This is a genomic window from Rhodoferax bucti, assembly GCF_005876985.1.
Classification (GTDB): Bacteria; Pseudomonadota; Gammaproteobacteria; order Burkholderiales; family Burkholderiaceae_C; genus Allorhodoferax; species Allorhodoferax bucti.
In genome coordinates this window covers 112,920-337,800 of record NZ_VAHD01000001.1, presented here as the reverse complement: position 1 = coordinate 337,800, position 224,881 = coordinate 112,920, and the positions used below count along the sequence as shown (strand labels likewise).

Annotated in this window: 218 protein-coding genes, 3 tRNA genes, 1 other RNA gene and 2 pseudogenes (2 of these 224 only partly in view); 148 read left to right on the top strand and 76 right to left on the bottom strand. The window is 60.7% G+C overall.

All coding sequences use genetic code 11. The features are described from left to right. Window positions 1-136 carry the start of a phasin family protein gene (locus FDM28_RS01610; RefSeq protein WP_138512375.1) on the bottom strand. It extends 476 nt beyond the left edge of the window, so the window shows 136 of its 612 coding nt (coding positions 1-136); it begins with the start codon at window positions 134-136; the stop codon falls past the left edge of the window. 217 nt (window positions 137-353) lie between these two features. On the opposite strand from FDM28_RS01610, the gene FDM28_RS01605 reads away from it, so the two are divergent. The 3 genes from FDM28_RS01605 (at window position 354) to rfaH (ending at window position 3,762) form a co-directional block, all read left to right on the top strand. Continuing rightward, complete coding sequence (locus tag FDM28_RS01605) at window positions 354-2,354, top strand: SDR family oxidoreductase (RefSeq protein WP_138512373.1); 2,001 nt, start codon at window positions 354-356, stop codon at window positions 2,352-2,354. 670 nt (window positions 2,355-3,024) lie between these two features. After that, window positions 3,025-3,150: a hypothetical protein gene (locus FDM28_RS18060; RefSeq protein WP_276611846.1), complete on the top strand. Its 126-nt coding sequence runs from the start codon at window positions 3,025-3,027 to the stop codon at window positions 3,148-3,150. 114 nt (window positions 3,151-3,264) lie between these two features. After that, complete coding sequence (rfaH, locus tag FDM28_RS01600; RefSeq protein WP_138512371.1) at window positions 3,265-3,762, top strand: transcription/translation regulatory transformer protein RfaH; 498 nt, start codon at window positions 3,265-3,267, stop codon at window positions 3,760-3,762. A gap of 209 nt (window positions 3,763-3,971) precedes the next feature. Here the strand turns inward: rfaH and FDM28_RS17570 are convergent, their stop codons facing one another. Beyond that, entirely contained in the window at window positions 3,972-4,139 is a 168-nt protein-coding gene (locus tag FDM28_RS17570) for a hypothetical protein (RefSeq protein ID WP_170211566.1), read from the bottom strand. Window positions 4,140-4,306: 167 nt separating this feature from the next. On the opposite strand from FDM28_RS17570, the pseudogene FDM28_RS01590 reads away from it, so the two are divergent. From FDM28_RS01590 to FDM28_RS01395, 40 genes and pseudogenes are all read left to right on the top strand, one after another. Beyond that, window positions 4,307-5,774, top strand: a pseudogene (locus tag FDM28_RS01590) (mannose-1-phosphate guanylyltransferase/mannose-6-phosphate isomerase). Continuing rightward, on the top strand, window positions 5,771-6,748 hold the full coding sequence (gene fcl / locus FDM28_RS01585) for a GDP-L-fucose synthase (protein ID WP_138512369.1): 978 nt from the start codon (window positions 5,771-5,773) through the stop codon (window positions 6,746-6,748). Before FDM28_RS01590 ends, fcl begins: the two are co-directional and overlap by 4 nt. Further along, window positions 6,732-7,886 (top strand): GDP-mannose 4,6-dehydratase, encoded by a 1,155-nt coding sequence (gene gmd, locus FDM28_RS01580; protein ID WP_420852997.1) that lies wholly within the window; start codon window positions 6,732-6,734, stop codon window positions 7,884-7,886. The genes fcl and gmd overlap by 17 nt, the downstream gene beginning before the upstream one ends. A gap of 22 nt (window positions 7,887-7,908) precedes the next feature. After that, window positions 7,909-8,907: a UDP-N-acetylglucosamine 4,6-dehydratase (inverting) gene (pseB, locus tag FDM28_RS01575; RefSeq protein WP_138512367.1), complete on the top strand. Its 999-nt coding sequence runs from the start codon at window positions 7,909-7,911 to the stop codon at window positions 8,905-8,907. Beyond that, entirely contained in the window at window positions 8,907-10,067 is a 1,161-nt protein-coding gene (gene pseC / locus FDM28_RS01570) for a UDP-4-amino-4,6-dideoxy-N-acetyl-beta-L-altrosamine transaminase (protein ID WP_138512365.1), read from the top strand. The genes pseB and pseC overlap by 1 nt, the downstream gene beginning before the upstream one ends. Continuing rightward, a complete protein-coding gene (pseF, locus tag FDM28_RS01565) occupies window positions 10,064-10,765 on the top strand; it encodes a pseudaminic acid cytidylyltransferase (RefSeq protein ID WP_138512363.1) in 702 nt (233 codons plus the stop codon). Before pseC ends, pseF begins: the two co-directional genes overlap by 4 nt. Next, complete coding sequence (gene pseG / locus FDM28_RS01560) at window positions 10,765-11,868, top strand: UDP-2,4-diacetamido-2,4,6-trideoxy-beta-L-altropyranose hydrolase (protein ID WP_138512361.1); 1,104 nt, start codon at window positions 10,765-10,767, stop codon at window positions 11,866-11,868. Before pseF ends, pseG begins: the two co-directional genes overlap by 1 nt. Before the next feature lie 2 nt (window positions 11,869-11,870). Beyond that, a complete protein-coding gene (gene pseH, locus FDM28_RS01555; protein ID WP_138512359.1) occupies window positions 11,871-12,431 on the top strand; it encodes a UDP-4-amino-4,6-dideoxy-N-acetyl-beta-L-altrosamine N-acetyltransferase in 561 nt (186 codons plus the stop codon). After that, entirely contained in the window at window positions 12,424-13,155 is a 732-nt protein-coding gene (locus FDM28_RS01550; protein ID WP_206021895.1) for a formyl transferase, read from the top strand. Before pseH ends, FDM28_RS01550 begins: the two co-directional genes overlap by 8 nt. A 12-nt stretch (window positions 13,156-13,167) precedes the next feature. Continuing rightward, the gene (pseI, locus tag FDM28_RS01545) at window positions 13,168-14,214 is read left to right on the top strand and encodes a pseudaminic acid synthase (RefSeq protein ID WP_138512357.1); all 1,047 of its coding nucleotides are present in this window, start codon (window positions 13,168-13,170) and stop codon (window positions 14,212-14,214) included. Window positions 14,215-14,218: 4 nt separating this feature from the next. Further along, window positions 14,219-14,878 (top strand): PIG-L deacetylase family protein, encoded by a 660-nt coding sequence (locus FDM28_RS01540; protein WP_206021894.1) that lies wholly within the window; start codon window positions 14,219-14,221, stop codon window positions 14,876-14,878. Between the two features lie 31 nt (window positions 14,879-14,909). Beyond that, entirely contained in the window at window positions 14,910-16,358 is a 1,449-nt protein-coding gene (locus tag FDM28_RS01535; protein WP_138512353.1) for a lipopolysaccharide biosynthesis protein, read from the top strand. After that, a complete protein-coding gene (locus FDM28_RS01530) occupies window positions 16,355-17,221 on the top strand; it encodes a motility associated factor glycosyltransferase family protein (RefSeq protein WP_138512351.1) in 867 nt (288 codons plus the stop codon). Before FDM28_RS01535 ends, FDM28_RS01530 begins: the two co-directional genes overlap by 4 nt. A 74-nt stretch (window positions 17,222-17,295) precedes the next feature. Next, entirely contained in the window at window positions 17,296-18,558 is a 1,263-nt protein-coding gene (locus FDM28_RS01525) for an O-antigen ligase family protein (protein WP_206021893.1), read from the top strand. A gap of 34 nt (window positions 18,559-18,592) precedes the next feature. Next, a complete protein-coding gene (locus FDM28_RS01520) occupies window positions 18,593-19,063 on the top strand; it encodes a cupin domain-containing protein (RefSeq protein ID WP_206021926.1) in 471 nt (156 codons plus the stop codon). Continuing rightward, window positions 19,060-20,172, top strand: coding sequence for a DegT/DnrJ/EryC1/StrS family aminotransferase (locus FDM28_RS01515; protein ID WP_138512347.1), 1,113 nt, complete (start codon window positions 19,060-19,062; stop codon window positions 20,170-20,172). The genes FDM28_RS01520 and FDM28_RS01515 overlap by 4 nt, the downstream gene beginning before the upstream one ends. Beyond that, window positions 20,169-20,945, top strand: a complete 777-nt coding sequence (locus tag FDM28_RS01510) for a class I SAM-dependent DNA methyltransferase (RefSeq protein ID WP_138512345.1) — start codon at window positions 20,169-20,171, stop codon at window positions 20,943-20,945. The genes FDM28_RS01515 and FDM28_RS01510 overlap by 4 nt, the downstream gene beginning before the upstream one ends. 4 nt (window positions 20,946-20,949) lie before the next feature. Further along, window positions 20,950-22,167: a glycosyltransferase family 4 protein gene (locus FDM28_RS01505; RefSeq protein WP_206021892.1), complete on the top strand. Its 1,218-nt coding sequence runs from the start codon at window positions 20,950-20,952 to the stop codon at window positions 22,165-22,167. Between the two features lie 104 nt (window positions 22,168-22,271). Then, entirely contained in the window at window positions 22,272-23,030 is a 759-nt protein-coding gene (locus FDM28_RS01500; RefSeq protein WP_138512343.1) for a glycosyltransferase family 2 protein, read from the top strand. After that, entirely contained in the window at window positions 23,021-23,977 is a 957-nt protein-coding gene (locus tag FDM28_RS01495; protein WP_138512341.1) for a UDP-glucose 4-epimerase family protein, read from the top strand. The genes FDM28_RS01500 and FDM28_RS01495 overlap by 10 nt, the downstream gene beginning before the upstream one ends. Next, window positions 23,977-24,531, top strand: a complete 555-nt coding sequence (locus FDM28_RS01490) for a sugar transferase (RefSeq protein WP_138512339.1) — start codon at window positions 23,977-23,979, stop codon at window positions 24,529-24,531. Before FDM28_RS01495 ends, FDM28_RS01490 begins: the two co-directional genes overlap by 1 nt. Window positions 24,532-24,549: 18 nt before the next feature. After that, a complete protein-coding gene (locus FDM28_RS01485) occupies window positions 24,550-26,526 on the top strand; it encodes a polysaccharide biosynthesis protein (protein ID WP_240791868.1) in 1,977 nt (658 codons plus the stop codon). Window positions 26,527-26,567: 41 nt separating this feature from the next. Next, entirely contained in the window at window positions 26,568-27,431 is an 864-nt protein-coding gene (locus FDM28_RS01480) for a GumC domain-containing protein (protein WP_138512337.1), read from the top strand. Between the two features lie 97 nt (window positions 27,432-27,528). Further along, the gene (argB, locus tag FDM28_RS01475) at window positions 27,529-28,422 is read left to right on the top strand and encodes an acetylglutamate kinase (RefSeq protein ID WP_138512335.1); all 894 of its coding nucleotides are present in this window, start codon (window positions 27,529-27,531) and stop codon (window positions 28,420-28,422) included. A 60-nt stretch (window positions 28,423-28,482) separates the two neighbouring features. Next, complete coding sequence (locus tag FDM28_RS01470; RefSeq protein ID WP_138512333.1) at window positions 28,483-29,169, top strand: response regulator; 687 nt, start codon at window positions 28,483-28,485, stop codon at window positions 29,167-29,169. Window positions 29,170-29,185: 16 nt separating this feature from the next. Continuing rightward, complete coding sequence (locus tag FDM28_RS01465) at window positions 29,186-30,607, top strand: sensor histidine kinase (RefSeq protein ID WP_138512331.1); 1,422 nt, start codon at window positions 29,186-29,188, stop codon at window positions 30,605-30,607. A gap of 66 nt (window positions 30,608-30,673) precedes the next feature. Beyond that, a complete protein-coding gene (gene slmA / locus FDM28_RS01460; protein ID WP_138512329.1) occupies window positions 30,674-31,342 on the top strand; it encodes a nucleoid occlusion factor SlmA in 669 nt (222 codons plus the stop codon). A gap of 187 nt (window positions 31,343-31,529) precedes the next feature. Further along, window positions 31,530-32,126 (top strand): TetR/AcrR family transcriptional regulator, encoded by a 597-nt coding sequence (locus FDM28_RS01455; protein WP_240791909.1) that lies wholly within the window; start codon window positions 31,530-31,532, stop codon window positions 32,124-32,126. Window positions 32,127-32,170: 44 nt separating this feature from the next. Beyond that, complete coding sequence (locus tag FDM28_RS01450; RefSeq protein WP_138512325.1) at window positions 32,171-33,967, top strand: acyl-CoA dehydrogenase C-terminal domain-containing protein; 1,797 nt, start codon at window positions 32,171-32,173, stop codon at window positions 33,965-33,967. 55 nt (window positions 33,968-34,022) lie between these two features. Next, window positions 34,023-34,466, top strand: a complete 444-nt coding sequence (locus FDM28_RS01445) for a DUF2147 domain-containing protein (protein ID WP_138512323.1) — start codon at window positions 34,023-34,025, stop codon at window positions 34,464-34,466. Between the two features lie 51 nt (window positions 34,467-34,517). Then, complete coding sequence (locus FDM28_RS01440) at window positions 34,518-36,941, top strand: 3-hydroxyacyl-CoA dehydrogenase/enoyl-CoA hydratase family protein (RefSeq protein WP_138512321.1); 2,424 nt, start codon at window positions 34,518-34,520, stop codon at window positions 36,939-36,941. 8 nt (window positions 36,942-36,949) lie between these two features. Further along, complete coding sequence (locus tag FDM28_RS01435; RefSeq protein WP_138512319.1) at window positions 36,950-37,486, top strand: DUF4442 domain-containing protein; 537 nt, start codon at window positions 36,950-36,952, stop codon at window positions 37,484-37,486. Beyond that, window positions 37,483-38,676, top strand: a complete 1,194-nt coding sequence (locus FDM28_RS01430) for an acetyl-CoA C-acyltransferase (protein ID WP_138512317.1) — start codon at window positions 37,483-37,485, stop codon at window positions 38,674-38,676. Before FDM28_RS01435 ends, FDM28_RS01430 begins: the two co-directional genes overlap by 4 nt. A gap of 79 nt (window positions 38,677-38,755) precedes the next feature. Then, window positions 38,756-39,562, top strand: coding sequence for an acyl-CoA thioesterase (locus FDM28_RS01425; RefSeq protein ID WP_138512315.1), 807 nt, complete (start codon window positions 38,756-38,758; stop codon window positions 39,560-39,562). A 33-nt stretch (window positions 39,563-39,595) separates the two neighbouring features. Beyond that, window positions 39,596-40,360 carry an enoyl-CoA hydratase gene (locus FDM28_RS01420; protein ID WP_138512313.1) on the top strand — a complete coding sequence of 255 codons (765 nt, stop codon included), beginning with the start codon at window positions 39,596-39,598 and terminating at the stop codon, window positions 40,358-40,360. 125 nt (window positions 40,361-40,485) lie between these two features. Continuing rightward, on the top strand, window positions 40,486-41,616 hold the full coding sequence (locus FDM28_RS01415; RefSeq protein WP_240791867.1) for an MBL fold metallo-hydrolase: 1,131 nt from the start codon (window positions 40,486-40,488) through the stop codon (window positions 41,614-41,616). Between the two features lie 61 nt (window positions 41,617-41,677). Next, window positions 41,678-42,325 carry a TetR/AcrR family transcriptional regulator gene (locus tag FDM28_RS01410; RefSeq protein ID WP_138512309.1) on the top strand — a complete coding sequence of 216 codons (648 nt, stop codon included), beginning with the start codon at window positions 41,678-41,680 and terminating at the stop codon, window positions 42,323-42,325. Then, on the top strand, window positions 42,325-43,209 hold the full coding sequence (locus FDM28_RS01405; RefSeq protein WP_138512307.1) for an SDR family oxidoreductase: 885 nt from the start codon (window positions 42,325-42,327) through the stop codon (window positions 43,207-43,209). The genes FDM28_RS01410 and FDM28_RS01405 overlap by 1 nt, the downstream gene beginning before the upstream one ends. Then, the gene (locus tag FDM28_RS01400; RefSeq protein WP_138512305.1) at window positions 43,206-44,408 is read left to right on the top strand and encodes an acyl-CoA dehydrogenase family protein; all 1,203 of its coding nucleotides are present in this window, start codon (window positions 43,206-43,208) and stop codon (window positions 44,406-44,408) included. Before FDM28_RS01405 ends, FDM28_RS01400 begins: the two co-directional genes overlap by 4 nt. 9 nt (window positions 44,409-44,417) lie before the next feature. Continuing rightward, on the top strand, window positions 44,418-44,915 hold the full coding sequence (locus FDM28_RS01395; protein ID WP_138512303.1) for a thioesterase family protein: 498 nt from the start codon (window positions 44,418-44,420) through the stop codon (window positions 44,913-44,915). A gap of 66 nt (window positions 44,916-44,981) precedes the next feature. Here the strand turns inward: FDM28_RS01395 and FDM28_RS01390 are convergent, their stop codons facing one another. The 8 genes from FDM28_RS01390 to FDM28_RS01355 form a co-directional block, all read right to left on the bottom strand. Beyond that, window positions 44,982-45,725, bottom strand: coding sequence for a substrate-binding periplasmic protein (locus tag FDM28_RS01390; RefSeq protein ID WP_170211564.1), 744 nt, complete (start codon window positions 45,723-45,725; stop codon window positions 44,982-44,984). Between the two features lie 100 nt (window positions 45,726-45,825). Continuing rightward, window positions 45,826-47,001, bottom strand: coding sequence for an ABC transporter substrate-binding protein (locus FDM28_RS01385; RefSeq protein ID WP_138512299.1), 1,176 nt, complete (start codon window positions 46,999-47,001; stop codon window positions 45,826-45,828). A gap of 47 nt (window positions 47,002-47,048) precedes the next feature. Further along, entirely contained in the window at window positions 47,049-48,905 is a 1,857-nt protein-coding gene (locus tag FDM28_RS01380) for an AMP-dependent synthetase/ligase (protein WP_138512297.1), read from the bottom strand. 4 nt (window positions 48,906-48,909) lie between these two features. Further along, complete coding sequence (locus FDM28_RS01375; protein WP_138512295.1) at window positions 48,910-49,707, bottom strand: ABC transporter ATP-binding protein; 798 nt, start codon at window positions 49,705-49,707, stop codon at window positions 48,910-48,912. After that, complete coding sequence (locus FDM28_RS01370) at window positions 49,704-50,531, bottom strand: ABC transporter ATP-binding protein (RefSeq protein WP_138512293.1); 828 nt, start codon at window positions 50,529-50,531, stop codon at window positions 49,704-49,706. The genes FDM28_RS01375 and FDM28_RS01370 overlap by 4 nt, the downstream gene beginning before the upstream one ends. Next, window positions 50,528-51,604, bottom strand: a complete 1,077-nt coding sequence (locus FDM28_RS01365) for a branched-chain amino acid ABC transporter permease (RefSeq protein WP_138512290.1) — start codon at window positions 51,602-51,604, stop codon at window positions 50,528-50,530. Before FDM28_RS01365 ends, FDM28_RS01370 begins: the two co-directional genes overlap by 4 nt. Further along, window positions 51,604-52,500 carry a branched-chain amino acid ABC transporter permease gene (locus tag FDM28_RS01360; RefSeq protein ID WP_138512288.1) on the bottom strand — a complete coding sequence of 299 codons (897 nt, stop codon included), beginning with the start codon at window positions 52,498-52,500 and terminating at the stop codon, window positions 51,604-51,606. The genes FDM28_RS01365 and FDM28_RS01360 overlap by 1 nt, the downstream gene beginning before the upstream one ends. Window positions 52,501-52,688: 188 nt before the next feature. Beyond that, a complete protein-coding gene (locus FDM28_RS01355) occupies window positions 52,689-53,105 on the bottom strand; it encodes an acyl-CoA thioesterase (RefSeq protein ID WP_138512286.1) in 417 nt (138 codons plus the stop codon). A gap of 40 nt (window positions 53,106-53,145) precedes the next feature. On the opposite strand from FDM28_RS01355, the gene FDM28_RS01350 reads away from it, so the two are divergent. The 10 genes from FDM28_RS01350 to FDM28_RS01305 all read left to right on the top strand — a co-directional run bounded on the left by FDM28_RS01350 (window position 53,146) and on the right by FDM28_RS01305 (window position 62,466). Next, a complete protein-coding gene (locus tag FDM28_RS01350) occupies window positions 53,146-55,005 on the top strand; it encodes an ABCB family ABC transporter ATP-binding protein/permease (protein WP_138512284.1) in 1,860 nt (619 codons plus the stop codon). 3 nt (window positions 55,006-55,008) lie between these two features. Continuing rightward, the gene (locus FDM28_RS01345) at window positions 55,009-55,620 is read left to right on the top strand and encodes a hypothetical protein (protein ID WP_138512282.1); all 612 of its coding nucleotides are present in this window, start codon (window positions 55,009-55,011) and stop codon (window positions 55,618-55,620) included. Between the two features lies 1 nt (window position 55,621). After that, complete coding sequence (locus tag FDM28_RS01340) at window positions 55,622-56,179, top strand: hemerythrin domain-containing protein (RefSeq protein WP_240791866.1); 558 nt, start codon at window positions 55,622-55,624, stop codon at window positions 56,177-56,179. A 29-nt stretch (window positions 56,180-56,208) separates the two neighbouring features. Further along, complete coding sequence (locus FDM28_RS01335) at window positions 56,209-57,186, top strand: LysR substrate-binding domain-containing protein (RefSeq protein WP_138512280.1); 978 nt, start codon at window positions 56,209-56,211, stop codon at window positions 57,184-57,186. Window positions 57,187-57,293: 107 nt separating this feature from the next. Next, the gene (locus FDM28_RS01330; protein WP_138512278.1) at window positions 57,294-58,208 is read left to right on the top strand and encodes an amino acid ABC transporter substrate-binding protein; all 915 of its coding nucleotides are present in this window, start codon (window positions 57,294-57,296) and stop codon (window positions 58,206-58,208) included. A 54-nt stretch (window positions 58,209-58,262) separates the two neighbouring features. Beyond that, window positions 58,263-59,309 (top strand): dihydroorotase, encoded by a 1,047-nt coding sequence (pyrC, locus tag FDM28_RS01325; protein ID WP_138512277.1) that lies wholly within the window; start codon window positions 58,263-58,265, stop codon window positions 59,307-59,309. Next, window positions 59,294-60,049, top strand: a complete 756-nt coding sequence (locus FDM28_RS01320; RefSeq protein ID WP_138512275.1) for a DUF3025 domain-containing protein — start codon at window positions 59,294-59,296, stop codon at window positions 60,047-60,049. The genes pyrC and FDM28_RS01320 overlap by 16 nt, the downstream gene beginning before the upstream one ends. Before the next feature lie 108 nt (window positions 60,050-60,157). Then, the gene (htpX, locus tag FDM28_RS01315) at window positions 60,158-61,039 is read left to right on the top strand and encodes a protease HtpX (RefSeq protein ID WP_138512273.1); all 882 of its coding nucleotides are present in this window, start codon (window positions 60,158-60,160) and stop codon (window positions 61,037-61,039) included. Between the two features lie 117 nt (window positions 61,040-61,156). Next, on the top strand, window positions 61,157-61,786 hold the full coding sequence (locus FDM28_RS01310; protein ID WP_138512271.1) for a LysE family transporter: 630 nt from the start codon (window positions 61,157-61,159) through the stop codon (window positions 61,784-61,786). A gap of 2 nt (window positions 61,787-61,788) precedes the next feature. Beyond that, window positions 61,789-62,466 carry a hypothetical protein gene (locus FDM28_RS01305; RefSeq protein WP_138512269.1) on the top strand — a complete coding sequence of 226 codons (678 nt, stop codon included), beginning with the start codon at window positions 61,789-61,791 and terminating at the stop codon, window positions 62,464-62,466. A gap of 16 nt (window positions 62,467-62,482) precedes the next feature. Here the strand turns inward: FDM28_RS01305 and FDM28_RS01300 are convergent, their stop codons facing one another. Together FDM28_RS01300 and cysK are read right to left on the bottom strand one after the other, a co-directional pair. Further along, on the bottom strand, window positions 62,483-64,303 hold the full coding sequence (locus FDM28_RS01300) for an NAD(P)/FAD-dependent oxidoreductase (protein ID WP_138512267.1): 1,821 nt from the start codon (window positions 64,301-64,303) through the stop codon (window positions 62,483-62,485). A gap of 45 nt (window positions 64,304-64,348) precedes the next feature. Further along, on the bottom strand, window positions 64,349-65,266 hold the full coding sequence (gene cysK, locus FDM28_RS01295) for a cysteine synthase A (protein ID WP_138512265.1): 918 nt from the start codon (window positions 65,264-65,266) through the stop codon (window positions 64,349-64,351). Between the two features lie 117 nt (window positions 65,267-65,383). Between cysK and rnpB the strand changes: the two genes are divergently transcribed. Then, an RNA gene (rnpB, locus tag FDM28_RS01290) (RNase P RNA component class A) lies at window positions 65,384-65,728 on the top strand. Window positions 65,729-65,776: 48 nt separating this feature from the next. Next, window positions 65,777-66,205, top strand: a complete 429-nt coding sequence (locus tag FDM28_RS01285; protein WP_138512263.1) for a CBS domain-containing protein — start codon at window positions 65,777-65,779, stop codon at window positions 66,203-66,205. A gap of 9 nt (window positions 66,206-66,214) precedes the next feature. Here the strand turns inward: FDM28_RS01285 and FDM28_RS01280 are convergent, their stop codons facing one another. Both FDM28_RS01280 and FDM28_RS01275 read right to left on the bottom strand, forming a co-directional pair. Continuing rightward, complete coding sequence (locus FDM28_RS01280; protein ID WP_240791865.1) at window positions 66,215-67,303, bottom strand: RNA pseudouridine synthase; 1,089 nt, start codon at window positions 67,301-67,303, stop codon at window positions 66,215-66,217. Beyond that, a pseudogene (locus tag FDM28_RS01275) lies at window positions 67,300-68,199 on the bottom strand (MBL fold metallo-hydrolase); the annotation flags it as partial. The pseudogene FDM28_RS01275 and the gene FDM28_RS01280, both read right to left, overlap by 4 nt. Window positions 68,200-68,302: 103 nt before the next feature. Here FDM28_RS01275 and dapF point away from each other — a divergent pair. The 27 genes from dapF (at window position 68,303) to FDM28_RS01140 (ending at window position 97,582) form a co-directional block, all read left to right on the top strand. Continuing rightward, window positions 68,303-69,172 carry a diaminopimelate epimerase gene (gene dapF, locus FDM28_RS01270; protein ID WP_138512258.1) on the top strand — a complete coding sequence of 290 codons (870 nt, stop codon included), beginning with the start codon at window positions 68,303-68,305 and terminating at the stop codon, window positions 69,170-69,172. 16 nt (window positions 69,173-69,188) lie between these two features. Next, entirely contained in the window at window positions 69,189-69,887 is a 699-nt protein-coding gene (locus FDM28_RS01265) for a DUF484 family protein (RefSeq protein WP_138512256.1), read from the top strand. Window positions 69,888-69,904: 17 nt separating this feature from the next. Beyond that, window positions 69,905-70,870, top strand: a complete 966-nt coding sequence (locus FDM28_RS01260; RefSeq protein ID WP_138512254.1) for a tyrosine recombinase XerC — start codon at window positions 69,905-69,907, stop codon at window positions 70,868-70,870. Window positions 70,871-70,950: 80 nt separating this feature from the next. Next, a tRNA-Gly gene (locus FDM28_RS01255) sits at window positions 70,951-71,026 on the top strand. Between the two features lie 114 nt (window positions 71,027-71,140). Continuing rightward, a complete protein-coding gene (locus FDM28_RS01250; RefSeq protein ID WP_138512252.1) occupies window positions 71,141-72,322 on the top strand; it encodes a class I SAM-dependent rRNA methyltransferase in 1,182 nt (393 codons plus the stop codon). An 81-nt stretch (window positions 72,323-72,403) separates the two neighbouring features. Further along, window positions 72,404-73,453 (top strand): CobW family GTP-binding protein, encoded by a 1,050-nt coding sequence (locus FDM28_RS01245; protein WP_138512250.1) that lies wholly within the window; start codon window positions 72,404-72,406, stop codon window positions 73,451-73,453. Window positions 73,454-73,644: 191 nt separating this feature from the next. Next, on the top strand, window positions 73,645-74,580 hold the full coding sequence (dksA, locus tag FDM28_RS01240) for an RNA polymerase-binding protein DksA (protein WP_240791864.1): 936 nt from the start codon (window positions 73,645-73,647) through the stop codon (window positions 74,578-74,580). A gap of 31 nt (window positions 74,581-74,611) precedes the next feature. Beyond that, a complete protein-coding gene (locus tag FDM28_RS01235) occupies window positions 74,612-76,393 on the top strand; it encodes an STAS domain-containing protein (RefSeq protein ID WP_138512248.1) in 1,782 nt (593 codons plus the stop codon). A gap of 63 nt (window positions 76,394-76,456) precedes the next feature. Next, on the top strand, window positions 76,457-77,002 hold the full coding sequence (hslV, locus tag FDM28_RS01230; RefSeq protein ID WP_138512246.1) for an ATP-dependent protease subunit HslV: 546 nt from the start codon (window positions 76,457-76,459) through the stop codon (window positions 77,000-77,002). A gap of 24 nt (window positions 77,003-77,026) precedes the next feature. Continuing rightward, window positions 77,027-78,361, top strand: coding sequence for an ATP-dependent protease ATPase subunit HslU (gene hslU / locus FDM28_RS01225; protein WP_138512244.1), 1,335 nt, complete (start codon window positions 77,027-77,029; stop codon window positions 78,359-78,361). Window positions 78,362-78,620: 259 nt separating this feature from the next. Then, entirely contained in the window at window positions 78,621-79,049 is a 429-nt protein-coding gene (gene mraZ / locus FDM28_RS01220; protein WP_138512242.1) for a division/cell wall cluster transcriptional repressor MraZ, read from the top strand. Between the two features lie 9 nt (window positions 79,050-79,058). Then, window positions 79,059-79,994 (top strand): 16S rRNA (cytosine(1402)-N(4))-methyltransferase RsmH, encoded by a 936-nt coding sequence (rsmH, locus tag FDM28_RS01215; RefSeq protein ID WP_138512240.1) that lies wholly within the window; start codon window positions 79,059-79,061, stop codon window positions 79,992-79,994. Further along, window positions 79,991-80,305, top strand: coding sequence for a cell division protein FtsL (gene ftsL / locus FDM28_RS01210; RefSeq protein ID WP_138512238.1), 315 nt, complete (start codon window positions 79,991-79,993; stop codon window positions 80,303-80,305). Before rsmH ends, ftsL begins: the two co-directional genes overlap by 4 nt. Then, complete coding sequence (locus tag FDM28_RS01205) at window positions 80,302-82,047, top strand: peptidoglycan D,D-transpeptidase FtsI family protein (protein WP_138512236.1); 1,746 nt, start codon at window positions 80,302-80,304, stop codon at window positions 82,045-82,047. The genes ftsL and FDM28_RS01205 overlap by 4 nt, the downstream gene beginning before the upstream one ends. Next, complete coding sequence (locus FDM28_RS01200) at window positions 82,047-83,546, top strand: UDP-N-acetylmuramoyl-L-alanyl-D-glutamate--2,6-diaminopimelate ligase (RefSeq protein WP_138512234.1); 1,500 nt, start codon at window positions 82,047-82,049, stop codon at window positions 83,544-83,546. Before FDM28_RS01205 ends, FDM28_RS01200 begins: the two co-directional genes overlap by 1 nt. Continuing rightward, window positions 83,543-84,955 carry a UDP-N-acetylmuramoyl-tripeptide--D-alanyl-D-alanine ligase gene (locus tag FDM28_RS01195; RefSeq protein WP_138512232.1) on the top strand — a complete coding sequence of 471 codons (1,413 nt, stop codon included), beginning with the start codon at window positions 83,543-83,545 and terminating at the stop codon, window positions 84,953-84,955. The genes FDM28_RS01200 and FDM28_RS01195 overlap by 4 nt, the downstream gene beginning before the upstream one ends. 18 nt (window positions 84,956-84,973) lie before the next feature. Further along, window positions 84,974-86,152, top strand: coding sequence for a phospho-N-acetylmuramoyl-pentapeptide-transferase (gene mraY, locus FDM28_RS01190; RefSeq protein WP_138512230.1), 1,179 nt, complete (start codon window positions 84,974-84,976; stop codon window positions 86,150-86,152). After that, window positions 86,149-88,017 carry a UDP-N-acetylmuramoyl-L-alanine--D-glutamate ligase gene (murD, locus tag FDM28_RS01185; protein ID WP_138512228.1) on the top strand — a complete coding sequence of 623 codons (1,869 nt, stop codon included), beginning with the start codon at window positions 86,149-86,151 and terminating at the stop codon, window positions 88,015-88,017. Before mraY ends, murD begins: the two co-directional genes overlap by 4 nt. A gap of 5 nt (window positions 88,018-88,022) precedes the next feature. Further along, the gene (ftsW, locus tag FDM28_RS01180; protein WP_138514179.1) at window positions 88,023-89,264 is read left to right on the top strand and encodes a putative lipid II flippase FtsW; all 1,242 of its coding nucleotides are present in this window, start codon (window positions 88,023-88,025) and stop codon (window positions 89,262-89,264) included. After that, entirely contained in the window at window positions 89,261-90,325 is a 1,065-nt protein-coding gene (gene murG / locus FDM28_RS01175) for an undecaprenyldiphospho-muramoylpentapeptide beta-N-acetylglucosaminyltransferase (protein ID WP_138512226.1), read from the top strand. Before ftsW ends, murG begins: the two co-directional genes overlap by 4 nt. After that, a complete protein-coding gene (gene murC, locus FDM28_RS01170; RefSeq protein WP_138512224.1) occupies window positions 90,322-91,758 on the top strand; it encodes a UDP-N-acetylmuramate--L-alanine ligase in 1,437 nt (478 codons plus the stop codon). The genes murG and murC overlap by 4 nt, the downstream gene beginning before the upstream one ends. Beyond that, window positions 91,755-92,708 (top strand): D-alanine--D-alanine ligase, encoded by a 954-nt coding sequence (locus FDM28_RS01165; RefSeq protein ID WP_138512222.1) that lies wholly within the window; start codon window positions 91,755-91,757, stop codon window positions 92,706-92,708. Before murC ends, FDM28_RS01165 begins: the two co-directional genes overlap by 4 nt. 5 nt (window positions 92,709-92,713) lie before the next feature. After that, window positions 92,714-93,490, top strand: a complete 777-nt coding sequence (locus FDM28_RS01160) for a cell division protein FtsQ/DivIB (RefSeq protein ID WP_138512220.1) — start codon at window positions 92,714-92,716, stop codon at window positions 93,488-93,490. Between the two features lie 23 nt (window positions 93,491-93,513). Further along, window positions 93,514-94,743, top strand: coding sequence for a cell division protein FtsA (gene ftsA / locus FDM28_RS01155; protein WP_138512218.1), 1,230 nt, complete (start codon window positions 93,514-93,516; stop codon window positions 94,741-94,743). 118 nt (window positions 94,744-94,861) lie between these two features. Then, complete coding sequence (gene ftsZ / locus FDM28_RS01150; RefSeq protein ID WP_138512216.1) at window positions 94,862-96,106, top strand: cell division protein FtsZ; 1,245 nt, start codon at window positions 94,862-94,864, stop codon at window positions 96,104-96,106. 150 nt (window positions 96,107-96,256) lie between these two features. Beyond that, complete coding sequence (gene lpxC / locus FDM28_RS01145; RefSeq protein ID WP_138512214.1) at window positions 96,257-97,180, top strand: UDP-3-O-acyl-N-acetylglucosamine deacetylase; 924 nt, start codon at window positions 96,257-96,259, stop codon at window positions 97,178-97,180. Between the two features lie 102 nt (window positions 97,181-97,282). After that, window positions 97,283-97,582: a flagellar basal body protein gene (locus FDM28_RS01140; RefSeq protein WP_138512212.1), complete on the top strand. Its 300-nt coding sequence runs from the start codon at window positions 97,283-97,285 to the stop codon at window positions 97,580-97,582. 6 nt (window positions 97,583-97,588) lie between these two features. On the opposite strand, the gene FDM28_RS01135 is transcribed toward FDM28_RS01140, so the two are convergent. The 8 genes from FDM28_RS01135 to FDM28_RS01100 all read right to left on the bottom strand — a co-directional run bounded on the left by FDM28_RS01135 (window position 97,589) and on the right by FDM28_RS01100 (window position 104,915). Next, window positions 97,589-98,302: a substrate-binding periplasmic protein gene (locus FDM28_RS01135; RefSeq protein WP_170211562.1), complete on the bottom strand. Its 714-nt coding sequence runs from the start codon at window positions 98,300-98,302 to the stop codon at window positions 97,589-97,591. A 73-nt stretch (window positions 98,303-98,375) separates the two neighbouring features. Continuing rightward, window positions 98,376-98,924 (bottom strand): crossover junction endodeoxyribonuclease RuvC, encoded by a 549-nt coding sequence (ruvC, locus tag FDM28_RS01130; protein ID WP_138512209.1) that lies wholly within the window; start codon window positions 98,922-98,924, stop codon window positions 98,376-98,378. Window positions 98,925-98,964: 40 nt separating this feature from the next. Continuing rightward, on the bottom strand, window positions 98,965-99,954 hold the full coding sequence (locus FDM28_RS01125; protein ID WP_138512207.1) for a phosphatidate cytidylyltransferase: 990 nt from the start codon (window positions 99,952-99,954) through the stop codon (window positions 98,965-98,967). 10 nt (window positions 99,955-99,964) lie between these two features. Continuing rightward, window positions 99,965-100,576 (bottom strand): lysophospholipid acyltransferase family protein, encoded by a 612-nt coding sequence (locus tag FDM28_RS01120; RefSeq protein ID WP_138512205.1) that lies wholly within the window; start codon window positions 100,574-100,576, stop codon window positions 99,965-99,967. 65 nt (window positions 100,577-100,641) lie between these two features. Beyond that, window positions 100,642-101,358, bottom strand: coding sequence for a monofunctional biosynthetic peptidoglycan transglycosylase (mtgA, locus tag FDM28_RS01115; protein ID WP_138512203.1), 717 nt, complete (start codon window positions 101,356-101,358; stop codon window positions 100,642-100,644). Continuing rightward, on the bottom strand, window positions 101,355-102,215 hold the full coding sequence (locus tag FDM28_RS01110; protein WP_138514177.1) for an energy transducer TonB: 861 nt from the start codon (window positions 102,213-102,215) through the stop codon (window positions 101,355-101,357). Before FDM28_RS01110 ends, mtgA begins: the two co-directional genes overlap by 4 nt. Before the next feature lie 2 nt (window positions 102,216-102,217). Beyond that, the gene (locus FDM28_RS01105; protein WP_138512201.1) at window positions 102,218-104,269 is read right to left on the bottom strand and encodes a ribonuclease catalytic domain-containing protein; all 2,052 of its coding nucleotides are present in this window, start codon (window positions 104,267-104,269) and stop codon (window positions 102,218-102,220) included. Window positions 104,270-104,324: 55 nt separating this feature from the next. Next, window positions 104,325-104,915, bottom strand: a complete 591-nt coding sequence (locus tag FDM28_RS01100) for a YqiA/YcfP family alpha/beta fold hydrolase (RefSeq protein ID WP_138512200.1) — start codon at window positions 104,913-104,915, stop codon at window positions 104,325-104,327. A gap of 62 nt (window positions 104,916-104,977) precedes the next feature. Here FDM28_RS01100 and rodA point away from each other — a divergent pair, with 62 nt between their 5' ends. The 3 genes from rodA to FDM28_RS01085 all read left to right on the top strand — a co-directional run bounded on the left by rodA (window position 104,978) and on the right by FDM28_RS01085 (window position 109,008). After that, window positions 104,978-106,132 carry a rod shape-determining protein RodA gene (gene rodA / locus FDM28_RS01095; RefSeq protein ID WP_138512198.1) on the top strand — a complete coding sequence of 385 codons (1,155 nt, stop codon included), beginning with the start codon at window positions 104,978-104,980 and terminating at the stop codon, window positions 106,130-106,132. A gap of 60 nt (window positions 106,133-106,192) precedes the next feature. Next, complete coding sequence (tldD, locus tag FDM28_RS01090) at window positions 106,193-107,653, top strand: metalloprotease TldD (protein WP_138512196.1); 1,461 nt, start codon at window positions 106,193-106,195, stop codon at window positions 107,651-107,653. A 227-nt stretch (window positions 107,654-107,880) separates the two neighbouring features. Next, complete coding sequence (locus FDM28_RS01085) at window positions 107,881-109,008, top strand: 3-deoxy-7-phosphoheptulonate synthase (RefSeq protein WP_138512194.1); 1,128 nt, start codon at window positions 107,881-107,883, stop codon at window positions 109,006-109,008. A gap of 97 nt (window positions 109,009-109,105) precedes the next feature. Here the strand turns inward: FDM28_RS01085 and FDM28_RS01080 are convergent, their stop codons facing one another. Both FDM28_RS01080 and mpl read right to left on the bottom strand, forming a co-directional pair. After that, a complete protein-coding gene (locus FDM28_RS01080) occupies window positions 109,106-109,396 on the bottom strand; it encodes a hypothetical protein (RefSeq protein WP_138512192.1) in 291 nt (96 codons plus the stop codon). Window positions 109,397-109,432: 36 nt separating this feature from the next. Then, the gene (gene mpl / locus FDM28_RS01075; protein ID WP_138512190.1) at window positions 109,433-110,926 is read right to left on the bottom strand and encodes a UDP-N-acetylmuramate:L-alanyl-gamma-D-glutamyl-meso-diaminopimelate ligase; all 1,494 of its coding nucleotides are present in this window, start codon (window positions 110,924-110,926) and stop codon (window positions 109,433-109,435) included. A gap of 143 nt (window positions 110,927-111,069) precedes the next feature. Between mpl and FDM28_RS01070 the strand changes: the two genes are divergently transcribed. The 6 genes from FDM28_RS01070 to FDM28_RS01045 all read left to right on the top strand — a co-directional run bounded on the left by FDM28_RS01070 (window position 111,070) and on the right by FDM28_RS01045 (window position 116,174). Further along, window positions 111,070-111,666, top strand: coding sequence for a hypothetical protein (locus FDM28_RS01070; protein WP_138512188.1), 597 nt, complete (start codon window positions 111,070-111,072; stop codon window positions 111,664-111,666). Further along, window positions 111,656-112,213, top strand: a complete 558-nt coding sequence (locus tag FDM28_RS01065; RefSeq protein WP_138512186.1) for a TlpA family protein disulfide reductase — start codon at window positions 111,656-111,658, stop codon at window positions 112,211-112,213. Before FDM28_RS01070 ends, FDM28_RS01065 begins: the two co-directional genes overlap by 11 nt. A 170-nt stretch (window positions 112,214-112,383) precedes the next feature. Next, window positions 112,384-112,842 carry an acetyl-CoA carboxylase biotin carboxyl carrier protein gene (gene accB / locus FDM28_RS01060; protein ID WP_138512184.1) on the top strand — a complete coding sequence of 153 codons (459 nt, stop codon included), beginning with the start codon at window positions 112,384-112,386 and terminating at the stop codon, window positions 112,840-112,842. 12 nt (window positions 112,843-112,854) lie between these two features. Beyond that, entirely contained in the window at window positions 112,855-114,204 is a 1,350-nt protein-coding gene (gene accC / locus FDM28_RS01055) for an acetyl-CoA carboxylase biotin carboxylase subunit (protein WP_138512182.1), read from the top strand. Between the two features lie 8 nt (window positions 114,205-114,212). Beyond that, on the top strand, window positions 114,213-115,091 hold the full coding sequence (gene prmA, locus FDM28_RS01050) for a 50S ribosomal protein L11 methyltransferase (RefSeq protein ID WP_138512181.1): 879 nt from the start codon (window positions 114,213-114,215) through the stop codon (window positions 115,089-115,091). A gap of 33 nt (window positions 115,092-115,124) precedes the next feature. Further along, a complete protein-coding gene (locus FDM28_RS01045; RefSeq protein WP_138512179.1) occupies window positions 115,125-116,174 on the top strand; it encodes a zinc-ribbon and DUF3426 domain-containing protein in 1,050 nt (349 codons plus the stop codon). 61 nt (window positions 116,175-116,235) lie between these two features. On the opposite strand, the gene FDM28_RS01040 is transcribed toward FDM28_RS01045, so the two are convergent. The 8 genes from FDM28_RS01040 to FDM28_RS01005 all read right to left on the bottom strand — a co-directional run bounded on the left by FDM28_RS01040 (window position 116,236) and on the right by FDM28_RS01005 (window position 126,291). Then, window positions 116,236-116,715, bottom strand: a complete 480-nt coding sequence (locus tag FDM28_RS01040; RefSeq protein ID WP_138512177.1) for a histone — start codon at window positions 116,713-116,715, stop codon at window positions 116,236-116,238. A 171-nt stretch (window positions 116,716-116,886) separates the two neighbouring features. Continuing rightward, window positions 116,887-118,026, bottom strand: a complete 1,140-nt coding sequence (locus FDM28_RS01035) for a ribonucleotide-diphosphate reductase subunit beta (RefSeq protein ID WP_138512175.1) — start codon at window positions 118,024-118,026, stop codon at window positions 116,887-116,889. 119 nt (window positions 118,027-118,145) lie between these two features. Next, window positions 118,146-121,076: a ribonucleoside-diphosphate reductase subunit alpha gene (locus tag FDM28_RS01030; protein ID WP_138512173.1), complete on the bottom strand. Its 2,931-nt coding sequence runs from the start codon at window positions 121,074-121,076 to the stop codon at window positions 118,146-118,148. Between the two features lie 393 nt (window positions 121,077-121,469). Next, window positions 121,470-122,051 carry a 1,6-anhydro-N-acetylmuramyl-L-alanine amidase AmpD gene (ampD, locus tag FDM28_RS01025; protein WP_138512171.1) on the bottom strand — a complete coding sequence of 194 codons (582 nt, stop codon included), beginning with the start codon at window positions 122,049-122,051 and terminating at the stop codon, window positions 121,470-121,472. After that, window positions 122,041-123,540 (bottom strand): sigma-54-dependent transcriptional regulator, encoded by a 1,500-nt coding sequence (locus FDM28_RS01020; RefSeq protein WP_138512169.1) that lies wholly within the window; start codon window positions 123,538-123,540, stop codon window positions 122,041-122,043. Before FDM28_RS01020 ends, ampD begins: the two co-directional genes overlap by 11 nt. Beyond that, complete coding sequence (locus FDM28_RS01015; RefSeq protein ID WP_138512167.1) at window positions 123,519-125,261, bottom strand: sensor histidine kinase; 1,743 nt, start codon at window positions 125,259-125,261, stop codon at window positions 123,519-123,521. The genes FDM28_RS01020 and FDM28_RS01015 overlap by 22 nt, the downstream gene beginning before the upstream one ends. Further along, a complete protein-coding gene (locus tag FDM28_RS01010; protein WP_138512165.1) occupies window positions 125,261-125,491 on the bottom strand; it encodes a PP0621 family protein in 231 nt (76 codons plus the stop codon). The genes FDM28_RS01015 and FDM28_RS01010 overlap by 1 nt, the downstream gene beginning before the upstream one ends. A gap of 2 nt (window positions 125,492-125,493) precedes the next feature. Next, complete coding sequence (locus FDM28_RS01005) at window positions 125,494-126,291, bottom strand: cytochrome C assembly family protein (protein WP_138512163.1); 798 nt, start codon at window positions 126,289-126,291, stop codon at window positions 125,494-125,496. A 78-nt stretch (window positions 126,292-126,369) separates the two neighbouring features. On the opposite strand from FDM28_RS01005, the gene ffh reads away from it, so the two are divergent. After that, complete coding sequence (ffh, locus tag FDM28_RS01000) at window positions 126,370-127,734, top strand: signal recognition particle protein (RefSeq protein ID WP_138512161.1); 1,365 nt, start codon at window positions 126,370-126,372, stop codon at window positions 127,732-127,734. After that, window positions 127,734-128,633, top strand: a complete 900-nt coding sequence (locus FDM28_RS00995) for a DMT family transporter (RefSeq protein WP_138512159.1) — start codon at window positions 127,734-127,736, stop codon at window positions 128,631-128,633. Before ffh ends, FDM28_RS00995 begins: the two co-directional genes overlap by 1 nt. 6 nt (window positions 128,634-128,639) lie before the next feature. Here the strand turns inward: FDM28_RS00995 and FDM28_RS00990 are convergent, their stop codons facing one another. Both FDM28_RS00990 and FDM28_RS00985 read right to left on the bottom strand, forming a co-directional pair. After that, complete coding sequence (locus tag FDM28_RS00990; RefSeq protein ID WP_206021890.1) at window positions 128,640-130,382, bottom strand: FAD-dependent oxidoreductase; 1,743 nt, start codon at window positions 130,380-130,382, stop codon at window positions 128,640-128,642. Between the two features lies 1 nt (window position 130,383). After that, window positions 130,384-131,181 (bottom strand): shikimate dehydrogenase family protein, encoded by a 798-nt coding sequence (locus FDM28_RS00985; RefSeq protein WP_138512157.1) that lies wholly within the window; start codon window positions 131,179-131,181, stop codon window positions 130,384-130,386. Between the two features lie 123 nt (window positions 131,182-131,304). Between FDM28_RS00985 and FDM28_RS00980 the strand changes: the two genes are divergently transcribed. The 6 genes from FDM28_RS00980 (at window position 131,305) to FDM28_RS17565 (ending at window position 137,434) form a co-directional block, all read left to right on the top strand. Beyond that, window positions 131,305-132,132 carry an IclR family transcriptional regulator gene (locus FDM28_RS00980; RefSeq protein ID WP_138512155.1) on the top strand — a complete coding sequence of 276 codons (828 nt, stop codon included), beginning with the start codon at window positions 131,305-131,307 and terminating at the stop codon, window positions 132,130-132,132. Next, window positions 132,129-133,832, top strand: coding sequence for an FAD-dependent oxidoreductase (locus FDM28_RS00975; protein ID WP_138512153.1), 1,704 nt, complete (start codon window positions 132,129-132,131; stop codon window positions 133,830-133,832). The genes FDM28_RS00980 and FDM28_RS00975 overlap by 4 nt, the downstream gene beginning before the upstream one ends. A gap of 89 nt (window positions 133,833-133,921) precedes the next feature. Then, complete coding sequence (locus FDM28_RS00970) at window positions 133,922-134,548, top strand: NIPSNAP family protein (protein ID WP_138512151.1); 627 nt, start codon at window positions 133,922-133,924, stop codon at window positions 134,546-134,548. Window positions 134,549-134,563: 15 nt separating this feature from the next. After that, window positions 134,564-135,379 carry a sugar phosphate isomerase/epimerase family protein gene (locus FDM28_RS00965; protein ID WP_138512149.1) on the top strand — a complete coding sequence of 272 codons (816 nt, stop codon included), beginning with the start codon at window positions 134,564-134,566 and terminating at the stop codon, window positions 135,377-135,379. Window positions 135,380-136,823: 1,444 nt separating this feature from the next. Further along, complete coding sequence (locus tag FDM28_RS00960; RefSeq protein ID WP_138512147.1) at window positions 136,824-137,279, top strand: hypothetical protein; 456 nt, start codon at window positions 136,824-136,826, stop codon at window positions 137,277-137,279. 2 nt (window positions 137,280-137,281) lie between these two features. Continuing rightward, window positions 137,282-137,434 (top strand): hypothetical protein, encoded by a 153-nt coding sequence (locus FDM28_RS17565; protein ID WP_170211560.1) that lies wholly within the window; start codon window positions 137,282-137,284, stop codon window positions 137,432-137,434. 463 nt (window positions 137,435-137,897) lie between these two features. On the opposite strand, the gene FDM28_RS00955 is transcribed toward FDM28_RS17565, so the two are convergent. Both FDM28_RS00955 and FDM28_RS00950 read right to left on the bottom strand, forming a co-directional pair. Continuing rightward, a complete protein-coding gene (locus FDM28_RS00955) occupies window positions 137,898-138,743 on the bottom strand; it encodes a class III extradiol dioxygenase family protein (protein ID WP_138512145.1) in 846 nt (281 codons plus the stop codon). Between the two features lie 11 nt (window positions 138,744-138,754). Continuing rightward, window positions 138,755-139,120 carry a protocatechuate 4,5-dioxygenase subunit alpha gene (locus FDM28_RS00950; RefSeq protein WP_138512143.1) on the bottom strand — a complete coding sequence of 122 codons (366 nt, stop codon included), beginning with the start codon at window positions 139,118-139,120 and terminating at the stop codon, window positions 138,755-138,757. A 76-nt stretch (window positions 139,121-139,196) separates the two neighbouring features. Here FDM28_RS00950 and FDM28_RS00945 point away from each other — a divergent pair, with 76 nt between their 5' ends. After that, on the top strand, window positions 139,197-140,114 hold the full coding sequence (locus FDM28_RS00945) for a LysR family transcriptional regulator (RefSeq protein WP_138514173.1): 918 nt from the start codon (window positions 139,197-139,199) through the stop codon (window positions 140,112-140,114). A gap of 223 nt (window positions 140,115-140,337) precedes the next feature. On the opposite strand, the gene FDM28_RS00940 is transcribed toward FDM28_RS00945, so the two are convergent. The 11 genes from FDM28_RS00940 to FDM28_RS00890 form a co-directional block, all read right to left on the bottom strand. Next, a complete protein-coding gene (locus tag FDM28_RS00940) occupies window positions 140,338-141,852 on the bottom strand; it encodes an acetyl-CoA hydrolase/transferase family protein (protein WP_138512141.1) in 1,515 nt (504 codons plus the stop codon). A gap of 163 nt (window positions 141,853-142,015) precedes the next feature. Further along, window positions 142,016-142,816: a PEP-CTERM sorting domain-containing protein gene (locus FDM28_RS17825; RefSeq protein ID WP_240791863.1), complete on the bottom strand. Its 801-nt coding sequence runs from the start codon at window positions 142,814-142,816 to the stop codon at window positions 142,016-142,018. A gap of 15 nt (window positions 142,817-142,831) precedes the next feature. Next, entirely contained in the window at window positions 142,832-143,575 is a 744-nt protein-coding gene (locus FDM28_RS17820) for a PEP-CTERM sorting domain-containing protein (protein ID WP_240791862.1), read from the bottom strand. A 112-nt stretch (window positions 143,576-143,687) separates the two neighbouring features. Beyond that, on the bottom strand, window positions 143,688-145,028 hold the full coding sequence (gene miaB / locus FDM28_RS00925; protein ID WP_138512139.1) for a tRNA (N6-isopentenyl adenosine(37)-C2)-methylthiotransferase MiaB: 1,341 nt from the start codon (window positions 145,026-145,028) through the stop codon (window positions 143,688-143,690). Between the two features lie 131 nt (window positions 145,029-145,159). After that, entirely contained in the window at window positions 145,160-145,543 is a 384-nt protein-coding gene (locus FDM28_RS00920) for a hypothetical protein (protein WP_240791861.1), read from the bottom strand. Between the two features lie 79 nt (window positions 145,544-145,622). After that, window positions 145,623-146,840: an FAD-binding domain-containing protein gene (locus FDM28_RS00915; protein WP_138512137.1), complete on the bottom strand. Its 1,218-nt coding sequence runs from the start codon at window positions 146,838-146,840 to the stop codon at window positions 145,623-145,625. Beyond that, window positions 146,837-148,441, bottom strand: coding sequence for a cryptochrome/photolyase family protein (locus tag FDM28_RS00910; RefSeq protein WP_206021888.1), 1,605 nt, complete (start codon window positions 148,439-148,441; stop codon window positions 146,837-146,839). The genes FDM28_RS00915 and FDM28_RS00910 overlap by 4 nt, the downstream gene beginning before the upstream one ends. After that, complete coding sequence (locus FDM28_RS00905; RefSeq protein ID WP_138512135.1) at window positions 148,434-148,601, bottom strand: DUF2256 domain-containing protein; 168 nt, start codon at window positions 148,599-148,601, stop codon at window positions 148,434-148,436. Before FDM28_RS00905 ends, FDM28_RS00910 begins: the two co-directional genes overlap by 8 nt. A 19-nt stretch (window positions 148,602-148,620) precedes the next feature. After that, window positions 148,621-150,198: an FAD-binding domain-containing protein gene (locus FDM28_RS00900; protein ID WP_138512134.1), complete on the bottom strand. Its 1,578-nt coding sequence runs from the start codon at window positions 150,196-150,198 to the stop codon at window positions 148,621-148,623. Between the two features lie 139 nt (window positions 150,199-150,337). Further along, a tRNA-Met gene (locus FDM28_RS00895) sits at window positions 150,338-150,414 on the bottom strand. A gap of 24 nt (window positions 150,415-150,438) precedes the next feature. Next, window positions 150,439-151,218, bottom strand: a complete 780-nt coding sequence (locus FDM28_RS00890) for an enoyl-CoA hydratase (RefSeq protein WP_138512132.1) — start codon at window positions 151,216-151,218, stop codon at window positions 150,439-150,441. A gap of 54 nt (window positions 151,219-151,272) precedes the next feature. Between FDM28_RS00890 and FDM28_RS00885 the strand changes: the two genes are divergently transcribed. Further along, window positions 151,273-152,097 carry an enoyl-CoA hydratase-related protein gene (locus FDM28_RS00885; RefSeq protein ID WP_138512130.1) on the top strand — a complete coding sequence of 275 codons (825 nt, stop codon included), beginning with the start codon at window positions 151,273-151,275 and terminating at the stop codon, window positions 152,095-152,097. A gap of 24 nt (window positions 152,098-152,121) precedes the next feature. On the opposite strand, the gene FDM28_RS00880 is transcribed toward FDM28_RS00885, so the two are convergent. The 3 genes from FDM28_RS00880 to FDM28_RS00870 form a co-directional block, all read right to left on the bottom strand. Next, window positions 152,122-153,996 carry a M61 family metallopeptidase gene (locus FDM28_RS00880; RefSeq protein WP_138512128.1) on the bottom strand — a complete coding sequence of 625 codons (1,875 nt, stop codon included), beginning with the start codon at window positions 153,994-153,996 and terminating at the stop codon, window positions 152,122-152,124. Window positions 153,997-154,096: 100 nt separating this feature from the next. Further along, window positions 154,097-154,822 (bottom strand): DsbC family protein, encoded by a 726-nt coding sequence (locus tag FDM28_RS00875; RefSeq protein ID WP_138512126.1) that lies wholly within the window; start codon window positions 154,820-154,822, stop codon window positions 154,097-154,099. 43 nt (window positions 154,823-154,865) lie between these two features. Beyond that, window positions 154,866-155,993, bottom strand: coding sequence for an FAD-dependent monooxygenase (locus FDM28_RS00870; RefSeq protein ID WP_138512124.1), 1,128 nt, complete (start codon window positions 155,991-155,993; stop codon window positions 154,866-154,868). 56 nt (window positions 155,994-156,049) lie between these two features. Between FDM28_RS00870 and FDM28_RS00865 the strand changes: the two genes are divergently transcribed. Continuing rightward, window positions 156,050-156,940 (top strand): MOSC domain-containing protein, encoded by an 891-nt coding sequence (locus FDM28_RS00865; protein WP_138512122.1) that lies wholly within the window; start codon window positions 156,050-156,052, stop codon window positions 156,938-156,940. Here FDM28_RS00865 and FDM28_RS00860 read toward each other — a convergent pair. After that, the gene (locus FDM28_RS00860) at window positions 156,925-158,658 is read right to left on the bottom strand and encodes a sensor domain-containing diguanylate cyclase (protein ID WP_170211558.1); all 1,734 of its coding nucleotides are present in this window, start codon (window positions 158,656-158,658) and stop codon (window positions 156,925-156,927) included. The two genes, FDM28_RS00865 and FDM28_RS00860, sit on opposite strands and share 16 nt — an antisense overlap. 56 nt (window positions 158,659-158,714) lie before the next feature. Further along, window positions 158,715-160,460, bottom strand: coding sequence for a sensor domain-containing diguanylate cyclase (locus FDM28_RS00855; RefSeq protein ID WP_138512118.1), 1,746 nt, complete (start codon window positions 160,458-160,460; stop codon window positions 158,715-158,717). 31 nt (window positions 160,461-160,491) lie between these two features. Here FDM28_RS00855 and ychF point away from each other — a divergent pair, with 31 nt between their 5' ends. The 3 genes from ychF to mnmH are packed head-to-tail and all read left to right on the top strand — an operon-like array spanning window position 160,492 to window position 163,581. Beyond that, on the top strand, window positions 160,492-161,583 hold the full coding sequence (gene ychF / locus FDM28_RS00850) for a redox-regulated ATPase YchF (protein ID WP_138512116.1): 1,092 nt from the start codon (window positions 160,492-160,494) through the stop codon (window positions 161,581-161,583). A gap of 21 nt (window positions 161,584-161,604) precedes the next feature. Continuing rightward, a complete protein-coding gene (locus tag FDM28_RS00845; RefSeq protein WP_138512114.1) occupies window positions 161,605-162,501 on the top strand; it encodes a DMT family transporter in 897 nt (298 codons plus the stop codon). Between the two features lie 12 nt (window positions 162,502-162,513). Next, window positions 162,514-163,581 carry a tRNA 2-selenouridine(34) synthase MnmH gene (mnmH, locus tag FDM28_RS00840; RefSeq protein ID WP_206021887.1) on the top strand — a complete coding sequence of 356 codons (1,068 nt, stop codon included), beginning with the start codon at window positions 162,514-162,516 and terminating at the stop codon, window positions 163,579-163,581. Here mnmH and FDM28_RS00835 read toward each other — a convergent pair. After that, window positions 163,568-164,041, bottom strand: a complete 474-nt coding sequence (locus tag FDM28_RS00835; RefSeq protein WP_138512110.1) for a YqaA family protein — start codon at window positions 164,039-164,041, stop codon at window positions 163,568-163,570. The genes mnmH and FDM28_RS00835 overlap by 14 nt on opposite strands. 150 nt (window positions 164,042-164,191) lie before the next feature. Between FDM28_RS00835 and dusB the strand changes: the two genes are divergently transcribed. The 4 genes from dusB to FDM28_RS00815 all read left to right on the top strand — a co-directional run bounded on the left by dusB (window position 164,192) and on the right by FDM28_RS00815 (window position 167,948). Next, complete coding sequence (gene dusB, locus FDM28_RS00830; protein WP_138512108.1) at window positions 164,192-165,244, top strand: tRNA dihydrouridine synthase DusB; 1,053 nt, start codon at window positions 164,192-164,194, stop codon at window positions 165,242-165,244. After that, window positions 165,241-165,477: a Fis family transcriptional regulator gene (locus FDM28_RS00825; protein ID WP_087496349.1), complete on the top strand. Its 237-nt coding sequence runs from the start codon at window positions 165,241-165,243 to the stop codon at window positions 165,475-165,477. Before dusB ends, FDM28_RS00825 begins: the two co-directional genes overlap by 4 nt. 73 nt (window positions 165,478-165,550) lie before the next feature. Beyond that, entirely contained in the window at window positions 165,551-167,161 is a 1,611-nt protein-coding gene (gene purH / locus FDM28_RS00820; protein ID WP_138512106.1) for a bifunctional phosphoribosylaminoimidazolecarboxamide formyltransferase/IMP cyclohydrolase, read from the top strand. Between the two features lie 193 nt (window positions 167,162-167,354). Then, on the top strand, window positions 167,355-167,948 hold the full coding sequence (locus tag FDM28_RS00815) for an SIS domain-containing protein (protein ID WP_138512104.1): 594 nt from the start codon (window positions 167,355-167,357) through the stop codon (window positions 167,946-167,948). 78 nt (window positions 167,949-168,026) lie between these two features. On the opposite strand, the gene hemL is transcribed toward FDM28_RS00815, so the two are convergent. Both hemL and thiD read right to left on the bottom strand, forming a co-directional pair. Further along, the gene (hemL, locus tag FDM28_RS00810) at window positions 168,027-169,328 is read right to left on the bottom strand and encodes a glutamate-1-semialdehyde 2,1-aminomutase (protein ID WP_138512102.1); all 1,302 of its coding nucleotides are present in this window, start codon (window positions 169,326-169,328) and stop codon (window positions 168,027-168,029) included. A 14-nt stretch (window positions 169,329-169,342) separates the two neighbouring features. After that, entirely contained in the window at window positions 169,343-170,266 is a 924-nt protein-coding gene (gene thiD, locus FDM28_RS00805) for a bifunctional hydroxymethylpyrimidine kinase/phosphomethylpyrimidine kinase (protein ID WP_138512100.1), read from the bottom strand. Window positions 170,267-170,386: 120 nt separating this feature from the next. On the opposite strand from thiD, the gene FDM28_RS00800 reads away from it, so the two are divergent. The 6 genes from FDM28_RS00800 (at window position 170,387) to FDM28_RS00775 (ending at window position 180,079) form a co-directional block, all read left to right on the top strand. Beyond that, on the top strand, window positions 170,387-170,560 hold the full coding sequence (locus FDM28_RS00800; protein WP_138512098.1) for a rubredoxin: 174 nt from the start codon (window positions 170,387-170,389) through the stop codon (window positions 170,558-170,560). Between the two features lie 65 nt (window positions 170,561-170,625). Next, window positions 170,626-171,024, top strand: coding sequence for a response regulator (locus FDM28_RS00795; protein ID WP_138512096.1), 399 nt, complete (start codon window positions 170,626-170,628; stop codon window positions 171,022-171,024). Continuing rightward, on the top strand, window positions 171,024-171,389 hold the full coding sequence (locus FDM28_RS00790; RefSeq protein ID WP_138512094.1) for a response regulator: 366 nt from the start codon (window positions 171,024-171,026) through the stop codon (window positions 171,387-171,389). Before FDM28_RS00795 ends, FDM28_RS00790 begins: the two co-directional genes overlap by 1 nt. A 12-nt stretch (window positions 171,390-171,401) precedes the next feature. Then, a complete protein-coding gene (locus FDM28_RS00785; protein WP_138512092.1) occupies window positions 171,402-171,932 on the top strand; it encodes a chemotaxis protein CheW in 531 nt (176 codons plus the stop codon). 20 nt (window positions 171,933-171,952) lie between these two features. After that, window positions 171,953-174,223 carry a methyl-accepting chemotaxis protein gene (locus FDM28_RS00780; protein WP_138512090.1) on the top strand — a complete coding sequence of 757 codons (2,271 nt, stop codon included), beginning with the start codon at window positions 171,953-171,955 and terminating at the stop codon, window positions 174,221-174,223. Between the two features lie 57 nt (window positions 174,224-174,280). Next, on the top strand, window positions 174,281-180,079 hold the full coding sequence (locus tag FDM28_RS00775) for a hybrid sensor histidine kinase/response regulator (protein ID WP_138512088.1): 5,799 nt from the start codon (window positions 174,281-174,283) through the stop codon (window positions 180,077-180,079). Here FDM28_RS00775 and FDM28_RS00770 read toward each other — a convergent pair. Continuing rightward, the gene (locus FDM28_RS00770; protein ID WP_138512086.1) at window positions 180,058-181,554 is read right to left on the bottom strand and encodes a cryptochrome/photolyase family protein; all 1,497 of its coding nucleotides are present in this window, start codon (window positions 181,552-181,554) and stop codon (window positions 180,058-180,060) included. The two genes, FDM28_RS00775 and FDM28_RS00770, sit on opposite strands and share 22 nt — an antisense overlap. A 21-nt stretch (window positions 181,555-181,575) precedes the next feature. Between FDM28_RS00770 and FDM28_RS00765 the strand changes: the two genes are divergently transcribed. From FDM28_RS00765 to FDM28_RS00740, 6 genes are read left to right on the top strand one after another with little or no spacing between them, the layout of a single operon-like run. Further along, a complete protein-coding gene (locus tag FDM28_RS00765) occupies window positions 181,576-182,175 on the top strand; it encodes a YqgE/AlgH family protein (protein WP_138512084.1) in 600 nt (199 codons plus the stop codon). Further along, the gene (gene ruvX, locus FDM28_RS00760) at window positions 182,172-182,585 is read left to right on the top strand and encodes a Holliday junction resolvase RuvX (RefSeq protein WP_138512081.1); all 414 of its coding nucleotides are present in this window, start codon (window positions 182,172-182,174) and stop codon (window positions 182,583-182,585) included. The genes FDM28_RS00765 and ruvX overlap by 4 nt, the downstream gene beginning before the upstream one ends. After that, a complete protein-coding gene (gene pyrR / locus FDM28_RS00755; protein WP_138512079.1) occupies window positions 182,582-183,079 on the top strand; it encodes a bifunctional pyr operon transcriptional regulator/uracil phosphoribosyltransferase PyrR in 498 nt (165 codons plus the stop codon). Before ruvX ends, pyrR begins: the two co-directional genes overlap by 4 nt. A gap of 2 nt (window positions 183,080-183,081) precedes the next feature. After that, complete coding sequence (locus tag FDM28_RS00750) at window positions 183,082-184,044, top strand: aspartate carbamoyltransferase catalytic subunit (protein ID WP_138512077.1); 963 nt, start codon at window positions 183,082-183,084, stop codon at window positions 184,042-184,044. Between the two features lie 34 nt (window positions 184,045-184,078). Further along, window positions 184,079-185,374, top strand: a complete 1,296-nt coding sequence (locus FDM28_RS00745; RefSeq protein WP_138512075.1) for a dihydroorotase — start codon at window positions 184,079-184,081, stop codon at window positions 185,372-185,374. A 23-nt stretch (window positions 185,375-185,397) separates the two neighbouring features. After that, window positions 185,398-186,132: a lysophospholipid acyltransferase family protein gene (locus FDM28_RS00740; RefSeq protein WP_138512073.1), complete on the top strand. Its 735-nt coding sequence runs from the start codon at window positions 185,398-185,400 to the stop codon at window positions 186,130-186,132. A gap of 108 nt (window positions 186,133-186,240) precedes the next feature. Here the strand turns inward: FDM28_RS00740 and FDM28_RS00735 are convergent, their stop codons facing one another. Together FDM28_RS00735 and FDM28_RS00730 are read right to left on the bottom strand one after the other, a co-directional pair. Then, entirely contained in the window at window positions 186,241-187,059 is an 819-nt protein-coding gene (locus FDM28_RS00735) for a hypothetical protein (protein ID WP_138512072.1), read from the bottom strand. Window positions 187,060-187,414: 355 nt separating this feature from the next. Beyond that, window positions 187,415-188,050, bottom strand: coding sequence for a hypothetical protein (locus tag FDM28_RS00730; protein WP_138512070.1), 636 nt, complete (start codon window positions 188,048-188,050; stop codon window positions 187,415-187,417). A gap of 103 nt (window positions 188,051-188,153) precedes the next feature. On the opposite strand from FDM28_RS00730, the gene FDM28_RS00725 reads away from it, so the two are divergent. Next, window positions 188,154-188,432 carry a hypothetical protein gene (locus FDM28_RS00725; protein WP_138512068.1) on the top strand — a complete coding sequence of 93 codons (279 nt, stop codon included), beginning with the start codon at window positions 188,154-188,156 and terminating at the stop codon, window positions 188,430-188,432. 71 nt (window positions 188,433-188,503) lie between these two features. On the opposite strand, the gene FDM28_RS00720 is transcribed toward FDM28_RS00725, so the two are convergent. From FDM28_RS00720 to FDM28_RS00700, 5 genes are all read right to left on the bottom strand, one after another. Then, window positions 188,504-188,578: transfer RNA gene (locus FDM28_RS00720), tRNA-Arg, on the bottom strand. 31 nt (window positions 188,579-188,609) lie between these two features. Continuing rightward, a complete protein-coding gene (locus FDM28_RS00715) occupies window positions 188,610-189,824 on the bottom strand; it encodes a vWA domain-containing protein (RefSeq protein WP_138512065.1) in 1,215 nt (404 codons plus the stop codon). Between the two features lie 23 nt (window positions 189,825-189,847). Continuing rightward, window positions 189,848-190,444, bottom strand: a complete 597-nt coding sequence (locus tag FDM28_RS00710) for a GNAT family N-acetyltransferase (protein WP_138512063.1) — start codon at window positions 190,442-190,444, stop codon at window positions 189,848-189,850. Between the two features lie 2 nt (window positions 190,445-190,446). Continuing rightward, window positions 190,447-190,671 (bottom strand): hypothetical protein, encoded by a 225-nt coding sequence (locus FDM28_RS00705; protein ID WP_138512061.1) that lies wholly within the window; start codon window positions 190,669-190,671, stop codon window positions 190,447-190,449. 5 nt (window positions 190,672-190,676) lie between these two features. Further along, window positions 190,677-191,531, bottom strand: a complete 855-nt coding sequence (locus FDM28_RS00700) for an AAA family ATPase (RefSeq protein ID WP_138512059.1) — start codon at window positions 191,529-191,531, stop codon at window positions 190,677-190,679. A gap of 120 nt (window positions 191,532-191,651) precedes the next feature. Here FDM28_RS00700 and FDM28_RS00695 point away from each other — a divergent pair, with 120 nt between their 5' ends. Beyond that, window positions 191,652-192,317, top strand: coding sequence for a c-type cytochrome (locus FDM28_RS00695; protein ID WP_138512057.1), 666 nt, complete (start codon window positions 191,652-191,654; stop codon window positions 192,315-192,317). A gap of 61 nt (window positions 192,318-192,378) precedes the next feature. Here the strand turns inward: FDM28_RS00695 and FDM28_RS00690 are convergent, their stop codons facing one another. Next, entirely contained in the window at window positions 192,379-192,849 is a 471-nt protein-coding gene (locus FDM28_RS00690; RefSeq protein WP_138512055.1) for a hypothetical protein, read from the bottom strand. A gap of 140 nt (window positions 192,850-192,989) precedes the next feature. On the opposite strand from FDM28_RS00690, the gene lplT reads away from it, so the two are divergent. Then, the gene (gene lplT, locus FDM28_RS00685) at window positions 192,990-194,249 is read left to right on the top strand and encodes a lysophospholipid transporter LplT (protein WP_170211549.1); all 1,260 of its coding nucleotides are present in this window, start codon (window positions 192,990-192,992) and stop codon (window positions 194,247-194,249) included. A 60-nt stretch (window positions 194,250-194,309) separates the two neighbouring features. Then, complete coding sequence (locus FDM28_RS00680) at window positions 194,310-195,587, top strand: glycosyltransferase family 4 protein (RefSeq protein ID WP_138512052.1); 1,278 nt, start codon at window positions 194,310-194,312, stop codon at window positions 195,585-195,587. On the opposite strand, the gene asd is transcribed toward FDM28_RS00680, so the two are convergent. Then, window positions 195,531-196,412, bottom strand: coding sequence for an archaetidylserine decarboxylase (gene asd / locus FDM28_RS00675; protein ID WP_138512050.1), 882 nt, complete (start codon window positions 196,410-196,412; stop codon window positions 195,531-195,533). The two genes, FDM28_RS00680 and asd, sit on opposite strands and share 57 nt — an antisense overlap. A gap of 42 nt (window positions 196,413-196,454) precedes the next feature. On the opposite strand from asd, the gene FDM28_RS00670 reads away from it, so the two are divergent. Next, a complete protein-coding gene (locus tag FDM28_RS00670; protein WP_138512048.1) occupies window positions 196,455-198,119 on the top strand; it encodes an aminotransferase class III-fold pyridoxal phosphate-dependent enzyme in 1,665 nt (554 codons plus the stop codon). Between the two features lie 34 nt (window positions 198,120-198,153). Here FDM28_RS00670 and FDM28_RS00665 read toward each other — a convergent pair whose 3' ends face one another. From FDM28_RS00665 to kefC, 3 genes are all read right to left on the bottom strand, one after another. Further along, on the bottom strand, window positions 198,154-198,768 hold the full coding sequence (locus FDM28_RS00665; protein WP_138512046.1) for a hypothetical protein: 615 nt from the start codon (window positions 198,766-198,768) through the stop codon (window positions 198,154-198,156). A gap of 88 nt (window positions 198,769-198,856) precedes the next feature. Then, on the bottom strand, window positions 198,857-199,291 hold the full coding sequence (locus FDM28_RS00660) for a DUF1841 family protein (protein ID WP_138512044.1): 435 nt from the start codon (window positions 199,289-199,291) through the stop codon (window positions 198,857-198,859). Between the two features lie 29 nt (window positions 199,292-199,320). Further along, window positions 199,321-201,138: a glutathione-regulated potassium-efflux system protein KefC gene (gene kefC, locus FDM28_RS00655; RefSeq protein ID WP_138512042.1), complete on the bottom strand. Its 1,818-nt coding sequence runs from the start codon at window positions 201,136-201,138 to the stop codon at window positions 199,321-199,323. 41 nt (window positions 201,139-201,179) lie between these two features. Between kefC and FDM28_RS00650 the strand changes: the two genes are divergently transcribed. Together FDM28_RS00650 and FDM28_RS00645 are read left to right on the top strand one after the other, a co-directional pair. Then, a complete protein-coding gene (locus tag FDM28_RS00650) occupies window positions 201,180-201,797 on the top strand; it encodes a ParA family protein (protein ID WP_138512040.1) in 618 nt (205 codons plus the stop codon). 52 nt (window positions 201,798-201,849) lie between these two features. Then, complete coding sequence (locus tag FDM28_RS00645) at window positions 201,850-202,305, top strand: MaoC family dehydratase (protein ID WP_138512038.1); 456 nt, start codon at window positions 201,850-201,852, stop codon at window positions 202,303-202,305. A 21-nt stretch (window positions 202,306-202,326) separates the two neighbouring features. Here FDM28_RS00645 and trmL read toward each other — a convergent pair whose 3' ends face one another. After that, window positions 202,327-202,791, bottom strand: a complete 465-nt coding sequence (gene trmL, locus FDM28_RS00640) for a tRNA (uridine(34)/cytosine(34)/5-carboxymethylaminomethyluridine(34)-2'-O)-methyltransferase TrmL (RefSeq protein WP_138512036.1) — start codon at window positions 202,789-202,791, stop codon at window positions 202,327-202,329. Between the two features lie 24 nt (window positions 202,792-202,815). Further along, a complete protein-coding gene (locus FDM28_RS00635) occupies window positions 202,816-203,418 on the bottom strand; it encodes a ComF family protein (RefSeq protein ID WP_240791860.1) in 603 nt (200 codons plus the stop codon). Window positions 203,419-203,556: 138 nt separating this feature from the next. Here FDM28_RS00635 and FDM28_RS00630 point away from each other — a divergent pair, with 138 nt between their 5' ends. The 8 genes from FDM28_RS00630 (at window position 203,557) to FDM28_RS00600 (ending at window position 209,820) form a co-directional block, all read left to right on the top strand. Beyond that, complete coding sequence (locus tag FDM28_RS00630) at window positions 203,557-204,462, top strand: methyltransferase domain-containing protein (RefSeq protein WP_138512032.1); 906 nt, start codon at window positions 203,557-203,559, stop codon at window positions 204,460-204,462. Between the two features lie 140 nt (window positions 204,463-204,602). After that, window positions 204,603-205,079 carry a DUF2244 domain-containing protein gene (locus FDM28_RS00625; protein ID WP_138512030.1) on the top strand — a complete coding sequence of 159 codons (477 nt, stop codon included), beginning with the start codon at window positions 204,603-204,605 and terminating at the stop codon, window positions 205,077-205,079. A gap of 57 nt (window positions 205,080-205,136) precedes the next feature. Continuing rightward, window positions 205,137-206,321 carry a cytochrome c oxidase subunit II gene (gene coxB, locus FDM28_RS00620; protein ID WP_138512028.1) on the top strand — a complete coding sequence of 395 codons (1,185 nt, stop codon included), beginning with the start codon at window positions 205,137-205,139 and terminating at the stop codon, window positions 206,319-206,321. 42 nt (window positions 206,322-206,363) lie between these two features. Next, window positions 206,364-207,980 (top strand): cytochrome c oxidase subunit I, encoded by a 1,617-nt coding sequence (gene ctaD, locus FDM28_RS00615; protein ID WP_138512026.1) that lies wholly within the window; start codon window positions 206,364-206,366, stop codon window positions 207,978-207,980. Further along, on the top strand, window positions 207,980-208,093 hold the full coding sequence (locus tag FDM28_RS17815; protein ID WP_240791859.1) for a cytochrome oxidase small assembly protein: 114 nt from the start codon (window positions 207,980-207,982) through the stop codon (window positions 208,091-208,093). The genes ctaD and FDM28_RS17815 overlap by 1 nt, the downstream gene beginning before the upstream one ends. 2 nt (window positions 208,094-208,095) lie before the next feature. Beyond that, a complete protein-coding gene (locus tag FDM28_RS00610) occupies window positions 208,096-208,683 on the top strand; it encodes a cytochrome c oxidase assembly protein (protein ID WP_138512024.1) in 588 nt (195 codons plus the stop codon). After that, window positions 208,683-208,889: a DUF2970 domain-containing protein gene (locus FDM28_RS00605; protein WP_138512022.1), complete on the top strand. Its 207-nt coding sequence runs from the start codon at window positions 208,683-208,685 to the stop codon at window positions 208,887-208,889. Before FDM28_RS00610 ends, FDM28_RS00605 begins: the two co-directional genes overlap by 1 nt. Window positions 208,890-208,938: 49 nt before the next feature. Continuing rightward, window positions 208,939-209,820: a cytochrome c oxidase subunit 3 gene (locus FDM28_RS00600; protein WP_138512020.1), complete on the top strand. Its 882-nt coding sequence runs from the start codon at window positions 208,939-208,941 to the stop codon at window positions 209,818-209,820. A gap of 63 nt (window positions 209,821-209,883) precedes the next feature. Here the strand turns inward: FDM28_RS00600 and FDM28_RS00595 are convergent, their stop codons facing one another. Next, on the bottom strand, window positions 209,884-210,105 hold the full coding sequence (locus tag FDM28_RS00595) for a twin transmembrane helix small protein (protein WP_138512018.1): 222 nt from the start codon (window positions 210,103-210,105) through the stop codon (window positions 209,884-209,886). A gap of 15 nt (window positions 210,106-210,120) precedes the next feature. Between FDM28_RS00595 and FDM28_RS00590 the strand changes: the two genes are divergently transcribed. Genes FDM28_RS00590 through FDM28_RS00570 form a run of 5 tightly spaced genes read left to right on the top strand, consistent with a single transcriptional unit; the run spans window position 210,121 to window position 214,203 of the window. Continuing rightward, window positions 210,121-210,843: an SURF1 family protein gene (locus FDM28_RS00590; RefSeq protein WP_240791858.1), complete on the top strand. Its 723-nt coding sequence runs from the start codon at window positions 210,121-210,123 to the stop codon at window positions 210,841-210,843. 7 nt (window positions 210,844-210,850) lie between these two features. Further along, window positions 210,851-211,543, top strand: a complete 693-nt coding sequence (locus FDM28_RS00585; RefSeq protein ID WP_138512016.1) for a hypothetical protein — start codon at window positions 210,851-210,853, stop codon at window positions 211,541-211,543. A 10-nt stretch (window positions 211,544-211,553) separates the two neighbouring features. Next, on the top strand, window positions 211,554-212,705 hold the full coding sequence (locus FDM28_RS00580) for a COX15/CtaA family protein (RefSeq protein ID WP_138512014.1): 1,152 nt from the start codon (window positions 211,554-211,556) through the stop codon (window positions 212,703-212,705). Further along, window positions 212,702-213,598 (top strand): heme o synthase, encoded by an 897-nt coding sequence (gene cyoE / locus FDM28_RS00575; protein ID WP_138512012.1) that lies wholly within the window; start codon window positions 212,702-212,704, stop codon window positions 213,596-213,598. The genes FDM28_RS00580 and cyoE overlap by 4 nt, the downstream gene beginning before the upstream one ends. Continuing rightward, on the top strand, window positions 213,595-214,203 hold the full coding sequence (locus FDM28_RS00570; RefSeq protein WP_138512010.1) for an SCO family protein: 609 nt from the start codon (window positions 213,595-213,597) through the stop codon (window positions 214,201-214,203). The genes cyoE and FDM28_RS00570 overlap by 4 nt, the downstream gene beginning before the upstream one ends. Here FDM28_RS00570 and FDM28_RS00565 read toward each other — a convergent pair whose 3' ends face one another. From FDM28_RS00565 to FDM28_RS00555, 3 genes are all read right to left on the bottom strand, one after another. After that, window positions 214,204-215,199, bottom strand: a complete 996-nt coding sequence (locus FDM28_RS00565) for a Bug family tripartite tricarboxylate transporter substrate binding protein (RefSeq protein ID WP_138512008.1) — start codon at window positions 215,197-215,199, stop codon at window positions 214,204-214,206. It lies immediately after the preceding gene. 86 nt (window positions 215,200-215,285) lie between these two features. Then, the gene (gene rpoH / locus FDM28_RS00560; RefSeq protein WP_138512007.1) at window positions 215,286-216,227 is read right to left on the bottom strand and encodes an RNA polymerase sigma factor RpoH; all 942 of its coding nucleotides are present in this window, start codon (window positions 216,225-216,227) and stop codon (window positions 215,286-215,288) included. 154 nt (window positions 216,228-216,381) lie between these two features. Next, window positions 216,382-218,064 (bottom strand): AMP-binding protein, encoded by a 1,683-nt coding sequence (locus FDM28_RS00555; RefSeq protein ID WP_138512005.1) that lies wholly within the window; start codon window positions 218,062-218,064, stop codon window positions 216,382-216,384. Window positions 218,065-218,293: 229 nt separating this feature from the next. Here FDM28_RS00555 and FDM28_RS00550 point away from each other — a divergent pair, with 229 nt between their 5' ends. From FDM28_RS00550 to FDM28_RS00525, 6 genes are read left to right on the top strand one after another with little or no spacing between them, the layout of a single operon-like run. Continuing rightward, window positions 218,294-218,866 carry an isochorismatase family protein gene (locus tag FDM28_RS00550; RefSeq protein WP_138512003.1) on the top strand — a complete coding sequence of 191 codons (573 nt, stop codon included), beginning with the start codon at window positions 218,294-218,296 and terminating at the stop codon, window positions 218,864-218,866. A gap of 13 nt (window positions 218,867-218,879) precedes the next feature. Then, window positions 218,880-219,149 (top strand): DUF1272 domain-containing protein, encoded by a 270-nt coding sequence (locus tag FDM28_RS00545; protein ID WP_138512001.1) that lies wholly within the window; start codon window positions 218,880-218,882, stop codon window positions 219,147-219,149. A 14-nt stretch (window positions 219,150-219,163) separates the two neighbouring features. Continuing rightward, complete coding sequence (locus tag FDM28_RS00540) at window positions 219,164-220,078, top strand: EamA family transporter (RefSeq protein ID WP_138514161.1); 915 nt, start codon at window positions 219,164-219,166, stop codon at window positions 220,076-220,078. Further along, window positions 220,075-221,037, top strand: a complete 963-nt coding sequence (locus tag FDM28_RS00535; RefSeq protein ID WP_138511999.1) for a GlxA family transcriptional regulator — start codon at window positions 220,075-220,077, stop codon at window positions 221,035-221,037. Before FDM28_RS00540 ends, FDM28_RS00535 begins: the two co-directional genes overlap by 4 nt. Window positions 221,038-221,065: 28 nt before the next feature. After that, the gene (locus tag FDM28_RS00530) at window positions 221,066-222,298 is read left to right on the top strand and encodes a multidrug effflux MFS transporter (protein ID WP_138511998.1); all 1,233 of its coding nucleotides are present in this window, start codon (window positions 221,066-221,068) and stop codon (window positions 222,296-222,298) included. Continuing rightward, window positions 222,298-222,801, top strand: coding sequence for a C40 family peptidase (locus FDM28_RS00525; protein WP_138511996.1), 504 nt, complete (start codon window positions 222,298-222,300; stop codon window positions 222,799-222,801). Before FDM28_RS00530 ends, FDM28_RS00525 begins: the two co-directional genes overlap by 1 nt. Before the next feature lie 7 nt (window positions 222,802-222,808). On the opposite strand, the gene FDM28_RS00520 is transcribed toward FDM28_RS00525, so the two are convergent. Further along, a complete protein-coding gene (locus tag FDM28_RS00520; RefSeq protein WP_138511994.1) occupies window positions 222,809-223,393 on the bottom strand; it encodes a flavin reductase family protein in 585 nt (194 codons plus the stop codon). A 9-nt stretch (window positions 223,394-223,402) separates the two neighbouring features. Next, window positions 223,403-224,032: an HD domain-containing protein gene (locus FDM28_RS00515; RefSeq protein WP_240791857.1), complete on the bottom strand. Its 630-nt coding sequence runs from the start codon at window positions 224,030-224,032 to the stop codon at window positions 223,403-223,405. Between the two features lie 131 nt (window positions 224,033-224,163). On the opposite strand from FDM28_RS00515, the gene imuA reads away from it, so the two are divergent. Then, window positions 224,164-224,881, top strand: the 5' portion of a protein-coding gene (imuA, locus tag FDM28_RS00510; RefSeq protein ID WP_206021886.1) for a translesion DNA synthesis-associated protein ImuA. It continues 323 nt past the right edge of the window; the window shows 718 of its 1,041 coding nt (coding positions 1-718); it begins with the start codon at window positions 224,164-224,166; the stop codon falls past the right edge of the window.

Below are 224,881 nucleotides of genomic sequence, written 5' to 3'. Positions count from 1 at the left end.
TGCTGCCCTCTGCTTGCGCTCGGGTGAATGCGCCCAGGCCCGCTTGCCAGATTTGCTGCGCGGAATCTTTGACCGATGCCGACAAGGGGCTGGCAGCGGCTGTGGCGGGCTTGCTCTTGTGAATCTTTTTGACCATGAATAACTCCTGATGGGTGTGTGACGGGTGTGTTCGTGATGGTGCTTTAGCGTGGCATCTACTCTAAGCCCTGAAATAGGGTCTGTGTAGGTGGGCGCTACTAAGGTAAACACTGAATCGATCGCACAATGGCCGGCTTGGAATCGGTGGTCGCGGGTTTACGATGAAATCTGCGGCGCCAAAGTCCGTCAGAATTATTCGATCAACAGGAGCATGTATGCGGTATTTCGTCACAGGAGCTACGGGTTTTATCGGCAAACGCTTGGTCAAAAAGTTGTTGCAGCGCAAGGGCGCTACGGTGCATTTTTTGATCCGCAAGGAGAGCGAAGACAAGGTGGCCGGCTTGCGCGAGTTCTGGGGGCTGACGGATGCCAAATCTGCTGCGCGGGTGGTGCCGGTGTTTGGTGACTTGACGGGCAAAAAACTCGGAGTGGCCGCAGAGGTGATCAAGGCACTGAAAGGGCAGATTGATCACTTTTATCACTTGGCTGCGGTGTACGACCTAGAGGCTGACGAAGAGTTTCAGTTCGCGGTGAACATCGAGGGCACCCGCAACACGGTGGAGTTTGCCAAGGCGGTGGAGGTCGGGCACTTTCACCATGTGTCGTCGATTGCGGCCGCCGGCTTGTACGAAGGTGTGTTCCGCGAGGACATGTTTGACGAGGCGGAGAACTACGAGCATCCGTATTTCATGACCAAGCACGAGAGCGAAAAAATCGTGCGCAAGGAATGCAAGGTGCCGTGGTCGGTGTACCGCCCTGCCATGGTGGTGGGCGATAGCCAGACCGGCGAGATGGACAAGATTGACGGCCCCTACTACTTCTTCAAACTGATCCAGCGCATGCGGCAGTTGCTGCCGCCGTGGATGCCGTCCATTGGGTTGGAAGGCGGCCGGGTCAATATCGTGCCGGTGGACTTTGTGGTGAATGCACTGGACGTGATCAGCCACAAACAGGGCATTGCGAAGCAGTGCTACCACTTGGTCGATCCGGTGGGCTACCGCGTGGGCGATGTGCTCGACATCTTCAGCAAGGCGGCCCATGCGCCCAAGATGAATATCTTTGTGAATGCGGCATTGTTGGGTTTCATCCCCCGCAGCGTGACCAAGACCTTGATGGCGCTGGCCCCGGTGCGCCGGGTGCGCAACGCGATCATGAAAGACCTGAGCCTGCCCGAAGACATGCTCACGTTCATCAACTATCCCACCCGCTTTGATTGCCGTGATTCCCTAGCAATGCTGAAAGGTTCGGGCGTCGAGTGCCCTAACCTGAAAGACTATGCATGGCGCTTGTGGGACTACTGGGAGCGCCATCTGGATCCGGATTTGCACATCGATCGCTCCTTGCGCGGTACGGTGGGCGGCAAGGTGGTCTTGGTGACCGGGGGCTCGTCAGGCATCGGTTTGGCTGCTGCGCACAAGTTTGCCGAGGCCGGGGCCACGACCATCATCTGCGGCCGGGATGTGGACAAGCTGGAGGAAGCCTGCAAAGAAGCCAAGGCCAAGGGCTACAGTTTTGTGGCCTATCCCGCAGACATTGCCGATATGGCGGATTGCGATCGGTTCGTCAAAGTATTGATCGACAACCATGGCGGTGTGGACTTCCTGATCAACAACGCAGGCCGCTCCATCCGTCGCGCCATCGAGTCCAGCTATGACCGCTTTCACGACTATGAGCGCACCATGCAGCTCAATTACTTTGGTTGTTTGCGGGTGACCATGGGCCTGTTGCCCGGCATGGTGGCCAAGAAAAAAGGCCATATCGTGAACATCAGCTCCATTGGAGTGCTGACCAATGCGCCGCGCTTCAGCGCCTATGTGGCATCTAAAGCCGCGCTGGATGCGTGGACGCGCTGCGCGTCCAGCGAATTCGCGGACCAGGGCATCAGCTTCACAACGATCAATATGCCCTTGGTGCGTACCCCCATGATTGCGCCAACTGGCATTTACAACAATGTACCGACCTTGTCGCCTGAACAAGCTGCCGACATGGTGGCGGACGCCTGCATTAGCAAGCCAGTGCGAATCGCAACGCGTCTGGGCATCACTGGCCAGGTGATGCATGCCTTGGTGCCCCGCATCGCCCAAATTGCCATGAACACCAGCTTCCGCATGTTCCCCGATTCATCGGCCGCCAAGGGCGCTAAGCCGGGGGAAAAGCAGAAGCTGTCACCCGAGGCGATTGCGATGCAGCAGATGATGCGGGGGATTCATTTTTAATAGGATGCTGTTGCCAAGTTGCAAGAAGCAGCGAAAGCAACGCTGAATAAGTAGCTGCTGGCGACTGCGAGTGGTAGGAAGCACGGTAATCGGTGGATTTTGAATCTTAATTTTGCCTCGTCGGGCGGTGTTGCAGGCCTTACGGCCAACATCCGCCCCTCACGGGCGCACGTGTCCCATTAGACGTCCCCGGTTGATATAGATGTTGGCCAGCGTCAAGACCTTGAACTCCCGCGTGGCGTCTTATTGCTGGCCGCGGTAGCGCAACTTGGTAAATTCTCCTAGAAGCTTGATTATGCTGGGCACATTCTCTACTTGCCTCACGAAGTGGCTTAGGTTAACGCTGTAGTACAGGGCTTCCTCACAGGCTAAGTCAGCTTGGTTGAACCAGTGTTAGATGGCGAGGATTAGTATCCAGTCCGATGCGCGGCGGCCAGCTTGAGATAGTGCGAGGCTATCTTTTGCACAGTGTTGATCAGGGCACTAGCGCAAAGCCACACCCCCGAACAGCGCACCGATTTCAAACTCACCGAAAAAGACAACAAAAAGGCCTCCATCGAGTAAATCGTTATGCTTGAAAAGGAAATGAGCCAGGTCCAAATCCAATACAAAGACGCCGAACAAAAACTACGGCTCGGACTTGCTGAATTTGGTTGCGACGACGGACTGTATGACTAAACTGGTCGGCGACGAGGCTGTCAAGAGCTTTATGTTCCGGCATGAGTCAGAAATCCTCGAGCAGGTTGAACTGGCGGCGAACACCGTCAGCACGGAAGAGGCAGTCCAACAGCAGTAGGAGCTGACGGGCAAAACCCGCTGAAGGACCAAAATCACATGCATCAAGCATGGTCGATACCCCTATGAAGGGGGAGTAAAATTTCCCTAATAAAAACAATCTCCGGGAGCAGCGATGCATTGGTACCTTGTTCACACCAAACCAAGACAGGAAAAAAGTGCGCAAGAAAACCTTGTGCGGCAGGGGTATGAGTGTTACGTCCCGACCCTCCCTAAAGAAAAGTTGCTGCAAAGTGGTGTGGCCATCGCCGACGAACCCTTGTTTCCGCGCTATCTGTTTATCCGCCTGGGTCAAGGCCATACCGATCAAAGCTGGACCCCGATTCGTTCCACCAAGGGCGTTAGTCGGTTGGTGCGGTTTGGGGTGAATCCCGCCAAGGTGCACGATGGCCTGATCGATTGCTTGCGGGCAACAGAGGCCGCTGTGCAAGCGAATCCCGAGCCGTTTTTCACCTCGGGTGAACAGGTCAGGTTGACCGACGGGGCCTTTGCCGGCATCGAAGGGGTCTACCAAATGGCCGATGGTGACCGTCGGGTCATGGTGCTGATTGAGCTGATGGGCAAGCCGGTGGTCATGAAAGTGGATGCAGCCAGCTTGCAGAAAGTCGTGTAATCTAATTTTGGGCGACAAATAAACAGCATCACCAAGCAAATTCATCGAAAACTCTTCTTAAGGTTACGTGGATGTGAGATACTTGATAAGTTTGATGAACGAGCGTATGGCGCTACAGCCATACCGCTGTCTTGCTAGGATCCTTTGATCCACTTTACCCCTGACTGCAGTGCTGCTGCTGAAGCAGCACTGCAGTAGCGTGTCTAAACCTACTCGGTGTCGACTTGAGCCTCATATTCCCCGTGCAACGACTCGCTGGTTTCCAAGAGGAAATCCAGTTCGAACTCCTGTGCCGTCTGCATCAAAACCCTGATCTCAGCCAGCGTATTTTTGTCAAGGAGCTTAGCATCGGCTTTGGCGGAAAAGAGCTGGATCAAGGTGCAGAACTTCAGTCATGGCCAACACAAATTGCGCCATGCCTATTTACTGACACCGGGAGGCATTGCAGAAAAGTCAAAATTCACCGCTGAATTTTTAAAAAGAAAAACAGTTGAATGCGAGGCGCTTCAGTGAGAAATAGAGCAGTTGAAAGCCGATATCGACAATGACTGAATCTCAAAAACCTTATGAGGCAACGCCTGTCATCCTATGTGGTGGTTCAGGCACAAGGCTTTGGCCCTTATTAAGAACGGGCTTCCCTAAGCAGTTCTTGTACTTAACAGGGAACGAGAGCCTGTTTCAACAGGCCGCTCAACGCTTGGCCGGTTTGGGCAACACCGACATTCAAGTGACCGCACCGCTCATCGTCACGGGGGAGGATCATCGGTTTCTGGCCTCTGAGCAGTTGCGAGAGATCGGTATCGAGCTGGGCAGTGCTTTGTTGGAGCCGGTGAGGCGGAACACCGCACCGGCCCTCACGCTTGCTGCCTTGGCTTCAGTCGAAGGTGGCAAAGATCCTGTCCTGGTAGTGACTCCCGCCGATCAAGCGGTGACGGATCAAGCCGCATTCACCGAAGCCACGCAGAAAGCCATTCAAGAAGCAGCCCGTGGCAGCATCGTCATTCTGGGTGTGACCCCCGACAGGCCCGAAACAGGCTACGGCTACATTCAGTGCAATCGGGGCGGTTCTGCGGGAAAAGTGCTCACGGTTCAACGGTTTGTTGAAAAATCCGATGTGGCAACCGCACAAGCCTATTTGGCAGAGGGTGGGTATTTCTGGAACGCGGGGATGTTTGTGCTCAGGGCATCTGTTTGGCTTAATGCTCTTGCCGAGTTCCGCCCAGATATCCTGGGGGCCACGAAGGCGGCTTGGTCAAAACGCAGTGCCGAGGCGCAATTTGTGCGCCCTGGCAAATCCGAGTTTGTCGCCATTCCATCAGAGTCGGTTGACTATGCAGCCATAGAGCAATGCCCTGGCAGCAAATTTCGGATCAAGATGGTGCCGCTCAATGCGGGTTGGAGCGATCTTGGGGCTTGGGATGCAGTTTGGAATGTGCTGTCCAAAGACTACCAAGGCAACGCCCACTGGGGCGACGTGCTTGCCACCGACAGCCAAAACACCCTGGCAGACGCCACCAGTCGCCTTGTCAGCCTGGTGGGGGTGAGAGACCTTATCGTGGTGGAAACACCAGACGCCGTGCTGGTGGCCGACAAAAACTGCAGCCAAGACGTCAAGCATATCGTCGCTCAGCTGCAAACTACCAACCGAGAGGAACGCACACTGCACCGCAAGGTGCACCGTCCATGGGGGCGGTACGACTGCATCGACGAAGGTGGCCGCTTTAAAGTCAAGCGAATTCAAGTCCAACCCAAAGCCAGCCTTGGTTTACAAAAGCACCATCACCGAGCCGAGCACTGGATCGTAGTGATGGGCACTGCCGAGATTACCAATGGGGGCAAAGTGCTGACTTTGACTGAAAACCAGTCCACCTACATCCCCCCCGGGCGAGGGGCATCGCCTGGCCAACCCCGGCACCATTCCACTCGAAATCATCGAGGTGCAGTCCGGTAGCTACTTGGGCGAAGACGACATCGTCCGCTTTGAAGACAACTACGGACGCAGCGAGAAATGAGCAACGCACCCAAAATTTACGTCGCTGGCCACCGTGGAATGGTGGGCTCTGCCGTCGTGCGCACTCTGCAAGCGCAGGGGCATTCCCACATCGTCACCCGCACGCATGCCGAGCTGGACTTGACCGACCAAGCCGCAGTGCGTGAATTCTTCGCCACAGAAAAGCCCGCCCAAGTCTATCTGGCCGCAGCCAAGGTGGGGGGCATCCATGCCAACAACACCTACCCGGCCGAATTCATCTACCAAAACCTGATGATGGAAGCCAACATCATCGACGCCGCCTTTCGCAATGGTGTGAAAAAACTTCTGTTTTTGGGCTCCAGTTGTATCTACCCCAAGCTGGCCCCCCAGCCCATGCGTGAAGACGCCTTGCTCACCGGCCCGCTTGAAGCTACCAATGAGCCCTACGCGATAGCCAAGATTGCCGGCATTAAACTCTGCGAAAGCTATAATCGCCAATACGGCAAAAGTCATGACGTGGACTACCGAAGCGTCATGCCCACCAACCTGTATGGCCCGGGCGACAACTACCACCCCGAAAACTCGCACGTCATCCCCGCGTTGATTCGTCGCTTTTATGAAGCCAAGGTCAATAACGCGCCCAGCGTGGCTATTTGGGGCACCGGCACACCCAAGCGCGAATTCCTATATGTGGACGACATGGCTGCCGCCAGCGTGCATGTCATGAACCTGCCCAAGGCCACCTACGACCAACACACGCAAGCCATACTCAGCCATATCAACGTAGGCTGTGGTTACGACCTCACCATCCGAGATGTGGCCGAGGCCATCGGCAAGACTGTCGGCTACCAAGGTGCAGTCACATTCGACACCAGCAAGCCAGATGGTACTCTTCGCAAGCTGATGGACAGCTCCCGCATTAATGCTCTTGGTTGGGTAGCACAAGTGTCACTCAAGAATGGGCTTGAGCTGGCCTATGAAGATTTTCTAAAGAACCATGCCCAACGGCCTTGAAGGAAGAAAAATGACATCGCAACCTAAAGTTGCCCTTATCACCGGCATCACCGGCCAAGACGGCTCATACCTCGCCGAATTTTTATTGGAAAAAGGCTACATGGTCCACGGAATCAAACGCCGCGGCAGCCTGCTCAATACCCAGCGCATTGACCACATCTACCAAGACCCCCACATCGACAATGCCTGTTTCAAGCTGCACTACGGTGACCTGAGCGACACCAGCAACCTGGTGCGCATCATCCAAGAAACGCAGCCCGACGAAATCTACAACCTGGGCGCCATGAGTCATGTGGCGGTGAGCTTTGAAAGCCCGGAATACACAGCCGATGTGGACGCCGTAGGCACCCTGCGCATTCTGGAAGCTATCCGCATCCTGGGGCTGGAAAAGAAAACCCGTTTTTATCAAGCCAGCACCAGCGAACTCTATGGCTTGGTGCAAGAGATACCTCAAAAGGAAACAACCCCTTTCTACCCTCGCAGTCCCTACGCAGTGGCCAAGCTGTACGCTTACTGGATCGTGGTCAACTACCGCGAGGCCTATGGCATGTATGCCTGCAACGGCATCCTCTTCAACCACGAAAGCCCGCGCCGAGGCGAGACTTTCGTCACCCGCAAAATCACTCGTGGTTTGGCCAACATTGCGCAAGGGCTGGAAAGTTGCCTTTACATGGGCAATATGGACGCCTTGCGCGATTGGGGGCACGCCAAGGACTACGTGCGCATGCAGTGGATGATGCTGCAACAAGATCAACCAGAAGACTTCGTTATTGCCACGGGCGTGCAATTCAGTGTGCGGCAGTTCATCATGTGGAGCGCGGCCGAACTGGGCATCACTCTGCGCTTTGAGGGTCAAGGGGTGAACGAAATAGCTGTTGTTGAAAAAATCGAAGGCTCCAAAGCTCCCGCACTCAAAGTGGGAGATGTCGTCGTCAAGATTGACTCGCGTTATTTCCGTCCAACTGAAGTAGAGACGCTGCTGGGCGACCCAACAAAGGCCAAGCAAAAGCTTGGCTGGATACCCGAAATTTCCGTGCAGTCGATGTGTTCGGAGATGGTTGCAAACGATCTGGAACAGGCCAAAAAACATGCTTTGCTAAAGAAGCATGGCTACGACATGGCAGTTAGTATCGAATAACTGAATTTATTGAGATATCAATATGCTTAAAAACTCTACGATACTAATAACGGGCGGTACAGGTTCTTTTGGTAACACCTTTGTTCCGCTGACCTTAGCTCAGTACAACCCCAAAAAAATTATCATTTTTTCTCGTGATGAGATGAAGCAATGGGACATGGCTAAGAAGTTTGATGGCGACAAAAGGGTGCGCTTCTTTATTGGCGATGTACGAGACAAAGATCGGTTGTATCGTGCGCTAGATGGCGTGGACTACGTGGTGCACGCAGCTGCCACCAAAATTGTTCCCACTGCCGAGTACAACCCTTTTGAGTGCATCAAAACTAACGTCAACGGTGCAATGAACCTCATAGACGCCTGTATCGATAAAGGCGTCAAAGGCGTGGTCGCCCTTTCCACCGACAAGGCCAGCAGCCCTATAAACCTGTATGGCGCTACCAAGCTCACGTCTGACAAATTGTTTGTGGCCGGCAATGCCTATTCAGGCGAGCATGGCACCAAATTTTCGGTGGTGCGCTATGGCAATGTCATGGGCTCGCGCGGCTCGGTCATTCCGTTCTTCTTGTCCATTCGCGACAAGGGTGTACTGCCTATTACCGACGAGCGCATGACGCGTTTCATGATCTCTTTGGAGCAAGGTGTCGAACTGGTCTGGCACGCTTTTGAGGACATGGTGGGCGGCGAGATTTATGTCAAAAAAATCCCGTCCATGAAAGTGACTGACCTCGCACGCTTGGTCGCCCCAGAGTGCAAACAAGAAGTGGTGGGCATCCGCCCCGGCGAAAAGCTGCACGAGCAGATGATTGGGGCCGAAGACGCTTATTACACCTTTGAGTACCCTGAACACTTCAAAATCCTTCCCACTATCAATGGCTGGGGCAGCAGCCCCGAGCGCATCAAAGACGGCAAAAAAGTGCCCGAAGGCTTTGTGTACGCCAGCGACAACAACGCCGAATGGATGACAGACGCAGACCTGCAAGCCTGGATTGACGCCAACCGCGAAAAAATCGGGAGCATTTGATGATTCCCTACGGCCGCCAGGATATTAGCCAAGCCGACATTGATGCGGTTGTGGCAGTGCTGCAGTCAGACTTTTTGACGCAAGGTCCCCAAGTGCCCCTGTTTGAACAAACTGTGGCCGGGCACGTGGGCGCCAAGCACGCACTGGCCGTCAACAGCGCCACCTCGGCCTTGCACATAGCCTGCCTAGCGCTTGGCCTTGGCCCCGGTGACTGGCTCTGGACCACCCCCGTCACATTTGTGGCCTCGGCCAACTGCGGCCTGTATTGCGGCGCACAGGTGGACTTTGTGGACATAGACCCCCGCACCTACAACCTGTGCCCCAAAGCTTTGGAAGCCAAGCTGGTTGCCGCAGAACAAGCGGGCAAGCTGCCCAAAGTGGTGGTGGCGGTGCATTTGTGTGGTCAGCCATGCGACATGGCGGCCATCCACGCGCTGGGGCAAAAGTACGGTTTCAAAATCATTGAAGATGCCTCACACGCCATTGGGGGTAAATACAAAGGCGAGTTCATTGGCAATAGCCAGTACAGCGACATTACGGTGTTCAGCTTTCACCCCGTGAAGATCATCACCACCGCTGAAGGCGGTATGGCCCTGACGAACAATGACGAGTTGGCGGCCCAAATGGCCTTGCTGCGCAGTCACGGCATTACCCGTGACACCGCGCAAATGACCCACGCGCCAGACGGCCCTTGGTATTACCAGCAAATTGGCCTGGGCTACAACTACCGCATGACCGAGCTGCAGGCAGCCTTGGGCGTGAGCCAAATGCAGCGGTTGGATGCCTTCGTGGCCCGTCGCGACCAGCTGGCCCAGCGCTACGACCAATTGCTGGCAGCTTTGCCCGTGACCACACCTTGGCAGCACCCCGACAGTTATTCTGGTTTGCACCTGTACGTGGTACGCCTGCAGCTGGTCAAAATCAACAAAACCCACCGCCAGGTGTTTGAAGCGCTCCGCGAGCAGGGCATTGGCGTCAACCTGCACTACATTCCTGTGCACACCCAGCCGCACTACCAGCGTATGGGTTTTAATGTGGGCGATTACCCGCAGTCCGAGCAGTATTACTCCGAGGCCATCAGCCTGCCAATGTACCAAACGCTTAGCGATAGCCAGCAAGACCAGGTTGTAGCCGCGCTGCAAAAGGTGCTAGCCGCATGAGGCTGGCTATTATTCCCGCACGCGGTGGAAGCAAGCGCATACCGCGCAAAAACATTAAGCCTTTTAATGGTCAGCCCATAATAGCGTGGTCCATCGCTGCTGTGCAGCGAAGTGGTTGTTTTGACCGGATCATAGTCAGTACGGACGATGCCGAAATTGCCCAGGTCGCCCAAGCCTACGGTGCCGAAGCGCCCTTTGTGCGCCCGCCCGAATTGTCGGACGACCACACCGGCACCATTCCAGTCATTGCACACGCCATTGACTGGCAAAACGCCCATGGCCAAGTGGTCAACCAAGCTTGCTGCATTTACGCCACGGCCCCCTTTGTGCAGGCGCAAGACCTGCAGCGTGGGTTGAGCATACTGCAAACCAGCGGTGCGCAGTACGCGTTTTCTGTTACGAGCTACCCTTTTCCGATCCAGCGTGCCATTCGCATTACGCCAGAGCAGCGCGTGGCCATGTTCCAGCCAGAACACTTTGGCACTCGCTCGCAAGACCTGGAAGAAGCCTGGCACGACGCTGGCCAGTTTTATTGGGGCAAGGCCAGCGCTTGGCTGGCGGGTAGACGCCTGTTCAGTCAGGACGCTGCACCCGTGCCCCTGCCGCGCCACCAAGTGCAAGACATAGACACGCCTGAGGATTGGCAGCGTGCAGAGTGGCTGTTTAAAGCCATGCAATACGAACAGGGCCAAGCCTGATGCACATTGCCTTCCGCGCCGACGCATCGCTGCAAATTGGCACAGGCCATGTCATGCGCTGCCTGACGCTGGCCGACGCGCTGCGCGAACGCGGGGCGCACTGCACCTTTGTGTGCCGCCCGCACCAGGGGCACCTGTTAGCTTTGATTGCTCAGCGCGGCCATCTGGGTCTGGGCTTGCCCGAACTGCAAGAGGGGGCTAAGCCTAACCGTAACGGCACAGCGCACGCCCATTGGCTGGGCGCGGACTGGACCACGGACGCGCAAAACACCCAACAAGCGCTAAGCGCACACCAGGGAGGCCAGCCTGTGGACTGGTTGGTGGTGGACCACTACGCGCTGGATGTCCGCTGGGAAGAAGCCTTGTGTCAGCAAGCCAAACGCATCATGGTCATTGACGACCTGGCCGACAGACCACACGCTTGCGACTTGCTGCTGGACCAAAACTGGTATGGTGATAAAAACGACTCACGCTACGACCACCTAATCCCGCCACCGACCAATAGGCTACTTGGGCCTAGATATGCATTATTGAATACCGCATACTCGCAACTGCGTGCCTTACTTCCCCAGCGTGACGGAATCGTTCGGCGGGTACTTGTTTTTATGGGTGGAAGCGATCCAACCAATCAAACGGCAACTGTTATCAAGGCAATGATGGTGCCTAACCTGCAAGAGCTCGCTTTAGATGTTGTCATAGGAGTTAACCACCCGGACCCGACATCAATCGCGGTGCTGGTTGGCGAACGGCCTCACACGGTTTTGCACCGAAATTTACCGAACTTGGCAGGCCTCATGGCAAGAGCCGACTTGATGGTTGGTGCTGGTGGCTCCACTACGTGGGAACGCATGAGTTTGGGGTTGCCCAGTCTCGTTATCGGAGTTGCCGACAATCAGTTGCCAACCAATCAAGCCCTCCATTCGGGGGGGTATGTCCACTTCCTGGGGCATATGAAAGAGGTCACCATAAGTCAAATCGTTGCTGCTGTTAGACAAGCCTTGGACTTCCCTGAACTCCTGAAACAGCAAAGCCAACTGATGCAACAACTAGTTCCCGCCACAGGAGTAGCCTTTGTTTGCAGCCTCATCCTTGCTAAAGGCTAACTATGCCACTTCGCCCCCTGACCGAATCCGATTTGCTGACCATGCTTGAATGGCGAAATGCACCTGCTGTGCGAGAAAACATGTATACAAAGCATGAAATTTCCGAGGCGGAACACCGCAATTGGTTCGCTCGCCAGCGAAATGATGTGCATTCGCGCTGGTATATCTATGAAGATGAAAAGGGTAGGCCTCAAGGCGTTGTGTATTTCACACAATATCAACCTGAACTGCGGAATTCCTTTTGGGGATTTTATGCCGGGCAAAACGGAAAGCCTGGTCTTGGGGCGCGTATGGAATTGGATGCCCTCGATCATGCATTCACTAGCCTTGGATTGCACAAACTAAATTGCGAAGTAATTGCTACTAACAACAAAGTCGTTAGCCTTCATAAAAAATTTGGTTTTAAGGAGGAAGGAGTTTTTAGGGATGTTCACTTTAATGGCAAAGAGTTTGTTGATGTCATTCGCCTCGGCATTCTTTCATCAGAATGGTTAAATAAGCGCACTGAAATCATTGGTCGAATCGCGCGCCTAGACCAAATAAAAAATTCCAAGAATGATTGACTTTCAGTTGCGGATGGTTGAAAAAATTAATACTAATAATTTTCAATCGAATGTCGTTTTTGCCAGTTGCAAGCCGTGGCATAAACCGTTATTTGATAGTCTGAAAAAGAAAATAAATTTGAATTGGATGTATGCATCTACACCAAATGATTTGAATGGTGCTATCGACACCATGGATCCGAAATATATATTCTTCCTTCATTGGAATTGGTTGGTTCCGGAAAGAATTTGGAAAAAGCATGAGTGCGTTTGCTTCCATATGACAGACGTGCCTTATGGGCGTGGTGGCAGTCCGTTGCAAAACTTAATTCTAGCTGGGCACAAGGAATCCAAGCTGACAGCATTAAGAATGGTCAGCGAGATGGATGCTGGACCTGTTTACACAAAAAGATCTCTGCGGCTTGATGGCACGGCTCAAGAGATTTACGTCAGAGCTGGGGTGTTGAGTGCCGAGATTATCGAATGGATGATCGAGCAACAGCCAGTACCTGTTGAGCAAATGGGCGAAGTGGTCATGTTCAAACGCAGGAAGCCGGAGCAAAGTGTGTTGCCTGAATCTGGCACGCTGTCAAGCGCCTATGACTTCATTCGAATGCTGGATGCCGATGGGTATCCACACGCATTTTTAGAGCATGGAGACTACATGCTTAACTTCAGCAGGGCGAGGTTTGAAAATGGGCGCCTTGTCGCTGAAGTAGAAATAAAAATCAGAAATTTTACATGAGTGAGTCCCAAGATGAATATTTCCATTAACGGGCGAAAAATTGGCCCAGATCATCCTCCTTACATAATCGCAGAGTTATCTGCCAACCATAACGGCAATATCGAACGTGCTTTTGAAACCATCAAGGCTGCACGCGATAGTGGTGCCGACGCAATTAAAATTCAGACATACACAGCAGATACGATGACGATTGACTGCGACACGGAAGAATTCATGATCCGTGGTGGGCTTTGGGATGGCTACAAACTCTACGATTTGTACAAGTGGGCCGAAACACCCTTTGAGTGGCACAAGGCTATTTTTGATTACGCTGCGAGTATTGGCATCACCCTGTTCTCAACACCGTTTGATGAGTCAGCGGTGGATTTGCTGGAGTCGCTCGATACGCCTGCGTACAAAATTGCATCTTTTGAAGCGACGGACTTGCCGCTGATCCGGTACGTGGCGAGCAAGAATAAGCCCATGATCATGTCAACCGGTATGTGCTCGGAGCAAGAAATTGAAGAAGCGGTTATTGCCGCCCGCGAGGGCGGCTGTAAAGAGCTTGTGCTGCTACATTGCATCAGTAGTTACCCCGCGCCAATTGATCAGGCGAATTTGAAACAAATGTCAAATTTGGCTGAGCGTTTCGAAAGCATGCCCGGGTTGTCAGACCACACGCTTGGGACAGTGGCATCTGTAGCGGCTGTGGCACTTGGCGCATGCTTGATTGAAAAACACTTTACGCTGAGCCGTCAGGACAAGGGGCCGGACAGCGAGTTTTCTATTGAGCCAGCAGAACTAAAGCGTCTTTGCCAGGATACTCACGATGCGTGGGTAGCCTTGGGCAATGCTGGCTTTGAACGCCAAAACGCAGAAGAGTCGAGCAAACGGTATCGACGCTCACTCTATTTTGTGAAAGACATGAAAGCCGGCCAAGTTATTTCTGAGTCGGATATCCGAAGAATTCGACCAGGGTATGGTCTCGCACCCAAGCATTTAGACGAGGTGATTGGCCGGACGGTTAAGGGAGACCTACCACGTGGCACTGCTTTGCAGTGGGGGCATTTGCATGACTAACTGTGTGTTGGTAGTGGCCGCCCATACCGACGACGAGGCCTTGGGTTGCGGTGGAACAATTGCCAGGCATGTAGGTGAGGGTGATACTGTTTATGCCGTTTTCATGGCCGATGGTGTAACTTCACGCGTGGGGGCTGATCAAGAAGATCTACTTGGTCGCAATGCGGCTGCGGAAAACGCCAGAGCAATTCTCGGTATCGAAGAGAACTTTTACCTGGGTCTGCCTGACAACCGGATGGACAGCATTCCGTTGATTGATGTGGTGCAAAAGCTTGAGCCGATCATTGACAGGATCAAACCTAACATTGTTTACACGCATCACCATGGCGACCTGAACGTAGACCACCGCATTACGCACCAAGCTGTCATGATAGCGTGTCGACCGGTGCCAGGCTGTAGTGTCCGTATGATCTATGCGTTTGAGGTGATGTCTAGTACAGAATGGTCAGCCCCAATTGCGGAGCCATTCATTCCAAACCACTATGTGGATATAAGCAACCAACTGAACACAAAGTTGTATGCCCTAAAGGCATACCAGTTGGAGATGCGCGAATCGCCTCACACACGCAGCATCGAGCACATCGAATGCCTTGCACATCATCGGGGCTATTCCATGGGTATGCTGGCTGCCGAGTCATTTGTTACTTTAAGAACCACTCGATAAAACACTTAAATCTGTTTTTTGTGAATTTCTTATGTATCAACGCTCACTGTCTAAAAACGCTCTGATACACCTGCTCGGTGGAGTAGTGGCTGCAGGCGGCCAAATTATATTAGCACCTATATATTTGAGGCTACTCAATTCTAACGAATATGGATTATGGTCTCAGTTTCTACTATTTTGGCAGTTTGTGCAACCAGTCTTTTCTTGGGGCTTGTTAAGCTCGATTGCTCGGATGCTAGTTGATGCCAACGATAAGCAACGCCAGAAGATAATTTCGGCTGGCATGCGTTTGTCGACTTGTCTTAACATTGTTGTACTAATAAGTATAGCTACTGTTTTTTCAGTATTGCGCGAATCGATTGCGGAATATGAGATAAGGGAAATTTTTCTATTTTCTGCGATAATCGCAGCATTAAACGCTTACCCATTGATTCTGATGGGTGTACACTTGGCCAGCAATAACGCACTTAAGTATCGCAGTGTTGCATTAACTGGTTTTATTCTGCAGGTAGTCATGCTTGGCATCACGGCATTGCTCGTCCAATTAGAGATAAAAGGTGCAGTGATAGCCCAGGTGATCGCATCAGGATTCTATGCGGCCTTTGCTGTTTGGCAGCTATCATTAATGCAGGTCAATGCACGTCCGGATAGGTTTGATTATATGGCTCTTCTGTCCTTTGGAATGCCAATAGTTCTATATACCCTGATTGGGCAAGCCAGCGATTTTGTGACACGAAGTTTTGTTGCAACACAGGTCAATAAAGCAGACTTTGGTACCTTTAGTGCCGGATTTTTGTTCGCTTCAATTATCGCCATGATCTCGTCGGCCATTAATTTGGCATGGATACCACATTATTACCGCAAAGCATCGGCTTGGAATGCATCAGGGCTATACAGTCGCTTTGTTGAAGCGTTTGTCGCTAGCACTGCCTTATTTGCAGCGTCAATTGTTATATTCTCAGATGAATTGCTAACAGCCTACTCAGGGGGTAGCGTGAAACTACCGGTCTCGACTGTAGCGGGGCTTGTGATCGCTTCTTGGCTTAATAGCGCGGTATGGATGAGTTTAACTAACCCATTATTCCAGCTGAAGCGTATGCGGACCGTGTTGGGTATTTCTGTAGCAGCCACCGCTCTATCTATGCCATTGACATGGTTGTTGATTATTCAGCTAGGTTTAACTGGAGCTTCGTGGGGCTTGGCTATTAACGCATTTATCTTGTGTTCATTGGCGGCGCTAGCTCTCCGAAACTTGGATTTACACAAGCCAACTTACTTGCGTCTTATATTGTTAATGTTGTTAATGTTGTTAATGCTATCCGGTCCTTGGCTAAATTGGTTGTATCTTCAGGATGCAGGAATAATGCGCGTTGGTGAAAAGTTACTGCTGATAATTGTTTTAATTATTTTTGCGGCTTCATTGTTTTTGAAAAAAAGTTTCCAAACAATTAAACTGCTTGAAGCTGAATTAAATCTATGAATATTTCTATGTTGCCTCACTACGGTATTAGTCGATTGGCTGGCTATCTACGAAAATTTTCTGCTGGCATTGAAAATGCAGCCGATCTCTTGGAGGTAATTCGTGGTCTGACGCCTGCGCAGCGGCGGCTGTTACAGCGAAATTCTGTATTTGCAGATAAGCACAAAGGGCAACCAGCATTCGTCATCGTAAACGGTCCCTCTTTGGCACAACAAGACATCATGCGTCTCAAAGATCATATTACATTTTGTGTGTCTGGTTTTTGGAAACATGAGGTGGTATCAATTTGGCAGCCAACCTACTACAGTCTTTTGGATGCAAATTTCTTTAATGACTCGGATGCAACGCGCGCTTTCTACACTAGTCTGAACGAGCGTATTCGCACCAGTACTTTCTTCTTGCCGTTGTACCGCGGCTTCGATGCGATACAACGACATAACTTTCTACCTATAGAGCGCTGCCAATTTGTGGCTTCAGTCGGCGCGGGTAAGTCGGGTGTGGATTTGACGAATATTGTACAAAGCTTTGCTGGGGTGAGTGCCTTTGCACTTGCCCAGGCAATTTACATGGGATGTAGTCCCATTTACTTACTGGGCTTTGATCATGACTATCTGGCAAATCGAGGAGTTGATAGACACTTTTACTCGGGAGGTACGCTGCCAGGTCACAAGATGACTAACGTGCCATTAGGTGATCGTGTCCCCTACGATGACGAGATGCGAGCCAATCTTCGATTATGGGAAAATTATCGTCTTCTAAAAAATGAGGCGGATAGAAAGGGTGTTCAAATATTCAACGCAACTGTCGGTGGCTATCTGGATGTCTTCGATCGTGTTGACTACCACGATCTTAAATTCTATTGAATTTCTCAGTTCGAGCAATAGATGTATTTCATCAGAATTTCCGAATCGCGCAATCTTTGCATCATGTAAATAGTATGCGATTTTTCTTTGTCGGAATATTCCCATATATCGCATTTCTGGGGACTGCGGTGGCCGTCGTTATTCGTGGTCAACAATTAAACCTTGTACAAGGGCTTTTGGTGCTCGCCTTTGTATTGTCTATGATGGATTTTAATTTCTTTCGTATACCACTTGCTAGGTTGGCACCGCTTGGATGGTTTTTTCTGGCTGCCCTGCCGGGGACGTTTTTATTTTCAATGCGTGGTGAATCCTTGGTGGTTCCAGCAGTACAGTATTTGGGTTTGTTAGTGGCTTGGTTGGTTGTTTTGAATTTATTTCGATATTTGCGTTACTCGCCAGAGAAAATATTTAATATTTACCTGCAGTGTGCTACTGTTGCTGCATTAGTAGCTTTGATGCAGCAGGCCGCGTATTTGATGGGTATTGAACTACTATATGATTTGCGTTGGATATTGATTGGTGCTGCTGATCTGGACTATGCAGGTCCATTTCTGCGCACATCTTCGATGTTTACAGAGCCCAGCTACTTTGCGGCGTTTCTTACGCCGGCGTTGTATCTCTCCGTGCTACGGTTGTCTGGGAGGTCGCGACAACTTCGAATTGGTCGTAGCTTACTGTTCATCTCCGCCCTTATATGTACTTTTTCGACCATCGGCTACATTGGGCTTGGTCTTTGTATATTGTTCGCACTCCGACTTACAGTACGCAACGTGCTTATCAGCATATTGTTATTGGCTGGTTTGGGATACATCGCCAGTACCAGCCCGGCATTGAACTCCCGTTTGATTGCCATTCCTAGCGCGCTGCAGTTTGACCTTCAAGGTGATGAGAACATGAGCACCTTCATCAATGGTTTGAATTTGGCAATCACGGTTCAAATGTTAAAAGATAGGCCAATTTCTGGCCATGGTCTAGGTTCGTACCGAGTGTATTCCAATGACTACTTGGAACAAAGTCTGCCAGGCAATCAGGCGTTGATAAACCGTGTAAATGAAATTAGAGATCAGTTGACCTTATCCGATGGAGGATCAATGTATCTAAGATTGTCCTCGGAGTTGGGGATTGTAGGCATGCTTCTCATAGCCGGATTTGTATATCGGAATATTAGTTGGGTGGTCTCGCCTTCTCGAAAAAATATGGCTATTGCCTCCTTTCTGTTTTTGCTTGTGTTTTCAATTCGCTCAGGCCAACTGTTGCGTTTTGAGTTAATATTTTTTTGGGCGTTTCTGTTTCTTGTTTGCTCAAAAAAAGATTCGTTTCCTCGTACTTTGAAATAATTCTTATGCAAATCTCGCATAAGTTGAATTGAAATTGAAATTGAAATTGAAATTGGAATTGAAAATGATTGAAAAAATATGTTTTGAATCGTCGGTGCTAGCTATTATTCTTCGTCATTCTTATGAAAAAGAGGGGATTGAGTTTTTTACACCAGATGAATTTTCTCAACAGTTGGCTTACATGAAAAGACCAAGCGGGTATGTTATCCCGCCGCATGTGCATAACCCTATTCGTCGCGAGGTTCAGTATACGAAAGAAGTTCTTTTTATCAAGTCTGGTAAGGTTCGTGTTGACTTTTACACCGATGCGAGGGTTTATGTCCAAAGCCGTATGCTTAATGCTGGCGATGTTATCTTGCTAGCGTTTGGTGGGCATGGGTTCCAGATACTTGAGGCTGCGGAGATCATTGAAGTAAAACAGGGCCCATATGCCGGCGACCATGATAAAACTCGCTTTTCACCGATTGACGACGCTCAAGTTCGACTGAGTGGAGAAGCGCAATGATCCCCGTAAACGATCCGCTGCTGGACGGTAACGAAAAGAAGTATCTTAACGAATGTATCGAAACTGGCTGGATCTCGTCCGAGGGGCCGTTTATTAAGCGTTTCGAGGAGGGCTTTGCGGCCTTGGTGCAGCGCAAGCATGCGATAGCCGTGGCCAACGGATCGATGGCGCTGGATGCCGCCGTTGCCGCGCTGGGCCTAGAGGCAGGCGCCGAGGTGATCCTGCCGTCGTTCACCATCATCTCCTGCGCCGCAGCGATTGTGCGCGCGGGCCTGGTGCCGGTGGCTGTCGATGCCGATGCTGCGACGCTCAACATCGACGTCTCGCTGATCGAGGCGGCGATCACATCACGTACCAGGGCCATCTTGGTGGTGCACATCTACGGCCTCCCCTGCGACATGGATCCGATTCTCGATATTGCGCGACGTTACGATCTTAAAGTGATTGAGGACGCCGCCGAGATGCATGGACAGGCATACCGCGGTAAGCCTTGCGGCAGTTTCGGCGATATCAGCATTTTCAGCTTTTATCCGAACAAGCACATCACTACCGGTGAAGGCGGCATGATCGTCACCGACTCCGACGCGCTCGCCGCGCGCAGCCGTGACCTGCGCAACCTGTGCTTCATCCCGGCGCGCCGCTTTGTGCACGAGGAACTTGGCTACAACATGCGCATGACCAACCTGCAGGCGGCGCTTGGCGTTGCGCAGTTAGAGCGCCTGCCAGAGTTCATCGAGCGTAAGCGCGCCATGGGCCGGCTTTACAACGAACTGCTGCAGGGCATGCCCGACGTCGAACTGCCAACGGCGCGCGTCGACTACGCCGAGAGCATCTACTGGGTCTACGGCATTGTGCTGAAGGAATCCATCGGATTTGACGCCGAGGAGGCGATGAGACGCTTGGGCGGCGCTGGCGTCGGCACGCGGCCGTTCTTCTGGCCAATGCACGAGCAGCCTGTGCTGCGACGCATGGGTTTCATGGCACAGGCCCGTTGTCCCGTGTCCGAGCGCATTGCGCGGCGCGGCTTCTATATACCTAGCGGCCTCGCCTTGACCGAGCAGCAGATTCGTGAAGCAGCTCGCATCGTTCGTGAGGTGATCCGCAAATGAGCCACAATTTTGGTAACTACTCGCGCTACTACGACCTGCTGTACGCGGACAAAGACTATGCGGGCGAGACTGCCTACATTCGCTCCCTTATCAGCGCGCATTCGCGTAAGCCCCCTGCTTCGTTGCTGGAACTGGGCTGCGGCACTGGCATCCACGCACTTAAGCTCAACGCGGAGGCTGGGTTGAACGTGTGTGGCGTCGACCTCAGCGAGACGATGCTGCAGCGCGCGCGCGCGCGCGCGGTCGCCATGGGCGTCACTGAAGATCACGTGTCTTTTCACGAGGGAAACGCCTGCAGCTTTCGCATCAATCGTAAATTCGACGTCGTAGCGTCGCTGTTTCATGTGGTCAGTTACCAGACTGCCGAGCAGCGTTTGAATGCGCTATTCGAGACCGCAGCTACGCACCTCGACAAGGACGGCCTGTTTATCTTCGACTTCTGGTACGGCCCGGCAGTGTTATCTCAGGGACCGTCGGTACGTGTCAAGCGACTGAGCGACGAACACATCGCAGTCACGCGTCTGGCCGAACCCGTGATCCGCGACGCGGAGAACGTGGTCGACGTTAACTACGACCTGTTCGTACTTGATCACGCGACGGGCGTGACGACCGAGGTGCGCGAGACGCACGAGATGCGCTACCTTTTCCTGCCCGAGATAGACCTCCTGCTAAGCGGCCACGGCTTCGTGCGCGAGCGAACTGAGGAGTGGATGACTGGCAAGCGCCCGTCACTCGACTCCTGGGGCGTCTGTGTCTTGGCACGTAAGCGGTGACTCGATGAGCCGGCCAGAATACGACGGGCCAGCGCCGCTGCGCAGCATCGGCCTGTATCTGGGTGTAGCGCCCACCGCTGGCGGTATGTTTCAATATGCGCAGTCGGTGGTAGAGGCTCTGTCACGCCTTGATGCGACACGCTACCGCATCACGGTAGCACATGGCGATGCCGACTGGGCGCCGATATTAGCGCGCCTCGGTCTCGCCGGTCATGCGCTGCGCCATGCCCACCGCGGCAGCCAAATCGCCGATGCCGCCATGGCCCTGCGGCTACCCGTGAGCCTCATCCGCATGCTGTCGCCGCTGGTCAATCCGCTGGTGCGCGAACTCCGGGAGCTCGATTGCGAAACGTGGATTTTCCCGGCTCAGGAATCGGTTACTTACCAGGTTCCCGGTGTCCGCGCTATCGGTACTATTCACGACCTGATGCACCGTTACGAGCCGCACTTTCCCGAGGTCAGCGCGCGTTTCCGGCACGGCATCCGTGAGCACCGCTTCCGCAACATCGCGTGCTGCAGCGATGCGGTGCTGGTGGATTCAGAGGTGGGTCGCGTCCAGGTGGTCGAGAGCTATCACGTGCCTAATGAACGCATATGGCAACTACCCTATGTCGCTCCCAGCTACCTGCTAGACACTACACCTCGCGCCGACTTTGATGCGCACTATGGACTGCCAGAGCGCTTCGTGTTCTATCCGGCACAGTTCTGGCCCCATAAGAACCACTTACGCTTGTTGGAGGCTATCTCGATCGTCGCAAACGCCCATCCGGACATCGCTCTGGTGCTCAGCGGTGGCAAGCAACATGCTTTCGAGCAAGTACAAGCTCAAGCAAAGGCGCTTTGCATCGATTCCAAAGTGTTCTTTGTCGGCTACGTCCCTGACGCCGACTTAGCAGGTTTCTACAAGCGGGCACGCGCTCTTGTCATGCCGACGTTCTTCGGCCCAACTAACATTCCCCCGCTAGAAGCACTAGCTCTTGGATGCCCAGCTATCGTTTCCGGAATCTACGGTATGCCAGAGCAAAGTGGTGATGCGGCACTTTACTTCAACCCAAACTGCGCGAAGGAAATGGCTGCTCAAATTACCCGTGTCTGGACTGACGATGGGCTTGCCGCCTCGATGTCACTTCGAGGCGTCGAACGCAGCCAGCACCAGGGACAAGCGCAATTCAACCATCGCTTAGCGCAGATCATCGATGCTGTGGTGGACGGGGTAGCATGATTATGCAGCCAGGTGGCACTTCATCTTACTAGGGCCTATCATCAATACCCGCAGTTCCTAGTTTTCGACTTCATACGTAACCTACTTAAATTGGGCTGTTGCAAGTGAAAATATCTATCGTTACCGTCTCCTACAACAGTGCTGCAACTATTGCCGATACATTGCGTTCAGTGGCAACTCAAACCTACACAGATATTGAGCATTTGATAATAGATGGCCAGTCTTCTGACAAGACGATGCAGGTGGTTGATGCACACTCTCACCCAAAATTGATATTCAGCTCAGAGTCGGACAACGGCATCTATGACGCAATGAATAAGGGTGTGGAACGTGCTACTGGTGAAGTCATTGGAATTCTTAATTCAGATGATTTTTATGTGCATGAAAATGTTTTAAATGAGGTTGCAACTGCATTTGCATCTGATCCGACATTAGATGTGCTCCTCGGTGATGTTGACTTTGTCAAGAGTGGCGACTTGGAAAATCCAGTACGAACATACCGAGGCGCTGGTTTTAAAACCTGGATGTTTCGTTTGGGATTCATGCCACCACATCCTGCAGTATTTGTGAGAAAGACAGCCTACAAGAGGGTAGGTTCTTACAAGACTAGCTACAAAATTGCTGCGGATTTCGATTTTCTCCTACGCCTCTTGCTGATAGATGGTGCTAAGTATCAAGCAACCGGAAAGCATTGGGTGAGGATGCTTACTGGTGGTGCAAGCACTTCTGGCTGGCGAAGTAACTTTGTCATTACTAAGGAAATGCGACGATCTTTGCTTGAGAATAAAGTTTTTTCAAGCATGCTAATGCTCTTGCTAAGATTGCCTGTAAAGTTTTTTCGCCAGATAAATTTATGCATGTAATTTTGACTGGTGCGACAGGCTTTATAGGAAGCGCATTTCTCGGAGCTGCCCAACAACGTAGTATGAAAATACGTGCAGTCTTTAGATGCAATGAGCAAGCAAGGCGTTTCGGTGATGCTAAAAATCCCGCTTTAGTTGTACCAAGCATTGAGGCAGATACTGACTGGAGCGAGGCATTAGTTGGCGTAGATGTGGTGGTGCATTGCGCTGCTCGGGTGCATGTGATGCACGACGCCTCATCTGATCCTTTGGCCGAGTTTTACAAAGTGAATGTAGCTGGAACTTTGAACCTGGCCAGACAGGCAGCTCTTGCGGGCGCTAAGCGTTTTGTGTTTCTCAGCTCAATTAAAGTTAACGGTGAAAAGACACAGTCAGGAGGTCCTTACTCAGCTCACGATGTTCCTGCGCCAGAGGATGCGTATGGGATTTCTAAGGCAGAAGCTGAGGCTGGGTTGCGGCTTCTGTCGCTTGAAACCGGTATGGAAGTCGTAATTATTCGTCCACCATTGGTTTACGGGCCAGGCGTGAAGGGTAATTTCTCTAGTTTGATGAACTGGGTATCTCGTGGCTTACCACTGCCCTTTGGCTCGGCAACAACTAACCGTCGAAGTTTCGTGGGCTTGGATAACTTGGTGGACTTGATTCTGACCTGTGTCGATCACCCCGAGGCAGCTAATCAAACTTTATTGGTTAGTGATGGTGAAGACCTTTCCACTGCTGACCTTTTGCGTCGAATTGGGAAATCTTTGAATCGGCCAGCGCGATTAATTCCGGTACCAGTGAACATTCTGATCATCGCATCACGTTTGCTAGGCAAAAGTTCGATTGCACAACGCCTATTGGGCTCGTTGCAGATCGACATCAGTAATACCTGTACTTTGCTGAATTGGAAGCCCCCAGTGTCAGTGGATGAAGGACTGCGCAGAGCGGTCCAGCAAAGGTTGTGATGTTGCGTCTATTGGATATGGTGTTTTCTATAACGGGGCTGGTACTTGGAGCCCCGGTGCTGCTCGTAATCTATGCGGTCGGTCTGTTTGATACGGGTTCGCCACTCTTTCGTCAAGAGCGGGTTGGCCGAGATCAAAGACCGTTTACCTTGGTGAAGTTCCGCACAATGCGACCTGACACTGCCTCTGTGGCTTCTCATTTGGCTGATGCGTCGGCAATTACGCCTTTAGGGGCATTCTTGCGTCGCAGTAAGTTGGATGAGCTGCCACAGCTTTGGAATGTGTTCAAAGGCGAAATGAGTCTGGTTGGTCCAAGGCCTTGCTTGTTTAATCAAACTGAATTGATCACCGAACGACATAACCGTGGTGTTTTTGAGGTCAGGCCAGGTATTACTGGGTTGGCGCAGGTCAACAGCATCGACATGTCAACGCCAAAACTGTTGGCGGAAACCGATGCCCGGATGCTGCAAGATTTGACGATCGCCTTGTACTTTAAATACATCTTCATGACGGTAGGTGGCAAAGGCGCGGGAGATAGGGTGAAAACGAAATGACGGACTCAGGACTCAGTGATGTTTCATATCATGGGTGACATCATGATGCGCGAACTCCGTCGCCTTGCGGTGCCTGTTTTGGCCATTCCACGCCCAGTCAAGCGTGGGTTTGTGTTGGCGCTGGATGCGAGCCTGTGCGTTTTGTCCGTGTGGCTAGCGTTTTACTTGCGCCTTGGGGCGTTCGTGCCGCTGTCTGGTGCATCTGTTTGGCCTGTCCTGGCTTCGGTGGTGTTGGCGTTGCCTATTTTCATCACCTCTGGGCTCTACCGGGCCATTTTCCGGTACAGCGGACTTCCCGCCATGGTGGCCGTGGCGCGTGCCATGCTGCTGTATGGGTTCGTGTTTGCAGGCATTTTCACGTTCTATGGCGTGCAGGATGTGCCGCGCACCGTTGGTTTGATCCAGCCCTTGCTGTTGCTGGTGTTCGTGGGGGCATCGCGCGCCGCAGCCAGAGTGTGGCTGGGCGGGCTGTACCACCAGCATTTGCGCAAAGCGGCCATGCCCCAGGCCTTGATTTATGGCGCTGGCAGTGCCGGGCGGCAATTGGCATCGGCCATGGCTAACAGCCCCGAAATGCGCGTGGTGGGCTATTTTGATGATGACGATCGCCTGCACGGCCATGTGCTCAATGGCTTGCCCATCCACAACCCCGCCGACTTGGCAGAAATCTTGGTCGAGGCCCCGATTTCCGATGTGCTTTTGGCATTGCCTTCCGTTTCCCCCAAACGACGCAATGAGATTCTGGATGCACTCAAATCCCACAAGATTGCCGTGCGCACCTTACCTGGCTTGAGCGACATCGCCACCGGCAAAGTAAGCCTGAGCGATGTGCGGGATTTGGACATCGACGACCTGCTGGGCCGTGAACCAGTGATGCCGAACCACCTGCTGCTGTCCAAGAACAACTTCAACAAGGTGGTCTTAGTCACTGGCGCAGGTGGCTCCATCGGCAGCGAACTGTGCCGCCAGATCCTGGTCGTTGGGCCCGAAAAGTTGCTGCTCGTTGATCTGAGTGAATTTGCGTTGTACGCCATTCACCAGGAGTTGGAAGCACGACTAGCAGGCGAAAAGACGATCCTGGTTCCTTTGCTGGCGTCCGCCCAAGACGAAGACCGCATGCGCGAGATCATGTCCACATGGCACCCGGACACGGTTTACCATGCAGCCGCCTACAAGCACGTGCCATTGGTGGAGCACAACCCGACAGAGGGCATCAAAAATAACGTGATGGGCACCTTGTGCACCGCGCAGGCCGCCGCAGAAAACGGCGTGGCCGACTTTGTGCTCATCAGCACCGACAAGGCCGTGCGCCCAACCAACATCATGGGGGCCAGCAAGCGCCTGGCGGAAATGGCCCTGCAGGCATTGGCCGCGGCCCAACCGGGCACCAAGTTCAGCATGGTGCGTTTTGGCAACGTGTTGGGGTCATCGGGCTCGGTGGTGCCCAAGTTCCGCCAGCAAATTCGGGACGGTGGGCCCATCACCTTGACCCACCCAGAGATCACCCGTTACTTCATGACCATCCCCGAAGCGGCACAGTTGGTGATCCAGGCCGGGGCCATGGCCAAAGGCGGAGAGGTGTTTGTGCTGGACATGGGCGAGTCGGTCAAGATCATCAACTTGGCCCGGCGCATGGTCGAGTTGTCCGGCCTGACTGTGCGGGACGAGCAGCACCCGAATGGCGACATCGAGATCGAAATCACCGGCCTGCGCCCCGGTGAAAAGCTTTACGAAGAACTGCTGATTGGCGACAACCCCAAGCCGACCTCGCACCCCCGCATCATGAAAGCCCACGAGGACTTCATGGCCTGGGCAGATTTGGAGTCCAAGTTGCGCACGCTGGAATTGGCGCTGAGCGTGAACGATGTGGGCGTCATTCGCGCCTTGATCGTGCAACTGGTTTCCGGTTACACCCCAAGCGATGAGATCGTGGACTGGGTCCACATGGAACAAGAAGCCGAGGCAGATCGCCTGGTGCTCGGAAACAGGTATTGAGTCGCCGTTAAGCTGACTCCGTTAGTAAGCTGGGAAATACTATGAGTGAAAATGCGAAAATTGTTGAAGCCAACGACGATGAAATCAATATTTGGGAGTTGATGGAGTACCTCAAGTCTGGATGGCATTGGTTGGCGGGTGGCTGTGCGGTTGGGCTGCTGGGAGCGATGGGTTTTCTGATGGTGGCTCCAGCCAAGTACGAGGCAACAGCAGTCGTTCAACCAGCAACAGTCGGCATGAATTTTGCTGCGCCGATGCCGATGCCGACGCCGACGCCGATGCCGATGCCGATGCCGATGCCGACTGAGCCTGTTGCGCAAACGATGGAGCGATTAAAGCTCGTCACTTTTTATGGTGACGACATCGTTAAGACATGTCAGGCTGGATCGTCTAAAGAGTTGGCTGAGGGCATGAAGACTAGCCTAGTCAAGGGCAACAGCCTTATTTCACTCGCTTACCGTGCGGACACGGTAGCTCTGGCTGAGGCTTGCTTGGCCAAGATCGTGGGTCAATTGAGTCAATCGCAGGGCGACATCGCAACGCCTCTGATCAAGGAGCTTGAAGACCAGCGGGCATCTACCAAGCAACAGATTGACGAGGCTCAGAAATTCTTGGCACAGCAGGAAAAAAGTCTCGCATCGACACCAAGCGGATCGGTACTACTGATGTTGAAGCGGGAGGATTTGGCGAGGTTGCAAAAACTGCATCGGGAGCAGCGTGTCCAACTGAAGGAACCTTTGACTCAGTCCATGAAGCTGTTGGGGCCCATGTATGTCCTGGAAAGTGCTGTATTCCCAAAGAAATCACTGACTTTGATCGCTGGTGTGGTTGTGGGGCTATTTGTGGGGCTGTTTTCGTTCTTCCTCTATCGTGGGTGGCGTCGCTACAAGTCGACGTCGGCTTGATTCGCGCGATGGTTGTAGGGCGCACAATCCGGAAAAATGCACTAAAGCTTGCGGCACAATTTGGATCAGCAATCTCATTTGTAACTACGCATACACTATGACCGACGCATCCTCCCTCGTTGCACCCTTTGACCAGGCCCAAATCCTGGCCCAGGCCTTGCCCTACATCCGCAAGTTCCATGGCAAGACCATGGTGATCAAGTACGGCGGCAACGCGATGACGGACCCGGCGCTGCAAAAAGCGTTTGCAGAAGATGTTGTGCTGCTCAAGCTGGTAGGTATCAACCCGGTAGTGGTGCACGGTGGCGGCCCGCAAATTGAGGGCCTGCTCAAGCGTTTGGGCAAAAAGGGTGAATTCATCCAGGGTATGCGCGTGACTGACCCCGAGACCATGGAAGTCGTGGAATGGGTGCTGGGCGGTGAGGTGCAGCAGGACATCGTGGGCTTGATCAACCAGGCCGGTGGCAAAGCCGTGGGCCTGACCGGTCGCGACGGCGCCATGATCCGCGCTCAAAAGCTCAAGATGGTGGACAACGAAGATCCCACCAAAGAACACGACGTGGGCCAAGTGGGTGACATTGTGAGCGTGGACCCCAGCGTGGTGAAGGCGCTGCAGGACGACGCATTCATTCCCGTTGTCAGTCCGATTGGGTTTGGCGACAACAACGAGAGCTACAACATCAATGCCGACGTGGTGGCTGCAAAGCTCGCCACCGTGTTGCAGGCAGAAAAACTCATGATGCTCACCAACATCAGCGGTGTGCTCGACAAGCAGGGAGCCTTGATGACCGACCTGACCGCCCAACGCATCGACGAGCTGTTTGCCGACGGCACCATCAGCGGCGGCATGCTGCCCAAGATCGCCGGCGCACTGGACGCGGCCAAGAGCGGCGTGAACTCGGTGCACATCATCGACGGCCGGGTGCCCCACGTGCTCTTGCTCGAAATTTTGACGGACCAAGCCTTCGGCACCATGATCCGGTCGGCCTGATATCTGCTATTGATTTGATAGCTGCTTGCGCATACAAATCAAGCGCTAACGAGGGATTTCATGCGACTCCTGCTGGTGGAAGATGATGTGCTGGTCGCCAGCGGTATCAAACTCGGGCTGACAGATGCCGGTTACGCGGTGGACTGGGTCGGCAGCGCTGAGCGGGCGCTGGATGTGACCCAGACCGAGTCCTTCGATATTGCCGTCATCGACATCGGTTTACCCCACATGAACGGCCTGGCGCTGACCCAGGCGCTGCGCAAAGAAGGGCAGACCATGCCGGTGCTCATCCTTACCGCGCGCGATGCCTTGCAGGACCGGGTGCAGGGCCTGGACATGGGCGCGGACGACTATATGGTCAAACCCTTTGAGCTGCCGGAGTTGTTGGCCCGTCTGCGCGCCCTGTTGCGGCGCTCGCAGGCAGCGACCTCGTCGGTGCTCAGTTTCGGGGCGCTGGAGCTGGATACCGCGCAGCGCATTGCCTGCATCCGTGGCGCGGGGCAGGTCGCCCATCCTTTGGAGTTGGGACCCCGGGAGTGGACGGTGATGGAATACCTGCTGCTCCAAGCCCCCAAGCCCGCCAACAAAGACAAATTGCTCCAGGCCCTCACCGGCTGGGACAAGGAAATCACGCCCAACGCGGTCGAGGTCTACATCTCCCGCCTGCGCAGCAAGCTGGAGCCGCACGGCATTGCGCTGCGCTCCATCCGGGGCTTCGGTTACCGCCTGGAACTGGTCGCGGGTTAGGGCGGTGGGTTCCGGCATGTTCACCGGACTGCAGCGGCGCCTATTGCTGCTGTTGCTACTCCCCTTGGTGTTGCTGGCCATGCTCAATGCCTGGTTTGACTACCGTTCGGCCGACAGCGCTGCGCTGCAGCAAGACCGCCAACTGCTCGGCCTCGTGCCCTTGTTGGCGGATTCGGTGGTGGCCCGAGGCGCTACGCCCACTGCGCCACTGGTGCTGTTGACGGCCCCCCCGGTCGAAGAGTTTTTAAGCGGTCGCGCGGGCTTGTCGGCGTTTTCCATCGCCAACATGGATGACACCCTGCGCATGGGGGCGGAGTGGCTCACCGGCCCGCTGCCTACCACCCAGGACCCGGTGTTCAGCAGCGAGGAGTTCGGCGGCGTCACCTACCGCATCGTCGCCCAGCGGGTGCACACCGTGGCCGGGGAGCTGGTGCTCCGTTTGGCGGACGGGTCCGACTACCGGCAGCAGTGGTTGCGGCGTTTGCTGCTCAGCGTGTTGTTGCCCAATCTGCTGCTGGCGCTGGCAGGTTTTTTTGCGGTGAAGTGGGCGGTGCAAACCGGTTTGCGCCCCTTGCTGGAGTTGCGGGACGCGGTGGAGCGGCGCTCGCCGCGCGATCTGTCTGCGTTGGACCCGGATGCCTCGCCGGACGAGGTACGGCCCTTGGTGCTGTCGCTCAACCGCCTGTTTGGCATGGTGAACGCGCAAGCCGAGAGCCAGGCCCGCTTCGTGGCGGATGCGGCCCACCAGCTGCGCACGCCTTTGGCAGGTTTGCAGGCGCAGGTGGAGGCGTGGGCGCAGGTGGTTGATGCCCAGGTTTCAGATAAAAAAAGCACGCTAGCGCCCGTAAATCATGCGCCAGCAGCTATTACTTTAGGAGCGGATCAGGTGTTGCGCCTGCGGCAAGCGGCGCGCCGCACCTCGCAGCTGGCCAACCAGTTGTTGGCCCTCTCGCGGGCAGATGCGCGCAGCGCCAATGTGCAGCCGCTGCAGCGCATCGATTTACAGCAACTTTGTGAGGCGGTGCTGGAGTCGCAGCTGGATGCGGCGATGGACAAGCAGATTGACCTGGGGCTGGACGCCTGCCCAGTACACATCAGCGGGCAGGAGTGGCTGCTGCGCGAGCTGTTGGTCAACCTGGTGGACAACGCCATCAAATACACCCCGGCGGGCGGCCATGTCACCATCCGCTGCGGGCAGGGCCGGCATGCGTTTTTGGAGGTGGAGGATGATGGCCCCGGTGTGCCCGAGCCAGAGCAGCACCGGGTGCTGGAGCGCTTTTACCGCGTGCCTGGCACGGCAGTAGAAGGCAATGGCCTGGGGCTGGCCATTGCCAACGAGATCGCCCATATCCACCACACGCAGTTGGAGCTCAAGCCCGGAAGCAACGGGCGCGGCCTGTGTGTCGGGCTCAAGTTTCCACCTGGCCCGGTCTCGTAAGCCCCCAACGGCTGTGTGCGAAAATTTGAGTGGCCACTAACTTTCAACCTCACTGCTGAGAACGCCATGTCTGACTCTCCAGCTGCCGATACTGACGCCAACACCTCCGCTACCGCCACGGCAGAGGCGCCAGTGCGCAAGCGGCCCAAGCCGGGTGAACGCCGGGTGCAGATCCTGCAGATGCTGGCCACCATGCTGGAGCAGCCCGGGGGCGAGCGCATCACCACCGCAGCACTGGCCGCGCGTCTGGAGGTGAGCGAGGCGGCGTTGTACCGCCACTTCGCCAGCAAGGCCCAGATGTTTGAGGGGCTCATCGACTTCATCGAGCAAACCGTGTTTTCGCTGATCAACCAGATCATCGAGAAAGAGGCCGCCGACGCCGGCCCGGCCACCGGCGCCCGCCAGGCACGGCGCATTGCCGGCATGCTGGTGCAGTTCGCCGAGAAGAACCCCGGCATGGCCCGGGTGATGGTGGGCGACGCACTGGTGCTGGAAAACGAGCGCCTGCAGCAGCGCATGAATGCCTTGTTTGACAAGGTGGAAGCCACCCTCAAGCAGTGCTTGCGCGATGCCGCGCTGTTGGCCCCTGCCACCGAGGGCGCGCCGGACGTGCAGGTGCAGGCCGCTGCCGTGGTGGCCTTTGTGGCCGGCCGCTTGCAGCGTTTTGCACGCTCCGGTTTCAAGCGCTTGCCCTCCGAGCATTTGGATGGCGCCCTCGCGCTCATCCTCGGGTAAACCCTAGTTTTCCTTAGAAGTCGGCCTCTAGAGGGGGTTTGGACTTCACACGGTCCCACGAAATGCTGCAGAATAGCACGGTCGTTCTATTTTTGATGGTATTTCGTCTATGTCTCCTGTTGCTGAAACCGCTGTAGAAGGCGCAGTTGCCGAGTCCGGCACCAAGCGTGCGCCCGCCCGTCGCGCCATGCAAAAAGGCCAGCAGACCAAGGCGGCCATCGTGGAGGCCGCTCTGGGCTTGGCCACCCAAATCGGTCTGGAAGGCTTGAGCATCGGCGCGCTGGCCGAAGTCACCCAGATGAGCAAGTCCGGTGTGTTTGCGCACTTCGGCTCGCGGGAGGAGATGCAGATTTCCGTCATCCGCGAATACTTCAATCGCTTCGAGCAAGAGGTGTTTTACCCCGCGCTGCACGCTGACCGCGGCTTGCCGCGCGTGGAGGCCCTGTTTGGCAACTGGATGAAGCGTGTTGCGGTGGAAATCCAGTCCGGCTGCATCTTCATCAGTGGCGCGGTCGAGTTTGACGACCGACCCGGCCCGGTGCGCGATGCACTGGCTTCATCGGTGCAAACCTGGCTGGGTGCGCTGTACCGCGCAGTGGTGCTCGCCAAGCAATGCGGCCATTTACGCCCGGATGCCGACGAGCAGCAAATGGCGTTTGAAATTCACGGCCTCATTCTGGCTCTGCACTACGAAGCCCGATTCCTCCAAAACCCCGGCTCCATCGAGCGTGCCAACCGGGGATTTGCCAACATTCTTGCGCGCTACGCCACTGCGGCCGTGTAAGCCCTCTACCCCACTATCACCCCCGTTATTCAGGAGAACTCCCCATGCCTACTTACACCCCTCCCTTGCGCGACATGCAGTTTGTGATGCACGAAGTGCTCAAGGTCGCGGATGACTTGAAGCAAATTCCCAAGCACGCTGACATCGATGTGGACACCATCAACGCCGTGCTGGAAGAGGGCGGCAAGTTCGCGGCCGAAGTGGCGTTTCCCTTGAACATCAGCGGCGACGAAGAGGGCTGCACCATCGACCAAGCCACCCACCAGGTCACCACCCCCAAGGGCTTCAAAGAAGCCTATCGCCAGTACATCGACGGTGGTTGGGCCGCTCTGGCCTGCGACCCCGAGTTTGGCGGTCAGGGCCTGCCCTATGTGGTCAACGGCATGTTTTACGAAATGCTTAACAGCGCCAACCAGGCCTGGACCATGTACCCCGGCCTGACCCACGGCGCTTACGCCGCGCTGGAAACCCACGGCACGCCCGAGCAAAAGGCCACCTACCTGCCCAAGATGACCAGCGGCGAGTGGACCGGCTCCATGTGCCTGACCGAACCCCATTGCGGTACCGACTTGGGCCTGATGCGCACCAAGGCCGAACCCCAGGCGGACGGCACCTACAAGATCACCGGCAACAAGATTTTCATCAGCGCCGGTGAACACGACATGACCGACAACATCATTCACCTGGTGTTGGCCCGCTTGCCCGATGCGCCTCCCGGCATCAAGGGCATCAGCCTGTTCATTGTGCCCAAGGTCCTGGTGAATGCGGATGGTTCGCTCGGTGAGCGCAACGGCATTTACTGCGGTGGTTTGGAGCACAAGATGGGCATCCACGGCAACGCCACTTGCCAGATGGTGTTGGACGGCGCCGTGGGCACCATGGTCGGCCAACCCCACAAGGGCATGCAAGGCATGTTCGTGATGATGAACGCCGCACGTCTGGGCGTGGGCAACCAGTCTTTGGGCCTGACCGAAGTCGCTTTCCAGAACGCACTGGCTTACGCCAAAGACCGCATCCAGATGCGCAGCCTCTCCGGCACCAAAGCCAAGGACAAGGCCGCTGACCCCATCATCGTGCACCCCGATGTGCGCAAGATGCTGATGACCGCACGCGCCTACGCCGATGGCGGCCGTGCGCTGCAGGTCTACTGCTCCATGCTGCTGGAAAAAGAACACAACCACCCCGATGAAAAGGTGCGCAAAGACGCAGGCGAAATGCTCGCCTTGCTGACCCCGATTGCCAAGGCTTTCCTGACCGACAACGGCCACATCGCCACCAATGCCTGCATGCAGGTCTTCGGCGGTCACGGCTTCATCAAGGAATGGGGCATGGAGCAGTTTGTGCGCGACAACCGCATCAACATGATCTACGAAGGCACCAACACCATCCAGTCGCTGGACTTGCTGGGCCGCAAGGTGCTGGGCAACAACGGCGCCACGCTCAAGAAATTCGGCAAGCTCATCGGCAAGCTGGTGGAAGAAGAGGGCGTGAACGAGAAGATGTCCGAGTTCATCACCCCGGTAGCGATTCTGGGCGACCAGATGACCAAGTTCACCACCGAAATCGGCTTCAAGGGCTTCCAGAACCCGGATGAGGTGGGCGCTGCTGCGGTGGACTACCTGCGCGTCGCCGGCCACCTGGTGTTCGGCTACTTCTTCGCCCGCATGGCCCAGGTGGCCTTGCGTGAAATTGCGGCCGGCAACACCGATCCCTTCTACACCGCCAAGCTGCAAACCGCACGCTTCTACTTCGCCAAGCTCTTCCCCGAGACCGCGACCCTGATGCGCACGGCCCGTACCGGCTCCAAGGTGTTGATGGACACCGACGCCGCATTGGCGTAACGATTCCGCGTTAGTCTGTTTCGACCCTTTCATCATCGCACTCAAGGAGACAACCATGTTGCGTACGACTCTGGCAATCGCATTGGCCTGCTGCACCTCGGCAGCCATGGCTCAAATGAACCCTGTGGGCTTGTGGAAAACCATCGACGACAAGGACGGCAGCGCCAAGTCCGAAATCCGCATCGTGGAGACCGCGGGTGTGGTGAGCGGAAAGATCGAAAAAGTGCTGGACCCCAAGTCCAAGCCGGATGACAAGTGTGTGGAGTGCAAGGACGACCGCAAAGACCAGCCCATCGCCGGTCTGGAACTGATGCGCGGCCTCAAAAAGTCCGACACCCGCGACAACCTGTGGGACGGCGGCACCATCGTCGAACCCTCCACCGGCAAGGTCTACAAAGTGCAGCTCACCCCGATCGAAGGTGGCAAAAAGCTCGAAGTGCGCGGCTACGTTGGCGCGCCCTTGTTCGGTCGCACGCAGACCTGGATTCGCGTCCAGTAACCCCATGAACCACGGGCCGCTCCAGGGCGGCCCTCCAGCTAAAGAATGGCCATGTCCAAATTTCAAGTGAAAAAAGTCGCCGTGCTCGGCGCAGGCGTGATGGGTGCGCAAATTGCCGCCCACCTCGTCAACGTCAAAGTGCCTGTGGTGCTGTTCGATTTGCCCGCCAAAGAAGGCCCCAAGAATGGCATCGTCACCAAAGCCATCGACAACCTCAAGAAGCTCAAGCCCGCGCCCCTGGGTGTCGTGGACGATGCTGGCTTGATCGGTCAGGCCAACTACGAAGAGCATCTGGAGCAGCTGCGCGAGTGCGACCTCATCATCGAGGCCATTGCAGAGCGCATGGACTGGAAGCTGGACCTCTACAAAAAGATCGCCCCCTTCATTGGTGCCAACACGATTGTTGCGTCCAACACCTCGGGCTTGTCGATCACCAAATTGTCGGAAGCGCTGCCGGAAGAAATCAAGCCCCGCTTTTGCGGTATCCACTTCTTCAACCCGCCCCGCTACATGGCGCTGGTGGAGTTGATCAACACCCCCACCACCGAAGCCCACTACCTCGATGCGCTCGAAGGCTTCGTGACCAGCGCTTTGGGCAAGGGCGTGGTGCGTGCCAAAGACTCCCCCAACTTCATTGCCAACCGCGTCGGCATCGCCGGCATGTTGACGACCATGAAGGAAGTGGAAAACTTCGGCCTGACCTACGACGTGGTCGATGACCTGACCGGCAAGAAGCTGGGCCGCGCATCCTCCGGCACCTTCCGCACTGCGGACGTGGTCGGCCTGGACACCATGGCCCACGTCATCAAGACGTTGCAGGACACACTCAGCATCGAAACTGATCCCTTCTACGAGAGCTTTGCCACCCCCGTGGTGCTGAAGACCCTGTTGGAGATGGGCAACCTGGGTCAGAAGTCCAAAGCCGGCTTCTTCAAGAAAGTCGGCCGCGATGTGCTGCGCTTCGATGGCGAAAGCAAGGAATACGTGGCCGGCGGCGAAAAGGCCGACGAGGTCTACGCCCGCATGCTCAAGAAGCCAGCCGCAGAGCGCCTGCGTCTCTTGCGCAATGCCGAAGGCAAGCAGGGTCAGTTCCTGTGGGCTATCCTGCGCAACAGCTTCCACTACGCCGCCATTCACCTGGCGTCCATCGCCGACAACGCCCGCGATGTGGACTTCTGCATGCGCTGGGGCTTCGGCATGAAGCAAGGCCCGTTTGAGCTCTGGCAAGAAGCCGGCTGGCTCGAAGTGGCGAAGATGGTTCAGGAAGACATCGACGCCGGCAAAGCCCTGTGCAAAGCGCCGCTGCCCGAGTGGGTGTTCAAAGGCCCGGTGGCCGACGCCGGTGGCGTACACACCGCTGCAGGCTCCTGGAACCCCACCACAGGCACCTTTGTACCGGTGCGCAAGCTGCCCGTGTACGAGCGCCAGCACTTCCCCGAGAGCGTGTTGGGTTCCAACGCGCCCAAGGCCGAGACCGCTGGCAAGACGGTGTTTGAAGACGAGTCCATCCGCCTGTGGACGCTGGACACGGACCAGGATGGCCCCTCCGGTAGCCGAGTGCTGATTGCCAGCATCAAGACCAAGATGCATGCCATCGGTGGCGGTGTGATCGAAGGCCTGTTGCAAGCCCAGGAGCTGGCCGAGAAGGAATACCAGGGCTTGGTCATCTGGTCGCCGGACGAGATGTTCTCTGCTGGTGCCGACCTGCAAGGCATGATGCCCGCCTTCATGATCGGTGGCGCCAAAGCCATCGAAGGCGCAGAAGCCGAGCTGCAAAACGCCATGCTCAAACTGCGTTACTCCAACGTGCCCGTCATTTCCGCCATCCGCGGTTTGGCGCTGGGTGGTGGTTGCGAACTGGCGGTCTACTCCAGCAAGCGCGTGGCGGCGATGGAAAGCTACATCGGTTTGGTGGAAGTCGGCGTGGGCCTGGTGCCCGGCGCTGGCGGCCTGACCTACATCGCGCGCCGTGCGGCTGAAAACATGGCGCTGTCCACCTCCAAGGACGTGCTGCCTTTCCTGACCGAAGGCTTCACCGCGGCGGCCATGGCCAAGGTGGGCACCAGCGCGCTCGAAAGCCGCAAGCTGGGCTACCTGCTGGAGAGCGACGTGGTGGTGGCCCATAAAGACGAGCTCTTGTTTGTGGCCATCAACGAGGCCAAGGCTTTGTACACCTCCGGCTACCGTGCACCGCACAAGCGCAGCTTCCCCGTGGCTGGCCGCAGTGGCATTGCCACCATCCGTGCCCAGCTGGTCAACATGCGCGACGGCGGCTTCATCAGCGCGCACGATTTCCACATCGGTTTGCTGATTGCAGAGGTGGTGTGTGGCGGCCAAGTGGATGCCGGCACCCTGGTAACGGAGGAATACCTCATGGCCATGGAACGCAAGGCCTTCTGCAGCCTGCTGACCCACCCCAAGACGCAAGAACGCATCATGGGCATGATGTCCACCGGCAAGCCGGTGCGTAACTGATTGGCGCCATGACGACGCTCGCTGCCCACGCATTGACTGCCCGGCCCAACCGCTTGGCACGCTCGGTCGCCAAGCTGGACCGCGTGCCTGCGGTCCTGCGCCCCTGGCTGCGCAACAAGGTCATGGGTCGTGCAGTGCCGTTCACCGGCACCGCAGGTCTGGACTTTGCGCACATGGCGTCTGAACGTGTGGAGATTGCCGTGGCCAATGCGCGCCGCGTGCAAAACCACATTCAGGGTGTGCATGCCGCTGCCATGGCATTGCTGGCTGAAACGGCTACCGGCATGGTGGTGGGCATGAATGTGCGGGACGACTGCCTGCCCCTGGCTAAGACCATGCGCATCGACTTCAAACGACGTGCCCAGGGCGCCATGCGCGCAGTGGCCACCTTGTCGGATGCGCAGCGCCAGCTCATGCAGCAAAGCGACAAGGGCGAGGTCAGCGTGCCGGTACTGGTCAGCGACGAATCGGGCGAACAGCCCATTCAATGTGAATTCATCTGGGCGTGGATACCCACCCCGAAAAATAAAGGAGTTTCCTCATGAAACAAGTCCAAGACGCTTACATCGTTGCCGCCACGCGTACGCCCATCGGGCGTTCCGGCCGCGGCTATTTCCGCAACACCCGCCCTGACGAGTTGCTGGTGTCTGCCCTGCGCAGCGCCATGTTGCAAGTCCCCACCCTGGACCCCAAGGCGATTGAAGACGCCATCATCGGCTGCTCTTTCCCCGAGGGCGAGCAGGGCATGAACATGGCCCGCGTGGCCGTGGGTCTGGCGTTTGACCACCCCGTGGGCGGTATCACCGTCAACCGCTTCTGTGCCTCCGGCATCTCCGCTATCCAGATGGCAGCGGACCGCATCCGTGTGGGCGAGGCCGATGTGCTGATCGCCGGTGGTGCCGAGTCCATGAGCATGGTGCCCATGGGCGGCGGCAAGCCCTCGTTCAACCCCGAAGTGTTTGCCCGCGACGAAAACGTCGGCATCGCCTACGGCATGGGTCTGACCGCAGAAAAGGTCGCCCAGCAGTGGAAGGTGACACGCGAAATGCAAGACGCCTTCGCCCTTGAATCCCACTTGCGTGCCATCAAGGCCCAGCAAGCCGGCGAGTTCACCGACGAGATCACGCCCATCGATGTGATCGAGCGCACTCCCAACCTGGCAACCGGCGAAGTGTCCACCCGCACTCGCACCGTGAACCTCGACGAAGGCCCACGCCCAGATACCTCCATCGAAGGCCTGGCCAAGCTCAAGCCCGTGTTCGCTGCTCGCGGCAGCGTGACTGCCGGTAATAGCTCGCAGACCAGCGATGGCGCAGGCGCTTTGATTCTGGCCAGCGAAAAAGCCGTCAAGCAGTTCGGCCTGACCCCCTTGGCCCGTTTTGTGAGCTTTGCGGCCCGTGGCGTGCCACCCGAAATCATGGGTATCGGCCCCATTGAAGCCATCCCTGCCGCCCTGCGCTACGCCGGTCTGCAGCACTCCGACATCGACTGGTTCGAGCTGAACGAAGCGTTTGCCGCCCAGTCGCTGGCCGTGATCAACACCCTGGGTCTGGACCCGTCCAAGGTCAACCCCATGGGTGGCGCGATTGCGCTGGGTCACCCGCTCGGCGCTACCGGTGCCATCCGTGCAGCCACCGTGGTGCACGCCATGCGCCGCCATAACCTGAAGTACGGCATGGTCACCATGTGCGTAGGCACCGGGCAGGGCGCTGCCGGCATCTTTGAACGCGTCTAAAGCGCGTCACACCAAGGCCACCTTCGGGTGGCCTTTTGCATGGGGCGGTATGCTCCGCAGCCATCTGGAGATCGCTTGAATGAGTACCCACGTTTTTGATGAAGCCATTGCGCTGCAGGCGCAGCCCGATGGCAGTTGCACAGGCCACACCCACCCGGCCTACGCCAATATGGTGGGGCCGTTTGGCGGCATCACGGCGGCACAAGCCCTGAACGGAGTGCTGCAGCACCCCGAGCGATTGGGCGACCCGGTGTCACTGACGGTAAATTTTTGCGCGGCGCTGGCCGACGGCCCCTTCACCGTCATGGCGCGTGCGGCCCGCACCAACCGGTCGACCCAGCACTGGACCATTGAGATCCAGCAGGGCGATGCGATTGTCATGACCGGCACCGCAGTGACGGCCGTGCGCCGCGAAACCTGGGGTGTGGACGAAGAGCCCATGCCCCTGTGCCCGCCGCCTGCCGAGGTGCCGCTGCCGCAGGTGGTGGCGCCCATGGAGTTTGTGAAGCGGTATGAGCAGCGCCCCGTGACCGGCCAGTTGCCGGCCGTGTGGGACGGCACGGGCCACAGCAGCCTCTCGCAAATCTGGGTGCGCGATAACCCGCCGCGCCCGCTGGACTTTGCCTCCCTGGCCTGCATCTCTGACATCTTTTTCCCCCGCGTGTTCATCCGCCGGGCCACCCACGTGCCAGTGGGCACCGTGTCGCTCACGGTGTACTTCCACGCCAGCGCGGAGCAGCTGGCAGCGACGGGCGCCGGCTACTTGCTGGGGCAGGCCCAGGCCCAGGCGTTTCGCAACGGTTTTTTTGACCAGAGCAGCCAGCTCTGGAACGAGGCGGGCGTGCTGCTGGTAACCACGCACCAAATCGTCTATTACAAACAGTGATCCAATCACGCATTCCCATTTGAGCGAGCGACCATGCAAGACATCCTGATCCACACCGACGCCGGTGTCACCACCATCACCCTGAACCGGGTGGAAAAGAAAAACTCCTTCACCCAGGCCATGTATGCCGCCTGCGCCGATGCGTTGAATGCAGCGCGCGACGACGCGGCGGTGCGTGTGGTGGTGTTCCAGGGCGATGCCACTGTGTTCAGCGCCGGCAACGACATCGGCGACTTTTTGGGCGCTCCGCCCAAGGCGCAGGACGCGCCGGTGTTCCGCTTTTTGCGGGCGCTGGCGGCCTTCCCCAAGCCACTCATTGCCGCCGTGTGCGGCCCGGCGGTGGGCATTGGCAGCACCATGCTTTTCCACTGCGACCTGGTCTATGCCGGCGACAACGCGGCCTTCTCCATGCCCTTCGTGAACCTGGGCCTGTGCCCCGAAGCCGCCTCCAGCCTGCTAGTGCCCCAGATGATGGGCTACCACCGCGCTGCCGAGGCCTTGCTCCTGGGTGAGCCCTTCATGGCTGAAGCCGCGCTAGAAGTGGGCCTTGCCAACCGCATCGTGCCGCCCACCGAGGCCAACGGCATTGCCCAGACGCAAGCCCGCAAGCTGGCAGCCAAGCCGCTGGCCTCCCTGGTGGAAACCAAGCGTTTGCTCAAAAAAGGGCAGATGGAGCAGGTGCTGGCCCGCATCGATGAAGAAGCCGTGAGCTTCGGCCGCATGCTCGGTGAGCCGGCCGCTCAGGAAGCCTTCACGGCGTTCATGGAAAAGCGCAAACCCGACTTCAGCAAAGTCTGAAGGCGGTATCCGAAGGATGCGCACGAAGTGCGAGCCTGCGTTTTCGCTAAAAGCGCAAACCCGACTTCAGCAAGGTTTAAGGATCATTTTTGATGCCAAATAGGCCTCTAGCGCTCGTGAGGTATGTGCGAGTAGCTATTGTTTTGATAGCGATTTGCGCCCCGATACTGGCGGCAGCCAACCCCTACTACGACCCCAGCAAGCCGCACCACACGCCGGACGGCTTTCGCAACCACTACGTGGGTGAGGTGAACAAGCCTTTTACCGACCTGGTGCGCTGGCAGTGGGAGTCGTGGCGAGAAGGCTTGCCCAAGCCGGCCCAGACGCCCACGCCGCGGGTGGCCCCCGATTTGGCACGTCTGCAGGCCTACCAACGCACGCCTGCCGACAGCCAGGCGGGGCAGTCGGTCTCGGCGCCGGCTTTGACTTGGATCGGACACGCCAGCCTGCTGATGCAGGCCGGTGGACTCAATGTGCTGACCGACCCCATCTTCAGCGAGCGTGCCTCGCCGGTGCAGCTCTTCGGTCCCCGGCGGGTGGTGGCGCCCGGCGTGGCGCTGGAGGCCCTGCCGCCGGTGGACGTGGTCATCATCTCGCACAACCATTACGACCACCTGGACCGCGCCAGCATCGTCGCCCTGCACCAGAAGGCCGTGGCAGAGGGCGGGCGCACCTTGTTTTTGGTGCCCCTGGGGCTTAAGCCCTGGTTCACGGCGCTGGGAGTCGACAGCGTGGTGGAGCTGGATTGGTGGCAGCAGCACACGGTGCGCGGCGTGGACTTTGTGCTTACGCCCGTGCAACACTGGTCGGCTCGCGGCGTGGCCGACCGCAGCACCACCTTGTGGGGCGGCTGGGCCGTGTTGGGGCGGGATTTGCACTGGTACTTCGGCGGCGACACGGGCTACAGCAAAGACTTTGCCGACACCCGCCTGCGCCTGGCCACGCGCCAGACTGAGGCACTGGGAGGTGGTTTTGACATCGCCCTCTTGCGTATCGGGGCCTATGCGCCGCGCTGGTTCATGCGCGAGCAGCACATCAACCCGGACGAAGCCGTGCAAATGCATCTGGACCTGGGTGCCAAGCGCAGTGTGGGCATGCACTGGGGCACGTTCGCGCTGACGGATGAGCCGCTAGACCAGCCGCCTATCGACCTGGCCCTGGCGCGGCGCGCGCATCAGGTGCCGGAGCCTCACTTTTCTGTCATGGCCGTGGGTGAAACCCGCGCGGTGCCGGCCCGCCCTCACGCAAACCCTTAAGAGGCTTATTTATGCCAAGCATTTGCTTGCTATAAATATTCGGCTTTGGTAAGGTGTGGGCATGATTCCTGACACTCCACCGCCCGAGGCCAAACGCCCGCGCGGCCGCCCCCGCAAAACCGAAGACGAACGTGATGACGGCAACCGCCGCCACGAGCTGCTCAAGGCCGCAGCCCAGCTCTTCCGCCGCCAAGGGTTCGCCGCGACCACCACCCGCGACATTGCCAACGCGGCTGGCATGCAAAGCGGCTCGCCGTTCTACCACTTCAAAAGCAAAGACGCGCTCTTGTTCGCCGTCATGGAAGCGGGCATGCATTCGGCGCTGGCCAACCAGCAGCGGGTGCTGGGTGACGCGGCCTATGCCGCACTGAGTCCGGCCGACAAACTACGCCGCCTCGTCCATGCGCACTTTGAGGTTCTGCTCGGGCCCGGCAACGACTTTGTGCCGGTCATGCTGTACGAGTGGCGCTCCTTGCAGCGCCCGCAGCGCAAGGTGCTGCACAAACTGATTGCCGACTACGAGGCCCTGTGGATGCCGGTGCTGCAAGCCCTGCAGGACAGCGGCCAGCTCAAGGCGCCGGTGGGCGTGGCGCGCCTGCTGATTCTGGGCGCGCTCAACTGGTCGGTGCAATGGTTCGACCCCGCCAAAGGGTCCACGGTAGAAGCGCTCGGCGAACACGCCGTCGCCATGTTCATTCAGGAGGTGTGATGCATTACGGTTCTGTCTTCGCGCCCGGCTTGTTTGCCGGCAAAGTGGTGGTGATTACCGGAGGCGGCTCCGGCATCGGCCGCTGCACCGCCCATGAGCTGGCGGCCTTGGGCGCCACCGTGGCGCTCATCGGCCGTAAGCTCGAGAAGTTGGACAAGGTGGTCGCCGAGATTGCAGAGGATGGCGGCAAGGCCAGTCCGCATGTGTGCGACATCCGCAATGAAGACGCCGTAAAGGCCTGCGTGGCTGCCATCGTGGCGCAGCACGGCCGCATTGACGGCCTGGTGAACAACGCCGGCGGCCAGTACATGACGCCGCTGGAAGCCATCAGCGCCAAGGGCTGGGAGGCGGTCATCAACACCAACCTGACCGGCGGCTTCTTGATGGCGCGCGAGTGCTTCAGCCTGAGCATGAGCCGGCACGGTGGCGCCATCGTCAACATCGTGGCCGACATGTGGGGTTCCATGCCCGGCATGGGCCACAGCGGCGCGGCGCGGGCCGGCATGGTGAGCTTCACCGAGACGGCGGCAGTGGAGTGGGGCGGCCGCGGTGTGCGGGTGAATGCCGTAGCGCCGGGCTACATTGCTTCCAGCGGCATGGACCACTACCCGCCCGAGATGGCACCCATGTTGCGCGAAATGGCCAAGACCGTGCCCTTGGGCCGCTTCGGCACCGAGGCCGAAACCGCGGCTGGCATTGTGTTTTTGCTGAGCCCTGCGGCGGCGTTCATCAGCGGCACCACCTTGCGCATTGATGGCGCGCGTCCCCAAGTGCGCATGGGCTGGCCGATGCGCGTGGCGGACGACAAGGCGCAAGCCCGCGATGCCATCACGCCTTTCAACGGCTTTCACCGCGCCAGCACGCCCAAGGTGTTTCAGCCATGAGCGCGCTCCCTGAGTCGGCGCAAGAGTTGACCCATGACTTCGGGCCGGAGGATGTGGCTGCCGTGGAAGGCGCGGCACGCCGCTTTATTCAGACCGAGGTAGCCCCGCATTTGGCGGACTGGGAAGAGGCGGGCGAGTTCCCCCGCAGCTTGTACCCGCGCGCCGCCGATCTGGGGTGGCTGGGGCTGGGTTACCCGGAGCACTTGGGTGGCACACCGGCCCCTTGGGCATTGCGCAACGCGCTCACGATTGCGCTCGCGCGCAGCGGGGGCAGTGGCGGCCTGATGGCCAGTCTGTTCAGCCTCAACATCGGCTTGCCTCCGGTGCTGCGCCATGGCTCTGTGGCCTTGCAGCAGCTAGTGGTGCCCGATGTGCTGGCCGGCCGCAAGATTGCCGCGCTGGCGATTACCGAGCCCGGTGGTGGCACCGATGTATCGGCACTCAAAACCACGGCCCGCCTGGAGGGCGACGAGTACGTGGTGGATGGGGAAAAAACCTTCATCACTTCCGGCATGCGCGCCGACTGGATCACGGTGGCGGTACGGACTGACCTGAAGAACAAAGGCCCCATGGGCATCTCCATGCTCATGGTGCCTGGCGATGCGCCCGGCCTGTCGCGCAGCCCGCTGAAAAAAATGGGCTGGCTGTGCTCAGACACCGCGCAGCTGCGCTTTGATGGCGTGCGGGTGCCGGCCACCCACCTCGTGGGCGAGGAGGGGGCCGGCTTCAAGATCATCCTCACCAACTTCAATGGCGAGCGCCTGTCCATGGCGGCCATGGCGCTGGGCTTCGCGGAGTGCTGTTACGACGAAGCCTTGAGTTGGGCCCAGCAGCGCAAAACCTTTGGCACTGCGCTGATTGACCACCAGGTGATCCGCCACAAGTTCATGGACATGAAGATGCGCATCGAGTCCACCCGCGCCTGGCTGCATGCGGTGGCCGCGCGGGCGGACGCTGGTGACCGCGGTGACAGGTCTGCCAAGGGGGCCGAGTGGGTGGCGCAGGTGTGCCTGCTCAAAAACCATGCGACCCAGACCATGCAGTTCTGTGCCGACCAGGGCGTACAGATTCTGGGTGGCATGGGCTTTATGCGTGGCACGGCCTGCGAGCGCATTTACCGCGAAGTGAAGGTGATGATGATCGGCGGCGGTGCCGAGGAAATCATGAAAGAGTTGGCAAGCCGTCAGCTCGGCCTGTGAGAATGCAGCATGCCTAAAACTACCCCCACTGCAGACGCGGCAGCGCCCCTCGTGTTTGAACCGGAGTTCATCGAAGGGCTGACCCGCATCTTTGAGACCAGCATTGTGTTCAACCAGGTGCTGGGTTTGAAGATTACGTCCATCACGCCGGCCAAAGTCACGGCCCGCATTGCCATGCGCCCCGAGTTGGTAGGGCACTACGCTTACAACCGCATCCATGGCGGCGTGATCAGCGCGGGGCTGGACGCCATGGGTGGCTTGGCGGTGATGGCTGCCATTGGTGCGCGCCACATGGACGAGGCGCCCTCGCAGCGCCTGCACCGCTTTGCCAAGTTGGGCACCATCGATTTGCGGATTGATTACCTGCGCCCGGGCATCGGCGAGCAGTTCGAGCTGCATGCCGAGGTGATGCGCTTGGGCTCGCGCGTGGCGTCTACTCGCATGGAGTTTTTGGGAGCGGATAGCAAGCTGCTGTCCACCGGGTCTGCGGCTTACATCGTGTCTTGAAGTGCTATTGAATTTATAGCTGCTCGCGCTTGTTGTGCGAGCGCTAGAAGGCGATTTGATGCTGAACTAGACGGTGGCGGTGTGTTTGGCCACAATGCGGGCGGCTACGCCGGTGCGGGTGACTTTGCCGGCTGCATCGGCCAGGGCGGCGCGGTCGGCATCCAGCAAGGCGGGCGAGCCCCACAGCGTCAAGTCCAGCAGGCCCAGCACATAGGGCGTGCCGAATTCGCTGGCGCGCATGCCTTCTTCTCGCATACCGTAGCGCAGCGACTGGCGCACACTAGCCACCCCATCGACCCGCCCGCTGCGCAGCAGCTGCATCATCGAGGTGAGGGTGTTAGTGCGCTGGTGGATCACGCCGTCCAGGTCGGCAATCATGCTGTAGCCGGCGCCTGCACTCAGGCTGGCAATGCGTAGGCCGCGCAGCGAGGCTTTGCTGTCCATCACCACGCCTTTGCGAGGCAGCACTTCCACTTCCAGCTGCGTCAGCCGCGCAATGGCCTTCACATCCGGTGCCAAGCCGGGTACCGGCAGCATGATGGAGAGGTCAGCCGCGTTGCGGTTCACGTCCTGAATGGCCCGGGCAATCGGCACCAGGCGGGTCTCGATCGGGCGGTCGGCGGCTTTGGCGAGGGCCTGGGCAAAGTCGGCCATGACCCCCATCACCTCACCGGTAGGTGACAGCCCGCCATAGGGCGCCACGTCAATCACGTCCAACACCCACGGGGCGGCGGCACGGGCTTGCGGTGCCAGGCTCATGGAGCCCAAGGGGGTCAAAGCGGCCCAAGACAGGGCGGAGCGTCGGTCCATGCACATCATGCGAATGACTATGACAAATTTACATGTCGCATTCAAGTCGGGTGGCGTAAAAAAAGCCACGCGGACGTGGCTTTTTGCATAGAGGCGGCGCTTATTTTTTCGCGGGTGCGTCGCTCACATATTCCGACATCACCTTCCACTTGCCATCGCTGATTTGCGAGAGGCGCGAGGCGCTGCTGCCCAGGCGCTTGGTGGCCGAGAACGTTTGCACCGGTGCGCCAAACATGTCGGCGGGAATGGTCAGGTTGTCCATGACCTTGATGTAGCTGTCCGTGCTGAGGTTCTTGCCGGCTTTGTTGGCCACCGAGGCAAAGGTGTTGATGATCATGTAGCCATACACCGAGAACACGGTGGGGTCTTCATTGAACTTGGTTTTGTACTTGTTGGCCCAGAAGCGGATGCCGGGGGACTGTTCATCGGTGTAGGGGTTTTGCACCGTCATGGTGGCGTAGAGCCCGTCCATGGCCTTGCCACCGATCTTGTGGATCAGGTCGGTGTAAGCCGCACTCGACCCGATGAAGGTGGGGCTGTACCCCAGCTTGCGCGCGGTGCCGATGGCGCCAATGGTTTCGCGGATGATGGTGCCCAGCACCACAAAGTCGCACCCGCTGGCCTGGAGCTTGGACACTTGTGACGAGAAGTCGGTGGCGCCGCGCTTGTAAGAGGTTTTCTCGGCGAATTCCATGCCGATGGTCTTTAAGCCGTCTTCACCCCCCTTGAGCACCTCGAGGCCGAAGTCGTCATCCTGGTACAGGGTGCAGACCTTTTTGGCGCTCTTTTCTTTCACCAGCTTGGGCACGGCCAGGCGCATCTGGTCGTAGTATGGAGCGGCAAACGAGTACTTGAGCTTGTGGAAGGGCTCGTACATTTCACGCGCGGCGGTGATGGGGAAGAAGTTGATCACGTTCTTCTCAAACTGCACCGGCATGGCCGCCATGTTTTGCGCGGTGCCGATGTGGCCCACCATCATGAAAATCTGGTCCTGGTTGACCAGTTTTTGCGCAGCGAGCACCGCCTTCTTGGGGTCGTAGCCCGAGTCTTCTACCAGCAGCTTGAGCTTGCGGCCGTTGATGCCGCCTTGTTCGTTCACCTCATCCACGGCCAGCAGCATGCCGGCGCGGGCCTGTTTGCCGAAACCGGCCAGCGGGCCGGACAAGTCCTGGATGGAGCCCAGCAGAATTTCGTCTTTGCTCACGCCCTGTTGGGCACTGGCAAGGGTCGCGCTCAGGGCCAGGGTGCCCAGAGCGATGGCGGTACGCAGTTTCATGGTGTTGTCTCCTCGTTGGGTTTCTTGCAAAGGGGCAGCGGGGGCTGCTATCGGTACATGGCCTCTATGCGGGCTTCGTATTTCTTTTCCACCAGTTTGCGTTTGAGCTTCATGGTGGGGGTGAGTTCCTCGTCTTCCGCGGTGAGCTGGTTTTCCAGCAGGAAGAATTTTTTGATCTGCTCGACGCGCGCAAACTTTTTGTTCACCCGGTCCAGCTCCGCCTGGATGAGGGCTTGCACCTCGGGGGCACGTGTGAGTGATGCGTAGTTGCTGAAGGGCACATCGGCATCCTGGGCAAACTTTTCGACGTTTTCCTGGTCGATCATGATGATCACCGTGAGGTAGGGGCGTTTGTCGCCGATAACCACTGCGTCGGTGATGTAGGGCGAGAATTTGAGGTCGTTCTCGAGCTCGCTGGGCGTGATGTTTTTGCCACCGGCGGTGATGATGATGTCCTTCATCCGGTCGGTGATGCGGAAGAAACCGTCCTCGTCTACCACGCCCACATCGCCGGTGTGCAGCCAGCCGTCGGAGGTGATGGTTTCTGCCGTCTTTTCGGGCAGGTTGAGGTAGCCGGCAAACACGTTCTGGCCGCGCACCAGAATCTCGCCGGTGGCCGGGTCCAGCTTGACCTCGTTGAAGGCTGCAGCGGGGCCAATGGAGCCGGGCTTGATTTTGTGGGCGGGCACGCCGGTGGAGGCGCCGCAGGTTTCGGTCATGCCCCACACCTCCAGCATGGGTACGCCCAGCGCCAGGTACCAGCGCACCAGGTCCGGCGAGATGGGCGCGGCCCCGGTGATCAGGAAGCGCGAGCGGTGGATGCCGATGAGCTTGCGCACATTGTTGAGCGCCAGGGCCTGTGCCAGCTTGAACTGGAGCTTCAAGCCCGCGCCCACCGGTTCGCCGGCCAGCACCTTGTTGGCAATGCGGGTGCCCACGCCGATACCCCAGCCGTACACCAGCTGTTGAAACTTGCCGGACTCCTTGAGCGCAATCATCACGCTGGAGTAAAACTTTTCCCACACCCGGGGCACGGCGGTGAACACCGTGGGCGCGATTTCGCGCACGTTCTCGGGGATGGTTTCGGGGTTCTCCACAAAGTTCAGCTTGGCACCGGTGTAGAGCGCAAAGTACTCGCCGCCCATGCGCTCGGCAATGTGGCACAGGGGCAAAAAGCACATGCGCTCGTCGCTGGCATCTTGCGCAATCAGGGTGTTGAAGCCGCGCACGGTGTACACAATCCCCCGGTGCAAATGCATGGCGCCTTTGGGTTTTCCGGTGGTGCCCGAGGTGTAGACCAGGATGGCCAAATCATCGGGGCGGCAGGCCTGCACACGCTGCTGCACCGCGTGCGGGTGGGTGGCGTTGTAGGCGCGGCCCAGGGCACGCAGGGCATCCAGGCCCATCACGCCGGGCTCATCCAGCCCGCGCAGGCCGTCCATGTTCATCACGATGATGTGTTGCAAGGCGCTGCACTCTGCGCGCACTTCCAGGGCCTTGTCGAGCTGCTCGTCGTCTTCCACAAACAGGACACGGGTGCCGGAGTCTTCGCACAGGTACTGCACCTGGCTGGGGGCATCGGTGGGGTAAATGCCGTTGGATACCCCACCGGCGGAAAGCACTGCCAAGTCGGCCCACACCCACTCGACTACGGTGTTGGCCAGGATGGAGGCGGTGTGCCCTTGCTGGAAGCCCAGGCTCATCAGCCCACCGGCGATCTCGCGCACCGCGTCGGCGGTTTGGTTCCAGGTCCAGCTGCGCCACAGGCCCAGGTGTTTCTGGCGCAGCCAGATGTCGGGGCCACGGGCGGCCACCGCGTTCCAGAACATGGCAGGCACTGTGTCGCCGGTCATGGCGATGTCGGTGCGGGGCTGGATGTCGCGGGTATCCCAGAGACCGTTCATCGTGTTACCTCCATGTTTTCTTCTTTTTCCAACGACGTTCCCCGCGCACTCCGTCCTCCTTCATGCCAAGGTAAAACTCTTTGATGTCGTCTTTCTCGCGCAAGTTGGCGCAGGTGTCTTCCATGACGATGCGTCCGTTCTCCAGCACATAGCCGTAGTCCGAGGCGTTGAGCGCCATGTTGGCGTTTTGCTCCACCAGCAGGATGGTGGTGCCGCGCTCACGGTTGATGCGCACCACGATCTCAAAAATCTCTTTGGTGAGCTTCGGGCTAAGACCCAGGCTGGGCTCGTCCAGCAGGATGAGGTCGGGGTCTGCCATGAGCGCACGGCTGATCGCCAGCATTTGCTGCTGTCCGCCAGAGAGCAAGCCGGCATCCTGCGCGGCGCGTTCTTTCAGTATGGGGAAGTAGCCATACACGGTAGCCAGATCCTTGGCGACGCCATCGCGGTCTGCGCGGGTGAAGGCACCCATGAGCAGGTTGTCATGCACGCTGAGCAGAGGGAACACTTCGCGCCCTTCGGGCACATGGCTCAGGCCTTCCTGCACGATGTAGGCCGGATCGCGTGCTGTGATGTCCTGCCCCTTGAATTCCACCGAGCCTTTGCGCGGATCGATGATGCCGGAGATGGTTTTCAAAATGGTGGTCTTGCCTGCGCCGTTGGAGCCCAACACGGTGGCAATCTCGCCGCGACGCACTTGCAGGCTCACGCCCCGGATGGCCTTGATGGGGCCGTAGGAGCTCTCCACATTGAGCAGCTTGAGCACCGGCTGGTCGCTGATGGGCGGCGGCAAGGTGCTCATGCGGCCTCCCCAGAAGGTTGGCGGCGCAGGGACGACACATCGTCAATAGACCCCAGATAGGCTTCCACCACGGCAGGGTCGGTTTGTACTTCGCGCGGGCTGCCCATGGCCAGCACTTCGCCCTGGTTCATGGCCAGTACCCGGTCCGAGACTTTGGAGACCAGGCTCATGTCATGTTCCACCATCAGCACCGTGATGCCCAGTTCGTTTTTGATGTCCTGGATCCAAAAAGCCATGTCGTCGGTTTCTTCCACATTCAAGCCGCTGGACGGCTCGTCGAGCAGCAGCAGCTTGGGTTCGGTGCACAAAGCACGCGCCATCTCTACCACCTTGCGCACGCCATAGGGCAGGCCTGCGACCAGCGAGTCGCGGTAGTGCTGTAGGTCGAGGAACTCAATCACCTCTTCGGCTTTTTCTCGGGCCCGGAGTTCGGCCTCGCGCACGGCGGGGGTGAACAGCAGGTCCTGCCACAGGGAGGTTTTGCGGTGTGTGTGGCGGCCGATCAGCAGGTTGTGCAGCACGCTGGCGTGCTCAAACAGTTCGATGTTCTGGAAGGTGCGTGCAATACCCAAGGAGGCCACGTTTTGCGGGGCCTGCTCGGTGAGCTGCAGCGGGCCTTGCGGGCCCAGGTACGTGATGCTGCCGGTGGTAGGCGTATAGATGCGGCTGATCAGGTTGAACACAGTGGTCTTGCCGGCGCCATTGGGCCCGATGAGGGTGAAGACCTCGCCTTGCTTGACATCGAAGCTGACTTTGTTGACCGCCAGCACGCCGCCGAAGCGCACGCTCAGGTCTTTGGCCGAGAGAAGTGTGTCGGAGTTCATTTCAACCGGTCCGATTTCTGGAAGGATTTCTGCCGCTTGAACATGCCCTTGCGGTAGAACGGGAACATCTGCAAATAGGTGCGCACCTTGAGCCAGCGGCCATAGAGGCCCATGGGCTCAAATAGCACGAAGGCGATCAGTACAGAGCCATAAATCACGCTCTTGAGGCCTGGCGCCTGTCCGATGAACTCGGGTAAAAATTCTTTGCCGGCCGAAATGCCCTGCGGCAGGATGATGAGGAAGATGGCACCCAGAAACACCCCGTGCACCGAGCCCAGGCCGCCGATCACAATCATCAGCAACAGGTCAATCGACTGCAGCAGGTTGAACTGGTCGGGCGAGATGAAGCGCAGGTTGTGGGCATACAAGGCCCCGGCCATGCCTGCCAATGCGGCTGAGATGGAGAACGAGAGTGTCTTGTAGTACGCCAGATGGATGCCCATGCTCTGCGCCGAAATTTCGGAGTCGCGGATGGCCACAAAAGCCCGGCCTGTCGGGGAGCGCAGCAGGTTCAGAATGCCCAGCGTGCACAACACGGTTACCGTGAGGCAGACGAAGTAGAAGCCTTGGCCGCTGCCCAGTTCGTAACCAGCCATTTTGATCACGCCGACCGCTTTACCCGCGTTTCCGCCAGTGACCGATTCCCAGCGGGCAAACACTTCTTCAATGATGAAGCCGAAGGACAAAGTGGCCATACCCAGATAAATGCCCTTGAGCCGCAGCGCTGGCAAGCCCACGACGATGCCCATGAGCGCTGACAGGGTGCCTGAGAGGGCCAGCGACACCACAAAGGGAACGCCGGCATTGGTGAAGTAAGCCTGTGCATAGGCGCCAACACCCAGGAAGGCGGCATGCCCCAGCGAGAACTGGCCGGTAAAGCCGGCAAGCAGCATCAGCCCCAGGCCTGCAATGGCGTAGATCAGCACCAGGTTCAACTGCGCCAGGCTGTACTCGGTGAGCAGCCAGGGGGCCGCCACCAACAGCAGGCAGAGCACGCTGTACCAGAACACGTGGCCACCGTGCTTGGCGAGGTGGATGTCCTGCGCGTAATCGGTCTTAAAAATAAAGCGCATCAGACTTTCTTCCGCAATTTTTCGCCGAACAGGCCGTTGGGCTTGACCATCAGCATCACGAGCACCACCACGTAGGCGGCCGTGTCCTTGAAGCCATCAGGCAGGTAGAAGCCGGCGAAGGACTCCACCAGCCCGATCACCAGCCCGCCCACAATGGCGCCGGGCAGGCTGCCGAAGCCCCCCACCACGGCGGCCGGAAAGGCCTTGAGGCCGATAAAGCCCATGTTGGCGTGCACAAAGGTAATGGGCGCCAGCAGCACGCCGGCAATGGCGGCTACCGCGGCCGCCAGGCCCCAGGCCAAACCGTTGAGCCGCTGCACCGGAATGCCCATGTAGTACGCCGCCAGCTGGTTTTGCGAAGCCGCCTGCATGGCAATGCCCAGCTTGGTGTAACGGAAGAGGGCAAACAACAGCACACACAGCACGCCGGTGGCGCCGATGATGACCAAGTGCTCCACGTTGAGCACCAGGGCGCCTATGCCCATCTCGTTGCCGCCGAATTTGAGAATTTCGTCCTTGTAGGGCACGGCCAAGGCGTTGGTGTCGGTGCCGATACCGGGAATCATGGTGATCAGGCCGCGCGCCACATAGCCGATGCCGATGGTGAGCATCACGATGGAAAACGCCGGCTGGCCCAGGATGGGGCGTATCACCAGGCGCTCCAGCAACACGCCGAAGACGGCCATGCCCAAAATCGCGCTGGATACAGCAATCCAGTAGGGCATGCCCAGCAGGGTCATGCCTACCAGGCCGCCGAAGGCGCCCAGCATCATCAGCTCGCCTTGGGCGAAGCTCACGGTTTCGGTGGCCTTGTAGATCAATACAAAACCGAGCGCGATCAGGCCGTAAATGCACCCTTGTGCCACGCCGCTGATCAGCAATTGAAGGAACTGCACATCGTCTCCTTGGGTAGTGCAGTCCGGTTATAGCGGTGTGTTCCCCAATTGCCGATAGGGTTCCCACTGATCTCGTAGACCCCTAGAAAGCCCCTGCCGTTTGGCGGGGGATAGGCTACGCATTTTTTAAGACTTTTAGGCCTCTGGCGCATGTGGAGTATGCGCGAGTAGCTATTAAATCAATAGCGCTATTCAGTGTCTTTGGGGATGGCGCGGGGGCGGCCCTGGTCGTCGATGGCCACGTAGGTGAGTGACGCCTCGGTGACTTTGGTGTACTGCCCCTGTGAGCGGTAGCGCTCGGCATACACCTCCACCTTCACGGTGATGGAGGTGCGCCCGATGCGGCTCACCTTGCTGAAGAAACTCAGAATGTCGCCCACCCGCACCGGCTGCTTGAAGATGAATTCATTCACCGCCACCGTGGCCATGCGGCCCTGGGTGTAGCGCGCGGGCAGTACCGAGCCGGCCAGATCGACCTGCGCCATCACCCAGCCACCGAAGATGTCGCCATTGGCATTGCAGTCCCCCGGCATGGGGATGACCTTGAGCACCAGCTCCTGGTCGGTGGGCAATTGGACATGGGGAGCACTGGAAACGGTAGACATGGGCACAATCCTCAACTGAAACTAGTCTGAATTGTCCCCCATGCGCCCCTCCGGTCTCCCCGCTACAGCTCCTGCTGCGCACGCTTCTGCTGCGTCCACGTCCTCCAACTCCGATTGGGGCACGCTGCAGCGCCTGTTCCCCTACCTCTGGGCCTACAAGTGGCGGGTGATCGCCGCGCTGGCCTTCATGGTGGGGGCCAAGCTCGCCAACGTGGGCGTGCCGCTACTGCTGAAAAACCTGGTGGACGCGATGACGATCAAGCCCGGCAGCGCCGCAGCCGTGCTGGTGGTGCCGGTGGCTCTGCTGGTGGGCTACGGCGCCTTGCGCTTGTGCACTTCGCTGTTCAGCGAGCTGCGCGAATTGGTGTTTGCCAAGGCCACCGAGGGTGCGGCGCGCTCGATCAGCCTGCAGGTGTTCCGGCACTTGCACGCCATGAGCCTGCGCTTTCACCTGGAGCGCCAGACCGGGGGCATGACGCGTGACATCGAGCGCGGCACACGGGGTGTGCATTCGCTGATCAACTACTCGCTCTACAGCATCGTGCCCACCTTGATCGAGGTGACGCTGGTGCTCACGCTGCTGGCGGTCAAGTTTGATGTCTGGTTTGCGTGGATCACCGGCATTGCGCTGGTGGTGTACATCGCTTTCACCGTCACGGTCACCGAGTGGCGCACCCAGTTCCGCAAGAAGATGAACGAGATGGACAGCACGGCCCACAGCCGCGCCATCGATTCGCTGCTGAACTACGAAACGGTGAAGTACTTCAACAACGAAGAGTTCGAGGCGCAGCGCTACGACGAAAACCTGGAGCGCTACCGCCGCGCCGCCGTCAAGAGCCAGACCACACTCTCCCTGCTCAACACCGGACAGCAACTCATCATTGCCACGGCGCTCGTCACCATGCTGTGGCGGGCCACCCAGGGGGTCGTGGACGGCCGCATGACGCTGGGTGATCTGGTGATGGTTAACGCCTTCATGATCCAGCTCTACATCCCGCTGAACTTTTTGGGCGTGATCTACCGCGAGATCAAGCAGAGCCTGACCGATCTGGAAAAGATGTTCACGCTGATGGAGCGTGAGCGAGAGATTGCCGATGTACCCGGCGCCAAGCCCTTGCAACTGGCCGCCAGCGGTGCCGATGCTGCCGTGCGTTTTGAGAATGTCACCTTCAGCTACGACCCGGCCGGCAGCGCTGCGGCTGCGGGCACCACGGCGCGCACCATCCTGCATGGCATCAGCTTCGAGATTCCGGCCGGCAAGACCGTCGCCGTGGTCGGCCCCAGCGGCTCTGGCAAATCCACGCTGGCGCGCCTGCTGTTCCGTTTTTACGACGTGCAGCAGGGCCGCATCACCATTGCAGGGCAAGACATCAAGCAGGTCACGCAAAGCAGCGTGCGCCAAGCCATCGGCATCGTGCCGCAGGACACGGTGTTGTTCAACGACACGGTGGAATACAACATCGCCTACGGCCGCCCCGGCGCCACACGCGCGGAGGTAGAGGTGGCTGCCAAGGCCGCGCACATCCACGCCTTCATTGCCGCAGCGCCCAAGGCTTACGACACCATGGTGGGCGAGCGGGGCCTCAAGCTCAGTGGCGGCGAGAAGCAGCGCGTGGCGATTGCCCGCACGCTCTTGAAGAACCCGCCCGTGATGATTTTTGACGAAGCCACCAGCGCGCTGGACAGTGCCAACGAGCGCGCCATCCAGGCCGAGTTGCAAGGCGTGTCGCGCAACAAGACCACCCTGGTGATTGCCCACCGCCTCTCCACGGTGGTCGATGCCCATGAGATTCTGGTCATGGACGCGGGCCGCATCATCGAACGCGGCAGCCATGCCGAATTGCTCGCGGCCCAAGGGCGTTACGCGTCCATGTGGGCCTTGCAGCAAAGCGGAGAATAAGCCATGGAACTGATCATTTGGATGGCATTGGCGGCTGCGTATTTTTGGGCCAAGCGCAACGACCAGCACCAACGCATCGCCTTGCTGGGCGCTGCCCTGTCGCGCTACGACATTGAAAAACTGATGGAAAGCCTCACCGACGGCTACCTGCGCGCCTTGGGGGAGGACGATGCGGAGCGCCAGGCCCAGGTCTGGAGCTATTTGGAGGTGCAGGAGCAAACCCTGAGCGAGCAGTTCAGCGCGTTTGCCGCCGAGTTCGCCACGCAGGATGCGGCGGCCACCCAGGTCAGCACCTTGCCTGTGGCCCTGCCTTTTGCGGCCCGTTGGTGGCCGGCGGCGGGGTTTGATGTGCGTGCGGCATTTGCTATCCACGCGCGCGGCATCGCGGCTGTTATTCAAAACCGTGCGGGCCTGAGCCCCAAGCGCCGGGCGTTCACCTTGTCCGCAGAGCTGTTTTTGATGCAGCACACCTGCCATTGGTACTGCCGCTCCAAGGCGGTGGCCTCGGCCCGCTTGCTGGCCCGGCACAACACGCCCTATGCCCAGGTGCTGCAAAGCGTGTCGGCCACCACCCGCGCCGACTATGAAGCCCTGCTGCGCGGGCAGGGGCGCTGATATGGCCCTGCTGGCACACCCCGCACCGCAGGCTGGCTTTGAGGCTCCGTTTGAGATGCTGCAGGCCTGCCACGAGCGCGTGCAGCGCACCCTGGCCCTGATGGCACGCCTGCAGCAACACCTGCACGACGTGGGCTGCGACGACAACGCCCGCCAGGCCGCCCGCGATGTGCTGCGCTACTTTGACGTGGCCGCGCCCTTGCACCACCAGGACGAAGAGCTGCACGTGTTTCCCCCCTTGATGCTGGGTGCGGATGCTGCCCTGCGCAGCGTGGTGCAACAGCTCATGCAAGACCACCGCGCCATGGAAACCGGCTGGGCGCAGGCCCGCACCGTGTTGCAAACCATTGCCGAGGACACCAGCGGCACCCTGACCCTGAGCCCCCAGCAGACGCAGGTGCTGGATGCGTTCGCCGCCCTCTATGGCCAGCACATCGTGCACGAAGAGGGCCTGGCTTACCCTGCCGCCCAGGCCTTGTTGCCCGGTGCTGCCGTACAGGCCATGGCCGAGGACATGATGGCCCGCCGCGGTGTCAGGTCAATCGCACCATCTGCATAAACCATGCATTCCGCGCATAATGCGCGCCCATGGAAACCAAATGGCTTGAAGACTTCGTGTCTCTGGCTGAAACCCGCAGTTTCAGCCGCTCCGCGCAATTGCGCCACGTGACCCAGCCCGCGTTCTCGCGGCGCATCCAGTCCTTGGAAGCGTGGGCCGGCACCGACCTCGTAGACCGCAGCAGCTACCCCACGCGCCTCACACCCGCCGGCGAGACGCTGTACGACCAGTCGCTGGAAGTGCTGCAGGCCTTGCAAAGCACGCGCGCCATGCTGCGGGGGCACACCACCGCCGCGCAAGACGTGGTGGAGTTCGCAGTGCCGCACACGCTGGCGTTTACCTTTTTTCCTGCGTGGGTGTCTGAGCTGCGTGAGAAGTTCGGCCCGCTCAAGAGTCGCCTCATTGCCCTCAATGTGCACGACGCGGTGATGCGCCTGGTGGAAGGCAGCTGCGACCTGCTGATTGCTTACCACCACCCCTCCCAGCCTTACCAGCTGGACGCGGACCGCTATGAAATGGTGAGCTTGGGCGAGGAGGTGATTGCGCCCTATTCCAAGCCTGACGCCGATGGCAACCCCTTGTTTTGCCTGCCCGGCAAACTGGGCCAACCGCTGCCTTACCTTGGCTATGCCCCCGGGGCGTACCTGGGCCAGATGGTGGAGTTGATCCTGAAGCAAGCCGAAGTGCCCATCCATTTCGACCGGGTGTACGAAACCGATATGGCCGAAGGCCTCAAAGCCATGGCGCTTGAAGGCCATGGCGTGGCCTTTTTGCCCTACAGCGCGGTCAAGAAAGATTTGCGGGCCAAGAAGCTCGTGAGTGCTTTGCCGCAGCACATGAAGGGGCTGCAAATCACCATGGAAATCCGTGCCTACCGGGAGCGCCTGGCAGTGCGCGAGGCGGGCCGGGGCTTGAGCGCGGCGCAGCGGGCACAGACCCGCACCCCCAAAGGTTCGGCCCAGGCGCTGTGGGACTACTTGCAGCCCCAGAGTGCCGCCACGGCATAGTTGTTGCATAAGGTTTTTGCATACCGTTGCCCTGATTTGGCATTGGAATGCACGCACAGGGCTCGCTAGAGTGAAGCCTTGAAACAAGTCCCGTCGTTGGAGACCTTATGAACCACTCATGTGCCGCCACACCTCGCCGTGTGGCTTTTTTATCGCTGGCAGCCGGCGTGCTGCTCTGTGCCACAGGAGCCACGCACGCGGCCGGTGTGTTGGACCGAGTGAGTGCGGGCGGCAAGCTGGTGATTGCGCACCGTGAATCGTCCATTCCTTTCTCTTACTTGGACGCTGACAAAAAACCGGTGGGTTATGCCGTCGATCTGTGCCTGAAGTTGGCCGACGCGGTGCGCAAAAAGACCGGTGCTAAAAACATGGCGGTCGAGTTTTTGCAGGTCACGCCGGCCAACCGCATTGCCATGGTGGCCGAAGGCAAGGCCGATCTGGAGTGCGGCTCCATCACCAACAATGCCGAGCGCCGGCAGAAGGTGGCCTTCACCATTCCCCACTTCATCACCGGCGCGCGCATGCTGGTGCGTGCGGACGGCAAGATCGAGCGCTTTGAGGACCTGGACGGCAAGAAGCTGGTGTCCACTAAGGGCACCACCCCGCTCAAGGCGGCCGAGCAAGCCAACCGCGAGCGCCTGCTGCACATCACCATTCTGGAAGCGCCTGACCACGCCAGGGCGGTGGACATGGTGGAAAAAAGCGAGGCCGACGCGTTTGTGATGGACGACGTGCTGCTGTTCGGCCTGGCCGCCAACCGTGCCAAGCCCGAGGCCTTGAAGGTGGTGGGCAAGTTCCTGACCACCGAACCCTTGGCCATCATGCTGTCCAAGGACGATGCGGAATTCAAAAAGCTGGTCGATGAGGAAATGCGCCGCCTCATCGTGAGCAAAGAGATTCAGCCGATTTACGACAAGTGGTTTCTCAAGCCGATTCCGCCCAACGACAAGGCGCTGAACCTGCTGGTGAGCTACCTGTTGCGCGATTTCTGGAAATATCCCAGCGATTTTGTGCCCTTCTGACAGCGGCCGGGCCCCGCGCAAGAGGGGCGTGGCGGTTTTGGGACAATAGGGCCCATGACCTCCACCGCTACCCCCCAGACACTCACGATCACCCGCCCGGACGACTGGCACCTGCATGTGCGCGACGGCGCTGCCCTGCACACCGTGGTGCCGCACACCGCCGCCCAGTTCGGCCGCGCCATCATCATGCCCAACCTCAAGCCGCCGGTGACTACTGCCGAGCAGGCGCTGGCTTACAAGGCACGCATCCAGGCCGCCGTGCCCGTGGGCGTGCAGTTTGAGCCGCTGATGACGCTGTACTTGACCGACAACCTGCCCGCCGATGAAATTGCCCGCGCCAAGGACGCCGGTGTGGTCGCTGCCAAGCTCTACCCCGCAGGCGCCACCACCAACAGCGACGCCGGTGTGACCGACTTGTTCAAGACCTATAAGACGCTGGAAGCGATGCAAAAAGCCGGCTTGCTGCTGCTGGTGCACGGCGAGGTGACCAGCAGCGATATCGATTTGTTCGACCGCGAAGCCGTGTTCATCGACCAGCAGTTGATTCCGTTGCGTCGCGACTTTCCCGAGCTGAAGATCGTGTTTGAGCACATCACCACCCAAGAAGCCGCGCAGTACGTGTTGGATGCCGACCGCTTCACCGCAGCCAGCATCACCGCCCACCACCTGCTCTACAACCGCAACGCCATCTTCACCGGCGGCATCCGCCCGCACTATTACTGCCTGCCGGTTTTGAAGCGCGAAACCCACCGCCAGGCCCTGGTGCAGGCGGCCACGGGTGGCAGTGCCAAGTTCTTCTTGGGCACCGACAGCGCGCCCCACGCCACCCACCTCAAGGAGCACGCCTCCGGCTGTGCAGGTTGCTACACAGCGCACGCCGCCATGGAGCTGTACGCCCAGGCCTTCGATGCCGCAGGTGCTTTGGACAAGCTTGAAGGCTTTGCCAGCTTCCACGGTGCGGACTTCTACGGCCTGCCGCGCAACACCGGCACCATCACCCTGCAGCGCGAAAGCTGGGTGCCGCCCGAGAGCTTTGCCTTCGGCGAAGCCAGCCTTAAACCCCTGGCCGCGGGCGAAGCACTGCAGTGGCGTTTGGTCTAGAGGCCATCGACTGGTCCGCGCCCTGGCTCGCGCCCTGGCGCGGTGTGGGGCAGGGGCTGGCCGCGCAGGTGGAGGCCGGGCACACGGTGGCGCAGGCCCTGAATGCAGCGGATATGGCGCCTGTGCACTTCATTCCCCAAGCTGAGCTGCCTGTTGGCGCCGCCTACGAGCAGCATATTTTTGATACGGGCTGCGTGCCCACGCGGGATGGTTTGCATGACTTTTTCAACGGCTTGTGCTGGATGCACTTTCCGCTGGCCAAGAAAAAGCTCAACCGGCTGCAGGCTGAGCAAATCGCCCAGACCGGCATTCAGCCGGTGCGTGGCCCGGCGCGGGATGCGCTGACGGTGTTTGACGAAAACGCCGCCCTGCTCATGGCGCCTGATGCCTTGTGGGATGCGCTGGCCGCCAAGGACTGGCAGGCCCTGTTCGGCCCCCTGCGCCCGTTGTGGCACGAGGCCACGCTGGTGCTGTTTGGCCATGCCCTGCTGGAGAAGCTGGTTTCCCCACGAAAACCGATCACAGCGCACGTATTCCGTGCGCAAGCAGCTACGAATTCGATAGCGGACATGGATGCGTGGCTGGCGGACACCCTGAGCGCGCCCATGCTGGCGGCCAAGCCCTTTGCCCATTTGCCGGTGCTGGGCGTGCCCGGCTGGTGGCCGGAGAACGAGGCGCCCGCGTTTTATGCCGATGCCAGCGTGTTCCGGGCGCCGCGGCAGCCCGTGGGCCCCGGTTGAAAGGCCATAAACTTCATGGGCTCAAGCCGGCAAGTGCTTGAATTCGCCCCCTGCGCCCCTACCATTCGCCTTGATGGCCCGGAACGGGCGTATTTCTGAGAGACAACTATGAAACGCATTCTTCTGTTTGTATTGACCAACGTGCTTGTGGTGGCCGTGCTGGGCATCGTCGCCAGCCTGCTGGGCGTGAACAAGTTTTTGACCTCCAACGGCCTGAACCTGGGCGCCTTGCTGGGCTTTGCGCTCATCATGGGCTTTGGCGGCGCCATCATCTCCCTGCTGATCAGCAAGCCCATGGCGAAGTGGACGTCGGGCGTGCAGGTGATTGAGCAGCCCCAGAACGCCGACGAGGCCTGGATTGTGGACACCGTGCGCAAGTTCGCCGACAAGGCCGGCATCGGCATGCCCGAAGTCGGTATTTTTGAGGGCGAGCCCAACGCGTTTGCCACTGGCGCCTTCAAGAACAGCGCCTTGGTGGCTGTGTCCACCGGCTTGCTGCGCGGCATGACCCGTGACGAAATTGAGGCGGTGATCGGCCACGAAGTAGCCCACATCGCCAACGGCGACATGGTCACCATGACTCTGATCCAAGGTGTGATGAATACCTTTGTGGTGTTTATCAGCCGCGTGGTCGGCTATGCCGTGGACAGCTTTTTGCGCAAGGGCGACGACCGCGAAAGCAGCGGCCCCGGCATCGGCTACTACGTGACCACCATCGTGCTCGACATCGTGCTGGGTTTTGCGGCCGCCATGGTCGTGGCCTGGTTTAGCCGCCAGCGCGAGTTTCGCGCGGATGCGGGCGCTGCCCAGCTGATGGGCCGCAAGCAGCCCATGATGAATGCCTTGGCCCGCCTGGGCGGCATGACGCCCGGTGAGTTGCCCAAGAGCGTGGCTGCCATGGGCATAGCCGGTGGCATTGGCCAGCTGTTTTCTACGCACCCGCCCATCGAAGAGCGCATCGCTGCGTTGCAGGCCAACAGCGGCCAATAAACCCGGCAGCAGCCTGGCATGCCAGGCCTTCCGCCAACCCCTTGCCGCTACCCGCGCCAAGGGGTTTTGCTTTTGCGGCGTGCTACAAACACACTTTGTTTTTTTGCCCCTTGTTGTATGGAACTCTCTACTTGGCTCGCCTTCTTCGCTGCTTCCTGGGCTATCAGCATTTCGCCGGGGGCAGGCGCGGTGGCCGCCATGAGCGCCGGGCTGAACCACGGCTTTCAGCGCGGCTACATCACGACGCTGGGTTTGGTGTTGGGCATCTGGACCCAGATTGTGGTGGTGGGTGTGGGGCTGGGTGCGGTGGTGGCCGCCAGCGGCACGGCGTTTCTGGTCATCAAGTGGGCTGGGGTGGCTTACCTGGTGTGGCTGGGCATTCAGCAGTGGCGTGCACCGGCGGTGCCTTTGGCCACCCTCACGGAGGCTGAGGTGCAAGTGCCGGTGCGCACCATGATGGTCCGGGCCTGGGTGATCAATGCGCTCAATCCCAAGGGCACGGTGTTCCTGCTGGCGGTGGTGCCCCAGTTCCTGAACCTGGCACAGCCGCTGGCGCCGCAGTACCTGATCATCGCCGCCACCCTGGGCTTTACCGATCTGGTCGTCATGGGCGGTTACACCGCGCTGGCGGCCAAGGTGCTGCGGGCACTCAAGTCTGAGTCCCACCTCAAGGCCATGAACCGGGTGTTCGGCGCCCTGTTTGTGGCTGCGGGGACGTTGTTGGCCCTGTTCAAGCGGGCGGCCTGAGCATGTCGCTCGCCCGTTTGGCGGCGGGTAGCCGCGGCATCCTGCGCTTGCACGGCTGGTTGTTGATGGCGTGGGCCGTTACGGTGGGCTTGGCAACATCGGCTGCGCTGCTCCATGTTGCGGGCGTGCATTCGCTGGCCTTGCGCTACGCCGTGGGTGCCGGGGCGATTTATTTCATCGGGTTTGTGGCGGGCGGCTGGGTCTACGCCCGCTGGTGGAACCAATCGCGCGAGGCGGCGCGTGCGGAGTTGCAGCACGCGGATGCTGCCGATGCTTTGGCGTATTCCGAGCAGGAAGAGCGCATTCGCAAGCGTTTCCGATGGGGCGAGTGGCTGGACTTTGGCGCCGGCTGGGGGGGTGATGATCCCCTCAGCGCCTTGATCACAGTGGTGATGCTGCTGGCCTTGGCTGCATTCGCTTTGCTGGCGCTGGGTTACTTCCCGCTCTTGGCGACTGAAGCCTTGGCCGGCTTTCTGGCAGAAGTGGTGCTGGAGTTTGTGATCGGTGCCGTCATCGCCCGCCGGGTGTTGGCGCCCCGTAGCCTGGACGACTATTGGGAAGTGATGCTGCGCAAAACAGGCGTGGCCGGATTGGCCCTAGTGATCGCGGCGGGCCTGGTGGGCTGGCTGCTGCAAACGCTGCAGCCCGAGGCCGTGACCTTGTTCCAGGTGTTCCGTTAAGCCGTGAAGGCGGGGGTTAACGTGGCTGGAGCATGTCCAGCGCCAGCGCCTCGGCCACTTTGATGCCGTCCACGCCCGCCGACAGAATGCCGCCGGCGTAAGAAGCGCCTTCGCCCGCCGGATACAGGCCGCGCACATTGGTGCACTGCAGGTCTTCGCCGCGCGGGATTTTGATGGGGCTGGAGGTGCGGGTCTCCACGCCCGTGAGCACCGCGTCCGCCATGTCAAAGCCCTTGATCTTGCGGCCGAACACCGGCAGCGCTTCGCGCATGGCGTCAATCGCATAGGCGGGCAGGGCAGGGGCCAGGTCGCCCAGTTTCACGCCCGGCTTGTACGACGGCGTGACGCTGCCGAATTCGCTCGAGGGCTTGGCCGCAATGAAGTCACCTACCAACTGGCCGGGTGCTTCGTAGGTGCTGCCACCCAAGGTGTAGGCGCCGCTTTCCAGTTGCCGTTGCAGGGCAATGCCGGATAGGGGGTGTGCTGCTTTCGGGTCTTGGGCCTTCATGGCGGTGGCCTCTGCCGCATAGCGCTTGCCTTGCGCTTCGCCGAAGGCGTGAACCATTGCTGCTTGGTCGTCTGGGTAGTCGGGTGGGTCAATGCCCACCACCATGCCGGCGTTGGCATTGCGCTCGGCGCGGGAGTACTGGCTCATGCCGTTGGTGACTACGCGCCCCGGCTCGCTGGTGGCCGCCACCACCGTGCCGCCCGGGCACATGCAGAAGCTGTACACCGCCCGCCCGTTGGCCGCGTGGTGCACTAGTTTGTAGTCTGCCGCACCCAAGAGCGGGTGCCCCGCATGGCGACCCCAGCGGGCACGGTCGATCACGCTTTGCGGGTGCTCGATGCGGAAACCCACCGAAAACGGCTTGGCATGCATGGCCACGCCACGCTCGTAGAGCATGGCAAAGGTGTCGCGCGAGCTGTGGCCCAGCGCCATGATCACGTGGCTCGCCGGTAGCTGGTAGCGGCTTCCATTCATAAGGTTTTCGACCTCTAGCGCCCGTATGGATTGCGCGGGTAGCTCCTGATTTGATAGCGATTTGCCCAGCACCACGTCCGTGACACGCTGCTCAAAACGGATCTCGCCGCCCAGCGCGATGATTTGCTCGCGGATACCTTCCACCACCTTCACCAGTTTGAAGGTGCCGATGTGCGGGTGCGCCTCGTACAAGATCTCCGAGGGTGCGCCATGCTGCACAAACTCGTGCATGACCTTGCGGCCCAGAAAGCGCGGGTCTTTGATCTGGCTGTACAGCTTGCCGTCTGAGAAGGTGCCGGCACCGCCTTCGCCGAACTGCACGTTGCTCTCGGGATTCAGGTTCTTTTTGCGCCACAGGCCCCAGGTGTCTTTGGTGCGCTGGCGCACCGTTTTGCCGCGCTCCAGCACGATGGGCTTGAAGCCCATCTGCGCCAGCACCAGCGCCGCAAACATGCCGCAAGGGCCAAAGCCCACCACCACCGGGCGTTCCTGCAAATCGGCAGGGGCCTGCGCGACAAAGCGGTAGGCCATATCGGGTGTGGGCCCGATATGCGGGTGGTCGGCGTGCTGGGCCAACAGGCGGCTTTCCAGCGAGGCGTCAGTCAAGGTGATGTCTGCGATGTACACCGCCAGCAAATCTACTTTGCGGGCATCAAAGCTGCGCTTGAAAACCTGCAGGTCCGCGATGGCGTGGACGTCGATGCCCAAAGCCTGTGCGCACAAGCGCTTCAGTGCCTCTACCGGATGGGCCACCGGCGCGCGGTCGGCCTCGGTTTCCGAAGGTGCGTCAGAAGCGCGGCGCTCTTCGACGGGCAGGGCAGAGAGAGGGAGTTTGAGTTCGGTGATGCGGATCATGGCGGCTCGTGGTTATCAAGCAAGCCATGATTTTACGTGTCTGGCTTACGCGGGCAGGTAGCCTTCGACCGACAGGTAGCGCTCGCCGGTGTCGTAGTTGAAGCCCAGCACGGTGCTGCCTGCGGGAATCTCGGGCAGCTTCTGGGCAATGGCCGCTAGCGTGGCGCCGCTGGAGATGCCGACCAGCAAACCTTCCTCACGCGCGCTACGGCGGCCGTACTCACGCGCCGCTTCGGCTTCCACCTGAATCACGCCATCCAGCAAATCGGTTTTCAGGTTCTTGGGGATGAAGCCGGCGCCAATGCCTTGGATGGGGTGGGGCGAGGGCGCTCCGCCGCTGATCACGGGCGAGGCTGAGGGCTCTACCGCAAACACCTTGAGTTGTGGCCATTTGGCCTTGAGCACTTGCGCCACGCCGCTCAGGTGCCCGCCGGTGCCCACGCCGGTGATGATGTAGTCCACGCCTTGGGGGAAGTCGTTGGCGATTTCGAGGGCGGTGGTGCGCACATGCACATCGATGTTGGCGGGGTTTTCAAACTGCTGGGGAATCCAGGCGCCGGGGGTTTGGGCCTTGAGTTCTTCGGCGCGGGCGATGGCGCCTTTCATGCCTTTTTCGCGCGGGGTCAGGTCGAAGCTGGCGCCGTAGGCCAACATCAGGCGGCGGCGCTCAATGGACATGCTGTCGGGCATGACCAGGATCAGCTTGTAGCCCTTCACCGCGGCGACCAGGGCCAGGCCCACGCCGGTGTTGCCCGAGGTGGGCTCGATGATGGTGGCGCCGGGCTGCAGCGCGCCGCTGCGTTCCGCGTCTTCGATCATGGCCAGTGCAATGCGGTCCTTGATGGAGCCGCCGGGGTTGGTGCGTTCGCTCTTCACGTACACCTTGTGGCTGTTGCCGAACAGCTTGTTGATGCGGATGTGGGGCGTGTTGCCGATGGTTTGCAGGACGTTGTCGAATGCCATGGTGTGTCTCCGAAAGAGGGGTAAGAACTTGATTATTCTGAAGCAAAGTGGTGAATCGCTAGCGACAGTTTGTGCATATCGATATTCCACCCCCTGCAAGCGCGATAATCTGGGGGTGAAGCCCGCCAGACCACCGCTGGTGCAATTTGGGAAACCAAGCACTGGAGGAACGTCCGGACTGCATAGGGCAGCGTAGCAGTTAACGACTGTCCACTGACAAGCTGTGCACGCAAGTGCATGGCCCTAAGGTGAGGATTAGAGCAACAGAGACGAGCCGATTTAGTTCGGGTGAAACGGGCAATCTCTACGCGCAGCAATACCAAGTAGGCCAACGTTGACGGGGCCCCCGGAGTTGGCGGGTAGGTAGCATCGAGCCGTTTGGGTGACCAGCGGCCCAGAGTAATGGTGGTCACGTGGGGGAAACCCCATGCACAGAATCCGGCTTATCGGTGGGCTTCACACTTTATTTGTTGTATGGTTGGGTCTTCACAGTCATTGGGAGATGAAGCCATGCGACCGATTCTTGAACTGTTGGAAAAACACGGGGGCTCGGTCTGGAGCCTGAACCCGGAAGACAGCGTCTACCAAGCGCTGGAAATGCTGGCCGAATGCAACGTCGGCGCCCTCATGGTGATGGAGGGTGGCAAGCTGATCGGTGTGTTCTCCGAGCGCGACTACACCCGCAAGATTGCCTTGGCAGGCCTCTCCTCCAAAGACACCAAGGTCAAAGACATCATGACCTCCCAGGTGCTCACGGTGGGCCCCAAAGCCAATACTCAGGACTGCATGGCCTTGATGAGCCAAAAGAAAATCCGCCACTTGCCGGTGGTGGACGGTGCCAAGGTGCTGGGCATGATCTCGATCCGTGATTTGATGGACGACATCATCAAAGACCACGAGCAAACGATCAGCCAGCTCCAGACCTACATCACCAGCTGAGCCGCGGGTTCAGAACTTTTCCCACCCCGCCAGATACCTCCATTGCCCGACCGGCAGGTCGGACAAGGCGACGCGGCCCAGGCGGATCCGCTTCATCGCCAGAATCTGCAGCCCGGCTTTTTCGCACAAAAAGGCAATCAGCCCGGGGTGTGAGCCCTTGATGGCGAAGCGCAAGCGGCTGGACTCGGGCGTGGTGCTGTTCACACTCACCTTCACCTGCGGCAGATCCAGGCGCTCGTCTTTGAGCGCGTAGGCGATGGGCTTGAGGGCATCAGGCTCCACTTCCCCCTTCACCTCGACCAGAAACTCATGCTCCATGGTGGACATGTCTTCGGTGAGCTTGCGGGTGGTGCGCCAGTCCTGGGTGAAGACCACCAGGCCGGTGGCGCCGTTTTCCAGCTCCACATCGGCTTCGAGGTGATTGAAGTGGCGCTTGAGCACGCGGGTGTCAGTCGGGTCACCTTCCCAATGGTTGGCGGGGGTCAGCAGCGCGCGGGCATTTGCCGGGGGAGCTTTGCGTCCGGGGGCGCCAGGGCGTGCCGGGGCTCCGGCGCGGGCAGGTGGCAGTTCCTCCAGTCCGTCGGTGTGGCCGGCCGGTTTGTTCAGCAGCAGGGTCACCGGCGTGAGTTCCATCAGGCTGGCGTTGGGGTCCAGGGTGATGGACTCAAAGTTCACCCGGTGCTGGGGCTCTTCCACCACCACACCATTGACCTGCACCCAGCCGCCTTCAATGTATTGCTCGGCTTCTTTGCGGGAACAGTCTTTGAGTTGCATCACCTTTTTGGACAGGCGCTCGCCTCCCGAGCTGGGGGCGACGGCGGGAGCCTCTGCAACCGGCTCTTTGCGTGGTTTGCGCAAGCGCGGCTTCTTGGTGGATGGCGCGGGAGTAGGGGCTGCGCCGGGAGCGCTGGGGCGGTAGGCGGCTCCAGGCCCTCGCACTGCGGAAGGCGCGCGGGAGGGCGATGGTGTGCGGGTCCCGCCAGCCGGCCGCTGCGGCAGAGGCGCAGAGGCCGGGGCTCTTGCGGGTGCCGGTGCGCGCGCGGGTTTGATAGGCTTGGTGAGCGTCGGGCGCGGAGGCTTGGTGGGGGATGTGCTCATGCTTGGCCTTCTTGGTTTTTGGGTTTGCCCGGATTGTCCAAGGCGTAAATGCGTTCTACATGGGCCAGCAGGGAGCGTTTGGCCACGGGCCAAATGCGCGGGTCCACGTCGTCGTAGGCCAGGGGCAGCCAGTCATCCAAGCCCCCTTGGGGGTTGGCTTGCATGACAGTAGCAATTTTGGCTTCGCGCGCCAGGCGGTGCGCTTTGAGCTTGGTAATGGCCTCGTTCGCGCCGTCAATCACATGGCCGTGGGCGGGCAGGATGTATTGCACCTGGTAGTCGCTGCAGGCAGCGGCCAGTGCGTCCAGCGAATCCAGATAGTCCCGCATGTTGCCGTCCGGTGGGTCGATGACCGTGGTGCTGCCGTTCAAGATGTGGTCGCCGCTGAAGAGCAGACCGTCTTCTTCCAGCAGCAGGCACACGTGGTTGGCCGCATGGCCGGGGGTGTAAATCACCTGCAGGGTGTGCACAGGTTGGAGTGCGTTTTCGACATCTGGCGCAGGCAGCATATGCGCCAGCAGCTCCTGATTTGATAGCGGTCGGTCCGGGGTGAACGCGCTGGCGGCGCGTGCGGTGGGCGCTGAGGGCAAGCCCAGAATCGGCGGGCCGCCTTGGCAGAGGGCCTGTAGCGGTGCAGCGCCGGGCGAATGGTCCGGGTGCGAATGGGTGCACACAATGCGGAGGATGTTGCCGCCACTGCCGTCTTCAAACGCAGCCGCCTGCCACAGGCGCTGCAGGTGGTCGGCGTCGGCGGGGCCGGGGTCGATGACGGTGTAGCCCGTGGCGGGTTCGCCCACCAGGTAGCTGTTGGTGCCGGGGCCTGTCATCACGCCGGGGTTGGGGGCGGTGAGGCGCAGCACATGGCGCATCAGGGGGACGGGTCTGTCGGTTTGCCAGGCATCAATGAGCGAGGCGGCGGCCGGCGAGAGTTCGCCGGGCAGAAGGTGGGTGGGTCGGGCCATGCGGCGGATTGTGCAGCCAAACGGGGATAATGAACGGATGCGAATCCAGTTCACCAAAATGCAGGGCGCGGGCAACGACTTCGTGGTGCTCGACGAAACCAAGGGTCGCTTGGGCCTGACCCCTGCGCATTACCGCTTTCTGGGCGATCGCCACTTCGGCGTGGGGGCCGACCAGATTCTCACGGTGCGCCCCTCGCCCGCCGAGGGCATCGACTTCGAATACGTGATTCACAACGCCGATGGCAACGAGGTCGAGCAGTGCGGCAATGGCTCCCGCTGCTTCGCCCGCTTTGTGCGCGACCAGGGCCTGACCGGCAAAGACCGCATCCGCGTCAAAACCATGAAGGGCGTGATCGAGCCCTTGCTTACCTCCGACGGCCGGGTGACGGTGGACATGGGCGGGCCGGTATTCACTCCGGCAGACATTCCTTTTGACGACAGTGGCCTGAGTCTGCAAGCCATGGGATCATGGGGAAATTGGCCTCTGGCGCTCGTGGATTCTGCGCAAGCAGCTCCTCTTTTGGTAGCAACGGTATCCATGGGCAACCCTCATGCGGTCACGCTGGTGGCGGACGTGGATGCTGCGCTCGTCGCCGAGTTGGGCCCGCAGGTGCAGGCCAACCCGCGCTTTACCCAAGGGGTGAACGTCGGCTTTCTGCAGGTGGTGAGCCGCAGCCAGGTGCGCTTGCGGGTGTACGAGCGCGGAGTCGGCGAGACGCTGGCCTGTGGCACGGGCGCCTGCGCGGCCGTGGTGGCCGGTATCCGTCTCGGCCTGCTGGACGCACGTGTGGATGTGCAGACCCGTGGCGGGGTGCTGACCATTGCCTGGGACGGCATGGGCGCCTCTGTTTTCATGACCGGCCCCGCCACCACCGTCTTCCGTGGCGAAATTGATTTACCCGAATAACCTGAACTCGCAGACCATGACTCCACCTCTGAACCAATCCTTGGGCAATCCCATCACCGAAGACGACATCGCCAACTACTTGGTGAACAACCCCGACTTCTTTCAGCGCCACGCCGAGCTGTTGGCCACGGTGCAGTTCACCAGCCCGCACAGTCACCGCGCAGTGAGCTTGCAGGAGCGCCAGGCCGAAATGCTGCGCGAGAAGATCAAGTTGCTGGAGCAGCGCATCATGGAAATGATCCGCCACGGTAACGAGAACGTGATGCTGTCCGACAAGATCCTGCGCTGGGCGCGCTCGCTGTTTCTCACCATCAACCCCGCCGAGTTGCCGGTGGAGATCGTGCGCGAAATCAAAGACCAGTTCGCCGTGCCGCAAGTGGGCCTGCGTGTCTGGGGCGTGGCGGAGGGTTTTGCAACCCTGCCGGCGGCCCAGGAAGTCAGTGAAGATGCCAAGGTATTCGCCACTTCTCTGAATGAGCCTTTCTGTGGCCTGAACACTGGCTTTGAAGCAGTGAGCTGGCTGGAAGAGCCGGGCACCGTCAACTCGCTGGCGCTGATTCCCCTGCGCAGTGGCATGGCGGGCAGCCAGGCGCCCGCGTTTGGCATGCTGGTGCTGGCCTCGGGCGACGCGCAGCGCTTCAACAGCGGCATGGGGACGGACTTCCTGGCCCGCATCGGCGAGATTGCCAGCGCGGCGCTGTCGCGCCTGCGTTAAGCCTTTCTCTGACCGCCATGACCGCGGACGACTCGGCACTGGTTGAGAAATACCTGGAGTTCGTCCGCTTTGAAAAGCGCTTGGCCGCGCGCACGGTGGCGCTGTACGCGCTGGATCTGGGCAAGCTCCGTGCGCAAGCCGAGCGCGCCGACGTGGTGTTGAGGGATGTACAGAATCACCACATCCGCCGCTGGGTCGCCCAGATGCACAGCGCCGGGCGTAGCGGGCGCGGCATCGCACTCATTTTGTCGGGCTGGCGCGGCTTTTATGCCTGGCTGGGCCGCGAGGGTTTGGTTGCTAGCAACCCGGTGCAGGATGTGCGCTCGCCCAAGGCGCCCAAACCCTTGCCCAAGGCGTTGGCGGTGGATGACGCGGTGCAGTTTGCCGACTTTGAGAGTGATGACAACGCTTGGCTGGAAGCCCGCGATGCCGCCATCGTCGAACTGCTCTACGGCAGCGGGCTGCGTGTCGGGGAGCTGGTGGGGCTGGATGTGGTGGCTGGCAAACACGCCAAAGGCTGGATCGACCTGCAAGCTTCCGAGGCCCATGTATTGGGTAAGGGCTCCAAGCGCCGTAGCGTGCCGGTAGGCACCACCGCCCTCAAGGCGCTGCAGCGTTGGCTGGAGCTGCGCGGCCCCTCGGGTACGGCCACCGGTGCCCCTACGCGGGATGCCGATGCGTCCGCTGCCGCAGCCCTGTTCACTGGCCGCAACGGCACCCGCCTGACCCCGCAAAGCGTCTGGCAGCGGCTCAAGCGCCGCAGCCAGTTGGCGGGCCTGAGCGTCCCGGTGCATCCGCACATGTTGCGTCACTCGTTTGCCAGCCACGTGCTGCAAAGCAGTGGCGACTTGCGCGGTGTGCAAGAGCTGCTGGGCCACGCCAACATCACCACCACGCAGGTCTACACCCGGCTGGATTTTCAGCACCTCGCGAAAGCCTATGACGCGGCCCATCCGCGTGCCAAGCTCAAGCGCTCGCCGTGATGGGTGCAATTCTTTTTTGAAAAAAGTTGCCACTTTCTTGCAAGGCGCCAAAACGCGGTATATAATCATAGGCTTGTAATGCGGGAATAGCTCAGTTGGTAGAGCGCAACCTTGCCAAGGTTGAGGTCGAGAGTTCGAGACTCTTTTCCCGCTCCAAATTCACCCTCAAGGGTTTCAAAAAAGGTCAGCAGTTTGCTGGCCTTTTTTGTTTTCCGGGCCAGTCTGTCTAAGAGCGAGACCCGCCCGCACCTCCAAGCGACAATAGCCCCCATGAAAACCATTCGATTGCGCGCCGGTAAAGAGCGCTCCTTGTTGCGCCGCCACCCTTGGATTTTTGAATCCGCCATCGCCAAAGGCGGCGGAGATAGCGGGGAGACGGTTCGCGTCGAATCGGCCGAGGGGGCATTTCTGGGTTGGGCGGCGTTCAGTCCTCAGTCCAAGATCCGGGCGCGTGTCTGGAGTTTTGATGAAAAGCAGCGCATTGATGCTAGCTTTTTTATAGCTGCTTGCGCACAAGCTATAGGCGCCAGAGCCAGATTTGACATACAAAGCGACGGTGTCCGCCTGATCCACGGCGAGTCGGATGGATTGCCCGGTTTGATCGTGGACCGCTACGGTGACACGCTGGTGGCGCAGTTCACCTCGGCCGGTGTGGAGAAGTGGAAGCCCGCCATTGCGGATGCCTTGCTCAGTGCCACCGGGCTGACCAAGCTGTACGAGCGCTCGGATGCCAGCAGCCGCGCCTTGGAGGGCTTGCCCGAGGCCACCGGCTGGCTGCGTGGCGAAGGGGCGACGGACCTGGTGCTGCGCGAGCATGACTGGAAACTGGCCCTGAGCATCGCAGAAGGCCACAAAACCGGCTTTTATCTGGACCAGCGTGACAGCCGGCACAAATTTGCCCAGTACACCCGCCGCCTCGGTTTCCAGCGGGTGCTGAACTGCTACTGCTACACCGGCGGGTTCTCGGTGGCGGCTTTGTCCGGCGGCGCCGGGCACGTGACCTCGATCGATTCCAGTGGCCCGGCTATCGAAAAAGCCAAGGCCAACGTCGCCCTGAATGGCTTTGATGCGGCGCGCACCACCTTCATGGATGCAGATGTGAATGCCTCGTTGCGCGCTTTCGCCGCCGAGGGGCGCACCTTTGACGCCATCATTCTGGATCCTCCCAAGTTTGCGCCGACGGTGGCGCACGCCGAGCGCGCGGCGCGGGCTTACAAGGACATCAACCGCCTGGCCTTCAAGTTGCTGGAGCCGGGTGGCGTGCTGTTCACCTACAGCTGCTCCGGTGGCATCAGCTCGGACTTGTTTCACAAAATCATTGCCGGCGCGGGTTCGGATGCGGGGGTGGACGGCTTTATCACCGAGCGCATGGGCGGCGCCCCGGACCATCCGATGACCATCGCCTTTCCCGAGGGCGAATACCTCAAGGGCTTGGTGGTGATGCGCCGCTAGCGGTGTCACTGAAAACCTTGAATTGCTGACTACACTCCCCAGTTGCTTCTTTTGCACTGCACCATTTTTGGAAGTTGAACGATGAGCTTGATTCCCGCCACCATCCTGACCGGTTTTCTGGGTTCCGGTAAAACCACCTTGCTCAAGCGCGTGCTGGCCGAGGCCCACGGCCAGAAGATCGCCGTAATTGAAAATGAGTTCGGTGAAGAGAACATCGACAGCGACATTCTGGTGAGCGACACCAACGAGCAAATAATCCAGATGAGCAATGGCTGTGTGTGCTGCACCATCCGCGAAGACCTGCGCACCACGCTCAAAGACTTGGCGGAGAAAAAACGCAAGGGTGAGCTGGACTTTGAGCGGGTCGTGATCGAAACCACTGGTGTGGCCGACCCCGGCCCGGTGGCCCAGACCTTCTTCATGGATGACGAGATCGCGGAGACTTATTTGCTGGACTCCATCCTGACGCTGGTGGATGCCAAGCATGCGGTGCAGCAGCTCAATGACCGCCAGGAAGCGCGTCGCCAGATTGGTTTTGCGGACCAGATTTTCATCAGCAAGTCGGACCTGGTGTCCAAGGACGAGTTGGATGCGCTGATGCACCGCATCAAGCACATGAACCCGCGCGCGCCGCAAAAGGCGGTGCATTTCGGTGATGTGGCGATCAAAGAGGTGTTTGACCTGCGCGGCTTCAACCTGAATGCCAAGCTCGACATCGATCCGGACTTCCTGAAAGAAGACGACCACCACCATGACCACGAGCATGGTGAGCATTGCGATCACCCGTCCCATGCCCACGACCACGCGGCCCACGGGCACCACCACCATCATGAAGACGATGTGAAGAGCTTTGTCTTCAAGTCCGAGCGGCCGTTTGACCCGGCCAAGCTGGAAGATTTTCTGGGCGCCATCGTCAATATCTATGGTCCGCGCATGCTGCGCTACAAAGGCGTGCTTTTTATGCAAGGCACCGACCGCAAAGTGATCTTCCAGGGCGTGCACCAGTTGATGGGCAGCGACTTGGGGCCTGTATGGGGCGAGGGCGAGGTGCGCATGAGCAAGATGGTGTTCATCGGGATTGATTTGCCCAAAGACATCTTCTTGCAGGGTATGGAGCAGTCCCTGGTCTAAGCCGGTCTGTTGATCCGATCGCGGTAGGGGGTGCTATGTTTGTCTCGCTTTTGCAACTAATGGGATTTCCCTCGGGTAAGCCTGTACACTCGCGCGCCGAAGAAACCCGCTCTGTCGCGCCTGCCAAAGGCCGCAAAGCGACTGCAGCCACCAGCGACCATGCGCAGGCCCAACCTGCCAGGAGACAAGAAGTGAACGCGAAATCCGGGAAAGAGAGCAAGGCAAAAGCCGCTCCGAGTAAAGCCAAAGTGGCAGAGAAAGCGGTTGCCAAAACGGTAACCGCCGCCGCCAAGCCGACCGTATCAACCAAAACGAGCAGCAAAGCCGCTGTCAAAACTGTGGCCACTGCCCCCGCTAAAACAATCTCCAAACCTGCGGCGCCTGCTGCCAAGCCTGAAAAAGCCGTTGCAGCCCCCGTGGCTGCGGTAAAAAGCAAGCCCGCTGCCGCCAAGGTGGCTGTGAAGCCGACAGCGGCACCCAAAGAAGCGCCTGTGGCTGTGGCAGCCCCTGTGGTAGCGACGGTTGCAGCCAAGCCCGGCCGCCCATCATCCCGCTTGGCACAATTGACGGTGCCGTCCATGGCCCAATCGGTGGCGTCAACGGCGGCTAAAGCCAGTTACAACCAGACTCCCTCCGCTCCTTTCATTGCCCCCGTGATTCCTGCCATCGTGAAAAAAGACACCAAACTTGCCAACAACTGGAAGAGCAAGCCGGTTGCCGAATTGACGGACGCCGAGCTCTTGGCCATGCCAGACGCTGAATACATGAACGAAGTGCAGCTCGCTGCCTTCCGCTTGAAGCTGTCTACCTTGAAGCGCGACATCCTGACCAGCGCGGGCGAAACCACAGAGCACTTGCGTGAAGATACCTCGGTGGTACCCGACCCCGCAGACCGCGCCACGATTGAAGAAGAGCACGCCCTGGAGCTGCGCACCCGCGACCGCGAGCGTAAGTTGCTGAAAAAGATCGAGCAGTCGATTGCCCGTATTGACGCCGGTGACTACGGTTACTGCGATGAAACCGGCGAGCCCATTGGTGTGGGTCGTTTGTTGGCCCGCCCTACGGCCACGCTGTCGCTCGAAGCCCAGCAACGCCGCGAGCTCAAGCAGAAGATGTTCGGGGACTGAGTTTCCGCGTAGCGCAGCTAGTTCAAGCTCTATGGCGACCAAAGACGAACGTCCCGGCTTACTGTCCAAGGTGGCGATGTTCGTGCGCAATCCGACCAAGGACTGGTCGGAGTTGTCGCGGGTAGAAACCGAGCCCGACAGCGCCTATGACAAACAGGCCTTGAAGGCCATGATCGAACGCAAGCGGCAGAACGATTTTGTCCGCAAGCGCGAGTTCGATCAGCTGCGCAAACTGCGTAACCGAGACCCTTCCGTTACCGCCGGCGTGGCACGCCCCTCGTTTTTCCAGACCAGCATTCCCACCGACCCGGATGGCCGTGCCGTGACACTGAAGAAGATCGACGAGATCGAAGCGCAGATGTCCAAGCAGTGGTGGAAAGGCAAACAAGATGCCGCCGCGCAAGGCGCTGGTGGTGTGGTCGCGCCTGTTGTGCCTGCACAGAAGCCCCTGCCGGTTCAAGCCCCATCAGGCGACTCGACGTCGCCGATTTCCTTGCCTTCGTCGTTTGATGCGACCGAGTCCGCCGGATTGTCGATGGGGACGGTGGCGCGCCCGGTTGGTCCCGCTACGGAATACCCGCCCACCGAGATGGGCAGTGATTTGCTGCCCATGTCTTCGCACGTACCTTTGCCTGTGCCTCGTGCGGCGGCGCCGACTCCTGTGGCTGGGCTTGGGGTGGTCGACAGCGAGTTGAGTTTTTCTACCTCCAAGCTGTTTGCCATGAATGTGGCAGATGTGGCCACCGATCCAGAGTTGGAAGAGGCCGCCATCCGCTTTGCCAATGGAGACGATGCGGGCGCCGAATCGGGATTGCTACACGCCTTGCAGGCCGGTTCGGTGGATGCGGAAGTGGCCTTGAACTGGGCGGCCGCGTTGATGGACTTTTACCGGGCTACGCAAAACCGGGCGCGTTTTGAGGCTGCCACCATGGACTATGCCCATCTGTGGAACGGGCGTGTGCCAGTGTGGCAGCCGGTCCGTTTGGATGCACAAGTGGCGAGCGATACGACCGCAGCCGCGCCATTCATGTGGGAGTCTGCTGGCGTACCGGTGCGCCAGCAAGCCGCCATGTGGGCTTGCCCATCCGTTCTGCGGGTGGACGATATGGAGGCGTTGCGCGATGTGCTGTCTCGCGAGCCTATGCCCTGGGCCTTGTCTTGGGATGCATTGCAGCAGATTGACCCGCCGTCCATGCCCCTGTTGGCCGGTTTGTTCGCCAGCCTGTGCAATGAGCCTGTGTCGTTGAGCTTTTCTGGCTCGCACGCATTGCTCACTACCTTGCGCGACATGACGCCCTCAGGCGATCGCACGGTAGATTCTGCTTGGTGGGGCGTACGCCTGAATGTATTGCGTGCGATGCAGTTGCTCGACGAGTTTGAGTTGGTGGCCTTGGACTATTGCGTGACCTATGAGGTGTCCCCGCCAGCATGGGAGCCCGCACAGTGTGCGTACACCACCTGGAGTCCTGCTGCTCCATCCGCCAAGCCCGCAGACTTCAGCGCCACGGTGCCAGTGGCCTTGAATTCGGTCACCGTGAGTAGCCAAGAGTTGCGCGGTGAGGTCTTGGGCGATGCCTCCGATGTATTGGCGGCGATTGACAGTGCGAGCGCCATTGCTGAGACCGTGTCTGTGTCATGCCGGTACCTGGTGCGCGTTGACTTTTCTGCCGCTGGCAGCATTCTCAATTGGGTGGCCCAAAAGCAGGCGCAGGGTTGCACGGTGCAGTTCGAAGATGTTCATCGCTTGGTAGCCGCATTTTTCAACGTGATCGGCATCAACGAGCACGCCCGCATCGTTCCCCGGGCTTTTTGATACTTGGCGCAGATTGCGCGCCGGGTTACTTGCATTCGTGCGACTCATATCTACTTTATGTCTATGGAACAATTTCACGGAACCACCATCATCAGCGTGCGCCGCAAAACGCCTCAGGGTGATCAAGTGGCCATTGGTGGGGATGGGCAGGTCACCCTCGGCAACATCGTGGTTAAGGGCACTGCTCGCAAAGTGCGCAAGCTCTACCACGGCAAGGTGCTAGCCGGTTTTGCCGGCGCCACCGCTGATGCATTCACGCTGTTTGAGCGGTTTGAAGCCAAGCTTGAAAAGCACCAAGGCCATCTGGTGCGGGCTGCGATTGAGCTGACCAAAGACTGGCGGACCGACCGCGTACTGCGCAAATTGGAGGCCATGCTGGCAGTGGCAGACAAAGATGCCTCACTCATCATCACCGGCAACGGCGATGTGCTGGAGCCGGAAAACGGCATTGTCACCATCGGCTCGGGCGGTGCGTATGCCCAGGCTGCAGCGGTGGCGCTGCTGCACCATTCCGACCTGCCGGCGGCGGACATCGTCAAGCGCTCCTTGGAGATCGCTGGCGAGCTGTGCATCTATACCAATATGCACCACACCATTGAAACTCTGTAAACGCGGCACACGCCCGATCACTGCATGCACTCTTTGACCCCTCACGGCATCGTTGCCGAGCTGGATAAACACATCGTGGGACAAGCCGACGCCAAGCGCGCGGTGGCCATTGCTCTGCGTAACCGCTGGCGCCGGCAGATGGTGGAGGGCAGCCTGCGCACTGAAATCACGCCCAAGAATATTTTGATGATTGGGCCGACCGGTGTCGGCAAGACAGAAATCGCCCGCCGTTTGGCGCGCTTGGCCGATGCACCTTTCATCAAGGTCGAGGCGACCAAGTTCACCGAGGTGGGTTATGTCGGCAAAGATGTAGACACCATCATCCGCGACCTTGCAGACATTGCGGTCAAGCAGACCCGAGAAGCTGAAAAGCAAAAAGTCCGTGCCCGCGCAGAAGATGCAGCCGAAGAGCGGGTGCTCGATGTATTGGTGCCCCCGCCACGCAACGAATTTGGTATTGCCTCCTCGGCGGATGCCCCCGAGAGCACAGCCCGGCAGACCTTCCGCAAGAAGTTGCGCGAAGGCTTGTTGGCGGACCGCGAAATTGAGCTCGATGTACCGGTTGCCGCGCCACATCTGGAGGTGATGGGGCCCGCAGGCATGGAAGAAATGACCGAGCAACTCCGTGGCCTGTTCGGGCAGATGGGGCAGGGCAAAAAGCAGTCCCGCAAGCTCCGGATTGACGAGGCCTTGAAAATTCTGGTGGATGAAGAGGCCGCCAAGCTGGTCAATGAAGACGACATCAAAGCGCAAGCCATCCATACGCTGGAGCAAAACGGCATTGTGTTCATTGACGAGATTGACAAAGTGACGTCCCGCAGTGAGGGCCAGGCTGGCGAGGTGTCCCGGCAAGGCGTGCAGCGTGATTTGCTGCCTTTGGTGGAGGGCACCACCGTGACCACCAAATATGGCATGGTCAAAACGGACCACATCTTGTTTGTAGCCTCCGGGGCCTTCCACTTGAGCAAACCCAGTGACCTCATTCCTGAGTTACAGGGGCGCTTCCCGATCCGGGTGGAGCTACAGTCCTTGTCCGTCAAAGACTTCGAGGCCATTCTGACTCAGACCCACGCCTCCTTGGTGAAGCAATACCAGGCGTTGCTGGCGACAGAGAACGTCACCCTGGACTTCACGCCCGAGGGGGTGACCCGCTTGGCGCAGATTGCATTTGAGGTGAACGAGCGCACCGAAAATATCGGTGCCCGTCGCTTGTCCACCGTGATGGAGCGTTTGCTGGACGAAGTGAGCTTTGATGCGGCCACTTTGACCGGCACCACGGTGCGAATTGATGCGGAATACGTAGACCAGCGTCTTTCCGCTCTCAGCCAGGACGAAGACCTGTCCCGCTACATCCTGTAGCACCGCACCGACCGGATAAACGGTCGGCGCTTCAAGCATCACTTTCACTGCCCTCGCTAAGTCCTTAATTTAGAACGATTTTTGAAGTTCGTTGAGCTTCAAAAACGCTTCTAAGTCCTTGATTTCATTGGAAATTTTTCGCGCAGCCCCTCTTGCGAACGTGGGTTTTGCTGATACAGTGCAAAAAAGTGCAATTTAGTGGTGAAAAGTGCCGCGCGATTGCTATTTCAGCGCTGCCACAGCCAAAAAGGGTGTTTTTGTGTTCCAAGGGGCTTCGTCTCTCAGTCTTGATGCCAAGGGTCGCCTGTCGGTGCCGACGCGGCATCGTGACGTCTTGAGCGCGACAGCCGCTGGCCAATTGACGATCACCAAGCACCCCCATGGGTGCCTCATGGTGTTTCCCCGCCCCGAGTGGGAAAAATTCCGCGAACGCATTGCTGCCTTGCCCATGTCCGCCCAGTGGTGGAAGCGGATTTTTCTGGGTAACGCCATGGATGTGGAGATGGATGGCACCGGCCGTGTGCTGATTTCTCCTGAGTTGCGCGAAGCGGCAGGTATCGCCAAAGACACCATGCTGCTGGGCATGGGCAACCACTTTGAGCTGTGGGACAAAGCCACCTACGACGAACAAGAAGCGAAGGCGATGCAGGGTGAAATGCCCGACGTCTTCAAGGATTTCTCTTTTTAAGGCCACGCGGTGGAAGCTCCTCGGACCCATACCACCGTATTGTTGAACGAAGCGGTAGATGCCTTGTTCAGTGATGGCGGCACTCCTTTTGACGCAGCGGCGCAAGCTACCTATGTGGATGCCACCTTCGGGCGCGGGGGGCATTCGCGCCACATTTTGTCGCGCTTGGATACTTCGGGCCGCCTGATCGCTTTTGATCGTGATCCCGAGGCGGTGGCCCAGGCGGCACTCATCACAGACCCCCGTTTTTCCATCCGGCACGAAGGTTTTTCCAACCTCGGTGTGTTGCCTGCGGGCAGCGTGGGCGGAGTGCTCATGGATCTGGGTGTGAGTTCCCCGCAAATCGACAGCCCTGAGCGGGGTTTCAGTTTCCGCTTTGAAGGTCCTTTGGACATGCGCATGGACACCACGCGCGGTGAGAGTGTGGCCCAGTGGCTGGAAACAGCCGAGATCAATCAAATCGCGGAGGTGATACGTGAATATGGTGAAGAACGGTTTGCTGGGTCAATTGCAAAGGCGATTGTTGCTCGCAGACAGGAACGGGGCCCAATTTCATCCACCACCGAGCTGGCCCAACTCGTGGCTGACACGGTCAAAACCCGCGAGCCGGGCCAGAACCCTGCAACGCGCACATTTCAGGCTTTTCGGATTTTCATCAACGCCGAGCTTGAAGAGCTGCAACAAGCGTTAGAGGCCAGTCTGGACGTGCTGCAACCCGGTGGGCGGCTGGCCGTGATCAGCTTCCACTCGCTGGAAGACCGCATCGTCAAGCAGTTCATTGCCAAGCACTCCAAAGAAGAGTACGACCGCCGTGCACCCTTCGCGGCGCCCAAGGTCATGAAACTCAAAGCGCTGGGGCGCATCAAGCCCAGTGCAGAGGAGGTGGCGGCCAACCCGCGCTCCCGCAGTGCCATCTTGCGCGTGGCGCAAAGGATGCCGGCATGATGCGCATCAACCTGGTACTGCTGCTGGCCGTGGTGGCCAGTGCGCTCTATTTGGTGGGCGTGCAGTACGAGTCGCGCCGGGTGTTCACTGAGCTGGACAAAGCCCGCGCGGATGCCCGCCGCCTGGAAACCGAGTTCGGCCGCCTGCAAGTGGCCAAGCGGGAGCAGGCCACGTCTGCGCGCGTGGAGCAGCTCGCGCGGGAGAAGTTGCAAATGCGCCAGGTGACTCCCGCCATCACCAGCTATGTGACCTACAGTGCACCGGCTGCACCAACCCCTGCGGTTGCGCCCGCCCAGAAAGGCGCCCAGTGACACGCCGGGGCATTCAGTACACCTCCAGTCCTTTGCTGGCCAGCCGCACGCCGGTCTGGCGCAGCAAGTTTGTGGTGGGTGCGATTGCCTTGGGCTTTACCGGTTTGGTAGCGCGTGCCGCCTACATTCAGGTGTACGCCAATGACTTTTTCCAGCGTCAGGGTGAGGTGCGTTTTGCCCGCACGATCGATCTGCCTGCCAACCGCGGCCGTATTCTGGATCGCAATGGCCTGATTTTGGGTTCCAGCGTGCCTGCCCCCAGTATTTGGGCGATTCCTGAAGACGTGGAGTTGGAAAAAGGGCAGTTGGCGCAACTGGCCAAGCTGTTGGATATGCCGGCGGCGGATGTTTCCAAAAAGCTGCAGGATGAAGACAAGTCCTTCGTCTGGATCAAGCGCCAGGTGGATGCGGATATCGCCAAAAAGATTGCCGAACTGAATATCAAGGGCATCTACCAGCGCAAGGAATACAAGCGCCAGTACCCCGAGGGCGAAGCGGCGGCACACATCGTTGGCTTCACCAATGTGGAAGACAACGGACAGGAAGGCGTGGAGCTGATGTTCAACAAGGAGCTGCTGGGGCGTCCCGGCATGCGCCATGTAATCAAGGACCGCCTCGGACGTGCGGTAGAAGATGTGGGTGAAATCGTTCCGCCTGTGCCGGGCCGTGATTTGCAGCTCAGTATCGACAGCAAGGTGCAGTTTTTTGCGTACCAAAAGCTGCGCGATGCCGTGGTGACCAACAAGGCCAAAGCAGGCAGCGTGGTGGTGTTGGATGCGATTACTGGCGAAGTGCTGGCCTTGGCCAACTACCCCAGCTACGTGCCGGACAAACGCCAGAACCTCACCGGCGCACAGCTGCGCAACCGCGCGTTGACCGACACATTTGAGCCGGGCTCGGTCATGAAACCCTTCACTGTGGGTATTGCGCTGGATACCGGTCGTGCCAAGCCCACCACCGTGATTGACACAGCCCCTGGCTCGGTCACCATCACCGGGGCCACTATCCGTGACTCCCACCCCCATGGCGCCTTGACGGTGGAGCAGGTGATTCAGGTGTCGAGCAACGTGGGCACCACCAAGTTGGCCATGCAAATGCCGGCTAGCGAGATGTGGCAAACCTTTTCGCAGGCCGGGTTTGGTCAGAAGCCGCAAATCGAGTTTCCGGGTGTGGTTTCCGGCCGCCTGCGCCCGTACAAATCCTGGCGCCCGATTGAGCAAGCCACCATTTCTTACGGGTATGGCATGTCGGCCTCCCTGTTTCAGATGGTGCGCTCGTACACCGTGTTCTCCCATGGGGGGCAGATCATCCCCGCCACCTTGCTCAAGAGCAGCGAGCCGGCCGTAGGCGTACAGGTGTTCTCCGAGCAAACCGCGGCCAAGATTCGTCACATGCTGAAAATGGCGGCCGGCCCCGGGGGTACGGCTCCTAAGGCGCAAACCATCGGCTACTCGGTGGGCGGCAAGTCCGGCACGGCGTACAAGCAAATCGGCAAGGGCTATGGCACCGACGGGAACCGCAAGTACCGCAGCTGGTTTGTGGGCATGGCGCCTATCGAGCAACCCCGCATCATTGTGGGTGTGATGCTGGACGAGCCCAGCGCTGGCAAATACTTCGGTGGTGAGGTCGCTGCTCCGGTGTTCAGCGAAACCGTGCAGCAGACTTTGCGCATGCTCGGTGTGCAGCCGGACATGGCGGTGCAGCCTCACATCGTGGCCGGTGCCGTGGAGGAGAGCTTCTAATGGCTGAATTCACCACTCCCGAGCACGCCGTGGCCTGGTTGCGCGCCTGTGGCGTGCAGGGCCTGACGACGGACAGCCGCGAAGCCGGTCAGACGGACGCATTCATTGCCTGGCCCGGTGCGGCTACGGACCCACGCCGCTTTGTCGCCTCCGCGTTGGAGCATGGTGCACCGGCCTGTCTGGTGGAGCAAGCGGGTGCAGAGGCATATGCGTGGGCTAGCGAGCGCGTGGGTGCGTATGCCAACCTCAAGGCAGGCTCCGGTCCGATCGCTGCCGAGTTTTACGGCATGCCCTCCCGCGAGTTGGCGGTGATGGCTGTCACGGGGACCAATGGCAAAACCAGCACCGCTTGGTGGTTGGCGCAGGCCCTGAGCCAGGTCCAGGGGGCGCGGGCGTTGCCTTGCGGCGTCATCGGCACCCTGGGGGTAGGGCAACCGCCGCAGCTCAAGGCCACCGGTTTCACGACCCCGGATCCGGTGTTGTTGCAAAAAACCTTGCGTGCTTTTGTGAGCCAGGGTCTGAAGGCCTGTGCCATGGAAGCGTCTTCCATTGGTATTGAAGAGTTGCGCATGACGGGTACCGCCATCCATACCGCCATCTTCACCAACTTCACCCAAGACCATCTGGATTACCACGGCAGCATGACCGCGTATTGGGACGCCAAACGCACACTCTTTGCATGGCAAGGGCTACGCGCCGCTGTGGTGAATGTGGATGATGACAAAGGCGCCGAATTGGCCGCCGAGCTGCAAGCGGGGCCCCTGGATGTGTGGACCGTCTCGGTGCGCAAAGATGCCCGCTTGACGGCGCGCCATGTGACGCATGCCGCACAGGGCTTGGCGTTTGAGGTGGTGGAGGCCGGGCACGCAGTGCGCTTGCAGTCCCACGTCATTGGTAGCTACAACGTCTCCAATTTGTTGGGGGTGATTGCCGCTATGCGTACGGTCGGCATCGACCTGGCATCTGCCGTGCAGGCCTGCGCAGATTTGCTGCCGGTGCCGGGGCGCATGGAGTGTGTCGGCGGGCAAGACGCACCGCTGGTTGCTGTGGATTACGCCCATACCCCAGACGCCCTGGAGCATGCGCTGCGCGCATTGCAGCCTGTCGCGCGTGCGCGGGGTGGCCGTTTGTGGTGTGTGTTCGGTTGCGGTGGCGATCGCGATGCGAGCAAGCGCCCTCTGATGGGTGCTGTAGCCGCCGCCCAGGCGGACCGCGTGGTGGTGACCAGCGACAACCCCCGCAGCGAAAAGCCGGAGGCCATCGTGGCCCAAATTCTGTTGGGCACGGTGGAGTGCCCCCATGTGGCCGTGCAGGTGGACCGCGCGCTGGCGATCCGAAACGCCATTGGCAACGCAGAGGCGCAGGACGTCGTGCTGCTGGCTGGCAAAGGCCATGAAGAAACACAGGAAATTGCGGGTACCAAAACACCGTTTTCCGACAAAGCGCAGGCTGTTGCCGCGCTGGCACTGCGCGGCTCTGCGCAGGAGGCGCAGCCATGACCCTGTTGATGACCTTGGCGCAAGCACGTTCGCTGCTGCCGGATGCCGTGTTGGTCGGCGATGACAGTGTGGTGATAACCCGCGTGCACACCGACACCCGCACGATTGAACCGGGGGATTTGTTCGTGGCCCTGCGCGGGGAGCGCTTTGATGCCAATGACATGCTGCATGAAGCGCGAGCCAAAGGTGCCGCGGCGGTGTTGTGCCATGCGGGCCTGAGCGCGAGTGCGTATCCGGCCGATCTTCCGCGTCTGGAAGTCGCGGACAGCAAGCAGGCGCTTGCCACACTCGCTACCGGGTGGCGCGCCCAGTTCCGCATTCCGGTGATTGCGGTGACGGGTAGCAATGGCAAAACAACGGTGACCCAGATGGTGGCCAGCATCCTGCACGCTTATGCCCCGCAGGGCGCGGCGTTGGCCACGGTGGGCAATTTCAACAACGACATCGGCGTACCCTTGACGCTCTTGCGCATGCGGGCGCAGCACCGCATCGCGGTGGTGGAGCTGGGCATGAACCATCCCGGCGAAATTGCGGTGTTGGCTGCCATGGCCCAGCCCACGGTGGCCTTGGTGAACAACGCCCAGCGCGAGCACTTGGAATTCATGCACACCATTGAGGCGGTGGCCCGCGAAAACGGTAGTGTGCTGGCTTCTCTGCCTGCGGATGGCGTGGCGGTATTCCCGGCCGACGACGAATACGTCGCCGTGTGGCGTGCCGTGTCCGGTGCCCGTGCGGTATCCACCTTCACGGCAGCAGACGCGGGTGCAGTGTGTGTGGTGCGGGATGCCCGCTGGCATGACGGTGCCTGGCACGTCGTGGCTGGCACGCCGCAGGGTGATTTGCAGTACCGCCTGGCGATTGCCGGTCGCCACAACGTGAAGAACTCTTTGGCCGCCGCTGCCTGTGCCTTGGCGGCTGGCGTGCCTGCGGCCACGGTGGTGCAGGGGCTGGAAGCGTTCGTGCCCGTCAAGGGGCGCTGCCGCGCGATGCAAGTGCGCCATGGTGCAGTCGACTTCACCTTGGTGGACGACACCTACAACGCCAACCCCGATTCCATGCGCGCGGCCATTGATGTGCTGGCGGACTTGCCCGGCCCGCGCTTGCTGGTGCTGGGGGATATGGGCGAAGTGGGCGAGCAAGGGCCCGCCTTCCATGCCGAGGCCGGTCGCTACGCGCGGGATGCCGGCATTGAGCATGTGTTGGCCCTCGGAGCGTCCAGCAAGCACGCCGCGCAGGAAATGCCGGGTGCCCGCCATTTTGAGGAGGTGGCCGAGCTGAATGCCGCCGCCCTGGCCTTGGCCCCCACCGTTGCCAGTGTGCTGGTCAAAGGCTCGCGCTTTATGCGCATGGAGCGTGTGGTTGCGGCCCTGTCGGCCGTCCCTGCGCAGGAGGTGGCGGGTCATGCCTAAATTGTTTGGAGAGTTTTCATGCTGCTAAGCCTGGCCCAATGGCTGCAAAGTTTGTCCCCCGAGTTCGGGGTGTTTCGCGTATTCCAGTACCTCACCTTCCGTGCGGTGATGGCGGCACTGACGGCCTTGCTGATCGGCTTGGTCGCGGGGCCCGCGGTGATTCGCCGTTTGCGTGCCCTCAAGATCGGTCAGCCCATTCGCGGCTACGGCATGGAAACCCATTTGGCCAAAAGCGGCACGCCCACCATGGGCGGCGTGCTGATCCTCTTGTGCATTGCCGCCTCCACGTTGTTGTGGGCCGACCTGTCCAACCGCTTCGTCTGGATCGTGCTCATCGTGACCTTGGGCTTCGGCGCTATCGGCTGGGCGGATGATTGGCGCAAGGTGGTGCACAAAGACCCCGAGGGCATGCGCTCGCGCGAAAAGTATTTCTGGCAAAGCCTCATCGGCCTGCTGGCTGCGCTGTACCTGGTGTTCAGCATTTCCGAGAGTTCCAACCTGCGGGTGCTGGAGCTGTTCTTCAACTGGGTGCGCTCGGGGTTTGATGTGAACCTGCCGCCCAAAGCTGGTCTGTTGCTGCCCTTCATCAAAGAAGTGAGCTACCCCCTGGGGGTGTTGGGCTTTGTGGTCATGACCTACCTGGTGATTGTGGGCTCCAGCAATGCGGTGAACCTGACCGATGGTTTGGATGGCCTGGCCATCATGCCGGTGGTGATGGTGGGTTCCGCGCTGGGCGTGTTTGCCTATGTGACCGGCAGTTCGGTGTTCTCCAAGTACCTGTTCTTCCCCTATATCCCCGGCTCTGGCGAGTTGTTGATTTTCTGCTCCGCCATGGCCGGTGCGGGGCTGGCCTTCTTGTGGTTCAACACCCATCCGGCACAGGTCTTCATGGGTGACGTGGGTGCACTGGCCTTGGGTGGTGCTTTGGGCACCATCGCCGTGATCGTGCGCCAGGAAATCGTGTTGGCCATCATGGGCGGCATTTTTGTGGCCGAGGCCCTCTCGGTCATGTTGCAGGTCACTTGGTTCAAGTACACCAAAAAGAAATACGGCCAAGGCCGCCGCCTGCTCAAGATGGCACCGCTGCACCACCACTTTGAAAAGTCCGGTTGGAAAGAAACCCAAGTCGTGGTCCGCTTCTGGATCATCACCATGTTGCTGTGCTTGGTTGGCCTGTCCACCCTGAAATTGCGATGAACACCCCCGAGCAGCACCTCCCGCCAGAACCCCTGCAGACACCGGCCGATGACGCCGGTGTGGTGCAACACGCCTCCTTGGCGGACGAGGTTCAGCCAGGGGTGCCGGCCGTGGATGCCGTGCCTGCAACCGCAGGCGAGGGGGGAGCTGGTGCTCCGGCTGCTGCCAAGGCGCTGCCCACTACGCTGACTGCCGCCCAGGAGGCCGCAGCATTTGTGGCCCGCATTTTTGCGGAAACCCAAGCGGAAAAAACGGAGGCTGCCGAGGCCGTGGTGGTGGAAGCTGCTCAAGCGGTCGCGGAAGACAACACGGTAGCCGAGGAGGCGCCTGCGGCCGAGCAGGTATTTGCTCCTTTGGCCGGCCAGAACGTATTGATTCTCGGGCTGGGTGCTTCCGGCCTGGCGATGGCACGCTGGTGCGTGTTGACAGGTGCTGCCCAGGTCACCGTTGCTGATACCCGCGAAGCGCCACCCCAGCTGGCCGTATTGCAGCGGGAGCTTCCGCAGGTGCGTTTTGTTGCTGGCGCATTTGCCGCAAGTCTGGTCGAGGGCCAAGCACTGCACGGAGTGTACCGGTCACCCGGGCTGAGTCCTGAGGAGATTGCTCCTGTTTTGATAGCTGCTCGCGCAAGCGGTGTGAGCGCTGGAGGCGAATTAAGCTTGTATTCCATGGCGCTGGATGCGCTGCGCACGGTACGGGGCTACCAGCCTGCGGTGCTCGCAATCACGGGCACCAATGGCAAAACCACCGTCACCTCGCTGACGGGCCAACTGATTGCCCATGCGGGCAAAACCGTTGCGGTGGCCGGCAACATCGGCCCCACGCTGCTCGACACGCTGACACAGCACCTCGAGGCGGATACCTTGCCGGAAGTCTGGGTGCTAGAGCTTTCCAGCTTCCAGCTGGATGCGGCCGGCAGCTTCGAGCCGACCGCTGCTGTGGTGCTCAACGTCACGCAAGACCATCTTGACTGGCACGGCAGCATGCAAGCCTACGCCGGTGCCAAGGCCCGTATCTTTGGCCAGCGCGGCATGATGGTGCTCAACCGCGAAGACGCTACCGTCATGGCCATGCGCCCGGAGCCGGTGCGTGTGCGCCTGCAAAAACCGCAAGAGCGTGCCTACATCTCCTTCGGCACCGACATGCCCCAACGCCCCGGCGACTTCGGTATTGAGGAAGTCAACGGTATGGTCTGGCTGGTGCGCGCGCTGGAAGCTGACGAAACCCGCAAGCGCCGCAAGGACGAAGAGGAAGAAATCCACATCCAGCGCCTGATGCCTGCTGACGCCCTGCGCATCCGTGGGCGCCACAACGCGAGCAACGCTCTGGCGGCTTTGGCCCTGTGCGCTTCCGCCGGCTGTGCGCTGGCGCCTATCTTGTATGGCCTGCGCGAGTACCGTGGCGAGCCGCACCGCGTGGAGCCCATCGGCATCCTCAATGACGTGGAGTTCTTTGACGACAGCAAGGGCACCAATGTGGGCGCCACCGTGGCTGCTTTGCAGGGCTTGGGCGCGGACCGCCGCATCGTGGTCATCCTGGGCGGCGAGGGCAAGGGGCAGGACTTTGCCCCCTTGGCCGCACCGGTGGAGCGCTATGTGCGGGCCGTGGTGCTGATCGGGCGGGACGCCCCGCTGATCCGCGCGGCCCTGGAGCACACCGGCATTCCTTTGGTGGATGCCGACAGCATGGCCGCAGCCGTGACGCTGGCCAACGCCAAAGCCCACGCGGGCGATGCGGTGCTGATGTCCCCCGCCTGCGCCAGCTTCGACATGTTCAAGAACTACGAGCACCGCGCGCAGGTGTTTTGTGACGCGGTGAAAGAGCTGGCGCTCTCCAGCGGCACGGAACTGGAGCAACTTCCATGAAGTTCATGCCCCGCGCCCTTGCCGGGTGGTTTGCACCCAAGGAAGCCGAGGCGGCCGGCGCGCTGCCGGTGCGCTTGGGCGGGCGGGGCTCGTTCTCGGCCAGCACGACCCCGGCGCAGGTCAAGGGCTTCGATCAGCCGCTGGTCTGGGTCACCGTGGCCTTGCTGCTCTGGGGCCTGGTGATGGTGTATTCCGCATCGATTGCGATGCCCGACAACCCCAAGTTCACTTTTTACAGCCACACCCATTTCGTGATCCGCCATGCCATGTCCATGGTGGTGGCCTTTGTGGCGGCGCTGATTGCATTCCAGATTCCCGTGCAGACCTGGGAGCGCTTGGCGCCCTGGTTGTTTGTGGCTTCGCTGGTGTTGCTGATTCTGGTGCTCGGCGTTGGCCGCGGTGTGAACGGCGCCAAGCGCTGGATCTCGCTGGGCGTGATGAACTTCCAGCCTTCCGAGCTGGCCAAGTTTGCCGTGTTGCTCTACGCGTCCGACTACATGGTCCGCAAGATGGAGGTGAAAGAGCACTTCTTCCGCGCCGTGGCACCCATGGCGGTGGCCGTGGCAGTCATCGGCTTGTTGTTGCTGGCGGAGCCAGACATGGGCGCCTTCATGGTGATTGCCGTGATCGCCATGGGCATTTTGTTTTTGGGCGGCGTGAACGCCCGCATGTTCTTCCTGATTGCGGCGGTGATCGTGGTGGCCTTCGGGCTGATGATCGCTTTCTCGGAATGGCGCCGTGAGCGCATCTTTGCGTATCTGGACCCCTGGAACGACAAGTACTCCATGGGCAAGGGCTACCAGCTCTCGCACTCCTTGATTGCCATCGGCCGGGGTGAAATCTTTGGCGTTGGACTGGGCGGTAGCGTGGAAAAACTGCACTGGCTGCCCGAAGCGCATACCGACTTTTTGCTCGCGGTGATTGGTGAGGAGTTCGGTCTGGTCGGCGTGATCGCCGTGATCGGACTGTTTTTGTGGATGACACGCCGCATCATGCACATCGGCCGCCAGGCCATTGCGCTGGACCGCGTCTTTGCCGGTCTGGTGGCCCAAGGTGTGGGCGTGTGGATGGGCTTTCAGGCCTTCATCAACATGGGCGTGAATTTGGGTGCATTGCCCACCAAAGGCCTGACCCTGCCACTCATGAGCTATGGCGGCTCCGCCATCCTGATCAATCTCGTCGCCATCGCGGTGGTCTTGCGTGTGGACTACGAGAACCGCCAGTTGATGCATGGGGGGCGGGTATGACGCAAAAAGTCGCTCTCATCATGGCCGGCGGTACGGGGGGCCACATCTTCCCGGGGCTGGCCGTAGCCCAAGCCCTGCGGGACAAAGGCTGGCGCGTGCACTGGCTGGGCGCCCCGGGCAGCATGGAAAGCCGCATCGTGCCGACTCGCGGCATTCCGCTGGAGCTGGTGGAGTTTGGTGGCGTGCGCGGCAAGGGCATCAAGACACTGGCGCTGCTGCCGTTCAAACTGCTGCGCGCCTTCTGGCAAAGCCTGCAAGTGGTGCGCCGCGTGAAACCTGACGTGCTGGTGGGCCTGGGGGGTTACATCACCTTCCCCGGCGGCATGATGGGCGTGCTCTGCGGCAAGCCTTTGGTGCTGCATGAGCAGAACTCGGTAGCCGGCATGGCCAACAAGGTGCTGGCCGGTGTGGCCGACCGCGTGTTTGCGGCCTTCCCGAAAGTCATGCCCAAGGCGGAATGGGTGGGCAACCCCTTGCGCGCCGAATTCCTGAACCTGCCAGCGCCCGACGAACGCTTTGCCGGCCGCAGCGGCCCGCTCAAGGTGCTGGTGGTGGGCGGCAGCTTGGGCGCACGCGCACTCAACACCGTGGTGCCCCAAGCCCTGGCGCTGATTCCCGAAGCCCAGCGCCCCGTGGTGACGCACCAGGCCGGCGAAAAACAGATTGACGAGTTGCGCGCCAACTATGCCGCTGCCGGCGTACAGGCCACGCTCACCCCATTCATTGACAACACCGCGCAGGCTTTTGCCGATGCGGACTTGGTCATTTGCCGCGCAGGTGCCAGCACGGTGACCGAGTTGGCCGCCGTAGGTGCCGCGGCGGCGTTTGTGCCGTTTCCTGCGGCGGTGGATGACCACCAGACCTTCAATGCCCGCTTTCTGGTCGATCAGGGCGGTGGCTGGCTCTTGCCGCAAGCCACCCTGACCCCCGAAGCGCTGGCAGAGATGCTATTGAAAACAGAGCGGCCCGCGCTGATGCAGCGGGCGCTGGGAGCCAAAAAGATGCAACAACTACACGCCACCGAAGCCGTGGTGGCCGCCTGCGAGGAGCTTGCGAAATGAAGCACGCAGTCAAACACATTCATTTCGTCGGCGTGGGCGGTTCCGGCATGTCCGGCATTGCCGAAGTGCTGAGCAACCTCGGTTACGAGATCTCGGGCTCTGACTTGGCTGACAATGCCACAACCCGTCGTTTGGCCGCCTTGGGCATCCAAACCTACGTGGGCCATGCGGCCGAGAACGTGACCGGTGCGGACGCCGTGGTCACCTCCACCGCAGTGCAGTCGGACAACCCCGAAGTCATCCGCGCCCGCGAGATGAAGATCCCCATCGTGCCGCGCGCGTTGATGCTGGCCGAACTCATGCGCCTCAAGCAGGGCATTGCGATCGCTGGTACCCATGGCAAAACCACGACCACCAGCCTGGTGGCCAGCGTGTTGGCCGAGGCTGGCTTGGACCCCACCTTTGTGATCGGTGGCCGCCTCAATAGCGCCGGCGCGAATGCGCGTCTGGGCAGTGGCGACCACATCGTGGTCGAGGCAGATGAGTCGGACGCGTCCTTCTTGAACCTGCTGCCCGTGATGGCGGTGGTGACCAACATCGACGCCGATCACATGGAAACCTACGGGCACGATTTCGGCAAGCTGAAGAAAGCGTTTGTCGACTTCCTGCACCGCATGCCTTTCTATGGCGCCGCCATTCTGTGCACGGACGATCCGGCTGTGCGTGAAATTTGTGAGCAAGTGACCTGCCCGATCACCAGCTACGGCTTCAACGAAGGCGCCGAAGTGCGCGCGGTAGATGTGCGTGCCGTGGGCGGCCAGATGCACTTCACCGTGCAACGCCGCAACGGAGTGGTGCTGCCCGATTTGGAGGTGGTGCTGAACCTGCCGGGTCTGCATAACGTGCTCAACGCGCTGTCGGCGATTGCGGTAGCCGTGGAGCTGAACATTCCGGATGCGGCCGTCGTCAAGGCGCTGGCCGAGTTCAAGGGTGTGGGCCGCCGCTTCCAGCGTTATGGCGATCTGGCCTTGCCGCAAGGCGGCACGGTCACGGTGATTGATGACTACGGTCACCACCCTGTCGAGATGGCTGCCACGCTGGCAGCCGCACGCGGCGCCTTCCCCGGGCGGCGTTTGGTCTTGGCCTTCCAACCGCACCGCTACACCCGCACACGGGATTGCTTTGAAGACTTTGTGAAAGTCATCGGCGCCGGTGCCGATGCGGTGCTGCTGGCCGAGGTGTATGCCGCTGGCGAAGCCCCCATCGTGGCGGCAGACGGCCGCTCCCTCGCCCGCGCTTTGCGCATTGGCGGCAAGGTGGAGCCTCTGTTTGTGGACGACATCGCCGCTATGCCTCAAGCCGCCATCGACAACGCGCGCGACGGCGATGTGCTGATGTGCATGGGTGCCGGATCGATTGGCGCCGTGCCCGGAAAAATTGTTGAATTGCTACAAAATCAGGAGCTGCTCGCGCAGCAGGGACGGGCGCTATGAGCCAAAATAATTTGAATCTCGGGAAGGTGGCTGTGCTGATGGGCGGCGCCTCGGCAGAGCGCGAGGTGTCGCTGATGTCGGGAAGTGGCGTGCTCAAGGCACTGCGTTCGCAAGGCGTGGACGCCCATGCCTTCGACCCTTCTGAACGTGCGCTGGATGAACTCAAGCGTGAAGGCTTTGATCGCTGCTTCATCGCGCTGCACGGTCGCTTCGGCGAAGACGGCACCGTGCAGGGCGCACTTGAGTTGCTGGGCATCCCCTACACCGGCTCCGGCGTGATGGCCTCCAGCATTTCCATGGACAAGGTCATGACCAAGCGCATCTGGCGCTTTGAAGGCTTGTCCACCCCCGCATGGCAGCAGGTCAAGAGTGCTGCCGAAACCCGCGCTGCGTTTGCGGCGCTGGGCGCGCCCATGATCGTGAAGCCTGCACGCGAAGGCTCCAGCATCGGCTTCACCAAGGTGATGACGGCCGACCAATGCGATGCCGCTTATGCGCTGGCCTCGCAGCACGACAGCCATGTGCTGTGCGAGCAGTTCATTGCGGGTGACGAAGTCACCTGCCCGGTGTGGGGGCCGAGCTCTGCACCCGAGGCGCTGCCGGTGATCCGCATCGTGGCGCCTGAAGGCAACTACGACTACCAGAACAAATACTTCACCGACACCACCCAATACCTGGTGCCCGCCGGTTTGCCTGCAGGCGAAGAGGAGGCTATCCAGGCGCTGGTGTGCAAGGCCTACCAGGTGCTGGGCTGCCGCGGCTGGGCCCGGGCTGACGTGATGATCGACGCCCAAACCCGCACGCCCTACCTGCTGGAAATCAACACCTCACCGGGTATGACCGGCCATTCGCTGGTGCCCATGTCTGCCCGTGCGGCGGGCATCAGCTACGAAGAATTGTGTGTGCGCCTGCTGCAAAGCACCGCCACAGACGGGAAGGCCGACGCGTGAACGCCATGCCCGCCACCCCCTTGGACGTCAAGCTCATGAACGGGACCGCTGTGCTCCTGTTCATGGCGTTTGTCGCCCTTTCGGTGGTGACGGGTGGTCGCTGGTTGGGTCGCTTGCCGGTGTTTGCGATTCAGGGCATCACGGTGACGGGCGACATGAACCACAACAGCCCGCTGACCCTGCGGGCCAACGTGGCGCCGGGCCTGAATGGCACCTTTTTCTCGGTCGACCTGGCGCGTGTGCGCTCGGCCTTCGAGGCGGTGCCCTGGGTGCGGCATGCGGTGGTGCGGCGCGAGTTTCCCAACCGCCTGCGGGTGGATTTGCAGGAGCACGTGGCCGTGGCGTATTGGGGCGCAGATGCAGAGCTGCGTTTGCTCAACAGCTATGGCGAAGTCTTTGAGGCCAACGTGGGCGAGGTAGAGCAAGACGTGCTGCCCAAGCTCAGCGGACCCGATGGCCAAAGCGGTGAGGTGCTGACGATGTACCGGACCCTGGCGCCTTTGTTGACCGCGGTGGAGTTGCCCCTGGAGCAGCTGGATTTGTCGGGGCGTGGCAGCTGGCGCGCACGGTTGGACGGCGGTGCCGTGATCGAGCTGGGTCGGGGATCGCCGGAAGAAGTCACCGAGCGGCTTCAACGGTTTTTGAGGACGCTGACGCAAGTGACCTCGCGATACGGCCGGGCGGCGAGCTCGGTGGAGTCGGCGGATTTGCGGCATGTCAACGGATATGCAGTCAAGCTGCGCGGCGTGACCACGCTGGCACCTGACAGCACCAAGAAATAGCGGAAAAGAAGCAGGTACTACTTATGGCTAAAGAATACAAAGATCTTGTCGTCGGGCTGGACATCGGCACTGCCAAGGTAATGGCCGTGGTGGCGGAGGTCATGCCCGGTGGCGAGCTCAAGCTGGCCGGTTTCGGCGTGGCGCCGAGCAATGGCCTGAAGCGCGGCGTGGTGGTCAACATCGATGCCACCGTGGCCAGCATCCAGCAAGCCCTGAAAGAGGCCGAGCTGATGGCGGACTGCAAGATCACCCGCGTGTACACCGGCATCACCGGCAGCCACATCCGCGGCATCAACAGCAGCGGCATGGTGGCGGTGAAAGACCGTGAGGTGACCCAGGCCGATGTGGCCCGCGTGGTGGAAACGGCCAAGGCCATCAACATCAGTACCGACCAGCGTCTGCTGCTGGTGGAGCCGCAGGAGTTCATCATCGACGGCCAGGATGTGAAAGAGCCTATCGGCATGAGCGGTATCCGCCTCGAGGCCAAGGTGCACATCGTGACCGGTGCTCAAAGCGCAGCGGAAAACATCATCAAATGCGTGCGCCGTTGCGGTCTGGAAGTGGAGCAGCTGATGCTCAACCCGCTGGCCAGCAGCCTCAGCGTGCTGACCGAAGACGAACGTGAGCTCGGCGTGGCGCTGGTAGACATTGGCGCCGGCACCACCGATGTGGCCATCTTCACCAACGGCGCCATCCGCCACACCGCCGTGATCCCGATCGCCGGTGACCTGATCACCAGCGACATCGCCATGGCCCTGCGCACGCCGACCAAGGACGCCGAAGACATCAAGGTGGAGAGTGGTCACGCCAAGCAACTGCTGGTGGACCCCGAGACGCAGGTCGAGGTGCCTGGTTTGGGTGACCGTGGTCCCCGCATGCTGAGCCGCCAGGCCCTGGCTGGTGTCATTGAGCCCCGCGTGGAAGAAATCTTCTCCCTGGTGAACCAGGTCATCCGCGAATCCGGGTGCGAGGAAGTGCTCTCCAGCGGCATCGTGCTCACCGGCGGCAGCTGCATCATGCCCGGCATGGTGGAGTTGGGTGAAGACATCTTTTTGAAGCCTGTGCGCCGCGGCATCCCCAAATACAACAGTGCTTTGGCCGACATGGTGGCGCAGCCCCGTGCCGCCACCGTCATGGGCCTGCTCGAAGAAGCCCGTATCGCCCGCATGCGCGGCTACAAGGTTGCGCAGAAGTCCGGCACCATGAAATCTGCATTCAGCTCCGTCAAGGACTGGTTCGTGGGGAATTTTTAACCATGAAGCACAGACTTTGGCTCGCACGGGGGAGTCCGCCTTCATAAATGAACACCGACCCCAACCCCTTTACCCAGTTTTCAGATATTCATTCAAATAGTTTTTCAGGAGTAACAACATGGCCATCGAAATGATCGAAGAAGAAGCATTCAACCAAGGCACCCAAATCAAGGTCATCGGCGTGGGCGGTGGCGGCGGCAACGCCGTGGAGCACATGATCACCACCTCGGTCGGTGGTGTGGAGTTCATCTGCGCCAACACCGATGCGCAAGCGCTCTCCCGCAGCTCGGCCCACAAAACCATCCAGCTCGGCGGAACTGGCCTGGGTGCCGGTAGCAAGCCCGACAAGGGTCGCGAAGCGGCGGTGCAGGCAGAGGCGGACATTCGTCAGGCGATCGAAGGCGCACACATGTTGTTCATCACCGCCGGCATGGGCGGCGGCACCGGCACCGGCGCTGCGCCCGTGATTGCCAAGGTGGCCAAGGAAATGGGCATCCTGACGGTGGGCGTGGTCACCAAGCCGTTTGACTTTGAGGGCGGCCGCCGCATGAGCAACGCCGACTCCGGTCTGGCCGAGCTGGAAGCCAATGTGGACTCCCTGATCGTGGTGCTCAACGAAAAGTTGCTGGAAGTGCTGGACGACGATGTCTCCCAGGACGAAGCCTTTGCCCACGCCAACGACGTGCTGAAAAATGCTGTGGGCGGCATTGCCGAAATCATCAACGTGAAGGGCGAAATCAACGCCGACTTCGAAGACGTGCGCACCGTGATGGGCGAGCCCGGTAAAGCCATGATGGGTACGGCCACTGCTAGCGGGCCGGATCGTGCCCGCATTGCTGCGGAACAAGCCGTGGCCTGCCCGCTGCTGGAAGGTGTGGACCTCTCCGGCGCCAAGGGCGTGCTGGTGCTGATCTCCGCGTGCAAGGGTTCCTTGAAACTGAAGGAGTCCAAGATGGCCATGGAGACCATCCGTGCCTGCGCTTCTCCGGATGCGCATGTGATCTACGGCACTGCCAACGACGAAAAGCTGGGCGACGAAATCCGCGTGACCGTGATCGCTACCGGTTTGAGCCGCCAAGGCGGTGCCCGTCGCACCGCGCCTCCGCTGCAAGTGCTGCGCACCGGTACCGACAACGTGCCTTTCCATGTGCCCACGCTCAACAGCGTGGCCAGCCCTGCGGGCACAACTGCCTCGCTGGGGAATGCCGGCGCCGCAGTAGCTCAGCCGGACTACGGCAGCATGGCGACCCCTAGCGTGTGGCGCACCAACCGCACGCAAGCGGCTGCCAAGGTGGATGCCTTGTCCAGCGGCGGTATGGACGACTACGAAATACCCGCGTTCCTGCGCAAACAGGCGGATTGATACTGCCCCCACCCCGGCTTGCCCACTGCGTGTGGCCGCTTTCCTCCTTGCAGGGGGCAACACCTGTGGCCCGGCTTCGCCGGTTCCACTGTGTTCATTGGCTAAGACACGCGGCCCGGAGGTTTTTTGCGCTACTTTTACAATAGACCCGTGCTGAAACAACGAACTCTCAAGTCTCTGACCCGCGCCGTTGGCGTGGGCCTGCATAGCGGCCAGCGTGTCGAGATCACGTTGCGGCCGGCTGCGCCGGACACGGGCATCGTCTTCCGTCGGGTCGATTTGCCGAATGCGCCGGACATCGTGGTGTCTGCCGAGTCGGTCACTGACACCCGCTTGGCGTCCACCCTGTCCTGTGGCAACGCCAAGGTTCACACCGTGGAGCACCTGATGTCGGCCTGCGCCGGCCTCGGAGTGGACAACCTGTTTGTGGACATCACCGCTGAAGAAGTGCCGATTTTGGATGGCTCAGCGGCCTCTTTTGTGTTTTTGCTCCAGAGTGCCGGTATCGAGTTGCAAAACGCGCCGCGTCGTTTCATTCGTTTGATCCGCCCGGTGGAAGTGCGCGAGGGCGAAGGCGCCAATGAAAAATGGGCCCGCCTGGACCCCTACCATGGCTATAAGCTGAGTTTTGAGATCGACTTCAACCATCCTGCCGTGGACTCCACCGGCCAGAAAGTGGAGTTTGACCTCAGCACCGGCAGCTATTCCCGCGATATTGCGCGGGCGCGTACCTTTGGGTTCACCAAAGACGTGGAAATGATGCGCTCCAACGGCCTAGCACTGGGCGGCGGGTTGGACAACGCCATAGTGATGGACGACTACAAGGTTCTGAATGCTGATGGCTTGCGCTATGACGATGAGTTCGTCAAACACAAGATTCTCGACGCCATTGGTGACCTGTACATCGTGGGCAAGCCCTTGTTGGCGGCCTACAGCGCGCGCCGCTCCGGCCACGCCATGAACAACAAGCTGCTGCGTGAGCTGCAAGCCCACCCGGAAGCTTGGGAGATCGTCACCTTTGAGGACGTGAAGCAAGCTCCCCAAGGCTTTGCACAACCCGCCAAGGCCTGGTAAGTCCTGGGCTAACGCCGTTTATCCGGACTGCCCTTGTCTGCGGGCTGCTCCTGCCGATAATGGGCCTACCGGCGCCGTGCCGGTGTTGTTGCCTGAGGTGCCATGAACTCTGTATCGTCGATTGCGCTGTCCGGCCTGAATGCGGCCCAGAACAGCCTCAATGCGAGCGCGCACAACGTCGCCAACCTGGCGACGGATGGCTTCAAACGGCAAGAGTCTGTGCAAACCGCGCAAGCCGGTGGCGGCGTCAGCACCACCGTGCGCGAAGCCAGTACCGCCGGCAATGCACTGGAGCAGGACGTAGTCACCCAGTTGCAGGCCAAGCACGCCTATATTGCCAATTTGGCGGTGTTCAAAACCCAAGACAAAATGGCCGGCGCCTTGCTCGACGCCCAAGCCTGAGCGGTATCAGGGAACGGCGTCGTAACGGTGGATGATGGTTTCCAGCTTGCCTTGGCGTTGGAGCTTGTCCAGCGCCGTTTGCAGGCGGGCCACGATATCGGGATGGGTCTTCAGGTTGAGCGCGAAGTAGTAAGCGCCGTCTTCGCTGAGCTTGGCCAGCCGGGTGACGGTATTCGCGGGTAGTCCGGCCACTCTCAAATTCCAGGCCATGGACACTTCGGTGTCCACCATCGCGTCGACGGCATTGGTGAGCAACAAACGCAGCACGGTGGCATTGGAGCTGTCTTCCAGCAAGGACGTTGCCGGCACACCGGCATTGAGCAAGTCTTGCTGTGAGGCCTCGTCCCGCACGATGCCGAATCGCAGCTGGGTAATGTCGCGCCCCAAGGCATTGGCCTTTTCGTTGGCGCTGCGGGTGTAAATCCAGGTGCTGCGCGGCAGGATGGGGCCCACCCACAGAAAATCTTTTTCACGCGACGCCTTGCGGGCAGTGGTGTAGAGAATGGTGTTCTCGGTATAGCGCACGATCTTCAAGGCCCGTGCCCAAGGCACGAGTTGGGTGCTGCAGCTCAGCTTGGCCAGGCTGCAGGCGGCGCGCAGCATGTCGGTGGCAATGCCTTTGACTTCCCCATTTTCTTCAAAGTTGTAGGGCGGCCATTGCTCGGTGTAGGCCATCAGGGTTTGCGCCGGAGCCGACACGGCCCCCAGTGCCAACACCATCCAACACGAACATCTCGATAAAAAGAGTCTCATGACCGCTATTTGTAAGGAAGCCCGGTGGCGATGGGAAATTCTATTGGCTCCGGCCGTCTCTGTAACGGATTTTTCCATTGCCCCCGACACCGTTGGCGCCGGCCAACAAGGCCATGGACTTTCCGGCGTGGGCGTGCGTGATGGCCAAGCCCAGGGCATCTGCCGCATCCGGGCCGGGCAGCCCCGGCAGGTGCAAAAGCCGCTTCACCATTTCCTGGATCTGGTCCTTGTGCGCCCGGCCGTGGCCGGCGACGGCTTGCTTCATTTGCAGGGCGGTGTACTCGGCCACCGGCAGATTGGCGCACACCAGCGCGGTGACCAAGGCACCGCGCGCCTGCCCCAGCAGCAAGGTGGACTGGGGGTTCACGTTGACGAACACAATTTCCACCGAGGCGCAGGTGGGCTGGTAGCGCTCGACCACTTCGCCAATCCCGTCAAACAAGACTTTCAGGCGCGCCGGCAGGGCGCGGGTGTCGAGGTGTTCGGTGCGAATGGTGCCGCTGGCCACATAGCGCACATCCGCACCGATGACGTCCACTAGGCCGAAGCCGGTGGTGCGCAGGCCGGGGTCAATGCCGAGAATTCGCATGCTATGAAATCAGGAGCTGCTCGCGCAGGTGGGGCGGGCGCTAGAGGTCAAAATACCACCTGGCGGAGTGAAAGAACACGGGCGCGGCGAAACACAGGGCATCTACCCGGTCCAGCAGCCCGCCGGCCCCTGTCACCGCACGCATTTCACCGCCCCAGCTGGGAATGCCGCGGTCCCGCTTGAGCGCCTTCATCACAAAGTGGCCCATGGAGCCCGCCACACAGGCAATGAAGGAAAAGGCAAAGGCCGTGCCCGGCACCCAGGGGGTGATGCCGGCCAGCAACGCACCAAACAGGCTGGCAATGAACACCCCGATCCACCAGCTCGGCCAGTTGAAGCTCTGGCTGATGGCCGGCGCGGCGGGCGGCAGCTTGAGCTTGCGCGACACGAGGTGCTGGATGGCCATGCAGAACTGCACCACCAGCACCAGAAAGAAGACCATGAAGGCGTTTTTGTGGTCGTAGCCCGGGAACTTGAGCATCAACAGCGCCGGCACATGGCTCATGCCGTAGATGCACACCATGATGCCCCACTGCAGCTTGGCATTGCGCTCCAGAAAGCGCAGCGGGTCGTTGGCCAGCGCACTCGCGACTGGCAGGGCCAGAAAGACGTAGACCGGGATGAACACGGCAAACATGTCGAAGTGTTCGGTAGCCACCAGCCAATATTGCAGCGGTAGCACCACAAAGAATGCCAGCACCAGGCTGCGGTGGTCGCCCCGGCGGGTGGGGGAGAGGGTCATGAACTCCCGCAGCGCAAAGAACGACACGCCGCCGAACAGCGTCAGCGCCACCAGGGGGCCACTGAGCCAGCCGACCCAGAACACAAATACCATGAACCAGCTGGTGCGGATGACGCCATCCAGGTTTTTGAGTTCGCGGCGCCGGCGGTCTCCGGCTTCGTCGTCGCCATAGTCGCGCAGCGACATCACAAAGGCCACGATGCTGGAGAGCAGCAGCAAGCCAAACACGATGATGAACAACGCGCCGACTTGCTGCGTGGGGCCGAGGTTTTTCAAATAGAAGTACATAGCGCCCTTGTCACACGTCCCGCAGGGCGACCACGGCATTGCGGGCCCGGTCCAGGAAGGCGCGGCGGTCTTCGCCCTCGGCGACCTGCATGGGCGCCCCGAAGGTCACCGAACACAGCACCGGCACCGGCACCACTTCGCCCTTGGGCAGCACGTGTTGCACATTGTTGATCCAGGCGGGCACCAGCACCACGTTCGGGAAACGGGTGGCAAGGTTGTAGAGCCCTGCCTTGAAGGCCTGTGGCTCCCCGGTGTGGCCCCGCGTGCCTTCGGGGAACAGGATGATGGAATCGCCATTCGACAGGGCGTCGATGAGCGGCTCCAGGGGGTCTTCGTCGGAGCTGCGGTCGCGCGACACATAAATCACATGGAACACGGCGGTGGTGATCCATTGTCGGAAGGGGGTTTTGGTCCAGTAGTCTTTGGCGGCAATCGCGCGGGTGATGTGGCGCAGCTCTTTGGGCAGGGCCGCCCAGATCATCACGAGGTCCGCATGGCTCTGGTGGTTGGCGAAATAAATGCGCTGCTCGGCCTTGGGCGGGCAACCGTGCCAGCGCGCTTGCGCACCGGTGAGAAAGCGGATCAGCCCCAGCAAAAAGTAACTCATCAACTTGGCAAGCATGGCGGGGATGATACAGAGCGCGTATGTCACCCGGCTTGCGCGAAGCGCAACGGGTGGGGTGCTCTTTAAGGCAACTGTGCGTCGGGCATGCGCGCCACGATGGTGCCGGCGCGGCTGCTCAGGTAGCCCGAGTTGGGTGTCTTCTCGAAAAATTTGGGGCGCGGCAACATCACGGCCAAACGGGCCGCCTCGTAGGCGCTGAGCTTGCTGGCGGGCTTGCGGAAATAGTGCTGGGCTGCAGCTTCTGCACCGAACACGCCTTCACCCCATTCCACGCTGTTGAGGTAAATCTCCAGGATGCGCTGCTTGCTCAGCAAATGCTCCAGCAACATGGTCAATACAAACTCCTGCCCCTTGCGCAGCAGTGTCCGCTCGCCCGACAAAAACAGGTTTTTGGCCAGTTGCTGGGTGATGGTGGAGCCGCCCACAATCTTGGGCGGTTTGGTCGTTTTGCGCTGCTCGGCGCGCTGTTCGGCCTTGGCGTTTTTGGCCCAGGCTTTTTCCAGTGCATCCCAGTCCACGCCATCGTGCTGGCTGAAACCATCGTCTTCTGAGGCAATGACGGCGCGCTTCAGGTTGTCAGAGATACGGTCATACGGCATCCACTCCTGGCGCCAGCGCAGGGCGCCGGTTTCGGTGGTGACCCGGTAAGCCTCGGAGCGCTCGAAGGCGGTGGACTGCGGGTCCACCACCGCCATGGCGGCAATGCGACCCGCAAAGTAGAGCTGCAGTGCCACGAACGCGAGCACACACAGCACCAGCAGTCTCACTACTTGCTTCATTGCGAGTTGGAGGACGAGACCTTGGCTTCCAGCGTCTCTTCGCGGGTGAATTTGAAGCGGGAGGGAACGGACAATATTTGAGCCACGCGGAGCATTTCCGGAGTGAAGTCGCCAAATGGCCCGGCAGTTGAGGCGATTGCCTTTGCTTGCTTATCCAAGATGAGATTCCCCGAGCTTTGAACAATTTCAGTCTCTATCACACGACCTTTTGAGTTGATATGGACGATCATTGTTAGCTCGCCATAGAGCTTTTTTCCGCCGCTTTGGGGAAAGTTTTCCGTGCCTCGAGTTTCGATAGCGTTCCGCATTCGATCGTAATAAACCGCGTACTCCTGAGCCATCGTGGCAGGGCTGATGTATCGCTTCTTAGGCCGCGCGTTCTCCATGTTGATGCGGCGCTCAATTTCGGCCAGCAGCTTGATGAGTTGCTTGCGCTTTTCTTCCCGCTCGGCGGCTTCCGCCTTGTCGGCCAGCTTGCTGGGGTCAGGCGGGGGCAGGGCGGCGAGCTGGCTCTTGACCTGGGCGAGCAACAGGTTTTGCTGCTCCTGCAGGCTTTGGAGCTTGCGGGCGGCCTCTTCTTCCAGCGAGTCGCCGATATCGGTCAGCGCGGACGGGGGCAGGGGGCTGGTGGCGCGGCCTTTTTCTACATCGCCACCGCCCGCCATGTTGGTCTGGGCGATGGCCTGGGCTTTGTCCGGTTTCTCGTTGCTTTTGGCATTGACCAGAATGACTTCCAGCGGCTTGTCTTCAAACACGCGGTTGAAAGCCTCCGGATCCACAAAACGCACTGTCAGCAGCGCCCCGTGTACCGCGATGGATACACCCAGGGCCCATTGAAGTGTGGAGATGCTGCGCAGATTCACGGGGTGAGATTATCGCCGCCGCCTTCGGGCGCTTCGTTCACATCCACCGCAATCGCGATCGGGCCGGCCACATCGTCTTCGCTGTCGTCCTCTTCGTCCGGGAGGTCGGCCTCTACCGGCGCGTCCAGGCGCTCCATCACGGTGCCTTGCACGTCGAGGGTGATCAGGTCCATCTCGCCCAGCTTCACGCGCACCTTGGCGTGGCGGGGTAGGCCCTGGGCACCCAACACCGGCAGCACCAGCGGGATGTCGTCCGCCCGCACCATGCCGTCCTTGAACAGGCTGGCCGTGAGCTCGGTGATGCCGTGCTGCTGCGCGTAACGCATGGTCCAGAACCGCTCCATGGCGCCCTGATAGCCGTTGTAGGCGCTGTAGGCCGCATCAAACGACGAGATGATGGCGAACAGCTCCGCGTCCTTAGGCTTAAAGGGGGCGACCAAAGCCGCCGTTTTGCCATGGCGTGCGCAGGCAATGATCTGCCACTGGTTCACCAGGTCGGTATAGCGGCGCAGCGGCGAGGTTGCCCACGAATACGCTTTGACGCCGATGCCCGCATGCGGCAAAGCCTTGGTGCCCATGCGCACTTTGACGCCGGGCGCCAGCGACGCCTGGCTGCGGTAAATGCCGGGCACGCCCAGCTCGGCGAGCCAGCTGCCCCAGGTGCTGTTGGCCAAAATCATGGCCTCGGCCACGATCAGGTCCAGCGGCGCGCCGCGCTGGCGGATGCTGATGAGCACGGTCTCGTCGCCCTGCGGCTCCGCGCCATCGTTGCCTTGCAGGCGGAAGTTGTAGTCCGGGCGGTTGAAGGTCTCGGGTTTGCCGCGCACGATCTCGCGCTTGGCTTTCAGGTCGCGCGCCAAGCGGTGCAAAAATGATAGCTGCTCGCGCAGGCCCGCTGCCGGCTGGACGTCATTTTCATGGTTAAACGAGGCGTCGGTCAGCCACTGCTCGGTGACCACGCTGTCGAGCTGGTCGTGGCGCAGGTTGTGGGCGATCGGCACGCGTTCGAGCTTGGTCTCGCCGCTCTGGATCTCAAGCGTCTCTTCATTGAAGGTGACGTAGAGCGACACAGACGGGCAGTCCCGCCCTTCCATCAGCGTGTAGGTCTGCACCACGTCATCGGGCAGCATGGTGACTTTGTAGCCGGGCATGTACACCGTGGACAGGCGGGCGCGGCCCAGCACGTCCACCGGGCTGCCGGGTTGCACGGCCAGGCCGGGCGCGGCAATGTGAATGCCCACCGTCACGGTGCCGGTGCCCAGGCCTTGCACGCTCAGGGCATCGTCAATTTCGGTGGTCTGGGAGTCGTCAATCGAAAACGCCTGCACGGTCGCCACCGGCAACTCGTCGGCAATGGCGGGTGCGGCAATGGTGGGAAAGCCGGTGCCCTTGGGAAAGTTCTCCAGCAAAAAGCGCTTCCAGTGGAACTGGTAGGGTGACGCAATGGCGCCGGCCTTTTGCAGCAGCTCCAGAGGCGCGATGTGGGTGGCCCGGCTGGCCTCGACCACGGCTTTGTACTCGGGGGCGTTTTTGTCCGGCTTGAACAGGATTTTGTAGAGCTGCTCCTTGATCGCCGCAGGGCATTGGCCCGCCGCCAGCTCGTGCGCCCATTGGGTGATCTGCTCGGCAATCAGGCGCTTCTTTTCAATGGCTGCCAGGGCCTGCTGAATGATTTCGGCAGGCGCCTTTTTAAAGCGGCCTTTGCCGGCGCGGCGGAAGTAGTGCGGGGTGTCGAACAGCTTGAACAGCATGCCCGCCTGCTCAGCCTGGCTGGCCTGGGCCGAAAAGTAGTCCTTGGCCAGGTCCGTAAAGCCGAACTCGTCGTCGGGGGCAAACTCATACGCCATGTCCAGCTCAATGCCGGCCGCCTGCGCTTGGGCGGCCGCAACGAACTCCGCCGGAGCGGGCTTGTCAAACTTGATCAGGATGTTGGCGCCCTTGACCTTGACGCGCTTGCCGGAATCCAGCTCCACCTGCGCGGAGGCTTCCGCCTCGGACAGGACACGGCCGGCCATGAATTTTCCGGCTTCTTCAAACAGTACAAACATAGGGGGAGATTGTCCCCGCAAAACTACCCGCTCCGGATGCAGGGGCTTCAACCCCTCATTTGTTCGGGGGCAGTCCCATAAACCGGGCGAAATCCGGCAGGTATTCCTCAAAACCGGTCAGGGCATGGTCCCCGCCTTCCAGCAGCGTGACCTGCGTGTGACCGTAACGGGCATGCATTTCGCGCCAGTCCAGTACCTCATCCCCTTTGGCCAGGAGGGCGCGGTAGCGCTGTGGGTGCTGCAAATCACCCACCCGCAAAGCGCGCAGCTCATCCACATACTCCGGCAAGAAGTAAAAGTTTTCCTCTGGCGCATGCCATTGGCGGTTCTCGCCGATGTATTTACCCAAATCACGCGCCGGGTTTACCGCGGGGTTGATGAGCAGAGCCCGGCACCCGGTGGCCTCGGCAATATGGGTGGCATAAAACCCGCCCAGCGAGGAGCCGACGACCGCCATGGTGTCGTGCGGCCAGCCTGCAATGCCTTGCAATAACAAGGCCATGGCCGCTTGGGGGGAGGGTGGCAGCTGCGGGCACCACCAATGCACCTGCGGGTAGTGCTGCGCCATGAAGGCCGCCATGGCCTGTGCCTTGTGCGATTGCGGTGACGAGCGAAAGCCGTGAAGGTAGAGGACGTGGGTGGTCATGACCGCATGGTAAGGGTGCGAATCACGGCGGTGGACGTCGTGCCTTGGGGATAATCAACCCCATGTCGTACCAATTCGGAAAAGTCCCCCTGCGCCAGCGCATTGCGCCCTGGTTTGCCGGGTTTGACGGGCCTCTGGCCTTTGCGGTGTTCATGCTGGCCAGTGCCGGCTTGTTGACTATGTATTCCTCCGGCTTTGACCATGGCACCCGGTTTGAGGACCATGCCCGCAACATGCTGATTGCCGCCACCATCATGTTTGTGGTGGCCCAGATTCCGCCCCAGCGCCTCATGTTGGCCGCCGTGCCGCTGTACACGGTTGGGGTGGCGTTGTTGATTGCGGTGGCGGTGTTTGGCATCACCAAAAAAGGCGCCAAGCGCTGGGTCAACATCGGGGTGGTCATTCAGCCCAGCGAGATTCTCAAAATCGCCATGCCGCTGATGCTGGCCTGGTGGTTTCAGAAGCGCGAGGGCCAGTTGCGGCCCCTGGACTTCGTGGTGGCCGGCGGCTTGCTGGCCGTGCCGGTGGGTCTGATCATGAAGCAGCCCGATTTGGGCACCGCCCTGCTGGTGCTGGCGGCCGGTATGGCGGTGATCTTTTTTGCCGGCATGAGCTGGAAGCTGGTGATCCCGCCCCTGGTGATCGGCGTGATCGGTATCTTCCTGATCGTGGTGTTTGAGCCGCAGCTGTGCGCCGATGGTGTGCGCTGGCCGGTGCTGCACGACTACCAGCAGCAGCGCATTTGCACCTTGCTCGACCCCACGCGGGACCCGCTGGGCAAGGGCTTTCACATCATTCAAGGGATGATCGCCATCGGCTCCGGTGGCATCACCGGCATGGGCTTCATGAAGGGCACGCAAACCCACCTGGAATTCATTCCCGAGCGGACCACCGACTTTATCTTCGCGGCCTACTCAGAAGAGTTCGGCCTGCTGGGCAACATCTTCCTGATTGGTGCATTTATCTTTTTGGTGCTGCGTGGGTTAGCGATTGCATTGGAGGCGCCCACGCTGTTTTCCCGCTTGCTGGCGGGTGCAGCCACCATGATCTTTTTCACCTACGCCTTTGTGAACATGGGCATGGTCAGCGGCATCCTGCCGGTGGTGGGGGTACCCCTGCCCTTTATCAGCTACGGTGGCACGGCCATGGTCACGCTGGGGCTGGCGCTGGGCATTTTGATGTCCATTGCCAACTCCAAGCGGCTGGTGCAGAGCTGATCGCCCAGGCGCTTGGGCTTGCGCCGGCAAGGGACAGCGGTGCAAGCCTAAAATGGCCGCATGATCTCCCGCGAACCCACCATTGAACGCTTGGCCACGGCCAAATCCCTGTTGCTCACGCCCTTCGGGCTGGATGAGAGCCATCTCACCAAAGCCCTGAACGAAATCAAGGCGCACCAGGTGGACGAGGCAGACCTGTACTTCCAGTACACCCGCTCCGAGGGCTGGAGCCTGGAAGAGGGCATCGTCAAAACCGGCTCTTTCAGCATCGACCAGGGCGTAGGTGTGCGCGCGGTGAGTGGCGAGAAAACCGCCTTCGCCTATTCGGACGATATTTCTGAAGCTTCGCTGCTGGATGCAGCCCGCACCGTGCGCACCATTTCGGCTGCAGCGCAGACCAAGCGTGCGAAAGCTGCTGCACAAAAGATAGCGGGTGGCCGCAAGCTCTACGCCGGCTTGGACCCGATTGCTACGCTGGACAGCACCGCCAAGGTGGAGCTGTTGGGCAAGGTGGAGAAACTGGCGCGTGCCAAAGACCCGCGCATCATCCAGGTGATGGCCGGCTTGGCGGCGGAATATGACGTGGTGCTGGTGGCCCGTGCCGACGGCACGCTGGCGGCCGATGTGCGCCCACTGGTGCGCCTGAGCGTGACGGTGATTGCCGAGCAAAAAGGCCGCCGCGAGGTGGGCTCTAGTGGCGGTGGCGGCCGTTTCGGGCTGGCGTATTTCACCGATGCGCAGATTGAAGACTATGTGGACCAGGCGGTGCACGCCGCACTGACCAACCTCGATGCCCGCCCCGCACCTGCTGGTGAGATGACCGTGGTGTTGGGTGCTGGATGGCCCGGCATTCTGTTGCACGAAGCCATAGGCCACGGGCTGGAAGGCGACTTCAACCGCAAGGGCAGCAGCGCGTTCAGCGGCCGCATCGGCCAACGCGTAGCCGCCAAGGGCGTGACCGTGCTGGACGATGGCACCATTGCCGACCGCCGTGGCTCGCTCAATGTGGATGACGAGGGCAACCCCAGCCAGCGCAACGTGCTGATTGAAGACGGCATTTTGAAGGGCTACATCCAGGACAGCATGAACGCCCGCTTGATGGGCGTGAAGCCCACCGGCAACGGCCGCCGCGAGAGCTACGCCCACTTGCCCATGCCCCGCATGACCAACACCTACATGCTGGGCGGCGACAAGGCGCCGGAAGAAATCATCGCCAGCATCAAAAAAGGCTTGTACGCCCCCAACTTCGGTGGCGGCCAGGTGGACATCACCAGCGGCAAGTTCGTGTTCTCCGCCAGCGAAGCCTACTGGGTGGAAAACGGCAAGATCCAATACCCCGTGAAGGGTGCCACGCTGGTTGGTAGCGGCCCCGAGTGCCTGAAGCGCGTTTCCATGATCGGCAACGACATGAAGCTGGACCCCGGTGTGGGCACCTGCGGCAAGGAAGGCCAGAGCGTGCCGGTGGGGGTGGGCCAGCCTACGCTGCGCATCGACGGGCTGACCGTAGGTGGAACTGCGTAGTCGGTGGCGTAAGCCCCGGTTGGAAACCTGTGCTACATTGAACCCCATGCATTCCGCACGTTTCTTTTTTAGCTACTTTTGGTTCTCACGCGCATCCGGCGGTCGAGAGATCTGAACGTACCCAAAAGAAACGTCCTGAATCTTCCCAAAAAACCGCCGGCACCCCCGGCGGTTTTTTTTTGCCTTTTCACCCTGTTTCATTTTTATTTGAACTCTGGAGACCTGACATGAATGCAAAAGCCTCTGCAAGCGACGCCTGGTACGGCCAATCCCAACCCGCCGACCGCACCAGCAAGACCGACGACGAACGCATCAAGGACATCACCGTGTTGCCCCCTCCAGAGCACCTTATCCGCTTCTTCCCCATCCGCGGCTCTGCGGTGGAAACCCTGATCACCGACACCCGCAGCACCATCCACAACATCATGGCCGGCAAGGATGATCGTCTGCTGGTCATCATCGGACCCTGCTCCATCCATGACCCCGCCGCTGCGCTGGACTACGCCCGCCGCCTGAAAGTGGAGCGTGAGAAGTACAAAGACACGCTGGAAATCGTGATGCGCGTGTACTTCGAGAAGCCCCGCACCACCGTGGGCTGGAAGGGCCTGATCAATGACCCTTACCTGGATGAGAGCTACCGCATCGACGAAGGCCTGCGCATCGCGCGCCAGCTGCTGATCGAGATCAACCGCTTGGGCATGCCCGCGGGTAGCGAGTTCCTGGACGTGATTTCGCCCCAATACCTGGGCGACCTGATTTCATGGGGCGCCATCGGTGCGCGCACCACCGAGAGCCAAGTGCACCGCGAGCTTGCCTCCGGCATCTCGGCACCCATCGGCTTCAAGAACGGTACCGACGGCAACATCAAGATCGCGACCGACGCCATTCAGGCTGCGGCCGGTGGCCACCACTTCTTGTCGGTGCACAAAAATGGCCAAGTGGCGATTGTGCAAACCAATGGCAACCCAGACTGCCACGTTATCCTGCGCGGCGGCAAGGCGCCCAACTACGACGCTGCCAACGTGGCCGCGGCTTGTGCCGACCTCGCCAAGGCCAAGCTGCCCCAGACCCTGATGGTGGACTGCAGCCACGCCAACAGCAGCAAGCAGCACGAAAAGCAGCTCGAGGTGGCCAAAGACATTGCCGGCCAGATCCGCGGTGGTTCACGCAGCGTGTTCGGTGTGATGGTGGAAAGCCACCTGAACGCCGGTGCCCAGAAGTTCACCCCCGGCAAAGACGACTCCAGCACGCTGGAATACGGCAAGAGCATTACCGACGCTTGCCTGGGCTGGGACGATTCGGTGGAGTCGCTGGAAGTGCTGTCTGCCGCCGTCAAGGCGCGTCGCGCAGGCTGATCCGGCGGTTGGGGCGGCAGCAAAAAGGCCAACGCGATCTGGCGTTGGCCTTGCGGTTGCAAACCGGAAAGAAAAGGCGGGCTGCGGGCCCGCCTTTTTATTGGAGCGGCGCCGGTGCGCGCAGTGACTCCATCACGGCATCCGGCGTGCCGCCCGCAGCCAGATGGGTTTTGTACCAGACGCTCAGGATGGTGCTGATGACCGGGCCAGGGTTCTCGCGCACCTTGGCGGCGTCCCACTGGTTGAGCTGGCAGATGCGCTCGACGAGGTCCATGTCCATGTCGATCGCTTCAGCGTCGCAGCGGCGTAGCTTCAGGTCGGTGAATTGGGCGCCTTCGGGCAGGCGGAGTTGAAAGTTCGGATCGCTTTGCATAAGTTGGAGGGTCAAATATGGCGCTAGCGCAGATGGATAGTGCGCGAGTAGCTATGAAGTTTGTAGCAGATTGGCCAGCTTGGTGTGGATGCCGCCGAAGCCGCCATTGCTCATGCACAGCACGTGGTCACCCGGCTGCAGGGCGGCGGCTACTTGAGCCAGCACGGCGTCAATGCTGTCGCCCACTTGGGCCCGCGTACCCATGGGGGCGAGGGCTTCTACAGCGTCCCAGCCCAAGCCTCCGCTGTGGCAGAAGGCGAGGTCCGCTTCTTCCAAGCTCCAGGGTAGCTGAGCTTTCATGGCGCCAAGCTTCATGGTGTTGGAGCGCGGCTCGAACACGGCCAAGATTCTCCCCTTGCCGACTTGGCGGCGCAGGCCGTTGACGGTGGTGCGGATGGCGGTGGGGTGGTGGGCAAAGTCGTCGTAAATCGTGACGGGCGCGCTGGCGGGCTGTCCGGCCAGCGGGGCTTGGGCCCGCACTTCCATGCGGCGCTTCACGTTCACGAACTGGCCCAAGGCTTCTGCTGCGACTGTAGGCGACACACCCACATGCTCGGCAGCGGCGATGGCGGCCAGTGCATTGAGCTGGTTATGGACGCCGCCCAGGCTCCATTGCACGCGGGCCACTTCGCGCCCGTGGTGGTGCACCGCAAAATCGTGCGGCTCGCCGACGGCCGCAAAGTCGCTCACCGCAGCGCCGAAGCTGCGTTGTTCGCTCCAGCAGCCTTGGTGCAGCACGCGGGTGAGGCTTTCTTCCAGCCCGTTGACGACCACGCGGCCGGTGCCGGGTACGGTGCGCACGAGGTGGTGGAACTGGCGTTCGATGGCGGCCAGGTCGTCAAAGATGTCGGCGTGGTCGAATTCCAGGTTGTTGAGGATGGCGGTGCGTGGGCGGTAGTGCACGAATTTGCTGCGCTTGTCGAAGAAGGCGGTGTCGTATTCGTCGGCCTCGATCACGAAGAGTTTCGCTCTGGAGGCAGGGTGGTGGGCCGTCTGCGCCCTCTGCTCCGTGTCCCCCGCCCGCTTTGCGGGCTCCTCCTTGACCTGCGCAGAGGGCACAGACGGCCCTCCACCCAGTCTTGCCGATACTCCGAAATTCAGCGGGACCCCGCCAACCAGGAATCCGGGTTGCAGTCCGGCGTACTCCAGCACCCAGGCCAACATGCTGGTGGTGGTGGTTTTGCCGTGGGTGCCGGCAACGGCCAGCACGTGGCGGCCTTGCAGCACATGCTCGGCCAGCCATTGCGGGCCGCTGGTGTAGGGGGCGCCCGCGTCCAAGATGGCTTCCATCAGTGGGAATTTGGGGCTGCCATCTGCCAAGCGGGCGCGGCTGACTACGTTGCCGATGACGAACATGTCGGGCTGCAAAGCCATCTGTTCGGCGTCAAAGCCTTCGATGAGTTCGATGCCCAAGGCCCGGAGCTGGTCGCTCATGGGGGGGTAAACGCCGGCATCGCAGCCGGTGACTTTGTGGCCGGCTTCACGCGCCAGCGCGGCCAGGCCACCCATGAAGGTGCCGCAAATGCCCAAGATATGAATATGCATGGCCGGTATTCTACGAGGGGCCTCCAGTGGCAAATAGGAGCATGTTTTATGGCTTGGGCGCCCGTGAATCATGCGCGAGCAGCTATCAAAACAAGAGCAACGCGTGGTGTGAGGGGCTTTTGCTGCGCAGGCACAATCCCTCCATGGATGATTTGAAAGAAGAAATCGCCGCCACCGCCGCCCGCTTGGTGGTGGAGGAGGGGCTGGAATACGGTCCGGCCAAGCGTCGCGCAGTCAAACAACTGGGCGTGTCGTCACGCTCGGCCTTGCCGGACAACGACCAGGTGGAGGCCGCGGTGGAGGAGTACATCGCCATCTTCTGCGCCGAGAGCCAGGCGGAGGAGTTGCAGGCCCTGCGGGAGTTGGCGGTGCAGTGGATGCAGCGACTGGAGGCGTTTCGCCCTCACTTGGGCGGTGCAGTGTGGCGCGGCACGGCCACCCGGCGGTCGGATATTTATCTGCAGTTGTTTTGTGATGATCCCAAATCGGCGGAGATCAGTTTGATTGACAAGGGCGTGCGCTTCGAGGTGCGCTCCGTGCCTGGTTTGCATGGCGACATGGTGGACTCTTTGAGCATTCACGCTCTGTGTGTGCCTTTGGGCGAGCAGGTCGGAGTGCACCTGCTCATCAACGACTTGGATGATGTGCGAGGTGCCTTGCAGCCGGATAGCAAGGGCAGGGCGCCGAGAGGTAATTTGGCGGCAGTTCAAAAGCTGTTGGGGGATGTTCATGGCAGATAGTGAAAATTTGACGCGAGCCCCATCCTCGCGCCGGCGTACCGTGTTGTGGGGTGTTGCGGCCGGTTTGGCGGGGGCTGCCGGGCTGGGTCTGTCGCTGCGCCATGCCAATGACTCCGCTGTGGCGGCCGATCCTGTGCCGGGCTTTTGGGCGCAAGAGTGGCAAACGCCTCAAGACACTACTTTGGCCATGGCCCGCTTCAAAGGGCGGCCTGTGCTGGTGAACTTCTGGGCCACCTGGTGCCCTCCATGTGTGGATGAGCTTCCGCTTTTGGAGGGTTTTTTCAAAGAGCAGGGCGGCCGTGGCGTGCAGATATTGGGGCTGGCGATTGACCGCAAAGAGGCGGTGCTGCCGTTTCTCCAAAAGCTGCCGCTGAGTTTTCCGGTGGCGATGGCGGGCTTGTCGGGTGCTGACCTGGGGCGCGCGTTGGGCAATCTCACGGGCGGGCTGCCGTTCTCGGTGTTGATTGCCTCAGACGGCTCTGTGGCCCAGCGCAAGATGGGCCGGGTGACGCCTGCGGATCTCGCCGCGTGGGCTGCGGTAAAATAGAGGTGTTCACCTAGTGGATTCGCCCTGAATCCACTGTCCCAAGCCCCTTCGGGGCGATTTTATTTAGACATTTTTCCGGTCTTTTCCCTTCTTTTGGGTGGAGATATGGTTTTTTGGCGGCGATTTGCTGTAAATTCGCCGCTTTACTAATGTCGGTTGTTGGAGATTCCATGGATTTACGCAAACTCAAAACCCTGATCGATCTGGTGTCTGATTCCAATGTGTCGGAGCTGGAAATTACCGAAGCCGAAGGTAAGGTTCGTATCGTCAAGGGTGGTGGTGCAGTGGTTCAGGGCTATGCGCCCGCTCCGGTGTATGCAGCGCCTGTCGCCGCTCCCGCCGCAGCGCCAGCGGCTCCCTCCGCGCCGGTGGCGGCTGAGCCAGCCGTCGCAACCGGTCATACCGTGAAGTCCCCGATGGTGGGTACGTTCTACCGCTCCTCGGCCCCTGGCGCCAAGGCGTTTGTGGAAATTGGTGACTCCATCAAGGAAGGCGAGACCATCTGCATCATTGAAGCGATGAAGATCCTCAACGAGATCGAAGCCGACAAGTCCGGCACGGTGACGCAAATTCTGAGTGAGAACGGCCAGGCTGTGGAATACGGCCAACCCCTGTTCATCATCGAATAAGACGCAGCACCCATGTTCAAAAAAATTCTGGTTGCCAATCGGGGCGAGATTGCGCTGCGTATCCAGCGCGCCTGCCGCGAGTTGGGTATCAAGGCCGTCATGGTCTATTCCGAAGCCGACCGCGAAGCCAAGTATGTGAAGCTGGCGGAGGAGGCCGTGTGCATCGGGCCCGCTCCCTCGGGGCAGAGCTACCTCAATATGCCGGCCATTATTTCGGCCGCAGAGGTAACTGATGCAGAAGCGATTCACCCCGGTTACGGGTTTTTGAGCGAAAACGCCGACTTCGCCGAGCGCGTGGAGAAGAGCGGCTTCCAGTTCATCGGCCCTACCCCTGAGTCCATCCGCATCATGGGTGACAAGGTGTCGGCCAAGCAGGCCATGATTCGCGCCGGTGTGCCTTGTGTGCCCGGCTCGGAGGGTGAGTTGCCCGATGATCCGGTGGCTATGAAGCGCATTGCCAAGTCCATTGGCTACCCGGTCATCATCAAGGCGGCCGGCGGTGGCGGCGGTCGCGGCATGCGCGTGGTGCACACCGAGGCAGCATTGGTGAATGCCGTGGCCATGACCAAGGCCGAAGCCGGCGCTGCTTTCAACAATCCTGCGGTGTACATGGAGAAGTTTCTCCAGAACCCGCGGCACATTGAAATCCAGATCCTCGCCGACAAGCACAAGAATGCGGTGTATCTGGGTGAGCGCGATTGCTCCATGCAGCGCCGCCACCAGAAGGTGCTGGAAGAGTCGCCTGCGCCGGGCATCAACCGCAAGTTGATTGAACGCATTGGCGAGCGTTGCGTGGCAGCCTGCAAGAAGATTGGTTACCGCGGTGCGGGTACCTTCGAATTCTTGTACGAAGACGGCGAGTTCTACTTTATTGAAATGAACACCCGCGTGCAGGTGGAGCACCCGGTGACCGAGATGGTGACCGGCATTGACATTGTCAAAACTCAAATCATGGTGGCAGCAGGCGAGAAGCTGCCCTTTACCCAGCGCCAGATCGAAGTGCGTGGCCACGCGATCGAGTGCCGGGTGAATGCGGAAGATCCGTACAAGTTCATTCCATCGCCTGGTCGCGTCACCATGTGGCACGCCCCAGGTGGACCGGGCGTGCGCGTGGACTCGCACATTTACACCAACTACTTTGTGCCGCCGAACTACGACTCGATGGTCGGCAAGATCATTGTGCACGGTGACACCCGCGAGCAGGCCATGGCCCGTATGCGTACCGCTTTGGCGGAGACGGTGGTGGAAGGTATCAGCACCAACATTCCCCTGCACCGCGAGTTGATGGTGGATGCCAAGTTCATGGATGGTGGAACCAATATCCACTACCTGGAGCATTGGCTGGAACAACACAAGCGATAAGGCCTTGCATGTTTGAATTGCGTTTGATGTGTCCCGAAGACCGGGTCGAGAACCTGAGCGATGCGCTGGACGCGTTGGACGCACTCAGTGTCAGTGTGGAAGATGCCGATGCCCAAACGGACGCCGAGCAAGCCTTGTTTGGCGAGCCCGGTATGCCGCCGCCCAAAGACGGCTGGCAGCGTTCGCGGGTGATCGCTTTGTTTGCCGAACGTGCCCAAGCCGACGAGGCCGCCCAATTGTTGGCTGCGCAAGACTTCTTTGAAGGCTGCCGCATTCTGGGCGTTGAGGTGTTGGAAGACCAGGACTGGGTGCGTTTGACCCAGTCCCAGTTTGCGCCAGTGGAAATTACCCCCGAGTTCTGGATCGTGCCGACTTGGCACGAGCCGCCTGCCCAGGCCAAGGAAGTGATCCGCTTGGATCCCGGTTTGGCATTCGGTACGGGCACGCACCCCACCACACGCATGTGCTTGCGCTGGATTGCCCGCAATGGCGGCCCTGGCCGGGTGTTGGACTATGGTTGTGGCTCCGGCATATTGGCTATTGGTGCTGCCAAGTTCGGTGCAACGGAAGTGATCGCGGTGGACATTGACCAAGCGGCTGTGGATTCCACCGTGCTGAATGCCGAGGCCAACCACGTGACCTTGGTGGCCGGCCTGCCAGAGGCTGCGCAAGGCGCTTTTGATGTGGTCTTGGCCAACATTTTGGCCACCCCGTTGAAGGTACTGGCGCCGCTACTGTGCGCGCATGTGAAAGCCGGCGGGCACCTGGTGCTGGCGGGTATTTTGGCGCGGCAGGCGGAGGAGCTCACCGCCGCCTACGCACCTTATTGCAAGTTGTCTGTGGCGGACACGGAAGACGGTTGGATTTTGATGACGGCCACGGTCTGAAGCATAGGATGGCGCCCACTACAATGTGACGCCATGAGCCTGATTACCCAATGCCCGGCATGTTCCACGATGTTCAAGGTCGTGCCGGACCAATTGCGTATCTCCGACGGTTGGGTGCGTTGCGGGCAGTGTGACGAGGTTTTCGACGCCAACGTCCATCTTTTTTCAGAGCCTCAACCAGCGCTTGTCTCGGAGGCCCCCCCTTCTCCCCACGTTGCCATTACCAGCCCGGACCCCGCCTGGGCCGCTTCCCTGAAGTTTGCGGAAGATGAGCAGCCTGCCTTGAGCTCAGCTCCTTTAGAACAGTCGTTCGAATCACCCGTGGGAGCTCCCGAGGCCGAAGTGGAGCGAGAGCCGAAGCCCGAAGCTGCGCTTGATGCCCCGGACGATTTTTTATCCCAAAGCCCTGCTGCGCTGGTGCATGGCACTGCCGATGAATTAGGTGCAATTTCCCCCGGTGATGAAGGCTTGGCGCAGGACCCAGCTTTGGATGCGTCTGCAGCCGTGCCTCGCTATGTGCAAACGGAGGCTCCGCTGCGGGATGCGCAGGCAGATTCGGCGCATTTATCGTTCATGCGCAATGCGCGCGGCAGCACGGTATGGCAGCGCACCAGTATTCGCGTTGTGTTGGCGGTGGGGGCCTTATTGGCCTTGACGGGGTTGTTGCTGCAAATCGCGTTGCATGAACGAGACCGGTTGGCAGCCATTGAGCCCGCTAGCCGCCCAGCGTTGCTGCAAATGTGTGAGTGGTTGTCTTGCACCGTCAGCCCCTTGCGCAACATTGAGGCCGTGGTAATTGATAGTTCATCGTTCACCAAAGTACGTACCGATGTCTACCGACTCCATGTAGCGATCAAAAACACCGGTCCGGTTGCCTTGGCGCCCCCTGCTTTCGAATTGACCTTGACGGACATGCAAGACCAAAGCTTGGTTCGTCGTGTGTTCGCCGCCAAGGAGGCCGGTTTTTCCGATGCAACTTTGGCTGCCGGAGCCGAGTTCGCTGCGGTATTGCCGATCGCGGTTAAAACAGGAAGCTCTTCCGAGCGGGTGTCTGGCTACCGGCTGCTCGCCTTCTACCCTTGATAGATGCAATAAAAAAGCCCGGGCCTGAGGCTCCGGGCTTTGATGCCTACCAGCGGCCCTTTTAGGGCTTGCTGGAGGTGGGGAACGGCCATGCAGCCTGGGGATTCAGTGTGGTCTGTGCTGAAGGCGCGGCCGGCTTTTTCGCAGGAGCTGCCTTCTTGGCTGCTACGGGCTTTTTAGCAGGGGCAGCCGCTTTTTTAGCGGGAGCTGCCTTCTTGGCGACTACGGCTTTCTTGGCGGGTGCAGCGGCTTTTTTAACAGGAGCTGCTTTTTTCGCGACGACCGCTTTTTTAGCGGGAGCTGCCTTCTTGGCGGCTACGGCTTTTTTGGCGGGTGCAGCGGCTTTTTTAACAGGAGCTGCTTTTTTCGCGACGACCGCTTTTTTCGCGGGAGCTGCCTTCTTGGCGGCTACGGCTTTCTTGGCGGGTGCAGCGGCTTTTTTAGCAGGAGCTACTTTTTTCGCGACGACCGCTTTCTTTGCGGGTTCAGTTTTTTTAGCGGGAGCGGCCTTCTTAGCGGCCGGTTTTTTTGCAGTTGCCATCATGTTCTCCTTGATCAAGGTACAAAGAGCACTTTCTGCTGCGTATCTGGCAGAAAGTGATTCATGCCACTGGGCGCTGTCCCAGTGGCATGAACTCGGTGTCGCACACCCATGTCGCTGACGGAGCAGCGACTCAATGGGGGCGAAAACTGGAACCGCATGTCGAGTAAATTAATCCCAGGACAGCGCGCCGCCGGACTGGTACTCGATAACACGGGTTTCGAAGAAGTTACGTTCCTTCTTCAAGTCAATCATTTCGCTCATCCACGGGAAGGGATTTTCTTCATTCGGGAAGAGCGCTTCTAGGCCGATTTGCGTTGCACGGCGGTTGGCGATGTAGCGCAAGTACCCTTTGAACATGGATGCATTCATGCCCAGCACGCCGCGCGGCATGGTGTCTTCGGCATAGCGGTATTCCAGCTCTACGGCTTTTTCAAACAAGCCTTTGATTTCGGCTTTGAACTCGGCAGTCCAAAGGTGGGGGTTTTCCAGCTTGAGCTGGTTGATCAGGTCGATGCCGAAGTTGCAGTGCATGGACTCATCGCGCAGGATGTATTGGTACTGCTCGGCAGCGCCTGTCATCTTGTTCTGGCGACCCAAGGCGAGGATTTGGGTGAAGCCCACGTAAAAGAACAAGCCCTCCATCAAGCATGCAAACACAATCAGTGATTTCAGCAATGTCTGATCAGTAGCTTGCGTGCCGGTATGGAAGTTGGGGTCCATGATGGCTTCGATGAATGGAATCAGAAATTCATCTTTATCGCGGATGGATTGGACTTCGTTGTAGGCGTTGAAGATCTCACTCTCGTCCAGACCCAAGGATTCCACAATGTACTGGTAAGCGTGGGTATGGATCGCTTCTTCAAATGCTTGGCGCAATAAAAACTGGCGGCATTCCGGCGCAGTGATGTGGCGGTACGTGCCCAACACGATGTTGTTGGCAGCCAAGGAATCTGCGGTGACAAAAAAACCGAGGTTGCGTTTGACAATGCGACGCTCATCTTCCGTCAGGCCGTTCGGGTCTTTCCATAGCGCGATGTCACGCGTCATGTTGACCTCTTGGGGCATCCAGTGATTGGCGCAGGTTGCGAGGTATTTCTCCCAAGCCCACTTGTACTTAAATGGCACAAGCTGGTTCACATCGGTTTGGCCGTTGATGATGCGCTTGTCAGAGGCGTTGACGCGTTTGCCTGCAGCCGGGGTGCTGGATGCAGGAGGCATTGACGGTTGCGACACCACGCTATTGCCAGAGGGGGCAGGAGCGTAATTCAACGGCGATGCGGGCGTAACTTCTTCGTCCCAGGACAACATAGATGATTCCAATTGGCAGATTATGTGAGCAGTGAATTGAATTGAAAAGCAATCGTGCAATTCACTGAAAATTTGTGTTGTTCAATGGCATCGCAAACCGCGTTGCGATGCCATTGAACTTACTGGCAGGACTCGCAAGTCGGGTCGTCTACTCCGCAGAATTTGATGTCAGTTGCAGCGTTGCTGGCCAACTCCATTTGCATCTGCGCAGCAGCCGCAGCAGCTTCTAATGCGCTAGACATTTTGGTCGAGCCGTGTGCGTCGTTTCCGGAGGACACGGCATTCAAACGCCCGGCAGTGACGGTAGATTTTTCTGCGTGGGTTGCGGACATGGTGCGGAGGTAGTAGGTGGTCTTCAAACCACGCAACCAAGCCAGCTTATACGTCTCGTCTAGCTTCTTGCCCGAAGCACCCGCCATGTAGATGTTCAGGGACTGGGCCTGGTCGATCCACTTCTGGCGACGGGCCGCTGCTTCTACCAACCAGCGTGTTTCCACTTCAAATGCGGTGGCGTATAGCTGTTTGATTTCTTGCGGCACCCGGTCGATCGGGCTCAGCGAGCCATCGAAGTGTTTCAGGTCCATCACCATCACATCGTCCCACAGGCCCAGGCGCTTCAGGTCGCGCACCAGATAGCTGTTGATGACGGTGAACTCACCGGACAAATTGGACTTGACCGACAGGTTGCCGAAGCATGGCTCAATGGATGCGTCTACGCCAATGATGTTGGAAATCGTGGCGGTAGGGGCGATAGCTACGCAGTTGGAGTTGCGCATGCCGTCGGCTGCGATCTTGTTCCGCAAGGCATCCCAATCTAGCGTGGAGGAGCGATCCACTTCTACATAGCCGCCGCGGGCATGTGCCAGCATGTCCAAGGTGTCGGGAGGGAGCACACCTTTGTCCCACAAGCTGCCCTTGTAGCTGTGGTACTTGCCGCGCTCGCGGGCCAGGTCGGTAGACGCCCAGTAGGCGTAGTAGCTGATCGCTTCCATGGAGCGGTCGGCAAATTCAACGGCTGCATCGCTGGCGTAGGGAATGCGCAGTTCGTACAAGCTGTCCTGGAATGCCATCAGGCCCAAGCCCACCGGGCGGTGACGCATGTTCGAGTCACGCGCCTTCTTGACCGCGTAGTAGTTGATATCAATCACGTTATCCAGCATGCGCATGGCGGTGGAAATCGTGCGCTTGAGTTTGTCGTGGTCCAGCACTTTGCCGTTTTCACCGTCTTTCAAGTGCTGCAACAGGTTCACAGAGCCCAGATTGCACACCGCTGTTTCGGTGTCTGAGGTGTTGAGCGTGATTTCGGTGCACAGGTTGGACGAGTGCACGACGCCCGCGTGTTGCTGCGGGGAGCGCACGTTGCATGCATCTTTGAATGTGATCCAAGGGTGTCCGGTTTCGAACAGCATGGTCAGCATCTTGCGCCACAGATCACTGGCTTGCAGTGTGCGGCTTGGCTTGATTTCGCCGCGCGCTGCTTTTTCTTCGTAGGCGACGTAGGCCTTTTCAAACTCTGCGCCAAACAGGTCGTGCAAGTCCGGCACATTGGAAGGCGAGAACAAGGTCCAAGTGCCTTTTTCCATGACGCGGCGCATGAACAAGTCGGGAATCCAGTTCGCAGTGTTCATGTCGTGGGTGCGGCGGCGGTCATCACCGGTGTTTTTGCGCAGCTCCAGGAATTCCTCGATGTCCAAGTGCCAGGTTTCCAAGTAGGTACATACCGCACCTTTGCGTTTGCCGCCTTGGTTTACGGCCACTGCGGTGTCGTTCACCACTTTCAGGAAGGGCACCACACCTTGCGATTCGCCATTGGTGCCCTTGATGTGGGAGCCCAGTGCACGCACACGTGTCCAGTCGTTACCCAAGCCGCCCGCAAACTTGGAGAGGAGGGCGTTTTCCTTAATGGATTCGTAAATACCGTCCAAGTCATCTGGCACCGTTGTCAGGTAGCAGCTGGATAGCTGTGAGCGCAGTGTGCCGCTGTTGAACAGCGTGGGTGTGCTCGACATGAAGTCGAAGCTGGACAGGACTTCGTAGAACTCAATGGCGCGCGCTTCGCGGTCGATTTCATTCAGGGAGAGACCCATGGCCACGCGCATGAAGAAGGCCTGTGGCAACTCAATGCGGGTTTTGCCTTCATGCAGAAAGTAACGGTCATACAGGGTTTGCAGTCCCAGGTAATCAAATTGCAGATCACGGTTTGCCTTGATGGCTTGGCCCAGGCGCTTCAAGTCAAATTGCTGCAACTTCTCGTCCAGCAAATCGGCAGCAATGCCGCGCTTGATGAAGCCGGGGAAGTAGTCTGCGTAAGCTTCTTGCATGTCTGCTTGCGCGACATCACGGCCTAGCACTTCGCGGGAAATCGTGTGAAACAGCAGGCGCGCTGTGGCGTAGGTGTAGTCCGGGTCTTTTTCAATCAAGGTCCGGGCCGCGAGAATGGAAGCCTTATACACCTCGTCCAAAGGGACACCGTCATACAGGTTGCGCATGGTTTCCGCAACGATGGGGTCCGCCTTCACGTCGGCACCCAATCCAGCGCAAGCCGTTTCAATGCGGGACTGGAGTTGTGCCAAATCCAAGGGAACGCGTTGGCCACCATCCAACACATGGATGATGGGGGCCTGGGGCGCTGTGGTTGCAACTTGCTTGGCACGCTCCTGGGTGCGGCGCTCGCGGTACAGTACATAAGCACGTGCAATTTCGTGGTGACCGCCACGCATCAAACCGAGTTCGACTTGGTCTTGCACGTCTTCAATATGGAAGGTGCCACCGCCCGGGCGGGAGCGCACCAGCGCACGGATGACTTGTTGCGTCAGTCCGTCCACAGTTTCGCGCACGCTGGCCGAGGCTGCGCCTTGGGTGCCATGCACTGCCAGGAAGGCCTTCATCATGGCCACAGCGATTTTGTTGGGTTCAAAAGGCACCACCGCGCCGTTGCGGCGAATGATTTGGTAGTGGGCCAGCGCGTGGGGGGCTTGGGCCTCAGGGCTGGCAACAGCCGTCAGCAATGGGGCTGCGGCGCTGGATGCGGAAGAAGGAATAGATTGCATGATTTCCTCGTCTAAATCAGTATGTTTTTGTGATGGCGTTGATGCGGCATGGGTCAATATCCGCGTATGCCGCGCCCAGGCGGGTCAAGCAAGGACACACTATATCTGGGGTCTGTGGCGGTGACAAGCCACTACCGGTAGTGTATCGGGCTTGTGGGGACGCTCCGCGCTGCTATGTCGGAGGGGTGCGCGGCGGTGGCGCTGGGGGAGGCCAGTGAAGGCCTTGATTTTTCAAGAAAAAAAAACGCAACCCTTTGCTCCGTGGGCCCTGCAAGAGACTTTGGTCCGCCAGGCCTTATGGAAACTGGTGGTGTTTCAGGGGCTGCGTAAAAATTAAGCGAAGACGTATGCGATAAAAAAAGATATTTTTTTCGATCTGTGGCTTTGACGCACTCACACCGGGAATTCCCAGTTGGATAAAGCGGCCCATTGCTGCAGCCGTTGCCAGTCCAATCCGGGGCCCGGATCGGTTTTCCGGCCGGGCGCAATGTGCTGATGGCCCGCCACAAAGTGAATCGCATACTGGCGATCAATGGTCTCGCACAGCATTTGCAGCGTGGCGTATTGCGCTTCGGTGAACTGGTCGTCGTCCATGCCCTCCAGTTCTATGCCTATGGAGTCATCATTGCAGTTCGACCGGCCCCGGTAAAAAGACAGCCCTGCGTGCCATGCCCGCTGGTCACAGCTGACGAATTGCCACAGCGCGCCTGTCCGCATGATCAAAAAGTGGCTGGATACCTGCATGCCCCGGATACTCTGAAAGTAAGGGTGCGCGTCCCAATCCAGGGTGTTGGAAAACAAGTCTTGGATGGCGTTGCCGCCGTATTTGCCGGGCGGCAGGCTGATCGAGTGCAGCACGACCAGGTCCACCGCCGCGCCCGGAGGGCGTGGCCCGTAGTTGGGCGAGGGGTGGTGCTTGGCGGTGTTCAACCAGCCCTCGTTCCAACCGGGACCCGCCGTGGTTTTATGGTCCATCGTCCCCTCCTGGCACTTCAATTTTCAGTCGGTCCATCCGGTAGCGGATCTGGCGCAGGCTGATACCCAAGCGGTTGGCTGCGGCGGTGCGGTTAAACCCCGTGTCGGTAAGTGCGCGCACCAGGATGTCGCGCTCTTGAGCATCCAGATGCCCCTGCAAGTCAGACGGAACCGGTGCCGGCACGAAGGTCGGTTCCGCTGTTTCCTGGGTGGGCGGCGAGGGCATTGCAGAGTGCTGCGCGGGCGGTTCTGCGTGCAGGGGCGCGGGCGATGTACCCTCAAACGGAGCATCCAGTTCCAGGATGTCGTTGTCAGACAAGGCCATCGCCCGGTGCAGCAAGTTTTCGAGCTCGCGGACGTTTCCCTTTAAAGGATGGGTCCGCAGCTGCTCCAGCGCCATGGCTGAAAGTGTGGGAATCTGTACGCCGGCTTCGGTGGCAATACGCTCCAGGATGGCTTGGCAGAGAGTTTCCAAATCCTCCTTGCGCTCCCGCAGTGGTGGGATGTAGAGGTCAATCACGTTCAACCGGTAATACAGGTCCTGCCGGAAGGTGTGTGCCTCCACTCCTGCCGCCAAGTCTTTGTGGGTTGCGCTGACGATGCGCACATCCACTGGTTCCTCCTGGTGGCTGCCGAGCGGGCGGACTTTGCGCTCTTGAATCACCCGTAGCAATTTGGATTGCATGGCGAGTGGCAAATCGCCGATTTCGTCCAAAAACAAGGTGCCGCCATGGGCTGCCTGAAAAAAGCCAGCCCGGTCTTGCGTCGCGCCGGTGTAGGCGCCTTTGCGCACCCCGAAAAACTCAGCTTCCAGCAAGGTTTCGGGGATGGCGCTGCAGTTGACGGCCACCCACGGCCCGTGTGCGCGGTGGCTGCTGGCATGCAGCGCACGGGCGGCCAGCTCTTTGCCGGTTCCGGACTCTCCGCGTACCAGCACCGGTGCCATGCTGCGGGCCACCTTGCCAATGCGCTCTCTCACGGCGGTCATGGCTGCTGACGCGCCCACCATCTGGTCCAGTGCCGCCTGCCCTGGGGCGCTGGCTACCAGAGTTTTGGCTGCGGATCGCTCTGGTGTGTTGCTCGCTGGCGTGGAGTTTGGGGGGGCCACGCCCGATGCCGCAGCGGCAACCACTGCGCGGAACTGCTTGAGATCCACTGGTTTGGTGAGGTAATCGAACGCGCCGGCCTTGAGCGATTCCACCGCGTTTTCCGCCGACCCATAGGCGGTAATGACAATGCAGCGCTCTCCACCTCGCCGCTCACGCAACAGGTAGAGGATGTCAATCCCCTGCCCGTCGGGCAGTCGCATGTCGGTGATCACGACGTCGTAATTCTGGACCTGAAGGGCTGCATGCGCCTCTGCCAGGGCTCCAGCGGTATCTACCTGGTAGCCCTCGCGCAGCAGGGTGAGCTCATACAGGGTGCGCAAATCTGGCTCATCGTCGACAACCAGAATCCGGGGGGCGCTTAGTACAGGGATGCTTGCCATGGGGTCGGGGTGCCGGGTTCGGTGGGGTGGGCTGAGGGCCTGCTTAGTAGAGTGACTGTGAATTCATTGCCCTCTACAAGTTGCTTGTTGCAGATGCGGGTGCTGCGCTGGTACGTAAGGGTTGCGCCGTGGCGCTCACACAGTTCGCGGGAAATGTACAAGCCCAATCCGCTGGACCGGCTCTCCGACGAAAAAAACGGCTCAAACAGGTGGCGCTCCACTGTTTGGTCCATGCGCGCACCGTCGCTCCACACACTCACCAAGGCATGCTCCTCGGTATAACGCACCGCGACCTGGATGGCGTCGAGGGTTTTACTGGCATACCGCAGCGCGTTGTCCAGCAGATTCACCAGTACCTGACGCAACTGGTCGGCATCAAAGCGCGCGGAGCGGGGGGCGGGGTCGATGTCGAAATGGATCAAGCCTGCCTGGCCCCGTGGGGCCGCCCAGTCCTGGGCCATGCTGTGGACCAGCTCGCCGAGTCCGTGCAAGGCCTCTGCGCCGGTGTTGCTTGTTTCCCGCGCGCGGGCGACGTTCAGGATGTCGTCCACGATTTTTTCAAGCCGCTTGGCGTTCTGGCTCACCATCTGGGTGAGTCGCAATTGCTTGGGGTCTTGCAAGTCTTCTTCCAGCAGCGCGTTGGCTTGTGCAATGGCCGCCAGCGGATTGCGGATTTCGTGAGCCACCGCTGTTGACATGCGGCCCATGCTGGCCAGTTTTTCAGTGCGCAGGCGCGCTTCTGCTTGCCGTTGGTCTTGCAGAAACAGCACACACAGGCTGTCCTCGCCGATACCCATAGGTGCGGCAAGCCGGGTCCGGGCAAGTACCTTGAGTGGGCCGGCTCCTTCGGTGTGAATGGTCAGCTCCGCCTCCTGGTTTTGCCCACTACCCACACTGAGTCGGGTTAGTTGGAATAGGGCGCGCCACGCCGGTTCTGTTTTCAAATCAAACAGGGCGGTATGCAAGGCGTAGTGATGCCCCAGCATGCCGCGCGCGGCGGGGTTGGCGGCGCGCACGATGCCGAATTGGTCCACGATCATCACCCCTTCCGGGAAGGCCTCAATCACCAGTTCGTTAACTTCACGCTGAATGTTGGCCGCCAATTGGCTTTGCCGGGCTTTGCGCCCTTCCAAGGCCATGCGGGTCGCCAGTTGGTTGGCCAGAAAAGCGATGGCGAAGTAGCCCACACCGCTCAGCGCAGCCTGCACATAAGGCCCCGGGTTGTCCTGCTGGCTATGGAACTGGTTCCAGACCGCGCCACCCAGCAGCAGCATGGTGATGCCAGCCGCCGTGCCCAATGCCAGCCGTAAAGATCCCAGAATGGATGCTAGCAACACCGGCAGTGCAAATAGGGGGGTGTAGTTCAGGTTGCTGCCGTTGAGCCACTGCAAAGCCCCGAAGGCGAGCACATCCACCCCGATCAGTACACCCCAATACGGCGAAAACGCCTGTCCCAGCGGCCGTGGGCGCAAGTGCACACGGGTCACCAGCGTGCCGACAAAGTAAGCCGTGCAGACGGCCGCCAGCGTTTGGCTTTGGACGGCTCCGATGGCATGCAGCACCCATTGCAGTGCGGCTAACACCAGGCCCAGCACCAGCCGCGCCGTCATGAAAGCCTGCCAGAGGCGCTTGAAGTCTTCTTGGTCGTCGACCGGCTGGATCAGTGAGGTTTCCAGCGCCGAAGGTCCGAACCAAGAGTGATCGGCCTGCTCCTGCTGCACTAGGACGGCTCCGCAAGGGTACGGTGAGCCTGGCTGCAATACATGCCGTGCGCACCCCGCACCACGTCTTCCATGGGCAGATGCAGGCCGCAGTGGGCGCAGGCGGTCATGTCGACCACCGCCGGGTTCCGGCTTGTGTCATGGGGTGTGGGCGCGCGCGGCGTGCTCGCTGCACTGCGCCAACGCCACACCACCACTGCTGCCAGCAGCAAAAGAAGGAGGTATTTCACGCTCAGCGTCTCAACAGAACTTCCAGTACGAAACGGGAGCCTACATAGGCCAGCAGCAGCAAGGCGGAGCCGATATACAGCACGGCTGCAGCCCGTTTGCCCCGCCAACCGAAGCGAACGCGCCCCGCCAACAGGACCGCAAAAGTCACCCAAGACAACACGGAAAACACGGTTTTATGGTCCCAGTGCCATGCGTGGCCCTGTCCGTACACCACATCGCCAAAGCCATAGCCCATGGCGAGTGTGGCGGTGAGCAGTACGAACCCTGCGGCCACAAAACGGTAGGTCAAACGCTCCAGGGTGAGCAAGGGCAGGCCGCTGTGCGGGTCCGCCGCCTGGCGGATGCGGGCTTCGGCCCGGTTCATCATCCACGCGTGGACTACGGCGGTGCCAAACAGACCGTAACTGGCAATGCCGAATGCCAAGTGGGTGGGCAACCAGATCGTGGCGGTGTCCGGCAGGCTGGAGCCGGGAAACACGCAAGCCAGCAGTACGGCAAATGCGCCCAATGCAGACAAGGTCCACCGGGTTTGCAGTTGGGGGTAAATCTGGCTTTCTACGGCATACACCGCAGCCACCAGCCAGGCAGTGACCGACAGCGCAGGCGCGAAGCCGAACTGTGCAGGCGTTTGCAACAAGCCCCACGCTAAGACGGAGCCGTGCAAAAACCACGCAAATGCTACCCAGGCCCGGGCGGAGGTCGCCGACAAATGGGCGGTGCGGAAAGCAGGCCACGCATAGGCGCAGGCCGACAAAACCGACAAGGTCACGCTAACAGGGGACGCACTGGCTAAAATCATGCGCACAGTTTAGCGTTTTGCTCCCTGCCGGCACTGTCCGGCTCACACCGCAGGTTGCGCCTGCCGGAATACTTCAATATGGCCTCCGCTCTCACCGACAAACTTTCCCGCCTCGTCAAGGATTTGCGAGGCCAGGGACGCATCACCGAGTCCAACGTCACCGACATGCTGCGCGAAGTGCGCATGGCGTTGCTGGAGGCCGATGTGGCTCTGCCCGTGGTGCGCGACTTTATTGCCCGCGTGAAAGACAAGGCCATGGGCCAAGAGGTACTGGGTTCGCTCCAGCCGGGCCAGGTGCTGGTCAGCATCGTCAACCGCGAGCTGGCCGCCACCATGGGCGAGGGCGTGAGCGATATCAACCTCGCGGCCCAGCCGCCTGCGGTGATTTTGATGGCCGGTCTGCAAGGTGCCGGTAAAACCACCACCACGGCCAAGCTGGCCAAGCACCTGATCGAAAAACGCAAGAAGAAAGTGCTGACAGTCTCTGGAGACGTGTACCGCCCCGCCGCGATCGAACAGCTCAAAACCGTGACTGCCCAAGCCGGCGCCGAGTGGTTCCCGTCCACCCCGGACCAGAAGCCCGTGGACATTGGCCGCGCCGCGCTGGACTACGCCAAAAAGCATTTCTTTGACGTATTGCTGGTCGACACGGCTGGCCGTTTGGCGATTGACGAAGCCCTGATGCTGGAAATCAAAAACTTGCACGCCGCACTCAATCCGGTGGAAACGCTGTTTGTGGTGGACGCCATGCAGGGGCAGGATGCGGTCAACACCGCCAAGGCCTTCAAGGAAGCGCTGCCACTGACCGGCATCATCCTCACCAAGACTGACGGCGATTCGCGTGGTGGTGCTGCGCTCTCCGTGCGTCAGATCACAGGTGCACCTATCAAGTTTGCGGGTACCAGCGAAAAACTCGATGGTCTGGAAGTGTTCGACGCTGAACGCCACGCAGGCCGCATTCTGGGCATGGGCGACATCGTGGCGCTGGTGGAGCAGGTTACTGCGGGTGTGGACATTGAAGCCGCCAAAAAGCTGGCCGAGAAGGTCAAGAGCGGTGGCGGCTTTGATCTGAATGACTTTTTGGCGCAGATCCAGCAGATGAAGCAAATGGGCGGCCTCTCCAGCCTCATGGACAAGTTGCCTGCCGCCATGGCGGCCAAGGCCGGTCAGGTGGACATGGACAAGGCGGAGAAAGACATCAAGCGCAAGGAAGGCATCATCCACAGCATGACGCCGCTGGAGCGGCGCAAGCCCGAGCTCATCAAGGCCACGCGCAAGCGCCGCATCGCCGCCGGTGCCGGGGTGCATGTGCAAGAGGTGAACCGCATGCTCAAGGAGTTTGAGCAGATGCAAGAGATGATGAAGAAGATGAAGGGCGGCGGCATGATGAAGATGATGAAGCGCCTGGGCGGCATGAAGGGCATGCCCAAGATGCCTTTCTGATGGCGGATCACACGCCTGCGCAGGTGTTGCGCGGCATCGGCCTGGCCATCGTGGCCATGGCCTGCTTTGCCACCCTGGATACCACTACCAAATGGGTGTCGCTGAGTGCGCCGCTCATGGTGGCCATGTTTTTCCGCTATGGCTTTCAGGCCGTGGCGACCACCCTGATTGAGCTGCCGCGCCAAGGCCGTGCCCTGGTGCAAACGCAGCACCTGGGGCTGCACCTGCTGCGCGGTGGGTTGCTGTTAACGACCAGTGTGTTCGCCTACCTCAGCCTCAAGCACATGCCGGTGGGGGAGTTCACGGCCATTGTGTTGCTCACGCCGCTGGTGGTTACCTTGCTGGCGGCGCGCATGCTGCATGAAAAAGTGTCCCGCCTGCGTTTATTGCTCGTGGCGGGCGGCTTTTTGGGCACGCTGATCATTGTGCGCCCTGAGGGCTCCGATGTGAATTGGGCGCTGCTGTTCCCCATCGGGGTGGTGCTGGCCAATGCAGGCTTTCAGTTGCTCACCAGCCGCATGACCCGCACCGAAGACCCCATGACCATGCAGTTCTACACAGGGTGGACCGGCGCTGTAGTCGCGGCGGTGGCGCTGCCGTTTGTGTGGGTTCCCATTGCATCCCATGCCGTGTGGGGCGGGCTGGCGCTGATGGGGTTTCTGGGCAGCTTGGGGCACTTTATCTTTATCCAGGCTTTCAAGCGGGCGCCAGCCGCGGTGCTCATGCCTTACATGTATGCGCAGATTGCCTTTGCCATGTTGGGCGGATGGATCATCTTTTCCCATATGCCGGACCAGTGGACGCTGGCCGGCATGGCCTTGATTGCGGTGTGCGGCGCGGCCGGGGCTTGGCTCACCGCGCACGAGAGCCGCGCAGCCGCCGAAACTCCGGAGCACTAAAGACCGTTAAGCGGCAGATGCTGCCCGCGCAGCGGCATCTCGCCCGGCCAAATAGCCGAATACCATGCCCGGCCCGATGGTGATGCCCGGGCCGGTGTAAATGCCACCCATGATGGAGTGCATATCGTTGCCCACGGCGTACAGACCATCAATCACTTCGCCCTGCGTATTCAGCGCCCGCGCTGTGCCATCGGTGGCCAGGCCAGTTGCCGCGCCGATGTCGCCGGGGTACAGCTTCACCGCATAGAAAGGGGCTTCGCTCAGTGCGCCCAAGCTCGGGTTGTGGCCCGGCCACTGTGCATCGCCAATGTTTTGCTGGTAGGCGGTTTCGCCCCGGTGGAAGTCGGGGTCGGTGCCGGTTTCTGCATAGCGCTGGATGCTGGCCGCACTTTGCAGCAGACCTTGTGCGTTGATGCCCAGCTTCTCCGCAAGTGCTTCCAGCGTGCGGCCTTCCGTGAGGTAGCCGTCTGCCAAAAAGGGCGCCAAGCCTTTGCCGCCCGGGCGCACCATGCCCAGGCCGTAGGTGCGCAGGGCACGCGCATCGCAAATCAAGTAGGCCGGCACGGCGGCACCGGCTGCAGGCTGCTGCATCGCCAGGCCGAAGAGGTGGTAGGACGTGCTTTCGTTCACAAAACGCTGCCCGGCCTGGTTGACGGTGAGCATGCCGGGCTTGGCGCGGTCCATCACAAAGTGGGGGAACACGGCCTGCGTGCCGTCGGGGCGCTTGCGCAGCGACACCGGTGCCCAGAACGCAGGCGTGGCGCTGCCTTCTCCATAGCGTGCGCCAGCCTCGCGGGCCAAGGCTTGTGCCTGCCCGGTGTGGCCGGGGCCTGCCGGGCACCAAGCCGCCTCTACCCCCGGCAGCCACTGGGCGCGCTGGGTGGGGTTGCGGTTGAAGCCGCCACTCGCCAGCACTACGCCGCCGCGTACGGTGATGTTCCGTTGCTGGCCGTCTTGCGCCAAAGAAACGCCGGTGATGCGGCCCGCATCGGTGTGCAATGCGGTAACGGACGTGTTCAGCAGCAGCCGGGCGGTGGGGTGCTGCGCCAGCGAATACAACAGGCGCGCGATCAGGGCATTGCCCATGACCAGCCGGGTGCCGCGCGGGTAGCGTAGTCGGTCCATGGCGTGGCGCAGCACGATCTTGACCGAGTGCTTGAGCGAGGTCCACGAGCCCGTCATGCCCAGCAGGTGGTTGATGTCGGTGCGGTCCACCATCATGCCGCCCAGCACGGTGAACTCGGGGATGGGCTTGCGCAGCACGCCAAACAAACTGCCCAGCAAGCGCCCGTCAAACGGCTGTGGCTCCAGCGCGCGGCCGTTCAGGGTGGAGCCGCCCAGTTCCGAGAGGTAGTCGGGGTGCTTGGGGTAGGGGCGGAACTGCACCGCCGTGTGCTGCTCCAAGTGGGCAATCGCTTGCGGGCCGGCGTCTAGAAAGGCCTGGCGCAGTGCGTGCGGCGTGCGCTCGCCTACCGCGTTGTCGAGGTAGGTGGCGGCGGTTGCTAGCGTGTCGGTGGTGTTGACCTTGGCAGCATGGTGGGTGCCGGGTACCCAAGCGGTGCCGGCGGAGAGCGCGGTGGTGCCGCCCGCAAACGCGGTGTGCTCCACCACCAGCACGCGGGCACCGGCCAGCGCTGCGCACAACGCGGCCGACAGGCCCGCACCACCGGCGCCAATCACCAGCACGTCCACCGTATCGTGGTCTTGCAAATCGGCCAGTGTGGCCAGCAAAGGATGGGGTGTAGCCATCTCAGCGCCCCAGCAAAAAGTCCACCATCAGGTCGCGCACACGGCCGAACATGTGGGCGCCGGTCATGGTCTTGCAGCCCAGGGCGCGGGCGGCAGCAATCAGCGGGGTGATGGCGGGCTGGGTAATCACGCAGCCTACAAACATGTGGCCTGTTAACTGCTGCACATCCAGGGGGTAAGGGTCGCCGTCTTTCATGCCCACGGGCGTGGCGTTAAGCACGATGTCAAACCCCGTAGGGCTGGCGCTGCCGTGCACCACCGGGCAGCGGCCGATGCCGGCGAGCCGGTCCACCAGCGTGGTGCGGCGCTGCACGTCCTCGTCGTGAATGGCTAGGGTCGATACACCGGCCATCACCAGCGCATGGGCAATGGCTGAGCCCGCGCCGCCCGCGCCTACCAGCAGGGCTTTTTTGCCTTCGATCTCGGCGCCGTTGTCGCGCATGGCGGCCACAAAGCCTAGGCCGTCAAACATGTCGCCGTGCCAGCTGCCATCGGGGTTGCGGCGCATGGTGTTCACCGTGTGCAAAAACGCGGCGCTGGGCGAGGCGGTGGCACACAGGTCAAAGCAGGCGAACTTGTGTGGCACGGTGACGATGACGCCGTCCACATTTTTGGCGAGCGACACGCCGTCCAGCCAGGCGGCCAGGTCTTTGGGAGGCACATGGGCGGGCATCACAAACGCGTTGTGGCCGGCGTCGGCAAACGCCTGGGTTACCCCGGCGGGGGATTTCACCTGCGCGATCGGGTCGCCCACGATGTAGTGAAGCCGGGTAGCGCCGCTCAACAAAGATTCAGACATGGCAAGCCTTGGGGTCAAAAGTGAAAGATGGCGGCATCGTATCTAAAAGTGGAATAGTGTTCAAGTATTGAATGTAATTTCAATTTCTCATACACTGGCGTCAGTTTTTTACCGGGCTTCACCATGAATGGCGTTTTAGACCGTACCTTGGCCATCCTCGAATTGCTCACCCAGCACGGCGCCGGGCTGGAGCTGGCCGCCATTGCCGACCGGCTGGACATTCCCCGCAGCGCGGTGCACCGCTTGCTGGCTGACCTGGTGCGCTGCGGCTATGTGCGCCAAACGCGTGAGCATGGCGACTACCAGCTCACTACCAAGCTGGTGTCCATGGGCCTGTCCTTTTTGAGCCACAGCGGCATCGTGGATGTGGCGCAGCCCCTGCTGGACCGCTTGGCCGAGGTGTCGGGCGAGCTGGTGCGCCTGGGGGTGATTGACGGCAGCCGCCTCACCTGGGTAGCCCGCGCCCAAGGCGCCCGCCAAGGCCTGCGTTACGACCCCGATATGGGCAGCGACGCCCGCCTCTCATGCTCCGCCTCCGGCTGGGTGTGGATGGCCGCACTCACCGACGACCAAGCCCTGGGGCTGGTGGCCGCGCAAGGCCTGGGCAGCACCGCCGACTACGGGCCCAATGCGCCCTCCAGCCTTAAAGCGGTGATGGAGGCGGTGCATGCCACCCGCGAACGCGGCTTTGCCATGACGGAAGAAACCTACACCCCCGGCCTGAATGCCATGGGCGCGGTGGTGCGCTTGCAGGGCCAGGCGCCGCTGGGGGCCATCACCATTGCCGGGCCCTCGGTGCGCTTCACCCGCGACAAAATGGAAGCGCTGGGCGCCGAGCTGCAATCGGTGGCGGCACAAATGGCGGCGGCCAGTGGCGCGTCCCCCTTCTTCAACCAGCGCCTGCACCACCTGGGGCAGCAAGCGGTGGCCCAACCGATTTACGCCGCATGACCGAAGTTGATCTGCTCGTCATCGGCTCCGGTGCGGGCGGCTTGTCCGCTGCCGTCACGGCCGCGCACCTGGGCCAAAAAGTGCTGGTCACCGAGAAAGACGCGCAGTTTGGCGGCACCACCGCCTGGTCTGGTGGCTGGATGTGGATACCCCGTAACCCGCTGGCCCGTGCTGCGGGCATCGAGGAGCCGCTCGAAGAGCCTTTGGCCTACCTGCAGGAAGAGCTGGGCGCGCAGTTTGACGAGGCCCGCGCCCGTGCCTTTTTGGCGCAGGGGCCGCACATGGTGGAGTTTTTCCAGCGCGAAACCCAGCTGCAGTTCATCGACGGCAACCTCATCCCCGACTTCCATGGCAACACACCGCATGCGGCGACGGGCGGGCGCTCTATCTGCGCCGCGCCGTTTGACGGGCGCCGCTTGGGTGTGCGGGTGCAGGACCTCAAGCCCCCGCTGCCCGAGACCACGCTGTGGGGTATGGGCATTGCCTCGGGCGCGGAGCTGCGGCATTTTTTCAATGCCATGGCCAAGCCGGCGTCGTTTTGGTACGTCACCAAACTAGTGCTGCGCCACTGGTGCGATCTGCTGCTGCACCGCCGGGGCATGCGCCTGGTGAATGGCAATGCGCTGGTGGCTGCGCTGGCCGCCTCGGCGCTGGGCAAGGGTGTGGACATCCGCACCCGCAGCCCGGCGCAGCGCCTCATCATGAAAGGCGGGCGCGTGGTGGGCGCAGTGCTGCACACCCCGCAGGGCGAGCTGGAAGTGCGCGCCCGCTGCGGCGTGGTGCTGGCCTGCGGTGGTTTTCCGCACGACCCGGCGCGCAAGCAGGCGCTGCTGCCCCACGCTTTTACGGGCGAGGAACATTGGTCTGCCGCCTCGCGCGGCAACACGGGCGATGGCTTGCGCCTGGGCGAAGCCGCCGGCGGCGTGGTGGGGGCTGACATGGCGCAGTGTGCCGCGCTGGCGCCGGTGTCGCTGGTGCCTCGGGCGGACGGCAGCGTGGCCCACTTCCCGCACCTCATTGAGCGGGCCAAGCCGGGGCTGATAGCGGTGACCGCACGCGGCCAGCGCTTTGTGAACGAGGCCGACTCGTACCACGACTTTTTGCAAGGCCTGCTGCGCGCCACGCCGGCGGGCGAGGCGGTGCAAGGCTGGCTGGTGTGCGACCACGCTTTTATGCGCCGCTACGGGCTGGGCGCGGTCAAGCCCGCCCCCATGCCCGTGGGCGCCATGCTGGCCAACGGCTACTTGCAGCACGGCGACACATTGGCTGAGTTGGCTCAGCGCTGCGGCATCGAGGCAGATGCTTTGCAGGCCACCGTGCAGCGCTACAACGCCCTGGCGCTGGCCGGGCGCGATACCGACTTTGCCAAGGGCGAAACGCCCTACAACCGCATCCAGGGCGACGCCGCTTACGCCCAAGAGCGCGGCTGGCCCAACCCCTGTATGGCGCCGCTGGTCCAGGGGCCGTTTTACGCGGTGCGCATCGTGCCGGGCAGCCTGGGCACGTTTGCCGGTTTGCAGGTCAACGCCCACGCCCAGGTGCTCAATGCGGCCGGCCGGCCCATTGCAGGCCTCTACGCCGGGGGTAACGACATGCGCAGCGTCATGGGCGGCCACTACCCCGCAGGCGGCATCACCCTGGGGCCCGCCATGACCTTCGGCTTTATCGCTGCCCACCATGCCGCAGGGAAAAATTTATAAGAAATAGGCCTCTAGCGCTCGTGGAATGTGCGCAAGCAGCTCCTGAATTTATAGCAACCTCTACTTAACTTTTGACCGGAACCACCACCATGTACTACGAACTCGCCACCATGACCTTGCCCTTTGGCACCGCCGGCACCGCTGCCGCCAACGTGCAAGCCTTTGCCACTGCGCCCGGCGCGCAGGGCGAGCTGCTGGGCTGCTGGTTTACCGACATTGGCGTGCTCAACCAGATGATCGTGCTGCGCGGCTTTGCGGACTTGGCCGCGCTGCAAGCCGAGCGCGAGCGCACCCAGCACAGCGCCAGCCCGTTTGGCTGCGGCGACATTTTCCAGACCCTGGAGCAGCACAGCTACAAGGGCTTTCCGTGGATGAAGCCGGTGCGCCCGAGTGCCGAGTCCGGCATCAGCGGCCCGGTGTACGAGATTCGCACCTACGGCATTAAGACCGGCGGCGTGCAGCCCACCATCGATTTGTGGGAGCAGTACGTGCCCGCCCGCGAAGCCCTGTCTCCCTGCGTGGTGGCCATGGTCGCGCTGGACGGCCTGCTGCGCTTTACCAACATCTGGGCCTACCCCTCGCTGGACGCCCGCTCCAAGGCGCGTGCCGATGCGGTGGCCCAAGGCGTGTGGCCCCCCAAGGGCGGCCCGGCCCACCTGACAACGAATATGGTCTCCACCATCGGCCTGCCCACGGCGGTGTCGCCCCTGAAGTAAGGCGGGGAGCAGCGCATGGCACCCAAACGCAGCTATTCGCTGGCCTACCTCACCGCGCACACCTGCACGCCGCCGCAAGCCCTGCAGCTGGCCGCCGAGCTGGGCTATGCCGAGGTGGGCCTGCGCCTGCAACCCAACGCGCCTGGCGCGCCGCAGCAATATTTGATCGGCCTGCCCGAGGTGCTGCGCGAAACACAGGCGGTGCAGCGCGACACGGGCGTGGGTGTGTTTGACCTGGAAATCATCCGCATCGGCGAAGCGTTTGACCTGGAGTTTTACCGCGCCTTGTTGGAGGCCGGTGCGGCGCTAAATGCCAAGGCCATGCTGGTCGCGGGCGATGACACCCACGAGCCCCGCCTGGCCGATAACTACGCCCGCCTGTGCGAAGCGCTGGCGCCCTACGGCATCACCGCTGACCTGGAGTTCATGCCCTGGACCGCCGTGCCCGATGCCAAGGCCGCGCTGCGCGTGGTACAGGCGGCCGGCATGCCGGCCAACGCGGGCATCTTGGTGGATGCGCTGCACTTCGGCCGCAGCCACACCACGCTGGACGACATCCGCGCCATCCCGCGCCAGTTGCTGCACTACGCGCAGATGTGCGATGCGGTGGCCGGCACGCACTTCAGCACCGAGGCCATGATCCACACCGCCCGCTGCGAACGCTTGTTGCCCGGCGAGGGCAGTATCGATTTGCAGGGCCTGTTCAGCGTGCTGCCCACGGACATTCCGGTGAGCGTGGAGGTAGTGAACTTTGAGCGCTCTGCGGCGCTGGGGGCTAATCCTTGGGCTGAGCAGTGCTTAGAAGCTAGTCGCCGTATCTTGGCGGATTGACACGGCTTGTGTGGCATAGCGGGGAGTCCGGGGCCCCGCCTCATACTGCCAAACGCGCAGAAATCGGCGGGGCCCCGGACTCCCCGCTATGTGGAGGGCGTGGTTGGTGTGCGTGCTGGATCGGGTAAGGTTGTGGGGCTGCTTTGCAGCGGAAGCAGTCCTTCACAAAAACACCCGATTGGGGGATGTTCAAGTTGGCTCCGGAGCACCAAAATCGTGAAATCGCTGGCTCACTCCATTACTTACAAAGTGCGGAGGTCGTCGGAATTTATATATCTGTTAAACGCACATGAAAAATGTAGTGATCAAGAAAGCATGCGGCTTTCCAGCCCTTTATCCAAAGTGTGCATCGTTAACGCTTGGATCTATCAACCGGTTTTCGCGGTCTACATTGCGTTAGGCTCTCTATGAATGCACCCGCCTTGGGCTTCGAAGAAGAATCGCACATCTCAAAGCAAGAGATTGCGCAGCCCAAGCTCACTGAAGTCATGTCGTTATTTTTGAAAGGAAAATTTCTGTGCGCGTTCACGCTTGCGGGTGCCGCTGAAGGTGGGGGGGGAGCTGGCCTGTTCAACGCGGGGGCAAGGCGCCCACAGTCGAAGAGTCAACAGCAAGGATTGCATACTTGCTCAATGAGCTTGACCTACAAACAATCAAGCCACCAAAAGACACAGCCTACTATAACGTTTAGCAGAAACCTGTCGCCATAAAGGAGTCCAAGTAAATGGTGAATTTAACGGTGAACAACTAGAAGCACTTGCAGGTAAGTTACTTGGACGACTTAAAATTATGAGAGTAAAAGAAGCCATTAAAAATCCATCAGATGATTGGAGTAAAGAAGCGTGAAAATTCGATCCAATATTACATTAATCACACTAACAGTCACACTCGCACTAACTTTGAGTGGGTGTGCATCACTCCCTGATCTAGAAATCTCAAAGGAATCCCAAGATATGATTCATCTAACCAATGTTTTAATGATGCCACTTTGAAAAATAGCGACCAAAAAACCCCGCATCGGAACACTTAATTATGAACTGGTATTGGGCTTTTTACGTCTAAAATTTCTGACTCTAATCTAATTGTTGTACTGAATCGCCCATCATAAGTTTAGTATGCTCTGCATACGGCCCTTTGAGGGAATCCATCACTTGGGTAGCTTTAGGTGTATCAGTCTTAAAATTGACTAAAGCTCGAAATGCGATCAAGCACCACAATGAAAAAGAACCCCAGGTCATCACACTGAACCAGTTTGATGAAGCGTACTGGATGATCGAACGAGCGCTAAAAATACTGCGCTGCTGGCACTTAACATTGAGAATGTCAACGACTATCGAAACTGGATTATCCAAAATTTAAACATGTGGGTATACTGAATGCCAATTTCAGTATCTCTTACCAGCCTAACTTTTTTAGTCATTACTATTCATTTTTGGAGGCAGCTATGGAAATAGTTATTCTGTTCGTTGTCGTGGCCGTAGTTATTTTTTTCTTCGTGAATCGAGGCGAAGATTTTGACGATCCGAAACCAATGACCAGTCAGCATTTGCTATCTGCAATTGCGGGCCAAGCTGATTGGCTGGAAAAGATGAGTCGAGCACCTATTGAGAGTAAAAATTCCTCATCGATAGTTGAACTGACCAAGAAGCGAAGAGGCTATATCGCGCGGTTGTGTATGGAAGTCGTGTCAAGAGGGGGCGGTGACGGAGGCTCAACCAACCAAGAGCATAAATATCCAGGAGCTACTGCCGCCATCAACGTTTTTTCAGAAACCTACGCGTATGCGAAGGAACTGGAGGCATCAGGTACTAGCAAGGAGAGCGCTGCAATAAAGGCTGTAAAAGAAAAATTATTCCTCCCAAATGGTGTGCTCTATCCAACTCGTTGGGAGGCAAATTAATTATGGCTCGCTGGCTTGTTGTTTCTTCCGTATATGCCGCAATGTTCTTGATGTCTTCGAGGTTTGATGCAATGCAAGCCATCGTCGGCGGCTTGATGTGCGGCGCTGCCTCAATTGGCGCATTGAAGCTTTTTGGCATGGACAAGAAAGAATAATGCACGCCACTTTCAGCGTGCGCGGCAGGATTACAGGTAACAATCATCTTCGGCATGCCACGGCACAGGGAGTCAGCCATGCTGCGGTCAAGCATTCAGCACGGTTTTGGGGCTTGCGTGTCCATCACGCCCTCTACTGCGCTTACCAAGCCTAACCATTTGGTGAAGCTGACGCCAAAAGCTGCGCTTTTGGTTCTGTTCAGTCGATTCGTTCCTAACGGCGCGGCATACCGCCGGCGTTAAAGACTGTTTCCAGCCTAAAACGGAAAGTACACCTCCAAGGCGAGCAGCCCAGCTTGCGAGCGTAGGCGCCATTCGCGGTTGCCACAGAGGCCGCGCACCAACCATCCAGTTAACGCAAAAACAAAGGCGCACCCAAGGCAGCCGCCCGCGAGGTGCGCCGGAGTCCGCAAGCTGGGCTGCTCGCCGGCGCCCACTTGCGTCTTAGCCCAAACGAGCCGACTTACACCGCCTCCAACGCCAGCACCGCCGTAGCCGTGTTGGAAATCGGGATGTGGTAGTTGCTGTGCACGCGGCGCACGCCAGGGGCTGCCGCGGTCAGCGCACCGCGCATGGCCAGCCACATCAGCAACTCCACACCCTGTGTGCCGGTTTTTTCTACCAACTCGTGCACGCTGAACTGAGTGGCCCACTCGGGGTTGGTGCTCAGGCTCTCGATAAATTGCAGGTCAAACGCTTTGTTGATGAAGCCTGCGCGCTCGCCGTCCAGCTGGTGGCTGAGGCCGCCGGAGGCAATCACGGCCACCTTCTTGTCGCTGTTCCAGCTCTGGATCGCCTGGCCCACCGCCTTGCCCAGCGCGTAGCAGCGCTTGGCCGAGGGCAGGGGGAACTGCACGGTGTTGATGCACACCGGCACCACGGTCACCGGGCAATCGCCTTCGGGCCAGAAGAGCTTGAGCGGCAGCGTGCAGGCGTGGTCCACCAGCATTTCCTGGCAGGTGGTCACGTCAAACTCCTGGTCGATCAGCGTGTTGATCAGGTGCCACGACAAATCCACTTCGCCCTGAAAAGGCGGCAGGGTGGGGATGCCCCAGCCTTCGTCGGCGTTGTTGTATTGCGCGGCGGCACCCACGGCGAAGGTGGGCATTTTGTCGAGGAAGAAGTTCAGCCCGTGGTCGTTGTAGAACATCACCACCACGTCGGGCGTCTTCTCGCCCAGCCATTCGCGGATGGGCGGAAAGCCGTCAAAAAAAGGCCTCCAGTACGGTTCGTTTTGCAAGCCCTTGTGGATCGCGTTGCCGATTGCGGGAATGTGCGAGGTGCCGAGGCCGCCGATGAGTTGTGCCATGTGATGTCTCCTTATTTGCCTGCGGCCACCAACATGGCCTTGAATTCGTCTTTGCTCATGCCGGTTTGCTGCGCGCCAATGTCCTGCATGTCCAGCTTGAAGATGCCCGCGAACTTGGCCAGGTAGTAGGCGTTGCCGCCGGCCTCAATGAGTTGCAGCACGTTTTTGGCGCGGATGGCGGCGGCCTGCTGCTCGTTCAGGCTGTACCGCTTCATGTACGCCTCTTCGTCGGCCAGAAAGGCTGCGCGGTTGGCCGCGTCGTTGAACGAAAAGCACATCTTGTTGAGCGCGTAGCCCTTGCGGGCCTGGTCGCCATCAAAGGGCGTGGTGCCGGGAATGACCGGTTTGGCGGTGGGTGGGGGGGCAAAGTGTGCCATGTTTATCTCCTGCGGTTGATCTACGTCAGGCGGGAGTGTCGGGGCCCCATTGCCAAAGATAAACGGGGTGGCGATCATCAAATGCATGAGCAAAATCGATTGGTCCCACCTCGACGCCCACCTTTTGCAGCTGCTATTGGCCGTGTTGGAGACTGGCAGCATCACCGCCGCCGCCGCGCGCCTGGGCGTGACGCAATCCGCCGTGAGCCACCTGCTGGAGAAGCTGCGCGCCATCACCGGTGACCCGCTGTTTGTGAAGCGCGGGCGCGGCATCGCCCCCACCGCGCACGCCGAGAGCCTGGCCGCCCCTGCACGCGCCTTGCTGCGGCAGATGCAGCAGTTTGCCCAGAGCGCCTCGTTCGACCCCGCGCAGTGGAGCACCCAGCTCACCATTGCCGCCAACGACTTCCAGCGTGAGCTGCTGTTGCCGCCCCTGGCCGCCCGCCTGCGGGCGCTGGCGCCGGGCGTGACCCTGCGCATCATCCCCAGCGCCGTGCCACGCTTGGATTTGCTGCGGGCCGACGAATGCCACCTCGTCATCAGCCCCCGCCCGCCGGATGGCACCGACATCGTGCAAAAGCGCCTGTTTGACGACAGCTATGCCGTATTTTTTGACGCCACCGTGCGCAGCGCCCCGCACACCGAGGTCGAGTACCTGGCCGCCGACCATGCCAGCGTGGCCTACGAGGCGAACCGGGGTTTGGACATTGACCAGCAACTGCTGTCCCGTGGCTTGGCGCGCCGCTTTGCGGTGCTGGTGCCGGGCTTTAGCGCCCTACCGGCCTTTGTGCGCGGCACGCCGCTGTTGGTGACCGCGCCTCGCTTGATGGGCCGCACTACCTTGGCTGGCCTGGCCCATGCCCCGGTGCCGGTGACTTGCCCGACCATGCCCATGTTCGCCATCTGGCACGCCCGCTACCAGCAAGACCCCGCCCACCGTTGGCTGCGTGCGCAGCTGGAGGCGGTGGTGGGGCCGGCGTTGCAGGGGGCTTGAGCTCCTTGTGGTTGCCGCGTGTGTGGGGGCAGAGCGGGGAGTCCGGGCCCCCGCCTCATACTGCCAAACGCGCAGAAATCGGCGGGGCCCCGGACTCCCCGCTCTGCGGCGAAAGCCAACCATGTTCACCGCGACCCACCCGCTGATGGACATTGGGTTACAAGCGAAATAGCCCGCTAGCGCTCGTAGAATATGCGCCAGCAGCTCCTAATTCAATAGCAAATCAAAGCATCCGCCCGGTCTTCACAAACCGGTCGTGCCACGACAGCGCCTCGCTCAGGATGTGCGGGGTGTGGCGGCCAGGGGCTTCTTGCAGGGCGCGGTTGAAGTAGTCGCGCAGGGCGGGGCGGAAGTCGGGGTGGGCGCAGTTCTCGATGACGAGCTGGGCCCGCTGCGTGGGGGACTTGCCGCGCAGGTCGGCCAGGCCTTGTTCGGTAACGATGATTTCCACATCGTGCTCGGTGTGGTCGGTGTGCGAGACCATGGGCACGATGCAGGAGATAGCGCCGTCCTTGGCGGTGGAGGGCGTCATGAAGAAGGAGAGGTAGGCATTGCGCGCAAAGTCGCCTGAGCCGCCAATGCCATTCATGATGCTGCTGCCCATGATGTGGGTGGAGTTCACATTGCCGTAGATGTCAGCCTCGATCATCGCGTTCATGGCAATCAGGCCCAGGCGGCGGATGACTTCGGGGTGGTTGCTCATCTCTTGCGGGCGCAGCACGATGCGCTCGCGGTAGAAGTCGATGTTGGCGTTGAACTCTTCCAAGGCCGCCGGGCTGAAGGACAGCGCCGTGGCCGAGGCCATGGTCAGCTTGCCGGACTTGATCATCTCCAGCATGCCGTCTTGCAGCACCTCGGTGTAGGCGCTGAGGTTGTTGAACGGGCCCCTGTTTAAGCCGATGAGCACCGCGTTGGCAATATTGCCAACGCCGCTTTGCAAGGGCAGCAGGTCCGCGGGCAGGCGGCCGGCGCTCACCTCTTGCTGCAAAAAGTTGATGATGTGGCCGGCAATGCGCTCCGACGTGGCATCCGGTGGCGTGAAGGGGGAGTTGCGGTCGTGCTCGCTGGTTTCCACCACCGCAATTACCTTGGCCGGGTCGCAGTGCAGGTAGCAGTCGCCAATGCGGTCACCGGGCGCCACCAATGGGATGGGCTGGCGGTGCGGCGGAATGCGGGTGCCGTAATAAATGTCGTGCATGCCCTCCAGTCCGGGGTGCTGCTGGTGGTTCACTTCCAGAATGATGTGGTCGGCAAGGTCCAGCCAGGTTTTGTTGTTACCCACTGAGGACGCGGGGATCAGCCGCCCATCCGGCAGGACGCCCGCCACTTCGACGACCGCGACTTTGAGCGGCCCCAAAAAGCCAAACCACGCCAGCTGCGCCACGTGTGAGAGGTGGATGTCGGTGTACTGCATTTGCCCCGCGTTGATCTGCTTGCGCACTGTGGGGTCCGATTGGTAAGGCAGGCGCATGGACACGCCGTGGGCCTTGGCGAGCGCGCCGTCCAGCTCGGGCGCGGTGGAGGCACCAGTCCACAGGCCGATCTGGAAGTCTTCACCCTTGGCGTGCAAGGCCTCCATCCGCTGGGCCAGTGCCTGGGGCACGGCCTTGGGGTGGCCCGAGCCGGTGAAGCCGCTCATGCCCACATTAGCCCCCGCAGGGATGAGGGCGGCCGCAGCCTCGGCCGACATGATCTTGGCCTGAAAGGCGGGGTGTTGGATGCGGGGTGCCGATGACATGTTCAAAAACTCCGGGGGCGTAAAGGTGTCCGGCGCGCGGCGGCTCCGGTGCGGCTCATCTTACGTTTGGCGTGCGGGTTTACCCTTGAATTTTTCTTGACTTAGGGCAAGCCAAAAGCAAAAAGGGCTCCCGCAGGAGCCCTTGGCATAAGGCGTTGAATACTCAGGCGTTTGCTTTGTTTTTGCGGCGTGCCACGGCACCCATCAGCCCCAGACCAGCCAGCAGCATGGCGTAGGTTTCGGGTTCGGGCACGGGGGCGGAAATGGCGATTCGTTCAGACCATTGGTTAGAGACTTGACTGTAGTGCTCAGTTCGTATGGACCCAATGGCCGTATCTTTGTACATGTAAATTTGGAGGAAGGAGAGGGCTCCACCATCGGTCGCTTCTGCAACCACACTCACCTCACTGTCTGTGACGCCTGTTTCGTAGAAATTAGCATTGGTTCCTCCACTTGCCCAGTTGGGCATGAAACTGGTGATGGGGCCTCCGTCTAGTGATACTCCGAAGCCTGGGGTGACGTATTGCAGGTTTCCGCGAGGAGAAGTTTTATTCCCCAGTGTTGCGTTGAGAGTAGTTGAGTATGTGAGGGTGTTGCCCGTTGTATTTTTCATGGACATTTCAATCCACTGGTCTCCTACGACGGAATTCACATAAACGTTCGCGGCTTGATAAAAAATTGAATAGTCTTGTACGGAATAGTCGTAGCTATAGGTTTGTGTGAACAGCGTCTGCTGGTACCACTGACCCGATGCTCCATCTTGAAAATTTCCCAAAATGCTCGCTGTTGTGGTTGTCAGGTGGTTTCGGTAATCGAACGTATTTGCACCGATGTAGGTTTGCTCTCCGCTATCCACGAGGTCGTATTGCCCTACCAAATTGGCGGACGTCGTGACGGTAACGGGTGCTGCTATAGCGCTTACGCTTAAAAGGAAACTGGCGATCGTTGTGCTGATTTTTTTCATTGGATTCACCCTGGTTCAATTAATTTTTGTTTGACGGCGGCGTGCCACTGCACCCATCAGCCCCAGACCAGCCAACAACATGGCGTAGGTTTCTGGCTCGGGGACTGGTGTCACGGGAAAGCTCTCACCTTGCACAAAAGCGCCGATGACCAGCATCTTGGTAACGGTTGCGTCGGTGTCGTTGTTGAAACTGGTGCTGAGTGGTGTGGTCAGCAGGTCACTTGCATACGTGAGGCTGTCGCTTTGCACGGACGAAGCAGGCAAAGCATCGCGTATTTCAAAGTACGTGCCGGCGTAGCCACTTTCACCCAAGCCTTTTTCATAGTGGGAACTCAAGGATGAGAGCGCACCAAAAGTAATGCTGCTGTGCGCTCCCAACGTAAAGCTCAGGCTGGCGTAGGCGATGGAGTTGTAGCGGTTGTCGTTGTCGCTATTTCCTTTGGCCAGAAAAACGGCAGTGCTGAAGTCGTCGCCGCTGATTTGTGCCGTTGCGTTGCTGCTGGTGTTGCTAACAGCCAGGGGATCGTTGCTCGAGGTGATGCGTGTGTCGGAAAGCAATGTGACGCCGTTGGCGTCTTTGAGGTCCACGCTCAAGCTGATTGCGGGGTTGCTAGCTTGAAAGCTGCTCAAGCCGGTGTCGACCGATACGGTGAAATTGGAAATGGATGCGAAAGACGCTGACGCTGCCAAAGCGGGGGACGCAGCCACCAAAGAAAGCATGGTCGCGACCGCAACCACGCCAGAACGAACCTGACTCATGCAAACTCCCTGTGTATGTTTTGTTACAAAGAGTATCCCCGCATAAGTCAGGGGTAACCATAGTCCGTTCGGGTAACTGTGGTGCTGCGTTCTCAGCGCGCTGGCGTTGTAACTAAGTGGGCATGTGCTCCACCGTCAACACCTCGCCGCGCAGCGTGTAGCTGCGGGTTTCGGTGATGCGCACGTCCACCAACTGGCCGATCAGGCGTGGGTGGCCGGCGAAGTTGACTACGCGGTTGCACTCGGTGCGGCCCATCAGCTCGCCGTTGTCGCGCTTGCTACCGCCTTCCACCAGAATGCGCTGCACCGTGCCCAGGCGCTGCTCGCTGATGCGGGCGATGTTGGCGTTGATATTCGCCTGCACCTCTTGCAGGCGGCGCAGCTTCACCTCGTGCGGTGTGTCGTCATGCAGGTTGGCAGCGGGCGTGCCGGGGCGGGGGCTGAAGATGAAGCTGAATGAGTTGTCAAAGCCGATGTCGTCCATCAGCTTCATCAGCTTGGCGTGGTCGTCTTCCGTTTCCCCGGGGAAGCCGACAATGAAGTCCGAGCTCACCGACAGCTCCGGTCGGATGGCGCGCAGCTTGCGGATGGTGCTCTTGTATTCCATGGCGGTGTAGCCGCGTTTCATGGCCATCAAAATCTTGTCGCTGCCGTGCTGCACCGGCAGGTGCAGGTGGCTCACCAGTTTGGGCAACTTCTCGTAGGCCGCAATCAGGCTGGGCGTGAACTCGTTGGGGTGGCTGGTGGTGTAGCGGATGCGCTCGATGCCGGGGATGTCGCTCACATATTCGAGCAGGGTGGCAAAGTCGGCCATCTCGCCCGAGTCGCCCATGGTGTGGCGCCAGGCGTTCACGTTTTGGCCCAGCAGGTTGACCTCTTTCACGCCTTGGTCGGCCAGGCCGGCAATCTCTACCAGTACATCTTCAAACGGGCGGTTGATTTCGGTGCCGCGGGTGTAGGGCACCACGCAGTAGCTGCAGTATTTGTTGCAGCCCTCCATGATGCTCACAAACGCGCTGGCGCCCTCCACTTTGGCCGGGGGCAGGTGGTCGAACTTTTCAATCTCGGGGAAGCTGATGTCCACCTGCGGTTTGTCCAGCGCCTTGCGAGCGTTGAGCATCTCGGGCAGGCGGTGCAGGGTTTGCGGGCCGAACACCACGTCCACATAAGGCGCGCGCTTGATGATCTCAGCGCCTTCCTGGCTGGCCACGCAGCCGCCCACGCCAATTTGCACGCCCTTGGCTTTGAGGTGCTTGATGCGGCCCAGGTCGCTGAACACCTTCTCTTGCGCCTTCTCGCGCACTGAGCAGGTGTTGAAGAGGATGAGGTCGGCCTGCTCCACATCGTCGGTGGGCTCGTAGCCTTGGGCGGCGCCCAGCACGTCGGCCATCTTGTCCGAGTCGTACTCGTTCATCTGGCAGCCGAAGGTTTTGATAAAGACTTTTTTGGACATGATGGATTCGCTTGAATGCTATGAATTTGAGAGCTGCTTGCGCATATTCTGCGGGCGCTAGAGGCTTTAAAGGCTTGTAATTTCTGCACCCTGCAAGTGCCCAGAGGCTTGAGGCCTGGGCGCCGGGTGGCTTACTTGGAGTACGACGGCTTGGCCGGAATGAGCTGGGCTTCCAGCGCGGTGAGCACCCACACGTCGTGCAGCATGCCGTTGGGCTCGCGGGTGTACATCACGGGCAAGCTTTGCCCGACTAGCGAGCCCGACAGGGCGAACATGCCGTTCAGCCCGCGGATGCGGGAGCCGGGCGAGAGCCGGTCCACGGTTCCGTCCAGGGTCACTTCAGGGGGCGCGACCACGACCAGCGTGCCGCGCAGGGCGTTGGCCGGAAAGGTGCGCACCGCCACAACAGTGCCATCGGTGGTGGTGAGGTTTTGGCTGGTGGTGCCGGTTTGCGCCTGCGCGCCAGTGCCCAGCAGGGTGAGCGACAGAGCGCAGAGAGAGAGGCAGCGGTTCATGGTGTGTATCCAGAGGCTGTGAACGAAGGGCGCGATTTTACCGTGCGTGCCGCTTAGGCAAGGCGATCAGGCCAGAAGATCAGGCAAGGAGTGGCGCCTGTTTCCACCAGCTGGCAAAGCTGGGGCACAGAGGCTCCACCGTGCCAAACAGCGCCGGCACCTCGACAGGCCCGGTGCGGGTGGCTGGGCTGTGGTTCCGCAAGGCGTTGGCCAGCTGGGCCAAGGCCGCATCCCCATGCGGGTCCGGGTGCCAGTGCACCGAGCGCGCATGGCGCAGGGCATGGGCCATCGCTTGCGGGCTGCCCCACCAGCGCTGCGCTGTGGTGGCTTGCAAGCCCTCGCTGACAAAGCCCCAGCGCTGGGCGCTCCAGGGGCCGGCAGCGTGGCATTCGGCAAAGCCTACCCCGATGTGCGCGGCATCCGCAGGCGCAAGCGCCGGGTCTGCGTGCAGGGCCCACGGGTGGTGCAGCCACACATCGCGACCTTGCAGCGCTGCCGGGTCCACCGCAGTGGGGTCTTGCCAGGCCCGCGCAGTGGCTTCGTCACCAGTCAACGGGCTGGTGTGCAGGGCAGGTGGCGCCAAGCCCGTGCAAGAAGGTGCCAGCGACTCCGGGTGCACGGCTTGGGGCGCGCGGGCGATGGCGTCCAGTGCTTCATAGGTCGTGTCCAGCACGGTGCCAAAGCTGTGCCACGGCGCGGGCGCGTATTTGGCAACGTTCTCGGCGTTGAACAGATAGGGCTTCACGCTGCCAGTGCCGGCCACCCACTGCCAGCTCAGGCTGTTGCTCGCCACATCGCCGTCGAGCAGGTAGCCCAGCATCCACTGCGCGCCCACCCGCCAGTGCACCTTGCGCAGGTGCACCAGGTAGCTGGCCAGCCACATGCGGGCGTGGTTGTGCACATAGCCGTTGGCATAAAGGGTGCGCACCGCGAGGTCGATGGCGGGAATGCCGGTGCGAGCCTCCAGCACATCTGCTGGCATCGTGGTGCCATACGCAGCCTCTGGGTGCAGGCCGGCGTGCAGCGATTGCAAAATGCCCTCCCCCCGGTGCGCCCACACGTGCCGGTAGTAGGCCCGCCAGCCCAGCTCAAATACCAGCTTGTGCTGCGCCGCCAGCGGGTGGCGGGCGTGCACCGCCGCATATACCTCGCGCAGGCTCAGCAGGCCGTGGGTGAGGTAGGGCGAGAGGCGGGTGACAGCGCCCTCCAGAAAATTACGGCTGCGGGCATAGGCCTCGGGGTTGACGGTGGCCAGTTGGGCCAGCGCAGCCTCGCGCGTGGGGGTGAATGTGTTCATGGGGTTGTAGGGGCAGCCGGTGTGCTCACTGCCTGTGCCGCACGGTGGGCGGTGGCTTGGGCGGCAATGGCTTCGCGCGCCGGATCATCCAGCCGGGCGAGGTTTTTGAGTTGCATGGCCATGCGCGGGTTTTTCTTGAGCAGTGCTTCATGGCGGGCCAGAAAGTCCCAGTACAGCGTGGTGAAGGGGCAGGCCTGTGCGCCGGTAGATTGCGCCGGGTCATAGCGGCAGCCCTTGCAATGGTTGCTCATGCGCTGGATGTATTTGCCGCTGGCCACATAGGGCTTGCTGGCCATGATGCCCCCATCCCCGAACTGGCTCATGCCCAGGGTGTTGGGCAGCTCCACCCACTCCACCGCATCCACGTACACCGCCAGGTACCAGGCATGTACGGCCTGCGGCTTCACCCCGAGCAGCAGGGCATACAGGCCGGTCACCATGAGGCGCTGTATGTGGTGGGCGTAGCCGTGCTCCAGGGTTTGGGTGATGGCGTCGCGCAGGCAGGCCATGTCGGTCTCACCCGTCCAGTACCACGCGGGGAGTTCGGCCTGTGCGTCCAGCGCGTTGAGCGCCAGGTAGTCGGGCATGCGGGTCCAGTAGATGCCCCGCACATATTCGCGCCAGCCCAAGATTTGCCGCACAAAGCCCTCTACCGCCGCCAGTGGTGCGTGGCCCTGCCGAAAGGCAGCTTCGGCCGCCTGCAGCACCTCGCGGGGGTTGAGCAGTTTGAGATTGAGCGCGCAGCTCAGGTGCGAGTGGTAGAGCCAGGCCTCGCCGGCCCACATGGCGTCCTCAAATTTGCCGAACAGCGGCAAGCGCTCGGTGATGAATGCGTGCAGTACCTGCAGGGCTTGCTCGCGCGTTACCGGCCATCCAAAGGTGTCCAGCTTGCCGGGGTGCGCGGCAAACCGGGTGTTGACGAGGGCGATCACCTCTTGCGTGATGGCATCCGGCGCAAAGCGGGTGGGCGGGGGCACGTGCTGCGGGCCCTCTTTGCCGAAGGACTCGCGGTTATCGGCATCAAAGTTCCACTGCCCGCCGCAGGGCGCACCGTCGTCCATCAAGATGCCGTGCTTTTGCCGCAGCTCGCGGTACCAGTATTCCAGCCGCAGCTGCTTGCGGCCTTTGGCGTGGGCGGCGAAGTCGCGCACGGTGCTGTAGAAATGGGTGTCGTCGCGCAGGTCCAGCGGCAGTGCGTGCTGGGTTGCAATGGCCCGCAGCGCGTGCAGTACCCGCCAGTCGCCGGGGGCGGTCATCACCAGCGCCGCAGGTTGCAGTGCGGTGATGGCCTGCTGCAGTTGCAAGGCCAACGTGCCCGCGTTGCTGGCGTCATCCAGCCGGGTGTAGGCCACCGGGTAGCCGCGGGCTTGCAGCGCCTGCGCAAAGTGCCGCATGGCGCTCAAAAACACGGCCGTACGCTGCTTGGCAGACCACATATGCGTGCTTTCCTCCGCCACCTCGGCCATCCACACCACGTCTTGCGTAAGGTCGAAATCTTGCAGGGCGGTGGAATCGGCATCCAGCTGGTCGCCCAGCACGATGACGAGGTGGCGCACTTTCGCGGGCAGGGCAGGGGGCGCGTTAGCGATGGTGTTAGACATGGGGCTTTTTCTCCGACTTTTTGGCGCGGCAGGCGTCGGAGCAATACAGCACCGATTCCCAGTTCTTCGCCCAGGCCTTGCGCCAGGTCATGGTGCGGCCGCACACGGCACATGGCTTGCTGGGCAGGAACTGCTTGTTGCCTTTGAAGTCGTTTTTCATGGGAGGTTGGCTGGGGGGCTCAGGCAAACAAATCGCCTTGGGGGGATGGGGCGGCGGCGTCGGGTGGCGCAGAGGCCTTGCGGCTGGCGGCACGCCGTTGGCCGGTTTGCGGCAGCCCGCTTTTGCGCGATCCGTGGCGGGCTTGCACGTCGCCCGCCTCCGCACGGGCTTGCTCGGTCTGGCGCAGGCCGTACATGCGATCTTTGGCTGCTTTCATGGCGGCTTTGTCCTCGACCACCGGGGCCGGGTAGTCATGCCCTATGTGGCAGCCCGCCATGCTCTGCACGCTGATGTCCATCTTCCACGGCTCGGCCAGGTAGGGCAGCGGCACGCGGGCCAGCTCCGGCACCCAGCGGCGGATGAACAGGCCCTCGGGGTCCTGGTCTTGTGCCTGTTTGGTGGGTGAGTACATGCGCAGCGTGTTGATGCCGGTGGTGCCGCTTTGCATCTGCATCTGGCTCCAGTGGATGCCGGGCTCAAAGTCCAAAAACTGCCGGGCCAGAAACAGGCCCGGCTCGCGCCAGTGCAGCCACAGGTGGTAACTGCTAAAGCTCACCAGCATGGCGCGCATGCGAAAGTTGAGCCAGCCGGTGGCCTTGAGCGAGCGCATGCAGGCGTCCACCATGGGGTAGCCGGTGCGGCCCTCGCACCAAGCGGCAAAGTGTGCGTCGTTGAACTCGTCTTCGCGCAGGCCGTCACAGGCGCGGGCGAAGTTGTGGAATTCAATGTCGGGCTCGTCTTCGAGCTTCTGCATGAAATGGCAGTGCCAGCGCAGCCGCCCCGCGAAGCCGCGCAGGCTATAGGCCAACGAGCGGTCCGGGGTGTGGCCGATAGCAACCTCGGTGGCCTGGTGTACGGTGCGCAGGGACAAGGTGCCGAAGGCCAGATGCGGGCTCAGGCGGCTGCAACCGTCTTCCGCGCTCAGGGGGCTGGAGAGGGCTTTGCGGTAGTCGTAGCCACGCTCCTGTACAAAGCTTTTGAGGGTGCGGCGGGCGGCCCGCTCGCCAGCGGCCTGAAGAGTTTTTTGATGCGGCTGCAGGCCCAGTGCGGCCAAGTTCGGCAGGTCGGGTTGCTCCAGCGATGTGGCTGCGGTGAAGTGGCCTTGTAGTAACTCCAAAGGCGCGTCCATGCGCGCCTGCCAGCGCCCCGCCCAACCGCTGCGGCTGCGCAGGCGACGCACCACACCGGTTTGGGTGAACTCTTGCCACACCACGCCTTGCCCCTGGCACCAGCGGCCCAACGCGATGTCTCGCGCATACGACCAGCCCGGCCCGGTTTCTTCGTGGCTCAGCAGGTGGGTGAAACCGAGTTCGGCGTGCAGTTGCGCCAGCACCGCCTGCATGGTGCCCACGCGCACCAGCAGGGGCAGGCCGCGTGCGGCCAGTGCGCTGCGCAGCTCGCTCAGGCAGGCCAGTGCAAAGTCCACATGGCTGCCGTCGCACTCCGGGCTCTGCAGCCATTCGGGCTCGATCACAAACAGCCCCAGTGCGTCGGTGTGCGACAGCGCAGCCACCAGCGGCGCGTGGTCGTGCACGCGCAGATCGCGCTTGAACCAGACCAAGGCGCGGGTGGTGGAGGGTTGGGGGTGAGCCGGCATGGCGCCGACTCTAGCAAGGGGCGCTGATGCCTGCCGGTGGGGAGCTCAAAACCCCGCAAACGCGAGGCGTGGGGGCGACGGAAGGCCGCAGCGCCCAAAGAAAAACCCGCAGCGCTTGCGCGCTGCGGGTTTTCAGGTTTGGTGGTCGTAGGTGGACTTGAACCACCGACATCAGCATTATGAATGCTGCGCTCTAACCAACTGAGCTATACGACCGAAGACGCGCATTATATGCCAGATTTATTGGTGCGTAAAGTTGGCCGCGCGTTTGTTCACAAAAGCGTCCATGCCTTCCTTCTGGTCGGCGGTGGCAAACAAGGCGTGGAACAGGCGGCGCTCAAACACAATGCCGTCGGCCAGCGTGCCTTCAAAGGCACGGTTGACCGACTCTTTGGCCGCCATGGTGGCGACTTGGGAGAAGGCGCAGATTTGCAGCGCGGCGCCCAGCGCTTCTTCCTGCAGCTTGTCCAGCGGCACCACGCGGCTGACCAGCCCGGCGCGCTCTGCCTCGGCGGCGTCCATCATGCGGCCGGTCAGGGCCATGTCCATGGCCTTGGCCTTGCCCACGGCGCGCGGCAGGCGCTGCGTGCCGCCTGCCCCGGGGATGATGCCCAGCTTGATCTCGGGCTGGCCGAACTTGGCGTTGTCAGCGGCAATGATGAAGTCACACATCATGGCCAGCTCGCAGCCGCCGCCCAGGGCGAAACCGCTCACGGCGGCGATTACCGGCTTGCGGATAGTGCGTATGGTTTCCCAGTTGCGGGTGATGAAGTCGCCCTTGTAGGCGTCGGCAAAGCTGAACTTGGCCATGACGGTGATGTCGGCGCCGGCGGCAAAGGCTTTTTCGCTGCCGGTGATCACCATGCAGCCGATGGCGGGGTCTGCGTCAAAGGCCTTGAGCGCGGCGCCCAGCTCATCCATCAACTGGTCATTCAGGGCGTTGAGTTGCTTGGGGCGGTTGAGCGTGATGACGGCGACCTTGTCGCCTTCGATACGGGTGGTGATGCATTCGTAGCTCATGATGAAGGTCTCCGGTTTTTTGATGGTTTGCACTATAGCGAAGAGGGTTTGCACATGACTGACGCCGGCACGACTCCTACCAACTCCTCTGAATCTACCGTCACCTACGCCGAACAGGGCGCAGTGGCTTTGCTGACCTTGAATCGCCCAGCAAGCCTGAACAGCTTCACCCGCCAAATGCATGCTGATTTGTGGAAGGCGCTGGACTGCGCAGAAGCGGATTCCGCCATCCGTGCCGTGGTCATTACCGGTGCAGGTCGTGGCTTTTGTGCGGGCGCAGATTTGACGGAATTCGATTTCGAGCCCGGCCCCAACCTCGTGGAGCGCGCCGATCCCGGCCCCGTGATCGACCAGGCCTTCAACCCCACCACCCGGCGTATTCAGGCTTTGCGCATGCCGGTGATTGCGGCCGTCAATGGCGTGGCTGCGGGGGCAGGGGCTTCACTGGCATTGGCTTGTGATGTGGCGATTGCTGCGCCGGGTGCCAAGTTCATTCAGGCCTTCAGCAAGATCGGCCTGGTGCCTGACGCCGGTAGCAGCTGGTTCATGCCGCAGCGCCTGGGCATGGCCCGCGCACTCGCCTTGGCCATGACGGGCGATGCGCTGCCCGCGGCGCAGGCTAAGGACTGGGGGCTGATCTGGGAGGTGGCTGACGACTGCGTGGCCGCTGCCCTGGAGATGGCGCAGCGCCTGGCCGCCATGCCCACCACGGCGCTGGTGGCCACCCGCAACTTGCTCCGCGATGGGCTCAACCGCAGCCTGAACCAACAGCTGGATGCCGAGCGGGATACGCAGAGTGCCATGGGCCGCACCCATGATTATTTGGAGGGCGTGATGGCCTTCCGCGAGAAGCGCGCTCCCCGCTTTACCGGCGAATAGCTGCCCGGTGGCTGGAGAGCCGGATCAGCCGGCGCTCTCCAGCCACTTGTTGGCCGCCGCCACATCGCGCACCGACAGGCGTACGGCCTGGCTGGCGGCAGGCAGGGTGAGGTGCAGGTTCATCAGCCGCTTGTCGCGCGACACGAGGGCTGTGACTTTCTTGGCCTTGCCGGTGTAGAGCGTCAGGTCGTCCAGGGACTGCATGCGCCAGGGCTCGCCTTCGGTTTGCACGGCCAGCCATTCGTCCCCCGCCGCGAAACCGGCTTTCTCGGCCGCACCGCCGCGCAGCACTTGCTGGATAAACAGCCCGCCGGACTCCTTGACGCGCAGGCCCAGTTGCTGAGCCACCTGGTCCGGCTCGCGGTTCACTTGCACGCCGTGCTGCTCCAGCAGCTCGGCCACCGGCAGGTCCTTGGTGCTGTGCACCCATCGCTCCATGTCTTTGGCAAACGATCGGCCGCCCAGCTCTTGCAGCACGGTCAGCAGGTCGGCTTCGGTCATGGGGCCGCCGGCGCAACGCGTCCAGAGGCCGCGCATCACGGCGTCCAGCGTGGTCTTGCCCTCGGCGCGCAGGGTCAGGTCCAGGCACAGGCCGACCAGCGAACCCTTGGTGTAGTAGCTCACCGTAGCGTTGGCGGTGTTCTCGTCCTGCCGGTAGTACTTCACCCAGGCGTCAAAGCTGCTTTGGGCCACGCTTTGCACCAGGCGGCCGGGCGTCTGGTTGACCTGGTTGATAGTCTTGGAGAGCAGCCTCAGGTAGGCCGCGTTGTCGATGCGCTTGGCGCGGCGCAACAGCAGGTCGTCGTAATAGCTGGTGAAGCCTTCAAAAAACCACAGCAGCTTGGTGTAGTTTTCGCGGGTGTAGTCGTACGTTGCCAGCTCGGCGGGGCGCAGGCGCTTGACGTTCCAGGTGTGGAAGTACTCGTGGCTGATCAGCCCCAGCAGCGTGGTGTAGCCCTCGGGCTGCTTGTGCGTGGTGGGCGCCAGCGTGCTGCGGGGCAGGCGCGGCAGGTCTTTGCGGTTGCAGATCAGCGCGGTGGAGTTTTTGTGCTCCAGCCCGCCGTAGCCGTCGTGCACGGCGGCCAGCATGAAAACGTAGTTTTTGAATGGAATCGGGCTCTGGCGCACGTTCTGCGTGCGCGAGGCGCTCTCTTTTTGATAGCTGTCGAGCTCACTGCCGTGCCAGAAGCGCATTTCGGCCTCGCAGATGGCGCGGGTGTCGGCCAGCAGTTGCTCGCCATCGAAGCTGGGCGGGGCGCCTGCCACCACAAAACGGTGCGGCACGCCAAACACCTCGAAGCTGCCACTCCAGAACGGGCCCATCTCCACCGGGCAGTCCACCAAGGTGTCGTAGTCCGCGGCGCGGTAGAGGCCGAAGCCGGTTTTGTCGACGTGCACCGGCTCCAGCCCGGTGGCGAGTTGCCAGCCGTGGGTGCCCTCTACCGGCAGCACTTCCAGCGTGTGAGGCTGGGCGGCCGCCTCGGGCACTTGCAGGCACAGGCTGGTGCCGTTGAAGAAGCCGCGTTGCGCATCCAGCCAGGCGGTGCGCACCGAGGCGTCGAAGGCGTAGACCTCATAGCTCACGTCCAGCGGCAGTTCGGGGCGGCAGGTGGCTTGCCAGGTCGCCTTGTCGAGTTGTTCGGCGGCGACCCGCTTGCCCCCTTGGCGGCATTCCAGCTTTTGCAGGTGCTTGGCAAATTCACGCAGCAGGTAGCTGCCGGGAATCCAGGCGGGCAGTCGCAGCGTTTGCAGGCTGGCCGGCGACGCCACCGTCAAGGTGATCCGGAACAGGTGGGCGTGCAGATCCGCCACCTCCACCCGGTAGTGCACGGCGGCCTGAGGGGGCGACGCCTTCGCTAGGGATTTTGCGGTTCGTGGGAGCTTGGAAGAGGTTTTCATGCCAAAACACCAGTTTGCGCCCGCCGGATGTGCGCGAGCAGCTATGAATTCAGGAGCGTTTTTTCAGGAGCGTCTGCGAAAGAGCGGATGCCCGGGCGCCTCAGTCCTTGGCGTCTTTCAGGTGCTTTTCGATCTGCTGGGCATCGATGGCGCCGGGCACGCGGTTGCCGTCTTCAAACAGCAGAGTGGGCGTGCCTTGGATGCGGTAGGTTTTGCCGAACTCCACATTGCGCGCCACAGGGGTGGTGTCGCACATGGCGGCCGCCGCGGGGGCGGGCTGGTCGCGCAGCATCCAGTCTTGCCAGGCTTGACCTTTGTCTTTGCTGCACCACAGGGCCTTGGCCTTGTCGGTGGAGTCCGGGCCGAGAATGGGGTAGAGGAACATGTAGACCGTCACGTTGTCAATCTTTTGCAAATCGCGCTCAAAGCGCTTGCAGTAGCCGCAGTTGGGGTCTTCAAACACCGCCAGCTTGCGCGCGCCGTTGCCGCGCACGATGGTGAAAGCGTCCTTGAACGGCAGGGTGCTGAACTTGATGGCGGTGAGCTTGTTGATGCGCTCCTCAGTCAGGTTGCGCAGGCCCTTGGTCTCAAACAGATTGCCTTGGATCAGGTAGTTGCCCTTGGCATCGGTGTAGTAAATCTCGGCGCCGTTGACGCGGATTTCGTACAGGCCCGGCAGTTTGGCGGGGCGCACTTCGTCAATCGACTTGAGCTGCGGTACCCGCACGGCAATGGCTTCGCGGATGGCGGCTTCCTGGGCGGAAGCGCCGGAGCCCAGCAGGGCAAAGGCGAGCCCGAAGGCGGCGAAGAGGCGTGGAGTGGGCATCAGAAAACTTTCGGTAAAAAATGGGGGGCAGGTTGGCGGTGGGTCACAGACCCATGGCCCGGCGGGCCACCCAGCGCTTGACAGGCCGCAGGCTGTCGAAGCCCCGCATGCCCCAGCTGCGGGCGCTTTGCACCAGCGTGTGCGGGTGCGCAAAAAGTTGTTGCAGCGAATCGCCGCTGCCGCCCACCAGTGCGAACTCGGCTTTGCGGGCGCGCTCGTACTGGCGCAGCAGGCGCATGTCGTCCACCTGGCGCCAGTAGCCTCGGCCGTCCAACACCTTCACCAGCTCGGCCACGTCGCCCAAGCCCAGGTTTAGGCCTTGGCCCGCCAAGGGGTGCACGTTGTGGGCCGCATCACCGGCCAGTACCCAGGCACGCAGGGCGCCTGCTATCTGGGCGGTGCCGGCCCAGCGCCGTGCAACCGCATGTTGCAAAGGCCAGCTGGCGCGGGCGCTGCACAGGCGCAAGCTGCCCACGGCCATGCGGGTGGCGGTTTGCAGGGCATCGGTGAATTCCATGTCGGTAGAGGCCAGAAGGGTTTGGGCGCGCTCAGGAGGTACTGACCACACCAGCGCGTGCAAGTTCCCCTGGGGGCCGCCCAGCGGCAGCAAGGCGGTGATTTCGCCCTCGCTGAACCATTGGCGCGCGGTCTGGCCGTGGCGCAGCTCGCTCTCCACCCGGGCGGCAACCGCCCATTGGCCATAGCGGCTGGCGTCAAACTCCACGCCAAACTCTTCACGTGTGGCGCTGGCGCGGCCTTCACACACTACGGTCAGGGTGGCGGCCTGCGGGGTGTCTACCACCGTAATCTGGGGCTGGAACTGTACCGCCTGGGCGAGCAGTTGCTCCAGCACGGGCACGTCCACGATCCAGTTCAGGGCGTCCACGGCCTGTTCCGCGGCATCAAAGTGCACTTGGGCTTGCGCGTCTGCTTCCACGGCCATGTGCAGCACCGGGGTGGCGCTGTCGTCGGTGGGCCAGCAGCGAATGGCTTCCAGCAGGGCGCGGGAGGGCTGGTTGAGTGCATAGGCCCGCACATCGGGCTCGTGGGCGTTGCCGGTGGTGGGGGCTGCCACCAGGGCAACCCGCAAGCGTTTGGCCGCCAGATGCAGGGCCAGCGTACGCCCCACAATACCGGCGCCGCGGATACAAATGTCATAGGTTTGGGCCATGCGGGCATTGTAGGAGGGCTGTGCACAATGCAGCCTCTAGCCACCAGGAAAGCCCCATGCCCGAGAATTTCAGCCCCGATGTCCACGGCCACATTGCCGCCTTGATGATTTACCCGGTCAAGTCCTTGGCCGGCATGGCGGTCCAGCAAGCCCGCTTGCTGGACACCGGCCTGGAGTGGGACCGCCACTGGATGGTGGTGGACGCCGAAGGGCTGTTTCTGACCCAGCGCGACTGCGCGCAGATGGCGCTGGTGCAGCCGCAGTTGACGGCGGAGGCGCTGGTCTTGCAGGCGCCGGGTGCGGAGCCCATGGCGATCGCCCTGCACGCCGAAGGCCCCCTGCGCCGCGTGCAGGTGTGGGATGACACGGTAGACGCCTTGGACATGGGCGACGCCGTGGCCCGCTGGCTGCAACAAGTGCTACAGCAAACCGGTGTGCGCTTGGTGCGCTTTGCCCCCCAGGTGCAGCGCGCCTGCAGCACCCGCTGGACCGAGGGGGCGGCTCACCACACCCAGTTTGCGGATGGATACCCGGTGCTTGTCACCACGGAGTCGGCCATGGAGCCGCTCAATTCCCGCCTGGCCCAAGCCGGGTTGGCGCCTGCCGGCATGAGTCGCTTCCGGCCCAATGTGGTGTTGGGCGGGCTGGAGCCGCATGACGAGGACCATATCGGCACCTTGCAGGTGCAGGGCGTGAATGCTGGTGGGGGCGCGGACGCGCTGGTGCAACTGGCCCTGGTGAAGCCCTGCGCGCGCTGCCCGATTCCCAATATCGATCCGGCCACCGCCCAAAGCCACCCCGGTGTGGGCGATGCCTTGCAAACCTACCGGCAGGACAGCCGCCTGGACGGTGCCATCACTTTTGGCATGAATGCGGTGGTGCAAGCCGGCGCAGGGGCCCTGCTGAGCGTCGGGCAGGCGGTGGCGGGGGCCTACCGGTTCGGTTGAGATTCCAGATCGGGGCGGTCCGACTCCGGTGGCTTGCGTTGCAGGCCTGCCGGCTGGGTGGGGGAGGGCTCCAGAAAGCGGATGGGCCGCCGGGTGCGCGGTGACATGCGGTGCAGCAGGTCAGACAGCTCATGCAGGATGGTGCGCTGGTCGGGCACGATTTCGGTCAGCAGCGCGCAGCTGATGTGAAACTGCAGGGTGACCTCCGGCCGCACGCCGGGCAGCGGTATCAGGCCCGAGGCCACCAGGCGCACCATGCGCTCCGTGAGTGCTTGGCGGTTGGCGACTCCATCCAGAATCAGGCCGAAGTGCGCTGTGTCGATCCGGCCGGCGGGGTCCACATCGCGCAGCACACGGTGCAGCTTGACGGCGGCCCGCAGCAGGCACTGCTCGGCGATGGCGTCGCCATACGATTCCCGCAGGTAGCTGTAGTTCACGATTTCCACCATCACGATGGCGGAGGGCTCCCGGTGCTGGCGCGCCCGTTTGATCGCCAGCTCCACCTGGGCTTCAAACAGCGGGCGGGTCAGCAGGCCGGTGAGGGCATCCTGAGTTTGTACGGCGTTCGCACGCTCCCGGGCCTCGCGCCGCTCGCGCACCCGCAGGTGCAGGGCCTGTTGCAGCAGGGGCACGGCCAGTGCAACGGCGATCACCATCAGGTAGCGCGACGCCCACCAGGCCGGGATGATCTGGAGCATTTGCAGGGCGATGTACACCGCTGCCAGCGCCATGGGGGCGAAGCCCAGTGTCAGCCAGCGGCCGATGGCGTGGCCACGCCGCCAGGTCTGCACGGTCGCAACCAAGAGCAGTAGGGGGCTGATGGTGAGGTACGCGGCGTTGAAGAGGTCTGCAACGCCCCGGTCTATGGCCAAGCCCAACAAGGCTACCGGAATGCCAAAGCCCGCCGCCCCGTAAAGGGTTTGCGAAAGGCGGGGGAAGCCTGCGTCCAGCGAGGTCATTTGCCGCACAAACAGCAAGGTGGCGCTCAGCCCGTAAATCGGCATAGCGAGGTGGGTGTAGTTAGACCAGGCGGGCGAGTGCGGCCAGAGCCAGAGGCCGGACATGCCGGTCATGCAGGTGACCACAATCACCATGAAGGCGGTGTAGAGGGTGTACCAGCCGTCGTCCGCACTGCGGCTTTGTGCGTAGTGGATGGCGCACACGCCCACCAGCATGAGCAGCGTGCCAAAGAGGCCCCCCATCAGCAGATGCTCCAGCTCTCGCTGGCTGTCGCGCCGGTTTTCGGGGACGGCGCGCAAGGGCACCAGGGTGGGCTTGAAGTTGCGCAGCTCCAGATACACCTCTACCGGCTCTTGGGTGGGCAGTTGGAGGTCAAAGTCCGGGTACAAAAAAGGGCGCGACCACGTTGCCACAGCTACGGTGTCGCCGGCCACCTGCCGGCTCCAGCCGCCCTTGCCATCGGGCTGGTACAGGGCGGCGTAGTCCAGATAGGGCAGGGGCAGGTGCAGGGTCCAGGCCATGCCGGTGCTGTCGGGGCCACGCTCAAGTGAGAAGCGCAGCCACACACTGCCCTCGCCCCGCACGGGCAGGCTGCGCTCGGTGCTGGTGGGCGAGAAGCTGGCGCGGTCGCGCTGCAAGATGTCGTCCAGGGTGCTGTGTCCGGTGGTGTCCACCAGGTAGTGCAGCGTGCCTTCCAGCCGGTGCTGCTCGTTGCGCTCCAGCAGTTCAAAAACGGGTTCTGCGTGTGCCCACGGCATGCTGAGCAGTGCCAGGCAGACAAGGGCTCGGAGCCAGCGGCAAAGGTGCATGGCGGTCACAGCGCTTGCATGGGCGCGGCCTGGGTGGGCACGGGCTCCAGGAACCGGATGGGCCGGCGGGTGCGCGGCGAAATGCTGGCCAGTACCCCCGCCAACTCGCCCAGCACCTTGGTGGGCTCTACCGGGTTGTGGTGCAGCATGACGCAGGCGGCTTGGAACTGTAGCGTCACCTCCGGCTGCAAACCTTGCAGCGGAATCAGGCCCGATGCCACCAGTTTGACCAAGCGCTCGGTCAGGGCCTGCCGGCTGTCCACGCCTTCGAGCAGCATGGCAAAGCGTGCGCTGTCCACCCGGGCCGCCGGGTCCACATCCCGCAGGATGCGGTGCAGCTTGATCACCGCGCGCAGCAGGCATTGCTCGGCCACCGGGTCGCCCATGCTGGCGCGGATGTGCTCGTGGTTAACCACATTCACCAGCACCAGCGCCACAGGCTCCCGGCTGCTGATGGCGCGGTGGTAGGCGTCTTCCAGATGGGTTTGAAAGGCGTTGGGCGTGAGCAGCCCGGTGAGAGCATCCTGGGTGGGCAGGTGGTCTGCCCGCAGCGCAATTTCTTTGCGGTCATGGGTGGCGCGGCCCAAGGCGTAGACCAGGGCGGGCACCGATGCCGCCACGGCCAGGGTCATCAGGTAGCGCAGCTGCCAGAAGGTGGGCAGGTAGCCCCCGGCCTCCAGCGTCATCCACAGCAGCAGTGTGAGCTGCGGGGCGTAGGTCCAGACCAGCCAGGCTCCGATGGGGGAGCCGGCGCGCCAGTTCAGCAGGGTGGCTACCAGGCCGGTGGCCGTGCCGGCCAGCAGCACCGCACCGGCAATCGTGTCGGCGGTGGCGCGGTCCACCAGCACATAGCTGAGCACCGAACCCAGGGCTCCCAAGCCCATGGCGCCCAGCACCTTGTCGTAGCGCGGGAAGTGGCTGGCCAGCGCATACAAATGCCGCATGTAAATCAGGGCCATGCCCACCGCCAGCACCGGCAGCACGCTGTTGGCATAGTCGGCCCACGCTGGGGATTCGCCCCAGACCAGGGCATTCAACACACCGTTGAATTGCGCCAGCGACACGCCCACCAGCAGGCTGTACACCGCAGCCCCGAGGTCCGAGATATTGCGAAAGTCGGCATAACGCATCAGCGAGAGCACCACCAGGGTCAGCAGTAACCCGAGGACGACGCCTGACACCGTGCCCTCCAGCAGGCGCTCGCTCTCCCGGGAGCTGGTGGTGGCAATGCGCAGGGGCAGTGGAAGTGGTTTGAAATTGCGGACTTGTAAGTACACATCCTGCGGTTGCCCTGCGGGCAGCCACAAATCGAACTCCGGGTACGGGCCCCGCACGGCCCAGCTGCTTTGGGGGTGGGTGTCTCCCGCGCGCTGGCTGTGCCATTGGCCTTCGCGCTGTTGGTAGAGCGTGACGCTATCTAAATAGGGCTGGGGAATGTTCAGCGTCCAGCGGTCGGTGTTGCCGCTGGCGCGCACGATACGGATTTTGAGCCAGAGGGTGTTGTCCGCATCCAGGCCGAAGGCCTTGGACCCCGGTGCACTGTTGAACGAGGTGGCGTGGGCGGTGTCGATGGTGGCGCTGCGGCCTTTTTCCAGCCATTGCAGCACCGGGCCGTGCAGCTCCTGCGAGCGGGTACCGTCACCGAGCGTGCGGGTTTCCGGAGAGACCGGCCAGGTGCTTGCCGCAAGGACTGCGGCCGTGCCCATCCACAGTGCCAATACCAGCAACAGGCGGGAGAGCAGGTATGGCATACACTTGGCACCCAGTTTTTAGAGGTTTGTTATGAGTTTGAAGTGTGGCATTGTAGGCCTGCCCAACGTGGGCAAAAGTACCCTTTTTAACGCCTTGACCAAGGCGGGCATTGCTGCAGAAAACTACCCGTTTTGCACCATCGAGCCCAATGTGGGCGTGGTGGAAGTGCCGGACCCGCGCCTGCAACAGTTGGCCGAGATCATCACCCCCGAGCGCATTGTTCCGGCCATCGTGGAGTTTGTGGACATTGCTGGTTTGGTGGCGGGCGCGAGCACTGGCGAAGGCCTGGGCAACAAGTTTTTGGCCCACATCCGCGAAACCGACGCCACCATCAATGTGGTGCGTTGCTTTGAAGACGACAACGTGATTCACGTGGCCGGCAAGGTCGACCCGATTGCTGATATCGAAGTGATCCAGACCGAGCTGTGCCTGGCCGACTTGGGCGCGGTGGACAAAGCCCTGCACCGCGTGACCAAGCTGGCGCGCTCGGGCGACAAGGAATCCATCAAGCTGGTGGCCATTCTGGAGAAATGCCAGGCGGCCCTCAACGAAGCCAAGCCGGTGCGTACGCTGGACTTCAGCAAGGAAGAGCTGCCGCTGTTGAAGCAGTTTTTCCTGATTACCGCCAAGCCCGCCATGTTTGTGGCCAACGTGTCGGAAGACGGGTTTGAAAACAACCCGTTGTTGGATCGCTTGACTGCTTTTGCCAAAGCCCAAGGTGCACCCGTGGTGGCTATTTGCGCCAAGATGGAAGCCGAGCTCTCGGAGATGGATGATGCAGACCGCCTGGAGTTCTTGAAGGAACTGGGCCAGAGCGAGCCGGGCTTGAACCGCCTGATCCGCTCCGCGTACAGCCTGCTGGGCTTGCAAACCTACTTCACCGCCGGTGTGAAAGAAGTGCGCGCCTGGACCATCCATGTGGGCGACACCGGCCCCCAGGCTGCGGGCGTGATCCACACCGATTTTGAGAAGGGCTACATCCGCGCCCAAACCATTGCGTTTGATGACTTCATCGCCCACAAGGGTGAGCAAGGCGCCAAGGATGCCGGCAAGATGCGCGCCGAAGGCAAGGAATACGTTGTCAAGGATGGCGACGTGATGAACTTCTTGTTCAGCTCTTAAGCTGTACGCCCTGGGCACCGTGTGACGCTGTCCTACGACTGGTTGGCCCTGGGAGCAGCGGCCTGCTGGGCCCTCACCGGGCTGATTTCTGCTCCGCAAGCGCGCCATTTGGGCGCGTTTGCATTTACGCGGTGGCGCATGGGGCTGGTCTTCGTCATGCTAGCGCCGGTGGTGCTGATCAACGGAGCTTGGCACAGCATTTCCGTGGCGCAAGCCGGGGTGTTGATGGTCAGCGGACTTATCGGCATTTTTGTCGGCGACACCGCACTCTTCGCCTCCATGAATCGCTTGGGCCCCCGCCGTACCGGGGTGCTGTTTGCCACCCACGCTTTGTTCAGTGCCTTGCTGGGCTTTTGGGTGCTGGATGAGCGCATGGGTGCGCAGGCCCTGGTGGGCGGCACCTTGGTGGTGGGCGGCGTGATGACCGCGATTGCGCTCGGTAGCCGCAAAGACGAATCGCATGCCCTAGAGCAAGTCCGCGGGCATGTGCCTTTTGGGGTGGCGATGGGCTTGCTGGCGGCGCTGTGCCAGGCCGCTGGCTCCTTGATTGCCAAGCCCGTCATGGCGTCGGGCGTAGACCCAGTGGCAGGCACCGTAATACGGGTAGGTGTTACCTGTGCGGCGCATCTGGTGCTACTGTGGGCTGGTGCCGGTGTTGCCCGTACCCAAGGGGCTTTGAGTGTGCCGGTGCTAGGCAAAGTGGCTTTGAGCGGCATGATCGGCATGGGGCTGGGCATGAGCCTGATTTTGTTGGCGTTGCAGCATGGCAATGTCGGCTTGGTGGGCATTCTGTCGTCGGTATCTCCGGTGCTGGTGTTGCCCCTGCTGTGGTGGCGCCTCGGGCGTGCGCCTGCCCAAGGTGCGTGGTGGGGTGCCGGCCTGACGGTCGTGGGCACGATGCTGGTACTGATCCGTTAAAGGAGTTTTTACGTGACCTCTGTGAACCACACCTTCGCTGATATTTCGCAGCTCGCGTCCTTTGATGCGGTGATCGATGCTCGCTCGCCAGGGGAGTTCGCGTTGGACCATATTCCCGGGGCCATCAACTGCCCGGTGCTTAACGATGAAGAGCGCATTCGGGTGGGCACGCTGTACAAGCAGGTGTCGCCGTTTGAGGCGCGCAAGGTGGGGGCAGTGCTGGTGGCGCGCAATGTAGCCAACCATATCGACACCCTGTTTGCGGCCCACCCCAAAAATTGGCGGCCGCTGGTGTACTGCTGGCGCGGGGGGCAGCGTAGCGGTGCCTTCACCCACATCCTGAACGAGGTGGGGTGGACCGCGCGGCGCCTGAGCGGGGGCTACAAATCCTGGCGCGGGCATGTGCTGACGGAGCTGGAGACGGTGCCCCGGCAATTCCGTTTCCAGGTGCTGGCAGGCCCCACCGGCTCCGGCAAAACCAAGGTGCTGGAAGCGCTGGAGGCGCAGGGCCAGCAAGTGCTGAACCTTGAGGCGCTTGCTGCCCACAAAGGCTCGGTGCTGGGGGGGCTGCCGGACCAGGTGCAGCCCTCGCAAAAAATGTTTGAAACGCAGATCCTGCACACCCTCTCCGGCTTCGACCAAAGCCGTCCGGTGTATGTGGAGGCCGAGAGCAAGCGCATTGGTTTGCTGCGCCTGCCCGACGCGGTGTACCAAGGTATTCAGCAAGGGCAGTGGCTGGGGCTGCATGTGCCGGTGGCTGCACGCGTGCGCTTTTTGCTGCAGGACTACGCTTATTTTGTGCACAGCCCGGTGCTGGTGGAGCAGCTGGAGCGCTTGGGCGCGACCTGCGGCAAAGCGCAGGTCGAGGAGTGGAAAAATCTGATCGCCACCGGGCGCTACGAAGTCTTGGTGGAAGACCTGCTGGTCAAGCACTACGACCGTTATTACGACCGATCTATGCAGCAGCTTAAGACCGCGGAGGCGCAAGGCCTGGCCTTGGGCACGGACGATGTGAGCGATGCGGGCTTTATGGAATTGGCGCAGCGCATTGCACAGCGCGTCGCGATCACCACAGCTTGAGCAGCCCGGTGAGCGCTGCCGTCATGGTGATGTAGCGCAGCAACTTGCCCACAGCCATGTAGGCCACACAGGGCCAGAAGGGCAGCTTGAGCCAGCCGGCCACGGCACACAAGGGGTCGCCCACCACCGGCAACCAGGCCAAGACACAGGCTTTGGGCCCCAAACGGCGCAACCAATCGAGCGCGCGCACATGGCTGGCCGAGTGGCCATAACGGTTGGCAATGTGGCTGGCGGCGTGGCCCATCCACCAGGTTACTGCGCCACCCAAGGTGTTGCCCACGGTGGCTACCGCAATCACGGGCCAAAACAAGTCCGGTTGTAAATGCACCAACCCGAATACGACCGGCTCTGACCCCATGGGCAGCAAGGTGGCCGAGAGAAATGACACGGCAAACACCGTGCCCAGGCTGTATTCGGGCAGCGCGAGCAGTTGCAGTAGGTGGGGTATCCAAGCGTCCATGGTGCAGCCAGTATAGGGAGACACAGGGGTTGTGCATGGCGTCCTGCACTGCATTTCAATTGCTGAAATTTTGAGCAGTTAGAATAGAGCTTAGGCCTGCAGCAATGCGGGCCTTCACGTTTTCTAACCCTCCCCGTTTTCCATACTCTCATGCACATCGGCCCGTTCGCTCTGGCGAATCACCTCTTTGTTGCCCCCATGGCCGGGGTGACGGACCGGCCTTTCCGCCAGTTGTGCAAGAAGCTGGGTGCGGGCTATGCGGTGAGTGAGATGGTCACGTCGCGTAAAGATTTGTGGAACAGCCTCAAGACCTCGCGCCGCGCCAACCACGACGGCGAGCCCGGCCCGATTGCGGTGCAGATAGCCGGCACCGAGGCAGCCATGATGGCGGAGGCCGCGGTGTACAACATCGACCGCGGCGCGCAGATCATCGATATCAACATGGGTTGCCCCGCCAAAAAGGTGTGCAACAAATGGGCAGGCTCCGCTTTGATGCAAGACGAGCAACTCGCGATTGAGATCGTGGAAGCCGTGGTCAAGGCTTGTGCACCGCGCAATGTACCGGTCACCCTCAAGATGCGCACCGGCTGGTGCCAGGCGGAAAAGAACGCCGTGGTGCTTGCCCGTGCTGCTGAAGCTGCGGGCGTGCAGATGGTGACGGTGCATGGCCGCACCCGCGAGCAAGGCTACAAAGGCCAAGCCGAGTACGACACGATTGCGGCGGTAAAGGCGGCGCTGAAAATTCCGGTGGTCGCCAATGGCGACATCACCACGCCCGAGAAGGCGCGTGACGTGCTGGCCGCCACAGGGGCAGACGCCATCATGATCGGCCGGGCGGCACAGGGCTACCCGTGGATCTTCCGCGAGGTGGCGCACTTTCTGGCCACGGGCACGCATCTTGCGCCACCCTTGGTGAGCGAATTGAAGAGACTGTTGGTCGAGCACCTGCACGACCACTACAGCCTGTATGACGAGTTCATCGGCGTGCGCTCGGCGCGCAAACACATCGGCTGGTACCTGCAGGATTTGCCGGGGGGCGAGGATTTTCGCCAGCGCATGAATCTGTTGGAAGACAGCGTCTCGCAGGTCGCGGCGGTGGAATCGTATTTGGATGAACTTAACGAAAAAATGGACCGCATTCCCGCCCGGGAAACAGCGACCGGTCAGGCAAGGGGACACGACATGATGGAATTGGCAGCATGAGCAAGAAGCACTTGGACGAGTGCGTGCGCACCAGTTTGGAATCGTATTTCGCAGATTTGGATGGCACCGAGCCCGGCGGCATGTATGACATGCTGGTGCGTGCTGTAGAAAAGCCTTTGCTGGAAGTGGTGATGGCGCAGGCCGACAACAACCAGTCCAAGGCCGCGCAGTGGCTGGGTCTGAACCGCAACACCCTGCGCAAGAAATTGGTCGAGCACAAGCTGCTCTCATAAATCACCCGCATCGCTCCTGCGCATGCGCGGGAGCCGGTGAAACGTATTTTTGGTTTTACTTCACTCCCGCACTATGAACGCACAAAAAACTGCACTGCTGTCCGTCTCCGACAAGACCGGCATCGTTGAACTCGCTCAGGCGCTGCACGCTCAAGGCGTCAAGCTCTTGTCCACCGGCGGCACCGCCAAGCTGCTGGCTGACAAGGGTCTGCCCGTGACCGAAGTGGCCGAGATGACCGGCTTCCCCGAGATGTTGGACGGCCGGGTGAAGACGCTGCACCCCCGCGTGCACGGTGGCTTGCTGGCCCGCCGCGACTTCCCCACCCACATGGCCGCACTGGCCGAGCACAACATCAACACCATCGACTTTTTGGTGGTGAACCTGTACCCGTTTGAATCCACGGTCGCCAAGGCCGGTTGCACGCTGGAAGACGCGATCGAGAACATCGACATCGGTGGCCCCGCCATGGTGCGCAGCGCCGCCAAGAATTGGAAAGACGTGGCGGTGCTGACCGACGCAGCCCAGTACGACACGGTGATTGCCGAGCTGAAAGCCAACGGCAAAGTGAGCGACAAGACCAAGCTGGGCCTGTCCATCGCGGCGTTCAACCGCATCAGCCAGTACGACGGTGCCATCAGCGACTACCTGTCTGCCATCCAGATTGGTGATGAAGTGCCCGCTGGCGACAAGGCGCCGGTGCTGGACCTGTTCCCCGGCCAGAGCAACGGCCGTTTCGTCAAAGTGCAAGACCTGCGCTACGGCGAAAACAGCCACCAGCAAGCCGCGCTGTACCGCGACCTGATGCCTGTCCCCGGGTCGCTGGTGACTGCCAAGCAATTGCAGGGCAAAGAGCTGAGCTACAACAACATTGCCGATGCGGACGCCGCGTGGGAGTGTGTGAAGAGCTTTGACACGCCTGCCTGCGTGATCGTCAAGCACGCCAACCCCTGCGGCGTGGCCGTGGGTGCCAACGCCTTGGAGGCCTACAGCAAGGCCTTCCAGACCGATCCCACCAGCGCCTTCGGCGGCATCATTGCGTTGAACACCGAGCTGGACGAAGCGGGTGCCCAGCAAATTTCCAAACAGTTTGTGGAAGTGTTGATGGCCCCCAGCTTCACCCCCGCGGCGTTGGAAGTGTTCAAGAGCAAGGTCAATGTGCGCATTCTGCAAATCGACCTGCTCAAGGGTGGAACGACGGCATGGGACCAGGGCCGCAACCTGATGGACATGAAGCGCATCGGCTCCGGCATCCTGCTGCAAACGGCGGATAACCACGAACTGGCGCTGAGCGACCTCAAGGTCGTGACCACCAAGCAACCGACAGCAGAAGAGTTGAACGACCTGTTGTTCGCATGGAAGGTGGCCAAGTACGTCAAGTCCAACGCCATCGTCTTCTGCAAGGGCGGCATGACCATGGGCGTGGGCGCTGGCCAGATGAGCCGCTTGGACTCAGCCCGCATCGCCTCCATCAAGGCCGGCCACGCCAATCTGTCGCTGGCAGGCACCGTGGTGGCGAGCGACGCCTTCTTCCCCTTCCGCGATGGCTTGGATGTGGTGGTGGACCACGGCGCGACCTGTGTCATTCAGCCCGGCGGCTCCATGCGCGACCAGGAAGTCATTGATGCGGCCAACGAGCGTGGCGTGTCCATGGTGTTCAGCGGCGTGCGCCACTTCCGCCACTAAGCAGCTGGCCGAGTCACTCGCTAGACAAGTCGCCTTCGGGCGGCTTTTTTTGTGTCAAATCGCCCTCTGGCGCATGTTTAATGTGCGCTGGTAGCTATGTATTTCATAGCAAATCACGGGTTGCAAAAGGCGCTGTGGGGACTTGTTCTGTTGATGTATCGCTGCAGCGGGGGATTGGGCGAAAATCGCACCTATGCAACACCACATCACCTCCAGCCTGCAAGAAGCCCACTCCGCTCTGACCAAGCTGCTCGCCAACCCAGCAGCCTTGGCCACTATCGAGCAGGCGGCGCAACTGCTTATCGCCACCTTTGAGAACAAGGGCCGCGTGTATTCCTGCGGCAACGGAGGCTCGATGTGCGATGCCATGCACTTTGCCGAAGAGCTGACCGGCCGCTACCGCAAAGACCGCAAATCGTTGGGCGCTACCGCGATCAGCGACGCCGGTCATCTGACCTGCGTGGGCAACGACCACGGGTACGAGCAGGTGTTTGCCCGCTACGTCGAAGGCCACGGTCGCCCCGGCGACTGTTTGCTGGCACTGAGCACCAGCGGCACTAGCAAGAATGTGATCAAGGCGGCCGAGGCCGCCAAGGCGCAAGGCATGAAGGTCATTATTCTGAGCGGCAAGCGCAGCGAGAAGCTGGAGCCGCTGAGCGATGTGTACATCTGCACCCCCGGCGGCACCTATGCCGACCGCGTGCAGGAGCTGCACATCAAGGTGCTGCATATCCTCATCGAATTGATTGAGCGCCACTTTTTCCCGGAAAACTACTTAGGCGAATAACTCGCGCCATAGCCATCAAAACAAAGGGCTAGAAGTCAAATCGGCTTCCAGCCCTTATCGCCTGTGCGCAAGCAGCTTCTATTTTGATAGCAACTTAAATACGTCGCCTGCCGCCGCCACGGTTTCTGCGATATCTGCATCGGTGTGCGCAGCGCTCATGAAGCCGGCCTCGTACAGCGCCGGGGCGATGTAAACGCCGCGATCCAGCAGGCCGTGGAACAGGGTGTTGAAGCGTGCGTTGTCGGTAGTCATGACCTTGGCGTAGTTTTGCGGCAGTTCTTTGAAGAAGAAAAAGCCGAACATTCCGCCCTCAGAATCGCCGCAGAAGTCGATTCCCGCTTTGTCGGCTTCCTTTTGCAGGCCGCTAATCAGGGACTGGGTCTTTCGGCTCAGGTCGTCGTAAAAGCCAGGCTTGCTGATTTCAGCCAGGGTCGCCAAGCCACAAGCGGTAGCCACCGGGTTGCCGGACAGGGTGCCGGCTTGGTACACCGGGCCCAAAGGAGCTAGTTGCTCCATGATCGCGCGCTTGCCGCCAAAGGCCGCCAAAGGCATGCCGCCGCCGATGACTTTACCCATGACAGTCATGTCGGGCTCGAATCCGGGCAGGCTGCGTGCATAGACCTGCTGGGCGCTGCCGGGTGCGACGCGGAAGCCGGTCATCACCTCGTCAAACACAAACAGGGCGCCGTACTCGGTGCACAGCTCGCGGCAGCGCTTGATGAAAGGCACGCTGGCGCGCACGAAATTCATATTGCCGGCAATCGGCTCGATCATCACGCAGGCCAGCTCTTTGCCGTGCAGGGCGAAGGCTTCTTCTAGTTGCTGGATGTTGTTGTACTCCAGCACCAAGGTGTGCTGCACCACTTCGGGTGGCACGCCGGCGCTGGTGGGGTTGCCAAAGGTGGCCAGGCCGGAACCGGCTTTGACGAGCAGCGCGTCGGCATGGCCGTGGTAGCAGCCTTCAAACTTCAAAATCTTGCTACGGCCTGTGGCGCCGCGAGCTAGGCGGATGGCGCTCATACCGGCCTCGGTGCCGCTACTGACCAGGCGCACCATGTCCATGCTGGGTACCAGTGCCAAGATGGCTTCGGCTAGTTCCACCTCGCGTTCTGTCGGAGCGCCAAAGGAGAAGCCCTCGAGCGCCGCTTTTTGCACCGCTTCCAATACTGCAGGGTGACCATGACCCAGGATCATGGGGCCCCAGGAGCCGATGTAGTCGATGTAGCGCTTGCCGTCGGCGTCCCAAAAGTAGGCGCCTTGGGCGCGCTGCACAAAACGCGGGGTACCGCCAACGGCTTTGAATGCGCGCACGGGGGAGTTCACGCCACCGGGGATTACGCGTTTGGCGCGCTCGAAAAGTTCTAAGTTACGGTCTGTCACAAAATTTCTGCCAGTTAGTGTCGGGTGGAATTGGGAGGGACTTCAAAGTCGGTATCGATGGCGGATAGGGCACCCTCTTCTTCGTCGTCAGGCTCGGGTTGGGCCCAGAACAAGCGGTCGGGTAACACATGGCCCATGCCGGGGCGGAAGCCGTTTTCTAGGCAGCGGTCGAGGTAGCTCAGCGCTTCGGTCACGGCTTCATTCAGCTCGGTGCCACTTGCAATCAGGGCCGCGAGTGCCGCAGAGAGGGTGTCGCCCGCGCCGGTAAAGATCGCCTCAAAGCGCTCGAACTTTTCACTGGACAGCACGCTGGTCGGGGAGGCCAGCACGTTGTCGATGAACTGGTCGGGCAAGGGGATGCCGGTGACCAAGGTATAGGCCACGCCGAACGCGTTGGCTGCCTTGGCAATGTCGCGTGCGGTGGGGCTTTTCTCAGAGCCCCAGTCGGGCAGCAGCCAACGGGAGAGGGTGCTGTGGTTTCCCACCAACAAGGTGGTCTGCGGCAAAAGTAACTCTGTGCAAGCGTCCTGATACAGATCAATCTTGTCTTCTTCCCACCAGGAGAGGTCGGGCATGTAGGTGACGACCGGTACATCCGAGTAGTCGGAGGTCAGTTCTGCGATGGCAGACAGGTTCTCAGGCGTACCCACAAAACCCACCTTGAAGACCTGTACCGGCACATCCTCCAGAATCACACGCGCTTGCTCGGTGACGGCCTCGTCATCGAAGGCAAAGTGGTCCACGATTTCGGTGGTGTCCCGGGCGTAGGCGCCGGTCACCACAGGAAGTGCATGGGCGCCTACGGAGGCAATGGCGGTCAGGTCTGCGGCGGTGCCGGCGCCTCCGCTGGGGTCGTTGGCATTGAAGGCCATGACGCAGCCCACCGGGCCGTCATCGTCGGCGGTGTCGTCCAATTCGGGTGAGGGAGTTGCCGACATCTAGAGGCCTTTATTAGGGTAAGTCATCGTGCAGAATGGCGTTCTTTAGTCGGGCGGCGGTCTTTTGGACAAAACCTGCTCTATACAATCGTTGCATTCTATTTGAAGGCCCTATAAGCTGTGACTGATACTAAAACTTGGATGTGTTTGATTTGCGGTTGGATCTATGACGAGGTCGCCGGCGCGCCCGACCATGGCATTGCAGCCGGCACCTTGTGGGCAGACGTTCCCATGAACTGGACATGCCCCGAGTGCGGCGCTCGCAAAGAAGACTTTGAGATGGTGCAAATCTGATGTCACACACCGGGTGTGAAATTTGCGTGTCCTGACCTTGCACCCCAGCACCGGAGCCAAGCCCCTTGAGCACGACAACACCCACTTTCAAAGTTCTGGTTATTGACGACAGCAACACCATCCGCCGCAGTGCCGAGATTTTTTTGAAGCAAGGCGGGCATGAGGTGCTCTTGGCAGAAGACGGCTTTGATGCTCTGGCCAAGGTCAATGACTACCAGCCGCACCTGATTTTTTGCGACATCCTGATGCCCCGGCTCGATGGGTACCAGACCTGCGCCATCATCAAGCGCAATGCCAAATTTTCTGAGGTTCCCGTGATCATGCTGTCCTCCAAAGACGGCGTGTTCGACAAAGCCCGTGGCCGCATGGTCGGCGCGCAGGACTACCTCACCAAACCATTTACCAAAGACCAACTGTTGCAGGCCGTGCAGCAGTTCGGCACTGTTTCCCAAGGAGCTGCTTGATGGCTATTGAAAAAGTGTTGATCGTGGATGACTCCAAAACCGAGTTGTTGTTTCTGACAGAGTTGCTGCAGAAAAATGGCTTTTTGGTGCGCACGGCTGAAAACGCAGACGAGGCCTTCAAGCGCCTGACGGAAGATCGCCCTCACCTGATTTTGATGGACGTCGTGATGCCGGGCCAAAACGGTTTTCAACTGACCCGCGCGATCAATCGCACCCCTGAGTACGCAGATATCCCGATCATCATGTGCACCAGCAAAAGCCTGGAGACGGACCGCGTCTGGGGTATGCGCCAGGGCGCCAAAGACTATGTGACCAAGCCGGTGGATCCTGCGGAATTGTTCGCAAAAATCAAAGCCCTCGGTTAATTCCGGAACTCCATGGCCAATAGAGACGCACTTCGAGAACTTCAGGCCCGGTTGGCCAGTCGCTTGCAGGCTGCCAAGGCGGAGGGTATGTCCGTGGCATGGTTGGCCGTGCAGGCGGGGGGGCGCAAGTATTTGTTTCCCTTGGGCCAGTCCGGGGAAATTGTTCCCCTGACGCATGTCCAGGTCGTCCCCTATGCACTCACCTGGTTCCGCGGCGTGGTGAATATTCGTGGTGGACTGTTTGGGGTGGTGGACCTCGCCGCATTTATTGACGCAGACGGTGGCGTGCCCCGCTTGATGCCGGCCGCCGCAGATCCCAGTGTGGTGACCTTGAATGGGGTGTTGGAAGTTAACAGCGCTCTGCAGGTCGATGTGCTGTCGGGCTTGCGGGGTGCCGATGCGTTCACTCACTCCCACCCGCCCGAGGAAACCGCCCCCGCGTATTTTGGCAATGTATTCATCGACAGTGCGGGAGAGGAGTGGCAAGAAATCAACTTGCGTACTCTGTCCCAAACCCCTCAATTTTTGAGCATCAGCGCTTAGTTCATTTGTAAGGCCTCACCATGTCCGTTGTTGATCAATTGAAAAACCTGTTCGCGAAAAAGCCGTTGGAGTCGGAGCTGGATTCCCGCTTGAGTCTGGCTATGCCGGATGTGACGCTGGATGGCGCCGACAACGAAACCTTGCAGGTCTCTCAAAATGCGCCACTTCAAACCAGCGTGGCTGGCTTGCAAGGCGGAGACGAGCAGGCGGTTGCGGCAGCGGGGGATTTGATTTCCATTCCCGTGCTGGGCCGGCGTACGGTGGTCGAGCACCAGCGCACGCTGTTCGCGTTGCTGGGTGGTGCGCTGGTGGTGTTGGCTGCGGTGATTTTTGTGGTGCTGAACCAGTCCGATCGCGTAGCCCAGCAGTTGGGTGCAACCGGCCAGTCGCTGATGCAGTCCCAGCGTTTGGCGAAGTCGGTGTCGCAAGCGGTGGTGGGTAGTGCGCAAGCTTTCCCGGATGTGTCCGACAGCTCGGGCATTTTGTCTAAATCTGTTAAGGGATTGCAGTCGGGGGACGACGAGATGCGCATCAACCCCTTGAGCGAAGACTACGCGCCTGAGTTGGGCAAGGTGATTCCTTTGGTCGAGCGTGCAGAGAAGAATGCCAAGGCGGTGCTGGCCCAGCAAAAGATGCTGACCCAAATCGGCTCTGCGCTGCGCCTGATTAACCGCCAATCGTCGGACCTTTTGGAAGTGGCCGAAACAGTCGCCTCCTTGAAGTTGCAGCAAAACGCGCCAGCAGCTGAAATTTCTGCCGTAGGCCAGCTGGTGATGCTGACCCAGCGTATCGGCAAGTCTTCCAACGAGTTTTTGACCGCAGAGGGCGTGAGCCCGGAGGCTGTTTTCTTGTTGGGTAAAGACTTGAATACCTTCAAGGAAATTTCTGAAGCTTTGCTCTCTGGCAGCAGCGAGCTGCGTTTGGCTGCTACCAAGGACCCTGCAACGCGCGAGCAGCTGGAAGCGCTGATTAAGATGTACGAGGAAACACGCGTACAAGCGGGCGCGATCTTGGGTAACTTGCAGGGCTTGGTGTCGGCGCGCGAAGCGCAAGGCGCCATCATCACGGACAGTGAGCCTTTGCGCCGTAATTTGGAAGAGCTGCAGACCAAGCTGTCTGGTCAAGCCGGTATTGGCGGTGTGTGGTTAGCCCTGCTGGTGCTCGCGGCCTTGTTCGCTTTGGTGTGTGCGGGTGGCTTGTCTTACGTGCAGTTGCAGGACAGTCGCAAGCGCCAGGTGCTCGCGGAAGACCAGCGTTTGGAAGCCGAGCGTCAAGAGCAGGAAGCCAAGCGCGTCAACGACGCCAACCAGGCCGCGATTTTGCGTTTGATGAACGAACTGCAAACCGTGGCGGAAGGTGATTTGACCCAAGAAGCCACGGTGACCGAAGACATTACCGGTGCGATTGCCGACTCGGTGAACTACACGGTGGAAGAGCTGCGCTCACTGGTGTCTAACGTGCAAAACACGGCAGCCCGCGTGGCCCAAACCACGGCCGATGTGGATGCCACATCCACCGAACTGCTAGCAGCCTCTAACGAGCAGTTGCACGAAATTCGCGAAACCGGCAAGTCCGTGTTGGACATGGCCGGCCGCATTAACGAAGTGTCTGCCCAAGCGCAAGAGTCTGCTGCGGTCGCGCGGCAGTCGCTGGAGGCTGCGGAGTCTGGTTTGCAGGCGGTGCAAAACGCGATCGGTGGTATGAACTCCATCCGCGACCAGATTCAGGAAACCTCCAAGCGCATCAAGCGACTGGGAGAGTCCTCTCAAGAGATTGGTGAAATTACCGAGCTGATTTCTGACATTACCGAACAAACCAACGTCTTGGCGCTGAACGCTGCCATCCAGGCCGCGTCTGCGGGTGAAGCCGGGCGCGGCTTCTCGGTGGTGGCGGAAGAAGTGCAACGGTTGGCGGAGCGCTCTGCCGACGCGACGCGCCAGATCGCGGCCTTGGTGAAAGCCATTCAGACCGATACCCAGGATGCCATCGGCGCGATGGAGCGCTCCACCCAGGGTGTGGTGGAAGGTGCAAAACTGTCTGACAACGCCGGTACGGCGCTGAGCGAAATTGATCGCGTGTCCCGCAAGGTGGCGGATTTGATTGAGCAGATTTCCAACGCTGCGTCCCGCGAAGCCGGCTTGGCCAACGTTGTGGCCGACAACATTCAGCACATTTTTGCGGTGACTGAGCAGACCGGAGAAGGTACCCGGGCCACCGCCAACCAGGTGCGTGAACTCTCCCGCATGGCGGAGGAGCTGCGTCAGTCCGTTTCCCGATTCAAGATTTCCTGATCGCGTCGCCACCGCACGCCCATTTTCGTCCAGTGACATCCAGGAGAGCCTGAACCCATGTCGTCAAACCCTGTTGCTCCCGGAGACAATGAGCTTTCAATCACGGACCTGGGGCCGCTGGCTTGGGTGCTGGACGAATTGCGCAAGTCGCTTGATGGTGCGACCAAGGCGATGCGGCGTTTTGTGCGTGATGCCGAACTGGCCCGTGGCTCTGACCTGACGGAGCTGGATGCCAGCCATCTACGCATCGCACGGCAGCAATTGCATCAGGCAGTAGGCGCACTGGAAATGGTGGGGCTGGAGGCGCCTGCCAAGATGGTGCGGGCGATGGAGTCCTTGGCCCAAAAATTTGTACAACGCCCTGAGCAATGCAGTGACGATGCCGCGGCTTGCATGGAGCGTGCAAGCTTCGCACTCACCGAGTATTTGGAGGGGGTGCTTAAAGGCAAAACCGCGTCATCAGTGGCGCTATTTCCTCAATACAAAGCGCTGCAGGAGCTGGCGGGTGCTGAGCGTATTCACCCTGCCGATCTGTGGCCGCCAGCATGGCAATGGGTGCCTATTGCGGCGCCGGAAGGGGTGGCGCCACGCGTCATCAGTCCGGATGTACGTCGGGCCATGGACCACGCAGTGTTGCGCTTGGTCAAGTTTCGCGATGTGCGGGCTGCTGCAGAGTTGAAAGAGATGGCGCTTGGATTGGCTGCGGCCTCCACCAGCGTGGAATCCCGTACTTTTTGGATGGTGAGTGCGGCGTATTTCGAGGGAATGGGGCAGCAGCTGTTTGAAGGCGATGTGTATACCAAGCGCGCTGCATCCCGGATATTGCAGCAATACGTTTCTTTGTCCAAGGGACAAGACGCCATCTCGGAGCGACTGGCGCAAGACATCGTATTTTTTTGCTCGCGGGCCATTCCCGCGTCTGCCGATGTGGCGCCTGTACTCTCACGTGTGCGTGAGGCGTACGGCTTGCGCAGCGTCAAACCCGTGGACTATGTGCACGAGCAGTTCGGCCGGTTTGATCCTGCGATGTTGGTGCTGGCTCGCAAGCGCATTGCCGCAGCAGCCGAAACGTGGTCCGCCTTGGCGGGAGGCGATACTAACCGGTTAAAGGCAGCAGCAGAGCAGTTTACTGCCGTGGCGGATGCCGTAACCCGGCTGCACGCTGAGAGTGGTGAGCTGGCCAAGGCACTTTCCCGAACCATTGAATCTACGGTGCGCTCCGGGGATGCGCCATCGCCTGCCGTGGCGATGGAGGTGGCCACTTCCGTCTTGTATCTCGAGGCGGCGTACGAAGATTTAGACCCTACAGACAACCAGCTGGCTGAACGCAGCGCCCGGTTGGCACAGCGGCTGGAGAATGTCACCAATGGTGGCGAGCCGGAGGCCCTGGAGGCCTGGATGGAAGAGCTCTACCGCCGAGTGAGCGACCGCCAGACCATGGGTAGCGTGGTGGATGAGCTGCGCGGTACCTTGGCAGAAGTCGAGAAATCACTGGACCAGTTTTTCCGCGATCCGCGCGACAAGAGCCCGTTGCGGGAAGTTCCTAGCCAATTGGCGCAAATGCGGGGTGTGTTCTCGGTGTTGGGCTTGGACCAACCCTCGTTGGCGGCCCTGCGCATGCGCAGTACCGTAGAGCAGTTCTTGGTCGATGACATTGACGAAGCCAGCGCGCGCAGCGGTGCATTTGAAAAGCTGGGCAACAGTCTGGGCGCCATGGGCTTCCTGATTGACATGCTGAGTTACCAGCGCAATCTGGCGAAAACACTGTTTGTTTACGATGAAGCGTTGGGCGAGTTCAAGCCTTTGATGGGACGTGAGCGCGCGGTGCTGCCGGAGTCTGAGGCGATTGCAGAAGTGAGCGTTCAGGATGATCTGGCTGCTTTGACGGCCGCCATGGGCGCCCCTGCGCCTTCCGAGGCGTCGTCAAGTGCAGTGCCCGAATCCTCCATGCCTGCGCAGGCCGCGGCGCCAGCGGCTGAGGATGACGACAGCGCTGAACTCCAGGATATTTTTCTGGAGGAAGCCCGTGAAGTGCTGGTTCGTGGCCACGAGGCTCTGGATGCGCTGGCGGCAGACCCTTCCAATCTTGCCGACCAAACCACCTTGCGGCGTGCGTTTCACACCCTCAAAGGTAGCTCCCGCATGGTGGGGTTCACCGAGTTTGGTGAGGCCGCATGGTCGTTTGAGCAGTTGCTCAACACGTCGCTGGCGGAGCAGCGTCCGGCGAGTGAAGCCTTGATCGCCACCTCTCGCGAGGCCATGTCAGCCCTGGGGCGCTGGGTCAGCGATATTGCGCAGGGAGATGCATCGCAATGGAATGCTGCGGCCTTCCGCAAAACCGCAGATGCCTTGCGACTGCAAGACCAGTGGATCCCGCTGGAGGTGCCGCACGACGCCGATGCTTTGCAAGAAGCTGCGCCAGAGGCGGCGGACGTTTCTTTGCCCGAAGCTTTGTTGCCCGATGTGTTGCCGGAGGTGGACCTCGAGTCCCATGCAGCAGATTTCGCCTCCACCGAATTGGGGAGTGCCGACCTGCTGGCTGCCGACGCACCCGTGGAGTTCGCTTCCACGCAATTTGGCAGTAGCTTGGATGCCGTGCCCGAGGCGCAGCCAGACTTTGTATCTACGCAAATATTCGACTTTGAACAGACAGTGTCCCTGGATGCGGGGACGCGGCAACCGGCGCCCGAGCCTCAAGAGCCGGAAGCCCTTGATTTAGATGACTTCGATTTTGGTGATTTCGACACCCCGGAGGCTACCTCGCTCGCTCCGCTAGAGACACGACTGGCGGATGTGTATGTGGAGGAGGTCGCTGAGCCACACGCCACGCTGCCCGACGACGAGCCGGCAGGGCCTGCGCTGGAGCTGGACTTCCCGGAGATGCCTGCGCGCGCGTCGGAGCCAGAGTCTGCATCGCCAGAGTTGTCTGTAGCGGATGCTGACGAGGGCATCAAGGTCATTGGTACTTTGCGCATGAGTATTCCGCTCTACAACGTCTACCTGAATGAAGCCGATGAGTGGTCTCGCCGGCTGCAAACCGAGCTGAGCGAGTGGGCGATGGAGTTGCCGCAGCAAGTGCCGGATTCCGTCATCGCGCTGGCGCACTCGTTGTCTGGCAGCTCCGCAACCGTGGGCTTCATGGCGCTCTCGAATATGAGCAAGTCCTTGGAGCTGGCCTTGCAGCATGTGCAGCTGCACCGCCAGGAGACGGCCCAGCATGCGGCAGTTTTTTGTGATGCGGCAGAGGAAATTCGCCGCTTGCTGCACCAGTTCGCTGCGGGTTTTGTGAAAGAGGCGGACTCCGCTCTTCTGCATGATTTGCAGGACATCATCGACACCGAGTTTGCAGTGCCCGTGATGGAGTCGCCCGCTTTGGATGCGGATGTCGATGTGGAAGATATCTTGCCCCCAGAGGAAAGCATTGCTCCGGTGGAAACGGAGGCACTCCCTCTGCCCGCCGAGCTTCCAGTGGCTGCGCCGCTGAGCATTGCAGAGGCACATGACGACGAGATCGATGCTGAGGACCATCTGGACCTTGATTTGCTGCAGATCTTTGAGGAAGAGGCCATGGAGCTCATGCCTCAACTCGGCGCTGCACTGCGGCAATGGGTGGCGAGGCCGGACAACTTGGGTGCGCGCAGTGAGGTGCTCCGCTTGCTGCACACTCTGAAGGGCAGTGCACGCTTGGCAGGTGCTATGCGCATGGGCGAAATGGGTCACCGCATGGAGTCCTCCATCGAGGCACTGGGTGCGGAGAGTCTCCAGTCCGTGCAAGTGGAGCCTTTGCTAGGCCGTTTTGATGCACTGCAGGCAACCTTTGCTGGTTTGGGGCAAGTGGCTGTTGACTCTGCAGACGCCGTGGAAGCGTCGGGGGCGACCGAGCTCACATCCGTAAAAGAGCCGGCTGTTACCCCTGCGTCTGCGGAGCGGACAGCGCCGGTGCGCACCCTGTCGCCGGTACAAACGCCAGCGATCGTGGCACCCCGGGCACAAAGCAATCAGTCGGTGCGGGTGCGTTCGCAGCTTTTGGATCGCCTGGTCAATCAGGCGGGCGAGGTCATGATCACCCGCTCCCGCATGGACGCGCGCTTGGGCCAATTGCGCAGCTCTCTGGGGGAATTGACAGGCAACCTCGACCGCTTGCGCCAGCAGCTTCGCGATGTGGAGTTGCAAGCCGAGTCGCAAATGCAGTCGCGCTTGGCGCAGACCAAAGACTCTGCACAGGCCTTCGACCCGCTGGAATTCGACCGGTTTACCCGTGTCCAAGAGTTGACCCGCATGATGGCCGAGTCGGTGAACGACGTGGCCACGGTGCAGCGCAACCTTCAGCGTACCGTGGAAGGCACTGAGGACGATTTGATTGCCCAAGGCCGCCAAGCGCGAGAGTTGCAGAAAGACCTGTTGCGCACCCGCATGGTGGAGTTCGATGGCATCTCGGGTCGCTTGTACGGCGTGGTCCGCCAAGCGTCCAAAGATACGGGCAAGCAGGTGAAGCTCGACATCTCTGGCGGCTCTATTGAAGTGGACCGCGGTGTGTTGGAGCGTATGGTTCCTGCATTCGAGCACTTGCTGCGCAATGCGGTCGCGCACGGCATTGAGGCCGGTGCGGATCGGGTGGCCGCAGGCAAACCCGCTGTGGGCACGATTGCGATTCACGTCCACCAGGAAAGCAACGATGTATCCGTCAGCTTCAGTGACGACGGTGCCGGCCTTGATGTGGAGCGCATCCGCGACAAGGCTGCCGCCAAGGGCCTGGTTGCTGCAGATGCCACCTTGACGGACTCTGAGGCTGCCAACCTGATTTTTATGCCGGGCTTCTCCACCGTGGATGAAGTCACCGAGCTGGCCGGTCGCGGCATTGGCATGGATGTGGTGCGCGCCGAGGTGAATGCCTTGGGCGGCCGTATCGAAACCCAGACCCAGCCCCAGCAGGGCACCAGCTTCCGTTTGGTGCTGCCGTTGACCACGGCGGTGACGCAGGTGGTGATTCTGCGCATGGGCGAGTTGTCGGTGGGCGTGCCTGCCAACATCATGGAAACCGTGTTGCGGGTGCCTGCGGCGCAGCTACAGGCCGCTTACCAGCAAGATGCGTTTGACTTCGCAGGCGAGCTGGTCCCCTTCTTCTGGGGGGGCTCTTTGCTGCAAGTATCTGCACGCAGTAGCGAAGCGGGTGGCAAAACACTGCCTGTTGCGATCTTCCGCAGCGCGGGGCAGCGCTTGGCCGTGCACATCGACGAAGTCTTGGGCAACCGCGAAGTTGTGGTGAAAAACCTGGGGCCGCAACTTGCACGCCTGCCAGGTTTGGCTGGTATGTCGGTGCTGGCGTCTGGCGCAGTGGTGTTGATTTACAACCCGGTTGCCTTGGCATCGGTGTACGGCGAGCAAGCGCGCGCGCTGGGTGCCCGTGAAGAGGCGCCTGCGGCACAGACTGGCGACGACGCTGCATCTGTGGTGGCATCCAAGCCTGCCGGCGAGCAGCTGCCGCTGGTGCTGGTGGTGGATGACTCCATCACGGTGCGCCGGGTCACGCAGCGTTTGCTCAAGCGAGAGGGCTACCGAGTCGCCTTGGCAAACGACGGTTTGCACGCCCTGGAGAAATTGCAGGAAGAAGTGCCTGCGGTGGTGCTCTCTGACATCGAAATGCCGCGCATGGATGGCTTCGATTTGGCCCGCAACATCCGTGGTGATGCGCGCCTGAAAGACCTGCCCATCATCATGATCACCTCACGGATTGCCGAGAAGCACCGGGAGCATGCCCGCGAGCTGGGGGTCGATCACTACCTGGGCAAGCCTTACTCTGAAGACGAGTTGCTGGGCTTGGTGCGCAGCTACTGCTACGCCGACGCCACAGCCTGAGCGTCAGCGCTCTTTTTGAGGAAGCCATAGCGCGCCAAGGTGCGTGCTCTGGCTTCTTCATGGATCACCACCCGCTCAGGGTAGTTTTGCCCCAAATGCAATCCTGCCGCCGCCAGCTCCATGGGTTTGGCTAACCAGGGCGCATGGATCACCTTGTCAGGCAGCCCCGCCAGTTGTGGCAAGTAGCGCTTGATGAACTTGCCGTGCGCATCAAACTTTTCGCTCTGGGTCACGGGGTTGAAGATGCGGAAGTAGGGTTGCGCATCGCAACCACTGGAGGCCACCCACTGCCAGCCGCCGTTGTTGGCTGACAGGTCAAAGTCATTGAGCTTGAGCGCAAAGTAGCGCTCGCCCCAGCGCCAATCAATGCCCAGATGCTTCACCAGAAAGCTGCCCGCCACCATGCGCAAGCGGTTGTGCATGTAGCCCGTCTGGTTGAGCTGCGCCATGGCCGCGTCCACGATCGGATAGCCGGTTTGCCCATCGCACCAGGCTTGAAAGTACCGCTGCGCTGTCTCACCCGACTCCCATTGAATGGCGTCGTATTCCGGCTTGAAGCTGTCGTGCGCCACATGCGGAAAGTTGGACAAGATTTGAAAGTAAAAATCACGCCATACCAGCTCGGACAGCCAGGTGGCTGCCCCCTCGCTCCCCGCTTGCACCCGCTCCAAGGCCACGCGCACCAAGTGCCGGATTGATACGGTGCCAAACCGCAAATGCACACCCAGATAACTCGGACCCTTCACGCCCGGAAAGTTACGTGCGTCCGCGTAGTGCTCCAGCCGGGGCAAGAAATCGCGGAGCAAAGCAGCGCCCGCATGGGCGCCACCCACCATGCGGAGGTCATGCAGATTCGTTTTTTTGAATCCCAGTGCCTCCAAGGCCGGAAGGGGCGCGGCGCACGCGGGCGGCGGCACCACGAGGCGGGCGGTGTGGTCAGGGGCGGGCGTGTGGGCTTGAACATGCTCGGCTGAGCAGCGCGCCAGCCACGCCCGGTGGTAGGGTGTGAACACGCCATAGGGCTTGCCCATCTGGGTCAAGATTTCACGCTCTTCAAAAATCACCTGGTCTTTCACCAGCACCAGCTGCCCGCCCTGTTGCAGCAAGGCTTGCTGCACCGCTAGGTCACGGGCTATTGCGCTAGGCTCGTAGTCGCGGGCGGCAAACACGGCCTGCACACCGAGCTGTGCGGCCAGTGAGGGAATGGCAGTCTCTGCCGTGGCATGCAGCACCATCAGCGGGCTTTGGGGCAGCTGCCCCAACTGCTGGAGTGCGCTTCCCAAGTCGTGGACTGCATCGTGGATGAATTCCACGCGGCGGTCTTCAGCGGGGAGCAAGTCCAGAATGGGCTTGTCGAACACAAAAACGCAGTACACCGTGCTGCAGGTAGCCAGTGCGCGGGCGAGGGCGGCGTTGTCCTCCGCACGCAAATCGCGACGGAACCAAACGAGGCCTTTGGAGTAGGGGGTGTGCATGTCAGCCGTTAAAATGAAAAGATGTCCGGCGATTCTGCACCTTTCAACCTCACCAATCATTTCTTGATCGCTATGCCCGGACTGGACGATGCCATGTTCGGCAAAAGCGTGGTGTATGTGTGCGAACACTCCGAGCGAGGGGCCCTGGGCTTGGTCATCAACAAGCCGGCAGACATGCCGCTGACCACACTCTTCGAGAAAATTGATTTGCCCCTGCACCGTGAAGATTTGGTGGGGCAGCCTGTGTTTCAGGGCGGACCGGTACAAACCGAGCGTGGCTTTGTGCTGCACGAGTCGGTGGTGGCGGAGGGGCAGAGTAGCGAGGACTCCTTGTATGCCTCCACCATGACCATCCCCGGCGGGCTGGAGATGACCACCTCCAAAGACGTGCTGGAAGCCCTGTCCATGGGCTCCGGTCCCAAGCGCGTGCTGGTATCGATTGGCTATTCCGCATGGAGTCAGGGTCAGCTGGAAACCGAGCTGGGCGAAAACAGCTGGCTCACGGTAGAGGCCGACCAGGCGCTGATTTTTGACACCCCGGTCAACCAGCGCTACGACCGCGCTTTGGGTCTCTTGGGTCTGGAGTCGTGGATGATTTCGCAGCAAGCGGGGCATGCATGAGCGAGGCTGTGCCAGGGGTGCCGCCGGCCTTCACGACATTCATTGCATTCGATTTCGGCTTGAAGCGCACGGGCGTTGCAGTGGGCAACCGGCTGATGCGTACGGCGCAGCCGCAAGGCTCCATCCATGCCGAAGGTAATGCGCGGTTTGATGGCGTGGCCGCCAAGCTCAAAGAGTGGCAGCCCGATGCCATCGTGATCGGCGTGCCCTATCACCCCGATGGCGCCGCGCATGAAAACACTGCGCGCGCCAAAAAGTTCGGGCGCCAGTTGCAAGGGCGATTTGGTCTGCAAGTGTTTGAGGTGGATGAACGCTACAGCACCACCGAGGCGATTGCCAGTGGCGCCAAAGACGCCGATGCGGCGTCTGCCTGCATTATTTTGGAACAATTTTTGAGGAACCTCCCGTGACCACATTGGCTTTGGATGCAGAGGCGCTGTACCGCGAACTCCTGCGCGGCGTACAGCAGTTGTGCAATGCAGATACCCGCTTGGTGGGCATCACCTCCGGCGGCGCTTGGTTGGCCGAGCGCCTGCAGGCGGATCTGAAACTGGCCGGCAAACACGGCACCATCTCCTCTGCCATGCACCGGGACGACTTTGCCAAACGAGGCTTGTCCTCCGGCGGCCAGACCCAGCTGCCCTTTGATGTGAATGGCGCCGACATTCTGGTGCTGGACGATGTGCTCTACACCGGCCGCACCATCCGCGCGGTGATCAACGAGCTGTTTGACTACGGCCGTCCCGCGCAAGTGCGCTTGGCCGTGCTGGTGGACCGGGGCGGGCGGCAGTTGCCCATTCAGGCCGAATTCGCAGCCGCGCGGGTCAGCCTGTCGGCCAACCAGTCTTTGGCCTTGGCGCGCAGCGCTGAGGGCGTGTTTTCTTTTGATGTGCAGGAGGCCTGAGCATGTTGTACAAGCGCAATCCGCAACTCAACAAACACGGCGAGCTGATCCACCTGCTGTCCACCGAAGGGCTGCCCAAAAACATCCTTACCCACATTCTGGACACCGCCACCAACTTCGTGTCGCTGAACGACCGCGAAGTCAAAAAGGTGCCCCTGCTGCGCGGCAAGAGCGTATTCAACCTCTTCTTTGAAAATAGCACCCGCACCCGCACCACCTTCGAGATTGCCGCCACCCGCCTGAGCGCCGACGTCATCAACCTCGATATTGCGCGCTCCAGTGCCTCCAAGGGCGAGTCGCTGCTGGACACCATCGCCAACCTGAGCGCCATGGCGGCCGACATGTTTGTGGTGCGTCACAGCGAGTCCGGCGCGCCTTACCTGATCGCCCAGCACGTGGCGCCGCATGTGCATGTGATCAACGCCGGCGATGGCCGCCACGCCCACCCTACGCAGGGCCTGCTGGACATGTTCACCATCCGGCACTACAAAAAAGACTTTTCCAACCTCACCGTCGCCATAGTGGGTGACGTGCTGCACTCCCGCGTGGCGCGCTCCGACATCCACGCGCTGACCACTTTGGGCTGTGCCGAAGTGCGTGTTGTGGGCCCCAAGACGCTGGTGCCTTCCGACATGGCACACATGGGCGTTCGGGTATGCCACACGCTGGAAGAGGGCATCAAAGACTGCGACGTCATCATCATGCTGCGCCTGCAAAACGAGCGCATGAGCGGCGCGCTGCTGCCGTCCATGCACGAGTTTTTCAAGAGCTTTGGCCTCACGCCCGAGAAGCTGCAACTCGCCAAGCCCGACGCCATCGTCATGCACCCCGGCCCCATCAACCGCGGGGTGGAGATCGACTCTGCCGTGGTGGACGGCAAGCAGGCGGTGATCCTGCCGCAGGTGACCTTCGGCATCGCCGTGCGCATGGCGGTCATGAGCATCGTCGCGGGCAACGAGGCGTGATGGCGACCCGCACCCAGATTCAAGGACTGAAGCAATGCAAATTCTGATTCAAGGCGGCCGCGTCATCGACCCCGCCAGCGGCACCGATACCGTGGCCGATGTGGCCATCTCCAGCGGTCGCATCCTGGCCATCGGCGCGGCTCCCGCCGGCTTTTCCCCGCAAACCACCATCAACGCCCAAGGCTGCATCGTCGCGCCTGGCTTGGTGGACTTGTCGGTGCGCCTGCGCGAGCCGGGCCACGAGCACGAAGGCATGTTGGCGACCGAAATGGCCGCAGCCGTGGCCGGAGGCGTCACCAGCGTGGTCTGCCCGCCGGACACCGACCCCGTGTTGGACGAAGCCGGTTTGGTGGAAATGCTGCGCTACCGCGCCGAGCGTTTGCACCAGGCCCGTGTGTTCCCCTTGGGCGCGCTCACCCGCAACCTGCAGGGCGAAGTGTTGACAGAGATGCTGCAGCTCACACAAGCTGGCTGCGTGGCTTTCAGCCAGGCCGAGGTGCCCTTGCGCAACACCCAGGTGACCCAGCGTGCCCTGCAGTACGCCAGCACCTTTGGCTACACCGTGTGGCTGCGTCCGCAAGAGGCCTACCTCGGCAAGGGCGTGGCTGCGAGCGGCCCCTTGGCGACCCGCATGGGCTTGGGCGGCGTGCCCGTGGCTGCCGAAACCATTGCCCTGCACACCATTTTTGAGCTGGTGCGTGCCACCAAGGCCCGCGTCCACCTGTGCCGCATCAGCAGCGCTGCCGGCGTGGAGCTGGTGCGCCAGGCCAAGGCCGAAGGCCTGCCGGTGACGTGTGATGTGAGCATCAACTCCCTGCACCTGACCGATGTGGACATTGGCTATTTCGACAGCCGCATGCGCCTGAACCCGCCCCTGCGCCAGCAGCGCGACCGCGATGCCCTGCGCGCCGGTCTGGCGGACGGCACCATCGATGCACTGGTGTCGGACCACAACCCCGTGAGCGAAGACGAAAAAACCCTGCCTTTCGCCGAAGCCGAGCCCGGCGCCACTGGCCTGGAGCTGCTGCTCAGCCTGGCGCTCAAGTGGGCACAGGAAAGCGGCGTGGGCGTGGCCGATGCCATTGGCACTGTGACCAGCCGCTCCGCACAGGTGCTGGGCGGCGCACTGGGCACCTTTGCCGCCAGCGCGGGCCGCCTGACGGCCGGTGGTGCGGCCGACATTTGCGTGTTTGACCCCGCCGCCCACTGGGTGGTGGAGCCGTCCGCGCTGGTGAGCCAGGGGCACCACACCCCGTTTGGCGGCTACGAGCTGCCCGGCCGTGTCAGAGCCACGCTGGTGGGTGGCCGTGTGGCCTACGCCGCCGCCTGAGCCGGGCGGCAGACCAAGGGCCCATGCGCCAACTCAAAGCGCTCTGGCGGATCAGCCGCGTCATCCTGCATGTGCTGGCAGGGGCGTGGCGCATCCGCACGGTGTTTCCCCGGCTGACGCAGCCCCAGCGTGATGCAGAGGTTCAGGCCTGGGCGCAGGCCATGCTTGTGCGTCTAGCTATCAAATTGGTAGTAAACGGCACGCCGCCCGCGAACGGTCCGGTGCTGCTGGCGGCCAACCACATCTCGTGGCTGGATATTGTGGTCATCCACGCCGCGCGTCATTGCCGCTTTATCTCGAAAGCGGATGTGCAGCATTGGCCTGTGGTGGGTACGCTGGCCACTGGTGCCGGCACGCTGTACATCGAGCGCGAATCCCGCCGCGACGCCATGCGCGTGGTGCACCACATGGCCGAGCGTCTGAACGCGGGCGAGGTGCTGGCCGTGTTCCCCGAGGGCACCACCGGCGATGGCACCCATGTGCTGCCTTTCCACGCCAACCTGTTGCAGGCCGCAATCGCAGTGAATGCGCCCATCCAGCCGGTGGCCCTGCAGTTTGCCGACGCCCAAGGCGAGCAAAGCTTTGCCCCTTGCTACATTGGCGACGACACGTTGCTCGGCTCCCTGTGGCGCACACTGTGCAGCGAGGGCATTCAGGCGGTGGTGACGTTTGGAACCCCGCAAACCGCCGACGGGCGTGACCGCAGGACGTGGTCAGCCGCAGTGCGGGAAGACATCATTGCGCTGCGCCAGCGCTGATTTGCTCACTTTTTGATAGCTGCTCGCGCTCATTCTATGAACGCTAGGGGCTGATTTGATGCAAAAGTGGCTGGTGGCGTGTTGAGTTGCTGGGGCGTGACTGGCGCCCTACAGATCTTTTTGAGCTTCTTCAGCGCTGAGTTTTTTTGCTCTGTCGAATGCAGTTTGATCTGTCAATGTGACATGGCCCTCCAAGCCATTTAGCGTGAGGGACACAGTTCCCTGCCTCCATGTGTAGGCATTTATCGCCTTTTGGTTGTCAGACGGTGTGCCGTATTTTTGCGTTAATGCATCGCGCAAAGTGAAATGGTTATTTTTGCCACCAAAACCAAACTCCACGAAAGCACCCAAAACCTTGCCCTCAAACAAGAATAGTGTGAAATTTTTGGCGTTAGCTCCACCATATGATGTCGACCCAAATTCGCATGTGACAACTGCTTTGGGTTTAGGTGTTTCCGGCTTTGAGCCAATAGGACATGATGACTGTCTTTGGCCGACGAAATAACCTTTCACCGATAATTGCATATCCGCTTCTTTCTTTTCGCGCTCAAAAGTCGCAGTTCTTGAGGCTGACTCATTGCAACTGCGCCGTTGTGCGCTGCCCAAGGTATTTGCCAAAGTTCCTGCTGTATGTATGTCCTTTGGCTTACTCTGCTCTAGTAGTGTTTTGGCATCAGCAATTAATGCTTTGGCCGTTGATTCTCTGACCCAAGAGTCGCCCGAGCGAAGCTGGATGAAAATTGTCTCAAGCATATATTTCTCATAGGCTTCTGATCCATCGTTTTCGTAAGCAATGATTACAGCTGAAGCCTGCGCAACTCCCAGTTTTGTGCAAAAGGCGGGTGTCAACTGAGCCGAGGTCGTAAACTGAGCTGCGGTCAAGGATGTAAAGGATATAGCAGCAAGGGCAATGATTGGTTTTTTCATTTCTCTGAATAATCACTGGTGATGTTTGTTATGGCATTGAAGTTGTATCGATTCTCTGTATCAGCTAGGCGTTAGTGTTAGAGAATTTTTTTGCACGCTAGCTGCGCTGTCAAATACTACCCGACTACCCGACTACCCGCCTTGTGGCCGACACTTGCTCGGCGGAACCGGTATGCGGTCATTATCCCGCCTTCGTAAAGTGAAGGTAGGACATAGCAGCTCAGCACTTTGGTTCAAAATATTCGGGTGAATCAGTTGACCTAGGTTCGCTCGACTTCTCGATTTGAATATTTTAATAACAGTCCCCTTTGATTACTCTCGTGCGGACAAGCACGGGAGGCGGGGCCGAAAGTATCTAATCATGACTGCTGTCCGAAGATGGTAGTTTTGACTCTTTTTTTTGACCATCCATAAGCTCACTCATTAGGCGCGCATTTCTGAGGATAACCACAATATCATCTGTAACCAAACCAGACAGCGCTTCTTTGGCTGTTTGAAGCAATGGACTTAATAATGCCCGTGTCTCCAACACCCATTCGTTATTTCCAACAGTCTGCGAATAGTTGAGTTTGGATTTACGCCGTGCGGTGTAAAACGGGAAGAATGAGCTGTAAGCATCAAGCGAATAGCGTAAAAAAACTGAAAATCCGTTGAGGCGATATGCTAATTCATCGTAGACATTTTGATCTCTTGAGATTTTGGCGATTTCCACTAGCTTGCCGATGTCATGCCTCGCCTTTATAAGGTCTTTGAGGACCATCTTTGGGTCCTCGTCCGTTCTGCCGAGAGCGATGTGGCACTTTAAGATGCATTCAAAGGCAAAAACCAAATCGACAAAGCTTTTTATTCTGCCTGTTTTGTTTGGCATCGACTCCCACAGCAAATCAAATCTACGAGCGAAGTCGAAAGCATCGTATTGATAATGCTCGGCCATACTGCGTACCAGCGATACGGGCTTTTCATGAGTGATTTCTTGAGTTAATTGGTTCATCATTGAATAGTATCAACGGAATCTAACTTGCCAATTGCAAAAGTCAGTGACTAAGGCATGAACCGCTACCTCAGCGGGCTTCGTGGCTCTCCATGAGAGCATATTGTCAAAGCTCCGCGCCAACCTGCTGCAGGCCGCCATTGCGGTGCATGCGCCCATCCAGCCGATTGCCCTTCAGTTCCTGGATGCGCAAGGCCAGCAAAGTTTTGCCCCTTGCTACATCGGCGACGACACGCTGCTCGGCTCCCTGTGGCGCACGCTGTGCAGCGACGGTATTCAGGCGGTGGTGAGTTTTGGCGCCCCGCAAACCGCCGACGGGCGCGACCGCAGGACGTGGGCTGCGGCGGTCCGTGAAGACATCATTGCGCTGCGTAAGCGCTGATGTGCTCACTTTTTCATAGCTGCTTGCGCATATTTCACGAGCGCCAGAGCCTGATTTGATGCCAAAGTGGTTGGTGTCCTCGACAGGAATCGAACCTGTATCTGCCCCTTAGGAGGGGGCCGTTCTATCCATTGAACTACGAAGACCGGACGCGGGATTGTATCGGCCCGCGCTGCGCTACTTGGTCAGGTGGCGCATGGCCTCTTCCAGGCCTTTGAGGGTGAGCGGGTACATCTTGTTTTGCACCAGCTGCTGAATGACGCCAATGCTCTGGCGGTATTGCCACACGCCTTGGGGCTCGGGGTTGATCCACGCGAACTTGGGGAAGGCGCTCATCAGCCGCTGCAGCCATTCGGCGCCGGGCTCTTCGTTGTTGTATTCCACGCTGCCGCCGGGCTGCAGGATTTCGTAGGGGCTCATGGTCGCGTCGCCCACAAAGATCAGCTTGTAGTCTTTGTTGTACTTGCGGATGATGTCCCAGGTATCAAACTTCTCGGCGAAGCGGCGCCGGTTGTTCTTCCACATGAAGTCATAGACGCAGTTGTGGAAGTAATAAAACTCCAGGTGCTTGAACTCGGTCTTGGCCGCGCTGAACAGCTCTTCCACCCGTTGGATGTGGTCGTCCATGGTGCCGCCCACGTCCATCAGCAGCAGCACCTTGACGTTGTTGTGCCGCTCCGGGCGCATCTTGATGTCCAGAAAGCCCGCGTTGGCAGCGGTTTTGCTGATGGTCTCGTCCAGGTCCAGCTCGTCCTCATGGCCTTCGCGGGCGAACTTGCGCAGGCGGCGCAGCGCGACCTTGATGTTTCGGGTGCCCAGCTCCTGGGTGTCGTCGTAGTCTTTGTAGGCGCGCTGGTCCCAGACCTTGACGGCGCTGCGGTTGCGGCTTTTGTCCTGGCCGATGCGCACGCCCTGCGGGTTGTGGCCATAGGCGCCAAAGGGCGAGGTGCCGCCCGTGCCTATCCATTTATTGCCGCCCTCGTGGCGTTCTTTCTGCTCTTCGAGGCGCTTTTTGAGCGTCTCCATCAGCTCATTCCAGCCCATGGCTTGCAGCTTGGCTTGCTCCTCGGGCGTCAAAAACTTCTCGAGGTTTTTGCGCAGCCACTCGGCTGGAATGTCTTTGGTGAAATCGCTGATCTGTTCGATGCCTTTGAAATAGGCCCCAAACGCCCGGTCGAACTTGTCGTAGTGTTTTTCGTCCTTGACCAGCGTGGTACGGGCCAGAAAGTAAAAATCGTCAATGCTGTAGCCGCTTGCCTCTGCTTCACCATCCGCAGGCCGGGTGTTCGGCCCCACCACCCCTTTTTGCAACGCCTCCAGCAGGGTCAGGTATTCCTTGACCGAGACGGGCAGCTTGGCGGTACGCAGGGTGTAGAAGAAGTCCAGCAGCATGGCGGTAGTGGTTTGGGGGCACCTCAGGTGCGCGGCTTGTCCAGCGAATGCAGCAGCTGCGCTTTCACCTCGGGCCACTCGCCGCTGCGCAGGCTGTACATCACGGTGTCGCGGATGGTGCCGTCGCGGCGCAGGGCGTGGCCGCGGATCACGCCGTCTTTTTTGGCGCCCAGGCGCTCGATGGCGGCCTGGCTGGCAAAGTTGAAGTTGTCGGTGCGCCAGCCCACTATATGGCAGCCCAGGGTCTCAAACGCATGCGTCATCAGCAAAAGCTTGCAGGTGCTGTTGACGTGGCTGCGCTGGCTGCTTTTGCCGTACCAGGTGTAGCCAATTTCCACCCGCTTCACCGCGGGCAGGATGTCGTGGTAGCTGCTGCTGCCCAAGACCCGGCCGGTGGCAGTTTCGGTGACTACAAAGGCAAAGCGGTTGCCGGCCTCGCGCATGGCGAGCGCATCTTCAATGTATTTGCGGGTGTGCTCGGGCTCGGGTACCGAGGTCACGCGGATGTTCCACAGCTCGCCATCGGCGGCCGCAGCGCGCAGGCCGGCTTCGTGCTCCAGCGCCAAGGGCAGCAGGGTGACGCCACGGGCGCTCAGGGTCACGGGCTCTACAAATGCCATGTTTATTCCTTGGTGTTGTCGGTTTGGCGGCTGCGCCATTTGCGTGCCAGTTGCAGCCCAATGCCGCCGCCCAAGCCCACCAACACGATGGCGCCCACGCTGGCATTGCCGTAGCCTGGTGCAAACAGGTCCAGGCCCAGCAGACGCCCGATCCAGAACCCGGTGAGTGCGCCGCCTACGAAGCCGATGGCATCGGACAGGCCTTCTTTCAATAGTTGGGAACTCATGGTGTTTAGCGGTTGTGGCGTTGCATGAACATCAGTTTTTCAAACAGGGTGACGTCTTGCTCGTTCTTGAGCAAGGCGCCCACCAGCGGGGGCACAGCTATCTTGTCGTCCTTGCTTTGCAGGGCCTCAGCGGGAATGTCCTCGGCCAGCAGTAGTTTGAGCCAGTCCAGCAGCTCGCTGGTGGACGGCTTTTTCTTGAGGCCGGGCAGGCCGCGCACTTCAAAGAAGGTTTTCATCGCTGCACTCACCAGCTCTTTCTTCAGGCCGGGGAAGTGCACATCCACAATGCTTTGCATAGTGGCAGCGTCGGGGAACTTGATGTAGTGGAAGAAGCAGCGGCGCAAAAAGGCGTCGGGCAGTTCTTTTTCGTTGTTGGAGGTGATGAACACCAGCGGCCGGTGCTTGGCCTTGATGAGCTGGCGCGTCTCGTAGCAGTAAAACTCCATGCGGTCTATTTCGCGCAACAGGTCGTTGGGGAACTCGATGTCCGCCTTGTCGATTTCGTCAATCAGCAGCGCCACCGGCTGGTCGGCGGTAAAGGCCTGCCAGAGCACGCCTTTGACGATGTAGTTGTTGATGTCCTTGACGCGCTCGCCACCGTCCACATCCGAAAGCTGGGAGTCGCGCAGGCGGCTCACCGCGTCGTATTCGTAGAGGCCTTGCTGGGCCTTGGTGGTGGACTTGATATGCCATTGCAGCAGGGGCATGCCCAGCGCCTGCGCCACTTCTTCGGCCAACATGGTTTTGCCGGTGCCGGGCTCGCCCTTGACCAGCAGCGGGCGCTGCAGGGTAATGGCCGCGTTCACCGACAGCATCAGGTCCTGGGTGGCAACGTAGTTGGAGGTACCGGTAAATTTCATAGCAAATGCGTCGGCGTTGTCGCTTGATGGGGATCAAACATAGGGGTTCTACGGAGGGCCTTGTCGATATAATGGTTTGGTAAAACCACCACGTCATCACTCTGTGATTGTCTTCGCAAAATGAACAAAATCCTCTTGTCGCTGTCCGCCGCACTTGTCGCCTCCGTGACCGTTTTTGCAGCCCACGCCGAGGGCGTTCAGGGTGATGTGCAGGCGGGTGCCAAAAAGAATGCCATGTGTATCGGCTGCCACGGCATCGTGGGTTACCAGGCCAGTTTCCCCGAAATTCACAAGGTTCCCAAGATTTCCGGCCAGAGCGGCAAGTACATTGCCTCTGCCTTGAATGCCTACAAAAAAGGTGAACGCAAGCATGCGTCCATGAAGGGCATCGCAGCGTCTTTGACAGACCAAGACATCGCCGATCTGGCCGCTTACTACGAAGCCAGCGGTGCGGTGGAAGGCTCCCCCGCCTTGGAAAAAGCGGCTCCCGGCTCTGAGAGGGTCAACGCGTTGCTGACCAAGGGCAACTGCGCCTCCTGCCACGGTGATTCGTTCAGCAAGCCTATCGACCCCACCTACCCCAAGATCGCCGGCCAGCACAGCGATTACTTGTACGTCGCTTTGAAGGCTTACAAAACAGAAGGCAACGCCAACATCGGCCGCGGCAACGCCATCATGGGCGGTGTGGCCAAGCAGTTCAGCAATGCGGAGCTGAAAGAATTGTCCAACTACGTGGGCAGCCTGCCTACCGAGTTGAAGACGGTTCCACAAAGCCGTTTCAAGTAAGCCCCCATCTGCTTTCTGCCCAAGCCGCTCTCTGAGCGGCTTTTTTGTTTCAGGCCTTCACTCAGGCCCGCACCGGGTGAATCCGGATGACGGTTTGTTGCGGTTGAGGCGCAACGAAATAGCTGGGGCAGCTGTAACGCTCAATATCTTGCCGGTGCAAGGGGAAAGATCCGCAGTTGGACGCTTTGCGCAGCGGCGAGTGGTAAATGCCGCACTGGAACTGGTCTTGCCCGGTGGGCTCCAAAAACATGCATTGGTGGTTCATGCAGCAGTTGCCGCATTGCACGCATTCACCCTCAATATGCTCCGGCACCTGCTGGACTTGCCCTGCCACATCCCTGAAGAAGTGCAATGCCGGGCCGCGCTGCATGGCGTGGATGTGGCCCAGCGTTTTCCGTATGGTGTGGCGGTAGTTCAGCACATATTTCTTGCGCCAAAACACGGCGCTGGCCAAGAGTGGGGCGACGGGCACACTGATGTAAGCGGCACCTAGTAAGGCCCCGGCGGCAAGTCTCGCGAGTCGATGGTGCACGCTGTCATCCTCTGTTTTTGATAGCAGCCGGATGCTAGGCACCTCGTGCTGCAAATCTGTGACACTGGGTTGCCACAGCGCGTGTCACCGTGCGTTCACATGGCGTGGGCAGTATGCGCAGCTTCCACTTTGGCTCCGCTATGCACCCTATTCCCCGATCGATGCCACGTGCGTTTTTTGTGCTTCTTGCTGTGCAGTTTGTGTCCACCCTGGCCGACAACGCGTTTTTGATTGTGGCGATTGCCCGGGTCATGGAGTTGCAGGAGGCCGATTGGTGCATCCCGGTACTCAAGATCGGCTTCACCCTGTTTTATGTGCTCTTGGCTCCCTTGGTCGGGCCCTTGGCGGATGCCTTTGTCAAAGGCCGGGTGATGCTGGTGTCCAACGCCTTCAAAGTGACCGCCATGCTGTTTTTGTTGGCGGGGGTCGATCCCTTGCTCACGATTGTGGTGGCCGGCTGGGGCGCGGCCCTCTACGCACCCGCCAAATACGGCTTGATCACCGAGTTGCTGCCGCCGGACGATTTGGTGCGGGCCAATGGTTTCTTTGAAGGTGCCACCGTGTGTGCCGTCATCTTCGGTACGGTACTGGGCGGGTTCTTGATCAGCCCGCTGATGCCGGTGCTCCACTGGCCTGCTGCCTGGCAGTGGCCGGGTGCCGCAGCCACGGCGCTGGGCGCCGGCATGATGGTCCTGCTGCTGCTTAACTCCGTGGCCATGGCAGCGTGCTTTGCCATCCCCGACAGTGGCGCCCGCTACGACCCGCACTCCATCCATCCCCGGGAGCTGGTGGTGCGCTTCTGGAAAGAGAACGTGGTGCTGTGGCGCGACCCGGTGGGGGGCATGTCCATGGCGGTGACCACCTTGCTATGGGGCGTGGGCGCCACCTTGCAGTTGGTGGTGTTGCGTTGGGCGAACGAGGCTTTGGGCTTGCCGCTCGACAAAGCCGCCTACCTGCAAGGGGTGACTGCGATCGGCGTGATTGCGGGGGCCATGCTGGCCAGCCGTTATGTGGTGTTGAGCCATGCGGTGCGTTTGTTGCCCATGGGCCTGTTGCTGGGGCTGGTAATCCCGCTCATGTTGCTGGTGGACACCATTCCTATGGCGGCCTTGCTGATGGTGCTGGTAGGCGCCATGGCCGGGTTTTTTGTGGTGCCCATGAATGCGCTGCTGCAGCACCGGGGCTATGTGCTGCTGACGGCCGGCCGCTCGATTGCGGTGCAAGGTTTCAATGAGAACGCCGGCATGCTGCTGATGCTGGCGGTCTACGCCGGCGCTACCGCCTTGCAGCTGCAAATGCATACCCTGATTGTCGGATTTGGCGTTTTGGTCACGCTGGGCATGGTGCTCATTTGCATCACCTACCGGGCGCAATGGTTCACGCGTCGGTCAGCTGGCTAGACGTCAAACTGTCAAAAAAGCATCATCAAGCTGTTATGTGGGGTGCCTAGCCTCGGGGTTGTGAAAACCTCCGACGACCTCCTCATCGAGTCCTTCGCGCCGCAGCTCTCCAGCTTGCGGATTGCGGTGGTGACTGAAACCTTCCCCCCCGAGGTGAATGGCGTGGCCATGACACTGGGGTGGCTCGTCAACGGCATGCTCAAAAAAGGCCACGCGGTGCAGGTGGTGCGGCCACGCCAGTCGCGCGAGCAAAACGCGGTGCAGCACGAGGGGCTGGACGAGGTGCTGTCCAAAGGCGTGCCTCTGCCTGCATATGGCGAGCTGCGTTTCGGCATGCCCTCTAAAAACCGTTTGCTGAAGTTGTGGGCCGAGCGCCGCCCGGACATCGTGCATGTGGTCACCGAAGGCCCCTTGGGTTGGTCTGCCGTGGCGGCGGCGCGCAAGCTGCAACTGCCGATTACCAGCTCGTTTCACACCAATTTTCAGAGCTATTCGCAGCACTATGGCATCGGCTTGTTGAAGACGCCGATCGAGTCCTACCTGCGCAAGCTGCACAACCGCACCCAAGCCACCATGGTGCCTACCCGCACGCTGGTGCAAGACCTGACCGCCCGCGGCTACGAGAACGTGACGTTGCTGTCGCGTGGGGTTGCCTTGGAGCAGTTTGGTCCGCAACACCGCTCCGATGAGCTACGTCGCCAATGGGGTGTGCAGGGCCAAGAGCCCGTCATTCTGTTGGTGGGGCGCTTGGCCAAGGAGAAAAATGTGGGCTTGGTGGTGGCGGCGTTCCGCGCCATCAAGGCCCGTGTGCCTACCGTCAAGCTGGTGTTTGTGGGCGATGGCCCGCTGCGCAAAGCCTTGACCGAGGCCTGCCCCGAAGCCTGCTTTGCCGGTGTGCAAAAAGGCGCGGACCTGGCGGCGCACTATGCATCGGCAGACTTGTTTCTGTTTCCCAGCATGACCGAGACGTACGGCAACGTGGTTCCCGAGGCCATGGCCAGTGGCTTGGCGGTGGTGTCGTACGACTGTGCGGCTGCGCTGGAGCTGATTGAGAGTGGCGACAACGGCGTGCTGGTGCCCACCGGGGATGACGTGTCCTTTGTGAACGCCGCTGTGCAACTGGCGCAAGACCCGCAGCGCATGGCGCAGTACCGCACGGCTGCGGTGCAGGCGGTGGCCAACCGCAGCTGGGATGCCGTGTGCGACAGCTTTGTGCACACCTTGCGCTCGGTGCTGGAGCGCCATGGCCGGCCGTTTGCGACCGGCCAGGTGACGGGTTTGTCAGCCTTGCCAACGAAGGAGCGGCTGGCCCATTCGCACGCGCGACCCTTGGTCTAGTCCGGCGTCCAACGCGAAGCCCTTGGGCGCCAGCACGATCACGGTGGAGCCATGCTGAAACCAGCCCATCTCTTGCCCACGCTCGAAGTTTGCGTTGCAGGCCATGGTTTTGGGGCCGCTGTATTTCAAGTGAAACAACACATCGAGAAAGTGCAGCCGAATGCTGGCGACCAACACCGCGGCTACCGGCACCAGCGCCACCCGCTTGCCTTGCATCGGGCCGGCGCCGTTCAGCCGGGTGCCGAGGTAAGCGCGCTCGTTTTTGCAGAAGAGTTTTTCTACCCGCTTGAGGGCAATCGGGTTGACGTTCCAGGTGTCGCCCGAGAAGTAGCGCACTTCTTCCACCGTGCAGTCGTAGGGCGCGTGAAAGCGGTGGTACATGCTGGAGGTGAGCCGCAGGGTCACAAAGCTGCCGTCGCGCCATTCGCTCACATCGGCGTCCGGGCCGAGCAGGTCCTCCAGCGTGTAGGGAAAACCTTTGGCTTGAAACACCCGGGTGCCTTCAATGGGGCCGCTTGCGCCCACGATGGCGTCCACCGGGCTGGTCATGGCATCCACGTCTTGCGCAACGGGGCGTGTGCCATCTTTGAGCTCGCGGGTGAAGCAGTCATGCATGCTGGTAAAGCGCTGCTTTTTGGCTTCGCTCAGGTCCAGGTCGCTGAAGAACTTCCAGATGCCGATGGACGCATCCCGCACCAGTGGCTGCTCGATTTTGCTGAACCAGCCCAAAAAGCGGGTCAGCGCCTGGCGGGGAATGCGGTTGGTGAGTAGGAAGTTCAGGTCTTCCTGGTTGAGGATTTTTTGGATCTGTGCACGCAGTTGCATGGTGATGTGTAGGTTGTGAAGTTGGATTGAAAGGTGAATGTGGTGAATGAATCTCTAGAACTCCAAACCGTGCTGCTGGCCGGCGTGGGCACGGCTGCCGCAGTCGCGGCCTTGCGCAAACTCAAGGCGCGTGCCGAGCTGTCGCTTGCCAAGCACCGCTCGCTGGCAGGCCATCCGCGTAATGCGCGTTTGCTGGCCTCGCTGTTGCCTAACTACAGTTACGACGAACACCAGGTCTTCGCCGTAGACGGTGCGCCAGTCGATGTGGTGGCGCAACGCAAAGCGGCCTTTGCCGCGCTGGTGCAAGGCATTGCACAGCGTTACCCCAAAACTCTGGAGGCGGGCGCTTCGGTGATCGACGGCTTGTCGGACATGCAGTTCGTCAGTGCCTACCGCGTGCCCTATCAGTTCAAGGCCTTGGTCAAGCAGGGCTTGAAGATCGGTTCCTTTTTGCAGTCGTCCTCTGGTGTGACCGTGACCGACCTGGACGGCAATGTGTTCATCGACCTGACCGGCTCGTACGGCGTGAACCTGATGGGCAATGACTTTTACAAAGAGTGCATTGACGAAGGCGCCGCCATCGCGCGTGACCTCGGCCCGGTGCTGGGTGCCTACCACCCGGTCATGGTGGACAACGTGCAGCGCTTGTGCCAGGTGTCGGGCATGGATGAAATGTCCTTCCACATGTCCGGCACCGAAGCCGTCATGCAAGCCGTGCGTCTGGCCCGCTACCACACCGGCCGCAAGAAGCTGGTGCGTTTTTGCGGTTCGTACCATGGCTGGTGGGGCGATGTGCAGCCCGGCATCGGCAACCCGATGACGGCCAAAGACACGTTCACCTTGTCCGAAATGGGCGAGGGCGCTTTGCGCGTGCTGCGCAAGCGCAAAGACATTGCCTGCATCTTGATCAACCCCTTGCAGGCCCTGCATCCCAACATGCCGGCGCCTAGCGATGGCTCTTTGCTGGATGGCTCGCGCAAAGCCGGCTTTGACAACGCGGCCTATACCGCGTGGCTCAAAACCCTGCGCACGATTTGCGATGAGCGCGGCATTGCGCTGATTTTTGACGAGGTGTTTGTGGGCTTCCGCCTGGCGCCCGGTGGCGCGCAAGCGTATTTCGGCGTGCGTGCCGATATGGTCACCTACGGCAAAACCCTGGGCGGCGGTCTGCCCATCGGCGTGCTGTGTGGCAAGAAAGCGTGGATGCGCCGTTTCCGCGACGAAGCGCCTGCGGATATTTGCTTTGCGCGTGGCACCTTCAACTCGCACCCCTATGTCATGGGCGCCATGAATGCGTTCTTGCGCAAGCTGGACACGCCCGAGGTGCAGGCCCGCTATGCCGACCTGGATGGCGTGTGGAACCGCCGCGCAGCGCAGCTCAACCAGGCCATGGAGGCCGCAGGCCTGCCAGCGCGGGTGGCCAACTTGTCGTCCATCTGGACGGTGACCTACACACAGCCGGGCTGCTATCACTGGTTGTTTCAGCACTATTTGCGTTTGCAAGGGCTGGCCTTGAGCTGGGTGGGAACCGGGCGCTTGATCTTCAGCCTGAACTTCAGCGACGCGGACTTTGACGAAGTAACCCGCCGTTTTGTGGCGGCGGGTCAGGCGATGCAGAAAGACGGGTGGTGGTGGCAGGATGCCGGTCTGACGGCCAAGGCGATCAAGCGCCGCATCCTGTGGGAGATGTGGGCCGCCAAGTTCTGACCCCGAGGGGCCGGTTCCTGGAGGCAGGAACCGGTTAGCTCGGTGCGTGGTCCATGTTGCCGCGGGGTTCGATCAACTCGCCGCGCATCAGGGCCAAAGGTGCCTTGTAGTAGAGCTTGATGTCGTGGAAAGGGTCGGTCAGGATTTTGGTCATCCACACCAAGCCGGACATCACGTCTTTGATGAAGAACAGGTGCACGGTGCGGAACACCAGGCCGCCCACACCCACGATGAGCCAGAGCTCGCCGGTGTGGCGCATGAAGGCTTCGATACCGGTGGCCGGCTCAAAGTAGCCGAACAAGGTGGGGTCAATCCACAGCGCAGCGGGTGCTGCGGCCCAGATGGCCATGAGCACCACTTTGCGCTTGAGGTTGTAGCCGACCTTGATCTCTTCTTTGTACTCGTGGGTGGCCTTGTTGACTTCGTCGTAGCCCAGAGGCTCAAAGAAGAAGTGACCGGCTTGGCGGGTCATCATGGAGACCAGCCAGGCGACCAAAGCCGCCAAGGCCGGGTCTTTGAAGAGCAGCGCATAGGCCACCAGAAAGCTGATGGCACTGATCAGGTGCAGCGACTGGTTGATGCGGCTGTGGTGGTAATAGCGGTGGTCATCCCAGCGCTGGATCTTGAGTTGTTTGAGAAAGTCTTGCATACACGAAGTCTCCAGGAAACGGAAAATTCATGCTACCCAGACTTGATGGCAGAGCCGTGACAAGTGCCGTGACACTTTGGTGAAACGCTCAGTCCTTGGTGGCGTGGCGCTGTACGCAGGCAATGTAGGCATCGCCATCGGGCGGGCGCCCGGCGCGCTGGCTTTCCCACAGCATGGTGCCTAGGCACTCCATGGCTTCGTGGTGCGCCTGGTGCAAAGAGTTGCGCTTGTGCGTCAGCAACTCTACCGCCTGGCGGATGCCGCGCGGCTGGTCAATGCTGCACTGCTCGCTGATGGACAGGTGCATGCTCAGGTGCAAAAAGGGGTTGGTGCGCCCCTCGGTGGCCTCGTACATGGTGGTGAGCGCGGTGTCCACATCCGCAAAGTCGGCGTGGTATTCGGGGTGCTCGTCCATCCACTGCGATGCTATGGTTTCGATAGCTTCCAGCGCACGTCCCTCGCGGGCTTTGGCGTAAACGGAGCAGAAAAATCGACGTACGTCTTCTTGCGATGGATTGAACATGGCCGCAAGGTTAGCACGGGTGTTGCTGCTCAGTCGCCGGTGCGCTGCTTGTCCCTTTCCGCGCGTTCCTGGGCCATTTGCTCTTCCAGCTGCTGGCGGCCCTGCTTGATGGCGGCAATGAATTTGGTGCGGTCTTTGAACAGCGGGCGCATTTTTTCGAACAGCTCCAGGTTGTGCTGCCGGAAGCGCAGGGTGGAGGTGCGCGCCGCATCCGGCGAGTGGCCCAGCACCTCCAGCACGCTGCGGGCGCTGAGCAGGCTGGACTCGAACATTTCACGCTCTACCAGCGTGACGCCGCGCTCACGCAGCTGGTTCCAGTGGGTCACATCCCGGGCGCGGGCCACGATGGGCAGTTGCGGGAAGTGCGCCTTGGCCAGGTCCACGATGGCCAGGCACTGCGCCACATCGTCCACCGCAATCACCAGAACCTGCGCAGTGGCAGCGCCGGCGGTGCGCAGCAGGTCCAGCCGGGTGGCGTCGCCATAAAACACCCGGTAGCCCAGGTTGCGGGCGGCCTCTACCATGTCGGCATCATGGTCGAGCACGGTGGCGGGAATGCCCTCGGCCAACATCACCCGGCCAATGATCTGCCCATAGCGGCCAAAACCGGCCAGGATGACGGGAGCATGCTGCTGCTCAGAGAGCACCTCCATCGTGGGGCTGGCTTTGGCGGCGTAGCGGGGCAGCAGCCAGCGGTCCAGCGCCACCAACAGTAGCGGGCTCAGCAGCATGGACACGGCGACCGCGCCAATGAGCAGCGAAGCCTTGTCGTCGGCAAACACATGGGCCCCCGCTGCCGCCTGAAACACCACAAACGCAAATTCCCCGCCCTGTGCGAGCAGCAGGGTGAACACCGGCCGCTCCTGGAAAGGCAGGCCGATGTGCCGCGCCAGCAGAAAAATCACCACCGCCTTGACCAGCAAAAAGCCCACGACCACCGCCGCCATGGTGAGCGGGGCGTCCAGCAGCACGCCAAAGTCGATGCTCATGCCTACGGCAATGAAAAACAGCCCCAGCAGCAGGCCCTTGAAGGGCTCCAGGTCGGTCTCCAGCTCGCGCCGGTATTCGCTCTCAGCCAGCAGTACGCCCGCCAAAAAGGCGCCCAGCGCCATGCTCAGGCCCACTTGCAGCATCAGGCGGGAGATGCCCACCACCAACAGCAAGGCGGCCGCAGTAAAGATTTCGGGGGTGCGCGAGCGGGCGATCCAGCGCAGCAACGGGCGCAGCAGCAGGCGGCCCCCCAGCACAATGCCGGCAATGACCGCTATGATTTTGATAGCTGCTTGCGCATATTCCATGGGCGCTAGGTCCGGATTGGTGCCTGGAGTCCCGCCCAGCAGCGGCAACAGTGCCAAGATGGGGATGGCAGCCACATCCTGAAATAGCAGAATCGAAAATGACGCCTGCCCGCTCTGGGTAGGCATCAGGTTGCGCTCCTCCAGCACTTGCAGCGCAATCGCGGTGCTGGAGAGCGCCAGGCCCAACGCGCCCACCAGGCTCAGCCGCCACGAGGCACCGCTGGCCAATGCCACCAGCATGAGCAAGGCCGTGCAGCCCAGCACCTGCAGCGCGCCCCAGCCGAAAATCGATCGCCGCAGGCTCCACAGGCGCTTGGGCTCCAGCTCCAGCCCGACCAAAAACAGCATCAGCACCACGCCGAACTCGGCAAAGTGAAGAATGTCTTCCACATTCGTCACCAGGCCGGCGCCCCAGGGGCCGATGGCAATCCCCGCGGCGAGGTAGCCGATGATGGCGCCCAGCCCGAGGGCTTTGGACACCGGCACGGCGATGACGGCGGCACTTAAATAGATGAGGCTGTTGATGAGCCAGGCGGGAGCGTGTTCCATGCCCGTAACATAGCGCAGTTACCTACATGGAGAGTTTGCTTATGCCAGTGGTTGTCGTTGCGAACCCCAAAGGCGGGGTCGGGAAGTCCACCTTGTCTACCCAGATTGCCGGTTATTTCGCCTCCCAAGGCCACACTGTCATGCTGGGCGATGCGGACCGCCAGCAGTCCTCCCGGCTGTGGCTGAGTTTGCGTCCGCCGGCAGCCAAGCCGATTGCTGGTTGGGAGGTGGCGGATGATGGGGTGGCCAAACCACCTAAAGGCACCAGCCATGTGGTGCTGGACACACCGGCTGGACTGCACGGCCGGCGCTTGAAGGACATCCTAAAGATTGCCACCCACGTGGTGGTGCCCCTGCAGCCCAGCGTGTTTGATATTTTTGCCACCAAGCCTTTTCTGGATGAGCTGGCGGCCAGCTCTCGGGCCGGCAAATTCAAGGTGGGCATCGTGGGCATGCGGGTGGATGAGCGCACGCTGGCCTCTGAGCAGCTGCAGCACTTTGTGGCGGGGCTGAATATTCCGGTGCTGGGTTTTGTGCGTGACACGCAAAACTACATCCAGCTGATTGCCCGGGGGCTCACGGTGTTTGATGTGGCGCCCGGCAAGGTGGAGCGCGATTTGCAGCAGTGGCAGCCTCTGTGCCAGTGGTTGGACGCCTAGCCCTGTCACGCCGGCTACAAGCCACGGGCCACGTCGTAGCTAGAGTGGCCGCATGAAAATACTTTCTTCATTGGCGGACCTGCGCACCTTGGTGGGCACTACCGTCGCGGTGAGCGACTGGCTGACCATCACCCAGGCCCAGATTGATTTGTTCGCCCAAGCCACCGGCGACCACCAGTGGATTCATGTGGACCCGGTGCGTGCGGCGCAAGGGCCATTCGGCGCACCGATTGCCCATGGGTTTCTCACGCTGTCGTTGATTCCGCAGTTCATGGAGTCCAGCCTGCGGGTGGACGGGGTGCGCATGGGGGTGAATTACGGCCTGAACAAGGTGCGTTTTATCGCGCCGGTCCTGGTGAACAGCCGGTTGCGTGCCCACTTCAAGCTGCTGGAGGTGCACGACATTGACAAAGAGGGCTTGCAGCAGACGTGGGAAATCACGATAGAGCGCGAGGGCTCGGCCAAGCCGGTGTGCGTGGCGGAGTCGCTGGTGCGCCAATATGCTTGAGGCCTTTTCAGTCGCGAAACATCAGGTCTGAAAGCCGTTCTGGCGCCAGGCTTCAAACACCGTGACCGCCACCGCGTTGGAGAGGTTCAGGCTGCGCTGGTCGGGCCGCATGGGCAGGCGCAGGCTGCGTTCGGGTGAAAACGACTGCCGCACCAGGTCGGAAATGCCCTTGGTTTCCGAGCCAAACACCAGCCAATCTCCTGGCTGAAACGCCGCCGCATACGGGCTGCGTGTGCCCCGGGTAGTCAGGGTGAACATCCGGTCCAGAGGCGGTTGCTCGCCGGCAAGAAAGGTCTGCCAGTCCGCATGGCGCTTGAGCTCGGCGTACTCGTGGTAATCGAGGCCGGCGCGGCGCATGTGTTTGTCATCCATGGAGAAACCCAGCGGCTCGACCAGGTGCAGCCGGCAGCCAGTATTGGCCGCCAGGCGGATGACGTTGCCGGTGTTCGGCGGAATTTCGGGCTCTACGAGGACAATATGAAACATGCCGCCATTGTCCCCTGAGTAGGTTCAGTGTTCCGGGGTACGGGCCAGCACCAGGGCGGTAATGTGTACCGCGCCAGCCGTGCGTAGCGCGGTGGCGGCAGCTGTCATGGAGGCTCCGCTGGTCATCACATCGTCCACCAGCACCAGCTTTTTGCCTGCTAGCACGCGGTGCTGCAGGGGTTCGACGGCGAACGCCTGGGCCACGTTGCGCAGGCGTTCATGTTTAGGCAATGTGCTTTGGGCCGGGGTGTCGTGAATGCGCAGCAGCAGGTCGGTGCGCGTTTTGCCGGGGCTCAGGTGCTGCGTCAGCAAGCCGGATTGGTTGAAGCCCCGGCTTTTCAGCCGCGCGTTGGACAGCGGCATGGGGATGACCCAGTCGGCCTCCTCCAGGGCGGGCTCTACCCACGGCGTGGCGCGCATCAGTTCTGCAAAGTGCCGGGCCCAGGCCGGGTTTTCGCGGAATTTGAAGCCCGCAATCAAGCGGTCCCACGGGTAGGCGTAGTCCACGGCGGCCAAGGCATGGTCCCAGGCGGGTGGGGCTTGTCTGCATGCGCGACATTGGGCCAGCGTCCCCGGGAGCGGCAAGGCGCAGGTCGGGCAGCGGTGGCGCGGTTGTCCGAAGTCCATGGCACAGGCCTCGCACAAGGCACTCGCCGGCCAGGCGTGGCATACCGCGCAAATGCCGGGGAGTGTGCGCTGTAAACCCTGGAGCAGTGCCGTGAACATCCGGCCAATATACTGCGCGCAGCTTTCTCTATTTGGCCCATGACCTCCCACAAGCCCCCCACGATTGACCCTGTTGCCGCTGCCCGTTGGGCCACTCATGCTCCTGGTGGGGCTTCTCCCTGGTTGCACGAGGAAGTGGCGCGCAGGATGGAAGATCGCTTGCAGTGGATCGTGCAAAAGCCCGCCACTTGGCTGGACTGGGAGCCCTCGCGCGGAGGTCTGGAGGGGCATGCCCTGGTGGCCCGGCGCTATCCGCAGGCCCGCGCCCATGTGTGGGAGGCGACTCCGGCGCGGCTTGAGCAAAGCCGCCAGGCACTTATGCCGGCCTGGTGGTCGCCCGAGCGCTGGGTGGGGGGGGCGCCCCAGTTTGCTTTGCCCGCTGAGCCGGTGCAGATGCTGTGGGCCAATATGGCCTTGCACATGGCTGCCGATCCGCAGGCCTTGATCACGCAGTGGCATGAAGCCTTGGCCGTGGACGGGTTCGCCATGTTCTCGTGCTTGGGGCCGGATACGTTGCGGGAGCTGCGTGGGGTGTACGAGGCCGCGGGTTGGCCCCAGCCGCATCACCAGTTCACCGATATGCACGATTGGGGCGACATGCTGGTGCACGCCGGGTTTGCGGAGCCCGTGATGGACATGGAGCGGATTACGCTGAGCTACTCCTCGCCTGACCGCCTTTTGGCCGAACTGCGTGTGCTGGGGCGCAATTTGCATGTGGCGCGCTTTGCGGGTTTGCGCAGCCGTGCCTGGAAACAGCGCCTCGAAGATGCACTCATTCAGAGCCTGGCGTCGCAAGAAGACGGTCGCCTTACCTTGACGTTTGAGGTGGTCTACGGGCATGCTTTCAAGCCCAAGCCACGGCTCAAAGTGCAAGCGGAAACCCGGGTGTCGCTGGATGCCATGCGGCAGGTACTCCAGCGCGGAACGGGCAGCGGCGGAACCTGAGTATCGAGGTGCGGATACGCAAAACCCTGAGATCGATCAAGGCGCGTACTGTCATACAATGCTACGAAAAGAAGTAGGGGCTTTCACGCCTCCAGTTTTGATTGTGTCCGCGCGCGACAGGTCAACATCGGGTGACACGCATGACGAATTTGGTTTTTCGCTTTGCGACAGTACAAGGGCAGCACGTTGATTGGTTGCTGAAGCGTAATTGTTCGGTTACGCCTTTGCAGTTGATGTGGGCGTTTGCGTCTTTGAGTGCGGTATCCATCGGAATCGGGCTTCTTTTCTGGTTTCAGGGCGCCACGCTGGTGATTCCCTTTGCATCGCTGGAGTTGGTGGCGCTGGGAGTTGCCTTTATGGTGGTTGCGCGGCAAGCGACCGATGGAGAACATATTTCTCTTTCGGGAAATCAACTAGTCGTAGAGCTGGAATGTGCTGGTAGGCTGGAGCGTACGGAATTTCATCGGAATTGGGTCCGTGTGGAGCCCCGCGCAGATGACTCGTCGTTGATTGAGCTGTCCGAGCGGGGGAAGACCATTCAGGTCGGGCGGTATATTCAGCCAGCGTTGCGTCCGCAACTGGCCAGAGAAATACGGTCGGCTTTGCGCGCCGCGTGAATGCGGCACGCAGGACCGGTGCGTTGGATTATTTTGGGGCATCTAAAAGTGAACGAGATGAAGAACACAACGAAAAAACTGGCGTCTTTGCTGTGGGCGGCTAGTGCTTTTGCCGGCACTTCCCTGTTGACGCAAGCGCATGCGGTGAACGATTTGCCGGGAGGCCCGGCAGTCAATCAGCTGAACCTGGCACCCGCAGTCACCAAGATTGCGCAAGAGCAGCAGTGGTTGCACTGGTTCATGCTGATTGTGTGTTCGGTCATTTTTGTGGCGGTGTTTGCCGTCATGTTCTACTCCATCTGGAAGCACCGCAAGTCGGTGGGCCACAAGCCTGCGACCTTCCACGAGTCGGTGACGGTGGAAATCATCTGGACCATAGTGCCCTTCGTGATCGTGATTTTGATGGCGTTGCCCGCCACCAAGGTGGTGGTCGCCATGAAAGACACCACCAACGCCGATCTGACCATCAAGGCTACCGGCATGCAGTGGAAGTGGGGTTATGACTACCTCAAGGGTGAGGGCGAAGGCATTGGCTTTGTGTCTACCCTCGACAGCGAACAGCGCACCTTGTCGGATGCCGGCGGCCCCAAGAAAGGTGAGTCCATCGACAACTATTTGCTGAAAGTGGACAACCCGTTGGTCGTGCCCGTGGACAAGAAAGTCCGCATCATCACCACCGCGAACGACGTGATTCACGCATTCATGGTGCCAGCATTCGGTATCAAGCAGGATGCCATCCCCGGTTTTGTGCGCGATACCTGGTTCCGTGCAGAAAAGGTGGGCGATTACTACGGCCAATGCGCAGAGTTGTGTGGCAAAGAGCACGCCTACATGCCCATCCATGTGAAGGTGTTGTCTGCCGAAGACTATTCCGCTTGGGTGGCCGCAGAGCAGAAGAAACTGGCCGCCAAAGCGGATGACCCAACCAAGGTTTGGACCTTGGACGAAATTACCAAGCGTGGCGAGAAGGTGTATGCCCAAAACTGTGCAGCCTGCCACCAAGCCAACGGCAAGGGTGCGGGCCCTATCAAGCCTTTGGACGGTGCGGCCGTGGTTCTGGATGCCGACAAGAGCAAGCAAATCGCGGTGCTGTTGAACGGCCAAAACAACGGCACCATGCCGTCATGGAAGTCGTTGAGCGATACGGACATCGCTGCAGTGATCAGCTACACCAAAAACAATTGGTCTAACAAAACCGGCCAGTTGGTGCAGCCCGCAGACGTGTTGGCATTGCGCAAGTAATGTTCCCCCAGCAGAACAAAGAAAATTAAGAAGGACCTCACTATGAGCGCCGTACTCGACCACCACGATCACGCCCACGACGATCACCACCACGCACCCACAGGCTGGCAGCGTTGGGTGTTTGCCACGAACCATAAAGACATTGGTACTTTGTATCTGCTGTTCAGCTTCACCATGCTGATCATTGGCGGCATCTTGGCCTTGTTGATCCGGGCAGAACTGTTTCAGCCAGGCTTGCAACTGGTCAATCCCGAGTTGTTCAACTCCCTGACCACCATGCACGGTTTGATCATGGTGTTTGGCGCGATCATGCCGGGCTTTGTGGGGTTTGCGAACTGGATGATTCCGCTGCAAATCGGTGCGTCTGACATGGCGTTTGCCCGCATGAACAACTTCAGCTTCTGGTTGATGATTCCTGCGGCCCTTATGCTGGTGTCCTCGTTCTTCATGCCCGGTGGTGCTCCTGCTGCGGGTTGGACCTTGTACGCACCTTTGACGTTGCAAATGGGCCCCTCCATGGACGCCGGCATTTTTGCCATGCACATCCTGGGTGCGTCGTCCATCATGGGCTCGATCAACATCATCGTGACCATTTTGAACATGCGCGCTCCCGGCATGACGCTGATGAAGATGCCCATGTTCTGCTGGACATGGTTGATTACCGCTTACTTGTTGATCGCTGTGATGCCTGTGTTGGCCGGCGCGATCACCATGACGCTGACCGACCGCCATTTCGGTACCAGCTTCTTCAATCCCGCCGGCGGCGGTGACCCGGTGATGTACCAGCACATTTTCTGGTTCTTCGGTCATCCTGAGGTGTACATCATGATCTTGCCGGCGTTCGGCATCATCAGCCAAATCGTTCCCGCGTTTGCCCGCAAGAAGCTATTCGGCTACGCCTCCATGGTGTATGCAACATCCTCCATCGCCATTCTGTCGTTCATTGTGTGGGCGCACCACATGTTCACGACCGGAATGCCTGTGACCGGCCAGTTGTTTTTCATGTACGCAACCATGTTGATTGCGGTGCCTACTGCGGTGAAGATCTTCAACTGGATCGCCACCATGTGGCAGGGCTCTATGACTTTTGAGACTCCCATGCTGTTTGCAGTGGGCTTCATCTTCGTGTTCACCATGGGTGGTTTTACCGGGCTGATTCTGGCCATGGCACCTATCGACATCCAGTTGCAAGACACCTACTACGTGGTGGCTCACTTCCACTACGTGCTGGTAGCTGGCTCCCTGTACGCGATGTTCGCAGGCTTCTACTACTGGGCTCCCAAGTGGACCGGTGTGATGATTCCTGAGTGGAAGGGCCGTCTGCACTTCTGGTGGTCCTTGATTGCATTCAACGTGACTTTCTTCCCCATGCACTTCTTGGGCTTGGCGGGTATGCCACGTCGCTATGCCGACTACCCCATGCAGTTCGCGGACTTCAATGCGGTGGCTACTGTCGGTGCATTTGCCTTCGGTTTGGCTCAGGTGTATTTCTTCTTCGGCGTAGTGCTGCCTGCCATGTTGGGCAAGGGCGAAAAAGCGCCGCAAAAGCCTTGGGAAGCTGCAGAGGGCTTGGAGTGGGAAGTTCCATCTCCCGCACCATTTCACACCTTTGAAAATCCGCCCAAGCTGGACGTGACGGCTACCAAGGTGATCGGCTGATGGCTACTGCTGAGCAAAAAAAGGCTAATACCCGGTTGGCTCTGATCTTGGCGTCAATTGCGGCAGTCTTTTTTATCGGGTTCATGGCCAAGATGATTTTTCTCGGAAAGTAAGCATGGCCAGTCTCCGTGCCAATAGCCGAATGTTGCGCAAGCTCGCCGTGGTCACGGTCGGCATGTTTGCCTTCGGCTATGCCTTGGTGCCTCTGTACAAATCCATTTGTGAAATGACGGGCATCAACGTGTTGGCACTGGGCGACCAGTTGATCTCTGGCAAGAAATCGGCGGCTGAGAATACGCAAGTCGACCTGTCTCGCACCATCACCGTCGAATTCGATGCCAACTCCCGCGGCCCTTGGCAATTCAAGCCAGCGCAGCGGTCGGTGACAGTGCATCCCGGAGAGCTGACGACGGTGGTCTATGAGTTTCAGAACGTGCAGGACCGGCGTATGGCGGCCCAAGCGATTCCGAGTTACGCCCCGATGCAGGCCTCAGCGTATTTCAACAAGTTGGAATGTTTCTGTTTTAACCAATACACCTTGGAACCCGGCGAGAAAAAGTCGTGGCCCGTGGTGTTTGTGATTGACCCCAAGCTGTCCAAAGACGTGACGACCATCACCTTGTCGTATACGTTTTTTGAAGTGGGTGGTAAAACGCCCCCCGCTCCGGTGGCGGGTATCAAGGTCGAGAGTTCGGGTTCTTGATGTCGCCGGAGTCGTCCAAGCGCTCATCCTTTCTGCGCAGCATGAAGTTGGTGGCGTGGTCTTTTTTGGGGATTCGCAGTAGCTCCGGTTACCGCGAAGACTTGAGCAAAGTAAACCCGGTGCACGTGGTTTTGGTTGGGTTGATCGCTGCGTTGCTATTGGTAGGCGGCCTGATCGGATTGGTGAAGTGGGTCGTGGGGTCGTGAGACGCCGCACCCCGCAATGAATGTGGATTAGAGAAGAAATGGAGCTGAAATGAGTTCAACAACACACGGCGGAACGCCTTATTACTTTGTGCCCGGACCCTCGCGTCATCCGGTGATGGCTGCCGCTGGTTTGTTCTTCGTGATCCTGGGCGCTGGTCAGTGGATCAACGGCGCAGCCTGGGGAAAGTACTCCCTGATGCTGGGCATGGTGTGGTGGCTTTTTGTGCTCTACCAGTGGTTCCGTGATGCGGTGGTGGAGAGTGAAGGCGGGCAATACGGCCGCAAAATCGATATCTCTTATCGCTGGAGCATGAGCTGGTTCATCTTTTCTGAGGTGATGTTCTTTGGTGCGTTTTTCACGGCACTGTGGTGGGCCCGCTCGCACTCTGTGCCTGCGTTGGGTAGCTTGGATAACTCCTTGCTCTGGCCCGGCTTCAAAGCGGTGTGGCCAAGCTTGGCAGCCGGTGCAACCGCATCGCCCGCCGGCATTGTGGAGTCTTTCTCCACCATGGGGCCCTGGCCTATCCCGACCATCAACACCGCACTGTTGCTGTCCTCCGGTGTGACGCTGACGATTGCCCACCATGCACTCATCGACGGCAACCGCAGCAAAACCATCGGCTTTATGTGGGCCACAGTATTGCTGGGCGTGTTGTTCCTCTGCTTGCAGGGTTATGAGTATTACGAGGCTTACCACGACCTGAACTTGACCTTGGCGTCTGGCGTGTTTGGCTCCACATTCTTCATGTTGACCGGCTTCCACGGCTTCCACGTCTTTGTGGGTATGCTGATGCTGCTGTTCATTACCTTGCGCTTGCAAAAAGGCCACTTCACGGCTGACCGTCACTTCGGTTTTGAAGGTGCAGCGTGGTACTGGCACTTTGTGGACGTGGTGTGGTTGGGTCTTTACATCTTGGTGTATTGGTTTTAAGTCTCTCGCACACAAAAAAAGGGCACCATGGGGTGCCCTTTTTGCTGGGGGGATTCGCTGGTTTTAGCGGCCTGCTGCGATGCCGGTGGGGTGGATGTAACCCAATTTCCAGGCAAGCATGAGGCAAAGAAATAGCAAGACTGAAATTCCCACCCGCATACCTAGCGCACGTGCCATATTGCGGGACTTGTTGCCCTGGGTGGCGCCGCCCTTGAGCATGAAGTACAGCGCAGCGGCGAGGCTGCCCAAAATCGTGGCGAAGGCCAGAATCACTAAATAGGTCATGACAGGAATTATCACGTGAACCCGCGGATGCGTTGGATCTTGGTGGCTTTTGCCGCCGTGCTGGGGGTGTCGCTGTCTGTATCGCTGGGGTTTTGGCAACTGCGCCGCGCGAGCCAGAAGGAAGCGTTGGGGGCATCGATCGCGGCAAGTGAGTCCAAACCGGCCTTGGATACCCAAGCGCTGGTGCAGGCGCCCAATCCGCAGGACTTGCTACACCAAAGTGTGCGTTTGCGCGGAGTGTGGGTACCCGATCGCACCGTGTACCTCGACAACCGGCAGATGCATGCCAAGGTCGGTTTTTTTGTCTTTTCCCCGCTGCGCCTAGAGGCGGGCGGGGCTGTGTTGATGGTGCAGCGCGGCTGGATACCCCGCAATTTTGAAGCCCGCGAAACCCTGCCCGCCGTGCAAACACCTAGCGGACCGGTGGAACTGACCGGGCGAATCGCCTTGCCACCTTCCAAGCTTTATGAGCCCGGGGCGCCCGCCGGCGGGCCTATCCGGCAAAATCTCGACCTTGCGCAGTTCCGCCTCGAAACCAGCTTGCCATTGGAGGAGACCTTTGTGGTGGTGCAAACCGGTGCCGCGTCAGAGGGTTTGCTGCGCGAATGGCCGGTGGTCAACCTCGGGGTGGAGAAACACTATGGCTACGCGTTTCAGTGGTTCGCATTGGCGGCTTTGATGGCCGGGCTGTTCGCCTGGTTTCAGTTGCGTCCTCTTTTTGTTATTTCCAAGGATTGACCCTTTCATGTCTGGTGCTCCGATTCATGACGACCGTCCGCTAGGCCTGACGGTACACAGCCTCCCCGAACCCTCCGGGGCGCTGCAGACCGAGGTGGTGCGCACCCGCGCGGGCCGTTGGCGCATGTTGGCTGTGATGCTGGTGTGCGCCGCGCCGGTGATCGCCTCTTATTTCACTTACTACGTGGTCCGTCCGGACGGGCGCCGCAACTTCGGTGAACTGATCACCCCGCAGCGCCCCTTGCCAGCTCTGGCTGCCATGGACTTGCAAGGCGCGCCGGTTAATTTGCAAACGCTCAAAGGGCAGTGGCTGTTTGTGAGCGTTGCGGGCGCCGCGTGCGATGCACTTTGCAAGCAAAACCTGTATTTGCAGCGGCAACTGCGGGAGGGCCTGGGCAAAGAAAAAGACCGGCTGGATTGGGTCTGGCTCATCACCGATGAGGCCCCGGTACCCGCTGAACTCGCCCCCGCCCTCAAGGACGCCACCGTGCTAAGGGTTCCTGCGGCAGGCCTCGCCGAGTGGTTGCAAGCAGAGCCGGGGCGCCAACTACCGGATCAGTTGTATTTGGTGGACCCGCTGGGTAACTGGATGATGCGCTTCCCCCCGAACCTCACGGCCGAGGGCGCCCTCAAAGTCAAGCGCGACCTGGACCGGCTGATGCGTGCAGCCCAGTTCTGGGACCGCGCGGGGCGTGATTGAAGTACCGGCCATGCAACCTGCTTTGTACGATTTATCGCCTTTGTTCCGCGTGATGCTGGTCGGCGGTGTCGCCGCTTCGGTGCCGGCGCTGTGGGTGTATCTGCGCCACCGGGCCGCGGGGCCTGCCAGCCGCTACCAGGCGCTGGCCGTCGTCACCTTGTTTTTGACCTTCGACCTGGTGCTGTTCGGCGCCTTTACCCGGCTCACCGACAGCGGCCTGGGTTGCCCGGACTGGCCTGGCTGCTACGGCAACGCCAGCCCCTTGGGCGCCAGCCACGACATCGCCATGGCCCAGCATGCCATGCCTACCGGCCCGGTCACGCACAGCAAGGCCTGGATTGAAATGGTCCACCGCTATATGGCTACGGCGGTGGGCGCGCTGATTACCGTGATGGCAGTATCCGCCTGGTGGATGCGCAGGCGCGGTCTTGCGCAGGCTCCGAACCCGTGGTGGCCCACGGCAACCTGGGTCTGGGTGTGTGTGCAGGGTGCGTTTGGCGCCTTAACCGTCACTATGAAGCTGTTCCCCGCCATCGTGACGCTGCACTTGCTGGGCGGCTATGTTCTGCTGGCTTTGTTGACCATTCAGGCGACCTCGGCCTCCGCTGGGCGTGCATCGGCGAATCGGGGTGCGGCGCAAACCATCCCCCCTCGTGTATTCGCCTGGACGCTGGCCGCCTTGGGGCTTTTGATGCTGCAAGCCGCCTCGGGCGCGTGGGTCAGCACCAATTACGCGGTGCTGGCGTGTGCCGAGTTCCCCGGTTGCCAGGGCACGCTGTGGCCTGCCATGGATTGGAAGGCTGCCATGGAAATCTGGCGCCCGCTGGGTCTGACCGCTGCCGGTGAGCATCTGAGTTTTCAGGCGCTCACTGCCATTCACATGGCGCACCGCTTGTTGGCCGGGGTGACTGCGTTGGCGTTGGTGGGCTTGGCCTGGGCACTGTTCCGGTTCGATGGCCTGCGCAAGCCGGCCCGCTGGCTCGCAGCCCTGCTGGCCTTGCAGATTGCCACCGGCCTGAGCAATGTGGTGCTCGGTTGGCCCCTGTTGGCCGCTGTGATGCACACCGGTGGCGCTGGCGCGCTGGTGATGGTGCTGGTCTGGGTGCTGGTGATCTGCCGCCCGGCCCGCTCCGTAGAAGTAGAAAAAGAGACTCCCGTATGACCCTGAATGAAGCAGTCCCCAAGCCCTCTGTGCTGGCTCAATTCCATGCGCTGACCAAGCCGCGCGTCATCCAGTTGATTGTGTTTTGCGCCCTGATCGGCATGGTGCTGGCCGTGCCCGGCGCACCCACCGGGGCGCAGGTGATGCTGGCCGCCGTTGCCTGCCTTGGCATTTATCTTGTGGCGGGTGCCGCTGCCGCCTTCAACTGCATCGTAGAAAAAGGCATTGATGCCAAGATGAAGCGCACCTCGTGGAGGCCCACGGCCCGCGGCGAGTTGAGCGACACGCAGACGCTGGTGTTTTCCGCACTCTTGTGCGCGGCCGGTTCGGCCATTTTGTACTTTTGGGTCAACCCGCTCACCATGTGGCTGACCTTTGCCACCTTCGTGGGCTATGCGGTGGTCTACACCGTGATCCTCAAGCCACTCACGCCCCAAAACATCGTGATCGGCGGCGCCTCGGGGGCCATGCCGCCCGTGCTGGGCTGGTCCGCCATGACCGGGGACGTCGGGCCCGAAGCGCTGATTCTGTTCTTGATCATCTTTTTGTGGACACCACCGCACTTCTGGGCGCTGGCGCTGTACCGGGTAGAGGACTACCGCAAGTCCGGCCTGCCCATGTTGCCGGTCACCCATGGCAGCGAGTTCACCCGCCTGCAAATCCTGCTCTACACCTTTATGCTGCTGGCCGCCTGCCTGCTGCCCTTCATCTACGGCATGAGTCACTGGCTCTACCTGGTGGTGGCTGTGGGGCTGTGTCTGGGTTTTTGCTGGTACGCGGTGCGCTTGTTGCGCAACTACTCGGATGAACTGGCGCGCGCCACCTTCCGCTTTTCGCTCATCCATTTGAGCGTGCTTTTTGCAGCGCTGCTGCTGGACCATTACCTCTTATGAACAAACGTTCTGCTATTCAATTCATAGCTGCTGGCGCAATACTGGCGAGCGCTGGAGGCCTATTGAGTGCTTGCTCGGAAGCCAAGCCCTCGTTTGCCTCGGTAGACATCACCGGCGCCAGTTACGCCAAAGACTTTGAGCTGACTGACCACAACGGCAAAGTCCGCCACCTGGGCGACTTCAAGGGCAAGGTCGTGGTCATGTTCTTCGGCTACACCCAGTGCCCGGATGTGTGCCCCACGTCCATGGCGGAGCTGGCAGAGGTGAAGAAGGCGCTGGGTGCGGATGGCGACAAGCTGCAGGGCCTGTTTGTCACGGTCGACCCTGCCCGCGATACGCCTGAAGTGCTCAAGGGCTACATGGAGAATTTCGACCCCACCTTCCTGGCGCTTTACACCACGCCCGAGAAGCTGGAAGCTTTGGCCAAAGACTTCAAGGTCTACTACAAGCGGGTCAACGGCAAAACCGACACCAGCTACACCATGGACCACTCGGCTGGCAGCTACATCTACGACACCCAAGGCAACTTGCGCCTTTTCACCCGCTACGGCAGTGGCGCCAAGGTGCTGGCGGCCGACATTCAGCAGTTGCTGAAGCCGTCCTGATCAGTCGGTTTTGATGTTTTGCTGGGCAATGATGCCGCCCAGCAAAGTGGTGTCCGCCTTCACCCGGTTGGCCAAACCCTCGGCAGAGGTGCCTTGCACCGTCCAGCCCTGCTGGAACATCTTTTGGCGCATCTCGGGGCTGCGCGCAATCTCGCTGAACAGCGCCGACAAGCGCGCCACCACCGGCTTGGGCAGGCTGTTGGGGGCGGCCACCGCGTTCCAGATCTCCAGGTTTAGGTCTTTCACCCCCGCCTCCGACAGGCTGGGAATGTCGGGCACCAACGCACTGCGCACGCTGGCCGTAATGCCGATGGCTTTGAGCTTGCCGGCCTTGATTTGGGCCGAAGCCAGGGCAGGGGGCAGCAGGCTGAGCTGCAAGTCGCCCGCGATCATGGCGGTGGCCACTTGCGGATAACCCGCGTAGGGCACATGCAAGGGGGCTATGCGCGCCTTGGCCTTGAGCAACTCCATGCCCAAATGGCCCACGGTGCCCACGCCGGGGGTGCCGTAGTTCCACTTGTCGCCGGACGCACGGGCCGCAGCCAAAAACTCTGCGGCAGTCGCGCCCGGTGCGCTGACGGGGGCGGCGAGCACTAGGGGCGACACGCCCAGCAGGCTCACCGGCGTCAGGTCCTTCAGCGGGTCGTAGCTCAGTTTGGGGTTGAGCAGCTTGGCAATCGTCATGTTGCCGTTGATCATCAGCCCGAGGGTGTGGTCATCGGTGGCCTTGGCCACCGCATCGGCGGCGATGTTGCCGGCGGCGCCCACTTTGTTTTCCACAATCACCGGTTGGCCCAGGGCTTTGGAGAGCGGCTCGGCAAAGGCGCGGGCTGTCAGGTCCGGCGAGGACCCGCCCGGAAAGCCGACAATGATGCGCACCGGCTTGGTCGGCCATGCGGCAGTTTGAGGTGCTTTTTGGGCGCTAGCGCCCATAGGTAGTGCGCAAGCAGCTATGGAAAGCATAGCGACTGCAGCGGTGCGGCGTGTGTGGGTCATCAGCTCTGGGTCCAAGAAAAAGCCCCTGCAGGCGGGGCCGGCAGGGGCATTGTGCGTGAAGTCGGGCGGCGTCTACCGCCGCGCGATCAGGCGTAGGCTGCGAGGGCCGTTTTCATCTTCTTCATGGCGGCCACTTCGATCTGGCGGATGCGCTCGGCGCTCACGCCATATTCGGCGGCCAGGTCGTGCAGCGTCATGCCGCCGGAGTTGTCATCGTTCACCTTGAGCCAGCGCTCTTCCACAATGCGGCGGCTGCGCTCGTCCAGGCTGGCCAAGGCGGTGGCGATGCCGTCGGTGGCCAGCACATCGCGCTGGCGCGCTTCGATCATGGCGACCGGCTCGTGGTTGGTGTCGGTCAGGTAGGCAATCGGGCCGAAGGCGTCTTCGCCATCTTCCGAGGGGCTGGGGTCCAGCAGCACGTCGCCACCGGCCAGGCGTGCTTCCATCTCCAGGACTTCTTCGGGCTTCACGTTCAACTCGCGTGCCATGGTGTTCACCTGCTCGGGGTTGAGCGTGTCGCGGTGGGTGTCCAGATCGGCGGCAGCGTCTTCGCCCTTGAAGCGTTGCTTCATGGAGCGCAGGTTGAAAAATAGCTTGCGCTGGGCTTTGGTGGTCGCCACCTTCACCATGCGCCAGTTTTTCAGGATGTATTCGTGGATCTCGGCCTTGATCCAGTGCAGCGCGTAGCTCACCAAGCGCACGCCTTGGTCGGGGTCGAAGCGTTTGACGGCCTTCATCAGGCCCACGTTGCCCTCCTGGATCAGGTCGCCGTGGGGCAGACCGTAGCCCAGGTATTGGCGCGCCACCGACACCACCAAACGCAAGTGAGAGAGCACTAACTTACCGGCAGCTTCCAGGTCGTTCTCATTCTTGAACTTGCGGGCGTACTCCTGCTCTTCTTCCAGCGTGAGCATGGGCAGGCGGTTGGCCGCAGAAATATAGGCGTCCAGGTTCCCCAGTGGCGGCACCAAAGACCACGGATTGGCCGTGGCCAGGGCGGTGCGGGGAGCAGCGATCAATGCGGACATGTAGAACCTCCTTGTGTTCGGATTCAATATTAGCACTCGTAAGAGGCGAGTGCTAACGGGAAGTTCAATACCCCTGCACCGAATCGGATGAAGTTTTGTAAAGGCCCCAAAAAGCAAAAAGGGCCCGAAGGCCCTCCGCATTCACATGGCCGGCTCAGGCCCAGCGCACTTTGTCTTTGCCGGTGTACCAGCTTGCCAGTTGCGGCTCCACGGCGGATTCAATGCGGGCGCGCTTGATTTTCATGGTGGGGGTCAGCATGCCGTTTTCAATCGACCATGGCTCCGGGGCCACGACCAGCATCTGCAGCCTTTCGTAGTCCGGCAGCTCGGCGTTCACGGCGTCGAGCAGTTGCTCCAGTTCGGCATGGACCTCCGCTTTGAAGGCGGGGTCCGCCTTCACTTGCGGGCGCACGGTCTCGGCCAGCACCACGATGGCGTAGGCCGAGGGCTGGCCCACGCCGGACACCATGCTGGTTTCAATGCGGGGGCAGGCGTTCAGGCGGTTCTCGATCGGGGCGGGCGCCACGTACTTGCCTTTGGAGGTTTTGAACAGCTCTTTCACCCGGCCGGTGAGCTTGAGCAGGCCATCGGCGCGGCGCTCGCCCTTGTCGCCGGTGCGGAAGAAGCCGTCCTCGGTGAACACCTCGGCGTCCAGGTCGGGGCGCTTGTAGTAGCCCACAAACTGGCCGGGCGACTTAATCAACACCTCGCCTTCTTCGCTGATGCGCACTTGCACGCCGGCCAGCGGCACGCCCACGCAGCCGGGGGCGTTGATCTTGTCGGTGGAGTTGTGCGAGTAGGCAAAGTCCTCCGTCATGGCGTAACCCTCAATCAGGTTCAGCCCCAGGCGGCGGTACCAGGCGATCAGCTCGGCCGGAATGGGCGCGGAGCCGCTGCCGGCCAGCAAGGCGTGGTCCAGGCCCAGGCCCTTGAGCACCTTGCGGCCCACGATCTTGCCCAGGATGGGGATGCTCAGTAGCCGGTCCAGCTTTTTGGGCGGCATTTTGGCGAACACGCCCTGCTGGAACTTGAGCCACAGGCGCGGCACTGAGATAAAGGTGATCGGCTTGGCGCGGTTCAGGTCCTGGATAAAGGTGTCCAGCGACTCGGCAAAGAACAACTGCGTATCGCCATTGACCAGCGAGGCGGACTCCACCCACGCCCGCTCAAACACGTGCGCCAGCGGCAGGTAAGACAGCATGCGGTTGCGGGTGTTGGCGCCGATGCGGTTTTTGGTGTCGTTGTTGATGCCCTCGGCCGCCGCGGTGATGCGCTCAAAGCTGTGCATCACGCCTTTGGGCTGGCCGGTGGAGCCGGAGGTGTACATCAGGATGGCGATGTCCGTGCCGCCCCGGGTGGGTTTGCCGGTCAACGGCTTGGTGCGGGCGGTGATGGCGTCCCAGCTCTCGTAGCTGTTTTTCGGGGCGAGCGGGAAGGCAATCAGGGGCAGGCCCGCAGGAATGCCGGGCTGCTGCTGGTCAAAGGTATCGAGCTTGCCCACAAACAGCAGGCTGACCTCGCTGTGCTCCAGCACATAGCGCACGGTGTCGGCCGTTTCGGTGGGGAAGATGGCCACCGTGGTGCAGCCCGCCATCCAGATGGCCAGCTCGGCCATGATGAAGTGGGCGCAGTTTTTGGACAGGATGGCCACCCGCGCACCCGGCTCCAAGTTTTGTGCCTTGAGGTGGGCCGCCATGCGGCGGGCCTGGTCCATGGTCTGCTTCCAGGTGTAGTCCACCACCTGGCCGCCTCCGGTGGGCTGGGTCAGAAAAATCTGGTCCGCGTGGGCGGTCTCGTGGCTGTAGACGTAGTCCAGCATGAGTTTGGCTTGAGCCATCTTTTGTCTCCTTTTTATGGGTTGTTTTTTGCATTGTCTTGGCTTTTGCGTGCAAATGAGCGCTTTGCGCGACCATGCCACCCCGGAATAGAGGGGGGCTACTATTCCGGGGTGGAGCGTGCATTCGCATTGTTGGCGGTTTTTGTCCTGTTTGTGGCGATGGATGTGCTTTCGCGCATACAGCGTGAGCGCTAGCATTCAGGCATTGCTTAATAAAAGGTGTCCTTCCATGTCCTCCGTATCTACCCTGAAGCCTGCGCTTATCGTCATAGATGTGCAGCAATCGTTCACGCAAATGCCCTTCTGGTCGCAGGGCATTCATGCCCCGTTTGAGGCTGCGCTCTTGCGTTTGGAGGCGGGTTGCCGTGCCGCGGGTGTGCCGGTGGTGCACATCTTTCATGTGGGGCAGGCCGGGCCGTTTCGCGAAGACTCGGGTTGGGTCAAGCCACTGCTTTGGCTGCCGGCGGACCCGGATGTGCGTTTTGACAAGCACACCCACAACGCCTTTACCGACACCGGCCTGGACTTGTGGCTGCGCCGCCAAGGGGTGGGCCAGCTCATCATTTGCGGCATCCGCACCGAGCAGTGCTGTGAGACCACCGCCCGCGTGGGGGCCGACCTGGGCTACACGGTGGACTTTGTGTCCGAGGCCACACTCACCTTCCCCATGACCCACGCCGGCAGCGGGCGCACCTTCAGCGCCGAAGACATCACCACCCGCACCGAACTGGTGTTGCAAGACCGGTTTGCCCGCATCCTCACGGTGGATGCCTGCTTGGCCGGACTATCCTCTGGCCTATAACCGGACCCCCACCATGCTCCAACTCCGCCCCAACTGCGAATGCTGCAACACCGATTTGCCGCCCGCCGCCCTGAATGCCCGCATCTGCTCGTTTGAGTGCACTTTTTGCGCGGACTGCGCTGACACCCATTTGCAGGGCACCTGCCCCAACTGTGGTGGCGAGCTGGTGCGCCGCCCGGTGCGCCCGGCGGCCAAGCTGGCCCACAACCCGCCGTCTGCCGAACGGGTGTTCAAACCCCAGGGCTGCACCGTGGTGAAACCCGGCCCGGGAGCCTCTGCATGAGCGCCGCTGCACCCATGCGCCCCAAGGATCTGGGGCTGGCCTTGCTGGTCATTCTGGTGTGGGGGGTGAACTTTGCGGTGATCAAGGTGGGCGTGGTCGGCGTGCCGCCTTTGTTGCTGGGGGCCTTGCGCTTTGCGCTGGCGGCGTTTCCGGCGGTGCTGCTGTTCAAGCCGCCCAAGGTGCCGCTGCGCTGGTACCTGGCCTATGGCCTCACCATTTCGGTGGGGCAGTTTGCGTTTTTGTTTACTGCGATTCATGTGGGCATGCCCTCGGGGCTGGCGTCGCTGGTGCTGCAGTCGCAATCCTTCTTTACGCTGTTGTTGGCCGCATGGTGGCTCAAGGAGCGTTGGCAGGCCAACCAGATGGCAGGCTTGCTGCTGGCGGCTTGTGGCCTGGTGCTGATTGGCAGTGCCGCTGGCGGGCCGGCGGGCAGTGTGTCCATGCCCTTGTTGGGCTTTTTGCTCACGGTGGCTGCGGCGGTCATGTGGGCTTGCGGCAATATCGTGACCCGCACGGTGAGCCGCTACGGCCCCATGAACCAGTTGGCTTTTGTGGTGTGGGCCAGCCTGGTGCCGCCGCTGCCGTTTCTGGCCTTGTCGTGGGGGCTGGAGGGGCCGGAGGCCATCGCCACCGCGCTTGCGCACATCGGTTGGGGCACCTTTGCAGCCATCGCCTACCTGGCCTGGATTGCCACCTTGCTGGGCTACGGCTTGTGGACGCACCTGATGTCGCGCTACGCCACCAACCGCGTGGCACCATTCACTTTGCTGGTGCCGGTGGTGGGCTTGACGACGGGCTGGGTGGTGTTTGGTGAGGCCCTGCGGCCGGTGCACTTTGCCGGGGGCGCGCTGCTGATGGCGGGCCTGCTGCTCAATGTGTTTGGCGGGCCACTGGTGGAGCGCCTGCTGGGGCGCCGTACACAGCCATGAGCGAGGTGCCTGCGCTCCACATTTACCTGGTGCTCACGCCCAATGTGCTGATGCTGGACTACGCCGGCCCGGCCGAGGCCTTGCGCATGGCGCGCGATATGGGTGCGCCGATTGCCTTGCACGCCTGCGGCCCGCAGGGCGACATCGCCACGTCCTTGGGCACCGGCCTTACGGGGCTGGAGGCATTGCCCGCCACCTTGGCTGCGCGCAGCCTGGTGCTGGTGGTGGGTAACAGCAACGAGGCGGTGGACTACGCCACCGACGCCGCCCGCTCGGTGGTGCAGTGGCTGCGCGCTGTGCCGCAGGGCACCCGCATGGCCAGCATATGCTCGGGCGCCTTGCTGCTTGCACAAGCGGGGTGTTTGGACGGGCGGCACTGCACCACCCACCACACCCTGATTGCCGATTTGCAGGCGCTGGCCCCGCGCGCGCAGGTGGTGGCCGATCGCATTTTTGTGGACGAAGGCGGTGTGCTTACCAGTGCCGGCATCACCACCGGCATTGACCTCGCGCTCTACCTGATCGAGCAAGAGGCCGGTGCCGAGCTGGCCGCGCGCGTGGCCCGCCGGCTGGTGATGTACCAGCGCCGCGGCACGCATGACCCGCAAATGTCGCCGTGGCTGGCGCACCGCAACCACATGCACCCGGCCGTGCACCGCGCGCAAGACGCGGTGGCCCGCGAGCCCCAGCGCAACTGGACCTTGAGCGAGCTGGCCGACGTGGCCTGCGTGAGTCCGCGCCACCTCACCCGTCTGTTTGCCCAGCACACCGGCATCAGCGTGGTGGTGTACCAGCAGCAACTGCGCATTGCCCGCGCCAAAGAGCTGCTGGCCCGCCAAGGCTTGCCGGTGGAGCGGGTGGCCGAGGCTTGCGGCTTTGCCTCTGCGCGCGACCTGCGCCGGGTGTGGCGCAAATACGAGGCGGGTTCGCCGGCCACCGCGCGGGCCGTGGTTCAATAGCGGGCTGTACCGTGAGCTCTCGCACCCCATGACCCCCGAAGCCCAAAAACTCTGGCGCGCCCCGCAGTGGGCGTTCTCCATCCTGCTTGCGCTGCTGGGCATGCTGGGGCCGTTTTCTATCGACACCTACTTGCCTGCGTTTGCGGGCATCAGCCAGTCGCTGGGCGCGACACCGGTGCAGATGCAGCAAACGCTGTCGGCCTACCTGTTCGGGTTCGCTTTTATGGCGCTGTTTCATGGCTCCATCTCCGACAGCTTTGGCCGCCGCCCGGTGGTGCTGTGGGGGCTGGCGGCGTTCACTATTGCCTCGGTGGGGTGTGCGTTGTCACAAACCATCGGGCAGCTCATCTTCTTTCGCGCCATGCAGGGCTTGTGCACCGGGGCGGGCATTGTGGTGTCGCGCGCGGTGATTCGCGATGTGTATCCGCCTTCACAGGCCCAGAAGGTGATGAGCCAGGTCACCATCTTTTTTGGCGTGGCGCCCGCCATTGCCCCCATGGTGGGCGGCTGGTTGTTGATCCATGCCAGCTGGCACGGCATCTTCTGGTTTTTGGCTGCAGTCGGTATCGCGCTGTGGACGTCCAACTATTTCCTGCTGCCCGAAACCTTGCCCTGTGAGCAGCGCCAGCACTTTCATGTGAACAACCTGCTGCGCGGGTACTGGAAGCTGGGCTCCGACCCGCGCTTCCTGTTGCTGGCCTTGGCCAGTGGCATTCCGTTCAATGGCATGTTTTTGTATGTGCTGAGTGCGCCGGTGTTTCTGGGCGAGCACCTGAGGCTGGTGCCGCAACAGTTCTTCTGGTTTTTTGTGCTCACCATCGGCGGCATCATGGGCGGAGCCTTCGTCAGTGGCCGGGTGGCCGGCAAGATCAGCCCGAAGCGCCAGATCCGCTATGGGTTCACCATCATGCTGGTCATTGGGGTGCTCAATCTGGTGGCCAACCTGCTGTTCAAGGCGCATGTGACCTGGGCGCTGTTTCCCATTGCCATCTTTGCCTTCGGCTGGGCACTCATGGTGCCGGTGGTGACTTTGCTGGTGCTGGACTTGCACCTTGAGCGGCGCGGCATGGCGTCGAGCTTGCAGATGTTTGTAGGGTCGACCGCCAACGGCATCGTGGCGGGGGTGATTTCGCCGCTCGTCATGCACTCCACTGTGGCGCTGGCCAGTGCCTCGGTGTTGATGATGTGCGTGGGCCTGTGTGCCTGGGTGTTTATCCGCAGCCGTTGGCCCGAGATCGGTCGACGTGTGGAGGCGCTGTGATGCGAGGTGCTTGGCGCTCAGGCCTGGCTCCATTGCTGGCAGGTTCCGCAGTGTTGATGGCCGCGTGCTCCAGCGCGCCGCCCGCACCGGCTCCGGTGCTTGCAGCGCCCCAGCCGGCCAGCCGCTTGACCCTGGAGCAGGCGAATGACGTGACTGTTATGGCCATCGGACTGGTCGGCACACCCTACCGCTACGGCGGCAACACGCCTGCGAGTGGATTCGATTGCAGCGGGCTGATTGGTTATGTCTACAAACAGCGGGCCGACGTGGTGGCACCGCGCACCACCGGTGGCCTGATCGACTGGGGCACTAGCATCCCGGCCCCCAGCCTGCGCACGGGCGACCTCGTCGTCTTCACCCAAAACGGCCGCGCCAACCACGCAGGCATCTACGTGGGCGAAGGCCGCTTCGTGCATGCACCGTCTACCGGCGGCACGGTGCGGCTGGATAGCTTGAATTCGTCCTACTGGGCCAAGCAGCAGGTGAGTTACCGCAGGCCGTGAGGGGAGCTCACGTGTCCAGCTTTACGCTTTCCCCGATCACAAAGAACTGACCCCCCGCCACGTAATGCAGCGTGCGCAAGTCATCCGGTGCTTGGTCGAATTCCCAGTGCCCATTGATGAACACACGGCTGTCCGCCCAGGCGTGGGTCACTTCGCCGATAAACAGGTCGTAGGTTTGTTGGTTGTGTGGCTCAGGTAGCACCTTGCACAGCAACCAGCCCACGCAACCTTGCACCAGTGGCACAGAGCTTTCCTGCGGTGTAAATGTGTGAATGCCGTGGCGCTGCAGTTTGTCAGGCGTGGTGAGTGCGCTGTCGGTACCCACCCCCAGCGTGGTTCGCGCCAGAGCGCGGGCCGGGATGTTGAGCGCAAACCAGCCGCTGCCTTCCACTAATGCGCGAGTGCGGGTGGCCTTGTCGATCACCACCGTCACCTTGGGCGGCTGGAAGTCCAGTGGCATGGACCACGCGGCGGCCATCACGTTGTGTTCGCCAGCATGCGCGGATGACACTAACACCGTGGGGCCATGGTTGAGCAGGCGGTAGGCCTTGTCCAGCGGGACGGAAGCACAGAAGTCGGGCAGGGTGTTCATGGGGGTGCGTTAAGCCACCGCCCGCGCCAGATTCGCCCGCGCACGGGTCTCCAGTGCGGCGTGGAAGTGGTCGGTGTTGTAGATGCGGGGCCGGTCGGCAAACGACTGCAGTACCTCTTTACGCTTGGTGCGAAACACTTCTTCGGGCACAAAGGCGTATTCCTCGCGGATCTGTTGCTCGTATTGTGCAAAGCGCTGTGCGTCGGCACCGAGGATGGAGAGGTCAATGTCCGCCAGCAACTGCGCATCGCCCGCGGCGGGCACGCTGGTGTGGCGGGTGGCCATGACCAACTCGTAAACGCGCTCTGCCACCTCGGCCTGCACACCGGCGGTGGTGAGTGCTTGCCGCGCCCAGGCGGCACTTTGGGCCTCGTTGTCGTGGCGCTGCACGTCATACACCGCGTCGTGAAACCAGAGTGCCAGCGCCACCTCGGCAGGCCGCTGTGCCAGATGCCGGACTGCTTCAAACCCTTGCAGGCATTCGGCCAGATGCTGGGTGCTGTGGTAGTGCCGGTGCGGCTCGGAGTAGGCGGCCGACAGAGCGTCGCACAGCACGGTGCCGTCGGTGCGTGCGCCGGCATCGTGCCAGACAGTTGCAAACAGGGGTTTCAGGGCGGCCAAAGACGGTGCGGTGTTCATGGCAGGCACTCTAGCAAAACCGGCCAAGCCGCCAGCGCCCGCCAGGCCTGCAAACCCTGTTCTTGATTTTGATAGCAGGGGCCTTTTCCATATACTGTTTAAAAATACAGTAATTTGTTAAAGCCCTTGCCATGACTAGCGCTGCGCGCCATTCCACTACCTCTGCCACCGGTGTACCGGACCCTCAGGACATCCACGCCGGTGTCTGGCACGCGCACACTCTGGCGAGCCCGGTGCAGTCGGTGCAGGCCACGGGGGATGCCTTGTTGGACGCGCATTTGCCCGGCGGCGGTTGGCCGGTGGGCGCCTTGGTGGAGCTGCTGCAGCCTGCCGGCGCGCACAGTGAATGGCGCCTGCTGCTGCCCGCGTTGGCGGCGTGCGGGCGCGGTCCGGTGGTGCTGGTGGGGGCGCCACAGCTGCCGTTCGCGCCGGCACTCTCCCGACTGGGCTTGCGCGCGGGGCGGCTGCTGTCGGTGCTCGGGGCGGTTCAAGGCGGGAGTCTTTCTGCCGACGGGGCTGGGCGCCTCTGGGCCACCGAGCAGGTGCTGCGCTGCGCCGAGGTGGACGCCGTGCTCGCCTGGCTGCCGCAGGCCCGGGGCGAGCAGCTGCGCCGCCTGCACTTGGCGGCCGCCGAGCACCACAAGTTGCTGTTTGTGATGCGGCCAGACCGGGCGCGCAGCGATGCATCGCCCGCCGTGCTGCGCCTCTTGGTGCAGCCGCTTGCCCGCGCCCGGCACCCGCTGCAAGGCCCATTGCAAGGTTCAGTGCAAGGCTCGGTGCAAGAGCGGTGGCTGGACGGGCTGGAGGTCGACATTCTCAAGCGGCGCGGCCCGCCCTTGGCGGAACCGC

Coding starts and splice junctions, on each gene's coding strand:
- FDM28_RS01605 (WP_138512373.1), top strand. CDS start 354: ATGCGGTATTTCGTCACAGGAGCTACGGGTTTTATCGGCAAACGCTTG.
- FDM28_RS18060 (WP_276611846.1), top strand. CDS start 3,025: ATGACTAAACTGGTCGGCGACGAGGCTGTCAAGAGCTTTATGTTCCGG.
- rfaH (WP_138512371.1), top strand. CDS start 3,265: ATGCATTGGTACCTTGTTCACACCAAACCAAGACAGGAAAAAAGTGCG.
- fcl (WP_138512369.1), top strand. CDS start 5,771: ATGAGCAACGCACCCAAAATTTACGTCGCTGGCCACCGTGGAATGGTG.
- gmd (WP_420852997.1), top strand. CDS start 6,732: ATGCCCAACGGCCTTGAAGGAAGAAAAATGACATCGCAACCTAAAGTT.
- pseB (WP_138512367.1), top strand. CDS start 7,909: ATGCTTAAAAACTCTACGATACTAATAACGGGCGGTACAGGTTCTTTT.
- pseC (WP_138512365.1), top strand. CDS start 8,907: ATGATTCCCTACGGCCGCCAGGATATTAGCCAAGCCGACATTGATGCG.
- pseF (WP_138512363.1), top strand. CDS start 10,064: ATGAGGCTGGCTATTATTCCCGCACGCGGTGGAAGCAAGCGCATACCG.
- pseG (WP_138512361.1), top strand. CDS start 10,765: ATGCACATTGCCTTCCGCGCCGACGCATCGCTGCAAATTGGCACAGGC.
- pseH (WP_138512359.1), top strand. CDS start 11,871: ATGCCACTTCGCCCCCTGACCGAATCCGATTTGCTGACCATGCTTGAA.
- FDM28_RS01550 (WP_206021895.1), top strand. CDS start 12,424: ATGATTGACTTTCAGTTGCGGATGGTTGAAAAAATTAATACTAATAAT.
- pseI (WP_138512357.1), top strand. CDS start 13,168: ATGAATATTTCCATTAACGGGCGAAAAATTGGCCCAGATCATCCTCCT.
- FDM28_RS01535 (WP_138512353.1), top strand. CDS start 14,910: ATGTATCAACGCTCACTGTCTAAAAACGCTCTGATACACCTGCTCGGT.
- FDM28_RS01530 (WP_138512351.1), top strand. CDS start 16,355: ATGAATATTTCTATGTTGCCTCACTACGGTATTAGTCGATTGGCTGGC.
- FDM28_RS01525 (WP_206021893.1), top strand. CDS start 17,296: ATGCGATTTTTCTTTGTCGGAATATTCCCATATATCGCATTTCTGGGG.
- FDM28_RS01515 (WP_138512347.1), top strand. CDS start 19,060: ATGATCCCCGTAAACGATCCGCTGCTGGACGGTAACGAAAAGAAGTAT.
- FDM28_RS01510 (WP_138512345.1), top strand. CDS start 20,169: ATGAGCCACAATTTTGGTAACTACTCGCGCTACTACGACCTGCTGTAC.
- FDM28_RS01505 (WP_206021892.1), top strand. CDS start 20,950: ATGAGCCGGCCAGAATACGACGGGCCAGCGCCGCTGCGCAGCATCGGC.
- FDM28_RS01495 (WP_138512341.1), top strand. CDS start 23,021: ATGCATGTAATTTTGACTGGTGCGACAGGCTTTATAGGAAGCGCATTT.
- FDM28_RS01490 (WP_138512339.1), top strand. CDS start 23,977: ATGTTGCGTCTATTGGATATGGTGTTTTCTATAACGGGGCTGGTACTT.
- FDM28_RS01485 (WP_240791868.1), top strand. CDS start 24,550: ATGTTTCATATCATGGGTGACATCATGATGCGCGAACTCCGTCGCCTT.
- FDM28_RS01480 (WP_138512337.1), top strand. CDS start 26,568: ATGAGTGAAAATGCGAAAATTGTTGAAGCCAACGACGATGAAATCAAT.
- argB (WP_138512335.1), top strand. CDS start 27,529: ATGACCGACGCATCCTCCCTCGTTGCACCCTTTGACCAGGCCCAAATC.
- FDM28_RS01470 (WP_138512333.1), top strand. CDS start 28,483: ATGCGACTCCTGCTGGTGGAAGATGATGTGCTGGTCGCCAGCGGTATC.
- FDM28_RS01465 (WP_138512331.1), top strand. CDS start 29,186: ATGTTCACCGGACTGCAGCGGCGCCTATTGCTGCTGTTGCTACTCCCC.
- slmA (WP_138512329.1), top strand. CDS start 30,674: ATGTCTGACTCTCCAGCTGCCGATACTGACGCCAACACCTCCGCTACC.
- FDM28_RS01455 (WP_240791909.1), top strand. CDS start 31,530: ATGCAAAAAGGCCAGCAGACCAAGGCGGCCATCGTGGAGGCCGCTCTG.
- FDM28_RS01450 (WP_138512325.1), top strand. CDS start 32,171: ATGCCTACTTACACCCCTCCCTTGCGCGACATGCAGTTTGTGATGCAC.
- FDM28_RS01445 (WP_138512323.1), top strand. CDS start 34,023: ATGTTGCGTACGACTCTGGCAATCGCATTGGCCTGCTGCACCTCGGCA.
- FDM28_RS01440 (WP_138512321.1), top strand. CDS start 34,518: ATGTCCAAATTTCAAGTGAAAAAAGTCGCCGTGCTCGGCGCAGGCGTG.
- FDM28_RS01435 (WP_138512319.1), top strand. CDS start 36,950: ATGACGACGCTCGCTGCCCACGCATTGACTGCCCGGCCCAACCGCTTG.
- FDM28_RS01430 (WP_138512317.1), top strand. CDS start 37,483: ATGAAACAAGTCCAAGACGCTTACATCGTTGCCGCCACGCGTACGCCC.
- FDM28_RS01425 (WP_138512315.1), top strand. CDS start 38,756: ATGAGTACCCACGTTTTTGATGAAGCCATTGCGCTGCAGGCGCAGCCC.
- FDM28_RS01420 (WP_138512313.1), top strand. CDS start 39,596: ATGCAAGACATCCTGATCCACACCGACGCCGGTGTCACCACCATCACC.
- FDM28_RS01410 (WP_138512309.1), top strand. CDS start 41,678: ATGATTCCTGACACTCCACCGCCCGAGGCCAAACGCCCGCGCGGCCGC.
- FDM28_RS01405 (WP_138512307.1), top strand. CDS start 42,325: ATGCATTACGGTTCTGTCTTCGCGCCCGGCTTGTTTGCCGGCAAAGTG.
- FDM28_RS01400 (WP_138512305.1), top strand. CDS start 43,206: ATGAGCGCGCTCCCTGAGTCGGCGCAAGAGTTGACCCATGACTTCGGG.
- FDM28_RS01395 (WP_138512303.1), top strand. CDS start 44,418: ATGCCTAAAACTACCCCCACTGCAGACGCGGCAGCGCCCCTCGTGTTT.
- FDM28_RS01390 (WP_170211564.1), bottom strand. CDS start 45,725: ATGGACCGACGCTCCGCCCTGTCTTGGGCCGCTTTGACCCCCTTGGGC.
- FDM28_RS01385 (WP_138512299.1), bottom strand. CDS start 47,001: ATGAAACTGCGTACCGCCATCGCTCTGGGCACCCTGGCCCTGAGCGCG.
- FDM28_RS01380 (WP_138512297.1), bottom strand. CDS start 48,905: ATGAACGGTCTCTGGGATACCCGCGACATCCAGCCCCGCACCGACATC.
- FDM28_RS01375 (WP_138512295.1), bottom strand. CDS start 49,707: ATGAGCACCTTGCCGCCGCCCATCAGCGACCAGCCGGTGCTCAAGCTG.
- FDM28_RS01370 (WP_138512293.1), bottom strand. CDS start 50,531: ATGAACTCCGACACACTTCTCTCGGCCAAAGACCTGAGCGTGCGCTTC.
- FDM28_RS01365 (WP_138512290.1), bottom strand. CDS start 51,604: ATGCGCTTTATTTTTAAGACCGATTACGCGCAGGACATCCACCTCGCC.
- FDM28_RS01355 (WP_138512286.1), bottom strand. CDS start 53,105: ATGTCTACCGTTTCCAGTGCTCCCCATGTCCAATTGCCCACCGACCAG.
- FDM28_RS01350 (WP_138512284.1), top strand. CDS start 53,146: ATGCGCCCCTCCGGTCTCCCCGCTACAGCTCCTGCTGCGCACGCTTCT.
- FDM28_RS01345 (WP_138512282.1), top strand. CDS start 55,009: ATGGAACTGATCATTTGGATGGCATTGGCGGCTGCGTATTTTTGGGCC.
- FDM28_RS01340 (WP_240791866.1), top strand. CDS start 55,622: ATGGCCCTGCTGGCACACCCCGCACCGCAGGCTGGCTTTGAGGCTCCG.
- FDM28_RS01335 (WP_138512280.1), top strand. CDS start 56,209: ATGGAAACCAAATGGCTTGAAGACTTCGTGTCTCTGGCTGAAACCCGC.
- FDM28_RS01330 (WP_138512278.1), top strand. CDS start 57,294: ATGAACCACTCATGTGCCGCCACACCTCGCCGTGTGGCTTTTTTATCG.
- pyrC (WP_138512277.1), top strand. CDS start 58,263: ATGACCTCCACCGCTACCCCCCAGACACTCACGATCACCCGCCCGGAC.
- htpX (WP_138512273.1), top strand. CDS start 60,158: ATGAAACGCATTCTTCTGTTTGTATTGACCAACGTGCTTGTGGTGGCC.
- FDM28_RS01310 (WP_138512271.1), top strand. CDS start 61,157: ATGGAACTCTCTACTTGGCTCGCCTTCTTCGCTGCTTCCTGGGCTATC.
- FDM28_RS01305 (WP_138512269.1), top strand. CDS start 61,789: ATGTCGCTCGCCCGTTTGGCGGCGGGTAGCCGCGGCATCCTGCGCTTG.
- FDM28_RS01300 (WP_138512267.1), bottom strand. CDS start 64,303: ATGATCCGCATCACCGAACTCAAACTCCCTCTCTCTGCCCTGCCCGTC.
- cysK (WP_138512265.1), bottom strand. CDS start 65,266: ATGGCATTCGACAACGTCCTGCAAACCATCGGCAACACGCCCCACATC.
- FDM28_RS01285 (WP_138512263.1), top strand. CDS start 65,777: ATGCGACCGATTCTTGAACTGTTGGAAAAACACGGGGGCTCGGTCTGG.
- FDM28_RS01280 (WP_240791865.1), bottom strand. CDS start 67,303: ATGAGCACATCCCCCACCAAGCCTCCGCGCCCGACGCTCACCAAGCCT.
- dapF (WP_138512258.1), top strand. CDS start 68,303: ATGCGAATCCAGTTCACCAAAATGCAGGGCGCGGGCAACGACTTCGTG.
- FDM28_RS01265 (WP_138512256.1), top strand. CDS start 69,189: ATGACTCCACCTCTGAACCAATCCTTGGGCAATCCCATCACCGAAGAC.
- FDM28_RS01260 (WP_138512254.1), top strand. CDS start 69,905: ATGACCGCGGACGACTCGGCACTGGTTGAGAAATACCTGGAGTTCGTC.
- FDM28_RS01250 (WP_138512252.1), top strand. CDS start 71,141: ATGAAAACCATTCGATTGCGCGCCGGTAAAGAGCGCTCCTTGTTGCGC.
- FDM28_RS01245 (WP_138512250.1), top strand. CDS start 72,404: ATGAGCTTGATTCCCGCCACCATCCTGACCGGTTTTCTGGGTTCCGGT.
- FDM28_RS01235 (WP_138512248.1), top strand. CDS start 74,612: ATGGCGACCAAAGACGAACGTCCCGGCTTACTGTCCAAGGTGGCGATG.
- hslV (WP_138512246.1), top strand. CDS start 76,457: ATGGAACAATTTCACGGAACCACCATCATCAGCGTGCGCCGCAAAACG.
- hslU (WP_138512244.1), top strand. CDS start 77,027: ATGCACTCTTTGACCCCTCACGGCATCGTTGCCGAGCTGGATAAACAC.
- ftsL (WP_138512238.1), top strand. CDS start 79,991: ATGATGCGCATCAACCTGGTACTGCTGCTGGCCGTGGTGGCCAGTGCG.
- FDM28_RS01200 (WP_138512234.1), top strand. CDS start 82,047: ATGGCTGAATTCACCACTCCCGAGCACGCCGTGGCCTGGTTGCGCGCC.
- FDM28_RS01195 (WP_138512232.1), top strand. CDS start 83,543: ATGACCCTGTTGATGACCTTGGCGCAAGCACGTTCGCTGCTGCCGGAT.
- mraY (WP_138512230.1), top strand. CDS start 84,974: ATGCTGCTAAGCCTGGCCCAATGGCTGCAAAGTTTGTCCCCCGAGTTC.
- murD (WP_138512228.1), top strand. CDS start 86,149: ATGAACACCCCCGAGCAGCACCTCCCGCCAGAACCCCTGCAGACACCG.
- ftsW (WP_138514179.1), top strand. CDS start 88,023: ATGCCCCGCGCCCTTGCCGGGTGGTTTGCACCCAAGGAAGCCGAGGCG.
- murG (WP_138512226.1), top strand. CDS start 89,261: ATGACGCAAAAAGTCGCTCTCATCATGGCCGGCGGTACGGGGGGCCAC.
- murC (WP_138512224.1), top strand. CDS start 90,322: ATGAAGCACGCAGTCAAACACATTCATTTCGTCGGCGTGGGCGGTTCC.
- FDM28_RS01165 (WP_138512222.1), top strand. CDS start 91,755: ATGAGCCAAAATAATTTGAATCTCGGGAAGGTGGCTGTGCTGATGGGC.
- FDM28_RS01160 (WP_138512220.1), top strand. CDS start 92,714: ATGCCCGCCACCCCCTTGGACGTCAAGCTCATGAACGGGACCGCTGTG.
- ftsA (WP_138512218.1), top strand. CDS start 93,514: ATGGCTAAAGAATACAAAGATCTTGTCGTCGGGCTGGACATCGGCACT.
- ftsZ (WP_138512216.1), top strand. CDS start 94,862: ATGGCCATCGAAATGATCGAAGAAGAAGCATTCAACCAAGGCACCCAA.
- FDM28_RS01140 (WP_138512212.1), top strand. CDS start 97,283: ATGAACTCTGTATCGTCGATTGCGCTGTCCGGCCTGAATGCGGCCCAG.
- FDM28_RS01135 (WP_170211562.1), bottom strand. CDS start 98,302: ATGGTGTTGGCACTGGGGGCCGTGTCGGCTCCGGCGCAAACCCTGATG.
- ruvC (WP_138512209.1), bottom strand. CDS start 98,924: ATGCGAATTCTCGGCATTGACCCCGGCCTGCGCACCACCGGCTTCGGC.
- FDM28_RS01125 (WP_138512207.1), bottom strand. CDS start 99,954: ATGTACTTCTATTTGAAAAACCTCGGCCCCACGCAGCAAGTCGGCGCG.
- FDM28_RS01120 (WP_138512205.1), bottom strand. CDS start 100,576: ATGCTTGCCAAGTTGATGAGTTACTTTTTGCTGGGGCTGATCCGCTTT.
- mtgA (WP_138512203.1), bottom strand. CDS start 101,358: ATGAAGCAAGTAGTGAGACTGCTGGTGCTGTGTGTGCTCGCGTTCGTG.
- FDM28_RS01105 (WP_138512201.1), bottom strand. CDS start 104,269: ATGTTTGTACTGTTTGAAGAAGCCGGAAAATTCATGGCCGGCCGTGTC.
- FDM28_RS01100 (WP_138512200.1), bottom strand. CDS start 104,915: ATGACCACCCACGTCCTCTACCTTCACGGCTTTCGCTCGTCACCGCAA.
- rodA (WP_138512198.1), top strand. CDS start 104,978: ATGTCGTACCAATTCGGAAAAGTCCCCCTGCGCCAGCGCATTGCGCCC.
- tldD (WP_138512196.1), top strand. CDS start 106,193: ATGATCTCCCGCGAACCCACCATTGAACGCTTGGCCACGGCCAAATCC.
- FDM28_RS01085 (WP_138512194.1), top strand. CDS start 107,881: ATGAATGCAAAAGCCTCTGCAAGCGACGCCTGGTACGGCCAATCCCAA.
- mpl (WP_138512190.1), bottom strand. CDS start 110,926: ATGCATATTCATATCTTGGGCATTTGCGGCACCTTCATGGGTGGCCTG.
- FDM28_RS01070 (WP_138512188.1), top strand. CDS start 111,070: ATGGATGATTTGAAAGAAGAAATCGCCGCCACCGCCGCCCGCTTGGTG.
- FDM28_RS01065 (WP_138512186.1), top strand. CDS start 111,656: ATGGCAGATAGTGAAAATTTGACGCGAGCCCCATCCTCGCGCCGGCGT.
- accB (WP_138512184.1), top strand. CDS start 112,384: ATGGATTTACGCAAACTCAAAACCCTGATCGATCTGGTGTCTGATTCC.
- accC (WP_138512182.1), top strand. CDS start 112,855: ATGTTCAAAAAAATTCTGGTTGCCAATCGGGGCGAGATTGCGCTGCGT.
- prmA (WP_138512181.1), top strand. CDS start 114,213: ATGTTTGAATTGCGTTTGATGTGTCCCGAAGACCGGGTCGAGAACCTG.
- FDM28_RS01045 (WP_138512179.1), top strand. CDS start 115,125: ATGAGCCTGATTACCCAATGCCCGGCATGTTCCACGATGTTCAAGGTC.
- FDM28_RS01040 (WP_138512177.1), bottom strand. CDS start 116,715: ATGGCAACTGCAAAAAAACCGGCCGCTAAGAAGGCCGCTCCCGCTAAA.
- FDM28_RS01035 (WP_138512175.1), bottom strand. CDS start 118,026: ATGTTGTCCTGGGACGAAGAAGTTACGCCCGCATCGCCGTTGAATTAC.
- FDM28_RS01030 (WP_138512173.1), bottom strand. CDS start 121,076: ATGCAATCTATTCCTTCTTCCGCATCCAGCGCCGCAGCCCCATTGCTG.
- ampD (WP_138512171.1), bottom strand. CDS start 122,051: ATGGACCATAAAACCACGGCGGGTCCCGGTTGGAACGAGGGCTGGTTG.
- FDM28_RS01020 (WP_138512169.1), bottom strand. CDS start 123,540: ATGGCAAGCATCCCTGTACTAAGCGCCCCCCGGATTCTGGTTGTCGAC.
- FDM28_RS01005 (WP_138512163.1), bottom strand. CDS start 126,291: ATGATTTTAGCCAGTGCGTCCCCTGTTAGCGTGACCTTGTCGGTTTTG.
- ffh (WP_138512161.1), top strand. CDS start 126,370: ATGGCCTCCGCTCTCACCGACAAACTTTCCCGCCTCGTCAAGGATTTG.
- FDM28_RS00995 (WP_138512159.1), top strand. CDS start 127,734: ATGGCGGATCACACGCCTGCGCAGGTGTTGCGCGGCATCGGCCTGGCC.
- FDM28_RS00990 (WP_206021890.1), bottom strand. CDS start 130,382: ATGGCTACACCCCATCCTTTGCTGGCCACACTGGCCGATTTGCAAGAC.
- FDM28_RS00985 (WP_138512157.1), bottom strand. CDS start 131,181: ATGTCTGAATCTTTGTTGAGCGGCGCTACCCGGCTTCACTACATCGTG.
- FDM28_RS00980 (WP_138512155.1), top strand. CDS start 131,305: ATGAATGGCGTTTTAGACCGTACCTTGGCCATCCTCGAATTGCTCACC.
- FDM28_RS00975 (WP_138512153.1), top strand. CDS start 132,129: ATGACCGAAGTTGATCTGCTCGTCATCGGCTCCGGTGCGGGCGGCTTG.
- FDM28_RS00970 (WP_138512151.1), top strand. CDS start 133,922: ATGTACTACGAACTCGCCACCATGACCTTGCCCTTTGGCACCGCCGGC.
- FDM28_RS00965 (WP_138512149.1), top strand. CDS start 134,564: ATGGCACCCAAACGCAGCTATTCGCTGGCCTACCTCACCGCGCACACC.
- FDM28_RS00960 (WP_138512147.1), top strand. CDS start 136,824: ATGGAAATAGTTATTCTGTTCGTTGTCGTGGCCGTAGTTATTTTTTTC.
- FDM28_RS17565 (WP_170211560.1), top strand. CDS start 137,282: ATGGCTCGCTGGCTTGTTGTTTCTTCCGTATATGCCGCAATGTTCTTG.
- FDM28_RS00955 (WP_138512145.1), bottom strand. CDS start 138,743: ATGGCACAACTCATCGGCGGCCTCGGCACCTCGCACATTCCCGCAATC.
- FDM28_RS00950 (WP_138512143.1), bottom strand. CDS start 139,120: ATGGCACACTTTGCCCCCCCACCCACCGCCAAACCGGTCATTCCCGGC.
- FDM28_RS00940 (WP_138512141.1), bottom strand. CDS start 141,852: ATGTCATCGGCACCCCGCATCCAACACCCCGCCTTTCAGGCCAAGATC.
- FDM28_RS17825 (WP_240791863.1), bottom strand. CDS start 142,816: ATGAAAAAAATCAGCACAACGATCGCCAGTTTCCTTTTAAGCGTAAGC.
- FDM28_RS17820 (WP_240791862.1), bottom strand. CDS start 143,575: ATGAGTCAGGTTCGTTCTGGCGTGGTTGCGGTCGCGACCATGCTTTCT.
- miaB (WP_138512139.1), bottom strand. CDS start 145,028: ATGTCCAAAAAAGTCTTTATCAAAACCTTCGGCTGCCAGATGAACGAG.
- FDM28_RS00920 (WP_240791861.1), bottom strand. CDS start 145,543: ATGAACCGCTGCCTCTCTCTCTGCGCTCTGTCGCTCACCCTGCTGGGC.
- FDM28_RS00915 (WP_138512137.1), bottom strand. CDS start 146,840: ATGAACACATTCACCCCCACGCGCGAGGCTGCGCTGGCCCAACTGGCC.
- FDM28_RS00910 (WP_206021888.1), bottom strand. CDS start 148,441: ATGTCTAACACCATCGCTAACGCGCCCCCTGCCCTGCCCGCGAAAGTG.
- FDM28_RS00905 (WP_138512135.1), bottom strand. CDS start 148,601: ATGAAAAACGACTTCAAAGGCAACAAGCAGTTCCTGCCCAGCAAGCCA.
- FDM28_RS00900 (WP_138512134.1), bottom strand. CDS start 150,198: ATGCCGGCTCACCCCCAACCCTCCACCACCCGCGCCTTGGTCTGGTTC.
- FDM28_RS00890 (WP_138512132.1), bottom strand. CDS start 151,218: ATGAGCTACGAATGCATCACCACCCGTATCGAAGGCGACAAGGTCGCC.
- FDM28_RS00885 (WP_138512130.1), top strand. CDS start 151,273: ATGACTGACGCCGGCACGACTCCTACCAACTCCTCTGAATCTACCGTC.
- FDM28_RS00880 (WP_138512128.1), bottom strand. CDS start 153,996: ATGAAAACCTCTTCCAAGCTCCCACGAACCGCAAAATCCCTAGCGAAG.
- FDM28_RS00875 (WP_138512126.1), bottom strand. CDS start 154,822: ATGCCCACTCCACGCCTCTTCGCCGCCTTCGGGCTCGCCTTTGCCCTG.
- FDM28_RS00870 (WP_138512124.1), bottom strand. CDS start 155,993: ATGGCCCAAACCTATGACATTTGTATCCGCGGCGCCGGTATTGTGGGG.
- FDM28_RS00865 (WP_138512122.1), top strand. CDS start 156,050: ATGCCCGAGAATTTCAGCCCCGATGTCCACGGCCACATTGCCGCCTTG.
- FDM28_RS00860 (WP_170211558.1), bottom strand. CDS start 158,658: ATGCCGTGGGCACACGCAGAACCCGTTTTTGAACTGCTGGAGCGCAAC.
- FDM28_RS00855 (WP_138512118.1), bottom strand. CDS start 160,460: ATGCCATACCTGCTCTCCCGCCTGTTGCTGGTATTGGCACTGTGGATG.
- ychF (WP_138512116.1), top strand. CDS start 160,492: ATGAGTTTGAAGTGTGGCATTGTAGGCCTGCCCAACGTGGGCAAAAGT.
- FDM28_RS00835 (WP_138512110.1), bottom strand. CDS start 164,041: ATGGACGCTTGGATACCCCACCTACTGCAACTGCTCGCGCTGCCCGAA.
- dusB (WP_138512108.1), top strand. CDS start 164,192: ATGCACATCGGCCCGTTCGCTCTGGCGAATCACCTCTTTGTTGCCCCC.
- FDM28_RS00825 (WP_087496349.1), top strand. CDS start 165,241: ATGAGCAAGAAGCACTTGGACGAGTGCGTGCGCACCAGTTTGGAATCG.
- purH (WP_138512106.1), top strand. CDS start 165,551: ATGAACGCACAAAAAACTGCACTGCTGTCCGTCTCCGACAAGACCGGC.
- FDM28_RS00815 (WP_138512104.1), top strand. CDS start 167,355: ATGCAACACCACATCACCTCCAGCCTGCAAGAAGCCCACTCCGCTCTG.
- thiD (WP_138512100.1), bottom strand. CDS start 170,266: ATGTCGGCAACTCCCTCACCCGAATTGGACGACACCGCCGACGATGAC.
- FDM28_RS00790 (WP_138512094.1), top strand. CDS start 171,024: ATGGCTATTGAAAAAGTGTTGATCGTGGATGACTCCAAAACCGAGTTG.
- FDM28_RS00785 (WP_138512092.1), top strand. CDS start 171,402: ATGGCCAATAGAGACGCACTTCGAGAACTTCAGGCCCGGTTGGCCAGT.
- FDM28_RS00780 (WP_138512090.1), top strand. CDS start 171,953: ATGTCCGTTGTTGATCAATTGAAAAACCTGTTCGCGAAAAAGCCGTTG.
- FDM28_RS00775 (WP_138512088.1), top strand. CDS start 174,281: ATGTCGTCAAACCCTGTTGCTCCCGGAGACAATGAGCTTTCAATCACG.
- FDM28_RS00770 (WP_138512086.1), bottom strand. CDS start 181,554: ATGCACACCCCCTACTCCAAAGGCCTCGTTTGGTTCCGTCGCGATTTG.
- FDM28_RS00765 (WP_138512084.1), top strand. CDS start 181,576: ATGTCCGGCGATTCTGCACCTTTCAACCTCACCAATCATTTCTTGATC.
- ruvX (WP_138512081.1), top strand. CDS start 182,172: ATGAGCGAGGCTGTGCCAGGGGTGCCGCCGGCCTTCACGACATTCATT.
- FDM28_RS00750 (WP_138512077.1), top strand. CDS start 183,082: ATGTTGTACAAGCGCAATCCGCAACTCAACAAACACGGCGAGCTGATC.
- FDM28_RS00745 (WP_138512075.1), top strand. CDS start 184,079: ATGCAAATTCTGATTCAAGGCGGCCGCGTCATCGACCCCGCCAGCGGC.
- FDM28_RS00740 (WP_138512073.1), top strand. CDS start 185,398: ATGCGCCAACTCAAAGCGCTCTGGCGGATCAGCCGCGTCATCCTGCAT.
- FDM28_RS00735 (WP_138512072.1), bottom strand. CDS start 187,059: ATGAAAAAACCAATCATTGCCCTTGCTGCTATATCCTTTACATCCTTG.
- FDM28_RS00730 (WP_138512070.1), bottom strand. CDS start 188,050: ATGAACCAATTAACTCAAGAAATCACTCATGAAAAGCCCGTATCGCTG.
- FDM28_RS00715 (WP_138512065.1), bottom strand. CDS start 189,824: ATGCTGCTGGACTTCTTCTACACCCTGCGTACCGCCAAGCTGCCCGTC.
- FDM28_RS00710 (WP_138512063.1), bottom strand. CDS start 190,444: ATGGCATTTGTAGAGCCCGTGACCCTGAGCGCCCGTGGCGTCACCCTG.
- FDM28_RS00705 (WP_138512061.1), bottom strand. CDS start 190,671: ATGAGTTCCCAACTATTGAAAGAAGGCCTGTCCGATGCCATCGGCTTC.
- FDM28_RS00700 (WP_138512059.1), bottom strand. CDS start 191,531: ATGAAATTTACCGGTACCTCCAACTACGTTGCCACCCAGGACCTGATG.
- FDM28_RS00695 (WP_138512057.1), top strand. CDS start 191,652: ATGAACAAAATCCTCTTGTCGCTGTCCGCCGCACTTGTCGCCTCCGTG.
- lplT (WP_170211549.1), top strand. CDS start 192,990: ATGCACCCTATTCCCCGATCGATGCCACGTGCGTTTTTTGTGCTTCTT.
- asd (WP_138512050.1), bottom strand. CDS start 196,412: ATGCAACTGCGTGCACAGATCCAAAAAATCCTCAACCAGGAAGACCTG.
- FDM28_RS00665 (WP_138512046.1), bottom strand. CDS start 198,768: ATGCAAGACTTTCTCAAACAACTCAAGATCCAGCGCTGGGATGACCAC.
- FDM28_RS00660 (WP_138512044.1), bottom strand. CDS start 199,291: ATGTTCAATCCATCGCAAGAAGACGTACGTCGATTTTTCTGCTCCGTT.
- kefC (WP_138512042.1), bottom strand. CDS start 201,138: ATGGAACACGCTCCCGCCTGGCTCATCAACAGCCTCATCTATTTAAGT.
- FDM28_RS00650 (WP_138512040.1), top strand. CDS start 201,180: ATGCCAGTGGTTGTCGTTGCGAACCCCAAAGGCGGGGTCGGGAAGTCC.
- FDM28_RS00645 (WP_138512038.1), top strand. CDS start 201,850: ATGAAAATACTTTCTTCATTGGCGGACCTGCGCACCTTGGTGGGCACT.
- trmL (WP_138512036.1), bottom strand. CDS start 202,791: ATGTTTCATATTGTCCTCGTAGAGCCCGAAATTCCGCCGAACACCGGC.
- FDM28_RS00635 (WP_240791860.1), bottom strand. CDS start 203,418: ATGGACTTCGGACAACCGCGCCACCGCTGCCCGACCTGCGCCTTGCCG.
- FDM28_RS00630 (WP_138512032.1), top strand. CDS start 203,557: ATGACCTCCCACAAGCCCCCCACGATTGACCCTGTTGCCGCTGCCCGT.
- FDM28_RS00625 (WP_138512030.1), top strand. CDS start 204,603: ATGACGAATTTGGTTTTTCGCTTTGCGACAGTACAAGGGCAGCACGTT.
- coxB (WP_138512028.1), top strand. CDS start 205,137: ATGAAGAACACAACGAAAAAACTGGCGTCTTTGCTGTGGGCGGCTAGT.
- ctaD (WP_138512026.1), top strand. CDS start 206,364: ATGAGCGCCGTACTCGACCACCACGATCACGCCCACGACGATCACCAC.
- FDM28_RS17815 (WP_240791859.1), top strand. CDS start 207,980: ATGGCTACTGCTGAGCAAAAAAAGGCTAATACCCGGTTGGCTCTGATC.
- FDM28_RS00610 (WP_138512024.1), top strand. CDS start 208,096: ATGGCCAGTCTCCGTGCCAATAGCCGAATGTTGCGCAAGCTCGCCGTG.
- FDM28_RS00605 (WP_138512022.1), top strand. CDS start 208,683: ATGTCGCCGGAGTCGTCCAAGCGCTCATCCTTTCTGCGCAGCATGAAG.
- FDM28_RS00600 (WP_138512020.1), top strand. CDS start 208,939: ATGAGTTCAACAACACACGGCGGAACGCCTTATTACTTTGTGCCCGGA.
- FDM28_RS00595 (WP_138512018.1), bottom strand. CDS start 210,105: ATGACCTATTTAGTGATTCTGGCCTTCGCCACGATTTTGGGCAGCCTC.
- FDM28_RS00585 (WP_138512016.1), top strand. CDS start 210,851: ATGTCTGGTGCTCCGATTCATGACGACCGTCCGCTAGGCCTGACGGTA.
- FDM28_RS00580 (WP_138512014.1), top strand. CDS start 211,554: ATGCAACCTGCTTTGTACGATTTATCGCCTTTGTTCCGCGTGATGCTG.
- cyoE (WP_138512012.1), top strand. CDS start 212,702: ATGACCCTGAATGAAGCAGTCCCCAAGCCCTCTGTGCTGGCTCAATTC.
- FDM28_RS00570 (WP_138512010.1), top strand. CDS start 213,595: ATGAACAAACGTTCTGCTATTCAATTCATAGCTGCTGGCGCAATACTG.
- FDM28_RS00565 (WP_138512008.1), bottom strand. CDS start 215,199: ATGACCCACACACGCCGCACCGCTGCAGTCGCTATGCTTTCCATAGCT.
- rpoH (WP_138512007.1), bottom strand. CDS start 216,227: ATGTCCGCATTGATCGCTGCTCCCCGCACCGCCCTGGCCACGGCCAAT.
- FDM28_RS00555 (WP_138512005.1), bottom strand. CDS start 218,064: ATGGCTCAAGCCAAACTCATGCTGGACTACGTCTACAGCCACGAGACC.
- FDM28_RS00550 (WP_138512003.1), top strand. CDS start 218,294: ATGTCCTCCGTATCTACCCTGAAGCCTGCGCTTATCGTCATAGATGTG.
- FDM28_RS00545 (WP_138512001.1), top strand. CDS start 218,880: ATGCTCCAACTCCGCCCCAACTGCGAATGCTGCAACACCGATTTGCCG.
- FDM28_RS00540 (WP_138514161.1), top strand. CDS start 219,164: ATGCGCCCCAAGGATCTGGGGCTGGCCTTGCTGGTCATTCTGGTGTGG.
- FDM28_RS00535 (WP_138511999.1), top strand. CDS start 220,075: ATGAGCGAGGTGCCTGCGCTCCACATTTACCTGGTGCTCACGCCCAAT.
- FDM28_RS00530 (WP_138511998.1), top strand. CDS start 221,066: ATGACCCCCGAAGCCCAAAAACTCTGGCGCGCCCCGCAGTGGGCGTTC.
- FDM28_RS00525 (WP_138511996.1), top strand. CDS start 222,298: ATGCGAGGTGCTTGGCGCTCAGGCCTGGCTCCATTGCTGGCAGGTTCC.
- FDM28_RS00520 (WP_138511994.1), bottom strand. CDS start 223,393: ATGAACACCCTGCCCGACTTCTGTGCTTCCGTCCCGCTGGACAAGGCC.
- FDM28_RS00515 (WP_240791857.1), bottom strand. CDS start 224,032: ATGAACACCGCACCGTCTTTGGCCGCCCTGAAACCCCTGTTTGCAACT.